The organism is Pseudomonas sp. Pseu.R1, from assembly GCF_045764065.1.
Lineage (GTDB): Bacteria > Pseudomonadota > Gammaproteobacteria > Pseudomonadales > Pseudomonadaceae > Aquipseudomonas.
Genome location: NZ_JBJGEE020000001.1, coordinates 3,813,994 through 4,044,679, shown reverse-complemented (window position 1 = coordinate 4,044,679; position 230,686 = coordinate 3,813,994). Strand labels below are relative to the sequence as shown.

199 protein-coding genes, 2 tRNA genes and 7 pseudogenes (2 of these 208 running past the window's edge) are annotated in these 230,686 nt (G+C 59.3%); 110 read left to right on the top strand and 98 right to left on the bottom strand.

Annotated features, from left to right (window positions below; all coding sequences use genetic code 11):
* Both ACI5GA_RS18720 and ACI5GA_RS18715 read right to left on the bottom strand, forming a co-directional pair.
* Positions 1 to 172: the 5' portion of an AbrB/MazE/SpoVT family DNA-binding domain-containing protein gene (locus ACI5GA_RS18720; RefSeq protein ID WP_421423763.1), read on the bottom strand. 119 nt of this gene lie to the left of the window's left edge; the window shows 172 of its 291 coding nt (coding positions 1–172); the start codon lies at positions 170 to 172; the stop codon falls past the left edge of the window.
* A 141-nt stretch (positions 173 to 313) separates the two neighbouring features.
* Positions 314 to 1,009: an aspartate/glutamate racemase family protein gene (locus ACI5GA_RS18715; RefSeq protein WP_421423761.1), complete on the bottom strand. Its 696-nt coding sequence runs from the start codon at positions 1,007 to 1,009 to the stop codon at positions 314 to 316.
* Positions 1,010 to 1,173: 164 nt separating this feature from the next.
* Here ACI5GA_RS18715 and trxC point away from each other — a divergent pair, with 164 nt between their 5' ends.
* The gene (gene trxC / locus ACI5GA_RS18710; protein ID WP_404636368.1) at positions 1,174 to 1,608 is read left to right on the top strand and encodes a thioredoxin TrxC; all 435 of its coding nucleotides are present in this window, start codon (positions 1,174 to 1,176) and stop codon (positions 1,606 to 1,608) included.
* Positions 1,609 to 1,885: 277 nt separating this feature from the next.
* A complete protein-coding gene (locus tag ACI5GA_RS18705; protein WP_421423759.1) occupies positions 1,886 to 2,251 on the top strand; it encodes a PAAR domain-containing protein in 366 nt (121 codons plus the stop codon).
* Positions 2,252 to 2,331: 80 nt separating this feature from the next.
* On the opposite strand, the gene ACI5GA_RS18700 is transcribed toward ACI5GA_RS18705, so the two are convergent.
* Positions 2,332 to 3,111, bottom strand: coding sequence for a ParA family protein (locus ACI5GA_RS18700; protein ID WP_421423757.1), 780 nt, complete (start codon positions 3,109 to 3,111; stop codon positions 2,332 to 2,334).
* Between the two features lie 285 nt (positions 3,112 to 3,396).
* Between ACI5GA_RS18700 and ACI5GA_RS18695 the strand changes: the two genes are divergently transcribed.
* From ACI5GA_RS18695 to ACI5GA_RS18590, 22 genes are read left to right on the top strand one after another with little or no spacing between them, the layout of a single operon-like run.
* Positions 3,397 to 4,125 carry a beta-ketoacyl synthase chain length factor gene (locus ACI5GA_RS18695; protein ID WP_404636365.1) on the top strand — a complete coding sequence of 243 codons (729 nt, stop codon included), beginning with the start codon at positions 3,397 to 3,399 and terminating at the stop codon, positions 4,123 to 4,125.
* Entirely contained in the window at positions 4,101 to 4,913 is an 813-nt protein-coding gene (locus tag ACI5GA_RS18690) for a lysophospholipid acyltransferase family protein (RefSeq protein ID WP_404636364.1), read from the top strand. Before ACI5GA_RS18695 ends, ACI5GA_RS18690 begins: the two co-directional genes overlap by 25 nt.
* The gene (locus ACI5GA_RS18685; protein WP_404636363.1) at positions 4,888 to 5,148 is read left to right on the top strand and encodes a phosphopantetheine-binding protein; all 261 of its coding nucleotides are present in this window, start codon (positions 4,888 to 4,890) and stop codon (positions 5,146 to 5,148) included. The genes ACI5GA_RS18690 and ACI5GA_RS18685 overlap by 26 nt, the downstream gene beginning before the upstream one ends.
* A 9-nt stretch (positions 5,149 to 5,157) precedes the next feature.
* A complete protein-coding gene (locus tag ACI5GA_RS18680) occupies positions 5,158 to 5,412 on the top strand; it encodes an acyl carrier protein (RefSeq protein WP_404636362.1) in 255 nt (84 codons plus the stop codon).
* Positions 5,409 to 5,954, top strand: coding sequence for a hypothetical protein (locus ACI5GA_RS18675; protein WP_404636361.1), 546 nt, complete (start codon positions 5,409 to 5,411; stop codon positions 5,952 to 5,954). Before ACI5GA_RS18680 ends, ACI5GA_RS18675 begins: the two co-directional genes overlap by 4 nt.
* A complete protein-coding gene (locus ACI5GA_RS18670; RefSeq protein WP_421423753.1) occupies positions 5,951 to 7,630 on the top strand; it encodes an AMP-binding protein in 1,680 nt (559 codons plus the stop codon). The genes ACI5GA_RS18675 and ACI5GA_RS18670 overlap by 4 nt, the downstream gene beginning before the upstream one ends.
* 41 nt (positions 7,631 to 7,671) lie before the next feature.
* Complete coding sequence (locus ACI5GA_RS18665) at positions 7,672 to 8,406, top strand: glycosyltransferase family 2 protein (RefSeq protein ID WP_404636359.1); 735 nt, start codon at positions 7,672 to 7,674, stop codon at positions 8,404 to 8,406.
* 59 nt (positions 8,407 to 8,465) lie between these two features.
* Entirely contained in the window at positions 8,466 to 9,347 is an 882-nt protein-coding gene (locus ACI5GA_RS18660; protein ID WP_421425494.1) for a glycosyl transferase, read from the top strand.
* Positions 9,328 to 10,872 (top strand): HAL/PAL/TAL family ammonia-lyase, encoded by a 1,545-nt coding sequence (locus ACI5GA_RS18655; RefSeq protein WP_404636358.1) that lies wholly within the window; start codon positions 9,328 to 9,330, stop codon positions 10,870 to 10,872. Before ACI5GA_RS18660 ends, ACI5GA_RS18655 begins: the two co-directional genes overlap by 20 nt.
* Positions 10,865 to 11,293, top strand: coding sequence for an acyl-CoA thioesterase (locus ACI5GA_RS18650; RefSeq protein WP_404636357.1), 429 nt, complete (start codon positions 10,865 to 10,867; stop codon positions 11,291 to 11,293). The genes ACI5GA_RS18655 and ACI5GA_RS18650 overlap by 8 nt, the downstream gene beginning before the upstream one ends.
* Positions 11,287 to 11,988: an outer membrane lipoprotein carrier protein LolA gene (locus ACI5GA_RS18645; protein WP_421423750.1), complete on the top strand. Its 702-nt coding sequence runs from the start codon at positions 11,287 to 11,289 to the stop codon at positions 11,986 to 11,988. The genes ACI5GA_RS18650 and ACI5GA_RS18645 overlap by 7 nt, the downstream gene beginning before the upstream one ends.
* Positions 11,960 to 14,317, top strand: coding sequence for an MMPL family transporter (locus tag ACI5GA_RS18640; RefSeq protein ID WP_421423748.1), 2,358 nt, complete (start codon positions 11,960 to 11,962; stop codon positions 14,315 to 14,317). Before ACI5GA_RS18645 ends, ACI5GA_RS18640 begins: the two co-directional genes overlap by 29 nt.
* Positions 14,314 to 15,489: a sodium:proton antiporter gene (locus tag ACI5GA_RS18635; RefSeq protein ID WP_421423746.1), complete on the top strand. Its 1,176-nt coding sequence runs from the start codon at positions 14,314 to 14,316 to the stop codon at positions 15,487 to 15,489. Before ACI5GA_RS18640 ends, ACI5GA_RS18635 begins: the two co-directional genes overlap by 4 nt.
* Positions 15,476 to 16,723 (top strand): NAD(P)/FAD-dependent oxidoreductase, encoded by a 1,248-nt coding sequence (locus ACI5GA_RS18630; protein WP_421423745.1) that lies wholly within the window; start codon positions 15,476 to 15,478, stop codon positions 16,721 to 16,723. Before ACI5GA_RS18635 ends, ACI5GA_RS18630 begins: the two co-directional genes overlap by 14 nt.
* On the top strand, positions 16,720 to 17,466 hold the full coding sequence (locus tag ACI5GA_RS18625) for a class I SAM-dependent methyltransferase (RefSeq protein ID WP_421423743.1): 747 nt from the start codon (positions 16,720 to 16,722) through the stop codon (positions 17,464 to 17,466). Before ACI5GA_RS18630 ends, ACI5GA_RS18625 begins: the two co-directional genes overlap by 4 nt.
* Positions 17,463 to 17,951, top strand: coding sequence for a hypothetical protein (locus tag ACI5GA_RS18620; protein WP_404636351.1), 489 nt, complete (start codon positions 17,463 to 17,465; stop codon positions 17,949 to 17,951). The genes ACI5GA_RS18625 and ACI5GA_RS18620 overlap by 4 nt, the downstream gene beginning before the upstream one ends.
* Complete coding sequence (locus tag ACI5GA_RS18615) at positions 17,948 to 19,144, top strand: beta-ketoacyl-[acyl-carrier-protein] synthase family protein (protein WP_421423740.1); 1,197 nt, start codon at positions 17,948 to 17,950, stop codon at positions 19,142 to 19,144. Before ACI5GA_RS18620 ends, ACI5GA_RS18615 begins: the two co-directional genes overlap by 4 nt.
* 5 nt (positions 19,145 to 19,149) lie before the next feature.
* Entirely contained in the window at positions 19,150 to 19,614 is a 465-nt protein-coding gene (locus ACI5GA_RS18610; protein WP_404636550.1) for a 3-hydroxylacyl-ACP dehydratase, read from the top strand.
* The gene (fabG, locus tag ACI5GA_RS18605; protein WP_404636349.1) at positions 19,607 to 20,347 is read left to right on the top strand and encodes a 3-oxoacyl-ACP reductase FabG; all 741 of its coding nucleotides are present in this window, start codon (positions 19,607 to 19,609) and stop codon (positions 20,345 to 20,347) included. Before ACI5GA_RS18610 ends, fabG begins: the two co-directional genes overlap by 8 nt.
* A complete protein-coding gene (locus tag ACI5GA_RS18600; RefSeq protein WP_404636348.1) occupies positions 20,347 to 21,573 on the top strand; it encodes a beta-ketoacyl-ACP synthase in 1,227 nt (408 codons plus the stop codon). The genes fabG and ACI5GA_RS18600 overlap by 1 nt, the downstream gene beginning before the upstream one ends.
* Before the next feature lie 29 nt (positions 21,574 to 21,602).
* A complete protein-coding gene (locus ACI5GA_RS18595; protein ID WP_421423738.1) occupies positions 21,603 to 22,058 on the top strand; it encodes a hypothetical protein in 456 nt (151 codons plus the stop codon).
* 26 nt (positions 22,059 to 22,084) lie between these two features.
* Positions 22,085 to 22,531, top strand: coding sequence for an excinuclease (locus ACI5GA_RS18590; RefSeq protein ID WP_421423736.1), 447 nt, complete (start codon positions 22,085 to 22,087; stop codon positions 22,529 to 22,531).
* A gap of 176 nt (positions 22,532 to 22,707) precedes the next feature.
* Here ACI5GA_RS18590 and ACI5GA_RS18585 read toward each other — a convergent pair whose 3' ends face one another.
* The gene (locus ACI5GA_RS18585; RefSeq protein ID WP_421423734.1) at positions 22,708 to 23,598 is read right to left on the bottom strand and encodes a LysR family transcriptional regulator; all 891 of its coding nucleotides are present in this window, start codon (positions 23,596 to 23,598) and stop codon (positions 22,708 to 22,710) included.
* Positions 23,599 to 23,713: 115 nt separating this feature from the next.
* On the opposite strand from ACI5GA_RS18585, the gene ACI5GA_RS18580 reads away from it, so the two are divergent.
* Positions 23,714 to 24,973: an MFS transporter gene (locus ACI5GA_RS18580; RefSeq protein ID WP_421423732.1), complete on the top strand. Its 1,260-nt coding sequence runs from the start codon at positions 23,714 to 23,716 to the stop codon at positions 24,971 to 24,973.
* 119 nt (positions 24,974 to 25,092) lie between these two features.
* Here the strand turns inward: ACI5GA_RS18580 and hemE are convergent, their stop codons facing one another.
* From hemE to ACI5GA_RS18525, 11 genes and pseudogenes are all read right to left on the bottom strand, one after another.
* Complete coding sequence (gene hemE, locus ACI5GA_RS18575) at positions 25,093 to 26,157, bottom strand: uroporphyrinogen decarboxylase (RefSeq protein WP_421423730.1); 1,065 nt, start codon at positions 26,155 to 26,157, stop codon at positions 25,093 to 25,095.
* A gap of 212 nt (positions 26,158 to 26,369) precedes the next feature.
* Complete coding sequence (locus tag ACI5GA_RS18570) at positions 26,370 to 27,788, bottom strand: FAD-dependent oxidoreductase (RefSeq protein WP_404636342.1); 1,419 nt, start codon at positions 27,786 to 27,788, stop codon at positions 26,370 to 26,372.
* A gap of 115 nt (positions 27,789 to 27,903) precedes the next feature.
* On the bottom strand, positions 27,904 to 32,349 hold the full coding sequence (gene gltB, locus ACI5GA_RS18565) for a glutamate synthase large subunit (protein WP_421423728.1): 4,446 nt from the start codon (positions 32,347 to 32,349) through the stop codon (positions 27,904 to 27,906).
* Between the two features lie 358 nt (positions 32,350 to 32,707).
* Positions 32,708 to 34,336, bottom strand: coding sequence for an AAA family ATPase (locus tag ACI5GA_RS18560; protein ID WP_421423726.1), 1,629 nt, complete (start codon positions 34,334 to 34,336; stop codon positions 32,708 to 32,710).
* A 10-nt stretch (positions 34,337 to 34,346) separates the two neighbouring features.
* Positions 34,347 to 35,450 carry a 3-dehydroquinate synthase gene (gene aroB, locus ACI5GA_RS18555; RefSeq protein ID WP_421423724.1) on the bottom strand — a complete coding sequence of 368 codons (1,104 nt, stop codon included), beginning with the start codon at positions 35,448 to 35,450 and terminating at the stop codon, positions 34,347 to 34,349.
* Between the two features lie 129 nt (positions 35,451 to 35,579).
* Positions 35,580 to 36,098 (bottom strand): shikimate kinase AroK, encoded by a 519-nt coding sequence (gene aroK / locus ACI5GA_RS18550; RefSeq protein WP_404636338.1) that lies wholly within the window; start codon positions 36,096 to 36,098, stop codon positions 35,580 to 35,582.
* Positions 36,099 to 36,102: 4 nt separating this feature from the next.
* Complete coding sequence (gene pilQ / locus ACI5GA_RS18545) at positions 36,103 to 38,193, bottom strand: type IV pilus secretin PilQ (RefSeq protein WP_404636337.1); 2,091 nt, start codon at positions 38,191 to 38,193, stop codon at positions 36,103 to 36,105.
* Positions 38,194 to 38,246: 53 nt separating this feature from the next.
* A complete protein-coding gene (gene pilP / locus ACI5GA_RS18540; protein WP_404636336.1) occupies positions 38,247 to 38,774 on the bottom strand; it encodes a type 4a pilus biogenesis lipoprotein PilP in 528 nt (175 codons plus the stop codon).
* 86 nt (positions 38,775 to 38,860) lie between these two features.
* Positions 38,861 to 39,418, bottom strand: a pseudogene (gene pilO / locus ACI5GA_RS18535) (type 4a pilus biogenesis protein PilO); the annotation flags it as partial.
* Entirely contained in the window at positions 39,415 to 39,996 is a 582-nt protein-coding gene (locus ACI5GA_RS18530) for a PilN domain-containing protein (protein ID WP_404636334.1), read from the bottom strand. The gene ACI5GA_RS18530 and the pseudogene pilO, both read right to left, overlap by 4 nt.
* Positions 39,996 to 41,060 carry a pilus assembly protein PilM gene (locus tag ACI5GA_RS18525; RefSeq protein ID WP_404636333.1) on the bottom strand — a complete coding sequence of 355 codons (1,065 nt, stop codon included), beginning with the start codon at positions 41,058 to 41,060 and terminating at the stop codon, positions 39,996 to 39,998. Before ACI5GA_RS18525 ends, ACI5GA_RS18530 begins: the two co-directional genes overlap by 1 nt.
* A 209-nt stretch (positions 41,061 to 41,269) precedes the next feature.
* Between ACI5GA_RS18525 and ACI5GA_RS18520 the strand changes: the two genes are divergently transcribed.
* Complete coding sequence (locus ACI5GA_RS18520) at positions 41,270 to 43,744, top strand: penicillin-binding protein 1A (RefSeq protein WP_404636549.1); 2,475 nt, start codon at positions 41,270 to 41,272, stop codon at positions 43,742 to 43,744.
* Positions 43,745 to 44,003: 259 nt separating this feature from the next.
* On the opposite strand, the gene ACI5GA_RS18515 is transcribed toward ACI5GA_RS18520, so the two are convergent.
* From ACI5GA_RS18515 to rpmE, 3 genes are all read right to left on the bottom strand, one after another.
* A complete protein-coding gene (locus ACI5GA_RS18515; RefSeq protein ID WP_404636332.1) occupies positions 44,004 to 45,272 on the bottom strand; it encodes a malic enzyme-like NAD(P)-binding protein in 1,269 nt (422 codons plus the stop codon).
* A gap of 186 nt (positions 45,273 to 45,458) precedes the next feature.
* The gene (locus ACI5GA_RS18510; protein WP_421423720.1) at positions 45,459 to 46,277 is read right to left on the bottom strand and encodes a thermonuclease family protein; all 819 of its coding nucleotides are present in this window, start codon (positions 46,275 to 46,277) and stop codon (positions 45,459 to 45,461) included.
* 2 nt (positions 46,278 to 46,279) lie between these two features.
* Entirely contained in the window at positions 46,280 to 46,501 is a 222-nt protein-coding gene (rpmE, locus tag ACI5GA_RS18505; protein ID WP_400731262.1) for a 50S ribosomal protein L31, read from the bottom strand.
* Positions 46,502 to 46,668: 167 nt separating this feature from the next.
* Between rpmE and ACI5GA_RS18500 the strand changes: the two genes are divergently transcribed.
* From ACI5GA_RS18500 to ACI5GA_RS18455, 10 genes are all read left to right on the top strand, one after another.
* Positions 46,669 to 48,888, top strand: coding sequence for a primosomal protein N' (locus ACI5GA_RS18500; protein WP_421423718.1), 2,220 nt, complete (start codon positions 46,669 to 46,671; stop codon positions 48,886 to 48,888).
* Between the two features lie 154 nt (positions 48,889 to 49,042).
* Positions 49,043 to 50,779: an arginine--tRNA ligase gene (gene argS, locus ACI5GA_RS18495; protein ID WP_421423716.1), complete on the top strand. Its 1,737-nt coding sequence runs from the start codon at positions 49,043 to 49,045 to the stop codon at positions 50,777 to 50,779.
* 1 nt (position 50,780) lies between these two features.
* Complete coding sequence (locus ACI5GA_RS18490) at positions 50,781 to 51,473, top strand: SPOR domain-containing protein (protein ID WP_404636328.1); 693 nt, start codon at positions 50,781 to 50,783, stop codon at positions 51,471 to 51,473.
* A 227-nt stretch (positions 51,474 to 51,700) separates the two neighbouring features.
* Positions 51,701 to 52,231: an ATP-dependent protease subunit HslV gene (gene hslV, locus ACI5GA_RS18485; protein WP_404636327.1), complete on the top strand. Its 531-nt coding sequence runs from the start codon at positions 51,701 to 51,703 to the stop codon at positions 52,229 to 52,231.
* Between the two features lie 66 nt (positions 52,232 to 52,297).
* A complete protein-coding gene (hslU, locus tag ACI5GA_RS18480; protein WP_404636326.1) occupies positions 52,298 to 53,629 on the top strand; it encodes an ATP-dependent protease ATPase subunit HslU in 1,332 nt (443 codons plus the stop codon).
* A 146-nt stretch (positions 53,630 to 53,775) separates the two neighbouring features.
* Positions 53,776 to 54,153 (top strand): gamma-butyrobetaine hydroxylase-like domain-containing protein, encoded by a 378-nt coding sequence (locus tag ACI5GA_RS18475; RefSeq protein WP_404636325.1) that lies wholly within the window; start codon positions 53,776 to 53,778, stop codon positions 54,151 to 54,153.
* Positions 54,154 to 54,495: 342 nt separating this feature from the next.
* Positions 54,496 to 56,175 (top strand): class II poly(R)-hydroxyalkanoic acid synthase, encoded by a 1,680-nt coding sequence (gene phaC / locus ACI5GA_RS18470; protein ID WP_421423714.1) that lies wholly within the window; start codon positions 54,496 to 54,498, stop codon positions 56,173 to 56,175.
* 241 nt (positions 56,176 to 56,416) lie between these two features.
* Positions 56,417 to 57,271, top strand: coding sequence for a poly(3-hydroxyalkanoate) depolymerase (gene phaZ / locus ACI5GA_RS18465; protein WP_404636323.1), 855 nt, complete (start codon positions 56,417 to 56,419; stop codon positions 57,269 to 57,271).
* A 167-nt stretch (positions 57,272 to 57,438) separates the two neighbouring features.
* Positions 57,439 to 59,121: a class II poly(R)-hydroxyalkanoic acid synthase gene (gene phaC / locus ACI5GA_RS18460; protein WP_421423712.1), complete on the top strand. Its 1,683-nt coding sequence runs from the start codon at positions 57,439 to 57,441 to the stop codon at positions 59,119 to 59,121.
* Between the two features lie 44 nt (positions 59,122 to 59,165).
* Positions 59,166 to 59,780: a TetR/AcrR family transcriptional regulator gene (locus tag ACI5GA_RS18455; RefSeq protein WP_421423711.1), complete on the top strand. Its 615-nt coding sequence runs from the start codon at positions 59,166 to 59,168 to the stop codon at positions 59,778 to 59,780.
* Between the two features lie 246 nt (positions 59,781 to 60,026).
* Here ACI5GA_RS18455 and ACI5GA_RS18450 read toward each other — a convergent pair whose 3' ends face one another.
* The 3 genes from ACI5GA_RS18450 to ACI5GA_RS18440 form a co-directional block, all read right to left on the bottom strand.
* Positions 60,027 to 60,920 carry a phasin family protein gene (locus ACI5GA_RS18450; protein WP_421423710.1) on the bottom strand — a complete coding sequence of 298 codons (894 nt, stop codon included), beginning with the start codon at positions 60,918 to 60,920 and terminating at the stop codon, positions 60,027 to 60,029.
* Between the two features lie 10 nt (positions 60,921 to 60,930).
* Positions 60,931 to 61,368 (bottom strand): phasin family protein, encoded by a 438-nt coding sequence (locus ACI5GA_RS18445; protein ID WP_404636319.1) that lies wholly within the window; start codon positions 61,366 to 61,368, stop codon positions 60,931 to 60,933.
* Between the two features lie 228 nt (positions 61,369 to 61,596).
* Positions 61,597 to 61,875, bottom strand: a complete 279-nt coding sequence (locus ACI5GA_RS18440) for a polyhydroxyalkanoic acid system family protein (RefSeq protein WP_404636318.1) — start codon at positions 61,873 to 61,875, stop codon at positions 61,597 to 61,599.
* Positions 61,876 to 62,015: 140 nt separating this feature from the next.
* On the opposite strand from ACI5GA_RS18440, the gene ubiE reads away from it, so the two are divergent.
* The 12 genes and pseudogenes from ubiE (at position 62,016) to ACI5GA_RS18380 (ending at position 72,482) form a co-directional block, all read left to right on the top strand.
* On the top strand, positions 62,016 to 62,786 hold the full coding sequence (gene ubiE / locus ACI5GA_RS18435) for a bifunctional demethylmenaquinone methyltransferase/2-methoxy-6-polyprenyl-1,4-benzoquinol methylase UbiE (protein ID WP_404636548.1): 771 nt from the start codon (positions 62,016 to 62,018) through the stop codon (positions 62,784 to 62,786).
* The gene (locus ACI5GA_RS18430) at positions 62,786 to 63,409 is read left to right on the top strand and encodes a ubiquinone biosynthesis accessory factor UbiJ (RefSeq protein WP_421423708.1); all 624 of its coding nucleotides are present in this window, start codon (positions 62,786 to 62,788) and stop codon (positions 63,407 to 63,409) included. Before ubiE ends, ACI5GA_RS18430 begins: the two co-directional genes overlap by 1 nt.
* The gene (gene ubiB, locus ACI5GA_RS18425; RefSeq protein WP_421423705.1) at positions 63,406 to 65,025 is read left to right on the top strand and encodes a ubiquinone biosynthesis regulatory protein kinase UbiB; all 1,620 of its coding nucleotides are present in this window, start codon (positions 63,406 to 63,408) and stop codon (positions 65,023 to 65,025) included. Before ACI5GA_RS18430 ends, ubiB begins: the two co-directional genes overlap by 4 nt.
* A 57-nt stretch (positions 65,026 to 65,082) precedes the next feature.
* Positions 65,083 to 65,475 carry a phosphoribosyl-AMP cyclohydrolase gene (gene hisI / locus ACI5GA_RS18420; protein WP_404636315.1) on the top strand — a complete coding sequence of 131 codons (393 nt, stop codon included), beginning with the start codon at positions 65,083 to 65,085 and terminating at the stop codon, positions 65,473 to 65,475.
* Positions 65,476 to 65,477: 2 nt separating this feature from the next.
* Positions 65,478 to 65,810, top strand: coding sequence for a phosphoribosyl-ATP diphosphatase (locus tag ACI5GA_RS18415; protein ID WP_404636314.1), 333 nt, complete (start codon positions 65,478 to 65,480; stop codon positions 65,808 to 65,810).
* A gap of 43 nt (positions 65,811 to 65,853) precedes the next feature.
* On the top strand, positions 65,854 to 66,123 hold the full coding sequence (locus ACI5GA_RS18410; RefSeq protein ID WP_404636313.1) for a twin-arginine translocase TatA/TatE family subunit: 270 nt from the start codon (positions 65,854 to 65,856) through the stop codon (positions 66,121 to 66,123).
* Between the two features lie 10 nt (positions 66,124 to 66,133).
* Positions 66,134 to 66,601: a Sec-independent protein translocase protein TatB gene (gene tatB / locus ACI5GA_RS18405; RefSeq protein WP_404636312.1), complete on the top strand. Its 468-nt coding sequence runs from the start codon at positions 66,134 to 66,136 to the stop codon at positions 66,599 to 66,601.
* Positions 66,598 to 67,389 carry a twin-arginine translocase subunit TatC gene (gene tatC, locus ACI5GA_RS18400; RefSeq protein ID WP_404636311.1) on the top strand — a complete coding sequence of 264 codons (792 nt, stop codon included), beginning with the start codon at positions 66,598 to 66,600 and terminating at the stop codon, positions 67,387 to 67,389. The genes tatB and tatC overlap by 4 nt, the downstream gene beginning before the upstream one ends.
* Positions 67,386 to 68,093: a 16S rRNA (uracil(1498)-N(3))-methyltransferase gene (locus ACI5GA_RS18395; RefSeq protein ID WP_404636310.1), complete on the top strand. Its 708-nt coding sequence runs from the start codon at positions 67,386 to 67,388 to the stop codon at positions 68,091 to 68,093. The genes tatC and ACI5GA_RS18395 overlap by 4 nt, the downstream gene beginning before the upstream one ends.
* 225 nt (positions 68,094 to 68,318) lie before the next feature.
* Complete coding sequence (locus ACI5GA_RS18390) at positions 68,319 to 70,235, top strand: HAMP domain-containing methyl-accepting chemotaxis protein (RefSeq protein WP_421423702.1); 1,917 nt, start codon at positions 68,319 to 68,321, stop codon at positions 70,233 to 70,235.
* A 303-nt stretch (positions 70,236 to 70,538) separates the two neighbouring features.
* Positions 70,539 to 71,621 (top strand): annotated as a pseudogene (locus ACI5GA_RS18385) (methyl-accepting chemotaxis protein); the annotation flags it as partial.
* A complete protein-coding gene (locus ACI5GA_RS18380) occupies positions 71,607 to 72,482 on the top strand; it encodes a methyl-accepting chemotaxis protein (protein ID WP_421425493.1) in 876 nt (291 codons plus the stop codon). The pseudogene ACI5GA_RS18385 and the gene ACI5GA_RS18380, both read left to right, overlap by 15 nt.
* 161 nt (positions 72,483 to 72,643) lie before the next feature.
* Here the strand turns inward: ACI5GA_RS18380 and mdoH are convergent, their stop codons facing one another.
* From mdoH to pip, 4 genes are all read right to left on the bottom strand, one after another.
* Positions 72,644 to 75,232 carry a glucans biosynthesis glucosyltransferase MdoH gene (gene mdoH / locus ACI5GA_RS18375; RefSeq protein ID WP_421423700.1) on the bottom strand — a complete coding sequence of 863 codons (2,589 nt, stop codon included), beginning with the start codon at positions 75,230 to 75,232 and terminating at the stop codon, positions 72,644 to 72,646.
* The gene (locus ACI5GA_RS18370) at positions 75,225 to 77,174 is read right to left on the bottom strand and encodes a glucan biosynthesis protein G (protein WP_421425492.1); all 1,950 of its coding nucleotides are present in this window, start codon (positions 77,172 to 77,174) and stop codon (positions 75,225 to 75,227) included. Before ACI5GA_RS18370 ends, mdoH begins: the two co-directional genes overlap by 8 nt.
* A 309-nt stretch (positions 77,175 to 77,483) precedes the next feature.
* Positions 77,484 to 77,921: a D-aminoacyl-tRNA deacylase gene (dtd, locus tag ACI5GA_RS18365; RefSeq protein WP_421423699.1), complete on the bottom strand. Its 438-nt coding sequence runs from the start codon at positions 77,919 to 77,921 to the stop codon at positions 77,484 to 77,486.
* A 97-nt stretch (positions 77,922 to 78,018) separates the two neighbouring features.
* Complete coding sequence (gene pip, locus ACI5GA_RS18360; RefSeq protein WP_404636306.1) at positions 78,019 to 78,990, bottom strand: prolyl aminopeptidase; 972 nt, start codon at positions 78,988 to 78,990, stop codon at positions 78,019 to 78,021.
* Positions 78,991 to 79,393: 403 nt separating this feature from the next.
* On the opposite strand from pip, the gene ACI5GA_RS18355 reads away from it, so the two are divergent.
* The 7 genes from ACI5GA_RS18355 to ACI5GA_RS18325 all read left to right on the top strand — a co-directional run bounded on the left by ACI5GA_RS18355 (position 79,394) and on the right by ACI5GA_RS18325 (position 89,455).
* Positions 79,394 to 81,877, top strand: a complete 2,484-nt coding sequence (locus tag ACI5GA_RS18355) for a glycogen/starch/alpha-glucan phosphorylase (RefSeq protein ID WP_421423698.1) — start codon at positions 79,394 to 79,396, stop codon at positions 81,875 to 81,877.
* Between the two features lie 247 nt (positions 81,878 to 82,124).
* Positions 82,125 to 84,962 carry a DUF2339 domain-containing protein gene (locus ACI5GA_RS18350; protein WP_421423696.1) on the top strand — a complete coding sequence of 946 codons (2,838 nt, stop codon included), beginning with the start codon at positions 82,125 to 82,127 and terminating at the stop codon, positions 84,960 to 84,962.
* Positions 84,959 to 86,344: a DUF3999 domain-containing protein gene (locus ACI5GA_RS18345; protein WP_421423694.1), complete on the top strand. Its 1,386-nt coding sequence runs from the start codon at positions 84,959 to 84,961 to the stop codon at positions 86,342 to 86,344. Before ACI5GA_RS18350 ends, ACI5GA_RS18345 begins: the two co-directional genes overlap by 4 nt.
* A gap of 180 nt (positions 86,345 to 86,524) precedes the next feature.
* On the top strand, positions 86,525 to 87,535 hold the full coding sequence (locus ACI5GA_RS18340) for a class 1 fructose-bisphosphatase (protein WP_404636302.1): 1,011 nt from the start codon (positions 86,525 to 86,527) through the stop codon (positions 87,533 to 87,535).
* Positions 87,536 to 87,539: 4 nt separating this feature from the next.
* The gene (locus tag ACI5GA_RS18335; RefSeq protein WP_404636301.1) at positions 87,540 to 88,142 is read left to right on the top strand and encodes a DUF924 family protein; all 603 of its coding nucleotides are present in this window, start codon (positions 87,540 to 87,542) and stop codon (positions 88,140 to 88,142) included.
* 474 nt (positions 88,143 to 88,616) lie between these two features.
* Positions 88,617 to 88,871, top strand: a complete 255-nt coding sequence (locus tag ACI5GA_RS18330; protein WP_404636300.1) for a hypothetical protein — start codon at positions 88,617 to 88,619, stop codon at positions 88,869 to 88,871.
* 32 nt (positions 88,872 to 88,903) lie between these two features.
* Positions 88,904 to 89,455, top strand: coding sequence for a lipocalin family protein (locus ACI5GA_RS18325; RefSeq protein WP_421425491.1), 552 nt, complete (start codon positions 88,904 to 88,906; stop codon positions 89,453 to 89,455).
* A 125-nt stretch (positions 89,456 to 89,580) separates the two neighbouring features.
* On the opposite strand, the gene ACI5GA_RS18320 is transcribed toward ACI5GA_RS18325, so the two are convergent.
* Positions 89,581 to 90,945 (bottom strand): formimidoylglutamate deiminase, encoded by a 1,365-nt coding sequence (locus ACI5GA_RS18320; protein WP_421423691.1) that lies wholly within the window; start codon positions 90,943 to 90,945, stop codon positions 89,581 to 89,583.
* Between the two features lie 195 nt (positions 90,946 to 91,140).
* Here ACI5GA_RS18320 and hutC point away from each other — a divergent pair, with 195 nt between their 5' ends.
* The 3 genes from hutC to nhaA all read left to right on the top strand — a co-directional run bounded on the left by hutC (position 91,141) and on the right by nhaA (position 93,761).
* Positions 91,141 to 91,851, top strand: coding sequence for a histidine utilization repressor (gene hutC / locus ACI5GA_RS18315; protein WP_404636544.1), 711 nt, complete (start codon positions 91,141 to 91,143; stop codon positions 91,849 to 91,851).
* Positions 91,848 to 92,447 (top strand): HutD/Ves family protein, encoded by a 600-nt coding sequence (locus ACI5GA_RS18310; protein WP_404636298.1) that lies wholly within the window; start codon positions 91,848 to 91,850, stop codon positions 92,445 to 92,447. Before hutC ends, ACI5GA_RS18310 begins: the two co-directional genes overlap by 4 nt.
* A 135-nt stretch (positions 92,448 to 92,582) precedes the next feature.
* Positions 92,583 to 93,761, top strand: a complete 1,179-nt coding sequence (nhaA, locus tag ACI5GA_RS18305) for a Na+/H+ antiporter NhaA (RefSeq protein ID WP_421423689.1) — start codon at positions 92,583 to 92,585, stop codon at positions 93,759 to 93,761.
* 141 nt (positions 93,762 to 93,902) lie between these two features.
* Here nhaA and ACI5GA_RS18300 read toward each other — a convergent pair whose 3' ends face one another.
* From ACI5GA_RS18300 to ACI5GA_RS18290, 3 genes are read right to left on the bottom strand one after another with little or no spacing between them, the layout of a single operon-like run.
* Positions 93,903 to 95,006: an acetoin dehydrogenase dihydrolipoyllysine-residue acetyltransferase subunit gene (locus ACI5GA_RS18300; protein ID WP_404636296.1), complete on the bottom strand. Its 1,104-nt coding sequence runs from the start codon at positions 95,004 to 95,006 to the stop codon at positions 93,903 to 93,905.
* Positions 95,003 to 96,022 (bottom strand): alpha-ketoacid dehydrogenase subunit beta, encoded by a 1,020-nt coding sequence (locus tag ACI5GA_RS18295; RefSeq protein ID WP_404636295.1) that lies wholly within the window; start codon positions 96,020 to 96,022, stop codon positions 95,003 to 95,005. The genes ACI5GA_RS18300 and ACI5GA_RS18295 overlap by 4 nt, the downstream gene beginning before the upstream one ends.
* Before the next feature lie 50 nt (positions 96,023 to 96,072).
* On the bottom strand, positions 96,073 to 97,050 hold the full coding sequence (locus ACI5GA_RS18290; protein WP_421423686.1) for a thiamine pyrophosphate-dependent dehydrogenase E1 component subunit alpha: 978 nt from the start codon (positions 97,048 to 97,050) through the stop codon (positions 96,073 to 96,075).
* Positions 97,051 to 97,358: 308 nt separating this feature from the next.
* Between ACI5GA_RS18290 and ACI5GA_RS18285 the strand changes: the two genes are divergently transcribed.
* Complete coding sequence (locus ACI5GA_RS18285; protein WP_404636293.1) at positions 97,359 to 99,248, top strand: sigma-54-dependent Fis family transcriptional regulator; 1,890 nt, start codon at positions 97,359 to 97,361, stop codon at positions 99,246 to 99,248.
* Positions 99,249 to 99,390: 142 nt separating this feature from the next.
* Here ACI5GA_RS18285 and ACI5GA_RS18280 read toward each other — a convergent pair whose 3' ends face one another.
* Positions 99,391 to 100,170 (bottom strand): acetoin reductase, encoded by a 780-nt coding sequence (locus ACI5GA_RS18280; protein ID WP_421423684.1) that lies wholly within the window; start codon positions 100,168 to 100,170, stop codon positions 99,391 to 99,393.
* A 300-nt stretch (positions 100,171 to 100,470) separates the two neighbouring features.
* Here ACI5GA_RS18280 and ACI5GA_RS18275 point away from each other — a divergent pair, with 300 nt between their 5' ends.
* From ACI5GA_RS18275 to hutG, 11 genes are all read left to right on the top strand, one after another.
* Positions 100,471 to 101,196, top strand: coding sequence for an anti-sigma factor (locus tag ACI5GA_RS18275; RefSeq protein ID WP_421423683.1), 726 nt, complete (start codon positions 100,471 to 100,473; stop codon positions 101,194 to 101,196).
* A gap of 349 nt (positions 101,197 to 101,545) precedes the next feature.
* On the top strand, positions 101,546 to 103,243 hold the full coding sequence (gene hutU / locus ACI5GA_RS18270; protein WP_421423681.1) for a urocanate hydratase: 1,698 nt from the start codon (positions 101,546 to 101,548) through the stop codon (positions 103,241 to 103,243).
* Positions 103,244 to 103,402: 159 nt separating this feature from the next.
* The gene (locus tag ACI5GA_RS18265; protein ID WP_404636290.1) at positions 103,403 to 104,866 is read left to right on the top strand and encodes a purine-cytosine permease family protein; all 1,464 of its coding nucleotides are present in this window, start codon (positions 103,403 to 103,405) and stop codon (positions 104,864 to 104,866) included.
* Positions 104,863 to 105,828 (top strand): ABC transporter substrate-binding protein, encoded by a 966-nt coding sequence (locus ACI5GA_RS18260; protein ID WP_421423678.1) that lies wholly within the window; start codon positions 104,863 to 104,865, stop codon positions 105,826 to 105,828. Before ACI5GA_RS18265 ends, ACI5GA_RS18260 begins: the two co-directional genes overlap by 4 nt.
* Positions 105,829 to 105,995: 167 nt before the next feature.
* Positions 105,996 to 106,847, top strand: a complete 852-nt coding sequence (locus ACI5GA_RS18255) for an ABC transporter permease (protein ID WP_404636288.1) — start codon at positions 105,996 to 105,998, stop codon at positions 106,845 to 106,847.
* Positions 106,847 to 107,674, top strand: a complete 828-nt coding sequence (locus ACI5GA_RS18250) for a quaternary amine ABC transporter ATP-binding protein (RefSeq protein WP_404636287.1) — start codon at positions 106,847 to 106,849, stop codon at positions 107,672 to 107,674. The genes ACI5GA_RS18255 and ACI5GA_RS18250 overlap by 1 nt, the downstream gene beginning before the upstream one ends.
* 14 nt (positions 107,675 to 107,688) lie before the next feature.
* Positions 107,689 to 109,326, top strand: a complete 1,638-nt coding sequence (gene hutH, locus ACI5GA_RS18245; protein WP_404636286.1) for a histidine ammonia-lyase — start codon at positions 107,689 to 107,691, stop codon at positions 109,324 to 109,326.
* Positions 109,323 to 110,873, top strand: a complete 1,551-nt coding sequence (gene hutH, locus ACI5GA_RS18240) for a histidine ammonia-lyase (RefSeq protein WP_404636285.1) — start codon at positions 109,323 to 109,325, stop codon at positions 110,871 to 110,873. The genes hutH (ACI5GA_RS18245) and hutH (ACI5GA_RS18240) overlap by 4 nt, the downstream gene beginning before the upstream one ends.
* Positions 110,874 to 110,975: 102 nt before the next feature.
* Positions 110,976 to 112,370, top strand: coding sequence for an amino acid permease (locus ACI5GA_RS18235; RefSeq protein ID WP_421423676.1), 1,395 nt, complete (start codon positions 110,976 to 110,978; stop codon positions 112,368 to 112,370).
* Positions 112,371 to 112,506: 136 nt separating this feature from the next.
* A complete protein-coding gene (gene hutI / locus ACI5GA_RS18230; RefSeq protein ID WP_421423674.1) occupies positions 112,507 to 113,712 on the top strand; it encodes an imidazolonepropionase in 1,206 nt (401 codons plus the stop codon).
* A 22-nt stretch (positions 113,713 to 113,734) separates the two neighbouring features.
* Positions 113,735 to 114,538, top strand: a complete 804-nt coding sequence (gene hutG / locus ACI5GA_RS18225) for an N-formylglutamate deformylase (protein ID WP_421423672.1) — start codon at positions 113,735 to 113,737, stop codon at positions 114,536 to 114,538.
* Between the two features lie 55 nt (positions 114,539 to 114,593).
* Here the strand turns inward: hutG and ACI5GA_RS18220 are convergent, their stop codons facing one another.
* On the bottom strand, positions 114,594 to 116,897 hold the full coding sequence (locus ACI5GA_RS18220; protein ID WP_421423671.1) for a heavy metal translocating P-type ATPase: 2,304 nt from the start codon (positions 116,895 to 116,897) through the stop codon (positions 114,594 to 114,596).
* Between the two features lie 83 nt (positions 116,898 to 116,980).
* Between ACI5GA_RS18220 and cadR the strand changes: the two genes are divergently transcribed.
* Positions 116,981 to 117,439 (top strand): Cd(II)/Pb(II)-responsive transcriptional regulator, encoded by a 459-nt coding sequence (gene cadR, locus ACI5GA_RS18215; protein WP_404636280.1) that lies wholly within the window; start codon positions 116,981 to 116,983, stop codon positions 117,437 to 117,439.
* 202 nt (positions 117,440 to 117,641) lie between these two features.
* On the opposite strand, the gene ACI5GA_RS18210 is transcribed toward cadR, so the two are convergent.
* From ACI5GA_RS18210 to ACI5GA_RS18190, 5 genes are all read right to left on the bottom strand, one after another.
* Complete coding sequence (locus ACI5GA_RS18210) at positions 117,642 to 119,090, bottom strand: catalase (RefSeq protein ID WP_404636279.1); 1,449 nt, start codon at positions 119,088 to 119,090, stop codon at positions 117,642 to 117,644.
* A 366-nt stretch (positions 119,091 to 119,456) separates the two neighbouring features.
* A complete protein-coding gene (cfa, locus tag ACI5GA_RS18205; protein WP_404636278.1) occupies positions 119,457 to 120,614 on the bottom strand; it encodes a cyclopropane fatty acyl phospholipid synthase in 1,158 nt (385 codons plus the stop codon).
* Between the two features lie 325 nt (positions 120,615 to 120,939).
* On the bottom strand, positions 120,940 to 121,773 hold the full coding sequence (locus ACI5GA_RS18200; protein ID WP_404636277.1) for a thymidylate synthase: 834 nt from the start codon (positions 121,771 to 121,773) through the stop codon (positions 120,940 to 120,942).
* 58 nt (positions 121,774 to 121,831) lie between these two features.
* Entirely contained in the window at positions 121,832 to 122,644 is an 813-nt protein-coding gene (lgt, locus tag ACI5GA_RS18195; protein ID WP_421423668.1) for a prolipoprotein diacylglyceryl transferase, read from the bottom strand.
* A gap of 36 nt (positions 122,645 to 122,680) precedes the next feature.
* Entirely contained in the window at positions 122,681 to 123,463 is a 783-nt protein-coding gene (locus tag ACI5GA_RS18190; protein ID WP_421423666.1) for a sulfite exporter TauE/SafE family protein, read from the bottom strand.
* Between the two features lie 115 nt (positions 123,464 to 123,578).
* Here ACI5GA_RS18190 and ACI5GA_RS18185 point away from each other — a divergent pair, with 115 nt between their 5' ends.
* Positions 123,579 to 124,325, top strand: a complete 747-nt coding sequence (locus tag ACI5GA_RS18185) for an NRDE family protein (RefSeq protein ID WP_404636274.1) — start codon at positions 123,579 to 123,581, stop codon at positions 124,323 to 124,325.
* A 160-nt stretch (positions 124,326 to 124,485) separates the two neighbouring features.
* On the opposite strand, the gene ptsP is transcribed toward ACI5GA_RS18185, so the two are convergent.
* Both ptsP and ACI5GA_RS18175 read right to left on the bottom strand, forming a co-directional pair.
* A complete protein-coding gene (ptsP, locus tag ACI5GA_RS18180) occupies positions 124,486 to 126,765 on the bottom strand; it encodes a phosphoenolpyruvate--protein phosphotransferase (RefSeq protein ID WP_404636273.1) in 2,280 nt (759 codons plus the stop codon).
* Between the two features lie 21 nt (positions 126,766 to 126,786).
* Complete coding sequence (locus ACI5GA_RS18175) at positions 126,787 to 127,266, bottom strand: RNA pyrophosphohydrolase (RefSeq protein ID WP_062379340.1); 480 nt, start codon at positions 127,264 to 127,266, stop codon at positions 126,787 to 126,789.
* Positions 127,267 to 127,431: 165 nt separating this feature from the next.
* Between ACI5GA_RS18175 and ACI5GA_RS18170 the strand changes: the two genes are divergently transcribed.
* Positions 127,432 to 128,088 (top strand): HAD family hydrolase, encoded by a 657-nt coding sequence (locus tag ACI5GA_RS18170; protein WP_404636272.1) that lies wholly within the window; start codon positions 127,432 to 127,434, stop codon positions 128,086 to 128,088.
* Positions 128,089 to 128,159: 71 nt separating this feature from the next.
* Here ACI5GA_RS18170 and ACI5GA_RS18165 read toward each other — a convergent pair whose 3' ends face one another.
* The gene (locus ACI5GA_RS18165; RefSeq protein ID WP_404636271.1) at positions 128,160 to 128,588 is read right to left on the bottom strand and encodes a DUF2269 family protein; all 429 of its coding nucleotides are present in this window, start codon (positions 128,586 to 128,588) and stop codon (positions 128,160 to 128,162) included.
* A 173-nt stretch (positions 128,589 to 128,761) separates the two neighbouring features.
* Entirely contained in the window at positions 128,762 to 130,276 is a 1,515-nt protein-coding gene (gene ilvA, locus ACI5GA_RS18160) for a threonine ammonia-lyase, biosynthetic (RefSeq protein ID WP_421423663.1), read from the bottom strand.
* Positions 130,277 to 130,423: 147 nt separating this feature from the next.
* Between ilvA and rpiA the strand changes: the two genes are divergently transcribed.
* Positions 130,424 to 131,095, top strand: coding sequence for a ribose-5-phosphate isomerase RpiA (gene rpiA / locus ACI5GA_RS18155; RefSeq protein WP_404635048.1), 672 nt, complete (start codon positions 130,424 to 130,426; stop codon positions 131,093 to 131,095).
* Positions 131,096 to 131,264: 169 nt separating this feature from the next.
* On the opposite strand, the gene ACI5GA_RS18150 is transcribed toward rpiA, so the two are convergent.
* The 3 genes from ACI5GA_RS18150 to ACI5GA_RS18140 all read right to left on the bottom strand — a co-directional run bounded on the left by ACI5GA_RS18150 (position 131,265) and on the right by ACI5GA_RS18140 (position 134,469).
* A complete protein-coding gene (locus tag ACI5GA_RS18150; RefSeq protein WP_421423661.1) occupies positions 131,265 to 132,185 on the bottom strand; it encodes an SdiA-regulated domain-containing protein in 921 nt (306 codons plus the stop codon).
* A 182-nt stretch (positions 132,186 to 132,367) separates the two neighbouring features.
* The gene (locus tag ACI5GA_RS18145) at positions 132,368 to 133,033 is read right to left on the bottom strand and encodes a fumarylacetoacetate hydrolase family protein (protein ID WP_404635052.1); all 666 of its coding nucleotides are present in this window, start codon (positions 133,031 to 133,033) and stop codon (positions 132,368 to 132,370) included.
* A 41-nt stretch (positions 133,034 to 133,074) separates the two neighbouring features.
* Positions 133,075 to 134,469 (bottom strand): FAD-binding oxidoreductase, encoded by a 1,395-nt coding sequence (locus tag ACI5GA_RS18140; protein ID WP_421425490.1) that lies wholly within the window; start codon positions 134,467 to 134,469, stop codon positions 133,075 to 133,077.
* Positions 134,470 to 134,672: 203 nt separating this feature from the next.
* Here ACI5GA_RS18140 and serA point away from each other — a divergent pair, with 203 nt between their 5' ends.
* Positions 134,673 to 135,902 carry a phosphoglycerate dehydrogenase gene (gene serA / locus ACI5GA_RS18135; RefSeq protein WP_404635054.1) on the top strand — a complete coding sequence of 410 codons (1,230 nt, stop codon included), beginning with the start codon at positions 134,673 to 134,675 and terminating at the stop codon, positions 135,900 to 135,902.
* A 209-nt stretch (positions 135,903 to 136,111) separates the two neighbouring features.
* On the opposite strand, the gene ACI5GA_RS18130 is transcribed toward serA, so the two are convergent.
* Together ACI5GA_RS18130 and ACI5GA_RS18125 are read right to left on the bottom strand one after the other, a co-directional pair.
* Positions 136,112 to 136,549, bottom strand: coding sequence for a DUF4399 domain-containing protein (locus ACI5GA_RS18130; protein WP_404635056.1), 438 nt, complete (start codon positions 136,547 to 136,549; stop codon positions 136,112 to 136,114).
* Positions 136,550 to 136,764: 215 nt separating this feature from the next.
* Positions 136,765 to 137,397 (bottom strand): 2OG-Fe(II) oxygenase, encoded by a 633-nt coding sequence (locus ACI5GA_RS18125; protein WP_421423658.1) that lies wholly within the window; start codon positions 137,395 to 137,397, stop codon positions 136,765 to 136,767.
* Positions 137,398 to 137,592: 195 nt separating this feature from the next.
* On the opposite strand from ACI5GA_RS18125, the gene ACI5GA_RS18120 reads away from it, so the two are divergent.
* Positions 137,593 to 138,333, top strand: a complete 741-nt coding sequence (locus tag ACI5GA_RS18120) for a DUF2059 domain-containing protein (protein WP_404635060.1) — start codon at positions 137,593 to 137,595, stop codon at positions 138,331 to 138,333.
* 145 nt (positions 138,334 to 138,478) lie between these two features.
* Here the strand turns inward: ACI5GA_RS18120 and ACI5GA_RS18115 are convergent, their stop codons facing one another.
* Positions 138,479 to 139,420, bottom strand: a complete 942-nt coding sequence (locus ACI5GA_RS18115) for an alpha/beta hydrolase (RefSeq protein WP_421423656.1) — start codon at positions 139,418 to 139,420, stop codon at positions 138,479 to 138,481.
* Between the two features lie 109 nt (positions 139,421 to 139,529).
* On the opposite strand from ACI5GA_RS18115, the gene ACI5GA_RS18110 reads away from it, so the two are divergent.
* A complete protein-coding gene (locus tag ACI5GA_RS18110; RefSeq protein WP_421423654.1) occupies positions 139,530 to 140,111 on the top strand; it encodes a DUF6436 domain-containing protein in 582 nt (193 codons plus the stop codon).
* Positions 140,112 to 140,282: 171 nt separating this feature from the next.
* A complete protein-coding gene (locus ACI5GA_RS18105; RefSeq protein WP_421423652.1) occupies positions 140,283 to 142,682 on the top strand; it encodes a penicillin acylase family protein in 2,400 nt (799 codons plus the stop codon).
* A 211-nt stretch (positions 142,683 to 142,893) separates the two neighbouring features.
* Here ACI5GA_RS18105 and ACI5GA_RS18100 read toward each other — a convergent pair.
* The 8 genes and pseudogenes from ACI5GA_RS18100 to ACI5GA_RS18065 all read right to left on the bottom strand — a co-directional run bounded on the left by ACI5GA_RS18100 (position 142,894) and on the right by ACI5GA_RS18065 (position 152,293).
* Positions 142,894 to 143,774: pseudogene (locus tag ACI5GA_RS18100) on the bottom strand (ABC transporter permease subunit).
* A complete protein-coding gene (locus tag ACI5GA_RS18095; protein ID WP_404635068.1) occupies positions 143,771 to 144,691 on the bottom strand; it encodes an ABC transporter permease subunit in 921 nt (306 codons plus the stop codon). The pseudogene ACI5GA_RS18100 and the gene ACI5GA_RS18095 overlap by 4 nt, the downstream one beginning before the upstream one ends.
* Positions 144,688 to 145,830, bottom strand: coding sequence for a polyamine ABC transporter ATP-binding protein (potA, locus tag ACI5GA_RS18090; protein WP_404635070.1), 1,143 nt, complete (start codon positions 145,828 to 145,830; stop codon positions 144,688 to 144,690). Before potA ends, ACI5GA_RS18095 begins: the two co-directional genes overlap by 4 nt.
* A gap of 55 nt (positions 145,831 to 145,885) precedes the next feature.
* Positions 145,886 to 146,980 (bottom strand): polyamine ABC transporter substrate-binding protein, encoded by a 1,095-nt coding sequence (locus ACI5GA_RS18085; RefSeq protein ID WP_421423650.1) that lies wholly within the window; start codon positions 146,978 to 146,980, stop codon positions 145,886 to 145,888.
* Positions 146,981 to 147,313: 333 nt separating this feature from the next.
* Positions 147,314 to 148,408 (bottom strand): polyamine ABC transporter substrate-binding protein, encoded by a 1,095-nt coding sequence (locus ACI5GA_RS18080; RefSeq protein WP_404635074.1) that lies wholly within the window; start codon positions 148,406 to 148,408, stop codon positions 147,314 to 147,316.
* Positions 148,409 to 148,658: 250 nt separating this feature from the next.
* A complete protein-coding gene (locus tag ACI5GA_RS18075; protein WP_421423649.1) occupies positions 148,659 to 150,023 on the bottom strand; it encodes an aspartate aminotransferase family protein in 1,365 nt (454 codons plus the stop codon).
* A gap of 72 nt (positions 150,024 to 150,095) precedes the next feature.
* Positions 150,096 to 151,454, bottom strand: coding sequence for a glutamine synthetase family protein (locus ACI5GA_RS18070; RefSeq protein ID WP_404635078.1), 1,359 nt, complete (start codon positions 151,452 to 151,454; stop codon positions 150,096 to 150,098).
* 50 nt (positions 151,455 to 151,504) lie between these two features.
* Entirely contained in the window at positions 151,505 to 152,293 is a 789-nt protein-coding gene (locus ACI5GA_RS18065; protein WP_421423646.1) for a gamma-glutamyl-gamma-aminobutyrate hydrolase family protein, read from the bottom strand.
* Between the two features lie 277 nt (positions 152,294 to 152,570).
* Between ACI5GA_RS18065 and ACI5GA_RS18060 the strand changes: the two genes are divergently transcribed.
* Together ACI5GA_RS18060 and ACI5GA_RS18055 are read left to right on the top strand one after the other, a co-directional pair.
* The gene (locus tag ACI5GA_RS18060; RefSeq protein WP_404635082.1) at positions 152,571 to 153,947 is read left to right on the top strand and encodes a glutamine synthetase family protein; all 1,377 of its coding nucleotides are present in this window, start codon (positions 152,571 to 152,573) and stop codon (positions 153,945 to 153,947) included.
* Between the two features lie 306 nt (positions 153,948 to 154,253).
* A complete protein-coding gene (locus ACI5GA_RS18055) occupies positions 154,254 to 154,889 on the top strand; it encodes a TetR/AcrR family transcriptional regulator (RefSeq protein ID WP_404635084.1) in 636 nt (211 codons plus the stop codon).
* Between the two features lie 55 nt (positions 154,890 to 154,944).
* Here ACI5GA_RS18055 and ACI5GA_RS18050 read toward each other — a convergent pair whose 3' ends face one another.
* The 10 genes from ACI5GA_RS18050 to ACI5GA_RS18005 all read right to left on the bottom strand — a co-directional run bounded on the left by ACI5GA_RS18050 (position 154,945) and on the right by ACI5GA_RS18005 (position 162,844).
* Positions 154,945 to 155,406 carry a hypothetical protein gene (locus ACI5GA_RS18050; protein ID WP_421423644.1) on the bottom strand — a complete coding sequence of 154 codons (462 nt, stop codon included), beginning with the start codon at positions 155,404 to 155,406 and terminating at the stop codon, positions 154,945 to 154,947.
* Between the two features lie 75 nt (positions 155,407 to 155,481).
* Positions 155,482 to 155,772, bottom strand: a complete 291-nt coding sequence (locus ACI5GA_RS18045; RefSeq protein ID WP_421423642.1) for a hypothetical protein — start codon at positions 155,770 to 155,772, stop codon at positions 155,482 to 155,484.
* Positions 155,773 to 156,099: 327 nt separating this feature from the next.
* Positions 156,100 to 156,315, bottom strand: coding sequence for a TOBE domain-containing protein (locus ACI5GA_RS18040; RefSeq protein ID WP_404635088.1), 216 nt, complete (start codon positions 156,313 to 156,315; stop codon positions 156,100 to 156,102).
* Between the two features lie 51 nt (positions 156,316 to 156,366).
* Positions 156,367 to 157,176: an aliphatic sulfonates ABC transporter ATP-binding protein gene (gene ssuB / locus ACI5GA_RS18035; protein ID WP_404635090.1), complete on the bottom strand. Its 810-nt coding sequence runs from the start codon at positions 157,174 to 157,176 to the stop codon at positions 156,367 to 156,369.
* Complete coding sequence (gene ssuC / locus ACI5GA_RS18030) at positions 157,173 to 157,961, bottom strand: aliphatic sulfonate ABC transporter permease SsuC (RefSeq protein WP_404635092.1); 789 nt, start codon at positions 157,959 to 157,961, stop codon at positions 157,173 to 157,175. Before ssuC ends, ssuB begins: the two co-directional genes overlap by 4 nt.
* A 27-nt stretch (positions 157,962 to 157,988) precedes the next feature.
* Positions 157,989 to 158,954: a sulfonate ABC transporter substrate-binding protein gene (locus tag ACI5GA_RS18025; protein WP_421423639.1), complete on the bottom strand. Its 966-nt coding sequence runs from the start codon at positions 158,952 to 158,954 to the stop codon at positions 157,989 to 157,991.
* Between the two features lie 451 nt (positions 158,955 to 159,405).
* Positions 159,406 to 160,044, bottom strand: a complete 639-nt coding sequence (locus tag ACI5GA_RS18020; protein WP_404635096.1) for a peroxiredoxin — start codon at positions 160,042 to 160,044, stop codon at positions 159,406 to 159,408.
* A 246-nt stretch (positions 160,045 to 160,290) separates the two neighbouring features.
* Positions 160,291 to 161,310 carry a zinc-binding alcohol dehydrogenase family protein gene (locus ACI5GA_RS18015; RefSeq protein ID WP_192067732.1) on the bottom strand — a complete coding sequence of 340 codons (1,020 nt, stop codon included), beginning with the start codon at positions 161,308 to 161,310 and terminating at the stop codon, positions 160,291 to 160,293.
* A gap of 10 nt (positions 161,311 to 161,320) precedes the next feature.
* Positions 161,321 to 161,614 carry a putative quinol monooxygenase gene (locus tag ACI5GA_RS18010; RefSeq protein ID WP_404635098.1) on the bottom strand — a complete coding sequence of 98 codons (294 nt, stop codon included), beginning with the start codon at positions 161,612 to 161,614 and terminating at the stop codon, positions 161,321 to 161,323.
* Positions 161,615 to 161,845: 231 nt separating this feature from the next.
* Positions 161,846 to 162,844: a zinc-dependent alcohol dehydrogenase family protein gene (locus ACI5GA_RS18005; protein ID WP_421423636.1), complete on the bottom strand. Its 999-nt coding sequence runs from the start codon at positions 162,842 to 162,844 to the stop codon at positions 161,846 to 161,848.
* 101 nt (positions 162,845 to 162,945) lie between these two features.
* On the opposite strand from ACI5GA_RS18005, the gene ACI5GA_RS18000 reads away from it, so the two are divergent.
* Positions 162,946 to 163,833 carry a LysR family transcriptional regulator gene (locus ACI5GA_RS18000; RefSeq protein WP_404635102.1) on the top strand — a complete coding sequence of 296 codons (888 nt, stop codon included), beginning with the start codon at positions 162,946 to 162,948 and terminating at the stop codon, positions 163,831 to 163,833.
* Positions 163,834 to 164,090: 257 nt separating this feature from the next.
* Here ACI5GA_RS18000 and gloA read toward each other — a convergent pair whose 3' ends face one another.
* On the bottom strand, positions 164,091 to 164,486 hold the full coding sequence (gene gloA / locus ACI5GA_RS17995; protein WP_421423635.1) for a lactoylglutathione lyase: 396 nt from the start codon (positions 164,484 to 164,486) through the stop codon (positions 164,091 to 164,093).
* A gap of 200 nt (positions 164,487 to 164,686) precedes the next feature.
* Between gloA and ACI5GA_RS17990 the strand changes: the two genes are divergently transcribed.
* Positions 164,687 to 165,547 (top strand): LysR family transcriptional regulator, encoded by an 861-nt coding sequence (locus ACI5GA_RS17990; protein ID WP_421423633.1) that lies wholly within the window; start codon positions 164,687 to 164,689, stop codon positions 165,545 to 165,547.
* Positions 165,548 to 165,643: 96 nt separating this feature from the next.
* On the opposite strand, the gene ACI5GA_RS17985 is transcribed toward ACI5GA_RS17990, so the two are convergent.
* From ACI5GA_RS17985 to ACI5GA_RS17930, 12 genes and pseudogenes are all read right to left on the bottom strand, one after another.
* Positions 165,644 to 166,135, bottom strand: coding sequence for a phosphate-starvation-inducible PsiE family protein (locus ACI5GA_RS17985; protein ID WP_404635106.1), 492 nt, complete (start codon positions 166,133 to 166,135; stop codon positions 165,644 to 165,646).
* A gap of 134 nt (positions 166,136 to 166,269) precedes the next feature.
* The gene (locus ACI5GA_RS17980) at positions 166,270 to 168,033 is read right to left on the bottom strand and encodes a monovalent cation:proton antiporter-2 (CPA2) family protein (protein WP_421423631.1); all 1,764 of its coding nucleotides are present in this window, start codon (positions 168,031 to 168,033) and stop codon (positions 166,270 to 166,272) included.
* Between the two features lie 234 nt (positions 168,034 to 168,267).
* Complete coding sequence (locus tag ACI5GA_RS17975; RefSeq protein ID WP_421425489.1) at positions 168,268 to 171,027, bottom strand: AAA family ATPase; 2,760 nt, start codon at positions 171,025 to 171,027, stop codon at positions 168,268 to 168,270.
* Between the two features lie 278 nt (positions 171,028 to 171,305).
* Complete coding sequence (locus ACI5GA_RS17970; RefSeq protein ID WP_421423630.1) at positions 171,306 to 171,845, bottom strand: DsbA family protein; 540 nt, start codon at positions 171,843 to 171,845, stop codon at positions 171,306 to 171,308.
* Positions 171,846 to 171,853: 8 nt separating this feature from the next.
* Entirely contained in the window at positions 171,854 to 172,399 is a 546-nt protein-coding gene (locus ACI5GA_RS17965; protein WP_421423629.1) for a redoxin domain-containing protein, read from the bottom strand.
* A 361-nt stretch (positions 172,400 to 172,760) separates the two neighbouring features.
* Positions 172,761 to 173,063 carry a putative quinol monooxygenase gene (locus tag ACI5GA_RS17960; protein WP_279892650.1) on the bottom strand — a complete coding sequence of 101 codons (303 nt, stop codon included), beginning with the start codon at positions 173,061 to 173,063 and terminating at the stop codon, positions 172,761 to 172,763.
* A 263-nt stretch (positions 173,064 to 173,326) separates the two neighbouring features.
* Positions 173,327 to 174,385, bottom strand: a pseudogene (locus ACI5GA_RS17955) (putative bifunctional diguanylate cyclase/phosphodiesterase); the annotation flags it as partial.
* Between the two features lie 328 nt (positions 174,386 to 174,713).
* Positions 174,714 to 175,853, bottom strand: coding sequence for a glutathione-independent formaldehyde dehydrogenase (locus ACI5GA_RS17950; RefSeq protein ID WP_421423626.1), 1,140 nt, complete (start codon positions 175,851 to 175,853; stop codon positions 174,714 to 174,716).
* Between the two features lie 254 nt (positions 175,854 to 176,107).
* Positions 176,108 to 176,319: pseudogene (locus tag ACI5GA_RS17945) on the bottom strand (chromate resistance protein ChrB domain-containing protein); the annotation flags it as partial.
* Positions 176,320 to 176,432: 113 nt separating this feature from the next.
* A complete protein-coding gene (chrA, locus tag ACI5GA_RS17940) occupies positions 176,433 to 177,791 on the bottom strand; it encodes a chromate efflux transporter (RefSeq protein ID WP_421423625.1) in 1,359 nt (452 codons plus the stop codon).
* Positions 177,784 to 178,330 (bottom strand): annotated as a pseudogene (locus ACI5GA_RS17935) (chromate resistance protein ChrB domain-containing protein). Before ACI5GA_RS17935 ends, chrA begins: the two are co-directional and overlap by 8 nt.
* Before the next feature lie 566 nt (positions 178,331 to 178,896).
* Entirely contained in the window at positions 178,897 to 180,285 is a 1,389-nt protein-coding gene (locus ACI5GA_RS17930) for an OprD family porin (RefSeq protein ID WP_421423623.1), read from the bottom strand.
* An 816-nt stretch (positions 180,286 to 181,101) separates the two neighbouring features.
* Between ACI5GA_RS17930 and tauA the strand changes: the two genes are divergently transcribed.
* From tauA to tauD, 4 genes are all read left to right on the top strand, one after another.
* A complete protein-coding gene (gene tauA / locus ACI5GA_RS17925) occupies positions 181,102 to 182,079 on the top strand; it encodes a taurine ABC transporter substrate-binding protein (RefSeq protein WP_404635120.1) in 978 nt (325 codons plus the stop codon).
* A 231-nt stretch (positions 182,080 to 182,310) separates the two neighbouring features.
* Positions 182,311 to 183,102: a taurine ABC transporter ATP-binding subunit gene (gene tauB, locus ACI5GA_RS17920; protein WP_421423621.1), complete on the top strand. Its 792-nt coding sequence runs from the start codon at positions 182,311 to 182,313 to the stop codon at positions 183,100 to 183,102.
* Positions 183,099 to 183,950 carry a taurine ABC transporter permease TauC gene (tauC, locus tag ACI5GA_RS17915; protein ID WP_421423619.1) on the top strand — a complete coding sequence of 284 codons (852 nt, stop codon included), beginning with the start codon at positions 183,099 to 183,101 and terminating at the stop codon, positions 183,948 to 183,950. The genes tauB and tauC overlap by 4 nt, the downstream gene beginning before the upstream one ends.
* A 60-nt stretch (positions 183,951 to 184,010) precedes the next feature.
* The gene (tauD, locus tag ACI5GA_RS17910) at positions 184,011 to 184,844 is read left to right on the top strand and encodes a taurine dioxygenase (RefSeq protein ID WP_404635126.1); all 834 of its coding nucleotides are present in this window, start codon (positions 184,011 to 184,013) and stop codon (positions 184,842 to 184,844) included.
* Positions 184,845 to 184,921: 77 nt separating this feature from the next.
* Here tauD and ACI5GA_RS17905 read toward each other — a convergent pair whose 3' ends face one another.
* Together ACI5GA_RS17905 and ACI5GA_RS17900 are read right to left on the bottom strand one after the other, a co-directional pair.
* On the bottom strand, positions 184,922 to 190,552 hold the full coding sequence (locus ACI5GA_RS17905) for a dermonecrotic toxin domain-containing protein (RefSeq protein ID WP_421423617.1): 5,631 nt from the start codon (positions 190,550 to 190,552) through the stop codon (positions 184,922 to 184,924).
* Positions 190,553 to 191,015: 463 nt separating this feature from the next.
* Positions 191,016 to 191,456, bottom strand: a complete 441-nt coding sequence (locus tag ACI5GA_RS17900; protein ID WP_421423615.1) for a hypothetical protein — start codon at positions 191,454 to 191,456, stop codon at positions 191,016 to 191,018.
* Between ACI5GA_RS17900 and trmL the strand changes: the two genes are divergently transcribed.
* The gene (trmL, locus tag ACI5GA_RS17895) at positions 191,455 to 191,910 is read left to right on the top strand and encodes a tRNA (uridine(34)/cytosine(34)/5-carboxymethylaminomethyluridine(34)-2'-O)-methyltransferase TrmL (protein ID WP_404635132.1); all 456 of its coding nucleotides are present in this window, start codon (positions 191,455 to 191,457) and stop codon (positions 191,908 to 191,910) included. The two genes, ACI5GA_RS17900 and trmL, sit on opposite strands and share 2 nt — an antisense overlap.
* 180 nt (positions 191,911 to 192,090) lie before the next feature.
* Here the strand turns inward: trmL and secB are convergent, their stop codons facing one another.
* The 3 genes from secB to ACI5GA_RS17880 are packed head-to-tail and all read right to left on the bottom strand — an operon-like array spanning position 192,091 to position 193,292.
* Entirely contained in the window at positions 192,091 to 192,576 is a 486-nt protein-coding gene (gene secB, locus ACI5GA_RS17890) for a protein-export chaperone SecB (RefSeq protein ID WP_404635134.1), read from the bottom strand.
* A gap of 46 nt (positions 192,577 to 192,622) precedes the next feature.
* Entirely contained in the window at positions 192,623 to 192,877 is a 255-nt protein-coding gene (gene grxC / locus ACI5GA_RS17885; protein ID WP_062379408.1) for a glutaredoxin 3, read from the bottom strand.
* 1 nt (position 192,878) lies between these two features.
* Positions 192,879 to 193,292, bottom strand: coding sequence for a rhodanese-like domain-containing protein (locus ACI5GA_RS17880; protein WP_404635686.1), 414 nt, complete (start codon positions 193,290 to 193,292; stop codon positions 192,879 to 192,881).
* Positions 193,293 to 193,443: 151 nt separating this feature from the next.
* Between ACI5GA_RS17880 and gpmI the strand changes: the two genes are divergently transcribed.
* From gpmI to ACI5GA_RS17860, 4 genes are all read left to right on the top strand, one after another.
* On the top strand, positions 193,444 to 194,991 hold the full coding sequence (gpmI, locus tag ACI5GA_RS17875; protein ID WP_404635136.1) for a 2,3-bisphosphoglycerate-independent phosphoglycerate mutase: 1,548 nt from the start codon (positions 193,444 to 193,446) through the stop codon (positions 194,989 to 194,991).
* A 141-nt stretch (positions 194,992 to 195,132) separates the two neighbouring features.
* Positions 195,133 to 196,443 carry a murein hydrolase activator EnvC family protein gene (locus tag ACI5GA_RS17870; RefSeq protein WP_404635138.1) on the top strand — a complete coding sequence of 437 codons (1,311 nt, stop codon included), beginning with the start codon at positions 195,133 to 195,135 and terminating at the stop codon, positions 196,441 to 196,443.
* 30 nt (positions 196,444 to 196,473) lie between these two features.
* Complete coding sequence (locus ACI5GA_RS17865) at positions 196,474 to 197,805, top strand: S41 family peptidase (protein ID WP_404635140.1); 1,332 nt, start codon at positions 196,474 to 196,476, stop codon at positions 197,803 to 197,805.
* Between the two features lies 1 nt (position 197,806).
* Positions 197,807 to 198,607 (top strand): divergent polysaccharide deacetylase family protein, encoded by an 801-nt coding sequence (locus tag ACI5GA_RS17860; RefSeq protein WP_421423611.1) that lies wholly within the window; start codon positions 197,807 to 197,809, stop codon positions 198,605 to 198,607.
* Between the two features lie 173 nt (positions 198,608 to 198,780).
* Here the strand turns inward: ACI5GA_RS17860 and ACI5GA_RS17855 are convergent, their stop codons facing one another.
* Complete coding sequence (locus ACI5GA_RS17855; protein WP_421425488.1) at positions 198,781 to 199,512, bottom strand: substrate-binding periplasmic protein; 732 nt, start codon at positions 199,510 to 199,512, stop codon at positions 198,781 to 198,783.
* 282 nt (positions 199,513 to 199,794) lie between these two features.
* Between ACI5GA_RS17855 and ACI5GA_RS17850 the strand changes: the two genes are divergently transcribed.
* A complete protein-coding gene (locus ACI5GA_RS17850) occupies positions 199,795 to 201,276 on the top strand; it encodes a trypsin-like serine peptidase (protein ID WP_421423610.1) in 1,482 nt (493 codons plus the stop codon).
* Here the strand turns inward: ACI5GA_RS17850 and hisF are convergent, their stop codons facing one another.
* From hisF to ACI5GA_RS17820, 6 genes are all read right to left on the bottom strand, one after another.
* The gene (gene hisF, locus ACI5GA_RS17845) at positions 201,277 to 202,047 is read right to left on the bottom strand and encodes an imidazole glycerol phosphate synthase subunit HisF (RefSeq protein ID WP_421423608.1); all 771 of its coding nucleotides are present in this window, start codon (positions 202,045 to 202,047) and stop codon (positions 201,277 to 201,279) included.
* A gap of 175 nt (positions 202,048 to 202,222) precedes the next feature.
* Positions 202,223 to 202,960 (bottom strand): 1-(5-phosphoribosyl)-5-[(5-phosphoribosylamino)methylideneamino]imidazole-4-carboxamide isomerase, encoded by a 738-nt coding sequence (hisA, locus tag ACI5GA_RS17840; RefSeq protein WP_404635148.1) that lies wholly within the window; start codon positions 202,958 to 202,960, stop codon positions 202,223 to 202,225.
* Between the two features lie 23 nt (positions 202,961 to 202,983).
* Positions 202,984 to 203,241 carry a DUF2164 domain-containing protein gene (locus ACI5GA_RS17835; protein WP_421423605.1) on the bottom strand — a complete coding sequence of 86 codons (258 nt, stop codon included), beginning with the start codon at positions 203,239 to 203,241 and terminating at the stop codon, positions 202,984 to 202,986.
* Positions 203,241 to 203,879, bottom strand: a complete 639-nt coding sequence (hisH, locus tag ACI5GA_RS17830; RefSeq protein WP_421423603.1) for an imidazole glycerol phosphate synthase subunit HisH — start codon at positions 203,877 to 203,879, stop codon at positions 203,241 to 203,243. Before hisH ends, ACI5GA_RS17835 begins: the two co-directional genes overlap by 1 nt.
* Positions 203,879 to 204,472, bottom strand: a complete 594-nt coding sequence (gene hisB, locus ACI5GA_RS17825) for an imidazoleglycerol-phosphate dehydratase HisB (RefSeq protein ID WP_404635154.1) — start codon at positions 204,470 to 204,472, stop codon at positions 203,879 to 203,881. The genes hisH and hisB overlap by 1 nt, the downstream gene beginning before the upstream one ends.
* A gap of 342 nt (positions 204,473 to 204,814) precedes the next feature.
* A complete protein-coding gene (locus ACI5GA_RS17820; protein WP_404635156.1) occupies positions 204,815 to 206,476 on the bottom strand; it encodes an OFA family MFS transporter in 1,662 nt (553 codons plus the stop codon).
* 326 nt (positions 206,477 to 206,802) lie between these two features.
* On the opposite strand from ACI5GA_RS17820, the gene ACI5GA_RS17815 reads away from it, so the two are divergent.
* The 7 genes from ACI5GA_RS17815 (at position 206,803) to ACI5GA_RS17785 (ending at position 213,960) form a co-directional block, all read left to right on the top strand.
* A complete protein-coding gene (locus ACI5GA_RS17815; RefSeq protein ID WP_404635158.1) occupies positions 206,803 to 209,025 on the top strand; it encodes an AsmA family protein in 2,223 nt (740 codons plus the stop codon).
* Positions 209,026 to 209,208: 183 nt separating this feature from the next.
* The gene (gene mutY / locus ACI5GA_RS17810; RefSeq protein ID WP_404635160.1) at positions 209,209 to 210,276 is read left to right on the top strand and encodes an A/G-specific adenine glycosylase; all 1,068 of its coding nucleotides are present in this window, start codon (positions 209,209 to 209,211) and stop codon (positions 210,274 to 210,276) included.
* Complete coding sequence (locus ACI5GA_RS17805) at positions 210,273 to 210,545, top strand: oxidative damage protection protein (RefSeq protein ID WP_404635162.1); 273 nt, start codon at positions 210,273 to 210,275, stop codon at positions 210,543 to 210,545. Before mutY ends, ACI5GA_RS17805 begins: the two co-directional genes overlap by 4 nt.
* Positions 210,546 to 210,646: 101 nt before the next feature.
* Positions 210,647 to 210,722, top strand: a tRNA-Phe gene (locus tag ACI5GA_RS17800).
* A 105-nt stretch (positions 210,723 to 210,827) separates the two neighbouring features.
* Positions 210,828 to 212,564 (top strand): DUF6538 domain-containing protein, encoded by a 1,737-nt coding sequence (locus ACI5GA_RS17795; RefSeq protein ID WP_421423600.1) that lies wholly within the window; start codon positions 210,828 to 210,830, stop codon positions 212,562 to 212,564.
* A 145-nt stretch (positions 212,565 to 212,709) separates the two neighbouring features.
* The gene (locus tag ACI5GA_RS17790) at positions 212,710 to 213,363 is read left to right on the top strand and encodes a DUF5343 domain-containing protein (protein ID WP_421423598.1); all 654 of its coding nucleotides are present in this window, start codon (positions 212,710 to 212,712) and stop codon (positions 213,361 to 213,363) included.
* 3 nt (positions 213,364 to 213,366) lie between these two features.
* A complete protein-coding gene (locus ACI5GA_RS17785; protein ID WP_421423597.1) occupies positions 213,367 to 213,960 on the top strand; it encodes a Swt1 family HEPN domain-containing protein in 594 nt (197 codons plus the stop codon).
* 125 nt (positions 213,961 to 214,085) lie between these two features.
* On the opposite strand, the gene ACI5GA_RS17780 is transcribed toward ACI5GA_RS17785, so the two are convergent.
* The 4 genes from ACI5GA_RS17780 to ACI5GA_RS17765 form a co-directional block, all read right to left on the bottom strand.
* Positions 214,086 to 214,718: a recombinase family protein gene (locus ACI5GA_RS17780; RefSeq protein WP_421423595.1), complete on the bottom strand. Its 633-nt coding sequence runs from the start codon at positions 214,716 to 214,718 to the stop codon at positions 214,086 to 214,088.
* 377 nt (positions 214,719 to 215,095) lie between these two features.
* Entirely contained in the window at positions 215,096 to 215,668 is a 573-nt protein-coding gene (locus ACI5GA_RS17775) for a Rha family transcriptional regulator (RefSeq protein WP_421423593.1), read from the bottom strand.
* A 323-nt stretch (positions 215,669 to 215,991) separates the two neighbouring features.
* Entirely contained in the window at positions 215,992 to 216,711 is a 720-nt protein-coding gene (locus tag ACI5GA_RS17770) for a hypothetical protein (RefSeq protein WP_421423591.1), read from the bottom strand.
* 224 nt (positions 216,712 to 216,935) lie between these two features.
* Entirely contained in the window at positions 216,936 to 217,733 is a 798-nt protein-coding gene (locus ACI5GA_RS17765; RefSeq protein ID WP_421423590.1) for a hypothetical protein, read from the bottom strand.
* Positions 217,734 to 218,175: 442 nt separating this feature from the next.
* On the opposite strand from ACI5GA_RS17765, the gene ACI5GA_RS17760 reads away from it, so the two are divergent.
* Together ACI5GA_RS17760 and ACI5GA_RS17755 are read left to right on the top strand one after the other, a co-directional pair.
* Positions 218,176 to 218,667: a hypothetical protein gene (locus tag ACI5GA_RS17760; RefSeq protein WP_421423588.1), complete on the top strand. Its 492-nt coding sequence runs from the start codon at positions 218,176 to 218,178 to the stop codon at positions 218,665 to 218,667.
* Between the two features lie 59 nt (positions 218,668 to 218,726).
* Complete coding sequence (locus ACI5GA_RS17755; RefSeq protein ID WP_421423586.1) at positions 218,727 to 219,308, top strand: cytochrome b; 582 nt, start codon at positions 218,727 to 218,729, stop codon at positions 219,306 to 219,308.
* A 58-nt stretch (positions 219,309 to 219,366) separates the two neighbouring features.
* On the opposite strand, the gene ACI5GA_RS17750 is transcribed toward ACI5GA_RS17755, so the two are convergent.
* Together ACI5GA_RS17750 and gabP are read right to left on the bottom strand one after the other, a co-directional pair.
* Positions 219,367 to 219,543: a hypothetical protein gene (locus ACI5GA_RS17750; protein ID WP_421423585.1), complete on the bottom strand. Its 177-nt coding sequence runs from the start codon at positions 219,541 to 219,543 to the stop codon at positions 219,367 to 219,369.
* A gap of 105 nt (positions 219,544 to 219,648) precedes the next feature.
* Positions 219,649 to 221,040 carry a GABA permease gene (gene gabP / locus ACI5GA_RS17745; RefSeq protein WP_404635168.1) on the bottom strand — a complete coding sequence of 464 codons (1,392 nt, stop codon included), beginning with the start codon at positions 221,038 to 221,040 and terminating at the stop codon, positions 219,649 to 219,651.
* Between the two features lie 420 nt (positions 221,041 to 221,460).
* Here gabP and ACI5GA_RS17740 point away from each other — a divergent pair, with 420 nt between their 5' ends.
* From ACI5GA_RS17740 to ACI5GA_RS17725, 4 genes are all read left to right on the top strand, one after another.
* A complete protein-coding gene (locus ACI5GA_RS17740) occupies positions 221,461 to 222,234 on the top strand; it encodes an ABC transporter ATP-binding protein (protein ID WP_421423583.1) in 774 nt (257 codons plus the stop codon).
* Positions 222,235 to 222,247: 13 nt separating this feature from the next.
* A complete protein-coding gene (locus tag ACI5GA_RS17735; protein ID WP_421423581.1) occupies positions 222,248 to 223,006 on the top strand; it encodes an ABC transporter substrate-binding protein in 759 nt (252 codons plus the stop codon).
* Between the two features lie 62 nt (positions 223,007 to 223,068).
* Positions 223,069 to 223,764: an ABC transporter permease gene (locus ACI5GA_RS17730; RefSeq protein WP_421423579.1), complete on the top strand. Its 696-nt coding sequence runs from the start codon at positions 223,069 to 223,071 to the stop codon at positions 223,762 to 223,764.
* Positions 223,761 to 224,450 (top strand): ABC transporter permease, encoded by a 690-nt coding sequence (locus ACI5GA_RS17725; protein ID WP_421423577.1) that lies wholly within the window; start codon positions 223,761 to 223,763, stop codon positions 224,448 to 224,450. Before ACI5GA_RS17730 ends, ACI5GA_RS17725 begins: the two co-directional genes overlap by 4 nt.
* Positions 224,451 to 224,608: 158 nt before the next feature.
* Here the strand turns inward: ACI5GA_RS17725 and ACI5GA_RS17720 are convergent, their stop codons facing one another.
* Entirely contained in the window at positions 224,609 to 225,868 is a 1,260-nt protein-coding gene (locus tag ACI5GA_RS17720; RefSeq protein WP_421423166.1) for an IS256 family transposase, read from the bottom strand.
* Positions 225,869 to 226,065: 197 nt separating this feature from the next.
* Between ACI5GA_RS17720 and ACI5GA_RS17715 the strand changes: the two genes are divergently transcribed.
* The 5 genes and pseudogenes from ACI5GA_RS17715 to ACI5GA_RS17695 form a co-directional block, all read left to right on the top strand.
* The gene (locus ACI5GA_RS17715; RefSeq protein ID WP_421423575.1) at positions 226,066 to 227,271 is read left to right on the top strand and encodes a methyltransferase; all 1,206 of its coding nucleotides are present in this window, start codon (positions 226,066 to 226,068) and stop codon (positions 227,269 to 227,271) included.
* A gap of 295 nt (positions 227,272 to 227,566) precedes the next feature.
* A tRNA-Thr gene (locus tag ACI5GA_RS17710) sits at positions 227,567 to 227,642 on the top strand.
* A gap of 96 nt (positions 227,643 to 227,738) precedes the next feature.
* Positions 227,739 to 228,338 (top strand): hypothetical protein, encoded by a 600-nt coding sequence (locus tag ACI5GA_RS17705; RefSeq protein WP_404635180.1) that lies wholly within the window; start codon positions 227,739 to 227,741, stop codon positions 228,336 to 228,338.
* A gap of 258 nt (positions 228,339 to 228,596) precedes the next feature.
* Positions 228,597 to 229,118 carry a DUF2846 domain-containing protein gene (locus ACI5GA_RS17700; protein ID WP_421423573.1) on the top strand — a complete coding sequence of 174 codons (522 nt, stop codon included), beginning with the start codon at positions 228,597 to 228,599 and terminating at the stop codon, positions 229,116 to 229,118.
* A 123-nt stretch (positions 229,119 to 229,241) separates the two neighbouring features.
* Positions 229,242 to 229,546, top strand: a pseudogene (locus tag ACI5GA_RS17695) (integrase domain-containing protein); the annotation flags it as partial.
* Between the two features lie 394 nt (positions 229,547 to 229,940).
* Here the strand turns inward: ACI5GA_RS17695 and ACI5GA_RS17690 are convergent.
* Both ACI5GA_RS17690 and ACI5GA_RS17685 read right to left on the bottom strand, forming a co-directional pair.
* Positions 229,941 to 230,663, bottom strand: a complete 723-nt coding sequence (locus ACI5GA_RS17690; protein ID WP_421423571.1) for a retron Ec48 family effector membrane protein — start codon at positions 230,661 to 230,663, stop codon at positions 229,941 to 229,943.
* Between the two features lie 11 nt (positions 230,664 to 230,674).
* A protein-coding gene (locus tag ACI5GA_RS17685; RefSeq protein WP_421423569.1) for a reverse transcriptase family protein crosses the window boundary here: on the bottom strand, positions 230,675 to 230,686 show its final stretch. Its footprint extends 1,185 nt past the window's final position; the window shows 12 of its 1,197 coding nt (coding positions 1,186–1,197); its start codon lies beyond the right edge, outside the window; its stop codon occupies positions 230,675 to 230,677.

Genomic DNA, 230,686 nt, shown 5'->3' with positions numbered 1-230,686 from the left:
GCGGCGGTACAGGCTTGGCGACCAACTCCCCCGCCTCAACGCTCAACTCGACCTCAGATCCAATGTGCAGATCCAGCAACTTCAAAAAAGCAGGGGGGATCGTCATCACCGCCGCGCCGCCCTGACGGCGGATGGTCGAGTTCATTGTCATCGTTTTTCTCTTGTCGGCCATGGTGGATACCTTGTCTATCAGTGCTACAAAAGTAGCACCGCGTTCAACCGTTTACGAGCTGCGACAAGACACACGCAGCCTATTCAGCTTGCCTCGCCTATCCAATCCGAAGATACAGCCAGCTCTGTGGGAATTCGCCGATCAGCTACCCAACAGCCACCCCAACCCCATCGCCACATGCTCTTCGGTGCTGTCCACCAGCGGCAGCGGGCTTTCCACGCCTTCCAGCAGCAGCCCGATTTCCGTACAACCCAGAATCGCGGCCTGTGCACCTTGATCACGCAACTGCTCAAGCACACCGAGGTAGAACGCTCGCGCCGGTTCATGGAATTGGCCCAGGCAAAGCTCGGCAAAGATCACGCGGTCGATTTCGCTCATGGCATCGGCGGTCGGCAGAAGAACGTCAATGTCGAAACGCTCGGCCAGGCGACGTTTGTAGAAGTCTTCCTGCATGGTGAAGCGGGTACCAAGCAATGCGGCGCGGCTGACGCCTCTCGCTTGAAGTGCTTGCCCTACCGCATCGCCGATGTGCAGTAGAGGGATGTCGACGGCGGACTCGATGGCCGCCGCGACTTTGTGCATGGTGTTGGTCGCCAGCAGAATGGCTCCGGCGCCAGCGCGCTCAAGGCCACGGGCGGCATCGGCCAGTTGTTCGCCTGCCAGATCCCACTGTCCGGATTTCTGAAGGGCGGCGATGCCCGCGAAGTCCACGGAGTGCAGCAACAGCGGCGCCGAATGCAGGCCGCCCATTTGGTTGCGCACGCCTTCGTTGAGCCATTTGTAATACGTGGCTGTGGATTCCCAGCTCATTCCGCCCAATACACCGAGGGTTTGCATGTTGTTCTCCGGCTGACAGTCGTCTGCGCAGGCTAGGCGCAAAGGCCAGGACAGGCCAGTGACAGAAGCGCGACAAGCGGGCGGTACAGTCTTTGATCAATCGCTTGATAAACCTGTTTGTCGGCTCCATTTATCGGCTATTGGCCTTCTTTCAGGTGACCCTCATGTCCGAACCGCTTCATATCCCCTGCCCCCACTGCAACGGCCTGAACCGCATTCCCGCCGACCGCCTGGCTGACCAGCCCAAGTGCGGGCGCTGCAAGCATCCGGTGCTGCTGAGCAAGCCGTTCAACCTCAACCAAGGTGATTACGCCAGCCAGATCAAGGGCGACCTGCCGCTGTTGGTGGATGTGTGGGCGGATTGGTGCGGGCCGTGCAAATCCTTCGCGCCGACGTTCGAACAGGCGGCCGCTCAACTGAGCGGGCGTGTGCGTTTGGCGAAGCTGGACAGCGAGGCCAATCAGCAGTTGTCTGCTCAGTTGGGTATCCGGTCGATTCCTAGCCTGATCCTGTTCAAGAATGGCCGCGAAGTGGCGCGCCAGAGCGGTGCCATGCCGTTGCCACAGCTAACAGCTTGGCTGGCCAGCCAAGGGATCTGACCCACCGTACTCGCTCCTTCGACGCTAAATTGTGGGAGCCGCCTTGGTGGCGATAGCGCTGGGCCAGTCGACATCCATGTTCAGGACCAAAGCATTCGCCAGTAAGCCGGTTCCCACAAAGATGCGTGCCGAGTCATAAAGTGATGATCGCCACCGCCCCTGTGGGCGTGTTCTGGATGTGCAGTAGGCCCTGTCTGAAGTTGCATTTTCGTCCCTCAAACCCGAAAGCCGAGGCCTAACGTTAATCACTCTCACAGCTATCCCGAGGCAACGAGCGATGACGGCAGTTATCCGAGAAGGCGACAAAACCAGTACCGGTGGCAGGGTGTTAGCCACATCCGGGAGCTACGTCTGCGAGGATCGCCGTCTGGCGCGCATGGGCGATCCGGTGTGGTGCAAGGTTTGCGAGACAGTCGGGTATATCGCGCAGGGCAACCCGACGTTCATCGATGAGGTGACGCCCGTCGCCACCGATGGTCAGGCCGTGTGCTGCGGATGCCCCAAGGGCGAACACCGCCTGATCGCCAGCCAGCATCAGTTGCAGGCTGACATGCAAGCCACCATCGAAATTCCCAAAGATCAGGCCAAAAAGGCGCGAAAACGGGCGAAGAAAATCGCCGCGACACTGAAAGGCGCCCCGTAGCGGCATGACTTGCCTGCTGTCGTCGCTTCAAGATCGCTGCCGCCGTCAAGGCGGACTGCTAAAGGCGTGCGCGGACCTCGTTATTGCGCGGCGTTGGTTTCCAGCAAATGATGCAGTTCAACGAACTGCTGGCTCAGCTTGTGCCGCGCATCGAGATGAATCAGAGGCAGGCTCGCTTGATGGGACTCGCGCATTTTCACCGAGCTGTTGAGGTACACCGGCAAGACGGGCAACCCCTCGGCAATCAATTCGTCGAGGATTTGCTGCGGCAGGCTCGCCCGCGACTGGAACTGGTTGACGATAATGCCTTCCACCTCCAGGTCCTCATTGTGATCGTCTTTCAGCTCTTCGATCTCTTTAAGCAGACCGTACAGGGCCTGACGAGAAAAGCTGTCGCAGTCAAAGGGAATCAAGACTCGATCTGCCGCGATCAACGCTGAAACGGCATAGAAATTCAACGCAGGCGGGGTATCGAGGTAGATTCGCTCATAATCCTCACCCAACTCGTCGAGCAACTTTCGCAGCTTGTTGATCTTGTGCTTGGCCTCAAGTTTCGGCTGCAAGTCCGCCAGTTCGCCGGTCGCGGTCACGACGTGCAGGTTGTCGAACGGCGTTTCATAAATGTCGACCTGGTTCTTTTTGGCGAACGGCCCGGAAGACAGGGATTGCTTGAAGAACTCGGCAATACCCATGGGAATCTCGTCACCGGTCAGGCCCGTTAGGTACTGCGTCGAGTTGGCCTGAGCGTCGAGGTCGATCAAGAGGGTCCGGTAACCCTCATTGGCACTGACGGCCGCCAGATTGCACGCGATGCTCGATTTGCCAACGCCGCCTTTCTGATTGAACACCACACGCCGCATTTGCTCACTCCCTGTTGCTGTCTTGCCGTGAAAGTCGCCAAGCGACCTGATGAATGGTCCCGAGTCTAGGCAAACCGCATGACAAGGGCGAGCGTTTACGAATGAAGAGTCAGAATAATCAGACGAATCCTACGTAATCGGGTGAAATATCCGACTTACAAATTGCTACAAATCGCACTCATCGGGATAATGCCCGCCACTCGGTGATAGCGCCGCGCCATGGTTGGTGTCACTTCGGATACTCGAAGCCAGAGGTAAGCCCGCACAGGGGCGGGAAGATAGATCGTGATCAAGTTCAACATCGCACAGTGGCGCGCATGGGCGCCAGGGCTGCCAACCGCCGAAGACTGGCAGCAATGGAGCCAGCATCCGACCGTTCCGGACAATCAGGATGACGCCCCCGATGTCTCGTTCCTGCCCGCCATGCAGCGCCGACGACTCAGCCGCCTGGCCCGAATGGCGTTCAGCGTAGGCTGGCCACTGGCAGAGGGGCACGAGCACCTGCCTCTGGTGTTCGTCTCACGCCATGGTGAAACGCCTCGCACCTTCGACATTCTCAGCGATCTGGCCGCTGACCAACCTTTGTCACCCACGCAGTTCAGTCTGTCGGTGCATAACGCGGTGATCGGCCTGTGGTCGATCCTGCGCGGTGAAACCAGTGAAATGACAGCGCTGGCTGCCGCAGGTGACGGCCTCGAACACGGCGTGATGGAGGCAGCCTCTTTGCTGGCAGAGGGCGCATCTGCCGTTCTGCTGATCATCGCCGAAGAAAACCCGCCGCGTGCCTACGCCCCCTGGATCGACGACGTGCCGTTTCCCTACGCCGTGGGCCTGTTGCTCACCCAGGGCGACGAATGGCAACTGGCATTGAGCGGTGGCGGGTCTAAGGAAAGCGTCCCCCTTCGTGGCGAGTGGCCACACGCGCTCAATCTTTTGCGCGCCCTGTCGACACAACAGAGCGCCCTGCTGCATCCCTGGAAGAATCGGCTATGGAACTGGCAACACAACCGCTGAGCAAAAGTCGCAACGCCTATCACTGGCGCCTGCTGACCACTGCCTTGAGCTTCGCCCTGTTCGGGCTGGGCGGGTTGTGCCTGCGCCTGTTCATTTTCCCGCTGCTGGCCCTGCTACCAGGCGACGCCTTCAGTCACCAGCGTCGCGCCCGCCGCACCATCAGCCGTTTGTTCTGGGCCTTCATCCGTTTCATGGCCAAGGCCGGGGTGTTGACTTATCAGGTCGAAGGCGCAGAGCGCCTGGGTCGTCCGGGGCAAATGATCATCGCCAATCACCCCTCACTGATTGATGTGGTGTTTTTGATTGGTCTGGTCCGTGACGCCAACTGCGTAGTGAAGCAAAGCCTGTGGCAGAACCCCTTCACCCGTGGCCCGGTGCGTGCGACGGGTTATGTGAGCAACGACGGCAGTGCCGAAATGCTGGAAAACGCAGCCGGTCTGCTGCAAACCGGTCAGACATTGATCATTTTCCCGGAAGGCACTCGCACCGAACCGGGCAAGCCGCCGGTTTTCCATCGAGGCGCGGCAGCGATCGCCCTGCGCGGTGCCACCGCCATCACGCCGGTAACGATTCATGTCTCGCCGACCACGCTGACCAAGGCCGAGCCGTGGTACCGCATTCCCCAGCGCCGACCGCACTTTCATTTGCGCGTGGGCCACGATATCGACCCGGCGGCATTTGCCGCGCTCGGCTCGGCTCCTGTGGCGTCGCGCAAGCTCAATGATCATCTGCATCACCATTTCATCAAGGAACTCGCCACCGATGAGCGATCTGCATCTGGAAATTAAACAGCTGATCATCGATGCCCTGGGCCTCGAAGACATCAGCACCCATGACATCGGCAACGACCAGACGCTGTTCGGCGAAGGCTTGGGCCTGGACTCGGTCGACGCCCTGGAACTGGGCCTGGCCATTCAGAAACGCTACGGCATCAAGATCGATGCCGACGCCAAAGACACACGCACCCACTTCACCAGCGTCGACAGCCTTGCGGCCTTCGTCAACGCCCGCCTGGTGGCCTGAGGACTGAACATGCAATCCCGTGAAGAGATCTTCGAAACCCTGCGCACTGCATTGGTCGAGCTATTCGAACTCGAACCCGAGCGCGTCACCCTCGAAGCCAACCTGTATCAAGACCTGGAAATCGACAGCATCGATGCCGTCGACCTGATCGACCACATCAAACGCAAGACCGGCAAGAAAATCGCTGCTGAAGAATTCAAGTCCGTGCGCACCGTGGGCGATGTCGTCGACGCGGTTTACCGCTTGGTAAACGCTGCCGCATGAGTCGCCTGATCGGCCTGATTCTGGTGCTGGCGGGCGTGCTGTATCCGTTCGCCGTGTACTTCGGCATGGAGCATTTTTCGCCCTGGCAGTTCGCGTTGTTGCTCGGCGTGTTGTGGGCGGCCCGTGCGCTGACCGTCGAACGACGCCCGGGAACACTGAGCATGGCGCTGGTCGCGATGGGCTTCTGCCTGCTGCTGGGCGTATGCGACAGCCCGCAATTGTTGCGCTGGTATCCGGTGCTGATCAGCGGATTCATGCTGACGCTGTTCGGATTGAGCCTGATGCGCGGCATGCCGATGGTCGAGCGACTGGCACGCCTGACCGACCCAGAACTGCCAGAGGTCGCGATTCGCTACACGCGCCAGGTGACGAAAATCTGGTGCCTGTTCTTCCTGTTCAACGGCATCGTCGCTGCTGCGCTGACGCTCTGGGCGCCATTGAGCTGGTGGACGCTGTACACCGGTCTGATCGCCTACGGCCTGATGGGTATTCTGTTCGCCGGTGAGTGGATCGTCCGCCAGCGTGTGCGAGGCCGTGCATGAGCTGGATCAACCTTGAGCACCTGTTGCTTGCCCCACACGCCGAGCGCGTCGTCACCCACGCACCGGCCTTGACCCTGGCGCACCTGCAAAACCGTGCGTTGTCAGTGGCCGGCGCCTTGCAGCAGCAGGGCGTGAAGCAGATTGCGATTCACCTTGAGGACGCTGCCGATCTGGCCGTTGCACTGTTCGCGGCGTGGCGTGCCGAGGTCAGCGTGCTGCTGCCGTCCGACCTGCAAGCACAAACCCGCCAACGCTGGGCACCACAGGTTGATCTGTGGCTGAGCGATGCGCCGGACGACACGCCACTCGACGCCTTGAACGCCGCGCCACTGGCACCGGCTCGCCTTGATCTGGACGCCTGCACCTTGAGCCTGTGCACCTCTGGCTCCAGCGGCGAACCCAAACTGATCGAGAAAAAGCTGCGCCAACTGGCCAATGAAGTCACAGCACTGGAACGCTTGTGGGGTGCGGATCTGGGTCATGCCTGCATCATCGGCAGCGTTGCCGCGCAGCATATTTATGGCCTGTTGTTCCGGGTGCTATGGCCGCTGTGTGCGGGTCGTAGCTTCGTGCGAAAACAACTGCCCTTCCCCGAAGACCTCCAGCGCGCCAGTCGCGAACATGACGCTTTCGCTTGGGTCGCGAGTCCTGCGCTGCTCAAGCGCATGGGCGACAACCTCGACTGGGCAAGCCTGAGCGCCGTACGCCGGGTGTTTTCCTCGGGCGGCGCGCTGCCCGCTGAAGCGGCAGAAAGCCTTCACCAACGCCTCGATCAATGGCCGACCGAAATTCTCGGCAGTTCGGAAACCGGCGGCATTGCCTGGCGTCAGGGCGACCCACTGTGGCGCGCTTTCGATGATGTGAAGCTGAGCCAGGACGAAGACGGCGCGCTGCGCATCGAGTCGCCGTATCTGCCTGCGGGCCATGTCGAGCAGACCGCCGATGCCGCGCGTTTCACCGAGGATGGCCGCTTCGAACTGCTGGGTCGTCTGGATCGCATCGTCAAACTGGAAGAGAAACGCATCTCCTTGCCTTTGCTGGAGCTGGCGCTGGCGACCCACGAATGGGTCAGCGAAGCACGGGTGGGTGTGGTTCGCGAGAATCGTGCGTCATTGGGCGCGTTGGTCGTGCTCAGCGACAGCGGCGTGCATGCCTTGCGCAATCAGGGCCGTCGCTCACTGACCAGTGCTTTGCGCCAACACCTGGTGCCCCATTGCGAAGCCCTCGCCCTGCCCCGTCGCTGGCGCTTGTTGAGCCAGTTGCCGTTGAACACCCAAGGCAAGTTGCCTCAGGCGCAGGTCGAAGCGCTACTGGTGGCGCCGAGAGTTCAGGAACCGGAAATCCTGAATCAACAAACCTCTGGTGACGAACTGACGCTGGAGCTGATCGTGCCGCTGGACTTGGCGCACTTCAGCGGGCACTTCCCTGGCACGCCGATTCTGCCGGGCGTGGTGCAAATTGATTGGGCGATTGCTCTCGGCCAGCGCTTGATGGACTTGCCGCTTCGGTTCGCCGGGATGGAAGTGCTGAAATTCCAGCAACTGGTGCGCCCTGGTGACCACATCACCCTGACCCTGCGCTTCGACCAGGAACGCAGCAAGCTGCACTTCGCTTATCGCAACGGCGACGCGGCCTGCTCCAGCGGCCGAATTTTGTGGGGTACAGCGGATGTTTGAAAACTCCTACGGACTCACATACGACAAGGACATCTGTGACCATGCATAACCCCTGCGCCGTCATCCCGGTCTACAACCACGAACTGGCCGTGCCCGCCGTGGTTCGGGAACTGCTCGACGCAGGTCTGCCGTGCGTGCTGGTGGATGACGCCAGCAGCCCGGCGTGCGCTGCGGTGCTCAAGTCACTGGCCGAGCAGGACAACGTGTTTCTGGTGCAGTTACCGGTCAATCAAGGCAAAGGCGGCGCGGTCATGGCCGGCCTTCGCGAGGCCTCGACACTGGGTTTCAGCCACGCCTTGCAAGTCGACGCCGATGGTCAGCACGATCTGAACGACATTCAGGTGTTCCTCGACCAATCCCGCGAACACCCGAAATCGCTGATTTGCGGCTACCCGCAATACGACGCCAGCGTGCCGAAGGGCCGTTTGTATGCGCGTTACCTGACCCACGTCTGGGTCTGGATCAACAGCCTGTCGTTGCAGATTCCCGATTCGATGTGCGGCTTTCGCGTCTACCCGCTCAAGCCGGTGCTGCACCTGATCGACACCGTGAATCTGGGCAAGCGCATGGACTTCGACCCGGAAATTCTGGTGCGCCTGTCATGGCGCAATCAGCCCATGCGCTGGCTGCCGACCAAAGTGCATTACCCGCAGGACGGCCTGTCACACTTCCGCCTGTTTCACGACAACGCGCTGATTTCGAAAATGCACACCAAGCTGTTCTTCGGCATGCTGGCGCGCTTTCCTCTGATCCTTTGGCGTCGGTGGCTGCCGTGAACGAGGCCGAGGACAAGCAACACTGGGCTGAGCACGAAGAGCGCGGCAGTTTCCTGCTGATGAAGCTCACGGCTTGGGGCGTGAAAGTCTTGGGCCGCCGCGTGTTGAGCCCGATTCTGCATTGCATCGTGCTGTATTTTTTCCTGTTCGGCCGTGGCGCCCGTCATAGCGCGACCGAATACCAGCAGCGTCTGGCCGACTGGAGCCAACGCCCCGAACTGCGTCCGACGATCTGGCGCGTGTTCCAGCAATTCATGGCCTTCGCCGATGCCCTGCTCGACAAGCTCGACGTGTGGAACGGCAAGCTGAAGATTGATCAGATCGAGATCGTGGACCACGCCCACCTGCGAGACCAATTGCGCGGTGAGCGAGGCCAGATGCTGGTCGGCGCGCACCTGGGCAACCTTGAAGTCTGCCGTGCGCTGGCCGAGCTGGGTGAGAGGGTCACGATGAACGTGCTGGTTCACACTAAACACGCCGAGCGTTTTAACCGTCTATTAGGGGAGGCAGGCGCTACCAACCTGCGGCTGATTCAGGTCAGCGAGCTGGACCCGGCGATCATGCTGCAACTGAGCCAGCGTCTGGATCGCGGTGAGTGGCTGGCGATTGCCGGTGACCGCATTCCGTTGCACGGCGGGCGCAGCGTCAGGGTCGACTTTCTCGGCCACTCGGCGGCCTTTCCCCAAGGTCCCTGGCTACTGGCAGGCCTGCTGAAATGCCCGATCAACCTGATTTTCTGCCTCAAGGGCCAGAGCGGTTATCGCGTGGTGCTTGAACCTTTCGCGGAGGCCATCGAATGGCGCCGCAGTGATCGCCAAAAGGTGATCGCGCAATCCACTCAACGTTACGCCGACCGTCTGGCGCACTACTGCCTGCAAGCGCCGCAGCAGTGGTTCAACTTCTACCCGTTCTGGAAATCCGATGACGAACCCAGCTCCTGAACCGATCATCTTCGGCGAACGCCCTCTGAGCATCGAGGAAGTCCTGGCCCTCTCCAACCGCCAGCGCCCTACCGCGCTGCAAGGCGACAACGAGTACCGCCAGCGCATCGCCAAAGGCGCGCAATTCCTCGATTCGCTGCTGGACAAGGAAGGCGTCATCTACGGCGTGACCACTGGCTACGGCGACTCCTGCGTGGTGGCCGTGCCGTTGCAGCACGTCGAAGCCCTGCCTCGCCACCTGTACACCTTCCATGGCTGCGGGCTGGGCAAGATTCTCGATGCGCAGGCCACTCGTGCAGTCTTGGCGGCGCGCCTGCGCTCGTTGTGCCACGGGGTTTCGGGCGTGCGCGTCGAGTTGCTGGAACGTCTGCAAGCCTTCCTTGAACACGACATCCTGCCGTTGATCCCGGAAGAGGGTTCGGTGGGGGCCAGTGGCGACCTGACGCCACTGTCCTACGTCGCTGCGACCCTATCCGGCGAGCGCGAAGTGATGTTCAAGGGCGAGCGTCGTCAGTCCGCTGATGTGCATCGCCAACTGGGCTGGGACCCGCTGGTGCTGCGTCCGAAAGAAGCGCTGGCGTTGATGAACGGCACCGCCGTGATGACCGGCCTGGCATGCCTGGCCTATGCCCGCGCCGATTACCTGCTCAAACTCGCCACCCGCATCACCGCGCTGAACGTGGTGGCTTTGCAGGGCAACCCGGAGCATTTCGACGAGCGTCTGTTCGCTGCCAAACCGCATCCGGGTCAAACCCAGGTCGCAGCCTGGCTGCGCAAGGATCTGGCCATCGACGCGCCGACCGCGCCGTTGCATCGCTTGCAGGACCGTTATTCGCTGCGTTGCGCGCCCCATGTGCTGGGTGTGTTGGCCGACAGCCTGAACTGGCTGCGCGGCTTCATCGAAATCGAGCTGAACAGCGCCAACGACAACCCGATCATCGACGCTGAAGCCGAGCGCGTGCTGCACGGCGGGCATTTCTACGGCGGCCATATCGCCTTCGCCATGGACAGCCTGAAAAACCTTGTGGCCAACGTCGCCGACCTGCTGGATCGCCAACTGGCCCTGCTGGTGGATGAGCGCTACAACCATGGCCTGCCGAGCAATCTGTCCGGCTCGCCAGCAGACCGCGCGATGATCAACCACGGCTTCAAGGCCGTGCAGATCGGCGCCAGCGCCTGGACCGCCGAAGCCCTGAAAAACACCCTGCCGGCCAGCGTGTTCTCGCGCTCCACCGAGTGCCACAACCAAGACAAGGTGAGCATGGGCACCATCGCCGCGCGGGATGCGATTCGTGTGCTGGAGCTGACCGAACAGGTTGCCGCCGCCACGTTGATCGCTGCCAACCAGGGCGTCTGGCTGCGCAGCCGCGATGCCGATGCGCGCCCCCTGCCGCCCGTACTCGCTGCCATGCACGAACAACTACGCGAAGACTTTCCTCCCGTCATCGAAGACCGAGCGCTGGAAGGCGAGCTGCGCCTGTGCCTGCAACGCATCGCCGCGCAACACTGGAGGCTGCATGCGTAACAAAGGCGTGATCCACGAAGACACCGAACTGTTGGTGCCATTTTTCGACGTCGACACCATGCACGTCGTCTGGCATGGGCATTACGTGAAATACCTGGAAGTGGCCCGTTGCGCGCTGCTCGACAAACTCGGTCACAACTACACGCACATGCTCGAATCGGGTTACGCATGGCCGGTGATCGACCTGCAATTGCGTTACGTACGCGGCGCGGTGTTCGGCCAGCGCATCAACGTGCGCGCCAGCCTCGTGGAATGGGAAAACCGTCTGAAGATCGACTACCTGATCACCGACATCGCCACCGGCGAACGGCTGACTCGCGCCAGTACGGTGCAAGTGGCGGTGCGGATCGAGGATCGCGAGATGCAATTGGCCTCGCCCAAGGTGTTTGTCGATGCGGTTGAGAGGACGCTGCAATGCTGACGGCCTTTTTTAGGAGCGCGCTTGGTCTGGGCGGCAATCCGACGACGCGTAGTGTCAGCCGACGCATCAGCGATTGGTATGCCGCCATCGCGGGCAAGCGCGCTCCTACAGGGGGAGTGTTCGCACTTCTGTTCTTGAGCTTCAACGCCCACGCCTTCGACCTGCAACAGCTCAGCGAGCAACTGGCCAAACCCAGCGTGATCCACGGCGGTTTCGTACAGGAGAAACACCTGCGCTCGCTGCCACAGCCGTTGACCAGCAAAGGCAATTTCGTGTTGGCCAAGGACTACGGTCTGCTGTGGCTGCTGAACACGCCCCTCAAGCAGGATTACCGCATCAACACCGCCGGTATCGCCCGCCGAGACGCCGACGGCAGTTGGCAGATGATCCCCGGCAAGACCGCAGGCGCCGAGCAGAACCGGTTGTTCCTCGCGGTGCTGCAAGGTGACAGCAGCGGCTTACAGCGGGACTTCGAGCTGCACGTCACGGGTGACGCGCAAGACTGGCACCTGACACTGGTGCCGCGCTCGATGCTGCTGCAACAGATTTTCAAGCAGATCAACATCGACGGCGGCGCCCTGGTGCAGCGCATAGAGCTGCTGGAAACCCAGGGCGACAGCACACTCCTGAAGATGATCGACAGCACCAGCGCCCAGCCGCTGAGCGATGCGGAGCGCGCTGATTTTGCCCATTGAGAAGCTGATGCCACGCCTGTTCCTGATCATTCTGCTGGCGGTACTCGCACTGGCGGGATGGCAATGGCATGCGGGCGCGCCGCTGTCAGCGAACTTGATGGAGCTGGTGCCCGGCAGCAGTCCCGATGCGCTGGAACTGCGCGCCGAGCAACGCATTCAGGAACCGCTGAACCGCGAGATGCTGGTGCTGGTCGGGCATGCGGACAAACAGCAGGCCATCGATCTGGCCCATCGCATCGGCGATGAATGGCAAGCCAGCGGACTGTTTGAAAAGGTGCAGTGGAACCTGCAAGCCGACCTCCCGGCCCTGCGCCAACAATTGCTGCAAGGCCGTCTGGCGATGCTTTCGGCCGGCGACCGTAACGAGCTGATCGAGCACCCGGATGCCTTCATCCAAAAGCGCGTGCAAAGCCTGTTCGACCCCTTCACCGGGTTCAGTCTGGTGCCGAGCCAGGACGACTGGCTGGGCCTGACCGGTCGCATCCAGAACAGCCAGCCCAACCGAGGATCGGTACAACTGGACATCGGGAGCGGCGCGCTGATCGCCAACGCCGACGGCAAGCGCTGGGTGCTGCTGCGAGCACGTACCCATGCTGATGCGTTCGACATGAGCCTGCCGTTGAAGGTCTCGGCATTGCTCGACAAGGCCCGGATTCAAGCATCGAGCAGCGACGCCCAACTGCTCGCTGCCAGTGGTTTGCTCTACGCCGCCCACGGCCAGCAACAGGCCACGCAGGAAATAACGTGGGTTGGCGGTGGCGCAACGGTGGGCATTCTGTTGCTGCTCTTACTGGCCTTCAAGCGCTGGCGGGTGTTGCTGGCGTTCATTCCTGTATTGGTGGGCATGCTGTTCGGCGCCACCGCCTGCATTGCGCTGTTCGGCAAGATGCACGTCATGACGCTGGTGTTGGGGTCGAGCCTGATCGGCGTGGCCGTGGATTATCCGTTGCACTACCTCTCCAAAGGCTGGAGCTTGAAACCCTGGCGCAGTTGGCCCGCTTTACGCCTCACACTTTCAGGGCTGAGCCTGAGCCTGGCCACCAGTTGCATCGGCTATCTGGCGCTGGCCTGGACGCCGTTCCCGGCGCTGACCCAGATCGCCGCGTTCTCGGCAGCGGGCCTGATTGGTGCCTACCTGTGCGCCGTGTGCCTGCTGCCTGCGCTGCTCAAGGGCGTAGAACTACGCCCAGCGCACTGGCCACTCAAGGCCGCGCAGAGGCTGGTCGATTTGCGTACCCGGCTGCTCGCCCGTATCGGCACGCCGGTATTGCTGGGCCTGCTGCTGATCTTCTGCGCAGGAGGCCTCTGGCACCTGACCACCAAGAACGATATCCGCCAGTGGATCGCCGCACCGCCGAGCCTCACCGACGAGGCCCGAGCCGTTGCACGCATCACCGGTTATCAACCCACTAGCCAGTTCTTTCTGGTGCGTGGCGCGGATCAGCAGCAATTGCTGGAGCGTCAGATCGCACTCAGTGAGCGTCTCGATCAACTGGTGATGTTGAACAAGCTGCAAGGCTATCTCGCGCTGAATCAACTGGTCGCCACGCCTGCCCGGCAGGACGCCACGCGCAAAGCCCTCGATGCCCTGCCACAGCATTGGCAACCGCTGCTGGACCTCGGCGTGCCGCTGGAAGCGTTGACCAAGGAACTGACCACCCTACGCTCCCTGCCCGATCAAGACATCGACAGCGTTCTCGCCGGTCCGCTTGGTGAGCCTTGGCGCTTGCTGTGGATGGGCAGTCATCAGGACGGCGTGGCCGGAATCGTCAGCCTGCAAGGCCTCAACGACGCCGCGCTGCTGCGTGTTCAGGCGCAAGACCTGCCCGGCGTACAACTGGTGGACCGGCTGGGTGACTTGAACAACGTGTTCGCCGCCACCCAAGTCAGTGCCGCCGAATTGAAGCTGTTGTCCTGCGCCCTGATCGTGGCCCTGCTGATTCTGCCCTTTGGCCTGCGTGGCGCGTTGCGGGTGGTCGCGCTGCCATTGCTGGCGGCGCTGTGCAGCCTGGCAAGCCTGGGCTGGCTCGGCCAGCCACTGACGCTGTTCAGCCTGTTCGGCCTGTTGCTGGTAACCGCGATCAGTGTTGACTACGCGATTCTCATGCGCGAGCAGATCGGCGGCGCTGCCGTCAGCCTGCTGGGCACGCTGTTGGCAGCCGCGACGACTTGGCTGTCGTTCGGCCTGCTGGCGATTTCCAGCACGCCTGCGATAAGCAATTTCGGCTTGTCGGTCAGTCTGGGGCTGGCCTTCAGCTTCATGCTCGCACCGTGGGCGGGTCGCCATGACGCCCCCGGGGCGCGTTCGGAGCAGGAAGCGACGGCATGATGATCGCGGCGTTCTGGATTATGGTACTGGCGCTGTTCGCGCTGGCGACCCGCATGGGCCGTCATTTGAACCTGATCCCGATCGTCAGCCAGCTGCTGCTGGCGACCTTCGGCCTGCCGCTGTTGATGCTGTTCTGGGTCGAGCCTCACTGGCAATTGGGCGGCGCGCAACTGGTCACGCCTCTCTGGCTTAAAACCCTGTATGGCCTGAGTTTCGCCGTGGTGCTGGGACACATTCTCAGTGACGTGATCGACGTACGACTCGACCGCCAGAGCCTGAAAGTCGCGCTGCCAAGCTTTTGCGTGCCGTTCCTCTGCGGCGTCGCCTGCGCCGTCTGGTGGCTGCCGATCCAAGGCTGGCTCAGCTCGCTGGCGTTGGGACTGGTGTTCGCGATCACCGCCATTCCTGTGCTTTATCTGTACTTACACCACATCGGCTATCCGCCCGAAGCCACACGCCGTATGGTACAGACCGCGATTCTCATCGACCTGGCCTGTTGGAGCCTGTTCGGTCTGGCCCAGGGCAGCCTGCACCTGAGCAGCCTCGCCCTACCACTGCTCGGCGCCTGCACGCCGCTGTTGCTGCGCTTGCTCAATCTGCGTCAGGCGCGGCTCTACGGGCTGGTGTTTTTCGCCCTGCTGATGGTCGCCGAGCATTACAAGATCAACGCGCTGATCCTCGGCATCGGCTACCTGTTGTGCATGAATGCCCTCAAACAACCCTTCGCACTGCCGCTGAAGACCTCGTGGTTCAGGGCATTGCAGCACACTCTGGCGATCCCGCTGATCCTCACCTTCGGCATCGTTCAGATCAACGTCCACAGCGCCATGGGCGATCTGGGCTGGCTGAATCTGGCCATGCTGATCGCCCTGCCCATCGTCAGCAAACTGCTCGGCAACTGGCTCGGCGTGCGCTGGGCCACGCCCTCCTTCTCTGGGGCCGTGCGCTGGAAAGAGGCCGTGCTGCTGAATATTCGCGGCCTGAGCGAAATCGTTTTTCTCAACCTGCTGTTGCAACAGGGGCTGATCAGCCCGGCTCTGTATTTCGCGCTGATGTTCATGAGCCTGATCGCCACGCTGTTGCCAGCCCTCCTGGGCATGAACCGCCCATTCCCTTTGCACGACGCGCAAGCCGTCAAACAGCCGAGAAGGAAATCCTGTGCCAATAGCTGAAATGGAATCCCGCCAAATTGTCGTGATCGGTGCCGGTCCGTCCGGCGCCATCGCCGCTGCCTTGCTCAAGCGTCAGGGTCACGACGTGCTGATCATCGAGCGTCAGCAATTTCCGCGCTTCTCCATTGGCGAAAGCCTGCTGTCGCATTGCCTGGATTTTGTCGAAGAAGCGGGCATGCTCGACGCGGTGAAAGCGGCGGGTTTTCAGTTGAAGAACGGCGCGGCCTTCGCCTGCGGCGAGCAGTACAGCGCGTTCGATTTCGGGCAGACCTTCAGCAACGGCAAGCCAACGACCTTTCAGGTACAACGCGCCGATTTCGACAAATTGTTGGCAGATGAGGCCGAGCGTCAAGGCGTGGAAATCCGCTATGAGCAAACCCTGATTGCCGCTGACTTTGCCGCTGAAAAGCCGGTGCTCGACGTGCAGTGTGAAGACGGCAGTCGCTATCGCATAACGGCCGGTTTTGTGCTCGATGCCAGCGGCTATGGTCGCGTCCTGCCGCGTTTGCTGGACCTTGAAGCCCCGTCGGACTTCCCGCTGCGTCAGGCCGTGTTCACCCACGTTGAAGACCGTATTGATGATCAAGGCTTTGATCGCGAGAAGATTCTGGTCACCGTGCATCCCACGATGCGTGACGTGTGGTTCTGGTCGATCCCCTTCAGCAACGGCCGTTGTTCGGTGGGCGTAGTCGCTTCGGCCGAACGCTTCGAGGACAAACCCGCAGACCTGGATGCCTGCCTGCGCGCCTTTATCGACGAAACACCGAGCCTGAGCCGCGTGTTGCAATACGCGGTCTGGGACACACCGGCGCGGACCATCGGCGGCTATGCGGCCAACGTCAAAACCTTGTACGGCAAAGGCTTCGCGCTGTTGGGCAATGCGGCTGAATTCCTCGACCCGGTGTTTTCCTCGGGCGTGACCATCGCCATGCGTTCGGCAAGCATGGCCGCAGGTGTCTTGCATCGCCAGTTACAGGGTGAAACGGTCGACTGGGAAACCGAGTTTGCCGCCCCCCTGAAGAAAGGCGTCGATACCTTCCGCGCTTACGTCGAGGGCTGGTACGAAGGCAGCTTTCAGGACGTCATTTTTTATCCCAACAGCACCGACGACATTCGCCGCATGATCTGCTCGATCCTCGCTGGATACGCGTGGGATGAACGCAACCCGTTCGTCGCCGAACCCAAACGTCGCCTGCGCATGCTGGCTGAAATCTGCGCGAGTGCTGACCAATGAGTGAGCAGTTTTATTCCAGCACCTACGTCGAAGAGACCCGTATCGGTTTTGCGTTCCTGCGCAGCCACACTTGGCAACATCACGTACTGCGCGTGGCAATCAACGACCTGCGCAGCCTGTTCGACGAGCACCCGCCCCAAAACCCGGTGATCCTCGATGCCGGTTGCGGACAGGGCAAGTCGTTCCAGTACCTGCACACGGTGTTCAACCCGTCGAAGATTCTGGGGGTCGACGCCGATCCGCTCAGCCTGAAACTCAGCGCTGAAGAGGCCGCCCGCCGTCGCCTGAATGCCGAGCTGATCGGCAGCGACTGCGCCTCGCTGAAACTGCCGGACGCCAGCGTCGACATGGTGTTCTGTCACCAGACGTTCCATCATCTGGTCGAGCAGGAAAAGGCCCTCGCCGAGTTCTACCGCGTGCTCAAGCCGGGCGGCTATTTGCTGTTTGCCGAATCCACCGAGGCCTACATCGACACGTGGGTGATTTGCTGGTTCTTCCGCCATCCGATGCACGTGCAGAAGAGTGCAGCGCAATACCTGGACATGCTGCGCGAGGAGGGTTTTCAATTCACCGCGCACAACGTCTCCTACCCCTACCTGTGGTGGAGCCGCGCCAAGGATTTCGGCCTGCTGGAACGTTTAAAACTGGTCAAACCCAAGCCCTTTGGCGAACGCGAAGAGACGCTGGTCAACGCCGTCGTACGCAAACCGCTACAGGCAAAAAACGAAGGTGACACACCATGATTCGCGCCCTTTTGCTGCTCTGTGCCGTGCTGTTGAGTGCCTGCACGAGCCACGCGCCGCTGCCTGCGCAGATTCCGCACATCAAGTTTCCCAAGCAACTCCACGTTCAGCGCGAGCAGGCAGGCCAGCGTCAGGACTGGCTGCTGGTGGTGCAGAAAGAACGCCACGGCCTGCGCTGGTCGTTGATGGACCCGCTGGGCATTCCCCTCGCGCGCCAGCAACTGTATGAAGAAACCTGGACCGCAGACGGCCTGCTGCCGCCCAACCCCGAAGCCCGCGAGCTGTTCGCCGCCGTGCTGTTCGCCCTGACCTCCAACGAGGAAGCGCGTTTCGATTACCCCGGTGTTGTGCTCTTGCCTCATGCCCGTACGTTGGAAGATCGCTGGCGCGTTGACTACGCCTCCGAAGGCATCTTCCGCATCACGTTGGAGGGCGGTGAGTTGCAATACGTCGTCAGTCCGCTGGAAGGCAAGGCTTCGAAATGACCGCTTACCTCAATGCACTGGGGCTGATCTGCTCGCTGGGCGATGACCGCGCCAGCGTTGCGCGAACACTGTTCGCAGGCGACACCTCGTGCATGCGCACCGAAAGCGGCTGGGTGCCGGAGCGGTCGTTGCCGGTCGGTGCCGTGAAAAGCCAACTGCCGGAGATTCCGGCAGTGGTTGCCCAACAGTCCAGCCGCAACAACCAGTTGCTGCTCGCCGCCGCGTTGCAGATCGAATCGGATATTCAGCAGGCTATCGATCAATACGGCCGGGATCGCGTTGGCGTGATTCTGGGCACCAGCACGTCGGGTATCGATGAAGCCAGTCGCGGAATCGCGGCTTATCTGCGCGATGAGGCGTTCCCAGGCGACTACGACTACCACCAGCAGGAACTCAGCGCACCGGCGAACTTCCTGGCGTCATGGCTCGATCTGAGCGGACCGAGCTACGTGATTTCCACAGCCTGCACGTCCAGCGCTCGGGCCATGCTCAGCGCCCGTCGCCTGCTCGACATGAACCTGTGCGATGCCGTGCTCTGTGGTGGCGTGGACAGCCTGTGCGAACTGACCCTCAACGGTTTTTCATCGCTGGAAGCCGTGTCGGACCAGCGATGCAACCCGTTCTCGGTCAACCGCAACGGCATCAACATTGGCGAAGCGGCTGTGCTGTTTCTGATGACCCGCCAGGCCAGTGGCGATCACCGGATCGCGCTGCTGGGTGCAGGTGCCAGCTCCGACGCCCACCACATTTCCGCCCCGGAGCCGACCGGCAAAGGTGCGCAGCGAGCCATGCAAAACGCGCTGGACAATGCGCGCTTGCACCCTCGCGACATTGATTATCTGAACTTGCACGGCACCGCCACCCAGCACAACGATGCGATGGAGTCCCTGGCCGTGCACGCCATTTTCCCCGAAGGCGTGCCGTGCTCGTCGACCAAACCCATGAGCGGCCACACACTGGGCGCTGCGGGCGCGTTGGAAGCGGCGTTCTGTTGGTTGGCACTGGCGCCTGAAAACAGCGCCCGCCAACTGCCGCCTCACGTCTGGGACAAACAGGCCGATACAAGCCTGCCTGCGCTGAACTGGGTACAACCGGGCGATGCGCTGCCAGACACCCGACCTCGTCGCCTGATGAGCAATTCCTTTGCGTTCGGCGGCAACAACGTCAGCCTGATCATCGGAGACGGCGAATGACCGCTATGACCCCGTCTTCATGGCCGCCCGCGCAGTTGCTGCCTCACGCTGGCGACATGATCCTCATCGACGAAGTGATCGAATTCGGTGAAGAAGAGATCCGGACCCGCGTGCACGTGCGCCCCGGCGGCCTGTTCAACCGTGTCGATGGCAGCCTGCCCGCGTGGATCGCTATCGAATTGATGGCGCAAAGCGTCGCGGCCTACGCCGGGTGCCAAGCCAAGGTAAAAGGCGAGGCGGTCGAGCTGGGCTTCCTGCTCGGCACGCGCAAGTTCGAGTGCAACGTCGACCAGTTTCCGGCAGGAAGCGAACTGATCATTCACGCGCAACGGTCGTTGCAGGATGACAGCGGCATGGGCGTTTTCGAATGCCATTTAAGCGGCCCCGGCATTGACGCCACCGCTCGACTCAACGTTTACCGCCCGCCGCAATCGGCGGGCTATTTGGCTGAAGGAGCCAGCAGTGACTAATTCAGCGACTGACTCAATTCTGGTCACCGGTTCCAGCCGTGGCATTGGCCGCGCCATCGCGCTGCGCCTCGCCCGCGCAGGTTACGACATCGTGCTGCATTGCCGCAGCGGGCGTGCCGAGGCCGGCGCCGTGCAAGCCGAAATCCAGGCACTGGGACGTCACGCGCGAGTGCTGCAATTCGACGTGGCTGATCGTGCCGCGTGCAAGGAAATCCTGGAGGCGGACGTGGAAGCCCACGGCGCCTACTACGGCGTGGTGTGCAACGCCGGGCTGACCCGCGATGGCGCCTTTCCGGCCCTGACCGAAGACGACTGGGACAGCGTATTGCGCACCAACCTCGACGGTTTCTACAACGTGCTGCACCCGGTGATGATGCCGATGATTCGCCGCCGCAGCGCTGGCCGAATCGTTTGCATCACCTCGGTTTCAGGCCTGATCGGCAATCGCGGCCAAGTCAACTACAGCGCCTCCAAAGCGGGCGTGATCGGAGCGGCCAAGGCGCTGGCCATCGAGCTGGGCAAACGCAAGATCACCGTCAACTGCGTCGCGCCAGGCCTGATCGACACCGCAATGCTCGACGAAAATGTGCCGGTGGACGAACTGCTGAAAATGATCCCGGCGCAACGCATGGGCACGCCGGAGGAAGTGGCCGGTGCCGTGAATTTCCTGATGTCGGCCGAAGCCGCGTACATCACCCGCCAGGTGCTGGCAGTCAACGGAGGCTTGTGCTGATGAAGCGCGTTGTCGTCACCGGCATGGCCGGTATCACTTCGCTGGGCAGCGACTGGGCCAGCATCGAAGCCAACTTCAGCGCGAACCGCAGCGGCATCCGGCGTATGGACGAGTGGGACCGTTTCAGCGAGCTGAACACCCGTCTGGCGGGTCCCATCGACAATTACGCCGTGCCCGCGCATTGGACACGCAAGCAATTGCGCAGCATGGGGCGCGTCTCGCGACTGGCCGTCGGCGCGTCAGAAGCGGCGCTGCGTGACGCAGGGCTACTCGACGACCCGATCATCCGCGACGGGCGCATGGGTGTGGCCTGTGGCTCGTCCACGGGCAGCACCGACGAGATCAAGGCCTTCGGCAACATGCTGCTGAACTCGGTGGCAGACGGCCTCAACGCCAACTCCTACGTGCGAATGATGCCGCACACGACGGCGGCGAATATCAGCATCTTCTTCAATCTCACAGGGCGCTTGATCCCGACCTCCAGCGCCTGCACCAGCGGCAGCCAGGGCGTGGGTTATGCCTATGAGGCGATCAAGTTCGGACGCCTGCCTCTGATGCTCGCGGGCGGCGCCGAAGAGTTGTGCCCGACCGAAGCCATGGTGTTCGACGCGCTGTACGCCACCAGCCTCAAAAACGACGCGCCACACACCAGCCCTCGCCCTTATGACACAGGCCGTGACGGCCTGGTGATCGGCGAAGGCGCCGGGATGCTGGTGCTGGAAGAGTTGGAGCACGCGCTGGCGCGGGGCGCGAAGATTTATGCGGAGATCGTCGGTTTCGGCAGCAACGCCGATGGCGTCCACACCACCCGCCCCGAGCAAATCACCATGCGTCGGGCCATGGAACTGGCGCTGGAAGACGCCCATCTGACGCCCGAGGCTGTCGGCTACGTCAACGGCCACGGCACGGCCACCGAGCAAGGTGACATTGCTGAAACACTGGCCACCCAAAGCCTGTTCGGCTCGGGCATGCCCATCAGCTCGCAAAAGAGCTTTCTGGGTCACACGCTCGGCGCCTGCGGCGCGCTGGAATCGTGGTTCACCATCGAAATGCTGAACAGCGATCGGTACATCCACACGCTCAATCTGGACAACGTCGACAGCCGCTGCGGCGAACTGGACTATCTGCGCGGCGAACCACGCCACATGAACCACGAATTCGTGATGAACAACAACTTCGCTTTTGGCGGGGTCAACACATCGTTGATCTTCCGTCGCTGGCCATGACCGCCGTACCTACCCTCTGGAGAAATGGAATGCCCTCCCTGTTTCGCGCTTTACTGATCGCTCTGGCCCTTGTGTCCGTCACGGCCTGTACCAGCAAGCCCTTGATGAACCCCGGCCGCAGCCTGCCCACGACACTGCACCCCAATGATGAACAGATGAAGCATGCGATTCTGACGACGCTGGTCAAGCGCAAATGGGAGGTGCAGCGAATCGACCCCGGTCTGATTCAGGCGCAAATTACCGTTCGTGGGGAGTTCCACGCGGAAATCGATATTCCCTACACCCTCGATTTCTACCAGATCAAATACCGCGACAGCCGGGGCCTGGATTACAAGGACGGCAAGATTCACAAGAACTACAACCGCTGGGTGCGGTTGCTGGACAAGGGCATTCTGCGTGAGCTGCGCGACGATCAAGCAAACACTACCGCCAGGAACATTGCCGGCGGTGTAACGCCCCAAGGCGTGCCTCAGACCGTTCAATAAACGTTGATCCATCAAGGAGTGAAGCAATGAAAATGAAAGGATTGGCTGCCACCGCCGCTGTCGTTCTGGGCGTATTGCCAGGTATCAGTCAGGCAAGGGACACCGCCCTGTACCTGCCGTTCGACAAAGTGGTCGCGCAGATGATTCAGGAGAAGAAACTGGACGGCACGGTGAAATTCTACCTGGCCGGGGTCACGCCCAAGGGCAGGGTCACGGTGCTCTCGCCAAATGCAAAGACCAGCACGAAAACCAATGCCTTCAACAAGACCGATAGCGAAGCGTGTGAGTGGGCATTGCAGTCGGCCATCCTGCGCCTGAATGACGCAGCCAAAGGTGCGGGCGCCAACGCAGTGGTAAACATCGCCAGTAACTACAAAAACATCGAACGCAAAGACCCGGCCACCTACGAGTGCCATGCCGGTGCTTTGATGGCGGGCGTTGCGTTGAAGGGTGATCTGGCGAAGGTGCAGTAAACCTTCGACCATGCGATTTGCCGAGGGCATCTGCTCCTGAGGCATCCGGGCTGTTGTCTTCGCCACCAAGGCGGCTCCCACATGGATTGGGACGTGCCGAAATCAATGGATCGGCACTGAACGTGTGGGAGCCGCCTTGGTGGCGAAGGCATCGGCGCGGTCTAGCGAGACTTCCATCACCCCGCCTTACGCGTCACCAATTCCACAAACGCCTTGGCCATGGGCGATTTCTGATCCTTGCGTTGTACCAGCCACACTGCCGATGTCGCCTCGTCATCGAGCAACGTGCGATACACCACGCCATCGATACGCATGCGTTGATAGGACGCAGGCAGTACCGTCACCCCCAACCCCGCCGCCACCAGGCCGATGATCGTCATCGCTTCCCCCGCCTCCTGCGTGAACAAAGGGCTGAACCCCGCATCCCGAGCCAGACTCAGCAACTGCGCATACAACCCGCTGCCGTAACTGCGTGGAAAGAACACGAAGGGCTCGCTCGCCAGTTCTTTGAGATAAATCCCCTTTTCGCTGCCGTCGGCCAGCGGATGATCAGAACGCAGAATCGCCACCAGCGGCTCCCGCAGCAACTCCACGGCCACCAGTGAATCCGGCAATGGCAGAGGCCGCATGATCCCGACCTGCATCGACGCTTCTTCAAGCCGCTCAGCCACTTCCCGGCTGCTCATCTCCTGCAAGGCCAGGTGCACGGCCGGGTGACGCTGGCGAAAAGCAAAGATCGCCTGCGGAATGCTCGACGTGAACGGTGCAGACGCGGTGAAGCCGATTTTCAATTCACCCAGCTCCCCCAACTGCGCCCTACGAGCGACGTCCGAGGCTTTCTCGACCTGTGCCAGCGCCAGCCGCGCTTCGTCGAGAAACAGTCGGCCCGCTTCACTCAGCTCCACTCGTCGGTTGGTGCGCTCGAACAAGCGTGCGCCCAGCTCCTGCTCCAGCGCCTGAATCTGCTGGCTCAGCGGCGGCTGGGAAATGCCCAGTGCCTCGGCGGCCCGTCCAAAATGCAGCTCTTCGGCAACTGCGATGAAGTAGCGCAGATGACGTAATTCCATGGCTTCACCATTAAGTCGTTAAACCTATCAATTAGGTCGAACAATATATTGGAAGGAATCGTTAGCAGGCTATATGCTTTTTTCATCGCCGCTCCGCTTCCCCCTGAGGTCCATCGTGAATAGTGCTGCATCCCCCGCGCCTGACTTGATCAAAGCTGCCGTCCCGCTGGGTGATACCTACATCGAAAAAGACACCCCCGCTTTCATTCGCACCGTCCTTGCGCTGTTCTCAGGCGGTTTCGCCACCTTCGCCCTGCTCTACTGCGTACAGCCGATGATGCCGGTGCTGTCCCGCGAATTTTCCATCAACGCCGCGCAAAGCAGCCTGATTCTCTCGGTCTCCACTGCCATGATGGCGATCGGTCTGCTGATCACCGGGCCGATTTCCGACCGCCTTGGACGCAAATCAGTGATGGTATTCGCACTGTTCTCCGCCGCGTTCTTCACCCTCATCAGCGCCGTGATGCCGACTTGGGAAGGCGTGCTGGTCGCTCGGGCGTTGCTGGGACTTTCGCTGAGCGGCCTAGCGGCAGTGGGCATGACGTACCTCAGTGAAGAAATCCATCCACAGCACATCGGCCTGGCTATGGGGCTGTACATCGGCGGCAATGCCATTGGCGGCATGAGCGGGCGTCTGATTACAGGAGTGCTGAGCGATTTCGTCAGTTGGCACACGTCGCTGTTCATCATGGGCCTGATCGCCCTCGGCGCTGCCTGCCTGTTCTGGAAATTCCTGCCGCCGTCACGCAACTTTCGCCCCAATCCACTCAATGCCCGCAATCTGCTGGACGGGTTCGTTCTGCAGTTCCGCGACGCAGGTCTGCCGTGGCTGTTTCTCGAAGGGTTCCTGCTGATGGGGTCCTTCGTCACGCTCTTCAACTACATCGGCTATCGCTTGCTCGCCGAGCCATACCACCTGAGCCAGGCCGTCGTAGGGCTGTTCTCCGTGGTGTACCTCTCGGGTATCTACAGCTCGGCCAAGATCGGCGCGCTGGCGGACAAGCTGGGCCGTCGCAATGTGCTGTGGGCGGTTATCGGCTTGATGTTCATCGGCCTGGTGCTGACCCTGTTCACCCCGCTGGCCGTCGTGATCATTGGCGTGCTGATGTTCACCTTCGGTTTCTTCGGCGCCCATTCCGTGGCCAGTAGCTGGATCGGCCGTCGCGCCATCAAAGCCAAGGGCCAGGCCTCGTCGCTGTACCTGTTCAGCTATTACGTCGGCTCCAGCGTCGCCGGTACGGGTGGCGGGATGTTCTGGCACTACGGTGGCTGGAACGGCATCGGCCTGTTCATCGGCATCCTGCTGCTGGTGGCGCTGGGCGCAGCCTTGAAACTGGCGAAAGTGCCACCGTTGGCGGTGAATGTGCAGGTTTGATTTTTATCGAGAACACCACGCACCTGTAGCAGTCCGGCTTGCCGGCGGTGGCGATCATAAGGACGCCACCGCCGGCAAGCCGGACTGCTACAGGGGGAAGACACAAAAACGCTCAGCGCTTACTGGTGATACTGCGCCGACAACTCATGCACCGCATTGATGAACGCGCCTGCGTTGGCCGGATCGATTTCCGGCGTAATGCCGTGGCCCAGGTTGAAGACGTGACCGGTGCCGCTGCCATAGCTTTTGAGGATGTTGGCCACTTCCTGACGGATAGCCTGCGGGTTCGCATAGAGCACGGTAGGGTCCATGTTGCCTTGCAGGGCGACTTTGCTGCCGACGCGACGACGGGCTTCGCCGATGTCGCACGTCCAGTCCAGTCCCAGTGCGTCGGCGCCCGCGTCGGCGATGCTTTCCAGCCACAGGCCGCCGCCTTTTGTAAACAGGATCACCGGGACTTTACGACCTTCGTGTTCCCGGATCAGACCGCTGACGATCTTGCGCATGTACGCCAGAGAAAACTCCTGATAGGCCGCCGCCGAGAGGCTGCCACCCCAGCTGTCGAAAATCTGCACAGCTTGCGCGCCTGCGAGGATCTGGCCGTTCAGGTACGCGGTGACCGACTGCGCCAGCTTGTCCAGCAGCAGGTGCATGGCTTGTGGGTTGTCGTAGAGCATGGCCTTGGACTTGCGGAAGTCCTTGGACGAACCGCCTTCGACCATGTAGGTCGCCAAGGTCCACGGGCTGCCGGAGAAACCGATCAGTGGCACGCGGCCGTTGAGTTCACGACGAATGGTACTGACCGCGTCCATGACGTAACCCAGATCCTTTTGCGCATCAGGAATGGGCAGTGCTTCGATGTCGGCCACGGTGCTGACGGTTTTCTTGAAGCGCGGGCCTTCGCCGGTTTCGAAGTACAACCCCAGACCCATGGCGTCCGGCACGGTGAGGATGTCGGAGAACAGGATCGCTGCGTCGAGCGGGTAACGCTCGAGCGGCTGCAGAGTGACTTCACAGGCGAACGCCGGGTTCTTGCACAGGCTCATGAAATCCCCGGCCTTGGCGCGGCTGGCGCGGTATTCCGGGAGGTAGCGACCGGCCTGGCGCATCATCCACACAGGGGTGACGTCGACGGGTTGCTTGAGCAGGGCGCGAAGGAAACGGTCGTTCTTCAGGGCAGTCATGGCAGGATCCGGGAAAAAAGTGCGGGCATTTTCTCAGACACCAACGCAAAAGGCACGGTCAGTACCGTGCCTTTTGTCTATGGGGGCGATTTGTCGCAGCGTTGACACGCCTTCTAGGTAGCAACACGGCTTATCGGCGAGAGCGGTGCGCCAGTCTGTTACAGACACACCGCAACCGCCGGCAAGCCTTGCTGCTAAAGGGTGCGTGCCGCTTAGACGCCCAGGTAATCCAGAATCCCTTCAGCCGCATTACGGCCTTCAAAGATCGCAGTCACCACCAGGTCCGAACCGCGCACCATGTCACCACCGGCAAAGATTTTCGGGTTGCTGGTCTGATGCTTGAACTTGCCTTGCTCTGGTGCAATGACGCGACCCTGGCTGTCCATCTCGATGCCGTATTGTTCGAACCACGGCGCCGGGCTTGGGCGGAAACCGAACGCGATGACCACAGCGTCTGCCGGGATAATCTCTTCGGAACCCGGAATCGGCTCAGGGCTGCGACGGCCACGTGCATCAGGCTCGCCCAGACGGGTCTCGACCACTTTCACGCCTTCAACCTTGTCCTCGCCCACGATGGCGATCGGCTGGCGGTTGTAGAGGAACTTCACGCCTTCTTCTTTGGCGTTTTTCACTTCCTTGCGCGAACCCGGCATGTTTTCTTCGTCACGACGATAGGCACAAGTGACGGCCTTGGCGCCTTGGCGAATCGAGGTACGGTTGCAATCCATCGCGGTGTCACCACCGCCCAGCACCACGACCTTCTTGCCTTTCATGTCGACGAAATCTTCCGGCGACTTTTCAAAGCCAAGGTTGCGGTTGACGTTGGCGATCAGGAAATCCAGCGCATCGTGCACGCCCGGCAGGTCTTCGCCCGGGAAGCCGCCTTTCATGTAGGTGTAGGTGCCCATACCCATGAATACGGCATCGAACTCAGTCAGCAGTTGCTCGACGGTGATGTCCTTGCCGACTTCGGTGTTCAGGCGGAATTCGATACCCATGCCGGTGAATACTTCACGGCGGTTGCTCAGCACGCTCTTTTCGAGCTTGAACTCAGGGATGCCGAAGGTCAGCAGACCGCCGATTTCCGGGTTCTTGTCGAACACCACTGGCGTCACGCCACCGCGCACCAGCACGTCAGCGCAGCCCAGACCCGCCGGGCCTGCACCAATGATTGCCACGCGCTTGCCAGTTGGCACCACACGGGACATGTCCGGACGCCAGCCCATGGCGAACGCGGTGTCGGTGATGTACTTCTCCACCGAACCGATGGTCACTGCACCGAAACCGTCGTTCAGGGTGCACGCGCCTTCACACAGACGGTCCTGCGGGCACACACGGCCGCAGACTTCCGGCAGGGTGTTGGTCTGGTGCGACAGCTCGGCAGCCGCGAGGATGTTGCCCTCGGACACCAGTTTCAGCCAGTTGGGAATGAAGTTATGCACAGGGCATTTCCATTCACAGTACGGGTTGCCGCAACCCAGGCAACGGTGGGCCTGATCGGCCGATTGCTGGGGTTTGAAAGGTTCGTAGATTTCCACGAACTCTTTCTTGCGTTGACGCAGCAGTTTCTTCTTCGGATCTTTGCGCCCGACATCGATGAACTGGAAGTCGTTACTCAGACGTTCAGCCATTTGGAGCCTCTTCGCGGCAGCTTCGAGCGACACGCTTCAAGCTGCAAGAAAATCAAATTCGGTTTTGCACACGACGCTGCAAGCTTTGTGCTCAAAGCTTGCAGCGGTGGCTGCGTTATTGCGGGTTAGCGCGGGTGCTGGACAACAGCGACTTCAGGTTCGCGGCTTTTGGTTTCACCAGCCAGAAGCGGCGCAGGTAGTCATCCAGGTTTTCCCAGAGATTACGACCCCATTCGCTGTCGGTTTCCTTCACGTATTCCGCAAGCACGCTTTCCAGGTGGCTGCGATAGGCTTCCATCGCTTCACCGCTGATGCGCTGGATTTCAACCAGTTCGTGGTTGACCCGGTCAACGAAGGTATTGTCCTGATCGAGCACGTAGGCGAAACCACCGGTCATGCCGGAACCGAAGTTGTAGCCGGTCTTGCCCAGTACGCAGACGAAACCACCGGTCATGTATTCGCAGCAGTGGTCGCCAGTGCCTTCAACAACGGCGTGAGCGCCAGAGTTACGCACGCCGAAACGCTCGCCTGCGGTCCCTGCGGCAAACAGCTTGCCGCCGGTTGCGCCGTACAGACAGGTGTTACCGACGATGGCGCTGTCCTGGGTTTTGAACGGGCTGCCTTTTGGCGGCACGATCACCAATTTGCCTGCGGTCATGCCCTTACCGACGTAGTCGTTGGCGTCGCCTTCCAGGTACATGTTCAGACCACCGGCGTTCCACACGCCGAAGCTCTGACCGGCCGTGCCCTTGAAGCGGAAGGTCACAGGCGCATCTTTCATGCCCTGGTTGCCGTGCAGCTTGGCGATTTCACCAGAAATACGTGCGCCGATAGAGCGGTCGCAGTTGCAGATATCCAGCTCGTACTCGCCGCCGCTCTTCGACTCGATGGCCGCCTTGGCCATCTCGACCATTTTCTCGGCCAGCAGGCCCTGGTCGAACGGTGGGTTGCGGTCGACCAGGCTGAACTGAGGTTTGTCAGCCGGGATGTGATCGCTGCCCAGCAACGGGGTCAGGTCCAGGTGCTGCTGCTTCTCGGTCTCGCCCGGCAGGATGTCCAGCAGGTCGGTACGACCGATCAGCTCTTCCAGCGAGCGCACGCCCAGCTTGGCCAGCCATTCGCGGGTTTCTTCCGCCACGTAGGTGAAGAAGTTGATCACCATGTCGACGGTGCCGATGTAGTGATCCTTGCGCAGCTTGTCGTTCTGAGTCGCAACACCGGTAGCGCAGTTGTTCAGATGGCAGATACGCAGGTATTTACAGCCCAGCGCGATCATGGGTGCAGTACCGAAGCCGAAGCTTTCGGCGCCGAGGATCGCAGCCTTGATCACGTCCAGACCGGTTTTCAGACCGCCGTCGGTCTGTACCCGGACCTTGCCGCGCAGGTCGTTACCACGCAGGGTCTGGTGGGTTTCGGCCAAGCCGATTTCCCACGGGGCGCCCGCGTATTTGATCGACGACAGTGGCGATGCACCGGTACCGCCGTCATAGCCGGAAATGGTGATCAAGTCCGCGTAGGCCTTGGCTACACCGGCAGCAATGGTGCCGACGCCCGCTTCTGCCACCAGCTTGACCGAAACCAGCGCCGACGGGTTGACCTGCTTGAGGTCGAAAATCAGCTGCGACAAGTCTTCGATCGAGTAGATGTCGTGGTGTGGTGGAGGCGAAATCAGGGTCACGCCCGGCACTGCGTAACGCAGCTTGGCGATCAGACCGTTGACCTTGCCGCCTGGCAGTTGACCGCCCTCGCCCGGCTTGGCGCCTTGAGCGACCTTGATCTGCAACACGTCCGCGTTGACCAGATACTCCGGCGTCACACCGAAACGACCGGTCGCGATCTGTTTGATCTTTGAACTACGAATGGTGCCGTAACGCGACGGATCTTCACCGCCCTCACCGGAGTTGGAACGAGCGCCCAGGCGGTTCATCGCCTCGGCCAGTGCTTCGTGAGCTTCCGGCGACAATGCGCCCAGCGAGATACCCGCCGAGTCGAAACGCTTGAGGATCGCTTCCAGTGGCTCGACCTCATCAATGCTCATCGGTGTGTCGAGTTCTTTGACTTTGAACAGGTCACGAATCATTGACACCGGACGGTTGTCCACCAGTGCGGTGTATTCCTTGAACTTGGCGTAGTCGCCCTGCTGCACAGCGGCTTGCAGCGTCGCCACTACGTCAGGGTTGTAGCCGTGGTATTCGCCGCCGTAGACGAACTTCAGCAGGCCGCCTTGCTGGATTGGCTTGCGCGGACTCCAGGCTTCGACGGACAGGGCTTTCTGTTCGGCTTCGATGTCGACGAAACGCGCGCCCTTGATGCGGCTTGGCACACCACGGAAGCTCAGCTCGCAGACTTCTTCGGACAGGCCGATGGCCTCGAACAGCTGCGCGCCACGGTACGAGCCGATAGTCGAGATGCCCATCTTCGACAGGATCTTGAGCAGCCCCTTGGTGATGCCTTTGCGGTAGTTCTTGAACACTTCGTACAGGTCGCCCAGCACTTCGCCGGTACGGATCAGGTCGCCCAGCACCTCGTACGCCAGGAACGGATACACCGCCGAAGCACCGAAGCCAATCAGGACGGCGAAATGATGCGGATCGCGAGCGGTCGCGGTCTCGACCAGAATGTTGCTGTCGCAGCGCAGGCCTTTTTCGGTCAGGCGGTGGTGCACCGCACCGGTGGCCAGCGAGGCGTGGATCGGCAGCTTGCCCGGCGCAATGTGACGGTCGCTCAGCACGATCTGGGTACGACCGGCACGCACAGCCTCCTCCGCCTGATCAGCGACGTTACGCACGGCCGCTTCCAGGCCAACGCTTTCGTCGTAGTTCAGGTCAATGACCTGACGATCAAAGCCTTCACGCTCCAGGTTCATCAGCGCACGCCACTTGGCAGGCGAAATGACCGGCGAACTGAGAATCACGCGGGAAGCGTGCTCAGGGGATTCCTGGAAGATGTTGCGCTCGGCACCGAGGCAGACTTCCAGCGACATGACGATGGCTTCACGCAGCGGGTCGATCGGCGGGTTGGTGACCTGCGCAAACTGCTGACGGAAGTAGTCGTATGGCGTGCGAACACGACGCGACAGCACGGCCATTGGCGTGTCGTCACCCATGGAGCCAACGGCTTCCTGACCTTGCTCGCCCAACGGACGCAGCACCTGATCGCGTTCCTCGAACGTGACCTGGAACATCTTCATGTACTGCTTGAGCTGATCCTGGTTATAGAACGCCGAACCGTGGTCGTGGTCTTCCAGGGTCGCTTGAATGCGCAGCGCGTGCTTGCGCAGCCATTGCTTGTAGGGATGGCGCGACTTCAGACGGCTGTCGATGGCGTCGGTATCGAGGATCTGGCCGGTTTCGGTGTCCACGGCAAAGATCTGACCCGGCCCGACACGGCCTTTGGCGATGACGTCTTCCGGGGTGTAGTTCCACACGCCGATTTCCGACGCCAGGGTGATGTAGCCGTTCTTGGTAGTGACCCAGCGCGCCGGACGCAGACCATTACGGTCGAGCAGGCAGACCGCATGGCGGCCTTCGGTCATCACGATACCGGCCGGGCCGTCCCACGGCTCCATGTGCATGGAGTTGAATTCGTAGAACGCACGCAGATCCGGGTCCATGGTCTCGACGTTCTGCCACGCTGGCGGCACCAGCATGCGCACGCCACGGAACAGGTCGATACCGCCGGTCACCATCAACTCCAGCATGTTGTCCATGCTCGAAGAGTCGGACCCCACGCGGTTGACCAGCGGACCCAACTCGTCCAGCACCATCAAGTCGTTGGCGAACTTGGTGCGACGGGCCTGCGCCCAGTTGCGGTTACCGGTAATGGTGTTGATCTCGCCGTTATGGGCGAGGAAGCGGAATGGCTGAGCCAGCGGCCATTTCGGCAGGGTGTTGGTCGAGAAGCGCTGGTGGAACACGCAGATCGCGGTCTGCAGACGTTCGTCGCCCAGGTCTGGATAGAATGCCGTGAGGTCACGCGGCATCATCAGACCTTTATAAATGATGGTCTTGTGCGAAAAGCTGCAGATGTAGTGGTCGGTGTCGGCGGCGTTGGCCACGGACGAGCGACGACGGGCACAGAACAGCTTGATCGCGAATTCCTGATCGCTCAGGCCTTCACCGCCGATGAACACCTGCTCGATCTTCGGCAGACGCTCCAGTGCCAGACGGCCCAGAACGCTGGTGTCGATGGGCACCTGGCGCCAGCCGATCACGGTCAGACCTTCAGCCAGGATCTCGCGATTCATATTCTCGCGGGCAGCTTCGGCCTTGGCGTCGTCCTGGTTCAGGAACACCATGCCCACGCAATACTGGCGCGGCAGCTCGACGCTGAATTGTTCTTTTGCGACAGCGCGCAAGAACGTGTCGGGTTTTTGCATCAACAGCCCGCAACCGTCACCGGTCTTGCCGTCGGCGTTGATCCCACCGCGGTGGGTCATGCAGGTCAGGGCTTCGATAGCCGTTTGCAACAGATGATGACTGGGTTCGCCTTGCATATGGGCAATCAAGCCGAAACCGCAGTTATCCTTGAACTCTTCTGGTTGGTACAGACCTGCTTTCATAGACACATTCTCACCAGGCTGCCTCTTGGCGAGGCAAATTTCTTTTCAATTCAACCATTTACCGTCCACGCTGAACGTACGCCAGCTTTGCGGGAGCAAAAGGGAGGTCATTGTACACACCGACACAAAGCCTCACAAATTTTGCGACGAAACGTCGAAAATTCATGTCGCATTTATGAAAGGTTTTACAGCGATTCTCGTGCTAGCCAGAGCTTTGTTGCGAGTCTGACCAAAGAGAGCCCGAAGTTCAATGGGCGTCTGAGACGCAGACACCGCAAGGCGCGCTGCTCATTGGCAGCACGCTCATGCGCGATTTCGGGGGAGCTAACTGCGCGACCCGGATAAGGTCGCGACATCATCAGCGAGCGGCAGCGAGTTCCTGTTGGATACTGCCGACAGTGCGAGGCCAAGGTTTACCAGCCTGAACCTTCGCTGGCAAGTTCTTGATAGCGGCAAGTGCAGCATTGCGGTCGGTAAAACTGCCGTAGGTGACCACGTACAGCGGCTTGCCTTGCAGGGTTTTCTTGAAGTACCGGTACTCGGCACCCTGCTCTTTCACGTAATTCTGCGCAGTGGCTTCGGAGCTTGTGCCCAGAATCTGCACCACGAAATGCGTAGGCGCCTGACCGGCGTACCAGCCACCACCGGATGCCGCAGGCGCTGCGGCAGCGGGCTTGGCGGCAGGTGCTGGTGCAGGCTTGGCAGTTGCGACCTGAGTCGGTGCTGGCGCGGGTTTGGCCGCTGGAGCAGGCGCAGGCTTAGGTGCAGCGGGTGCTGGCGCCGGACGCGGCGTTGGCACCTGGGTTTGTGCCTGCGCCATGGACGGCGCTGGGCCTGCCGCAGCACCCGCAGGTGGCGCGGTGGTCGTCACGGTAGGCGGTTGCAGCGGCTGATTGGCTGCAGGGCCGCCGTCTTCGCCGTCGCCTTCGCCCGAACCCGCCGCTTCAGCCAATGGGCCGCGCATGACAGGTTGCGAATTACCGACCAACGGTAGCGGCATCGGCTGCGAGTTACCGGCGAACTCGATAGCCGGGCCACCGTTGTTCGATTGCTGGGCAGGCGTCTGGCCCTGGCCCAGAGGCAGTTGAGCCTGGGAGTTGGCCGGTGCAGTCGGCGCCGTGCCGCGCCCCGGAATCAACACAGCCGCCAATACCGCAGCAGCCACTACCCCACCCAAAGCCAACACGTGTTTCTTAGGCATTTTGAACCCCATACTTGGACGCTTGACCGCAGAGCGGCTGGCGATCATGGCTTCGATCATCGAGTCGCGCGCGACCTGGTTGATCGCGCCCGGCCATCCATTGGACTGCTCGTGGATATCGGCGATCTGCTCGGCACTGAAAACCTCGATGCCTTGCCCCGCGCCTTCCAGACGCTGCGCCAGATACTCACGGGTTTCTTCTTCTGTATACGGTGCCAGCTCGATAACGTGGAAGCGCTCTCCCTCGGTACCACTCTCGGCGCACAGTTGATCCAGACGATCGATAATCGAAGCCTCGCCGAACAGGAAGACATGCGGACGACCTTCCGGTGTGCCCGCCGCCAATCCCAACAACGCTTCGAGTGCCGTTTCGCCCAGTTGTTCGGCGTCGTCCACCAATACGTAGACTTCCTGACCGGTCAGGGCCAGTTGCACGACCTGCGAAAGAATCGCGCGCATTTCCGGTTGATCGACGTTCAGCGCCTGAGCCACCTGACGCAGCACGCCAGAGGCATCACCCGCGCCACGGGCCGAAACGACCACGCTTTGTACCGACTGCTTGTTGGTGCTCGCCACCAGCGCCTGACGCAACAGCGTCTTGCCGCTACCGTGAGGGCCGGTAACCAGCAACAGCAGCTCACTGTAACGGGCCAGATGGTGCAACTGACCCAGTACAGGCTTGCGCTGGGCAGGGAAGAACTTGAAGCCGGGGACCCGCGTGGCAAAAGGGTCATGACTCAACTGGTAATGACCGAGGAAGGCCTCATCGGCGTGCAAACTAGTCATGGATTTATCATTAACCTCTAAGCTGATCCACCAAGGCGCGGTAGTCCGCAACCAATGTGGCCTGTAAAACTTCTTTTGGATATTCGTCAGTCACCACTGCCTCGCCCATACGGCTCAACAACACCAGACGCAGACGACCGTCGATCACCTTCTTGTCCACCGCCATGTGCTCAAGGAAATGCTCAGGCGTCATGTCTTCAGGCGGCACGACCGGCAAACCGGCCCGCTGAAACAGACGAATACCACGATCCCGTTCCTGCTCACTGATCCAGCCCATACGCGCCGACATTTCCAGCGCCATGACCGTACCTGCCGCAACCGCCTCGCCATGCAGCCAGACGCCATAGCCCATGTGGGTTTCGATGGCGTGGCCGAAGGTGTGGCCCAGATTCAATGTCGCGCGTACGCCCGACTCACGCTCATCCGCACCGACCACAGCAGCCTTGGCCGCACAGGAGCGCTCGATGGCGGTCGTCAGGGTGGCCTGATCCAGTGCGCGAAGCTTGTCCATATTGTCTTCGAGCCATGTCAGGAATGGTTCGTCACAAATCAGACCGTATTTGATGACCTCAGCCAGCCCCGCCGACAGCTCGCGTTCAGGCAGGGTACTCAGGGACAGCGTGTCGATCAGCACGGCATTGGGCTGATAGAACGCGCCCACCATGTTTTTGCCCAGCGGATGGTTGATGCCGGTCTTGCCACCCACCGAAGAGTCCACTTGCGACAGCAGTGTGGTCGGAATCTGGATGAAGTCGACACCGCGCTGATAGCAGGCAGCCGCAAAACCGGCCATGTCACCGATGACGCCGCCGCCCAAGGCGATCACCGTCGTGCGACGGTCGTGACGAGCGGTCAGCAAGGCATCGAAGATGAGTTGCAGGGTTTCCCAGTTCTTGAAGGCTTCGCCGTCGGGAAGCACGATCGGCAGAACGTTGTAACCGGCCAGTGTCTTGGTCAGGCGCTCGATGTACAGCGGCGCAACGGTGCTGTTGGAAACAATCGCGACCTGTTTGCCAGCGATATACGGCGTCAGCAGCTCAGGCCGATCCAGCAAGCCCTCGCCAATATGAATCGGGTAGCTACGTTCGCCGAGCTCGACCTTGAGTGTCTGCATGTGTCCCCACACTGTTCTGACAATTGGATGCCTGTTCGACACGAAAGCGTCGATACGGACCATGGCGCAGGGCCATTCGGCGACCCTGCTTTTTATGGTCGCCGAGGATAGCGCATTTCTGCCTGCGCTTTAACGGGGGGGAAGCTCGGCCAACAGGGCGAGAATGTCCTGCACGACCATACGAGGTGGCCGCTCATCGGTTTCGATGATGACATCGGCGATTTCGCGGTACAGCGGATCGCGAATGGCCAACAAGTCTCGCAGGACCCGAGCCGGGTCAGCGGTGCGCAAAAGTGGCCGATTACGGTCACGAGACGTACGCCCGACCTGCTGCTCGACGGACGCATGCAAATAGACCACCCGTCCGCCCGCGTGCAGAGTTCGACGGTTTTCTTCACGCATGACCGCGCCGCCACCCGTTGCGAGCACGACGCCATCATAGGCGCACAGCTCGGCAATCATGGCAGCTTCACGTTCACGAAAGCCTGCTTCACCTTCCTTGTCGAAAATCCACGGGATATTGGCCCCCGTTCGCTGTTCGATTTCCTTGTCAGAATCCTTGAACGGCAGTCGCAGCTCTTTGGCCAGCAAACGGCCGATGGTGCTTTTGCCAGCCCCCATCGGCCCCACAAGTATTAAATTTCGCACAGAATCAACGACTCACAGCAATCGCCTGGTTGTTCATGATACGCGGAGTGAGGAACACCAGCAGCTCGGATTTCGATTCCGTGACCACATCCCGCCGGAAAAGGCGGCCAACATACGGCACATCGCCCAAATAGGGCACCTTGTCGACGACTTTATTCTGCGTATTGGAGAAAACGCCGCCGATCACGATGGTCTCTCCGTCAGAAACCAATACCTTGGCGTTGACCTCGTTTTTCTTGATCGGCGGTACGCCCAATACGGTATTGACGTAGTCAGGCTCGTCCTTGGTGACCTTCACTTCCATGATGATACGGTTGTCCGGCGTGATCTGCGGGGTCACCTCCAGGGAGAGCGAGGCCTCCTTGAACGACACCGACGTCGCACCGCTGGAACTCGCTTCCTGATACGGCACTTCAGTGCCTTTCAGGATTTTCGCCGTTTCCTTGTCCGAGGTGACGACTTTCGGCTGCGAAACCACTTCACCGTTGCCGGTCTTCTCCATGGCAGTCAGTTCGAGGTCAAGAATCGTGTTGTTGGTCAGGAAGCCCAGACCGATGGACGATGTCGGGTCGCTGACACCCAGATCGACATAAGGGCCGTTGGTGTTGCCAGCGCCGGTCACCGTGCCGCTACCGCCGGTGGTGAAGTTACCGCTCGTTTTCGAGCCACCCCAACGCACGCCCAGCGACTTGTCGTAGTCAACGTTGGCCTCGACGATTCGCGCCTCGATCATCACCTGACGCACCGGGATGTCCAGTTGGGACACGATACGGCGCAACTCGTCCAGACGATCCTGTGTCTGGTAGGCAATGATGTTGTTGGTGCGCTCATCCACGGTGATCGAGCCACGCTCCTGTTCCTTGGATTCGGCACTGGTCACCGACTGGAACAGCTTGGCGATGTCGGCAGCCTTGGCGTAGTTCACTTGCAATAATTCGCGACGCAGCGGGGCCAATTCGGAAATCTGCTTCAGCGACTCCAGTTCCTGACGCTCGCGAGCAGCAATTTCATCTGCCGGGGCAACGAGCAGCACGTTACCCACTTTGCGCTTGTCCAGGCCCTTGGTTTTCAGCACCAGATCCAGTGCCTGGTCCCAGGGCACGTTTTGCAGGCGCAACGTGATGCCGCCTTGAACCGTGTCACTGGCCACCAGGTTGAGGTTGGTGAAGTCGGCGATCAGTTGCAGCACAGAACGCACATCGATGTCCTGGAAATTCAGCGACAGTTTCTCGCCGGTGTACACCAGCTTGTCGGCATTGCGACGGGCGACATCTTCATTAGTCAAGGGACGCACGCTGATGGTCAGCTTGTTGTCCGTTTGGTAGGCCGAGTAATCGAACGCACCGGACGGCTCGATGGAGATGCTGGTTTTGTTGCCCGTGACGCTGGAATTGACGAACTGCACAGGAGTCGCGAAATCTTTCACGTCCAGACGAACACGCAGAGGATCAGGTAGCTGAGTATTGGCGAAATCGACACGAATCTTGCCGCCCTGCTCCTGGATGTCCGGCGCGATGGTCGGATCGCTCAACTCGATGACCACGTTGCCTTCGCCCAGCTCGCCGCGCTGGAAGTCGACGTTACGCACCGATCTTGGCCCGGGCGCATAAGAGCGCGCAGCAGGTTTGGCCTGCCCACCGTTCGCCGTAACAGGCGGCACGCTTACACGGGGCGCGCCCTTAGCAGTGCTCGGCTGAGACCCTTGGGCAGCGGTCGCGCCCTGACCCACAACCACGAACAAATTGTTACCTTCCACACGCGAACTGTACGGCGCCAGCGTCGTCAGGTTGATGATCACACGGGTGCGATCCTTGGCCTCGACGACTACGACGCTGCGCGCATTCCCGGTGCCAAGGTCACGGCTCTTGGTGCCCAACTGGCTGGTCACACCCGGCAAATCCAGTGCAATGCGCGCCGGTTGCTCGGTGGTGTAGCCCCGCGGCGCCGCCACCGGACCGTCGAAGGACAGTTTCAACTCGACCCGATCTCCCGGCAATGCGGCCACATCGAGTGTCTTGAGATTGGCCGCCTGGAGAATCGGTGAAAGCATCGCCATCCATAGCGATACGCCGATAATCGAAAGAATCCTGGTCATGTTCACATTCCACCACTGTGCCAATTCGAAGGTGTATCGCTTGCTGTTCGTCTTCATGAGCGTTCTTTCAGGGAAATGCTGCGCGGCCGCTCAAGCCAGGCTCCCTCTCCATCTGGAACGATTTCTATCACCTGCACGGCCGATTCGGTGATCGACACGATGCGGCCGTCATTGCGCCCCAGATAGTCACCCACCTTGACCCGATGAACCCCACCGGCACCGCGTAACAGTGCAAACATCCCGGTTTCGTTGCTCAACGTACCGACCATTTCGAAGCCGTCGATATTAAAGCCTTCCAGGAACTGTTTGACCCGGGTCGGATCGGGCTGCACCAGACGCGAACCTTTCTGGCGATTGACCAGATCGACCTTGATCGGCGGCTGAAACGGGCTACGCAGGCTCGCCGCTGCATAGGTGAACGCCTCATACGGCCTGAACTTGGGCATAGGCTCGATGGCACCGGCCGGGCGCGCCCGCACTTGCGCCATGAACTGCTTCAGATCGTCGAACTCGCTGGAACTGTCACAACCGGCCAGGGCCACCAACGTGACGCCCATGCACAACCAATGCACGGCCCTCATTTCGCCTGTCCTTTGTTATCAGTGGTTGAAAGCCCCTTGTCGTTGTAGCGATAGGTCTTGGCGAGAATGCTCATGCGCAGCTTTCAAGGGGACTTGGCGTCCACCGGTTTGATTTCGAAATCGTGCAACGTGACGATACGCGGCAGGCTGGCAACACCGCTGACGAAGGTCGCCAGATCGTGATAGCCGCCTGTCACCGTGATCTGGATGGGCAATTCGATATAGAACTGCTGGGCTGCCTCCGGCAACAGCTTGATTTCCTCGAACTCCAGCCCGCTGCCCAGCCCGGTCCGGGTGATGTCTTCCAGCAGGCCGGGGACTTCAGTGTCACTCGGCAGTTGGCGTAACAACGCACCGAAGGTGTTTTCCATCTCGACCATCTGCGCTTTGTAGGCCGGCAGGTTCGCCGCCTGAAACGCCTTGGTAGAGAACTGCTCCTTCAACGCATTTTCGTCATTACGCGCCTGATCCAGCTGCGTTTGCATGTCCTGAATGTAGAAAAAGTATCCGCCCGCTAACACCAACACCAGCAACAAGGCGCCCACGATGGTCTTGGCAGCGGCAGGCCATGAGCCCAGATTGTTGACGTCCAGGTCGTTGATGTCGATCTTGCGCAGGCTGTCCAGCCATTCATTCACATTCATGGCTTGCCCCCCTTCTCGACCGGATCAACCGCAGGTTGCGTCTGACGCACGGTCAACTGGAACGAGTTGGACTGATCCGCCGAACCGGCTGCACTGTTGGCCTTCACCTCCGTCAGACTGGGCGACTCCAGCCAGTCAGACGCTTCCAGATTGCGCAGCAGATCCGATACACGGTTGTTCGATTCGGCTGCCCCGGAAATGCTGATCAGCTTGTCGGTCATCTTCACTTCATTGAAATACACGCCATCGGGCAGCGTGCGGGCCAGTTGATCGAAAATCCTGCCGATGATCGGGCGGTTGCCCTGCAAGTCCTGAATGATCTTCATCCGCTCCAGCAGTTGTTTGCGCCGCGCCTTTAGCTCGCTGATCTCTTTGATCCGGGCATCGAGCTGGACAATTTCGGTCTTGATGAACTGGTTACGCGCGTTCTGGTGATTGATCGCGCTGCTCAGGTATTGATCAGCCAGGAAGATCGCACCGACACCTGCTACCAGCACGCCCGCCAGCGACAGCAGAAAGCGCTTCTTGCGCTCTTCGCGCAGTTGTTCACGCCAGGGAAGTAAGTTGATCCGTGCCATCAGTCGAAGCTCCTCAACGCCAGACCACAGGCGATCATCAATGCAGGGGCGTCACTGGCCAGCGCACCGGCGTTGACCTTGGCACTCAGCGCCATATCGGCGAAAGGGTTGGCGACCATGGTGGGCGTTCCGAGACGCTCCTGGATCAAGCGATCAAGCCCTGCGATGGACGCCGTTCCACCCGCCAGCATGATGTAGTCGACACGGTTGTACTGACCGGCGGCAAAGAAGAACTGCAAGGATCGGGAGACCTGCTGAACCACGGCGTCCTTGAACGGCTGCAACACTTCGAGGGTGTAGTCGTCCGGCAAACCGCCCTGTTTCTTCGCAAGACCGGCTTCGCCTTGAGACAGGCCATAGCGGCGCTGGATTTCTTCAGTCAATTGACGTCCGCCGAACAATTGCTCGCGGGTGTAGATGATGCGGCTGTTGTGCAGCACGCTCAGGGTGGTCATGGTGGCGCCGATGTCGATCACCGCCACCGTCAGTTGATCGTGCCCCTGCCCCAACTGGGCAGACAGCAGGCCGAACGAGCGCTCAAGGGCATAGGCTTCGACGTCGACGACGCGGGCCGTGAGATTGGCCAGTGCGAGCGCTGCCTCGCGCACTTCGACGTTTTCCTTGCGGCAGGCGGCGAGCAAGACTTCCACGCGCTCAGGGTTACGAGCCGAATAGCCTTGCACTTCGAAATCGATGGCGACTTCTTCCAGCGGATAAGGGATGTACTGGTCGGCTTCGATCTTGAGCTGGTTTTCCATCTCGTCATCGGAAAGCCCGGCGTCCATCTCGATGGTCTTGGTGATGACCGCCGACCCCGCCACGGCAACCGCCGCGATTTTGACGTTGGTCTTGGCCTTGGTCAGCACGCGCGTCAATGCATTGCCGACTCCTTCCAGTTCGGCGATGTTTTTCTCGACCACTGCATTGGGCGGCAGCGGCTCGACCGCGTAAGACTCGACCTTGTAGCGGGCACCGGAACGACTCAATTCAAGAAGCTTTACCGAGGTGGAGCTTATATCGATCCCTAGAAGGGTATTGGCCTTCTTACTGAAGAGTTCGAACACAACCGATTCCCTATGCGTTTCCGTCACTTACGGATATTTTTTTGTCCAACAACACAGCCGACAGCCTTGACAGTAGCGCAAATAACGCTCGACGACGAAAAATGCTTATAATGCCGAGCGTTTTTTTCGTGTTGCAAAGCTTCAAGGCGTGTTCATTTGTAAATGCCTGCGCTTAACCCATTCTTTTTTCTGGAAATCCAAAAGCCTTGATACGCCTGCTGAAGTTTTTCTGGTGGTCCCTTGTCGCTATCGTCTGCGGCCTGTTGCTCGGCCTGAGCGGCGCATTTCTCTATCTGTCGCCAAATCTGCCCTCGGTCGATGCGCTGCGCAACATCCAATTGCAGATTCCGCTGCGCGTGTTCAGCAGCGACGGCAAGCTGATTGCAGAGTTTGGCGAAATGCGCCGTTCTCCTATCCGTTTCGCCGAAATTCCGCCCAATTTCATCAGCGCCCTGCTGTCTGCCGAAGACGACAACTTCGCCAACCACTACGGCGTCGACCCCAGCAGCCTGATGCGCGCCGCCAGCCAGCTGGTCAAGAGCGGTCACATTCAGTCCGGCGGCTCGACCATCACCATGCAGGTCGCCAAGAACTATTTCCTGACCAGCGAGCGTAGCTTCTCAAGGAAAACCACCGAGATTCTCCTGGCCTTGCAAATCGAGCGCCAACTCACCAAAGACGAAATTCTTGAGCTTTACGTCAACAAGATCTACCTGGGCAACCGGGCATACGGCATCGAGGCCGCCGCACAGGTTTACTATGGCAAATCCATTCGCGACCTGAGCGTTGCCCAGATGGCGATGATCGCCGGTCTGCCGAAGGCACCGTCACGATTCAACCCACTGGCCAACCCGGTGCGCGCCAAAGAGCGTCGCGACTGGATTCTGGGTCGCATGTTCAAACTGGGCAAAATCGACCAGAACACGTACCAGACCGCCCTCGCCGAGCCGATCAACGCCAGCTATCACGTTCAGAGCCCTGAAGTGAATGCGCCGTACATCGCCGAAATGGCCCGCGCCGAGATGGTCGGGCGCTACGGCAGCGAAGCCTACACAGAAGGCTTCCGTGTCACCACCACCGTGCCAAGCAATCTTCAGGAAGATGCGAACAAAGCGGTCACAGACGGTCTGATCGAATACGACCAGCGCCATGGCTATCGCGGCCCGGAAAGCCGCTTCCCCGGCCTGACCCACGATGCCTGGGTTCAGGAACTGACCAAGCAGCGCCCGATCAGTGGCCTTGAGCCGGCCATCGTCAGCCAGGTCGACAAGAACGGCATTCGCGTCCTGACCCGCAACGGCGAGAAAGAAGAGACCGTGTCGTGGGACAGCATGAAATGGGCGAAGGCCTTCTTGAACACCAACAGTGTCGGCCCGAATCCGAAGCAGCCATCGGACGTCGCCCACGTCGGCGATCTGGTGCGCGTGCAGCGTCAACCGGACAACTCACTGAAGTTCAGCCAGATCCCGCAAGCTCAGAGCGCGCTGGTCTCGCTCGATCCGCACAACGGTGCGATTCGGGCGCTGGTCGGCGGTTTTGCCTTCGAGCAGAGCAACTACAACCGCGCCATGCAGGCCAAGCGTCAGCCGGGCTCCAGCTTCAAGCCGTTCCTGTACTCCGCAGCGCTGGATAACGGCTACACCGCCGCCAGCCTGGTGAACGACGCACCGATCGTGTTCGTCGACGAAGCCGTGGACAAGGTCTGGCGTCCGAAGAACGACACCGGCACCTTCCTCGGCCCGATCCGCCTGCGCGAAGCGCTGTACAAGTCGCGCAACCTGGTGTCGATCCGCCTCCTGCAAAGCCTGGGGGTCAACACCGCGATCAACTACATCACGCGATTTGGCTTCAACAAGCAGGACTTGCCGCCGAACCTGTCACTGGCACTGGGCACTGCAACCCTGACGCCGATGGAAATCGTCAGCGGCTGGAGCACCTTTGCGAACGGTGGTTACAAGGTCAGCCCATACCTGATCGACAAGGTTGAGGATCGCGAAGGCAAAACCCTGTTCGTCGCCAACCCACCGACCGTTCCGGCCAATGACCCGAACCCGAAAGCAGTCAATGAGGCACTGGTCGGGGACGCGACGAGCTATGCCGCCCCAGAAACCCCGGCCCTGACTGCAAACACCGTGCAGAACGCCCTCGATACCAACGGCGCGCCGCCTGCACCTGCGGTCGCACCCCGCATCGTAGATGGCCGTACCACATACATCCTCAACAGCATGTTGCAGGACGTGATCAAGCGCGGCACCGGTCGGCGTGCGCTGGCAATGAACCGCCCGGACATCGCGGGCAAGACCGGTACGACCAACGACTCGAAGGACGCCTGGTTCTCCGGCTATAACGGCGATTACGTGACCACGGTCTGGACAGGCTTCGATCAGCCTGAAAGCCTGGGCCGCCATGAGTTCGGTGGTACGGTCGCACTTCCGATCTGGATGAACTACATGAGCGCCGCGCTCAAGGGCAAGGCTCCCCATGAACAGGCCGAACCGGATGGCATTCTCAGCCTGCGCATCGACCCGGTCAGCGGCCGCTCGGCCACGCCAAGCACGGCAGGCGCGTTCTTTGAACTGTTCAAGAGCGAAGACACACCGCCTAGCGTGAACGAACTGAACGGCAGCCCCGCTCCAGGCAGCCCACTGCCAGCGGATGAGTCAGCGCCGATCGATTTGTTCTGACACCGCGCAAACCCTGCGGGAGCTTCGCCACCAAGGCGGCTCCCACAAACTCCGCGCCGTTCATGAATCCATGGTTCGACACGCATCACTGTGGAAGCCGGCTTGCTGGCGAATGCGGTGAGTCATTCAATGCTGTGGTTGTCTGACATACCGTTTTTGCCAGCAAGGCGGCTCCCACAGGGCATGTATTTCAGTTAACGATTACGGAGACAAACAAAAAAGCCCTGCATATGCAGGGCTTTTGTTTACCGCTCGGCGATCAACCGTTGAACACTTGATCCACGCTGGTCAGCGGGTAGTGCTTCGGATACGGCTGGGTGGCCACTCCGCTTTCGATGGCGGCCTTGGCCACAGCATCGGAAACCACGGTCAGTAGACGTACATCCAGAGGCTTCGGAATGATGTACTCACGGCCGAATTCCAGCTTCACGCCACCGTAAGCATCGCTGACTTCCTTCGGAACCGGCAGTTTGGCCAGTTCACGCAGAGCGTTGGCAGCGGCGATCTTCATTTCTTCGTTGATGCGCTTGGCGCGAACGTCCAGAGCACCACGGAAGATGAACGGGAAGCCCAGTACGTTGTTGACCTGGTTCGGGTAGTCGGAACGACCGGTGGCCATGATCACGTCGCTGCGAGTGGCGTGAGCCAGCTCTGGCGAGATTTCCGGGTCCGGGTTCGAGCAGGCGAACACGATCGGGTTGGCCGCCATGGACTTCAGGCCTTCCGCGCTCAGCAGGTTCGGACCAGACAGACCCACGAACACGTCAGCGCCATCCAGCGCGTCGGCCAGAGTGCGCTTGTCGGTCGCGTGAGCGAACTGCGCCTTGTACTGGTTCAGATCGGTACGGCCGGAGTGAACCACGCCGTTACGATCGATCATGAAGATGTTTTCGATTTTCGCGCCCATGCTCACCAGCAACTTCATGCAGGAGATAGCGGCCGCACCAGCGCCCAGGCAGACGATCTTCGCCTCTTCCAGGGTTTTGCCAGCAATTTCCAGCGCGTTGATCATGCCTGCGGCGGTCACGATCGCGGTGCCGTGCTGGTCATCGTGGAAAACCGGGATGTCGCACTGTTCGATCAGCGCCTTTTCGATCTCGAAACACTCAGGTGCCTTGATGTCTTCCAGATTGATGCCGCCGAAGGTGATGGAAATGCGCTTGACGGTGTCGATGAAGGCTTGCGGGCTTTCCGAATCGACTTCGATGTCGAACACGTCGATACCGGCGAAGCGCTTGAACAGAACACCTTTGCCTTCCATGACCGGCTTGGAAGCCAGAGGGCCGAGGTTACCCAGGCCAAGGATCGCGGTGCCATCGGAAATGACAGCCACCAGGTTGCCTTTGCCGGTGTATTTATAAGCCAGCTCTGGGTCACGGCCGATTTCACGCACCGGCTCGGCGACGCCTGGGCTGTACGCCAGCGACAGATCGCGAGCAGTCGCGGTGGCTTTGGTGAGTTCTACGCTCAGTTTCCCAGGGCGAGGGTTGGCGTGGTATTCGAGCGCGGCAGTTTTCAAATCTGACATGGGGGCATTCCGCTTTTTTGCTGTTGGACAGACGGACCGACGAGCATACGCAAGTCAGAAAGTCCTAACAAGACTGCCGGGTCACCCGTGTCAAGGGGTCGCATCTACGACTTTCAGCGTAGAGCCGCGGAATACAAGGCCTATAGTGAAAACAATTACCAGCCTTAAATGTTCACAATTAGATACTTATTTTGTATTCAACATGGCCTGATGAGTGATCGGCATCATCCAGCGTGCCTGGCCCGATTTCAGCCCACCTCTGCGAGAACGATCAACGACCCAGCCCCGGGCCTCAATTTGTTGACCTTTCAGACGTTGCAATACCGCACTGTCGAATTGCCCGACAAGATTGGGTGCAATCCTTAGCACCAGCGCATCGCCAAATTCGATCCAGACGCCACCGCCATTGCGCTGCACATCTGTGACCCGGCCTGAAACCACTGCAAATCCGCCCGTGCTGATCTGATCGGGCGACTGAACCGGCGAGGTGCGCCACAGCCCCAATCCGGCCTGACGCGCTGTGTTTTCTGCGGCCTGTTGGCAGCCGACCAGCGCCACATTCGGCGCCACCGCCACCAGATAGCCCAACCCTTCCGAGAGCAATTGCGCCTCAAGGTTGGCGCCATTACGGCCATAAACGTTAGCGAGCGTGCGCCCATAGTGATCGGCAGCCTGCTCGCCGATCCGCAAACTGACCTGCCCATCACTTTCATCGACCAAGGCTTGCAAGCGACGCTTCGCGGCCTCGGCAAACGGCTGCGCGGACTGACCTTTTTTGCCAGTTTCTGGCGCATTGAGTCCAATCATGCGCACACTGCGTCCATCGCTCAGGCGCAAGGTATCGCCGTCGACGACGCGTTGAACCTGCGCTGTCGGTAGGGAGGCAGGCGCCGGACAAAGAGCCTGGGCGGTAGAAAGCCAAATCGCAGGCATAAAAAAGGCGCCCACAAGGGACGCCTTTTTGAACAGCCTGGAGTAGCTCGAAGAGCGGTCCAGATTCGCCATTCTTACTTCGCTTTAGCAGCGCCGAAAGCACCGAAACGCGATTTGAAGCGGTCAACACGACCACCTGCGTCCAGAGTCTTTTGCTTACCGGTGTAGAACGGGTGGCACTCGTTGCACACGTCCAGGCTCAGAGGCTTGGCCAGGGTGGAACGGGTTTTGATGACGTTGCCACAGCTGCAGGTTGCGTCAACGGCTTCGTAAACTGGATGGATATCAGCTTTCATGGATATTTCCTCAGGCTATCGTGCCGCCATCCAACACCATTGTTGAATACCGCACGGAATTAGGCCGCGCATATTAACAGACAACGCAAACCACGCAAGGGAACGTTTACACCGGCCGTCTGCTAAGATCGCGCCCCAGTCATACCCCGTAACAGGAAAACCCCCGCGTGCCCGACGCCATTCTGCGCCTCGCTCTGCCCTCGCCGCTGCGTCGACTGTTCGACTATCGCGCCCCCGCTGGCGTAGCGCAGGACTCGTTGCAGCCTGGCATGCGCTTGCGAGTCCCGTTCGGCCGCCGGGAGATGATCGGTGTGCTGGTGGAGATCACGGATCACAGTGAAGTCCCCGCCGACAAGCTAAAACCCGCCATTGCCTTGCTGGACGCTGAATCGCCGCTGCCGCCGGCGCTGTTCAAACTCTGCCTGTGGACGGCCCAGTACTACCAACACAGCCTCGGCGACACGTTGAGCTGGGCGCTGCCGGTACTGCTGCGTCAGGGCGAGCCTGCCGAGGCGCGGCAAGAGCGTTTCTGGCAGATCGCGCCGGGCGCCAGCGTCGACGATCCGCGTATCGCCCGCGCACCCAAACAGAAAGAAGCGCTCAAAACACTGGCGCAACACCCTCACGGCGTTGCTCATCAGTTGCTGAGTAAGCTGAACCTGAACCGTGACAGCCTGAACCTGCTACTGGCCAAGGCGCTGGTGACAGTCGAAGTACGCGGCCATGCTCCGCTGGAGCGCCATGAACACTGGCTGGCCCAACCGGAATTACCGCTCAACACCGAACAACGCGCGGCTTACGAAGCCGTGCGTTCCGGCTTTGGCAGTTTTCATGCGTCACTGCTGGCGGGCGTGACCGGCAGCGGCAAGACCGAGGTTTACCTGCAACTGATCCGCGAGACGCTGGAAGCCGGTAAGCAGGCGCTGGTTCTGATCCCGGAAATCAATCTCGGCCCGCAGACCCTCGCGCGCTTCGAGCAACGTTTCAACGCTCGCATCGCCCTGCTGCATTCGGCGGTCAACGACCGGGATCGTCTGGACGCCTGGCTGGCAGCGCGTGATGGCGAAGCGGACATCATCATCGGCACCCGCTCGGCGCTGTTCACACCGATGAAGAATCCGGGCCTGATCATCATCGATGAAGAGCACGACGGCTCCTATAAACAGCAGGAAGGCCTGCGCTACCACGCCCGGGATCTGGCGCTGGTGCGCGCTCGGCAGGAGGACATCCCGATTGTGCTGGGCTCGGCCACACCGTCGCTGGAAAGCCTGCACAACGCCTACACCGGCCGTTACGCCCTTCTGCGCATGAACCAACGCGCGGGCGGCGCGCAACCGCCCCGCTTCCTACGACTGGATGTAAAAAGTCGCCCGCTGGACAGCGGCATCTCCGGCCCGATGCAGCAAGCCATCGGACAAACGCTGACAGCCGGGCAGCAAGTTCTGGTTTTCCTCAATCGTCGAGGATTTGCGCCGACACTGCTTTGCCACGACTGTGGCTGGCTCTCGGAATGCAGCCGCTGCGATGCGCGCATGACCGTTCATCAGCGCTACGGTGAGTTGCGCTGCCACCATTGCGGCAACGTCGAACGGATGCCACGCAATTGCCCGGCCTGTGGAAAGGTCGATCTGCGCCCGGTCGGCGCAGGGACCGAACGCGCGGAAGAGCGTCTGGCGATTCTGTTCCCCGACTACCCCGTGTTGCGCGTCGATCGGGACAGCACCTCGCGCAAAGACGCAATGAATCAACTGTTCGCCACCATCCAGAAAGGCCACCCGTGCATTCTGGTCGGCACGCAGATGCTCGCCAAAGGGCACCATTTCCCAAGAGTGACGCTGGTGTCGATTCTCGACGCCGACGGCGGGTTGTTTTCCGGCGATTTCCGCGCCAGCGAGCGCATGGCACAGCTGATCGTGCAGGTTGCTGGGCGCGCGGGGCGCGCCGAAGAGCCGGGCAAGGTAATCATTCAGACCCATCTGGCCGAGCACCCTTTACTGATTCAGTTAACCGAACAAGGCTACTTTGCGTTTGCCGAACAGGCCCTGAGCGAGCGACGGGCAGCGGGTCTGCCACCGTTTTCGCACCTTGCGCTTTTGCGCGCCGAAGCCCACAAACCGGGCCAGGCTGAGGGTTTTCTGGACGAAGCCTGTGCGAATGCGGAACAGCTATTAAAGGACATGTCGCTGGGCGGCATTGAACTGTTAGGCCCGGTTCCGGCTCCGATGGAACGTCGAGCGGGCCGCTACCGCGCTCAATTGCTGGTGCAGGCCAATGCGCGAGCACCACTGCACAAGTTGCTGGCAAGCTGGTTGCTGATCCTGGAAAGCCTGCCCAGCGGGCGTGCGGTACGCTGGTCGCTGGACGTGGACCCAGTCGATCTCTATTAACGAGCGACGCCCCCTCCCTGTAGGAACGTCTAGTGTGAAGATTCACAACCGCACATCCAACGCGGTTGGCAAGGTGGCTCCGGCAACGGATAATGCCCAGTTTTTCCACCCGCGCATCGAAGCGCTGCCGCGCTTGCGGTCGAAAGAGAGCCTCATGAAAGACACCATTCGCCTGCTGATCCAACAAGCTCTGAGCCAACTCGTCACCGAAGGCGTCTTGCCGGAAGGGCTGACACCGGCGATTCAGGTGGAAAACGCCAAGGACAAGAAAAACGGCGACTTCGCCAGCAACATCGCCATGATGCTGGCCAAGCCTGCGGGCATGAAGCCGCGGGATCTGGCCGAGAAAATTGTCGCTGCGCTGCCTGGTGACGAGCAGATCAGCAAGGTCGACATCGCCGGTCCAGGCTTCCTCAATTTCTTCCAGAACACCCAGGCCCTGGCCTCGCGCCTCGACGCAGCCCTGGCGGACGCCACCCTGTCGGTGCGAAAAAATGGTCCTGTCCAGCGCGTGGTGGTCGACCTGTCCGCGCCGAACCTGGCCAAAGAGATGCACGTGGGCCACCTGCGCTCGACCATCATTGGCGACGGCGTGGCCAGCGTTCTCGAATTCCTCGGCGACACCGTCATCCGCCAGAACCACGTCGGCGACTGGGGCACCCAGTTCGGTATGCTGCTGGCGTATTTGCAGGAAACTCCGGCCACCAGCGACGAACTGTCTGACCTGGAAAACTTTTACCGGGCTGCCAAAGGCCGCTTCGATGAATCCGAAGAGTTCGCCGAGCGTGCGCGCCGTCTGGTGGTCAAGCTGCAAGCGGGCGACCCGGAATGTCTGAAACTGTGGACCCGCTTCAAGGACATCTCCCTCTCGCACTGTCAGGAAGTGTACGAGCGCCTGAACGTCAAACTGACACCGAACGACGTCATGGGCGAAAGCGCCTACAACGATGATCTGGCCAATGTCGTCGCCGACCTAAAAAAAGCCGGTCTGCTGGTGGAAAGTAATGGCGCCCAGTGCGTGTTCCTCGACGAATTCAAGAATGCCGACGGCGATCCGCTGCCTGTCATCGTGCAAAAGGCCGATGGCGGCTACCTGTATGCCACCACCGACCTGGCAGCCGTGCGCTATCGCAGCAACGTACTGAAAGCTGATCGTGCCCTGTATTTCGTCGACCAGCGGCAGGCCCTGCACTTCAACCAGGTGTTCGCCGTAGCGCTGCGCGCCGGTTTCGTCACCAACGGCATGCACATGGAGCACATGGGCTTCGGCACCATGAACGGCGCCGATGGACGTCCGTTCAAGACTCGCGATGGCGGCACCGTCAAGCTGGTCGACCTGCTGGACGAGGCCGAAGAGCGTGCCTACGCACTGGTCAAAGAGAAGAATCCGGACGTCGCCGAAGAGGAGCTGCGCACCATCGCCAAGGCGGTGGGCATCAGTGCGGTGAAATACGCCGATCTGTCCAAGCACCGCGCCAGCGACTATAGCTTCAACTTCGACCAGATGCTGAGCTTCGAAGGCAACACCGCGCCGTACCTGCTGTACGCCTACACTCGCGTGGTCGGCGTGTTCCGCAAGCTGGGCGAAGCCTTCGATGAAAGCAAAGGCCAGATCATTCTCGATGCCCCGCAGGAGCAGGACCTGGCCGCCCGCCTGGCGCAATTCGGCGAAACCCTGAACAACGTTGCCGAAAAAGGCACGCCGCACGTGCTGTGCGCCTACCTGTACGATCTGGCCGGACTGTTCTCCAGTTTCTACGAGAACTGCCCGATCCTGAACGCGGAAAACCCCGAGCAACAGCAAAGCCGTCTGCGCCTCGCGCACCTGACCGGTCGCACCCTCAAGCAAGGCCTGCAACTGCTGGGTCTGGAAACTCTGGAGCGTATGTAACTTGGCCGTCAAAAAGAAACCTGCTCCCAAGCGTGGCGCCAGCCGGTATGAGGCGCCCGCAAAGAAGCCGATTCCGGGATGGCTGTGGCTGGCGATCGGCCTGTCCGTCGGCGCCTTCATCGTTTTCCTGATGAAACTGGAGCCCGGTGGCGGCGATGACATCAAGCGCACCAAGGCCGAGGCCAAGGCCGCGAAGATCGCAGAAGCGAACAAGACGCCGCCAAGCCCCACGGCGCCGGTGAAGCCGAAATACGACTTCTACACGCTGCTGCCGGAATCGGAAGTGATCGTGCCGAACGAAGCCGTGCCGGAGAAAACCCCGCCGTCCGTGGCAACACCAACGACGCCGGTCACGCCTGAGCAGGCCGCGAAGATCGACACCGCGCGTGCTCAAGCGGCCCTTAGCGGCCTGACGCCGCCACCCGCGCCACCGGTTGCGAAGCCTGCGCCGGTGACGACGTTCGTCATGCAGGCGGGTTCGTTCCGTAAACAGGCAGACGCTGAAAAGGTGCGTGCGCAGATCATTCTGCTGGGCCAGTCGGCGACGGTTGAGTCAGGCACGGTGAAGGATGAGACCTGGTATCGCGTGATGGTTGGTCCGTTCAGCAACCGCGAACAACTGACGACCGCACAGAAACAACTGGCGAGCGGCGGATTCAGTAACCTTTTGTTGCAACAGCGCCAGGCGCGGTAGGACAGATACAGTTCCCTTGTGGGAGCCGGCTTGCTGGCGGGGGCAGGTGTCAGTCAACACTTTCATGACTGGCCCACCGCATTCGCCAGCAAGCCGGCTCCCATAAGGCCCGGATCGCGCAAAGTGCTCCGCCCCACCATTCATCCCCCACGGTTGAAATACCCGACCCCACCCCCATATGAGTTTCCATCAGGGCATTTTCGCCCCACAGCGTGGAGACTCTCCCCTTGACCACCATCGTTTCAGTTCGCCGCCAAGGCAAAGTCGTCATGGCGGGTGACGGCCAGGTTTCTCTGGGCAACACCGTCATGAAAGGTAACGCCAAGAAGGTCCGTCGCCTTTACCGTGGCGAAGTGATCGCCGGTTTCGCAGGCGCCACTGCCGACGCCTTCACCCTGTTCGAACGCTTCGAAGCCCAACTTGAAAAACACCAGGGCCATTTGGTACGCGCCGCCGTAGAGCTGGCCAAAGACTGGCGTACCGACCGCTCCCTGAGCCGTCTTGAAGCCATGCTCGCCGTCGCCAACAAAGACGCTTCCCTGATCATCACCGGCAACGGTGACGTCGTTGAGCCCGAAGATGGCTTGATCGCCATGGGTTCCGGTGGTGCCTTCGCTCAGGCCGCTGCGCGCGCCCTGCTGCTGAAAACCGAATTGTCGGCGCGTGAAATCGCCGAAACCGCACTGCACATCGCGGGCGACATCTGCGTGTTCACCAACCACCACATCACCATTGAGGAGCAGGACCTCGCCGAATAAACCCGGCAGGAGCCGCAAGTCATCGCGGCTGCCGGATTCATTCGTCACAGAGGACCGTTGAAAACCATGTCCATGACTCCCCGTGAAATCGTCCACGAACTCAACCGCCATATCATCGGCCAGGACGATGCCAAACGCGCCGTCGCCATCGCGCTGCGTAACCGCTGGCGCCGGATGCAGTTGCCTGAAGAGCTGCGCGTCGAAGTCACCCCGAAAAACATTCTGATGATCGGCCCGACCGGCGTTGGCAAGACCGAAATCGCCCGTCGTCTGGCCAAGCTCGCCAACGCGCCGTTCCTGAAAGTGGAAGCGACCAAATTCACCGAAGTCGGTTATGTCGGCCGTGACGTCGAGTCGATCATCCGGGATCTGGCTGACGCGGCGATGAAGCTGCTGCGCGAACAGGAAATGACCAAGGTACGTCATCGCGCCGAAGACGCCGCCGAAGAGCGCATTCTCGATGCACTGCTGCCGCCTGCTCGTGGCTTCAATGAAGAAGCCGCACCGAGCGACTCCAACACTCGCCAACTATTCCGCAAGCGCCTGCGCGAAGGTCAGTTGGACGACAAGGAAATCGAGATCGAAGTCGCCGAAATGGCCGGCGTCGACATCTCCGCGCCTCCGGGCATGGAAGAGATGACTAACCAGTTGCAAAGCCTGTTTGCCAACATGGGCAAGGGCAAAAAGAAGGCTCGCAAGCTTAAGGTCAAAGACGCGCTGAAGATGGTCCGCGACGAAGAAGCGAGCCGTCTGGTCAATGACGAAGAACTGAAAGGCAAGGCACTGGAAGCGGTTGAACAGCACGGCATCGTGTTCATCGACGAGATCGACAAAGTCGCCAAGCGTGGCAACGTCGGGGGTGCTGATGTGTCCCGTGAAGGCGTACAGCGCGACCTGCTGCCGCTGATCGAAGGCTGCACCGTCAACACCAAACTGGGTATGGTCAAGACTGACCACATTCTGTTCATCGCCTCGGGTGCGTTCCACCTGAGCAAGCCAAGCGATCTGGTGCCTGAACTGCAAGGCCGTCTGCCAATTCGTGTCGAGCTGAAGGCCCTGACCCCAGAGGACTTCGAGCGCATCCTGAGCGAGCCTCACGCCTCGCTGACCGAGCAATACCGCGAGTTGTTGAAGACCGAAGGCCTGAACATCGAGTTTCAGCCGGACGGCATCAAGCGTCTGGCCGAAATCGCATGGCAGGTGAACGAGAAGACCGAGAACATTGGCGCACGCCGCCTGCACACGCTGCTGGAGCGTCTGCTCGAAGAGGTGTCGTTCAGTGCCGGCGACCTGGGCAGCGCCGAGGACACCTCGACGATCAAGATCGACGCCGAGTACGTCAACAGCCATTTGGGCGAGTTGGCCAAAGACGAAGATTTGTCGCGCTACATCCTGTAAATTCGCAACATCACGTGTGGGAGCCGGCTTGCTGGCGAATGCAATAAATCAGTCACCACAAAGGTGTCTGACCCGACGCTTTCGCCAGCAAGGTCGTACGCCACCCCGGCGGCTCCCACGATGTTCAGTGCACGGCGTTAAATCCCATGTCCAGAATGCCCACCGCCATCCAACTCCACAAAGCCTCGAAAATCCTCACGCTGAAGTACGGTCCGGAGGAGGAATATCACCTGCCTGCCGAATTCTTGCGCGTGCATTCGCCTTCCGCCGAGGTGCAGGGCCATGGCAAGCCGATTCTGCAATTCGGCAAGCTGGGCGTCGGGCTGAGCAAGATAGAACCGGCAGGTCAGTACGCACTAAAACTGACCTTCGACGACGGCCATGACAGCGGATTGTTCACTTGGGAGTACCTGGAACAACTGGCACTGCGTCAGGCGTCGCTGTGGGACGATTATCTGGCCGAACTGAAAGCCGCTGGCAAATCTCGCGACCCTTCCGAGCAAGTCATTCGACTGATGCTGTGACCCGCCGCTCTGGAACGCCACTCGCCGTTTTAGGACGCGCTTTCTAATTCGATCTGCTTCAATGCTCCGCGCAGCGGTCAATGACTGGCCCTGCTTGCGATTTTTATGAATCTCGCGTAACCAATGGTTCTGGCAAGTTCTCTGCATCGGAGTTTTTTGCAGAAGCCTGTCGGTGTGCTCGCAGCAGCCCCATGTAGCGCCATCCAAAATCCGGCGCCTTGCAGGAGCGGTCACACCCGTTGTGTTAATCATCGGTCACCCGAGAGCAGTGCTGGCGTTTGCCTGTGTCGCTTCTTACCACAGGGACACCAGCGCTCGTCTCAGGACAATGGAGCGTCGTAGATGAGTAACAAGAGTAATGATGATCTGCCGCGTCAAGCCTCTGAACACACCCTGGGTCTGAATCCCGTTGTAGGCCTGAGGCGCAAGGATTTGCTCACCACGGCACGCATGGTATTGACCCAAGCCATCAAACAACCCTTTCACAGCGCCAAGCATGTGGCCCATTTCGGGCTGGAACTGAAAAACGTTCTGCTGGGCCGCTCGACACTGACACCTGACAATGACGACCGCCGCTTCGTCGATCCGGCCTGGAGTCAGAACCCGCTGTACCGTCGCTACTTGCAGACGTACCTGGCCTGGCGCAAGGAACTGCACGACTGGATCGAAGACAGCAGCCTCTCCGAACAAGACACCAGCCGCGGCCACTTCGTGATCAATCTGCTGACCGAAGCGATGTCGCCTACCAATGGCGCGGCCAACCCGGCGGCGATCAAGCGCTTCTTCGAAACCGGTGGCAAGAGCATTCTCGACGGCCTGTCGCATCTGGCCAAGGATCTGGTGAACAACGGCGGTATGCCGAGCCAGGTCAATATGGACGCCTTCGAGGTTGGCAAAAACCTGGGCACCACTGAAGGCGCCGTGGTCTTTCGCAATGACCTGCTGGAACTGATCCAGTACAAGCCGATCACCGAACAAGTCCATGAGCGCCCACTATTGGTAGTGCCACCGCAGATCAACAAATTCTACGTTTTCGACCTCAGCCAGGATAAAAGCCTGGCGCGCTTCTGCCTGCGCAACAACGTGCAGACCTTCATCATCAGTTGGCGCAATCCGACCAAAGCGCAGCGCGAATGGGGCCTGTCGACGTACATTGATGCCGTGAAGGAAGCGGTGGATGTGGTCTGCAAGATCACCGGCAGCAAGGACGTGAACATGCTTGGCGCGTGCTCCGGCGGAATAACCTGCACCGCGCTGCTGGGCCATTACGCCGCGCTGGGTGAGCAGAAAGTCAACGCCCTGACCCTGCTGGTGAGCGTGCTCGACACCACACTCGACACTCAGGTTGCGCTGTTCGTCGACGAGCAGACGCTGGAGTCGGCCAAGCGTCATTCGTATCAGGCAGGTGTGCTTGAGGGCAAAGACATGGCCAAGGTCTTCGCCTGGATGCGCCCCAACGATCTGATCTGGAATTACTGGGTCAACAACTACCTGCTGGGCAACGAACCGCCGGTGTTCGACATCCTGTTCTGGAACAACGACACCACCCGTCTGCCCGCGGCGTTTCATGGTGACTTGATCGAGATGTTCAAGAACAATCCGCTGGTTCGCCCGAACGCGCTGGAGGTCTGCGGCACGCCCATCGACTTGAAGCAGGTCAAAAGTGACATCTTCTGTCTTGCGGGCACCAACGACCACATCACACCTTGGGTGTCGTGCTACAAATCGGCGCGGCTGTTCGGCGGCAAGACTGAATTCGTACTGTCCAACAGCGGGCACATTCAGAGCATCCTGAACCCGCCGGGCAACCCGAAGGCGCGTTACATGACCAACCCGGAACTGCCGGAAGAGTCCAGCCGCTGGCAGGAAGATGCGAGCAAGCACACCGATTCCTGGTGGCTGCACTGGCAGGCGTGGCTGGGCGAGCGCTCTGGCAAACCGAAAAAATCCCCCGCTACACTGGGTAACAAGGCATATCCGGCGGGCGAGGCTTCACCGGGGACGTATGTGCATGAGCGTTGATTGACGATGTCGACCAGGACACATCCCCTGTAGCAACACGGCCGGGCGGCCCTCCGCTTGCCGACGGTGACAATCTTTAAATCGCTGCCGCCGGCAAGCCGGACTGCCACAGGAGATAGCACCCGACCTGGAATAAAGAGTTGCAGCAAGCATCGAACACACGGAAACCGCCCACGCGGTTTCAGGACCGGAAGACGCGCAGGACAGCAGTAACCGGCGTTTAACCAACAGGGCTTCGCGCATGCCGCAACCGTTCGTATTTCGCACCATCGATCTGGATGGCCATAACATCCGCACCGCCGTGCGCCCCGGCAAGGGGCATCTCACGCCGTTGCTGATCTTCAATGGCATCGGTGCCAACCTTGAGTTGGTGTTCCCCTTCGTCGATGCGCTGGACCCGGACCTTGAAGTCATCGCCTTCGACGTCCCCGGTGTCGGCGGCTCGTCGACGCCCAGTCGCCCCTATCGCTTTCCCGGTCTGGCCAAACTTGCGGCGCGGATGCTCGATTATCTCGATTACGGCCAGGTCAACGCCATTGGCGTGTCGTGGGGCGGCGCGCTGGCTCAGCAGTTCGCCCACGATTACCCCGAACGCTGCAAAAAACTCGTGCTGGCGGCCACCTCAGCCGGCGCGGTCATGGTCCCCGGCAAGCCGAAAGTGCTGTGGATGATGGCCAGCCCGCGTCGCTACATCCAGCCGTCTCATGTGATTCGCATCGCCCCGGACATCTACGGTGGCGCGTTTCGGCGTGATCGGCACCTGGCCGCCAATCATGCGGCGAAGGTCCGTTCGTCCGGGAAACTGGGCTATTACTGGCAACTGTTCGCAGGCATGGGCTGGACCAGCATTCACTGGCTGCACAAGATCCGCCAGCCCACGCTGGTGCTGGCCGGCGATGACGACCCATTGATTCCACTGATCAATATGCGACTGCTGGCCTGGCGTATCCCCAATGCCCAGCTACACATAATCGACGATGGGCATTTGTTTTTGATTACCCGCGCCGAAGCCGTTGCGCCCATCATCATGAAGTTCCTCCAGCAAGAACGGCAACGCGCTGTCATGCATCCGCAGCCCGCACCCACCGTGCGCTGACCCAAGGATCGCGCTGGAACCGGCAGGAGTTCGTTTCAAAACAAGAAGTCGCTTCACTGACTGCGTCATCGGGCGGGATTGCCCGGACGCAGAGCGGCGCACCATGGCGACTTACGCATGGCGTGCAGGTGTTTTTGCTTTATGGCATGACGAAGGAGTGTTGACCCATGCGAGACAAACCGGCGAAAAATAGCTACCCGACGCCCGCCACCTACATCAATGCACAGAGCGCGATCACTGGCCTGCGAGGTCGCGACCTGTTTTCGACTCTGCGCAACGTGGCGCTGCAAGGCCTCAAGCACCCGGTTTACACCGCGCGTCACGCACTGGCGCTGGGCGGTCAGTTGGGCAAAGTGATGCTCGGCGACACGCCCCATCAGCCGCACCCGCAGGACACCCGTTTCAACGACCCGACCTGGACGCACAACCCGCTTTACCGCCGTGGCTTGCAGGCCTATCTGAGCTGTCAGCATCAGGTGCGCGAGTGGATCGACAACAGCAGCCTTAGCGAAGATGACCGCTCCCGCGCGCAGTTCATCTTTGCCTTGCTCAACGACGCGCTGTCGCCCACCAACACCCTGCTCAACCCGTTGGCCGTCAAAGAGTTGTTCAACTCAGGTGGCACCAGCGTGGTGAAGGGCTTGAGCCATATGCTCGACGACTTCATGCACAACAACGGCCTGCCCAGCCAGACCACCAAAGATGCCTTCGAGATTGGCCGCACGCTGGCCGTCACGCCCGGCGCGGTGGTGTTTCGCAACGAGCTGCTGGAGTTGATCCAGTACTCGCCCATGAGCGAAAAGCAGTATGCGCGCCCGCTGCTGATCGTGCCGCCGCAGATCAACAAGTTCTACATCTTCGACCTGAGCCCCACCAACAGCTTCGTCCAATACGCCCTGAAAAACGGCTTGCAGACGTTCATCATCAGTTGGCGTAATCCTGACGTGCGCCACCGGGAATGGGGATTGTCCAGCTACGTGGAGGCGGTCGAAGAAGCGATGAACGTGTGCCGGGCAATCACTGGAGCACGCGAGGTCAATCTAATGGGGGCCTGCGCGGGTGGCCTTACGATCGCAGCCTTGCAAGGTCATTTACAAGCTAAACGGCAGATGCGCCGAGTCGCCAGCGCGACCTATTTGGTCAGCCTGCTGGACAGCCAGATCGAAAGCCCTGCGACGCTGTTCATCGACGAGCAGACCCTTGAGGCCGCCAAACGGCGCTCTTATCAAAAAGGCGTTCTGGATGGACGCGACATGGCCAAGGTCTTCGCCTGGATGCGCCCCAATGACCTGATCTGGACCTACTGGGTCAACAACTACCTGCTCGGCAAGGCGCCACCGCCGTTCGACATTCTTTACTGGAACAACGACAGCACGCGCCTGCCTGCCGCCTTGCATGGTGATCTGCTGGACTTCTTCAAGTACAACCCGCTGACCCATCCTGGCGGGCTGGAGGTCTGCGGTACGCCCATAGATCTTCAGAAAGTCACGGTGGACAGTTTCAGCGTGGCCGGAATCAATGACCACATCACGCCCTGGGACGTGGTGTATCGCTCGACATTGCTGCTGGGCGGCGAACGGCGCTTCCTGCTGTCCAATAGCGGTCATGTGCAAAGCATCCTCAATCCGCCCGGAAACCCGAAAGCCAACTTCGTCGAGAACGGCAAACTGAGCAGCGACCCCCGCGCCTGGTACTACGACGCCCACCGCACCGATGGCAGTTGGTGGCCGAGCTGGTTGAGCTGGGTTCAAGAGCGTTCCGGTACTCAGCGGGAAACCCTGACCGCGCTGGGCAACCAGAATTACCCACCGATGGAGGCGGCGCCTGGGACGTATGTGCGCGTCCGATGAAAGCACCGCTCCTACAGTCCGTAAACCTGAATCAAGAAGACTGGATGAAAACCCGCGACCGCATACTCGAATGCGCCCTGCTGCTGTTCAACCAGCAGGGCGAACCCAACGTTTCAACGCTTGAAATCGCCAACGAGCTGGAGATCAGCCCCGGCAATCTCTACTACCACTTTCACGGCAAGGAGCCGTTGGTAATGGAGTTGTTCGAGCGCTTCCAGGTCGAACTCGCCCCGCTGCTCGACCCACCCGCCGATGCTCGCCTGGAGGCCGAGGATTACTGGCTGTTCCTGCACCTGATAGTCGAGCGTTTGTCCCACTATCGGTTTCTGTTTCAGGACCTGTCGAACCTCGCCAGCCGCCTGCCGAAACTCGCCCGAGGGATTCGCAACCTGCTCAACTCGATCAAGCGCACCCTCGCCTCGCTCCTGGCCCGTTTGAAAACCGAAGGACAGGTCACCAGCGACACTCAGGCGCTGGGGCAACTGGTGGAGCAGATCACCATGACCTTACTGTTCTCGCTGGATTACCAGCGCATCCTTGATCGTGAAGGTGAGACCCGTGTAGTGGTTTACCAGATCATGATGCTGGTCGCGCCGCACCTGAAACCCGGCGCCCGGCATGCAGCCGAGCGACTGGCGTTGCACTATTTGGAAGACTGAGATCGGCTGTTGTTCTGCCCACAGGACGTGGCGGTGCAACTCTCGAGGCTTTTGATTCTGCCCGAAGGACTAGGAGCGTGGCCTGCCCGCGATGGGTTGCGTAGCAATCCTGAAATCAGAGAGCGCGGTAGTTCAGGTCTACCGCGCTCTCTGATTTTGCTTTTGCTGCCGCTTTGCGCCAGATCGTCCGAGTGCAGCCCAGACCAAGCTGCGCTCCTACGGCCTCCGGCCAGAAGCCGATGGGTGTCAGGACGACGGAGTAGAGGGGGTCGACGGTGCTGCTGGCGCAGACGGTGCCGGAGTGGACGGCGCTGCGCTCGCTGCTGGCGCTGGAGCCGGTGCAGCGGCCGGTTTGGCGGCTGCCGCGGGCTTCGGTGCTGCTGGTTTTTTGGCTGCGACAGGCTTTTTCGCGGCAGCGGGTTTGGCCGCTGCTGGCTTGGCGGCCGGTTTCGCTGCCGCAGGTTTCGCAGCGGCCTTCGGTGCAGGTTTGGCGGCTGGCTTCGCCGCAACGGTTTTCGCCTTGGCTGCCGTGGAAGCCGCTGCTTTGGAGGCGGCCGCTACGGGTTTCGTTGCCGCCTTGGCCACCGCTGGTTTGGCCGCTGCGGTTTTGCTCGCCGCAGCGCTGGCGGCCTTGGCGACAGGCTTGGCAGCCGCTTTGGCAAGTGGCTTGGCAGTGGTTTTCGCCGCCGGTTTTGCAGCAGGCTTGGCCGCTGCAGTTTTCGAAACAGGTGTGACCGACGCACCGGTCAGCTTTTCGATTTGCTTGGTCAGCAGATCGACCTTGCTGTGCAGAGCCTTGACTTCGTTGCGACTCGGCACGCCCAGGCGAGAGATAGCGCTGTTGAGGCGTTTATCGAACGCACCTTCCAGCTCGCCCCATTTGCCCAACGCCAGATCTTTCACGTCCCCGACACGGGATTTGGTCGTCGCCTTGGCCGTGTCGACAGTCTTGCCCACTGTCGCCTTGGTTTCCTTCTCGGCTTTTTCGCCGTCTTTGACCAACGATTCGAAAAGCTTACTGCCGTCATTGCTGATCTTCGAGTAAGCGCCTAAACCAGCCAGCCAGATTTGGCGGGAGTATTTCTCCACTTCACCAATCCAGGAGCTGCCTTCTTTTTCGGTTTTCTTCTTGCCAGCCATCCCGCTCTCCTTATTGTTTACGCGCGACACGTTCGAGCAATGCCGTCAGCTCATCGAGCTTAGCAGAGAGTGTCTCAACATCATGTTTAGACGGAATGCCGATGCGATTCAAGGCACTGGCCACGCGACGGTCGAAGGCGCTTTCGATTTTGTCGAGCTGTACTTCCACACGGCCTTTGACCTTGGTGACTTCACCCTTCACGTCGCCTTTGACCGAATCGATCTCGCTGTTGGCCGCCTCGACTTTCTCATCGATGAGTTTCTTGGCTTTCTTCTCGGTCTGCTCGCCGGTCTTGATCAGCTCTTTGACGTACTCGGCGCCTTCCTGCCCCGCCTTGACGTAGGCGCCCAGGCCAGCGAGCCAGATCTTGCGGGCGTACAGCCGCACCTCCGAAAACACCTTGGTGTCTTCGGCTTCGATTTTCTTCTTCAGGGTAACTTTGGCCATGGTGCACCTCACGCTCGAAAGGGATAGGAGGAACCACCCCGCAAAAGGGGGCATGGGCACAAAGTAGAGAGAAAAATTAGAAAGCTCACCCTAGGTTGGGTGGGCGAATATCTGCGTCTGGCCGAAGGTCGTGGGAGCCGGCTTGCTGGCGAATGCAGTGGATCAGTTAAATAAACGGAAACTGACACACCGCCTTCGCCAGCAAGCCGGCTCCCACAAGGGTGAGTGTCAGGCGTTCAGGGCTTTATCCAACTGCCGCTCGATCTCGGATTCAATCGTGCTGCTCATCGCCGACAAGAAGAAATTCAGCTCGATGTTGACGCGCACGAGCGCCTCTTCGACCTGAACGGTGCCCTTGGCTCCCTTGCCGTCCAGCGACACTGTGTCGCCCTCCCAACTGTGCGCGATACCATATTTGTCGCCCAGTTTTTCCGCCAGCAACTCAGCCTTCTCGCGGGCCTTTTCCTTGCCCAGCGCGTGCGGGCGTTCAACGGTAATGCGGGCCATGGACAGGCTCCTTCATCGGGTAAATCGTCGGGCCACTATACCAGCGGCATTCGATGAAGAAACTGTTCACGGTGAGCCTTGTCAAGACAAAGCCAGCCCCGGCGATTAGAATGGCCGCACTTTATTCCGGTGACAGCGATATGAACGATCCGCGCAAAGGCAGCGATGCCGAACCCACCACTCACTTCGGCTACAAAACCGTAGCGGAAAGCCAGAAGGCCGAGAAAGTCGCCGAGGTTTTCCACTCCGTTGCAGCCAAGTACGACCTGATGAACGACGTGTTGTCCGGTGGCATGCACCGCCTCTGGAAGCGCTTCACCATCGAGCTGTCCGGCGTACGCACCGGCAACCGCGTGCTCGACATCGCGGGCGGCACGGGTGATCTGGCGAAGAAGTTTTCTCACCTGGTTGGCCCGACCGGTGAGGTCGTTCTCGCCGATATCAACGAATCGATGCTCAAGGTTGGTCGTGACCGCCTGCTTGATCGCGGTGTGGCCGGCAACATCAAGTTCGTCCAGGCCGACGCTGAAAAGCTGCCGTTCCCGGACAACTACTTCGACTGCGTGACCATCGCCTTCGGTCTGCGCAACGTGACCCACAAGGACGATGCCATTCGTTCCATGCTGCGCGTGCTCAAGCCGGGCGGCCGTCTGTTGGTGCTGGAGTTCTCCAAGCCGACCAACAAGGTTATGTCCAAGGTCTATGACGCCTACTCGTTCGCCTTCATGCCGCTGGCGGGCAAGCTGATCACCAACGACTCGGAAAGCTATCGCTATCTGGCCGAATCGATCCGCATGCACCCTGATCAGGAAACCCTGAAGTCGATGATGGTGGACGCCGGTTTCGACCGCGTGACCTATCACAACATGACCTCCGGCATCGTCGCGCTGCACCGCGGTATAAAGCCCTGATGCTGATCAGTGGCTTGCTCGCCAGCGTCGAGCACGGTATCAATCGTGTGCTGCAAATGGACAGCACAGCCTTGCCACGCCTTGATCGGCTCAGTGGCAAGGTGATTGCGGTCGAGTGCACCAGCCCGATGTTTCACCTGTACATCCTGCCCAGCGACGAGGGGCTGATGCTGGCCACGCGCTGGGAAGCCGGTGCTGATGTGACGCTGCGTGCGCCCGCTGCGAGCCTGGTGCGTCTGGCGCTAAGCCGCGACAAGAACGCCGTGCTGCACGGCCCCGAAGTCGAGCTGGACGGTGAAAGCGCCGCGCTGCTGGAACTGACGGGCGTGTTGCAGGACCTGGATCTGGACTGGGAATACGAGCTGCAACGCTGGCTCGGCCCGGTCGCCACGTCGCTGATCGGTGGTCATCTGCGCCGCGACGCACGCTGGACCCGCGACGGATTTTCCAGCCTTGGCCACAACCTGGCCGAGTACCTGGCCGAAGAATCACGCACCTTGGTCGGCAAACGCGAGGCCGAAGCCCGCTTCGCCGAACTGGATCAGACCAAACAAGACCTGGAACGCCTCGAAGCCCGCTTCGAGCGTCTGGCCCACTCCCTCAAGTCCAGCGATAACGCATGAGCCTGCTTGCCGTCCGCCGCCTGTTTCGCATCCAGCGTGTCGTAATCCGTTACCGCCTCGATGACCTGTTGTTCGCCCTGCCTCTGCCGTGGTGGTTGCTCGCCGTGCGCTTCGTGCTGCCTTGGCGCTGGATTCCTCGACGTCCGAGCGAACTGAGCCGAGGCGCGCGCTTGCGCCTTGCACTACAGGACCTGGGGCCGATTTTCATCAAGTTCGGTCAATTGCTGTCGACCCGTCGCGACCTGTTGCCCGAAGACATCGCCGATGAACTGATGCTACTTCAGGATCGGGTGCCGCCGTTCGAATCCGAGAAAGCTATCGCGCTGATCGAGTCGCAACTGGGCGCGAAGATCAACAACGTGTTCAGCCGCTTTGACGTCGAGCCTCTGGCCTCTGCCTCTGTCGCTCAAGTTCACGCGGCACGCCTGAAAACTGGCGAGGAAGTGGTCGTCAAAGTGGTTCGCCCGGGCTTGAAACCGGTGATCGGTTCTGACCTGGCGTGGCTGTTCATCCTCGCTCGAATTGCTGAACGAGTGTCGGCGGACGCCCGTTTGCTGCACCCGGTGGACGTGGTCGCCGACTACGAAAAGACCATCTACGACGAACTCGACCTGTTGCGCGAAGCGGCCAACTCCAGCCAGCTTCGCCGCAATTTCGAAGGCTCGACCATGCTCTACGTGCCCCAGGTCTACTGGGACTGGTGCCGCCCGAAAGTGCTGGTGATGGAGCGCATCTACGGCGTGCAGGTCACCGACCTGGCGACCTTGGCCGATCAGCGCACCGACATGAAAAAGCTCGCTGAGCGCGGTGTGGAGCTGTTCTTCACCCAAGTGTTCCGCGACAGCTTCTTCCACGCGGACATGCATCCGGGCAACATTTTCGTCAGCACGGTTTCGCCGTGGGACCCGCAATACATTGCCATCGACTGCGGCATCGTCGGCAGCCTGACCCCGGAAGATCAGGACTATCTGGCGCGTAACCTGTTTGCCTTCTTCAAGCGCGACTACCGCCGCGTGGCCCAGTTGCACATCGACTCGGGCTGGGTGCCTGCCGAGACCAAGCTCAACGAATTCGAGGCCGCGATCCGCACCGTGTGCGAGCCGATTTTCGAGAAGCCGCTCAAGGACATTTCCTTTGGCCAGGTGCTGATGCGCCTGTTCCAGACCGCCCGCCGCTTCAACATGGAAGTTCAGCCACAACTGGTGCTGCTGCAAAAAACGCTGCTCAATATCGAGGGTCTGGGTCGTCAGTTATACCCGGAGCTGGACCTGTGGACCACTGCCCAGCCGTTTCTGGAGCGCTGGATGCGCGAGCGCGTCAGCCCCAGGACGCTGATCGGCAACCTGCAATCTCAGGTCGAGCAGATCCCGCACCTGGCCAACATGACCCGCGATCTGCTGGAGCGTCTGTCACAGCCTCATGCGGCCGATCCGCAACCGCCTTACTCGCACAAAGGCGACCATTGGGCGCTGCGCCTGATCGGCGCGGGCTTGCTGGCCGGTGGCGTGGTGCTGGCGATTGCCCATACTCAATCCGGTGACGAATTGATCACGATGAGTGCTTGGCCTGCCTTGTTAATGTTGGCGTCAGGGCTCTATCTGGTCGTTCGCCGATAGCCATCGGCGCCACCCGCTGGCACACTAACCCCCTTTACAGAGCGGCCGGAGCCGACGATGAAAGACTGGCTGGACGAGGTTAAGTGGGACAGTGACGGTTTGGTGCCTGCCATTGCGCAGGACCACAAGACCGGTCGCGTCCTGATGATGGCCTGGATGAACCGCGAAGCCCTGAGCCTGACCGCTCAGGAGAACCGCGCCATCTACTGGTCGCGTTCCCGTGGCAAATTGTGGCGCAAAGGCGAAGAATCGGGCCACGTGCAGAAGCTGCATGAGCTGCGCCTGGACTGCGACGCCGACGTCGTCATCATGATGGTCGAGCAGATGGGTGGCATCGCCTGCCACACCGGCCGCGAAAGCTGCTTCTACCGCGTCTATGAAGACGCAAGCTGGAAAACCGTGGACCCGGTGCTCAAAGACCCGGACGCCATTTATCACGCAGGACACTGAACATGAGCGATACCCTGTCTCGCCTGGCGCAAGTGCTCGAAGAGCGCAAAGGCGCGGCTGCCGACACTTCCTACGTCGCCAGCCTCTATCACAAGGGGTTGAACAAGATTCTGGAGAAGGTCGGCGAAGAGTCGGTCGAAACCATCATCGCCGCCAAGGACGCCGCTGTCAGTGGTGACTGCAGCGATGTCATCTACGAAACCGCCGATCTGTGGTTCCATAGCATGGTCATGCTTGCAGCACTGGGCCAGCATCCACAGGCCGTACTCGATGAACTGGACCGCCGTTTCGGGTTGTCCGGCCACGCCGAAAAAGCCGCGCGCTCGGCGAAATAAATACCGGGCTGCCAAGCCCCGAATTTCTTGTGAGGAACCTGCCATGGGCATTTTTGACTGGAAACACTGGATCGTCATCCTGGTCGTCGTCGTACTGGTCTTCGGCACCAAGAAACTGAAAAACCTGGGCACCGATGTGGGCGAGTCGATCAAGGGCTTCCGCAAGGCCATGAACGACGACGAGAAACCCGCCGAGCAACCACCGGTTCAGCCACAGCCGACTGCGCAGCCGCCTCAGGGCCAGCCGCTGCATCAGCCGCACACCATCGACGCCACCGCGCAGAAAGTCGAAGACCCCATCCGCAAAGACTAGGTCGTGACGCATGTTTGGTATCAGCTTCTCTGAACTGCTGCTGGTGGGTCTCGTGGCCCTGCTGGTGCTGGGTCCCGAGCGTCTGCCAGGGGCCGCGCGCACTGCCGGGCTGTGGGTCGGGCGCCTGAAACGCAGCTTCAACGCGATCAAACAGGAAGTTGAGCGCGAAATCGGCGCTGACGAGATTCGCCGTCAGTTGCACAACGAGCACATTCTTTCGCTGGAAGAAGAAGCGCGCAAAATCATGCAGCCGCAGCAACCTGCAGTGCCGCCGGTCGTGCAGCCTGCCCCGCATGCCGAGCACGCGCCCGCAGGTACGCTGGCAGCTTCGGAGCAGGTCATCATGGTCGAGAAGCCCTCGCTCACGCCTGAAGCTGCCCCCGCCACGGCTGAGCCCGCCCCGGACACCACACAGGCCGCCACCGCGCCAGGCACGCCTTCTGCCAACGATTCGACACAGCCTCCCAGAGCCCCATGAGCGATATCCCGGAAAACGACCAGCAAATGCCGCTGGTCTCGCACCTGACTGAGCTGCGCTCGCGCCTGTTGCGCTGCGTGTTGGCGATCTTCCTGATCTTCGGCGCGCTGTTTTACTTCACGCAGAAGATCTACACCTTCGTCTCGGCGCCGTTGCGCAAGTTCTTGCCGGAAGGCGCGACGATGATCGCCACCGATGTAGCCTCTCCGTTCCTGACGCCGTTCAAGCTGACGATGATGGTCGCGCTGTTTCTGGCGATGCCGGTGATTCTCTATCAGATCTGGGGCTTCATCGCGCCGGGCCTGTACAAACACGAAAAACGCGTGGCCGTACCGCTGCTGATCTCCAGCATCATCCTGTTCTATGCCGGGATGGCCTTTGCGTACTTTCTGGTGTTCCCGCTGATTTTCCACTTCTTCGCCAGCGTGACTCCGGAGGGAGTGTCAATGATGACGGACATCTCCAGTTATCTGGATTTCGTCATGACCCTGTTCCTGGCCTTCGGCGTGGCGTTCGAGATTCCGGTGGCCGTCGTGCTGCTCGTGTGGATCGGCATCGTCGACGTGAAGTACCTGAAAAAAATCCGCCCTTACGTAATCATCGGCTGTTTCGTGGTCGGCATGATCCTGACCCCACCGGACATCTTCTCGCAGACACTGCTGGCGGTGCCGATGTGGCTGCTGTTCGAGATCGGCGTCTTGTGCAGCTCGATGGTGACCAAACGCGGTGACCATGAAGACGACGAGCAGACCGACAAGCAAGACCAGCCACCAGCGACCCAACCGTGAACCTGCTGCTGCTCGAAGACGCTGATTTCATCTCGGCGGATCGCGTGATTCTGCGCGACCGCCGCCTCAAGCACATGCAAGAGGTGCATCGCTCGGAAGTTGGCGACAGCCTTCGCGTGGGGCGTGTGAACGGGTTGCTGGGCAGCGCTGAACTGCTGAGGCTGGAAACGCGCGAAGCGGAGCTGTCGGTCAGCTTCGACCGCAAGCCTCCGGCCAAGCTGCCGCTGACGCTGGTCCTCGCCCTGCCCCGCCCGAAGATGCTGCGCCGAGTGTTTCAGACCGTCGCCACCATGGGCGTGCCCAAGGTCATTTTGGTCAATAGCTACCGCGTCGAGAAAAGCTTCTGGCAGACCCCTTTTCTAACGCCTGCGTCGATCCGCGAGCATCTGATTCTCGGGCTTGAACAGGCGCGAGACAGTGTGCTGCCGGAGATCATCATCGAAAAGCGCTTCAAGCCGTTCGTTGAAGACCGCTTACCTGCGATCGTTGACGGGACGTTGGGGTTGGTCGGCCATCCCGGCGACTTTCCCGCCTGTCCGCGTGCGGTCACTGAACCAGTGACCTTGGCCATCGGCCCCGAAGGCGGCTGGATCCCCTACGAAATCGACCTGCTGCGTGCTTCGGGCCTAAACCCGGTGCAGCTTGGCGAACGCATCCTGCGCGTGGAAACCGCCGTCACCGCCCTCCTCGCCCGGTTGTTCTGATTTCTTTCAATAGCAGCCTCACGTCAACCCTGTGGGAGCCGCCCAGGACGCTCCGCGTCCGACGCAGAGCGTCAGGGGATGCATGCTCACGGGGAGCGCGGGCACGATCATACAGATGCGGATTGCGTTCCCAACTTGGCCGATATGCCCTGCGCAGGGCGCTTCAGAACGGTGCATCCGCGCCGATAACCTTGCGTCCATAAAAATAATGCGCAAGGAATCATCATGTACCGCTGGGCTGCCCAATACCTCGGAAACATCAGTGTCAGCCGCAAACTCACCATCGGGTTCGGCCTGGTGCTGTTGCTCACGCTGATCATTATGGCCACCGGCTGGTCGAGCGTTTCGTCGCTGATCGAGCGGGGTGACAAGCTGGCGAACATTTCGCAGATCAGCGAACAGACCATGGAGTTGCGCACTGCGCGCATGGCGTATGAGAGTCAGTCCAACGCCGACACCGCGAGGGCGGTCATGACCGCGCTGGACAAACTCGATGGCGACCTCAAGACCGCTCATGCCCGAATTTCCGGGGCCGACGACCTCAAACTGCTGGACGCCCAGACCCAGGCCGCCACGGACTACCGGCGTACCTTCGATGACATGACCAAAGCCATCCAGGTCCGCGAAGCCGCTCGGGCCAATCTGGGCAACACCGCTGATGCGGCGGTCAATGAGGTCAACAAGATCGAAGAAGCGCTGATCCAGCATGACAACATCCTGCAATTCAAAAGCGCAGTGGGTGTGAGCAAGTTGATCCAGCAAGCCCGCTTTCAAGTGCGCGGCTATACCTTCAGCGGCAACCCGGATTTCGAGAAAAACGCCACCGCCGCCATCGACGAAGCCATCATCGGCGTGAACACACTGGCCGGTGATGTCTCGTCGCAATACATTCCTCAATTGCAAAAAGCCAATCTGGCGCTGAAAGGCTACGGCGTGGCGGTCGGGCAATACCGCGATGCGCAACAGACCAGCCGTCAGGCGTTGGACAAAATGGCTGCGCTAGGCCAGCAGTTGCTCGATCTCAGCGACAAACTGACGACTTCGCAGAACGCCAAACGCGATGCTGACAGTCAGCAGGCGCAGTCGATGCTGGGCCTGGCGACCATCGTGGCGCTGTTTCTTGGCGTGCTTGCCGCCTGGGCTATCACTCGCCAGATCACGTTGCCGCTCAAACATACCCTCCTGGCGGTGGATCGTGTGGCCTCCGGCGACTTGACCCATGACCTGACATTGGGCCGTCGCGACGAACTGGGCCAACTGCAAAGTGGCATTCAACGCATGACCGTCAGCCTGCGGAGCCTGATCGGTGGCATCAGCGACAGCGTGACGCAAATCGCCAGCGCCGCCGAAGAGCTGTCCGCCGTGACCGAACAGACCAGCGCCGGGGTCAACAGCCAGAAGGTCGAGACCGATCAGGTCGCCACGGCCATGCACCAAATGACCGCCACCGTTCAGGAAGTCGCGCGTAACGCCGAGGAGGCCTCAGAAGCCGCTGTAGCAGCCGATCAGCAGGCCCGCGAGGGTGACAAGGTGGTGAGCGAGGCGATTGCCCAGATCGAACGCCTGGCCACCGAGGTAGGACATTCCACTGAGGCGATGGGTGAACTCAAACGCGAGAGCGACAAGATCGGCAGCGTGCTGGACGTGATCAAGTCCGTCGCCCAGCAGACCAATCTGCTGGCTCTTAACGCCGCCATCGAAGCGGCGCGGGCGGGGGAAGCCGGACGTGGCTTTGCGGTGGTGGCCGACGAGGTACGCAGTCTGGCGCAGCGTACGCAGAAGTCCACGGAGGAAATCGAAGAGCTGATTGCCGGTCTGCAAAATGGTACGCAGCAGGTCGCAGCGATCATGGACAACAGCCGAGAATTGACCAGCAGCAGCGTCGAACTCACCCGACGGGCGGGCGGCGCGCTGGAAAATATTACCCAGACCGTGTCAGCGATTCAGGCCATGAACCAACAGATTGCCGCTGCCGCAGAACAACAGAGTGCGACCGCCGAGGAGATCAACCGCAGCGTGCTCAACGTCCGAGATGTTTCAGAACAGACGTCGGCGGCCAGCGAGGAGACGGCGGCATCCAGCGTTGAGCTGGCGCGGTTGGGTACGCATTTGCAGGGGCTGGTGGGTAAGTTCAGAGTTTAACCACTGCTTCTGCGCATCCTTCTGGCTTGGGGCGTCGGCGGACAAAAGCGGTCTGCCCGCCACATTGAGGTCACTGACAAACCGCATTCGCCAGCAAGCCGGCTCCCACAAAAACTCGCGTCGAACGTGGGCATTGTGTTCGACGCCAAACCTGTGGGAGCCGGCTTGCTGGCGAATAGGCTTCACAGGATGTGACCCGCTTCACCCTCGCGTTCGCTTCAGAAATCTCCTACGACTTCATCAGGTCACGTTCCCGTACCTCCTGCCGATGCGCGTTTATCGCCCATTCGCAGGAGATGCACCATGTTGCAGGGAATCAACACGGCGCTGGCCAACACCAGCGTCAAACTCAAACTGTCGCTGGGTTTTGGCCTGGTGCTGTTGCTCACGCTGGTCATCACGCTGACGGGCTGGCATGGCCTGGACACCATGATCGAACGCTCGGAATCGATGAGCGCCATCGCGCAGCTCAACGCGCTGACCAAGGACCTGCGCGCCGAACGTATTATTTTCCGCATCGAGAACACGACTGAAAGTGCCAGCGCAGTCTCACAGCGAATCAACGGCATCGAAGCGCATCTGAGCCTCTTGAGAGGCGAGGACTACCCCGCCGACATCATTCAAAAGCTCAACAAACAAAGCGAAACGGTCAGTGCGTTGGAAGCGGCCTTTTCCAGCCTCGGCCAGTTGCTACAGGCCCGTGATGATTCACGCAAACAGATGGGAGGGCTGTCCGACACGGTCATTTCCGCTGTGGATAAAGTCGAAGCGGATGTCATGAAGGCCGTCAGTGAAGAGCAGGGAAACCAGGAACAACTCGACGAGTTCACCAACATCCTGCAATTACGCCGAAACCTGCAAACGGCTCGCTACAACACGCAGGCCTACCTCTATACAGGGTCCGACACCTTTGAGATGGCTGCAGTCGGCGAGATCGACAATGCGTTGCGCGAAGTCGCAGAAATCATGGGCAGCCCTTCAGCCACTAACGCGTCCATTCTGCTCAGTGCGCAAAAGGCCCTTGAGGATTACCGCGCCCAGTTGAATCAATTGAAGGTACTGCAAACGAAGGCGGAGGCCGCGCAGGAATCCATGGAGACGATGGGTGATAACTTGCTGTCGTCCACCACCGAGATCATGGAGTTGCAGGCCAAACGGCGCGACAGCGAAGCCGACCAGTCTCGCAAGACCCTCAGCGGCGTGGCCGGGCTGGCGATCCTGCTTGGCATACTGGCTGCCTGGCTGATCACGCGGCAGATCATCGTGCCGCTGCGTGAAACGCTGAGCGTTGCTGCCCGCATTGCCAATGGGGATTTGAGCAAAGACCTCAATGTTCGGCGTCAGGACGAGATGGGCACCTTGCAACAGAGCATGCAGGACATGACGGTACGGCTGCGTAGCCTGATCGTGGGCCTGAGCGACGGGATCACGCAGATTGCCAGCGCTGCCGAGCAATTGTCGGCGGTCACCGGGCAGACCAGCGCAGGCGTGAACAGTCAAAAACAGGAAACCGATCAGGTCGCCACGGCGATGAACCAGATGACCTCGACCGTCCTGGAGGTCGCGCGTAACGCCGAGGAAGCCAGCGAGGCCGCGCAACAGGCCGATCAGCGGGCTCGCGAGGGTGACAAAGTGGTGGCCGAGGCGATTTGCCAGATCGAAAGGCTGGCGGTCGAGGTCAACAACTCATCGCAGGCGATGGGCCAACTGAAGCTGGAAAGCGACAAGATCGGCGGCGTACTCGATGTGATTCGGTCCGTTTCGGAGCAAACCAACCTGCTGGCGCTAAATGCCGCCATCGAGGCCGCACGGGCCGGAGAGGCCGGACGTGGTTTTGCGGTGGTGGCCGATGAGGTCCGCAGCCTGGCGTTGCGAACACAGGAATCAACCGAAGAGATTCAGGTGCTGATCGCCGCGCTGCAAGGCGGAACACAGCAAGTGGTCAGCACGCTGGACGCCAGCCGCAGCCTGACGGATCGCAGTGTGGACTTGAGTCGCCGTGCAGGGGCCGCCCTTGAGCACATCACCCGGACCGTTTCGACCATTCAGAACATGAACCAGCAGATCGCCACGGCAGGCGAGGAACAAAGCGTGGTGGCCGAGCAGATCAATCGTAGCGTGCTCGCCGTGCGTGACGTATCGGAGCAAACCGCGGCGGCGAGCGAACAGACCGCCGCGTCCAGCGTGGAACTGGCGCGGTTAGGGATGCAGTTGCAGGAGATGGTGGGGAAATTTCGAGTGGGTTGAAGGCGAACGCTATTAACCCGGTGGGAGATAACCCGCCTCGGCTCCCACAGGGTGTGGCGCCGAGGCGGCGGATTATCCCCCACAGGTACTGCATTGCATTCAGAAACAAAAACGCCGCCGAAGATTGCTCTTCAGCGGCGTTTTGCTTACAGCGCGATCACTCAGGCATTGGCCAACGACGGCGCATTCACATGGGTCGCAGGCTGCAATGGCAGCAACGGCGCATGCGGATCGGCCTTGACCGACGCGCGCCACGCTTCCAGCCAGGCCTCGTTGCCTTCAGCCCAGACCAACTCGTGCAGCCGCGCCAGCGCAACAGGATCGCTCAGCAATTGCAGGCGCTCGTTGTTGTTCAGGTGCTCAGGGCCGCCCTTGATGGCATGGCGCACGCGCTCGACACGCATCCATTCGATCGGCTCAGCCTCACGGTGACGCGAGGTCGCCAAGGCGCAGGCCAATGCGTTCTGTTGTGGGTCGACCACGGCACGCACGAAACCGTCATGCAGCGCATGCCAGCGGTTTTCGTGGGTGTATTGGTCGGTGGAAACCAGTTCTTGCGGCGGCGTGTGCTCTTCCGGAATCAGGAAGTAGCTGTCGTCCTTGGCTTTCAGGCCCAGGTTAGTGCGGCTGGAAATCACCGACACCGGAATCGACAGCACCAGCGAACCGACGATAGGCGCCAGCCACCAGAGGAAGCTCGGGTTCAGCCAGGCCACCAGAGCAGCCCAGGCAAAGCCCAGCAGTGTCTGTGGACCGTGACGCTTGACCGCTTCGCTCCATGGCGTGGAATCGTCGTCACGTTGTGGCGAGTTCCAGGTCGCAGCCCAACCGAGGAACGCGGCCAGTACGAAACGGGTGTGGAAAATCATCCGCACTGGCGCCAGCAGCATGGAGAACAGCATTTCCATGAGCATCGACAGTGTGACCTTGATCCGGCCACCGTAGCCCTTCGCGCCCTGCGCCCAGATCAGGATGATGCTGAGCAATTTCGGCAGGAACAGCAGCACGATAGTGGTCGAGAACAGCGCGACGGCTTTTTCCGGGTGCCATTGTGGCCACAGCGGATACAGCTGACGCGGCTCCAGGAAGTAGGTCGGCTCCATCAACGTGTTGACCGCCAGCAGCGCTGTCGACAATACCAGGAACAGGAACCACAACGGCGCCGACAGGTACGACATCACGCCAGTCAGGAACACCGCACGGTGTACCGGGTGCATGCCTTTGACCAGGAACAGGCGGAAGTTCATCAGGTTACCGTGGCACCAGCGACGGTCACGCTTGAGTTCGTCCAGCAGGTTCGGCGGCAGTTCTTCATAACTGCCCGGCAGGTCGTAGGCAATCCACACGCCCCAGCCGGCACGGCGCATCAGCGCAGCTTCAACGAAGTCGTGGGACAGGATCGCACCGGCGAACGCGCCTTTACCGGGCAGCGGCGCCAAGGCGCAGTGCTCGATGAACGGCTTCATGCGGATGATCGCGTTGTGCCCCCAGTAGTGGGACTCACCCAACTGCCAGAAGTGCAGGCCGGCGGTGAACAGCGGGCCATACACACGGGTAGCGAACTGCTGCATGCGCGCATACAGGGTGTCCATGCCCGACGCTTTTGGCGCGGTCTGGATGATACCGGCGTCCGGGGTCGCTTCCATCAAGCGCACCAGGCTGGTCAGGCACTCACCGCTCATGACGGAGTCAGCGTCGAGCACGACCATGTAGCGGTAGTCACCGCCCCAGCGACGGCAGAAGTCGTCCAGGTTGCCGCTTTTGCGTTTTACGCGACGGCGACGACGGCGGTAGAAAATCTTGCCGAAACCACCGGTCTCGCGGCACACGTCCAGCCACGCCTGTTGCTCGGCAACAGCAATGTCGGTTTCGTTGGTGTCGCTGAGCACGAAGAAATCGAAGCGATCCAGATCACCGGTGGCAGCCACCGATTCAAAGGTTGCACGCAGGCCCGCGAATACACGCGGTACGTCTTCGTTACAAATCGGCATCACCAACGCAGTGCGGGCACCGGGTTCAATCGGCTCGTTACCGGCGCTGGCACCGGAGATGCGGTACTTGTCGCGACCAGTGAGCAGTTCGAGGAAGCCCATCAGTGCGGTCCAGAAACCAGCCGACACCCAGCAGAACAAAATCCCGAACATTAGCAGGATGGTGGTCTGCAGCGCATATGGCATCACCTGAACGGCGGTCTGCCACAGGGTTTGATGGCTGATTTCGTCGAACGACACCAGCGACCAGCCTTGATACGGCAGGATGCCCTTCATGTAGAAGCCCGCCACGATGGTCTGGCCCAGCATGAGGATCAGCAGGATGTAGCGGCGGATCGAACCCACCGTACGCCAGCGGGACTTGGGCAAGTCGCGCGGCAAATCGTCGTGACTCGGCGGAGGCGGGTTGGATTTCCCGGTCATCCGACGCCAGGCGCGGTGCAGGATGTTGGTCCGCCACGGCTCGGGCACGACTTTGGTACGGCGAATCGGGGGCGTGGCTTTCAGGCAGACACGACCGCTGGCGTCCACAGCCAGCATTTCAGCTTCGTGCAGCTCGTCAGCGGTGGTCAGGGTCAGACGACGCCCCACCGAAGCCTGGGCGGCCTCGGCAGGATCAGCGACGGTCTGTGCCGAAAGGCGTTCATGCAGCTCAGCAAACGAGGTGCAGCTGGCAAGTTCCGCCCGCTGCTCGTCGCTCATTGGCAAATGTGCAAGGTACTCGTTCAGAGACTCAGGCACGGCTTGTGAATTACTCATCGGCTGGCAACTGGTAGCTCCAGGTCTCGGTCAGAATCTGTTGATTCATGGCCGGGCCCTGCTGGGTGGAGGCAGCCTCTTTCGCTGGCTGCGCGGTTTCTTTACTGCCTTTGTTCGCCTTGGCGGCATCGCCCAGAGCGGCTTCAGGACGAGAAGCTTCGTCAGACTTGGCTTCGGCGACCTTCACGGCGTCGGCTGGTTTGGCGGCGTCAGCTTTGGCGTCTTTCGCATCGGCCTTCGCGTCTTTCGCGTCCGCCTTGGCGACCTTGGCATCTTTCGGGTCTTTGGCGTCTTTCGCGTCACCGGCCTTCAGGGCGTCGGTCTTGACGATTTCGGCCTTCTCATCCTTCGGTGCCGGGGCTGCCGCAACGGCTTTCGCCTCGGCTTTTTTCTCAGGCTTCTTGTCTGCTTTGTCAGCAGTGATGATCGCAGGTTCCTTACCAGGCTCGACCGGGGTTTCACGCAGCAGGTACGCGCGCAGTTCCACGTTCTTGTTGGTGTCCTTGACCTTCAGGCGCAGCGTCAGGCGCCAGCCTTTGGTGACCGGGTTGTAGCGCAGGTTGTTTTCCACCAGATCGGTGTTGTCGTCGGTGGTGACCTGGCTGCGAATCGCCGGGTCTTCACCCAGTTTGGCCAAGGTCGGGCCGACGAAATCGACCAGATACGCCACGCTGCCGTCTGGCTGACGGATCAGGTTGGACTGCTTCACGTCACCGGTCGAACGCAGGGTCTGCTTGACCCAGCCCAGATCGGGCGAGTGGATGGAGTCTTCGTCCATGGTCCAGTGCAGGCGGTAGTTGAAGTCGATTGGCTGACCTGGCTCTGGCTGGGTTTCCGGCTTCCAGAACGCAACGATGTTGTCGTTGGTTTCGTCAGCGGTCGGAATCTCGACCAGATCGACAGTGCCTTTGCCCCAGTCACCTTTTGGCTCGATCCAGGCGCTAGGACGTTTGTCGTAGCGGTCGTCCAAGTCTTCGTAATGGCTGAAATTGCGGCCACGTTGCAACAGACCGAAACCACGCGGGTTCTCGACCGAGAAACTGCTGACAGCCAAGTGTTTCGGGTTGTTCAGCGGACGCCAGATCCACTCGCCATTGGCGGCCTGAATCGACAGACCGTTGGAGTCGTGCAGTTCACGACGGTAGTTGAGGACTTTCGACGGCTGGTTGGCGCCGAACAGGTACATGCTGGTCAGCGGCGCAACGCCCAGCTTGCCGACTTTCTCACGCAGGAACATGCGCGACTGAACGTCGACCAGCGTGTTGGTACCCGGGCGCAGGATCAGCTTGTAGGCGCCAGTGGCGCGCGGAGAGTCCAGCAGCGCGAAGATCACCAGATGCTGTTCATCGGGATTTGGCTTCTCGATCCAAAACTCGGTGAAGCGAGGAAATTCTTCACCCGACGACATCGCGGTGTCGATGGCCATACCACGGGCAGACAAGCCATAAACCTGACCTTTACCGATGACGCGGAAGTAGCTCGCGCCCAGCATGGTCATGATCTCGTCCTGCTTGTCATCCTTGTTGATCGGATAGGTGACACGGAAACCGGCCCAGCCGAGGTTTTCGGTGGCTTTGGCGTCGAACTTCATGCCGCCGAAATCGAAACGCGCAGGGTCGTACTTGATTTCGTTGACGGTGGTCGCGGTGACTTCGTTGATTTTCACCGGCGTGTCGAAGTGCATGCCCTGATGATAGAACGAGATCTTGAACGGAGTTCGGTCAGCAGCCCACTCGGCTTTGTCTTGCAGGAAGCGGATCTTCTGGTAGTCCGCAAACTTCATGTCGCGGAATTCTGCAGGCAGGTTGCTTTTCGGGGCTACGAATTTCTGTCCGGCCAACTCTTTGGCCTTTGTCGCCACGTCGTCCAGATCGAACGCCCAGAGTTGGCTGGCGCCGAACAGACAGAACAAAGCCGACCCGGCCAACAAAGCGCTTCGCAGGCGCTTTCAAGGGGTCTTTGGTGCATTACATGGACTAACAATCACGAGCAACCCTCGCCGAAAAACAGATGAAGAAACCAACGGCCAGCCATCACATGCCGGGTTGGCGAGCATTGTTCCGACTCCGAATGGGGCCAATGATTCCCCAAACGATTTCGGACCAATCTGCGTTTTTACTGATTTGACGGGCAATCGCTCGTCTTGTAGCGCGCGATTATCTAGCAGCGCGCGTGACAACGCATCAGGGGAAACAAAGTATTTATGGCTTTTTGCCTAATAAATTCGGGTATGACAGACAAACTGCGGGTTTTACGTCTCCAGCAAAAATGTCACAGGGCCATCATTTACTAAATGCACCTGCATATCCGCACCAAATTGGCCCGCAGCGACCGTCTTGTGCGAGGTTTTAGCCTTTTCCAGCAAATAGTCAAACAATTCGGCACCCACCGCGGGCGGCGCGGCTTTGGAAAAGCTGGGCCGCATGCCACTGCGGGTGTCCGCCGCCAAAGTGAACTGCGAAACCAGCAGCAAACCACCGCCGACATCACTCAACGACAGGTTCATCTTGCCGTCATCGTCGCTGAACACCCGATAGTTAAGCAGCTTGTGCAGCATTTTGTCGGCGCTGGCGCGAGTGTCTTGAGGCTCGACGCCGACCAGCACCAGCAAGCCTTGATCGATGGCGCCCACAGTCTCGCCCGCAACATCGACGCGTGCAGCGCGCACGCGTTGGAGCAAACCTTTCATTGAAGCCTTCCACCCATTTTCTGGTTCAACACAATCTGTGTGGGAGCCGGCTTGCTGGCTCCCACAGTTTTCGACCGCGTAGCGCCTGACTCTTTTGTTACGCCTCTTCCGGCGGCAGGTCGAGCAAACGCCGCGCCACTTGCGAGGCCGCGCGCACCAAAGCATCGGTGATCCCAGGCTCCGACGCCGCATGCCCCGCATCGCGAATCACCTGCAGCTCACTGTTCGGCCAGGCCTGATGCAGTTCCCAGGCGTTATCCAACGGACAGATCACGTCATAGCGGCCGTGCACGATGATCCCCGGCAGATGCGCGATTTTGGGCATGTCGCGAATCAGTTGGTTTTCTTCAAGGAAGGCGTTGTTGGTGAAGTAATGGCATTCGATGCGGGCGATGGACAGCGCGCGCTGCGGCTCGGAGAAACGGTCGACCACCAGCGGGTTCGGACGCAGCGTGGCGGTGCGACCTTCCCAGGTCGACCACGCCTTGGCGGCGTGCATCTGTGCGATCTGATCGCTGCCCACCAGACGTTTGTGAAACGCACTCAGCAAGTCGCCGCGCTCGTCCAGCGGGATCGGCGCCAGGTAATCTTGCCAATAATCCGGGAACAGGCGGCTCGCGCCTTCCTGATAGAACCACTTGATCTCCTGCGGACGGCACAAAAAGATGCCGCGCAGAATCAGTGCATGCACGCGATCAGGGTGAGTCTGGGCATAGGCCAATGAAAGGGTCGAACCCCAAGAGCCGCCGAACAGCACCCATTTGTCGATACCCAGATGCTTGCGAATGCGCTCAAGGTCTTCCACCAGATGCCAGGTGGTGTTGTTTTCCAGGCTGGCATGGGGGGTGGAGCGACCACAGCCGCGCTGATCGAAAGTGATGATGCGGTACAGATTCGGATCGAAGTAGCGACGGCTCTGGGCATCGCATCCCGCACCCGGCCCGCCGTGGATGAACACCACTGGCAAACCTTCCGGCGAGCCGCTTTCATCGACGTACAGCACATGAGGCTCTTCCACTGCCAGATCGTGCCGGGCGTAGGGTTTGATCTGCGGGTACAAGGTCTGCATAGGTGCTCCAAAAGTCCAATTCAGGGGCTTCTATCTATCTGCCGTGGGCATCATAAACCCGAAACGGTAAATGATCATATTGGCGCATGAACCTGCTGTTTTCTGTGGGAGCCGGCTTGCTGGCGAATACGCGGAGTCAGACATGAACATGTCGTCTGACACCCTGCATTCGCCAGCAAGCCGGCTCCCACAATATGAGTCCTGCACAAAACTGGAACGATCAATGCAAGCGTTCATAACGTGTCTGACAATCCGAAACACCGCCGAACCAGAGCGCCTCACCTGAGTCGAACCGTGGGTCGTGCTGCCGGAATTTTCATTCAGATGACAGGAAATAACCGGCGACACCCCCTACAGTCAAACAACCCCATTTAATCGTCCAACCAACTTGAGGTCGTACCCGATGTCTCCGGAACCCAACGTTCGTGACGCTGAAGTGGCAGCCTTTCGTGAAGCTGTACTGACCAAACTCGAATTCGCCGTCGGTAAAGATGCCGCCCACGCGTTCGACCATGACTGGTTCATGGCCATCGCGCTGGCGACCCGTGACAAGATGGCCGAGAAGTGGATGAAGCACACCCGCTACATCTACAAGCAGGAGAAGAAGCGGGTTTACTACCTCTCGCTCGAATTCCTGATCGGGCGTCTGATGTTCGACAGCCTGAGCAACCTGGGCATTCTGGAAACCGCCCGTGAGGCATTGAAAGGCCTGGATGTGGACCTTGAGAAAATCCGCACCCTGGAACCCGATGCCGCACTGGGCAACGGCGGTCTTGGGCGTCTGGCGGCGTGCTTCATGGAAAGCATGTCCACGCTGGGCATCGCCGGTCATGGCTACGGCATTCGTTATGAACACGGTTTGTTCCGTCAGGCCATCGTCGACGGCTGGCAGCAGGAGCAAACCGAAAACTGGCTGGATTTCGGCAACCCGTGGGAGTTCGAACGCCCGGAAGTGATTTACCAGATCGGCTTTGGGGGCAGCGTGCAACCGGTGCTCGACGCCGCTGGCAATGCAGTCCTCGATGCCTCGGGTGAAACCCGCCAAGTCTGGAATGCGGGCGAAACCGTCCGCGCGATTGCCTATGACACCCCCGTCGTGGGCTGGCGCGGCAAGGCGGTGAACACCCTGCGTCTGTGGCGCGCCCGTGCCGTTGAAGACCTGCACCTGGAGCGTTTCAACGCCGGTGACCATGTCGGTGCCGTGGCGGAAGTCGTGCGCGCGGAGAGTATCTCCCGCGTGTTGTACCCCAACGACAGCACCGAAGCGGGCCAGGAACTGCGCCTGCGCCAGGAATACTTTTTCGTCTCGGCCTCGCTGCAAGATTTGCTGCGGCGCCACAAGAATATGGGCTACACCATCAACAGCCTGCCGGAACACGCGGCCATCCAGATGAACGACACGCACCCGTCGATTGCCGTGGCGGAGCTGATGCGCATCCTCATCGACCTCTACGACGTGGAGTGGGACGAAGCCTGGCGCATCACCGTCGGCACCCTCGCTTACACCAACCACACGCTGTTGCCCGAAGCGCTGGAAACTTGGTCGGTGGGCCTGATGGAGCGCATGCTGCCGCGCCACATGCAGATCATTTACATGATCAACGCCCAGCACATCGACACCGTACGCGTCGATCACAAGGACGATCCGGACCTGTTCGGCCTCTTGCGCGCGGTGTCGCTGATCGAAGAAGACAACGGCCGCCGCGTGCGCATGGGCAACCTGGCATTCCTTGGTTCTCACAGCGTCAACGGCGTCTCGGCGCTGCACACCCAACTGATGCGCAAGACCGTATTCGCGCAACTGCACAAGCTCTATCCGGAGCGCATCAACAACAAAACCAACGGCATCACCTTCCGCCGCTGGCTGTTCCAGTCCAACCCGCAACTGACCGGGATGCTGGTCAAGGAACTGGGCGAGCAGGTGCTCGATAACCATGAAACGGCGCTGCTGAAACTGGAGCCGCTGGCTGACAAGCCTGCCTTCCAGAAAGAGTTCGCAGCGCAGCGCCTGCACCGTAAAAGGGCGCTGGCCGCCATCGTTCAGGAGCGTCTGGGCATCACGCTCAACCCCGAAGCGCTGTTCGACGTACAGGTGAAGCGGATTCACGAGTACAAACGTCAACTGCTGAACCTGCTCCACACCGTGGCCTTGTATCAGGCCATGCGCGCTGACCCGAGCACCGATTGGGTGCCACGGGTGAAGATCTTCGCCGGTAAGGCGGCGGCCAGTTATCACTCGGCCAAATTGATCATCAAACTGGCGAACGACATCGCCCGTACGGTGAACAACGATCCGACCCTGCGCGGTCGCCTGAAGGTCGTGTTTCTGCCTAATTACAACGTCAGCCTGGCGGAAAGCATCATCCCCGCTGCCGACCTGTCGGAGCAGATTTCCACGGCAGGGCTTGAAGCCTCGGGCACCAGTAACATGAAGTTCGGCCTCAATGGAGCGCTGACCATCGGCACGCTGGACGGTGCCAACGTGGAAATGAGCGAGCAGGTCGGGCTGGAACACATGTTCATCTTCGGCATGACCTCGCAAGAAGTCGAAGCGCGCAAACATGCTGGTGAGTTCAACGCCCATGGCGACATTGCCTCGTCAGCGCGGCTGAACGATGTGTTGCAGGCGATTCGTGGCGGGGTGTTCTCGCCGGATGATCCGTACCGCTATGCCGGGTTGATCGAGCAATTGATCAACTATGACCGTTTCTTCGTATGTGCTGACTTCGAGTCGTACTGGGCGGCTCAGGCCCGAGTCGAACAGCGTTGGCACGACAGCAAGGAATGGTGGCGCTCGGCAGTGCTCAATACTGCGCGTATGGGTTGGTTCTCTTCAGACCGGACCATTCGCGAGTACGCGAACGAGATCTGGCAGGCGTTGGATTAACGTAAACGCCCGACCGACGCAAAACCTGTAGGAGTGAGCTTGGTCTGGGCCGCGTCCAGACGATTCAATGTGTCAGTCACCCCATGCGTTGGATGTGATGACCTATCGCGAGCAAGCTCACTCCTACAGGACCCGATGGTTTGTGCGAGACCTGGTTCTCGCACGCTGACACAAAATGTTTCCTCTTCTGCATCCCCCGATATACTCCTCGCCATCGCCGTCCTGCGGCTAAATGGAATGTCGTCGCGTGCAATGGATTCTTTTGCTGGTGGGCCTGTTCTTCGGTGCGGTGCTGGATGAGTCGCTGCTGGGCGGGGCCGTTGGTGCGGTCATCGGGCTGGCGTTGGGGCTGAGTTTTCGCCTGTCATCACTGTCTCGCCAAACCAACGAGCACAAAGCCGAGCTGGCCAGGACCCGCCTCGACCTGCAAGCCCTGCAAGAACGCCTCAGCCATCTGGACTCCGCCGCGGCGCAGTTGCCTGACGCTAGCGCCCCGACTCCGCTGGTCGTGGAGCCGGTTGCCGACACCGGCCCCGAATTGATCTGGGACCTTCCAGACCTGGAGTCGGTCACCCCGCAGACCACGGCAGACTCAGAATGGCGCCGCGCACCCGAGACGCCCGCCCCTGCTCACTCTCACGCCCCCGCCGAACCCAACCTGCTCGACAACACTCTGGGCCACGCGAAAGACTGGCTGTTGGGCGGCAACACGGTGTTGCGCGTCGGCGTGGTGCTGCTGTTTCTCGGCCTGGCGTTTCTGCTGCGCTACGCCACCGAGGGCATGGTCGTACCCATCGAGGCGCTTTACGCCGGGGTCGCAGTGGCCGCGCTCGCGCTGTTGGGATTGGGCTGGTGGCTGCGCCAGCGCAACGAATCCTTCGCCCTGATGCTGCAAGGCACGGGGGTCGCGGTGTTGTACCTGACGGTCTTCGCTGCAATGAAAGTCCACACCCTGCTCGCTCCCGGTATGGCGTTCGGGCTTTTGGTCGCAGTAACCGTGTTCTCGGCGATTCTCGCGTTGACACAAAACTCGCTGGCGCTGGCCTGTGTGGCCGCGCTGGGCGGTTTTGCGGCGCCATTGCTGACGTCAACCGGCGAAGGCAGCCATGTCGCGCTGTTCAGCTATTTCGCCCTGCTCAATGCCGGAATCTTCGCCATCGCCTGGTTCAAGGCTTGGCGCCCACTGAACCTGATCGGCTTCGTCGGCACGTTCGGCATTGGCTCAGCGTGGGGCTTGAAGGCTTACACCCCAGAACTGTTCTGGAGCACCGAGCAGTTCCTGATCCTGTTCTTCCTGATGTACCTGGCCATCGGCTTGTTGTTCGCCCGGCGTAAATTGCAGGAACACGCCACCGGCCCTGAGAACGACAGCCGCGAGGCGATGTTGCGCTGGTCGGCCAGGCAGAGCCATTACGTCGATGGCAGCCTGCTGTTCGGCACGCCCATCGCAGGCTTTGGTCTGCAATACGCCATCGTGCAACACATCGAGTTTGGCGCCGCGTTCAGTGCGCTGGTCATGGGCCTCCTTTATATAGGCATCGCACGATTGCTTGCGGGGAGAGCCCCCGGTCGCGTGGTGTTGCTGGTCGAGACCTGCCTGTCGCTGGGCGTGGTGTTCGCGACGCTGGCCATTCCTCTGGGCCTGAGTGCGCAATGGACCACCGTCGCCTGGGCCGTCGAGGGCGCAGCGGTGTTCTGGCTGGGGATGCGCCAGAACCGTTTGCTGGCGCGTTTCTTTGGCCTGTTGTTGCAACTCGGCGCCGGTTTCGCGTTTCTGGGGATCGTTGGAAGGTGGTATTCACCCAGCTTCAACCACGGCGACTTCTGGACGCCATTGATCCTTTCGCTGGCGGCGTTGATCAGCGCATTCACCGTGGAACGCATCGGCACATTGCGCCTGACATTCAGCAAACGGGCGCTGCAACCGTTGCTTTTGATCTGGGGCGTGATGTGGTGGTCAGTGGCGCTTTGCGTCAGCACCCATTACGTCTCGGGCGCGCGGGAGATCCCGACGCTGCTGGCACTGGGCGCGGTCAGCGTTGGCCTGTGGATGATTACGGCCTTGCGCCTTCATTGGGCCGGACTGGCGCAACTGTGCACGCTGCTGACCCCGGCCAGTTTCGTCCTGCTGGGCCTGATGTTGTTCGACCCCTATTACCACCCGGCTGCCAATGGCGGCTGGCTGGGCTGGCTTGCGGTGTTCGCTACGCACCTGATTTCACTGAAGCGTCTGGACGAAATGCTGCTGCCGCGCCTGCGCAGTGCCGCTCACGTGCTCGGTTGCTGGTTGATCATCGGCGTGCTGTCGCTGGAATTGCGTTACGGCCTGTTGGTGCTGTCCGAGTCGTACAACGCGTGGCGCTGGCTGGGTTGGGCGTTGCTGCCGAGCCTGTATTTGCTGGCCATGACCTCGTCGCGCCAGTGGCCATGGCCACTCAGTGCCTACCCTCGCGAATACCGCGTCTGGGCCGCTGCTCCGTTGGCAGCGTTGATGCTGGCGTGGTTCTGGATGGCCAACGGGTTCAGCGAGGGCGCGGCCAATCCACTGCCGTACCTGCCGTTGATCAACCCGCTGGAGCTGGGGTTGTTGATCGCAATGGCCGGGATCTTCAACTGGACGCGTCAGCAACTGCCTCAACTGGGTGTCAGTTCTGAATACGCCCGTAAAGCCGCGCTGGTGATCGCGGGCGCGTCCCTGTTCGCGCTGATCACCGCAATGGTCATGCGCAGCGCCCATCACTGGGCGGGCGTGGCCTGGCACACCGACGCGCTGTTCGAATCGATGCGGGTTCAGGCCGGGCTGTCCATCGTCTGGACGCTGACAGCGCTGGCGCTGATGATCGGCGGGCATCTGCGCGTTCGACGCGATCTGTGGATCGTAGGCGCGGTGTTGATCGGCATCGTGGTCGCCAAGCTGTTCTTCGTCGAGCTGAGCAATCGGGGCGGGCTGGAGCGAATCATCTCGTTTATCGGCGTTGGCATTCTGCTGCTTGTGGTGGGATATTTCGCACCACTACCACCGAAAGGCCCTACGCGCAGCCAGACATCCTCTGACTCAGCGCCTTCCGATTCGGCCACGCCATGAACGTCAGGAGCCCATTGTTGAGCCGTCAGTCTCTCGCCAAGGCCGCTGTATTCGGCGCGCTGTTGTTGGCCCCATTGCTCAGTCAGGCCGAAGACCTGCCTGATGATTTCGCCAGCCACACGCCGTTGACGATCAGCGGCGAAGGCCCGTGGTATCGCCTTGAACTGCCGTTGGCTGCGCAACTGAATGCTCGCCAGAGCACGCTCAACGACATTCGCGTGTTCAACGCCGATGGCCAGGCGCAGCCCTACGCGTTGACGCTGGGCGAACCGCAGCGGGAAGAAGACGAAACCCCGGTCGACGTGAAGTGGTTCCCGCTCTACAACGATGACGACGCAAAAGACGCCGAGCCGAAAATCCGCGTCGAACGCAGCACCACCGGCACGCTGGTGGAGGTGCAACCTCAAGGCGACATGGAGGCGGGCGAGGAGATTCTGCGCGGCTGGCTGCTCGACACCAGCGCGATCAACGCGCCACTGGACCAACTGATTCTCGACTGGAACAGCGAGCGCGAAGGCTTCCAGCGTTTCAGTGTCGAAGCCAGCGACGATCTTCAACACTGGAAACGCTGGGGTGAAGGCCAGGTTGCCCGGCTGTCGTTCGCCGACGAGTTGGTCGAACAGCGTGTCGTAACGCTCCCCGGCCGCAACGCCCGCTATCTGCGTCTGCTCTGGACCAACCCACAATCGGCACCGACGCTGACCTCCGCGCAACTGGTCAGCACCCGCCCCGGCGTCATGCCGTTGAGTTGGTCGCCGGGCATTGCGGGCAGTGTCGAAAAGCCCGGCGTTTACGTCTGGCAATTGCCCGTGGCCCTGCCGCTGGAGCGCATGAAGATCGCCATTACCCAACCCAATAGCCTCGCGCCGGTCACGCTGTATGCGCGCCACGACAGCAATGCGCCTTGGCAGACGATCGACAGCGGCCTGTTGTATCGCCTGACGCAAAATGGCCAGGACGTGGTGCAGGACGAAATGGAACTGCCGGGCAATGTCGTTCAGCAGTTGAAGCTGGAAGTCGATGATCGCGGCGGCGGTCTGGGCAACGAGGTGCCGAAACTGAGTTTCGCCGTGCGCGCCACACAACTGGTGTTTCTGGCCCGTGGCGCCCCGCCTTACAGCCTGGCCATCGGCAACGCAACGATCAAAGGCGCCGCCCTGCCATTGAATACGCTGGTGCCGGGCCTCACCCCGGACAAGCTCGCGTCGCTGGGCAGCGCCAAATTGAGCACCACCCCGGCCGCCATCCCCGCGCCTCCTGTGCCGGTCGCTACCGGGCCGGACTGGAAGCGCATCGGCTTATGGGCCGTGTTAGTGCTGGGGGTGATTTTCCTCGGCTGGATGGCGATCGGCACGTTGCGCGCGTCGAGCGGCAAACGGTGAAGCTGAACCGATCCTGCTTCCAGAAAAACAGGATCGGGCGCCTCAACTTGTCACGTTTGACCGGCTAGATTCATGTAGCCCGTGAACTCAATCACTACGAAACCGGTCTGACAGGCAGTATTCGGTCGCCACACACGTTAAACTGTGCGCGTTTTTATCCCCCCTTCTTCGGAGCTCTCCATGTCCCGCACTACCCTGAGTCGCTATCTGATTGAGCAGACCCGCAGCAACAACACTCCTGCCGATCTGCGCTTCCTTATCGAAGTGGTGGCGCGTGCGTGCAAGGAAATCAGCCACGCGGTTTCCAAAGGCGCCCTGGGCGGCGTCCTGGGCAGCATGGGCACCGAGAACGTACAAGGCGAAGTGCAGAAGAAACTGGACGTGATGTCCAACGAAATCCTGCTGGAAGCCAACGAATGGGGCGGTCACCTGGCAGGCATGGCGTCCGAAGAAATGGACAACGCCTATCAGATCCCCGGCAAATACCCGAAAGGCGCCTACCTGCTGGTCTTCGACCCACTCGACGGCTCGTCCAACATCGACATCAACGCCCCGGTCGGCACCATCTTCTCGGTACTGCGTTGCCCGAACGAATACCTGAGCCAGAACGAGGCGCTGAACGAAAAAGCCTTCCTTCAGCCGGGCAGCAAACAGGTCGCCGCCGGTTATGCGATCTACGGCCCGCAGACCATGCTGGTTCTGACCCTGGGCGACGGCGTCAAGGGCTTCACCCTGGACCGCGAAATGGGCAGCTTCGTGCTGAGCCACGAAGACATCAAGATTCCTGAATCGACCCAGGAATTCGCCATCAACATGTCCAACGAACGCCACTGGGAAGCCCCGGTCAAGCGTTACGTCGATGAACTGCTGGCCGGTGAAGAAGGTCCGCTGAAGAAGAACTACAACATGCGCTGGGTGGCCGCGATGGTCGCTGACGTGCACCGCATCCTGACCCGTGGCGGTCTGTTCATGTACCCACGTGACGCCCGCGAGCCTTCCAAGCCGGGCAAACTGCGCTTGATGTACGAAGCCAACCCGATGTCCTTCCTGGTTGAACAGGCAGGCGGCGCGTCCACCAACGGCCACGAGCGCATCCTCGACATCCAGCCTGAAGGCCTGCACCAGCGCGTTGCGGTGTTCCTTGGCTCGAAGGAAGAAGTGGAACGCGCCACGTCGTACCACAAGGCCTGAACCTGTGCGGGAGCCTTGGCTGCCGCTGCTTGACTGGTGGTTCGGTTCTGCCGAATCACCGACCGAGGCAGTCAGGGAGAAAAACGCTCTCTGGTTCGGCAAAAAGAAATCACAGGACGCTGATGCGCTGCATCGCTTCGGCGGCCTGGTTGATCTCGCGCTGCAAGGCGGCCTGACCGAATGGAGCGCAACGCCCAAGGGCTGGCTGGCACTGGTGCTCCTGCTCGACCAACTGCCGCGCATGATCTTCCGCGACACCCCCAAATCCTACGCTGGCGACGAGCGCGCCCAGGCACTGGTCAAACATGGCCTGAAACTGGAACGCGATCTGGCGCTGACGCCGCTGCAACGCACCTTCATTTATCTGGTGCTGGAACACACTGAAAACCTTGGCGCACAGGACGAAGCGGTCGAACGCTTCGCTGCCCTGCTTCCCCTGCTGCCGCCGACTGAACTCGATTACTTCAAACAGACGCTGGACTACGCGAAAAAACATCGCGTGGTGATCGAGCGATTTGGTCGGTTTGTGCATCGCAATGAGGTGTTGGGGCGGGAATCTACGGCTGAAGAAGTAGAGTTTCTGAAGGGGCCTGGGTCGCGGTTTTGAACCCTTCTCGCTCTATTTCGTCAAAAACCTCCTCAACGCTTTGAAACTTCCCGGCCGCTATCTCGACGTGCCCCAACGCGAGTATTTTCATCAGCGCCTCTGTATTTGGTTTTTGAGACGAAGACATGCGCCCTCCTTTAACTGATTTATAAGCATCATTTCTTTTGACTGGAAATCTAGTTTGATTCTGCCCGGGGTGGGCTCCGACCAAAGCGGCAGCATCCATAGTCAGTCTGCCTGATAAAACTGAGGGGCCTGATTTTACTACCGGTTCCCGGCAGATCAAGCTGCGCTCCTACGCCCTCCGAGCAGAATCCAAAGCGGATCGCATTCCAGCCCAACTCGCTATTCACTTCAAGAACTGAAAGCGACGTTAATTAGAACACCACGGAACCAGACCCACCTTTTCTCTTCTAAGCTTTCGGCATGACGTCAGTGATGACGCTGCCCCCTCTCGATTCAGGAGCTTCATCCATGTCTTTGCGCTCTCTTGCGTTGTTGTCGTTCTGCGTGCTGCTGGCCGCGTGCAGCAAGATCAATCAGGAAAACTACTCGAAAATCTCGGCGGGCATGCCCAAGGCCGAGATCGAAAAGTTGCTGGGCAGCCCGACCGAGTGCTCGGGCGCGCTGGGGATGACGAGTTGCACGTGGGGTGATCAGAAGACATTCATCAGCGTTCAATACGCGGCTGACAAGGTCGTGCTGTACTCGGGTCAGGGCCTGAAATGAACATCCCCCGAATGATGCGTCTGGCCGCTGCAATGCTGGCAACGCTCTGGTTGAGCGCCTGCGCGAGCACACCTCCGGGCGAGTCCATGGCCCCACGCACTGTCGACCGCGTGGATTTGAAGCGTTATCAAGGCACCTGGTATGAACTGGCGCGCCTGCCGATGTTCTTCCAGCGCAACTGCGCGCAATCCGAGGCTCATTACAAGCTCAAGGACGACGGCAATATCGCGGTGACCAATCGCTGCCGTACGCTGGAAGGCAAGTGGGAAGAAGCGACCGGCACGGCGTCGCCACAAGTTGAAGGCAAGACCGACAAGCTGTGGGTGGTGTTCGACAACTGGTTCTCGCGGCTGGTACCGGGTGCCGCCAAGGGCAATTACTGGGTGCTGTACGTCAGCGACGATTACAAACAGGCGCTGGTCGGCAACCCGAATCGCAAGTACCTGTGGCTGCTGTCGCGCACCGCCCATGTGTCCGAGTCAGTGCGCAACGAGATGCTGATGAAGGCGCAGCAGCAGGGGTATGACACAACCAAGCTGATCTGGCGGGTTGAGGACTCCAAAATTGCGAAGGTGAGTGACTGACGCACACGCCCCCTGTAGAAGCCGGCTTGCTGGCGAACGCGCAAGATCAGACACTTCAAGGTTGTCTGACACTCCGCATTCGCCAGCAAGCCGGCTCCCACAAGGGATCGCATTTTAATCTCGGATTACCCCAACAACGCCCGCAACACCTGCGCAAACGCCTGGCGGCTTTCCTCTTCATCGGCATGCCGCCCGTCACGAATCACCCAGCGACCGTTGACCATCACCTCTCGCACCTGACGATCCCCCCCGGCGAACAACCAGCGGTTTAGGATCGCGTCGCCCGAAGCGGTGGCCAGATACGGATCGTTGCCATCCAGCACCAGCCAATCCGCACGCTTGCCCACTTCCAGCGCGCCGACCGATTGCCCCATCGCCTGCGCCCCGCCGATCAGCGCGGCGTCGTACAGCGTGCGACCCACCATTGGCTGATCAGCGCGGTACAACCGGTTGCGCCGTTGATCACGCAAACGCTGGCCGTATTCCAACCAGCGCAGTTCCTCGACGACGCTCAGCGACACATGGCTGTCCGAACCAATGCCCCAACGCCCGCCTTGAGCGATGTAATCCACTGCGGGAAAAATGCCGTCACCGAGGTTCGCTTCAGTGGTCAGGCACAAACCGGCCACAGCCCGACTTTTCGCCATCGTTGCCACTTCATCCGCCTCTGCGTGGGTCGCGTGTACGAGGCACCAGCGCTCATCGACCTCAACGTTTTCATACAGCCATTGCAACGGGCGACGGCCACTCCAGGCCAGGCAGTCGTCGACCTCCTTCTGCTGCTCGGCGATGTGAATGTGCACGGGACATTGCGTGTCGCTGGCCGCCAGAACATCGCTGATCTGCTGCGGCGTCACAGCGCGCAGCGAGTGGAAACACAGGCCCAGCGCCTGAGCCGGTTGAGCACGGATGACAGGCTTGAGGCGCGCTTGCAGGCCCAGATAGCTGTCGGTGCTGTTGATGAACCGACGCTGACCGTCGTTCGGCGCCAAGCCACCAAAGCCGGAATGGGTGTAGAGCACGGGCAGCAAGGTCATGCCGATCCCGACGGAACTGGCCGCCTGGCTGACCTGCAACGCCAGTTCAGCAGGGTTGGCGTAGGATTTGCCCGCCGTATCCTGATGCACGTAATGAAATTCAGCGACCGAGGTGAAACCGCCTTTGAGCATTTCGATATAAAGCTGACGCGCGATGACGCCCAGTTGCTCAGGGCTGATCTGGCCGACCAGGCGATACATCAAGTCGCGCCAGGTCCAGAAACTGTCATTGGGGTTGCCCGCCACTTCGGCCAACCCAGCCATCGCTCTTTGAAACGCGTGGGAGTGCAGATTCGGCATGCCCGGCACCACCGGACCGTTGATCAGTTCAGCGCCCTGACGCTCGGCGTTGGCCTGGACTTTGGTCAAAAAACCATCAACGCCAACTTCAAAACGCACGTTATTGGCCCAGCCCGCAGGCAATAACGCCCGTTCGGCAAAGAAAACGGACATTGCTTCGCACCCCTCGCGTGAAATTGTCTATACATATACAGACGTTTGCCTGCCCGGTAAACTGCGGCAAGCTTGTCGGCACTCACGTAAATGGTTAGCGTGGGCGCTGTTTACAGCTTCTTCACCCACTGTTTTCGTCATCACAAGGATTTTTCTGTGCCGACTCCGCCTGCCCATTCTCCGCTGGCCGCCCAGATGGGTGACAGTCCGGCGCCGCTCTACGCCCGGGTGAAGCAGATGATCACCCAGCAGATTCAGAACGGAACCTGGCCGCCGCATCACCGCGTGCCGTCCGAAAGCGAGCTGGTGACTCAACTGGGCTTCAGCCGCATGACCATCAACCGCGCCCTGCGTGAGATGACCGCCGAAGGCCTGCTCGTGCGCATGCAAGGCGTCGGCACGTTCGTCGCTGAACCCAAGACCCAGTCCGCGCTGTTCGAAGTGCATAACATCGCGGATGAAATCGCCTCTCGCGGTCACACCCACACCTGTCAGGTGATCACCCTCTGCGAAGAGGCCGCAGGCTCCGAACGCGCGCTGGCATTGGAGATGCGCGAAGGCCAGCGGGTGTTCCATTCGCTGATCGTGCATTTCGAGAACGGCATTCCCGTGCAAATCGAAGACCGTTTCGTCAACGCAGCGGTCGCCCCCGACTATCTGCAACAGGATTTCACCAAACAGACGCCTTACGCCTACCTCAACCAAGTGGCGCCGCTCACCGAGGGCGAGCACGTGGTCGAAGCGATTCTCGCCACACCGGACGAATGCAAGTTGCTGCAAATCGAGAAAGGCGAGCCGTGTTTGATGATCCGCCGTCGCACTTGGTCGGGCCGTACCCCGGTGACCGCCGCCCGCCTGATTCATCCCGGTTCACGCCATAGCCTGGAAGGACGATTCAGCAAATGACCCAACTGACTGTTCTGCGCGCTGCCAATTACCCGCGCATGCCGTGGAAAAACGGCGGCGGCAGCACCGAGGAAATCACTCGCGACACAGGCGAAGGGCTGGACGGTTTTGGCTGGCGGCTGTCGATTGCCGACATTGGTGAGTCCGGTGGTTTTTCGGTGTTCGCCGGTTACCTGCGCATCATCACCGTGCTCCAGGGCGCGGGCATGACGCTGAACATCGACGGGCAGGACAGCGAGCCATTGTTGCCGTCCGACCCGTTTGCCTTCAGCGGCGACAGCACCGTGTCGTGCACCTTGCTGGACGGGCCGATCCGCGACTTCAACCTGATCTACTCGCCGAAGCGCTTCCGCGCGCGCTTACAGTGGATTGATGTGTTGCAGCCTCAGCGCTTTTTCAGTTCCGCGAATGTGTTTATGGTGTTCAGCGCTGCCGAGCAGATGGCCGCCAACGTCGGTGCGCATCCGCCGCAGTTGCTGGAAAAGCACGACTGCCTGCAACTGGATAACGCTGAAGGCGCGTTGCTGGAGGTCGTTCTGTATGCGCCGCGGGCGAGTCGGATTTGCGTGATTGAACTGACCGCAATTCAAGGCTGAACGCTACGCGCCTGTGGGAGCCGGCTTGCTGGCGAAAGCGGTCTGTCAGTGACCCATTCGGATCAAACCCAACGCTCTCGCCAGCAAGCCGGCTCCCCACAAATTCAGCGCTCTTCATCTAATACAAGGACGCGCATGACCCCGTTCAACCCAAACAAACAATCCCCACGCGCCCTCGCGATTCTAGCCAGTTTTCTCGCTTCGGAATCCGCTGGCGGCATCGTACTGATGGGCGCGGCGCTGGCGGCGATCATCGTCGCCAACTCGCCCATGGCCTCCTTCTACTTCGCCGCATTGCACAGCGTCTGGGGTGGGTTATCGGTTGAGTTATGGGTCAACGACGGCCTGATGGCGATTTTCTTTTTGATGGTCGGGCTGGAAATCAAACGCGAGGTGCTTGCGGGTGGCCTCGCCAGTTGGGGCCAACGCGCCCTGCCCGGTTTCGCGGCGGCAGGCGGAATGCTGGTTCCGGCGCTGATTTACGTTGGCATCAACACCGGCAACGCAGAAACCCTCAGCGGTTGGGCGATTCCGGCGGCCACCGATATCGCCTTCGCACTTGGCGTGCTGTCATTGCTGGGCAAGCGCGTACCGACATCACTGAAAGTCTTCCTCGCGGCCTTGGCGATTCTCGATGACTTGGGCGCCGTGACCATCATTGCGTTGTTCTACAGCTCGGGCCTGAACCTGCCGATGCTTGGTGCCTCCTTCGCGACGCTGGCGGTGCTGATGATCATGAACCGTATGGGTGTGCAGCGGCTGTTGCCATATCTGCTGCTGGGCCTGCTGCTGTGGTTCTTTGTGCTGCAATCCGGCGTCCACGCGACGTTGGCCGGTGTAGCACTGGCGCTGTGTGTTCCGCTTGGCACGCGACAAGAAGAAGCCCGCTCGCCGCTGCTGTTCCTCGAAGAAAAACTGCATTACTGGGTCGCGTTTGGCGTTGTGCCGGTGTTCGGGTTTGCCAATGCGGGGGTGTCGCTCTCGGGGATTTCCCTGGGCAATCTGGTAGACCCGGTGCCTCTAGGTGTGGCGCTTGGGTTGTTTCTGGGCAAACAGATTGGCGTGTTCATCGCAGCGGTATTGGCCATTCGCGCGGGCTTGGCGAACTTGCCCGAAGGCAGCAACTGGACGCAGATGTACGGCGTTGCGCTGCTGTGCGGGATTGGTTTCACGATGAGCCTGTTCATCGGCAACCTGGCGTTTCCGGGCGCGGCGCATTTGATTGATGAGGTGAAGGTGGGGGTGTTGATGGGGTCGATTTTGTCGGCGCTGGCCGGGATTTTCCTCCTGCGCAGCAAACTCGCCGCTTACTGACACGCGCGGTCTTTTGTAGCAGCACGGCTTGCCGGCGGTAGCAATTTTGATGACGCCTCCGCCGGCAAGCCGGACTGCTACAGGGATGTGGCGTATTAAAAATTTAAATCGGCAGCAAGCCGACCATATTTGTAATACGCATCAGGTTTTCAGGAACGCCTCGATCAACTGATTCACCCGCTCTGCCGCCTCCATCTGCACCATGTGCCCTTGCCCCGGCAGCACTTCGACTTGCGCCTCCAGCCCCTGCGCATGGCTCGCCGGGATGATCGCGTCGTCAGCACCCCAGATCACCAACGTCGGCTGCTGCACGACAACCCCACGCAAATCCGTCGTCTGCGCGCCGCCCGCGAAGACCGTGCCGACCAATTGCCGCAGCGCCCCATCGACACCCTCCAGCCGCTTGAACTTGAGCATGTCTTCCAGCATCTGCCGGTTCACCAGCCCCGGATCACTGAACAACTGCACCAGTTGAGGCTTGAGCGCGTTGCGGTTGTTGGCATCGACGAAGCCTTGCAGGTACTCGCCGTTGATCTCCTTGCCCAGCCCCGCGCTGGCGATGAGCACCAATGAGGCCACGCGTCCCGGCGCCAGACGCGCGATGTTCAGCGACACCGCGCCGCCCATCGAATGCCCCGCCAGATGCGCCTTGCCGATGTCCAGATGATCGAGCAAGCCCAACACGCTGTGGCTCAGTTCATCCAGGTCGCCTGTTTTCAGGGTTTTGCCGGACTCTCCATGGCCCGGCAAATCCAGCGCGATCACCCGCCGATTCGCAGCCAGAACGGGATGGTTGAACAGCCAGTTGTTCAGGTCACCGCCGAAACCATGAATCAGCACCAGCGGCGCACCGCCCTCGCCCATGTCGAGGTAACGCAACAAGCGCCCGCCGATCTCGACTTTTTGTGCGCTCGGCCCTGAATCCTCGGCCTCGTCGCCGCCGGGCACGAAATCGGCCTGGAACTGCTCGATCACCGCTTCGATGTCCTGATCGCTGGCCTCGCCCTCGACCACGATGGCCAGCAGCGCGCCCACTGGCAAGGTTTCGTCGGGGTTGGCCAGAACGCGCCGCAACACACCAGAAAACGGCGCTTCGACGCTGCTGGAAATCTTGTCAGTCTCGACGTCCAGCACTTCCTCGCCCTTTTCGACGCGGTCGCCCTCTTGTTTGAGCCAGGTGTCGACGCGCCCTTCGGTCATCGACAGGCCCCATTTGGGCATCGTCAGGGTGTGAATCTGGCTCATGCGACCTTCCTCTTGTCGGCAATCTTCATCACCGCCGCCTCGATCTTCGCGGCGTTGGGGATGTAAAGGTCTTCCAGCGCGTCAGAGAACGGCACCGGCGTGTGCGGCGCGGTGACCATTTCAATCGGCGCACGCAACGAACTGAAGGCTTTTTGTGCGACCAGCGCGCTGATGTCGGTAGCCACCGAGCAACGCGGGTTGGACTCGTCGATCACCACAAGGCGCCCGGTTTTCTCGACGCTTTCCAGAATGCTGTCTTCGTCCAAGGGGCTTGTGGTGCGCAGGTCCAGCACTTCGCAGTCGATGCCTTTCCTGGCCAGGCTGGCGGCGGCGTCCATCGCGATATGCACCATGCGCCCGTAGGTCACGAGGGTCACATCGTCGCCCTCGCGAACGAAATTCGCCTCGCCGAATGGCACGCAATACAGCTCTTCCGGCACTTCGCCTTGCAGGCTGTAGAGCATTTTATGTTCGAGGAATATCACTGGGTCGTTGTCGCGAATCGCCTGCAACAGCATGCCTTTGGCGTCATAAGGCGTCGAAGGACAGGCCACTTTCAGCCCCGGGATGTGGGTCCACATCGAGGTGAGCATTTGCGAATGCTGGGCTGCCGCGCGAAGTCCTGCGCCGTACATGGCGCGGATCACCAGCGGCGTGACGGCCTTGCCGCCGAACATGTAGCGGAATTTCGCGGCCTGGTTGAGCAGTTGGTCCAGACAGCAGCCGAGGAAGTCGTTGAACATCAACTCGCACACCGGGCGCATGCCTTGCGTCGCAGCACCCACGGCAGCACCGACGTAGCCAATTTCAGACAACGGCGCATCGAGCACACGGTCGGGGAATTCGGGATAAAGCCCTTTGGTAACGCCGAGCACACCGCCCCACGCGTCTTGCTGGCCGGGTGCGCCGGTGCCGCCGGACACGTCCTGGCCGATGATGAACACGCTCTTGTCGCGGCGCATTTCCTGCGCCAGCGCTTCGTTGATCGCCTGCTGATAACTGATTTTTCTAGCCATGATGAGTCTCCACGGTCGTTGTTCTTTTTGTGGTGGGAATGACGGAACGCTTAGCGATAGGCCACATAAACGTCGCTGAGCAGGTCGGCTTCTTGAGGTTTGGGGTCGGACTTGGCCAGACGCACGGCGTCGTCAATCAATTGCTCGACTTCGCTGTCGATCAGGTTGAATTGGGCGGAATCCAGCAGCCCTTCAGAGGCGCAGCGCTCACGGAAACGGACCAGACAGTCATTGCTGTCGCGCACATTTTTCACTTCGTTGTTGCCGCGATAGGTCTGGGCATCGCCTTCGAAGTGGCCGTAATAGCGGCTGAGTTTGACCTCGATCAGCGTCGGGCCTGAACCCGAGCGTGCACGCTCGATGGCCGCGCCTGCGGCGTCGTACACCGCGAAGAAATCATGACCGTCGACGATCACACCCGGCATGCCAAAACCGGGGGCACGCTCGGCGATGTCTTTGCACGCCACCGACCAACTGGAGGCCGTGGCCTCGGCGTAGCCGTTGTTCTCGGCCACGAAGATGCACGGCAGGTTCATGATCGACGCCAGGTTCATGGCCTCGAATACCGCGCCTTCGTTGGAGCCGCCGTCACCAAAAAACGCGACCGACACGCCTTGGCTTCCTTTGAGCTTGGAGGCCAACGCAGCCCCTGCGGCCAGTGGCGCCCCCGCGCCGACGATGCCGTTGGCGCCGAGCATGCCTTTTTCCAGATCGGCGATGTGCATCGAGCCGCCCTTACCGCCACAGACGCCGGTTTTCTTGCCGTAGATCTCGGCCATCATCCCGTACACGTCAACGCCCTTGGCGATGCAATGGCCGTGGCCGCGGTGGTTGGAAGCGATGCAGTCATCGTCCGTCAGGTGCGCCATGACGCCCGCGGCACTGGCCTCTTCCCCGGCATACAAGTGAACGAAACCGGGGATCTCGCCCGTGGCAAATTCCACGTGCAGGCGTTCTTCGAAATCACGGATGGTGCGCATGACCTTGTAGGCATGAAGCAATTGATCAGTAGCCAGGTGGGTGGACATCTTGTTGTTCTCCAGGTTGTCTCGACACACGAAAGGCGGGTGTGCCCCGCTGATACGGGTAGAGCAAGCGAGGTGCCAAACCTCTTCCAATTGACGCAAAGCACTGTCCTAGAGCGGCCAATGCGATAAAACCCCACGGCATAAACCGTCTCGATTGAGACGCTGCGTTTCAGGCTGCGAGGTGCGGATCATCGGGTTTGAGACGCTCCGTCTCACTCAGGGCCTTTGTCGGGCCGCGCTTGTCGGGGTCGTTCGATGGGCGCTTAATGGTCGGCATAACAACAAAAGTTCGAGAACCGGAGGCATCAATGCTGGCCGTGAACTCCCGAGCCCACGTCGACTGTGTCAGCCGCGTGGTGCGCAATGCCGATCGTCAAACCCAGGCGCCTGTCCCGCCGCTGATTTTCGATTCCTGGTGCCGCTCCATGGCCCAGCATCATCTGGACCCCGGCTCCTTGCAGGGGCCGCGTATTCTTTCCCACACCTTGCTCAAGGAATGCCGCGAACGCGCGGAACTGTTCATGCGCGTGGCCAGCGAGGAGGTGACACAAATCCACTCCCGCGTACGCCACGCCGATTACTGCGTGATGCTCACCGACGCCCTCGGCCAGACCATCGATTATCGGGTCGACACCAACATTCGTAGCGATTGCCGCAAGGCGGGGTTGTATCTGGGCACCTGCTGGTCGGAATCCGAAGAAGGCACCTGCGGTGTGGCGACGGTGCTCACCAGCCACAGTGCAGTGACCGTGCACAAACGCGATCACTTTCGCGCCGCGTTCATAGGTCTGACCTGCTCGGCCGCGCCAATCTTCGATCCGCAAGGCCAGTTGCTTGGGGTAATGGACGCTTCGGCGCTGCAATCCCCGGATGACCGGCGCAGTCAGGCATTGGTGCAGCAAATGGTGTTGCAGAGCGCGAAGACCATCGAGAACGCGTTTTTCATGCACAGCGCTCAAGGTCACTGGATTTTGCGGGCGCACAGCACGCCGGGTTACGTCGACAGCCAACCCGACCTGCTGCTGGCCTGGGACAACGACGGGCGGCTTCAGGCGCTGAACAGCAAGGCGCGGCAGGCATTGCGTTTGCGCCTGGGGCATTTGCCTGAACATATCGGCGAAGTGTTCGACCTCGACGCGCTTCATGCGTTGAGCGAAGACTCGGCCCGGCAACTGCAATGGCGGGGGGAGTCGAGTGCGTTGCAGGCTCGACTCAGTGCACCTCGTCAGCGGTCCCGTCGCTTGCAGGTCGCAAAACAGGTCGACGACAGCGCGAAGATTGATCCGCGTATCGAAGAAAACCTGCGGCTGGCAGTGCGGGTTAAAGACCGCAATCTGCCGGTGCTGATTCAGGGCGAAACCGGCGCGGGCAAAGAAGTCTTTGCACGGCAGTTGCACGAACACAGCGCTCGTCATGCGGGGCCGTTCGTTGCCCTCAATTGTGCGGCGATTCCTGAGAGCCTGATCGAGAGCGAGTTGTTCGGCTACACGGCAGGCGCGTTCACCGGGGCCTCAAGCAAAGGCATGAAAGGCCTGCTGTTGCAGGCAGACGGTGGCACGCTGTTTCTCGACGAAATCGGCGACATGCCGTTGGGCCTGCAAACCCGATTGCTACGGGTGATGGCCGAAGGTGAAGTCGCGCCGCTGGGGGCTTCGGTGCGGCAGAAAGTCGACATTCAGGTGGTCTGTGCCACGCACCGGGATCTGGCGGCGATGGTCGCGGAAGGGACGTTTCGTGAGGACCTGTATTTCCGTCTGGGCTGTGCCCGGTTTCAACTGCCGCCGCTGCGGGATCGCACGGACAAGCTCGCACTGCTCAACCATCTGCTCGACGAACACGCCCACAACAGCGGCGGCGCGATTGGCATCAGTGCGCAGGCGTTGGAATTGATGCTCGGTTTCGCCTGGCCGGGTAACGTGCGGCAACTGCGGCATGTACTGGGTTATGCCTGCGCGGTGTGTGAAGGGGCGACGATTCAGGTGGGTGATCTGCCGCTGGAGATTCGAGGGGACCAGCCTCAAACGACATCGGAAGAACCGGCCACCAGCCCGCAACGGCAGTTGTTGCTTGATGCGCTGATTCGCCATCGCTGGAAGCCGGGGGATGCGGCGCGCTCGTTGGGGATTTCACGGGCGACGTTGTATCGGCGGGTGAATGAGCATGGGATCGAAATGCCGGGTAAACGGCGTAATGCCTGACCGCTCCTTGAGCTGACTTGCAATACAAAACCTGTAGGAGTGAGCTTGCTCGCGATGGGGTGTGTCAGGTTCATTTTTATGGCTGACACATTGCTATCGCGAGCAAGCGAAGGCCTACAGAATTCCGGTGTCGTCAGAAAGATCAGCGATACACCAGCCCACCATCAATCATCGGCGATTGCCCGGTCATGTAATCGGCATCCGGCCCTGCCAGGTACGACACAAACCCGGCCACGTCATCCGGCGTTTCCGCCCGGCCCAACGCAATGCCATCCACGTACTGCTTATAAGTCGCGCCCACTGGTGCGCCGGTGATCTCGGCCATGCGTTTGTCGATCTCAACCCACATGTCGGTGCCGACCACGCCGGGGCAATACGAATTGACAGTGATACCAAAACTGGCCAGTTCCTTGGCAGCACTTTGGGTCAGCGCTCGCACCGCGAACTTGGTCGCGCTGTAGACGCCCAGCAACGCGAACCCTTCATGCCCGGCAATCGAACAGGCATTGATGATCTTGCCGCGTTTGTTCAACGCCTTGAGCTTTTTGCCCGCCGCCTGAATGCCCCAGATCACGCCCTGCACGTTGATGTTCAGCACCCGGTCGACCTCTTCGGGCTTCACTTCCAAAAGCGCTGCAATCTGCACGATCCCGGCGTTGTTGACCATGATGTCGAAACCGCCCAGATGCGATTCGGCATGTTCGACCGAGGCCGTCACCTGGTCCAGCTTCGACACGTCGGCCACGAACGTCGTCGCCTTGCGCCCCAGCGCCACCACCTCGGCGGCGACCTGTTCGATCTTTTGCGAGTTAATGTCCACCAGCGCGATGTCCGCACCGTCACGGGCCAGGCGCAGGGCAATCGCCCGGCCGACTCCCTGACCCGCGCCGGTGACCAGCGCAACTTTTCCAGCAAGACTCATGGCAGTGTCCTCAAGAAAGGAATTGAGTCTTGGGTATCGCGTGCAACGCCAGAGAAGTCGAGCACCGGGTCTATTCGCGTGAGGGCTGAGACGGAGCGTCTCGACCTCGATTGATCATTTTTTGACGAGACCGGTCGGATCGATAGAAAAAAAAGCGTCTCCCGTGCGTCGTAACAGTGTGTTTCAAGCCTGCATCGGCGGTTATTCTCAATGCTCAATCGCACACACCTCTGGTGCGCCGTCGGGCACGGTGAACGCCTGTATCAAGCGCGGCCCTACTGCGCTGCGGGAGTGTTTTGGATGAGTGAAAAACAAGACAAGATTCCTGATCTCGACGTCCAGACCCTGGCCGGCGAGTACGTACTGGGCACATTGACGGCTGACCAACGAGCCGAGGTGCAGGAGCGCCTGGCCCATGACCCGGCGCTGCGCAAAGCCATCGAGGGCTGGCGCTCGCGATTGCTGACCCTCACGGAGATGGCCGAACCCCAAACACCGTCATCACGTCTGTGGAATCGCATCGAACGCAATATCGGCGGACTGAAGCCCAAACACGCCGCGCGCAAAAAGCGCCGAATTCAGTGGTGGGATAACGCCGGGTTGTGGCGAGGTCTGGCAGGCATGGGGTTGGCGGCGTCGGTGATCCTGACCACTCAACTCATGGGCCAGGTGCCCGCACCGCCCGCGCCTGCTTATCTGGCCGTGCTCTCGACGCCCGAAAACCACACCCCCGGCTGGGTGATTCAGGCCAGCAACATGCGCGGCATTCAATTGGTTCCGGTGGATGAGATCGATGTGCCCATTGGCAAAGTGCTGCAGTTCTGGACCCAGGCCGATGACTGGCAAGGGCCGATTTCTCTGGGCCTGGTCTCGCCGGGGCAGACATTGAAAGTGCCAACGGATCGCTTGCCGCCTCTGCAACCCAATCAGCTATTCGAACTGTCGCTGGAAAAGGCCGGAGGCTCGCCCACCAACAAACCCAGCGGGCCGATTCAGTTCATTGGGCACGCCATTAAGGCCGGGTGATCATTCGATCACGCGTGTTACCGAGCGCACCGTAACGGGGCGCTCGCACCCAAAAGTAACAAATCCTGTCCTTTCGTAACGACCTCGTCTTTCCTCCCCCTCCGCTCAAAACCACTCAACGCCAGACACGGCAAGGGTCTCCAGCCTTTCTCGACTCCTGCCTGGCGAGTTGGCCTCTTGGTTGCATATGCTTGTATGTACAAGTAAATATGAGTATGAATGACTACGTCAGTGCACCGCTGCGATTCACCGCCAGCAGCGCCTGATCTGCCACACCCATATTCCGCCTGCTCGACACAGGCACCGTCAGCCCAGTGCCTGGGCCGGATTGATCATCGAGGATTTTGACGTGACGACTGACAACAAAACCCCAGCCCAGCAATGGACCAAACGCCGCGACGTGGAAATCCGCGCCGCCCGTGGCACTGAACTGACCGCCAAGAGCTGGCTGACCGAAGCGCCGCTGCGCATGCTGATGAACAACCTGGACCCGGAAGTCGCCGAGAACCCGAACGAACTGGTGGTCTACGGCGGTATCGGTCGCGCTGCGCGTAACTGGGAGTGCTACGACAAGATCGTCGAAAGCCTGCGCAACCTGAACGACGACGAGACCCTGCTGGTGCAATCCGGCAAGCCGGTCGGTGTGTTCAAGACCCACAGCAACGCCCCCCGCGTGCTGATCGCCAACTCCAACCTGGTGCCACACTGGGCCAACTGGGAACACTTCAACGAACTGGACGCCAAGGGGCTGGCCATGTACGGCCAAATGACCGCAGGCAGCTGGATCTACATCGGCAGCCAGGGCATCGTTCAGGGCACTTACGAAACCTTCGTCGAAGCCGGTCGCCAGCACTACGACGGCAACCTGAAAGGCCGCTGGGTCCTGACCGCTGGTTTGGGCGGCATGGGCGGCGCACAGCCACTGGCTGCAACACTGGCCGGTGCCTGCTCGCTGAACATCGAATGCCAGCAGAGCCGCATCGACTTCCGCTTGAAGAGCCGTTACGTCGACGAACAGGCCACTGACCTGGACGATGCGCTGGCTCGCATCGCCAAGTACACCGCCGAAGGCAAAGCGATCTCTGTCGCGCTGCTGGGTAACGCCGCTGAAATCCTGCCGGAACTGGTTCGCCGTGGTGTGCGCCCGGACATGGTCACAGACCAGACCAGCGCCCACGATCCGCTCAATGGCTACCTGCCAAAAGGCTGGACGTGGGAGCAGTACCGCGACCGAGCAATCACCGAGCCTGCTGTCGTGGTCAAGGCCGCCAAGCAGTCCATGGCCGAGCACGTCGAAGCGATGCTGGCGTTCCAGAAACAAGGCATCCCGACCTTCGACTACGGCAACAACATCCGCCAGATGGCCAAGGAAGAAGGCGTGAACAACGCGTTCGACTTCCCGGGCTTCGTACCCGCCTACATTCGCCCGCTGTTCTGCCGTGGCATCGGCCCGTTCCGCTGGGCTGCGCTGTCGGGCAACCCGGAAGACATCTACAAGACCGACGCCAAGGTCAAAGAACTGATCCCGGACGACGCCCACCTGCACAACTGGCTGGACATGGCCCGCGAGCGCATCAGCTTCCAGGGTCTGCCAGCACGTATTTGCTGGGTAGGCCTGGGCCAGCGCGCCAAGCTGGGTCTGGCGTTCAACGAAATGGTCCGTCGTGGCGAGCTGTCGGCGCCGGTGGTGATCGGTCGTGACCACCTGGACTCTGGCTCCGTTTCCAGCCCGAACCGCGAAACCGAATCGATGCAGGACGGCTCCGATGCCGTGTCCGACTGGCCGCTGCTCAACGCCCTGCTCAACACCGCCAGCGGCGCGACCTGGGTCTCGCTGCACCACGGTGGCGGCGTGGGCATGGGCTTCTCGCAGCACTCGGGCATGGTGATCGTCTGTGACGGCACCGATGAAGCCGCCGAGCGCATCGCCCGCGTGCTGCACAACGACCCGGCCACCGGCGTCATGCGTCATGCCGATGCCGGTTACCAGATCGCCATCGACTGCGCCAAAGAGCAGGGCCTGAACCTGCCGATGATCAATAAGTAAAAGCACGCTCTTGTAGGAGTGAGCTTGCTCGCGATAGCGGTGTGTCAGGCCCCATTGCAACAAATGACCAGACGCAATCGTCGGAATGCCGCCCAGAGCAAGCTCACTCCTACAGGGAGTACCGCGTGATCCAACACTCGCTTTAGGGGAATGTTTGAGATGGCTGTTCCAGATGATCAAGCTGCAAAGGCTTCCGTGATCGAAAGGCGTTCGATCGACTACATCCCTGACGCGGAAAGACATGGTCGTCTGTTCAGTCAATTCACTCTGTGGCTGGGTGCCAACCTGCAAATCACCGCTATCGTCACCGGGGCCTTGGCCGTGGTGTTGGGCGGCGATGTGTTCTGGTCGTTGATCGGCCTGTTCGTCGGCCAGGTGCTGGGCGGTGGCGTGATGGCGCTGCACGCCGCGCAAGGGCCGAAACTGGGCCTGCCGCAGATGATTTCCAGCCGGGTGCAATTCGGTGTCTACGGGGCGGTGATCCCGTTGCTGCTGGTGTGCCTGATGTATATCGGTTTCTCCGCCAGCGGCTCGCTGCTGGCCGGGCAAGCCGTCGCGCAACTGATTCAGGTCCCGGACTGGCAAGGCATCGTGCTTTTCGCCGCTGCCATCGTGATCCTGACCATTTTCGGCTACCGGGTCATCCACATGATCGGCCGGGCCGCCAGCATCATCGGCGTGATTGCCTTCGTTTATCTGTTCGGCGCGTTGCTGGCAGGCAACGACATCGGCGCGCTGCTGGGCAACAAACACTTCTCGCTGAGCAGCTTCCTGCTGGCGATCTCCCTGTCGGCATCGTGGCAGATAGCGTTCGGCCCTTACGTGGCGGACTACTCGCGCTACCTGCCGCGCAGCACCTCGGCGAGCAAAACGTTCTGGGCTGTGGGCCTGGGCGCGGTGATCGGTGCGCAGGTGTCGATGGTGTTCGGCGTGTTCGCCGCGGCACTGGCGGGCAAGAGCTTCGCCCACCACGAAGTGCAGTTCATCGTCAGCCTGGGCGGCACCGGCGCCGTCGCGGCAGCGCTGTATTTCAGCATCGCTTTCGGCAAGGTCACGGTGACCACGCTCAACGCCTACGGCAGCTTCATGTCGATGGCCACCATCGTCAGTGGTTTCAAGGGCAACCGACACATTTCCAGCGCGCTGCGCCTGGCCTACATCTTCGCGATGGTCGGCATCGCCACTGCGCTGGCCTTGGCGGGCAAAGACTCGTTCCTCAAGGACTTCTCGGCGTTCATCCTGTTCCTGCTGGCGTTCTTCACGCCGTGGAGCGCGATCAACCTGGTGGATTTCTACTGCATCACCAAAGAGCGTTACGACATCCCGGCGCTGTCCGACCCCAATGGCCGTTATGGCCGCTGGAATGCCGTCGGCATCACCGTTTACATCATCGGCGTGCTGATCCAGATGCCGTTCATCTCCACCCACTTTTACACCGGCCCACTGGTCGCCAGCCTCGATGACACCGACATCTCGTGGATCCTCGGCCTGGTCGTACCCGCTGCGCTGTATTACGTGGCTGCGAAAAAATGGCCCGGCAAAATCGCCGACCGCCTCATTCTGCCGACCGAGCAGCCAGCCGTTGAGACTCGCCCATTCAAGACCAGGAGCGTTACCCAATGAGAATTAAAAAAGCCCTGCTTCCGACATTGCTCACCGCCGGTCTGCTCGCCAGCGGCGCCAGTCAGGCGGCGGGTTGGTGCGAATCCGGCAAGCCGGTGAAATTCGCCGGTCTGAACTGGGAAAGCGCGATGCTGCTGACCGACGTTCTGCAAGTGGTGCTGAACAAGGGCTATGGCTGCGAAGTGGACAGCCTGCCAGGCAACTCCATCACCATGGAAAACGCCCTGAGCACCAACGACATTCAGATTTTCGCTGAGGAGTGGGTGGGCCGTAGCGAGGTTTGGAACAAGGCTGAAGCGGCGGGCAAAGTGGTCGGCGTTGGCGCCCCGGTTAAAGGCGCGGAAGAAGGCTGGTACGTGCCGCGCTACGTGATCGAAGGGGACGCCAAGCGCAAACTGGAAGCCAAGGCCCCGGACCTGAAATCGATTGCTGATCTGGGCAAATACGCAGCGCTGTTCGAGGACGCCGAAGAGCCCGGCAAAGGCCGTTTCTACAACTGCCCGGCGGGTTGGACCTGCGAGCTGGAAAACAGCGAAATGCTGAAGAGCTATGGTCTGGAAGACAAATTCACCAACTTCCGCCCCGGCACCGGCCCGGCGCTGGATGCGGCGATTCTGTCGAGCTACAAACGCGGCGAGCCGATCCTGGCGTATTACTGGTCGCCAACGCCATTGATGGGCCAGGTCGACATGGTGCGTCTGGAAGAGAAAGCGGGCGTGAACAAGACCATTACCATCAAGGTCGGCGTCTCCAAAGCCTTCAACGAACAGGCGCCCGAGCTGGTGGCTGTCATGGAAAAGGTCAACATTCCGATTGACCTGCTGAACCAGAACCTGGCGCGCATGACCAAGGATCGTATCGAGTCGCCAAAACTGGCGAAGATCTTCCTCAAGGAACATCCTGAGGTCTGGCACCAGTGGGTCAGCGAGGATGCGGCGAAGAAGGTAGAGGCTTCGTTGTAAGGCTGAGGGCTGAAGAACAGTGTGGGAGCCGCCTTGGTGGCGAAAGCGGCGAGTCATTCGACATTTAATGCATCTGACCCACCGTATTCGTCAGCAAGCCGGCACTTACAAGAGCGGTGCTGTACCTGACAACGGCCAAGCACCACCTAACAGATCGAGACAAGAATATGTTCCCCGAAAGCTTCACGTTCTCCATCGCCGACTGGGTCAACGACTGGGTCGATAAACTGGTCACCAACTATGGCGACGTGTTCCGGCACATCTCCGACACGCTGCTGTGGGCCATCGTCAAACTCGAAGGCCTGCTGCGTGTCGCGCCCTGGTGGGTGTTGCTGGCCATCGTCGGTCTGATTGCCTGGCACGCCACGCGCAAAATCACCACCACGGCGGTCGTGGTCGGTCTGCTGTTCCTGGTTGGCGCGGTCGGCCTGTGGGACAAGCTGATGCAGACCCTCGCGCTGATGCTGGTGGCCACCTTCATTTCGGTGCTGATCGGCGTGCCGCTGGGCATTCTCTCGGCGCGCAGCAATCGCCTGCGTTCGGTGCTGATGCCCTTGCTCGACATCATGCAGACCATGCCCAGCTTCGTGTACCTGATTCCGGTGCTGATGCTGTTCGGGCTGGGCAAGGTTCCGGCGATCTTCGCCACCGTCATCTACGCCGCGCCACCGCTGATTCGTCTGACCGATCTGGGCATTCGTCAGGTTGACGGCGAGGTCATGGAAGCGATCAACGCATTCGGCGCCAACCGCTGGCAGCAACTGTTCGGCGTGCAATTGCCGCTGGCCCTGCCAAGCATCATGGCCGGGATCAACCAGACCACCATGATGGCCCTGTCGATGGTGGTGATCGCCTCGATGATCGGCGCCCGAGGTCTGGGCGAAGACGTGCTGGTGGGCATTCAGACCCTCAACGTCGGGCGCGGCCTGGAAGCGGGCTTGGCCATCGTCATCCTGGCGGTCGTGATCGACCGCATCACGCAGGCCTATGGCCGTCCACGGCATGAGGCGAGCAAGTGATGAGCACTGAACCGAATAAAATCGTCGTCAAGAACGTCTACAAAATCTTCGGCAATCGCGCCTCCGAAGCGCTGGACATGGTTCGCCAGAAGCAGACCAAGGACCAGGTGCTGGCCCAGACCGGTTGCGTGGTAGGCGTGAATGACTTGTCGCTGTCGATTGGCAGCGGCGAAATCTTCGTGATCATGGGCCTGTCCGGCTCGGGCAAATCCACACTCGTGCGCCACTTCAACCGCCTGATCGACCCGACCAGCGGCGAGATTCTGGTGGATGGCGAGAACATCCTGACGTACGACATGGACGCCCTGCGCAACTTCCGTCGGCGCAAGATCAGCATGGTGTTCCAGAGCTTCGGCCTGTTGCCGCACAAGACCGTGATCGACAACGTCGCCTACGGCCTGGCGATTCGCGGCGAGAGCAAGGCGCAGTGCAGCGAGCGCGCGCAGCACTGGATCAACACCGTAGGCTTGAAGGGCTACGAGAAGAAATACCCACACCAGCTCTCGGGCGGCATGCGCCAGCGCGTGGGCCTGGCCCGGGCATTGGCCGCCGACACCGACATCATCCTGATGGACGAAGCCTTCAGCGCCCTCGACCCGCTGATCCGCGCCGAAATGCAGGACCAGTTGCTGGAGCTGCAAGCCACGCTGCACAAGACCATCGTGTTCATCACCCATGACCTCGATGAAGCCGTACGCATCGGCAACCGCATCGCCATTCTCAAGGATGGCCGGTTGATCCAGGTCGGCACCCCGAAAGAAATCCTCTACTCGCCCGCCGACGAATACGTTGACCGTTTCGTCCAGCGCCGCGTGGCGACCCTTTAAGGACGGCTGCACTCATGTCGCGAGCAGAACAGATCATCATCGGCGATGCCCCCGTCACCTGGCAGGACGTCACCGCCGTCGCCCGCCACGGCGCCACCTTGGCGCTCTCGGGAAGCGCCTGGGCGCGCATCGACAATGCGCAAGCCATCGTGCAGCGCATCGTCGCCAGCGGTGAACGCGCCTACGGCGTGAACACCGGCCTTGGCGCGCTGTGCAACGTGTCTCTGCAAGACGAGCAACTCAGTCGCCTGTCGCGCAACACGTTGCTCAGCCACGCGTGCGGCGTTGGCCCGGTGCTGCCGGACGAGCAGACCCGCGCGATCATCTGCGCCGCGATAATCAATTACAGCCAGGGCAAATCCGGTATTCACCGTCAGGTGGTGCAGGCGCTGCTCGCCCTGCTTAATCACCGCATCACGCCGCAAGTACCGTCGCAAGGTTCGGTCGGTTACCTGACCCACATGGCCCACGTCGGTGTCGCGCTGCTGGGCGTGGGTCAGGTGAGTTATCGCGGGCAAGTGGTCTCGGCGTTGCAGGCGTTGAGTGAAGAAGGTCTGTCACCGGTTGAACTGGGCGCCAAAGACGGGCTGTGCCTGGTCAACGGCACGCCGTGCATGACCGGCCTGAGCTGCCTGGCCATCGCTGACGTGAACCGCCTGATGCAGTGGGCCGACGTGATCAGCGCCATGACCTTCGAAGGCCTGCGCGGTCAGCTCGACGCGTTCGATGAAACCATCATCGCGCTCAAGCCCCATCCGGGCATGCAGCAAGTGGGTAAAAACCTGCGCGGTCTGCTGGCGGGCAGTGAAGTGCTGGCCAACAGTCAGGGCATTCGCACGCAAGACGCCCTGAGCATTCGCTCTATCCCGCAAGTCCATGGCGCCACCCGCGATCAACTGGCCCACGCCACGCGTCAGATCGAAACCGAACTCAACTCGGCCACCGACAACCCACTGCTGCTGGGTACGCCCGAGGCCTGGCGCGTGGTCTCCCAAGCTAACCCTCACGGTCAGTCCGTGGCCATTGCGGCAGACCTGCTGGCGATTGCCATGGCCGAACTGGGTTCGATTGCCGAGCGCCGTCTGGATCGTTTGATCAACCCGACCGTCAGCGGTCTGCCAGCGTTTCTGGTCAGCCAGCCAGGGGTCAACTCGGGAATGATGATCGTGCAGTACGTCGCCGCATCCCTCTGCGCGGAAAACCGCCAGATGGCGCAACCGGCCATCGTCGACAACTATGTGACCTCCGGTCTTCAGGAAGACCACCTGAGCATGGGCACCAGCGCCGCACTGAAGCTGCACAAGGTGCTGGAGAACGTCACGCAGATCCTCGCTATCGAGTATTTGCTGGCCGCTCAGGCGTTCGAGTTCTTCAAAGGCCCGCGTTTCGGCGTCGGCACCGAAGCCGCGTGGCGCTTGTTGCGCGAGCGTGTTCCGGCCTATGACGAAGACCGCTGGCTGGCCCCGGACATCGCCAGCAGCGTGACCCTGCTCAAGAACGAAGAATCACTGGAAAGCGTCTTTCAGGCCTGCCGCGACTACGCGGCAACCCATAACAGCAACAGTCGCAGCCCAAGCGCCACAAGCGCGGAACAGGCAGGAGCCAGTTCAAGGCACGCGACCGACATCAACGAAGGAGTAGCAGCATCGTGACCGATACCCAAAAGGCGACCCCGCTGAACCTGATCCCCGGCCAGTTGACCCTGGCGCAACTGCGCGCGATCTATCAGCGACCCGTGACCCTGACGCTGGACGCCAGCGCCGGTCAGCAGATTGACAACAGCGTGGCCTGCGTCGAGCAAATCCTGGCGGAGAATCGTACGGCCTATGGCATCAACACCGGTTTTGGCCTATTGGCGTCGACCCGCATCGCCAGCGCCGATCTGGAAAACCTGCAACGCTCGCTGGTGCTGTCCCACGCAGCAGGCGTTGGCGAGCCGATCAGCGATGAGTTGGTGCGGCTGATTATGGTGCTCAAGGTCAACAGCTTGAGCCGTGGTTTCTCGGGCATTCGTCGTCAGGTCATCGATGCGCTGATCGGCCTGATCAACGCCGAGGTCTACCCGCACATTCCGCTCAAGGGTTCGGTTGGCGCCTCGGGCGACCTCGCGCCACTGGCGCATATGTCGCTGGTGCTGCTGGGCGAAGGCAAGGCGCGCTACAAAGGCCAATGGCTGAACGCTGTCGAGGCCTTGGCGGTTGCAGGCTTGAAGCCGCTGACACTGGCAGCGAAAGAAGGTCTGGCGCTGCTCAACGGCACGCAGGTCTCCACCGCCTACGCGCTGCGCGGCCTGTTCGAAGCCGAAGACCTGTTCGCCGGGGCGCTGAGCTGCGGCGCACTGACCGTGGAAGCGGTACTCGGCTCTCGCGCGCCGTTCGACCCACGTATTCACGCCGCGCGTGGCCAGCGCGGGCAAATCGACGCGGCTGCGGCCTATCGCGATCTGCTGGGCGATGGCAGTCAGGTGTCCGATTCCCACCGCGACTGCGACAAGGTGCAAGACCCCTACTCCCTGCGCTGCCAGCCGCAAGTCATGGGCGCTTGCCTGACCCAACTGCGTCAGGCCTCGGAAGTGCTGGCCATCGAGTCCAACGCGGTATCCGACAACCCGCTGGTGTTCGCGGCTGAAGGCGAAGTGATCTCGGGCGGCAACTTCCACGCCGAGCCGGTGGCCATGGCCGCTGACAACATCGCCCTCGCCATCGCCGAGATCGGCTCCCTGAGCGAGCGCCGCATCTCGCTGATGATGGACAAGCACATGTCACAACTGCCGCCGTTTCTGGTGGGCAATGGCGGCGTGAACTCCGGCTTCATGATCGCCCAGGTGACTGCGGCGGCGCTGGCCAGTGAGAACAAGGCGCTGGCCCATCCGCACAGCGTCGACAGTCTGCCGACCTCGGCCAACCAGGAAGACCACGTGTCGATGGCCCCGGCCGCCGGTAAGCGCCTTTGGGAAATGGCGGAAAACACCCGAGGCGTGCTGGCTGTAGAATGGCTGGCTGCGTGTCAGGGTCTGGACCTGCGCAATGGTCTGAAGACCTCGGAAAAACTGGAAATCGCCCGCACCACCCTGCGCGGCCAGGTCCCGTTCTACGAAAAAGACCGCTTCTTCGCCCCTGACATCGAGGCCGCCACCGCCTTGCTCGCATCCCGATGCCTGAGCGAGCTGGTGTCCGCTGACCTGTTGCCGAGCTTCTGATCGGGACAGGCCAGGGACGGCCTGTCATTGGAATGAGGATAGGGCCGCTCCTCAGGGGCGTGTTCCTTCTCATTCCAGCAAAAGAAACACTTGGAACGTGAAATGAAACCGCAAAACGCAACCGATCTGAAACGCGGGCTCAGTGCCCGTCACATTCGCTTCATGGCGCTGGGCTCGGCCATTGGCACCGGGCTGTTCTATGGCTCGGCGTCGGCGATCAAACTGGCTGGCCCCGCTGTGCTGCTGGTCTACCTCATCGCGGGCGCCGCGGTGTACATGGTCATGCGCGCTCTGGGCGAAATGGCCGTACGCAATCCTGTGGCAGGCTCGTTCAGCGAGTACGCCACGCACTATCTGGGTCCGATGGCAGGCTTCGTCCTGGGCTGGACCTACGCATTCGAGATGATCATCGTCTGCCTGGCCGACGTCACGGCATTCGGGATCTACATGGGTTTCTGGTTCCCCGACGTGCCCCGCTGGATCTGGGTGCTCGGTATCGTATTCGTGATTGGCGCGCTCAACCTGTGCAGCGTCAAAGTGTTTGGTGAAACCGAGTTCTGGCTGTCGCTGCTCAAGGTCGGTGCCATCATCGCCATGATCCTCGCAGGTTTCGGCATTCTGTTGTTCGGCATCGGTTCTTCAGCGGGCGACAGCGTCAGCCACGTGAGCAATTTGTGGACGCAAGGCGGCTTCATGCCCAACGGCGTGAGCGGCCTGGTCGCGGCGCTGGCCGTGGTGATGTTTGCCTTTGGCGGCATCGAAATCATTGGCGTGGCCGCCGGTGAAGCGCGCAATCCCGAGAAGGTGATTCCCCGCGCGATCAACGCTGTGCCGCTGCGCATCCTGTTGTTCTACGTGCTGACGCTGTTCGTGCTGATGTCGCTGTACCCGTGGCAGGAGATCGGCAATCAGGGCAGCCCGTTCGTGCAGATTTTCGACAAACTGGGGATTTCCTCGGCGGCGATCATCCTCAACATCGTGGTGATTTCAGCGGCTGTGTCGGCGATCAATAGCGACATTTTTGGCGCCGGTCGCATGATGTATGGCCTGGCGGTGCAAGGCCAGGCGCCTAAAGGCTTTGCGCAACTGTCGGGCAACGGCGTGCCGTGGATGACCGTGCTGGTGATGGGCGCCGCCCTGCTGTGCGGCGTGGTGCTGAATTACCTGATCCCGGAAAACGTGTTTCTGCTGATCGCCTCCATCGCCACCTTCGCCACCGTTTGGGTGTGGCTGATGATTCTGGTCACGCAGATTGCGATGCGCCGCTCGATGAGCAAGGACGAGGTCGCACAACTGAAATTCCCGGTGCCGTTCTGGCCTGTCGCACCGATCGCCGCCACGGCGTTCATGGTGTTTGTCTTTGTGGTGCTGGGGTATTTCCCGGACACGCAGGCAGCGCTGGTGGTGGGCGCGGTGTGGATTGTGTTGCTGGTGATTGCGTATCGGGTCTGGGTGAAGCCGAACCAAACATCGGCTCCAAACCGGTCTATTGGATGACACAAAACCTTGTGGGAGCCGGCTTGCTGGCGAATGCGGCAGATCAGTCACATTGATGTTGAATGACACACTGCATTCGCCAGCAAGCCGGCTCCCACAACAGGATCTCTAACGCTTCAAACTCTGGAGACACTCGATGAAAACGCTCTGGCACAACTGTCACGCAGCAACCATGGCAAACGGCACTTACTCGATCATCGAGGACGCCGCCATTGTGACCGACGGAGCGCTCATCGCCTGGATCGGCCCTCGCAGCGAATTGCCCGATCAAGGCGCCATCGAAACGGTCGACCTCAACGGCACCTGGGTCACTCCCGGCCTGATCGACTGCCACACTCACACCGTGTTCGGCGGCAATCGCAGTGGCGAGTTCGAGCAGCGCCTGCAAGGCGTCAGCTATGCGGAAATCGCGGCGGCAGGCGGGGGCATCGCCAGCACCGTTCGCGCCACGCGGGCGGCCAGCGAGGCCGAGTTGTACGCCAGCGCCGAGCGTCGTGCCCTGCATCTGCTCAAAGACGGCGTGACCACGCTGGAAATCAAATCCGGCTACGGCCTGGACCTTGCCAGCGAAGCCAAGATGTTGCGCGTCGCCCGCCAACTGGGAGAAAAACTTCCGGTCACCGTGCGCACCACCTGTCTCGCCGCCCACGCCCTGCCGCCTGAATACAAAGACCGCGCCGACGATTACATCGCCCACATTTGCAGTGAAATGCTGCCCGCGCTGGCCAAGGACGACCTGGTGGATGCCGTCGATGCCTTCTGCGAATACCTGGCATTTTCTCCTGCGCAGGTCGAGCAAGTGTTCATCACCGCAGGCGAACTGGGCTTGCCGGTGAAGCTGCACGCCGAGCAACTGTCGTCGCTGCACGGCTCAAGCCTGGCGGCGCGCTATCAGGCGCTGTCTGCCGACCATCTGGAGTTCATGACCGAAGAGGACGCCATCGCCATGGCCGCCTCCGGCACCGTCGCGGTGTTGCTGCCCGGCGCGTTCTATTTCCTGCGGGAAACCCAGTTGCCGCCAATGGACGCCCTGCGCAAACACGGCGTGAAAATCGCCATCGCCACCGACCTCAACCCTGGCACCTCACCGGGCCTGTCGTTGCGCCTGATGCTGAACATGGCCTGCACCCTGTTCCGCATGACGCCCGAAGAAGCCTTGGCGGGTGCGACCGTGCATGCCGCTCAAGCACTGGGACTGGCCAAGAGCCACGGCTCGCTGGAAGTCGGCAAGGTCGCCGATTTCGTTGCGTGGAACATCGAGCGGCCCGCAGACCTGGCCTATTGGTTGGGCGGAGATCTGGATAAACGCGTCGTGCGTCACGGCGTGGAAAGTCGTTTCTAAATTACTGAATCGGGAGAACATCGTGGACAAGGTTCTGAGTTTCACTCGCGGTCGCGTACCGCTGCTGATCAGCATGCCCCACCCAGGTTTGAATCTGACGCCAGTGGTACGCGAAGGCTTGGTGGATGAGGCCGTGAGCCTGCCAGACACTGACTGGCATATCCCGCGCCTGTACGATTTCGCTCACGATCTGGGTGCCAGCGTACTGGCGGCGGAGTATTCGCGCTTCGTCATCGACCTCAATCGCCCTTCCGATGACAAACCGCTGTACGCCGGAGCGACCACCGGGTTGTACCCTTCGACGCTGTTCGAAGGCGATCCGCTGTTCAAGGAAGGCCAGGTGCCGAGCAAAGAAGAGCGCGCGACCTATCTGGAGAAAATCTGGACGCCGTACCACGACACCCTGCGCAACGAGCTTGAGCGCCTGCGTAACGAATTCGGCTACGCGCTGCTGTTCGACGCCCACTCGATTCGCGGCCACATCCCGCACCTCTTCGATGGTCGTTTGCCGGACTTCAACCTCGGCACCTTCAACGGCGCAAGCTGTGATCCGGAGCTGGAAAAACGGGTTGAAGCGGTCTGTGCGGGCGCGAAGAACTACAGCCATGTGTTGAATGGGCGTTTCAAAGGTGGCCACATTACCCGTCACTACGGCAATCCGGCCGAGCACATCCACGCGGTGCAGCTTGAGTTGGCGCAAAGCACCTATATGGAAGAGTTCGTGCCATTCCACTACCGCGCGGATCTGGCTGATCCGACGCGAGTGGTGCTGAAGTCGTTGCTGGAAAACATGATCGCCTGGGGGCGGGAGAAGTACGGGAAGTGATGCCCTTCCGGTGATCGTTCCCACGCTCCGCGTGGGCACGATCACGTTGGCGTTGCTATTTCCTCAACAACCGCAACCCATTGAACACCACCAACAAACTCACCCCCATATCGGCAAACACCGCCATCCACATGGTCGCGACTCCCGCGAAGGTCACGGCCAGGAAGATCGCCTTGATCACCAGCGCCAACGCGATGTTCTGTTTCAGCACCGCTGCGGTATCGCGGGACAGGCGGATAAACGCCGGAATCTTGCGCAAATCGTCATCCATCAACGCCACATCGGCGGTCTCGATCGCGGTGTCCGTCCCCGCAGCCGCCATGGCAAAACCGATCTCTGCCCGCGCCAACGCCGGGGCGTCGTTGATGCCGTCACCCACCATCCCGGCTCGATGTTTCTGCGCGTACAGCCCTTCAATCGCCTGCAACTTGTCAGTCGGCAGCAAATTGCCCTGCGCCTGATCGATCCCCACTTGCGCAGCAATCGCCTTGGCCGTGTGCGGGTTGTCGCCGGTGAGCATCACGGTTTTAACGCCCAACGCGTGCAACTGCGCAATCGCCTCGCGGCTGCTGTCCTTGACCGTGTCGGCAACCGCGAACAATGCCAGCGGCCCAGTCTCGTCAAACAGCAACACAACGGTCTTGCCTTGGGACTCCAACGCTTCAAGTCGTGCTTCAAGCTCAGGCGAACACAAGCCGGATTCATGCACCAGCCGATGGTTGCCCAAGTGATACAAACGCCCCTCAACGTCGCCTTTCACCCCCAGCCCACTCAGCGCTTCGAAGGCCTCAACTGACAGGTGCCCGTCCTTGCCAAAATGCGTGGCGATGGCCTGAGAAACCGGGTGATCGGAACGCCCCGCCAAGCTGGCAGAAATCGTTAGCGCACGCTCACCGAAAGCCTCATCGAGCAACACGTAATCGGTCTGCATCGGTTTGCCGTGGGTAATGGTCCCGGTTTTGTCCAGCGCCAGGTAATCGAGCTGATGGCCCATTTCCAGATAGACGCCGCCCTTGACCAGAATCCCCTTGCGCGCTGCCGCCGCGAGACCGCTGACGATGCTGACCGGCGTTGAAATCACCAGTGCACACGGGCACGCCACCACCAGCAACACCAGTGCGCGATAAATCCAGTCGAACCACGCCGCCCCCATGAACAGCGGCGGGATGATCGCCACGGCCAGCGCCAGCGCGAACACCGCCGGGGTGTAGATTTTCGAAAAGCTGTCGACGAACCGCTGAGTCGGTGCCCGCGCGCCCTGAGCCGCTTCCACAGCATGAATGATCCGCGCCAGCGTCGAGTTGTTCGCCGCCGCCGTGACCTTGTATTCCAACGATCCGGCCTGATTGATGGTCCCGGCAAATACCTTGTCGCCCACGGTTTTCTCGACCGGCAGGCTTTCACCGGTGATCGGCGCCTGATCGATACTGGAATGCCCCGACACCACTTCGCCGTCCAGGCCGATGCGCTCGCCCGGTTTGACCCGAACCACGCTGCCCAACGCGATCTGTTTGACTTCGACTTCCACCCATTGACCGCCCTGCTGCACGGTGGCCATGTCCGGCGTCAGTTGCATCAGTCCGCTGATGGCATTGCGCGCACGATCAAGGGATTTGGCCTCGATCAACTCGGCCACAGTGAACAGAAACATCACCATCGCCGCTTCCGGCCATTGCCCAATCAGTACGGCACCGGTCACGGCGATGCTCATCAGCGCGTTGATGTTCAGGTTGAAGTTCTTGAGCGCGATCCAGCCCTTTTTATAGGTGGTCAAACCGCCGCTGAAGATCGCCACCAGCGCGATCAGCGCGACCACCCACGTCGGTGCGGCATCGGTGAAATGAATGACTTCCGCCGCCACAGCCGCGACACCGGACAACGCCAGCGGCCACCAAGGCTTTTTAGCGGTCGGCTTGGACACCTCGGCCTCAACGCCTTCATTGATCACATCCGCTTGCATGCCCAGCGAACCAATGGCGGCACGAATCGGATCAGTCGAGGGCAATTCATGCCACACGCCCAACACGCGATTGATCAGGTTGAATTCAAGCTTCTGGACGCCCGCCATCTTGCCCAGCTTGTTCTGGATCAGCGTCTGCTCGGTAGGACAGTCCATCGCTTCGATGCGAAAGCTGCTGAGCCGCGCGTTGTCAGTCGAACCACTGCCGATGCTCACGACGGCCGGGGCAACCTCGTGGGAACAGCAGGAATGGGCTTTGTGGTCGTGCTTGCCAGCCGGCGTGAATTTGACCGGGGCAGCATGATCTTGATGCGCATGGCCATGGCCTGCATGGCTGTGCCCGGCGTGGTCATGGCCTGCGTGATCATGTGGCGAATGTTTGTGTACAGAGTCACTCATTGGTTGAGTCTCTTGGTGTGCGTGTTGCCAAGTACACACCCTGTAGCCACTATAGGGTCAAGCCTCAAAACGGGATCAGTGACATGAACGCTTCTTTCAGGATCGGCGAACTGGCCAAACTGACCGACTGCCCGGTGGAAACCATCCGCTACTACGAGCGCGAGGGCTTGCTGGCCGAGCCTGCGCGCAGTGAGGGCAATTACCGGCTCTACACTCAGGTACACGTCGAGCGCCTGACGTTCATCCGCAACTGCCGCAGCCTGGATATGACGCTGGACGAAATCCGCAGCCTGCTGGCCCTGCGCGACAGCCCGCAGGACCAGTGCCAAAGCGTCAACGCGTTGATCGACGAGCACATCCAGCACGTCAGCGCGCGCATTGCCAGCCTCCAGGCGTTACAGGAACAGTTGGTGGATTTGCGCCAGCGTTGCAGCGAAGGCGCGCCGAATCATTGCGGGATTCTGGATCGGTTGGAGATCAGCGGGAGTGTGGTGGCCGCTGATGTGGAGCACTCCCACGTTGGCCGTAGCCACGGGCATTGATACCTGACACGACCCCAACATGGAAATATTGACGCCCATGCAGGAGATCGCTCGCCGTCAAAACGACACTGTCGCGCTGCAAACACGAGACGTGTGGGAGCCGGCTTGCTGGCGAAAACTGCAGATCATTCACATTGATGTTGAATGACACACCGCATTCGCCAGCAAGCCGGCTCCCACCGGTTAAGCGTTGAATCAGCCGTTAGGCAGCGTGAATACGCTCCACCGCTTCAGTCACACCCGCGCCGTATTCCGGGTCGGCCAGGGTGCAGTGCTTGATGTGCAGCGCAATGATCGGCGCCGACACACCGCGCAAGGCGCGTGCGGTGTTGTCGAACAGCGACTGCTTCTCTTTCGGGCTCATCTTGCGGAACAGGTTGCCCGGCTGCGAGAAATAATCGTCGTCCACACGGTGGTTCCAGTGACCCGCTGCGCCTTCGATGGACAGTGGCGGCTCGCGGAAATCAGGCTGCTCCTGGAACGCGCCTTTGGTGTTCGGCTCGTATGAGGTCATCCCGCCACGGTTGCCGTCGATGCGCATCAGGCCATCGCGGTGGTAGCTGTTCACGTGCAGCGCAGCTTTCGGCGAGTTCACCGGAATCTGGTGGTAGTTGACGCTCAAACGGTAGCGCTGGGCATCGCCGTAGGAGAACAGACGGCCTTGCAGCATTTTGTCCGGCGAGAAGCTGATGCCAGGCACCACGTTGGAAGGTGCGAACGCAGCCTGTTCAACGTCGGCAAAGTTGTTCTCCGGGTTACGGTTCAGCTCAAAGTAGCCCACCTCGATCAACGGGTAGTCGGCTTTCGGCCACACTTTGGTCAGGTCGAACGGGTTGATGTGGTAAGAACCCGCTTCCTTCTCCGGCATGATCTGTACGAACAGTTTCCAGCGCGGGAAGTTGCCTTGCTCAATGTTGTCGTACAGGTCGCGGTGATGGGATTCGCGGTCATTCCCCACAACGGCCGCCGCTTCGGCGTCGGTCAGGTTGGCGATGCCTTGCTGTGAGACGAAGTGGAACTTCACCCAGAAGCGTTCATGTTGGGCGTTCAGGAAGCTATAGGTGTGGCTGCCGAAACCATGCATTTCACGGTAGCTGCGTGGAATGCCGCGCTCACTCATGACCACCGTCACCTGGTGGAACGACTCAGGCAGTTGGGTCCAGAAGTCCCAGTTGTTTTCGGCGCTGCGCATGCCGGTGCGAGGGTCGCGTTTCACGGCGTGGTTCAGGTCTGGGAATTTCAACGGGTCGCGCAGGAAGAACACTGGCGTGTTGTTGCCCACCAAGTCCCAGTTGCCTTCTTCGGTGTAGAACTTCAGGGCGAAACCGCGGATGTCCCGCTCGGCATCGGCTGCACCGCGCTCACCGGCGACGGTGGAGAAGCGTGCGAACATTTCGGTTTGTTTGCCGACTTGCGAGAAGATCTTGGCGCGAGTGAATTGAGTGATGTCGTGGGTCACCGTGAAGGTGCCGAACGCGCCCGAACCTTTGGCGTGCATACGGCGCTCTGGAATCACTTCGCGGTCGAAGTGCGCCAGCTTCTCCAGAAACCAGACGTCTTGCAGCAGCGCCGGGCCGTTGGGGCCAGCGGTTTGAATGTTCTGGTTATCGACTACGGGGGCGCCGAATGCGGTCGTCAGTTTGTTGCTCATGCGCGTTCTCTCCATTGGGGTCACTTGTGTGGGCGGCTTGTTGTGAAGCCGCGCCTGAAGCTGTTCGATGGAGAGACGATAAGGAAAACCCGAGGCGGAAGCTCATTGTGATGCCGCACTGGGTGGATAGAGAGATTTAATTGATTAGCTAATCTTCGATAGCCAGCACAAATTCTTAACGACACCCGAACCTGTAGGCCTTCGCCAACTGTCTTTAACTCCTCCGAGTATCGTTCCCACGCTCCCGCGTGGGAATGCCGTTCGCGACGCTCTGCGTCGCACTGACGCAGGGCGTCAGAGGCTGCGTGCCCACGCAGAGCATGGGTACGATCAGACACTGAAGCCTGTGGAAGTGAGGCGGCGGCCTTATATTTTGCTGCGATGGTATCCGTGCGGCACGCCGCCTTTGGACAACACCCACTGCCACAGCTGAATATCCCGCGCACGGAATGCCCCGGCGCACGACAGCAGGTAATAACGCCACATGCGATAAAAGCGCTCGCCCAGTTTCGGTTCGAACTCAGGCCAGGCCTTCATGAAGTTGTCATGCCAAGCCATGAGCGTCTTGTCATAGTCCGAGCCGAAGTTGTGCAAATCTTCCACAACGAATAAACCATCCATGGCGTCGCCCATCTGACCAATTGAAGGCAGGTCACCGTTGGGGAATATATATTTATCAATCCACGGGTCAGGATAAGAGTTACGCTGATTCTTGCCGATTGTGTGCAATAGAAACAACCCGCCCGGTTTCAAACAGCGATGCGCTAACTCCATGTATTCCCGATGATTTTTGCGCCCCACATGTTCGAACATCCCGACACTGGCGATCGCATCGAACTGTTCATCAAGCTCTCGATAATCCTGAAAGCGAAACTCTAGCGGCAAATCTTTGTAGCGCTCTTTGGCCCAGGCAATTTGCTCTTTCGAAATACTGACGCCCACCGCTTCAACACCGTAATGCTCGGCGGCATAACTCATGAAACTGCCCCAGCCACAGCCAATGTCCAGCACGCGCATGCCGGGCTTGAGTTGCAGTTTGCGGCAAATCAGATCGAGCTTGGCGGCCTGTGCTTCTTCCAGGGTGGTCGCGTTTTCCCAGTACCCGCAGGTGTAGGTCATGCGCGAATCGAGCATCTTCGAGTAGAAATCGTTGCCCAGGTCGTAATGCACTTCGCCTACGGTCTTGGAACGTTTGATGTTCTGCCGGTTCATGAACTTCGCCATCAGTGCGTAGAACACCAGGCGCACCGGCTTCACATCGTCGGTCATGCCGGTTTTCAACAGGCGATGGAAAAACTCGTCCAGATGATCGCTGTCCCACTGCCCGTCCATATAGGCTTCGCCCAAGCCGAGGTTCCCTTGCGCGAACGCCCGTTCGATCACACCAGGACCATTGAAGCGAATATCGGAAGGGGCGGACCCGTTAATCTGGATCCCGGCGGCGCTAAGAATGCGAGAGGCCGTGCGATAAAGACCGGAGGTGTGATCGGAATAGGTGTCAGTGCTGAAGTTCGTCGTGGTCATGGAGGGGGATTTCCAAACGCATGTCAGGCTAAAGACTTATCGGTAGACCCCGACTATAGAACAAACAATCCCCACAGATAAACTCAATATACTCAATTCAAAGATTGAAAATATCTATCAAATGAATTTTGTTTACTCACTTGCAAAACAGTTATTACACCATTGCAACAATAAACTTTGAATTAAGACAACACGGCACAGTCCGGCAAGGGTTTAACCGGTTAGAACATAGAAGGTTTGTGCGGATTTATATTGCCCAGACACCGCAAACTACGTGGGAGCCACCTTGGTGGCGAAGGCGGCTCCCACAGATTGGACGCGGCTCTTAAACGGCCACTGGCGCCTTGATGTTTGGATCGGCGTCGTAGCCCACGATTTCGAAATCCTCGAAACGGTAGTCGTAGATGCTGTCCGGGCGGCGGTTGATCTTCAACTGAGGCAATGCCTTCGGGGTACGGGTCAGTTGCGTGGCGATCTGCTCTTCGTGGTTCGAATAGGCATGGGTGTCGCCCAGGCTGACGATGATCTCGTGGGGGATCAGGTCGCACTGCTGCGCCAGCATGTGCGTCAACAGCGCCAGCGCGGCGATGTTGTACGGCAGGCCGAGGAATACGTCAGAGCTGCGGATGTACAACTGCATCGACAGCTTGCCGTCCGCAACAAATGCCTGGTACAGCAAATGGCAGACTGCAAGCGCCTGACGCCCCGCCTTCACGTTTTCCTGAGGCGACAACTTCTCGTCCGGCAGGTATTCGGTGTTCCAGCCGTGGAACAGAATCCGGCGGCTGTTGGGGTTGTTCTTCAGGCAGTCGACCATATAGTCGATCTGATTGATCTTGCCGCCGTCCTTCGTCGGCCAGCCGGTCCACTGCGCGCCGTAGACCGGACCCAGGTCGCCCTCTTCGGTGGCCCACTCGTCCCAGATGGTCACACCGTTGTCGTTCAGCCATTTGGTGTTGGTGTTGCCGCTGAGCATCCAGATCAGCTCATTGGCGATGCTCTTGAAGTGCAGTTTCTTGGTGGTCAGCAGCGGGAAACCATTGGCCAGGTTGTGGCGAATCTGACGGCCGAACACGGCAGTGGTGCCAGTCCCGGTTCGGTCGCCTTTGCGCGTGCCGTTTTCAATGACATCCTGTAACAGCTCAAGGTATTGCTTCATGCCCTAAGGCCCTCTGTATCGATGAAGCTGCCGGGCGCACTGGCACGGCAGTTCAGAATCAAGCGGCGGCGTTGTTGGCAGCCGGTGCGCGGTGGTAGGCCAGCCAGATCAGCACCAGACCCGCGATGATCATCGGCAGGCTGAGGATCTGCCCCATGGTGACCCAGCCCCAGGCCAGGTAACCCAACTGGGCATCCGGCACGCGGACGAACTCCACGACAAAACGGAAGATCCCGTAAAACAGCGCGAACATGCCGGAAACCGCCATGGTCGGACGCGGCTTGCGCGAAAAGAAGTAGAGAATCACGAACAGTGCCACACCCTCCAGAGCGAACTGGTACAACTGCGACGGGTGGCGCGGCAGTTGCGCCGGATCGCTGAACGGCGGGAAGACCATCGCCCACGGCAGGTCGGTCGGTTTGCCCCACAACTCGCCATTGATGAAGTTGCCGATACGCCCGGCGCCCAGGCCAATCGGCACCATGGGCGCGATGAAGTCCATCAGTTGAAAGAACGACTTGCCGTTGCGTTTGCCAAACCAGTAGGTCGCGATCATCACCCCGATGAACCCGCCATGGAACGCCATGCCGCCTTTCCACACTTCGAAAATCAGCAAAGGGTTGGCGATGTAGTTCGGCAAATCGTAGAACAGCACATAGCCGAGCCGCCCACCGACGATCACGCCCATGGCAACCCAGAAGATCATGTCCGAGAGTTTTTCCTTGGTCCAGGTCGGGTCGAACTTGTTCAGCCGACGCGAGGCGAGGAACCAGGCACTGCCGATACCGACCAGATACATCAGGCCGTACCAGTGAATTTGCAGCGGACCGATGGCCACGGCTACCGGGTCAATCTGCGGGTAAGGCAGCATTGCAACTCCTTAAATGAGCGCTCGAAGAGCGACGAATCAAATCAGAAAACTGGTACCGACCACCACCAGCAGCAGTGCGAACAGTCGTTTCAGCACCCTGGGTGACAGTTTATGCGCCAATCTCGCCCCGAAACGGGCGAAGAACATGCTGGTGACAGCGATGCCGATCAACGCAGGCAGGTACACGAAACCGAGACTATGCGGGGGCAACAACGGATCGTGCCACCCAAGAATCATGAAACTTATGGCACTGGCCACCGCGATCGGAAAACCGCACGCCGATGACGTCGCCACCGCCTGCTGCATGGTCAGACTGCGCCAGGTGAGAAACGGCACCGTCAGCGAGCCGCCACCAATGCCGAAAATCGCCGACGCCCAGCCAATCACCACGCCAGCCCCCACCAACCCCGGCTTGCCGGGCACGCCACGGCTGGCCTTGGGCTTGAGGTCCAGCGCCATCTGGATCGCGACCAGGATCGCGAACACACCAATGATTTTCTGCAAATGCGGCCCGGCGATGTAGCTGGCGGTCAGCGAACCAAGCCCGGCGCCGATCAGAATCCCCACGGTCATCCAGGCGAACACCGGCCAGCGCACCGCCCCCATGCGATGGTGAGCACGCACAGACTGAATCGAGGTGAACACGATCGTCGCCAGCGACGTGCCCACGGCCAGGTGCGTCAGTACCGAACTGTCGAAGCCTTGCAACGTGAAACTGAACACCAGCACCGGAACGATGATGATGCCACCGCCCACGCCAAACAGCCCGGCCAGCACGCCGGCGCAGGCGCCCAGGGCCAGATAGAGCAGAAATTCCATGGGGGTCTCCAAAAATCAGTGCGGCAGTTTACCGGAGCGGGCGACCTGCCTCTAGCCGCGCGCGATGGATGTCCACCTGAACGCTAGGTAGAGTGGCAAAAAACAAGGAGGCCGCATGTGCCTGATCGTCTTTGCCTGGCGCCCTGACCACTCGCAGCCGCTGATCCTGGCGGCCAACCGTGATGAATTCTACGCCCGCCCGACGCTGCCACTGGCGCAATGGGAAGACTCCCCACATGTCTACGCCGGTCGCGATCTGGAAGCGGGCGGCACCTGGCTCGGGGTTTCTGCCGATGGGCGTTTCGCGGCGCTGACCAATATTCGCAACCCCGGCCAACCGTTGGGACGCCGCTCGCGAGGTGAGCTGGTTGCTCATTTTTTGAGCGGTTCTCTGTCCATTGATGATTACTTACGCGAAGCTGCGGGGCGTTCGACGGAATACGGCGGGTTCAATCTGCTGGTCGGGGATCGCCACTCGTTGCACTTTCTCAATGCTGGCGATCCTGTACCGCGCAAGCTTGAGGCGGGGGTTTACGGGGTGTCCAACGCAGGCCTCGATACGCCGTGGCCCAAGCTGGTCAAGGCTAAAGCTGCGCTGACTGAGCATCTGAACGATCCTGCGCCTGACGCCCTGTTTGCGTTTCTGTCGGATGCCAACGCGGCTGCGGACGCCGACCTGCCGAACACCGGCGTGGGGCATGCGACGGAGAAATTGCTGTCCAGCGTGTTCATTGCCAGCCCTAATTACGGGACGCGGGCGAGTACGGTGTTGATCGTCAATGCAGACGGGAGCCGGAGGCTGATTGAGCGCAGCTTCGGGCCATATGGTGGGAGATTGGGTGAGGTGAGCCTGCACATCTGAATGTATCGCCCCTGTGCATGATCGTTCCCACGCTCTGCGTGGGAATGCATCCTTCGACGCTCTGCGTCGTTGTGGGCGCAGAGCGCCCGGGGCGGCGCTCCCACGCGGAGCGTGGGAACGATCATCAGAGGGCAAGTGTGTCGTCGAGACTTGTGTCCGATCAATGCCCTTTAACGGACGCCGGATTGATCATCCGCGACAGCCCCAAGTTCCTCAGCGCCAGTTGCAGCGAGCTGCTGATGACTTGCGGGTTGTCGTTGTTCATCAGTTGCGCCAGCAATTCCTTGGCCTTGCTCAGATGGATCTGACGCAGCATCCATTTCACTTTCGGCAAGTTGGTGGCGTTCATTGACAGGCTGTCGAAACCCATCGCCATCAACAGCACTGCAGCCGCCGGATCGCCTGCCATCTCGCCGCAAATACTTACCGGTTTGCCTTCGGCATGGGCATCGCGCACGACATTTTGCAGCGCTTGCAGAACCGCGGGGTGCAGGTAGTCGTAAAGGTCCGCCACACGCGGGTTGTTGCGGTCGACGGCCAGCAGGTACTGAGTCAGGTCGTTGGAGCCGACTGACAGGAAGTCCACCTGACGCGCCAACTCGCGGGTCTGATAGACCGCCGCCGGAATTTCGATCATCACGCCCACAGGCGGCATCGGCACGTCGGTGCCCTCGTCGCGCACCTCACCCCACGCCCGGTGAATCAAGTGCAGGGCTTCTTCAGTCTCATGAGTACCAGAAATCATCGGCAGCAGAATACGCAGGTTGTTCAGACCCTCACTGGCTTTGAGCATCGCTCGGGTCTGCACCAGGAAAATTTCCGGGTGATCGAGGGTGACACGGATACCGCGCCAGCCCAGAAACGGGTTGTCTTCCTTGATCGGGAAGTACGACAGCGCCTTGTCGCCGCCAATGTCCAGCGTGCGCATGGTCACCGGCAACGGATGGAAGGCTGCCAATTGCTCCCGATAGATCGCCAGTTGTTCTTTTTCACTCGGGAAGCGCTGGTTGATCATGAACGGGACTTCGGTGCGGTACAGCCCCACCCCTTCGGCGCCACGCTGTTGAGCGCGGGCCACGTCCGCCAGCAGACCGGTGTTCACCCACAACGGCATGCGATGGCCATCGAGGGTCACGCACGGCAATTCGCGCAACGCATCGAGGCCTTGCGCCAGCTGACGCTCCTCCTCCATTACCACCGAATACTGCTTGCGCAGCACTTCACCGGGGTTGGTGTAGACCTCACCGTGGTAGCCGTCGACGATCAGCTCAATGCCATCGACCTTGGAATACGGCAGATCCACCGCCCCCATGACGGTGGGAATGCCCATCGCCCGCGCCAGAATCGCCACGTGGGAGTTGCCCGAACCCAGCACCGAGACCAGACCGACCAGCTTGCCTTCCGGCACTTCGCCGAGCATTGCGGGCGTCAGTTCTTCACTGACCAGAATGGTGCTGTCGGGATAGACCAGCGCTTGCTGACGCTCCTCCTGCAAATAGGCAAGCAGACGGCGGCCCAGGTCTTTGACGTCCGATGCCCGCTCACGCAGGTATTCGTCGTCCATCAGTTCGAAACGGTTGACGTGCTCGTTAACCACGGTGCGCAGTGCGCCCTGTGCCCACTGGCCGGTCTTGATGATGTTTTTGACTTCACTGCCCAGCGAGGCGTCGTCCAGCATCATCAGATAGACGTCGAACAACGCGCGCTCTTCAGGGCGCAATTGGGTGGCCAATTTCGCCGAAAGCGCACGCATATCGCTGCGAACGCCTTCGAGTGCGTTCTTGAAGAGTTTGATTTCGGCATCGATATCGGTGATGGCCTTATCGGGCACCACGTCCAGATCGGCCGGTGGCAAGACCACCAGCGCCGTACCGACTGCCGCGCCGGGCGAACCTGCCACGCCGACGAACTTGGCTTCTTGAATGCCTTTGCCCTGACGCCCCAAACCGCGAATCGAGCCGGTCGCTTCAGCGTGGGCGATTACGCCCGCGAGCTGGGCACTCATGGTCACGAGGAAGGCTTCTTCCCCTTCGTCGAACTGACGACGCTCCTTTTGCTGAATCACCAATACGCCGACGACACGTCGATGGTGGATGATCGGCGCGCCGAGAAACGAGGCGTAACGCTCCTCCCCCGTCTCGGCGAAGTAACGATAACGGGGGTGATCGGCGGCGTTTTCCAGGTTCAGCGGTTCTTCGCGGGTGCCGACCAGGCCAACAAGGCCTTCATTGGGGGCCATGCTGACTTTGCCGATCGAGCGCTTGTTCAAGCCCTCGGTGGCCATCAGCACGAAACGATTGGTTTCGGGGTCGAGCAAATAGACCGAGCAGACCTGGCTGCTCATGGCCTCTTTGACGCGTAACACAATAATCCCCAACGCCGCCTTGAGATCCTTGGCGGAGTTAACTTCCTGGACGATCTTGCGCAGCGTATTGAGCATGGCTCGGGGTCGAACTCCGTGTCAGTCGCGCGCCAACAGGCGCGGGGCAAGCTCTTTGAGTGCGCGGCGATAGACTTCGCGCTTGAATGTCACCACCTGGCCCAACGGGTACCAATAACTGACCCAACGCCAGCCATCGAACTCCGGTTTACCGGTCAAATCCATCCGCACCCGCTGCTCGTTGGATATCAGGCGCAGGAGAAACCATTTCTGTTTCTGGCCAATGCACAGCGGTTGGCTGTGCGTGCGCACCAGGCGTTGCGGCAGACGATAGCGCAACCAGCCACGGGTGCAGGCCAGAATTTCAACATCGTGCCGTTCCAGGCCGACTTCTTCATTCAATTCACGGTAGAGCGCGTCTTCCGGCGTCTCCTGAGGGTTGATACCCCCTTGCGGAAACTGCCAGGCATCTTGGTTGATACGGCGAGCCCATAAGACCTGGCCAGCATCATTTGTCAGAATTATCCCGACATTAGGGCGGAAACCATCGGGGTCGATCACGGCTACAACCTCGCAAACGCATGTCGCCGCATTGTTCCACAAAGATCGTGAAGGCAGCAACGAGGCGCAGGCAGCTTATCGCCACAAGAGCATTAATAGATGCGATCACTTGATGAAACCTCGTATTCTTGTGCTCTTTTTTCAGTTAATTCAGCGAGTAACCCCATGCGTCTGGCTTTATTCGACCTCGACAACACCCTCCTCGGCGGTGACAGCGATCACGCGTGGGGCGATTACCTGTGCGAGCGCGGCATCCTGGACGGAGCCGCCTACAAGGCCCGTAACGACGCGTTCTATCAGGACTATCTGGCAGGCACCTTGAACCTGACCGACTACCTGAATTTCAGCCTGGAAATCCTGGGCCGCACCGACATGGCGCAACTCGACGAATGGCACGGTGATTTCATGCGCGACTGCATCGAGCCGCTGATTCTGCCCAAAGCATTGGCCCTGATCGCCAAACACCGCGACGCAGGCGACAAGCTGGTGGTCATCACCGCGACCAACCGCTTCGTGACCGCGCCGGTTGTGGCCCGCCTGGGGATCGACACTCTGTTGGCAACCGAATGCGAAATCGTCGACGGCCGCTACACCGGCCGCACCACTGACGTGCCGTGCTTCCGTGAAGGCAAGGTCACGCGACTGAATCGCTGGATTGAAGAAAACGGCTTCAACCTGGACGACAGTTATTTCTACAGCGACTCGATGAACGACTTGCCACTGCTGGAGCAAGTGACGAACCCGGTTGCGGTTGATCCGGATGAGAAATTGCGCGCCGAAGCGACCCGTCGCGGCTGGCCGGTCATCTCGCTACGCGATTGAGACTGCAAGAACACCTGAATACCCGCTGTGGGAGCGAATTCATTCGCTCCCACAAGGTGGTCGGCAAGATATCAGACAGGCTTTGCGCCCATCAGCCCGGCAATGGCGACGAAACAAACCGCGCTAAAAATCGCCAGCCCCAATGTGAATTTGGGGTTGCCGACAATCACCGATCTACGCAACCGATTGACCCGCACCGCCAACCACGCCCAACTCAGGGCACCGAAGGTGTAAAGAATGCTGCTGCCCAGCACCCAGGTCTGCCCCAGTGGCCAACCGGCGTAGTGCACCAGCCACCAGCCGCTGATCGGGAGCGTCAGCAAACACAACCCCATCAACAACCAGACGAACACCCAAGGCCGTTGCATGGCGCGGTTCTGCACGGTCAAGTCCCCCGCCCGGCGCCCACGCACGATCCAGACCGTCAACGCCAGACCGCTGATGAACAGCAAGGTGGTCATCACCATGTGCAGGATTTTCAGGGCGGCGAAGTGTTCCATGGCGGTTCTTTCCTTTATAGAAGGCCGTGCTTTGAGCGTAGTCGCGCCGAGGAAGTTGCGTTGAGCGAAGGTATCTAGTCATACACAACCTGTGGGAGCCGGCTTGCTGCCGAATGTGGCGTGTCATTCTGATGCACCGCCTTCGCCAGCAAGCCGGCTGGTGTACAGCCGAATCAGCCCAAGAACAGCCTATAAGCGGGGTTGTTCGTCTCATCCCAATACGGATACCCAATCTCCGCCAGCGCCTGCGGCACCAGATGCCGCTCGTCTTCCGGCACCACCAGCCCGGCCACCACGCGGCCATCCGCTGCGCCGTGGTTGCGGTAGTGGAACATCGAGATGTTCCATTTCCCGCCCAGCTTGTTCAGGAAGTTGAACAGCGCACCCGGTCGCTCCGGGAATTCGAAGCGCAGCACCACTTCATCACTGACCCGCTCCGAATGCCCGCCGACCATGTGCCGCAAATGCAGTTTGGCCAGTTCGTTGTCGGTCAAATCCAGCACCGGGAAGCCCTGCTCGGTGAGGCTGGCGAGCAGCGCCTTGCGCGGGTCGTTTTCCGGGTGGGTCTGCACGCCGGCGAAAATGTGCGCTTCGCGGTCGGTGTGGTAGCGGTAGTTGAATTCGGTGATCTGCCGTTTGCCGACGGCTTCGCAGAACGCCTTGAAGCTGCCCGGCTGTTCGGGGATGGTCACGGCAATGATCGCCTCGCGGCCCTCACCCAGTTCGGCACGCTCGGCGACGTGGCGCAGGCGGTCGAAATTGACGTTGGCGCCGGACTCGATGGCGACGAACGTCTGGCCTTTCACTTCGTATTGCTCGACGTACTTCTTGATCCCCGCCGCACCCAAAGCGCCTGCGGGCTCGGTGATCGAGCGGGTATCGTCGTAGATGTCCTTGATCGCCGCGCAGATTTCGTCGGTGCTGACGGTGATCACTTCATCGACGTAATCCTTGCAGATGTCGAAGGTGTGCTGGCCGATTTGCGCCACGGCCACGCCATCGGCGAACAGCCCGACCTGCTGCAACACCACGCGCTCGCCGTAGGCCATGGCCTGTTGCAAGCAGTTGGAGTCGTCCGGCTCGACGCCGATCACTTTGATTTCGGGGCGCAGGTATTTGACGTAGGCCGCGATCCCGGCGATCAGGCCGCCGCCGCCCACCGGAACGAAGATCGCGTCCAGATGCCCCGGGTGCTGACGCAGGATTTCCATGGCCACTGTACCTTGCCCGGCGATGGTGTCAGGGTCGTCGTAAGGGTGGATGTACACGTAGCCCTTTTCCTCGACCAGCTTCAGCGAATGCGCCAGCGCTTCGGGGAAAGAGTCGCCGTGCAGCACCACTTTGCCGCCTCGCGAACGCACGCCTTCGACCTTGATCTCCGGGGTGGTCTTGGGCATGACGATGGTCGCCTTGATCCCCAGCTTCTTCGCCGCCAGCGCCAGGCCCTGCGCGTGGTTGCCCGCCGAGGCCGTGACCACGCCGCGCACCAGCTCTTCTGCGGTCAGCTGTGCCAGCTTGTTGTAGGCGCCGCGAATCTTGAAGGAGAACACCGGTTGCAGGTCTTCGCGCTTGAGCAGCACCTGGTTGCCGAGACGTTCGGACAATTGACGGGCGCCCTGCAGCGGGGTTTCCACGGCAACGTCGTAGACGCGGGAGGTGAGGATCTTCTTGACGTACTGTTCGAGCATCGGGAAAGCATCACTGACGAAAAGGGCAAGGCCGAGAAGTCTACCCCGCGTCCCGACCGACGACCACACAAAGACCCGGGTTTTAATCAGGGCATATCGCTATAATGCCCGCCCTTTTTGTGTCCATTGGCCCCCGTGGAGCCCCGCATGACCCAGGATCAACTCAAACAGGCCGTTGCCCAGGCCGCTGTCGACTTCATCCTTCCGAAGCTCGACGACAAAAGCATCGTCGGCGTCGGCACTGGCTCCACCGCCAACTGCTTCATCGATGCGCTGGCCAAGCACAAAAACGCATTTGACGGTGCTGTCGCCAGTTCCGAAGCCACTGCCGCCCGCCTGAAAGGCCATGGCATCCCGGTTTACGAACTGAACACCGTGAGCGATCTGGAGTTCTACGTTGACGGCGCCGACGAGAGCGACGAGCACCTGAATCTGATCAAAGGCGGCGGCGCAGCCCTGACTCGCGAGAAGATCGTTGCGGCCGTGGCCAAAACCTTCATCTGCATCGCCGACGGCAGCAAGCTGGTGCCCGTGCTGGGCGCATTCCCCCTGCCGGTCGAAGTCATCCCGATGGCCCGTAGCCACGTCGCACGTCAACTGGTGAAACTGGGCGGCGACCCGGTTTATCGCGAAGGTGTGGTGACCGACAACGGCAACATCATCCTCGACGTGCACAACATGAACATCACCAACCCGGTGGAACTGGAAGCTCAGATCAACGCCATCGTCGGCGTGGTCACCAACGGCCTGTTCGCAGCACGTTCGGCGGATTTGTTGCTGTTGGGTACTCAGGAAGGCGTGAAGACCCTGACCCGGTAAACACAACGCCTTACCCTTGTGGGAGCCGGCTTGCTGGCGAATGCGTCAGGTCAGTCACATTGATATCGACTGACACAACGCCTTCGCCAGCAAGCCGGCTCCCACAACAGTCGCGCCTGAGCTGCGACTCTCAGTTGCCGCAAAATCTGCAGGTGCATTCAGGTTCGCATCACTTCTTCTTGAACGAATAAAACAGGTTCGGCTCACTGACGACGTAGATCGTGCCTTCTTCGTCCATCGTCACGCCTTCGGCGCGAGGGATGTTGTGGTCCAGGCCATTCAACCCACGCACCAGCGCCATGAAGCTGACGGCCGTACCTTTCTCGTCCAGTTCCAACAGCAAATGCGATTCAGCCGACAGCGCCAGCAAGTGTCCGGTTTTCTGATCGACATGCAGGGCCGACAGGTTGCGCATGATCAGGTTGTCATTCACCAGCTTTTGCTTGTCACCCTTCAACACCGCACTGCCATCGGACTTCCAGCTGAACAGTGCAGGTGGGCGCTCTTCGCCCAGCAGGATTTGCTGGTTGCGTGCATCCCACGCCACGCCCTCGAAGGCTTTGTTCTGATCCGCAGAAGGCCCCAGGTCGTATTTCGGAAAGTCGGCGATGTTCAAGGTCTTGGTGTCCGGCGTCACAGTCACCATCGACAGCATGTGCTCACGTTCGTCGACAATCGCGATCAGGCCATTGCCCAGCACCGCTATGCCTTCGGGGTTGCCCCAACCCACCAGCGGAATCTTGCGCAGCACATCGCCCGTCAGGCTCAGCTCGACCAAAAACGGGTTCTTGCCCATCACTGAATAGAGGGTTTTGCTCGCTGCGTCATAGGAAAGGTCCGACGCTTCATCCTTCTCCAGCCCACCCAGCGGCTTGCCGTCGATCACAACCCGGTAATCCGGCAACCAGATGCTAGCATTGCGCTCGGACGCCGAGACCGCTTGCTCGCGCAGCCACAACAGACCGCGATCATCCCAGTGCCAGGCGTAAGACAGCCCCACCAGAATCACCGCCAGGGCGATCAGCAGCCAGGACCAGTGAAAACGCGGGCGCGGCTTGGGGGAAGCGAGCGATTGATCAGTAGCGGCCATCGAAACGATCCTGCAAAAGAAAATCCATGGGTGCGGCGCTCTGCGCAGCAATCGGCGAAGGATTATCCAGATCACGTGTGAAAAAAACGGCAATCCACGCTTACTGCAACATCCTGTTCCAAATACGAAAAAGGCCGCCTGCGAATCGTCACAGGCGGCCTTATCAACGCATACGGATCAGCTCAGCGCACGTCGCTCTCGAAACGGCTCTGGCCCGGCAGTTCCAGCACGATCTGATCGCCCACATGGAATGGGCCGACGCCCGCGGGAGTACCGGTCAGAATCACATCACCGGCCTGCAACGAGAACTGCGAAGCCATGTGCTGAATCATTGGCACGATCGGGTTGAGCATCTGGCTGCTGTTGCCGTCCTGGCGCACCTCGCCGTTGACGGTCAGGCGAATGGCGATGTCGGTCAGGTCTGGGTAGGCATCCGCCGACACGAACGGGGCAATCACTGCCGCGCCGTCGAACGATTTGGCGATTTCCCACGGCAGGCCTTTCTCTTTGAGCTTGGACTGTACGTCGCGCAGCGTCAGGTCCAGCGCTGGGGCGAAACCGGAAATCGCATCCAGTACTTCTTCACGGCTCGGGTTCTTGCTCAGCGGCTTGCCGATCAACACCGCAATTTCAGCCTCGTAATGCACCGAACCCCGGTCCTGCGGAATGCTGAAACCGCCTTCGATCTCCACCACGCAACTGCCGGGCTTGATGAACAACAGAGGTTCGGTCGGGACCGGGTTGTCCAGCTCCTTCGCGTGTTCGGCGTAGTTACGGCCGATGCAAACCACTTTGCCCAGTGGAAAATGGACCTTGGTCCCGTCGACGTATTTGTGCTGATAGCTCATGAGCGTTCCTTTATTGCTGCGTCTATTCAGTGGATCGTCGCTTACAGCGCGAAGATCTTGCCCGGATTCATGATGCCGTTTGGATCGAAGACTGCTTTTAGCGCTTTCATGTACTCAATTTCCACCGGCGAACGGCTGTATTCGAGGTAATCGCGCTTGACCAGCCCCACGCCATGCTCGGCCGAGATCGAGCCGTTGTATTTCTCGACGGTTTCGAACACCTTCTTGTTGACCGTCGCGCAACGGGCGAAGAACTCCTCTTTGGGCAAGTGGCCCGGTTTGAGGATGTTCAGGTGCAAGTTGCCGTCACCGATGTGGCCGTACCAGACCACCTCGAAATCGGGGTAATTCTCGCTGACGATGGTGTCGATTTCATTCAGGAACGCGGGCACTTTCGACACCGTGACCGAAATGTCGTTCTTGTACGGCGTGTAGTGAGAAATGGTTTCCGACAGGTATTCGCGCAGTTTCCAGAGGTTCTGCAACTGCTGTTTGCTCTGACTCATCACGCCATCGATGACCCAGCCCTGCTCCACGCAGTATTCGAAGGTTTCCAGCGCCTGATTGGCGATTTCTTCGTTGCTCGCTTCGAACTCCAGCAAGGCGTAGAACGGCGTTTTGGTTTCGAACGGCTCCGGCACGTCGCCCCGCGCCAGAATATGGGCCAGGCCCTTGCCGGAGAAAAACTCGAACGCAGTCAGGTCCAGCTTGCCGTGGAACGCGTGCAGCACCGGCATGATCGAGTCGAAATCCGGCGTGCCGAGCACCATGCAAGTCAGGTTATTCGGCTCGCGGTCCAGGCGCATTGTCGCTTCGACGACGAAACCTAGCGTCCCTTCCGAGCCGATGAACAACTGACGCATGTCGTAGCCGGTGGCGTTCTTGGTCAGGTCTTTGTTCAGTTCAAGGATGTCGCCTTTGCCGGTGACGACTTTCAGCCCCGAAACCCAGTTGCGGGTCATGCCGTAGCGAATGACCTTGATCCCACCGGCATTGGTGCCGATGTTGCCGCCAATCTGGCTGGACCCTGACGAGGCGAAGTCGACCGGGTAATACAGGCCGTTCTCTTCGGCGAAGTTCTGCAATTGCTTGGTGATGACACCCGGCTGGCAGCGTACGGTGCGGTCCGTGACGTTGAATTCAAGAATCTGATTCATGTAGTCGAACGAGACCACCACTTCGCCGTTCATCGCCACCGCTGCAGCGGACAGCCCGGTGCGGCCGCCGGAAGGCACCAGCGCGATCTTGTGTTCATTGGCCCAACGGACAATCGCCTGCACCTGTTCGGCCGTCTTTGGAAACACGATGGCGCTGGGCGCAGGGGCGAATTGGCGGGTCCAGTCCTTGCCGTACGCTTCAAGGGAATCGGCGTCGGTGAGGACTTTGCCCGGCTCGACCAAGGACTTCAGTTCATCTATCAGCGCAGGCAGCAACATCAACAGAACCCTCGAACAATTCATGGTCATCCTGAGAACGGCTCACGTCGCAGGAACGGGTATTTAGCGGGGCACATATGCTAGCATACCGCCCCCGCAGCGACGTGCCTGAGGCCGACCTGCGATGGCGCCGTTGCGCCGTGAGGCCCACTTTGATGCGGGCCATTCCCTGCCATTTTTCTCCGGGACACAGGTTTACGCAGATGAGCAAGACTTCCCTCGACAAGAGCAAGATCAAGTTCCTTCTTCTCGAAGGCGTCCATCAATCCGCCGTCGATGTCCTCAAGGCCGCCGGTTACTCCAACATCGAGTACCACACCAAGTCGCTGCCGGAAGCCGAACTGAAGGAAAAGATCGCCGACGCTCACTTCATCGGTATTCGTTCCCGCACGCACCTGACCGAAGAAATCTTCGACGGCGCCAAGAAACTGGTCGCTGTCGGCTGCTTCTGCATCGGCACCAACCAGGTTGACCTGGACGCAGCCCGCGAGCGCGGTATTGCCGTGTTCAACGCCCCGTACTCCAACACCCGTTCGGTCGCCGAGCTGGTGCTGGCCGAGGCCATCCTGCTGCTGCGCGGCATCCCTGAGAAGAACGCTTCCTGTCATCGCGGCGGCTGGATCAAGAGCGCGGCCAACTCGTTCGAAATCCGTGGCAAGAAGCTGGGCATCATCGGCTACGGCTCGATCGGTACACAGTTGTCGGTTCTGGCCGAGAGCCTGGGCATGCAAGTGTTCTTCTACGACCCGCTGACCAAACTGCCACTGGGCAACGCCACTCAAGTCACCAGCCTGAACGAGCTGCTGGGCCTGGCCGACATCGTGTCGCTGCACGTGCCTGAGCTGCCATCAACCCAGTGGATGATCGGCGAGAAAGAAATCCGCGCCATGAAGAAAGGCGCGATTCTGATCAACGCCGCACGCGGCACCGTGGTTGAGCTGGACGCACTGGCCGCTGCCATCAAGGATCAACACCTGATCGGCGCCGCCATCGACGTGTTCCCGGTCGAGCCTCGCTCCAACGACGACATCTTCGAAAGCCCGCTGCGCGGTCTGGACAACGTGATCCTGACCCCGCACATCGGTGGCTCGACCGCCGAAGCCCAGGCCAACATCGGCCTGGAAGTGGCCGAGAAGCTGGTCAAGTACAGCGACAACGGTACGTCGGTGTCCTCGGTCAACTTCCCTGAAGTGGCCCTGCCCGCTCACCCTGGCAAGCACCGCCTGCTGCACATCCACGAAAACATTCCGGGCGTGCTCATGGAGATCAACAAGGTGTTCGCGGAAAACGGCATCAACATCTCCGGTCAGTTCCTGCAGACCAACGAGAAAGTCGGTTACGTGGTCATCGACGTCGACGCCGAGTACTCGGATCTGGCGCAAGAGAAGTTGCAGCACATCAAAGGCACCATCCGTAGCCGCGTATTGTTCTAAGCGCTGCTCCAAGTCTTGGGCTGCAACGAAAAAGGAGACCTTCGGGTCTCCTTTTTTGTGCCTGCCATTTATGCAACGTCACTGACACACCGCCGTACACCTGTGGGAGCGAATTCATTCGCGATGCGGTGGTACATCCGGCAGATATCCGTCGAATGTGCGATTTCTCGCGAATGAATTCGCTCCCACAGGTGTACGGCGGCGCTAGGTCACTTCACCGTAATGGTGATCTTCTGCGACTCAACCGTCGGATTCAGCGGGATGTGGCTCTTGTCGCCCACCAGCAATTGCAGGGTGTGCTGGCCTGGGGTGAGGGTCAGTTCGGTTTCGGTCTGGCCCTTGCCGAAATGACGAATATTGTCAGTCACTGGCAACGGCGCATTCATGTCCGGCTGATCCTTCACGTCGATCAGCAGGTGATGGTGACCGGTCTCTGGCACATCAACGCCAGCAGGCGCGACACCCATGCCTTTGAGGCCGAACTGCACCTTGAAGGTGCCGTTGACCACAGCACCATCTTTCGGCGAAATGATGTAGACCTCAGCGCCTGCGGGCGACGGCGTGCGCGGCACATCGGCGGCCTGCACCAGAAACGTCGAACCGAGCAGCAGTCCAGCCAAGGCAGTTTTTGCAAATAAGGTCTTCATGATCTCTCCCGTTACTTTGTTGGTCTAGACGCCTCATCTGGGACCGCGCGCGGAAAGATTCGGTTCAGGGTCCGCAGACAAACGCGCTGGCACGGTAATCACCATAGTCGGATCCGCAGCCTTGAGCGTCGGGAGAGTGGGTTTATGTAGAAGATTTCATATTCTCAGCCGCTAGCACCGCTCTCACAGGAGACTGTCTCAAGCCGCTCTGTTCGCTAAAACGGCTCACTACCCCGGCGCCGGAACCAACCGGTCAGCGACAAACGCTCGCGGGTCGCGGGCAGGACTTCATGTGGCATGTCGCCCGACAGAAACACCGCCAGACAGCCCCCCACAGGCTGCACATCGAACGGATCGCCGCCCTTGGGAAACATCCGCAATTGCCCGCCATGCTCGGGCAACCACGCGTCATTGAGGTAAATAACGGCGGAGACCATGCGCTTGTCGTCGTCGCGAAAGCGGTCCACATGCCTGCGATAGAACGCACCCGGCGGGTATAGGGCGAAGTGGCTTTCGAAGTCTTCCAGCCCCAGAAACAAACCGCGATTGAGGGCCTGACGCAGCGCATCCATCACCGCCAGATACTCATCGCAGGACTCCGCCTGAGCGGGCTCCAGCCACTGAATGTGATCGCCCCGAATCCCCTCGCGCACTTCTTGCGCAGCCCCGCGCCCCACGCCCGCAGGCGCAAGCTCACCCTCGGCCGCGCGCTTGCGGCACTCAAGGGCCAGCTTGCGAGTCAGCGCTTCAGGCAAAAAGAGGTTCTGCTGCGACCAGCCACGCTCGGCCAGGTCGTCGACGATTTGCATCAGCAGGGCGTCATCAGGGGATAAGTGCATGGCGCGCATAGTATCCAGACGCCGTGCAATCCAACAGAGCCTGTGGTCTGCGGGAGAAAGAATATTTTTCGGCGTTTAACCGCTCAAGGCCGTTTTATACAAAAGATGGCCGAACCCACGGGTTTTATTGGGGTCTGGCAACTGTTAACTCGACAAATCCCCGCCGCCCCGCCGAGAATAGCGGCCTGCCGACAGGAGTCCCTAATGCGCCGTCTGTTTTTCCTGCTGTTGATGTTCTGCACGCTGCCCGCCTGGGCAGACGGCTACGACCAGTTGTACAAGGTCGCAGGCTGGCCAGAACAACGCGCGCATTTCAATGACGCCCTCAAAGCCGCGCAGCAGCGTTACAAAAACAGCCTGCCGCCTGCGGTATTCGACGCATTGGTGAATAACAGCAATCAACGATTCGCTCCCCAGGCCATGGATCAGCGTGCCGCACAGAAGCTGCGTCAAACGCTTCAGGACCCGAACCCTGCGCTGCAATTCTTCCAGTCACCGCTGGGCCGCAAGATTGTCAACGCAGAGCTGACCGCCACTCGCCCCGACCAGTTGGCCAAGAACGCGCAAGGCTTGCCAAAAATGCAGGCCAGCGATAACCGCCTACTGATCATCGGCCACCTGACCAACGCCCTGCCCGCCAAGGAAGCCGGTGCAGAAGTCAGCCTTGCCATCGCAGGGGTAGCGGCCGATAGCCTGAGTTCGATGATTCCGGGCTTGATGGGTGGCGGCTCGACTCAAGGCATGCTGGAAGGCCAGCGTCAGCGCCTGATGGCGCAGATCGCCAACGACATGAGCAATACGATGCTGTACGTCTATCGAGACTTGTCGGATGCCGAACTGGAAGAGTTTTCGACCTTTGCCGAGTCAACCGAGGGCCAGACCTACTATCAGGCGGCACTGGCGGCGATTAGGGCGGGATTGGCGGTGGGGCAACGCGTGAATTAACACCGCGATCATTGTGGGAGCCGGCTTGCTGGCGAAAGCGTCAGATCAGTCACATCCTCGCTGAATGGCACACCGCCTTCGCCAGCAAGCCGGCTCCCACAAGAGATTAGCGATCTGCCAGCCCCATCGGATTAACGGCGACGTTTCACCCCATCCGCGGCGTCAAGAATTCGAAAAACCGCTCCCGCAACTCCGGCAACTCATTGGCCAGATGATGCCGCGCTTCGTGGAGCATGAAGATCTGCGGGTGGTCGAACTTGTCGTTGAGCACCGCCAGGTTATGGCTCCAGTCTACAGTCATGTCCGACTCGCCCTGTACAATCAACGGGCTCCGTGAACTGTGCGGCGCGCTTTCGATCCGTACGATCCACTTGGCCAGTGCGCCCACCCAAACGGTTGGCAAGCGACGGGGCTGGAGTGGATCAGCCATCAGAAACGGCAGAAAGGCGGGTGCATTGGAGTTCTCGCTGAAACGTCGATCAATGCCTTTGACGAAAGCACGCAGCAGGTAATAACTGACCTTCGACCACGTCCATCCGCGCGGCCTCACCAGCGGGGCCAGCAGAATAGACTGGCCGTCGACCGGGCTGTCATCGCCATGGTTGAGCAAGTGGTCGATCACAATGGCCCCACCCGTGCTTTGCCCGCACAGATGCCAGGGCTTGGGCAGCTTGAGGATGTCCGCCTCGGCGAACAGGCGGTCGAGCACCACTTGATACTCGGCGAAGTCGGTAATGCTCGCCCGGTTGCCACTGGACAGGCCATGCCCCGGCAGGTCGCAGGAAATCACTGCAAAGCCCAGTTCCAGCGCCCATTCGATCACATGCCGATAAAGGCCCATGTGATCGTAGAAGCCGTGCACCAGCACCAGGGTCGCGACGGGGGTTTCCGGGGTCCACAACTGCGTGACGATTTCGTAGCCACCCACCTCGAAACGTCCGAGGCGACTGGTGATCCGGCCATCACGCCCCAGCCCCACCAGACTGTAGAAACGCTGGTAGGCCTGCTCTTGTTCGGAGAGTGCGAGCCCGGCGCTCAAGGGTTGCAGGCCGGCTCGCAGACGATCAGGGTCGAACGTGTTGGACATCAGAATTCCAGCTCAGGCAAATAGGCACACAAACAGTGACGCAATGCCTGTGAGTTTCTTCTGTCCGCACAGGCGTGGCAAGCTACGTCACCCAAATCGAAGCCCAGCCATGACCGCTCAATCACTCACTCGACGCCGCACCGTTTTGTTCGCGCTGATCGCCGTCGTCTGTGCAGCAGGCCTGTGGCTGGGTTACCGCTGGTTTGAGGGTCGATACGTCCGTACGTTCAGTGATCGTGCGGTTCTCTTTGCCGGAGACGTGCTCAGCCTGCCATCGAAGCTTGCGGGGCCGGGGCGAATCCGGGTCGTGCACTTCTGGGACCCCGCCTGCCCTTGCAACGTTGGCAATCAAGAGCACTTGAGTGAACTGGTGGCGCGGTTTTCCGGGGACGGTGGCGTGGACTTTTACGCGGTGCAGAAGCCGGGGTCTCGTGGGCAACTGCCAGCCAACCTGAGCGCCATTAAGCAGCTGAATGCGTTGCCAGGCGCTGAGCGAATACCTTCAAGCCCTGCCGTCGCCATCTGGGATCGGCAGGGCCATCTGGCCTATTTCGGGCCATACAGCGACGGGCTGGTCTGCAATGTGCAAAACAGCTTCGTGGAGCCGATCCTTCAGGCGCTCAAGTCGGACAGGCCGGTGAGCGCCACGCACACCATGGCGGTGGGGTGTTATTGCCCGTGGACGCTATAACCTCAGCCCTATGAATACCCCGGCTGTCGGTCGGGCATCTTTTGTGGGAGCCGGCTCCCACAAAAGCGCAGGCCTGCGATACGGCAAAGAACGGGCGCCCGACGCCGACTACCCAGCCCCACCACAAATCTGTAGCCTTCCGGGCTTCTCTCTGATCTTTCGAGCCCTCGGATGAAACGCAGTCTTTCTGTCGTCGCCGCTGTCGTGATCCTGATCGCGGGTGGCGGGATCTGGTATGTCCACAGCAAGCAACCGGTACGAAGTGGCGATATCGCACTGACGCATCTTCAGGCACCGGTCACCGTGCGCTATGACGAGCGCGGCGTCCCCCACATCAAAGCGGAAAATCAGGAAGACCTGTACCGCGCGCTGGGCTACGTGCACGCCCAGGACCGGCTGTTCCAGATGGAAATCCTGCGCCGTCTGGCCCGTGGCGAACTGGCTGAAGTGCTGGGGCCGAAACTGATCACCACCGACAAGCTGTTTCGCAGCCTGCGCATTCGCGAGCACGCCGATGCCTACGTCGCCCGACAGGACAAGAACACCCCGGCCTGGAAAGCGCTGCAAGCCTATCTGGACGGCGTGAACCAGTATCAGGCCGGACATCCCAAACCCATCGAGTTCGACGTGCTGGGTATCGATAAGCGCCCGTTCACAGCAGAAGACACCTTGAGCATCGGCGGTTATCTGGCCTACAGCTTCGCCGCCGCATTCCGCACCGAACCTCTGCTGACCTACGTGCGCGACCAATTAGGGCCGCAGTACCTGAAAACCTTCGATCTGGACTGGCAACCGCAGGGCGCCCTGCACCCATCGCCTACCTTGACCAGCAAGGACTGGAAGGGCCTGAGCGATTTGGCGTTGATCAGCCAACAGGCGCTGGAAGACGCGGGTCTGCCACAGTTCGAGGGCAGCAACGCATGGGCCGTGTCGGGCAGCCGCACCCAAAGTGGCAAACCGCTGTTGGCGGGCGATCCGCACATTCGCTTCTCGGTCCCGGCCGTCTGGTACGAGGCGCAGCTCTCGGCGCCGGGCTTCGAGCTCTACGGGCACTTTCAGGCCCTTAACCCATTCGCCTTATTGGGCCACAACATGGATTTCGGCTGGAGCCTGACCATGTTCCAGAACGACGACGTGGACCTGATCGCCGAGAAGGTCAACCCCGAAAACCCCAATCAGGTCTGGTACCACGGCGCCTGGGCTGACATGACTTCACGCCCCGAACAGATCAAGGTCAAGGGCGAATCACCGATCACGTTCAACCTGCGCCAGTCGCCCCACGGCCCGATCATCAATGACGTGCTGACTGCGAGTGGCATTCAGGACCACGCCGACACACCGGTGGCCATGTGGTGGTCCTTCCTTGAATCGGACAATCCGATTTTGCAGGGCTTCTACGAGGCCAATCGCGCCGACACGCTGGACAAGATGCGCAGCGCCGCCGAGAAGATTCATTCTCCCGGCCTCAACGTGGTGTACGCCAACGCCAAGGGCGACATCGGCTGGTGGGCCGCCGCACAACTGCCGGTGCGCCCGGCAGGCGTGAACCCGGCGTTCATCCTCGACGGCAGCACCGAGCAGGCGGACAAAAACGGTTTCTACCCGTTCAGCGCCAACCCGCAGGAAGAGAACCCGGCCCGTGGCTACATCGTCTCGGCGAATTTCCAGCCGGTATCGCCGACGGGCATGGAAATTCCGGGTTACTACAACCTCGCTGAACGGGGTCGGCAGTTGAACAGGCAACTGAGCGATGCCTCGGTGAAGTGGACTCTGGAGAACAGCAAGGCCCTGCAATTGGGCACGAAAACCGACTATGCCCAGCAGATCCTGACGCCGCTGATTCCGGTACTGCGTCGAGTCATCCGCGATCCGGAAGAGCATGACCTGATCGAGCGTCTGGCAGCGTGGAAAGGCGACTACCCGGTGGACTCGGTCGGTGCGACGCTGTTCAACCAGTTCCTCTACAACCTGTGCGACCAGACCTTTCGCGATGAACTGGGCGACGGGCTGTTCTCTACACTGCTGTCCACAAGGGTAATCGACATGGCGCTGCCAAAGCTGGCCGCCGATGCGAAGTCGCCGTGGTGGAACAATCGCAACTCCAACGAAACCGAGAGCCGCGACAACACAGTGAAAGTGGCTTGGCATGCGGCGGTTTCACATTTGAAATCGCTCTATGGCGTAAATCCGAGCGAATGGACCTGGGGCAAGGCGCACACCCTGACCCACGAGCACCCGCTGGGTCGTCAGCCGCCGTTGGACATGCTGTTCAACGTCGGTCCGTTTGCAGCGCCTGGCACTCATGAAGTGCCGAATAACCTGTCCGCCAGCATTACCACCGCGCCGTGGCCGGTAACGTACGGACCGTCTACGCGACGCCTGATCGATTTCGCCGATCCAGCCCATGCGTTGGGCATCAATCCGGTTGGGCAAAGCGGGGTGTTGTTCGATAAGCACTACGCCGATCAGGCCAAGGCGTATATCAGCGGGGAGTATTTGCCGGAGCGGTTCAGTGAGGGGGATGTGGCGGGGAATAGCAAAGAGGTGTTGAGGTTGGTGCCGTCAAAGTAGCACCACCTCACCTTGTGGGAGCCGGCTTGCTGGCGAAGGCGTCAGGTCAGTCACATTTGGGCTTAATGACACAACGCTTTCGCCAGCAAGCCGGCTCCCACAGGTTTGATGATCGTCCCCACGCTCCGCGTCCAGCATCTGGCAACGCGGAGCGTCGGTGGATGCATTCCCACGCGGAGCGTGGGAACGATCAGGCAACGATCAAACCGGCTCAACCACCTGCGGGCGACGCACTTCCGGCTGTTTCCAGCCATCGGCGGCCGCTTCTTCGATGGCCTGCTGAATGGCCTTCTTGCGCTTCTCTTCGGCACGACGGCTGAAGAACCACACCAGGAAGGTCGCCAGCGACACCGCCAACAGAATCAAGCTGGCAATGGCGTTGATTTCCGGCTTCACACCCAGACGCACTGCCGAGAACACTTCCATCGGCAGGGTCGTCGAGCCAGGGCCCGAAACGAAGCTCGCCAGCACCAGGTCATCCAGCGACAGGGCGAAAGACATCATGCCGCCCGCCGCCAGCGACGGCGCAATCATCGGGATGGTGATCAGGAAGAACACTTTCCACGGACGCGCCCCCAGATCCATCGCCGCCTCTTCAATCGACATGTCCAGCTCACGCAAGCGAGCCGACACCACCACCGCCACGTAAGCCGCACAGAACGTCGTGTGAGCGATCCAGATGGTGACGATGCCACGCTCCTGCGGCCAGCCGATCAACTGCGCCATGGCCACGAACAGCAGCAACAGCGACAGACCGGTGATCACCTCCGGCATCACCAGCGGCGCGGTCACCAAGCCGCCGAAGAACGTGCGGCCCTTGAAGCGTGTGACGCGGGTCAGCACGAACGCCGCCATGGTGCCCAGCGCGACGGCCGCCACCGAGGTGTAGCAGGCGATTTCAAGCGAGCGCGCCACAGCGGCCATCAGTTGCGTGTTGTCCAGCAGGCCGACGTACCACTTCACCGACCAGCCGCCCCAGACCGTCACCAGTTTCGAGGCGTTGAACGAGTAGATCACCAGGATGACCATGGGCGCGTAGATGAAGATCAGGCCCAGCACCAACATCAGGTTCGAGAATCGGAAGCCTCTCATGCCTTGCCCTCCAGTTCTTTGGCCTGGCTACGGTTGAACAGAATGATCGGCACGATGAGGATCAACAGCATCACCACCGCCAGCGCAGACGCCACCGGCCAGTCGCGGTTGTTGAAGAACTCTTGCCACAAGACTTTACCGATCATCAGCGTCTCGGGGCCGCCCAGCAATTCAGGGATGACGAACTCGCCCACCACCGGAATGAACACCAGCATGCAGCCGGCGATGATGCCGTTCTTGGACAGCGGCACGGTGATCTTCCAGAAGCTGTTGAAGGTGCTCGAACCCAGGTCAGACGCCGCTTCCAGCAGGCTCTGATCGTGCTTCACCAGGTTGGCGTACAGTGGAAGGATCATGAACGGCAGGTACGAATAGACCACGCCGATATACACCGCCAGGTTAGTGTTGAGGATCTGTAATGGCTCGCTGATCACACCCAGCCACATCAGAAAGGCATTGAGCAGGCCGTTGTTGCTGAGAATGCCCATCCACGCGTAGACGCGGATCAGGATCGCGGTCCAGGTCGGCATCATGATCAGCAGCAGCAGCACCGTCTGCATTTCTTTGCGGGCGATAGAGATGCCGTAGGCCATCGGGTAGCCGATCAACAGACACAGCAAGGTGCTGAAGAAGGCCATCTTCAACGAGCCGAGATACGCCGAGATGTACAGATCGTCGCCGGTCAGCAGCGAGTAGTTCGCGAAGTTGAGCACGATGTCGAGCTTCTGCTCGGCGTAGGAGAAGATCTCCGTGTACGGCGGAATCGCGACGTCGGCTTCAGCGAAACTGATCTTGATGACGATCAGAAACGGCAGTGCGAAGAACAGGAACAGCCATAGAAACGGAACGCCGATGACCGCGTGGCGGCCACTGGGCGTGATGCGATTGAACGCACGTTTTACTTTTCGAATTTTCATGAGCGCAGTACCACGCCGCTGTCGTCTTCCCACCAGACGTAGACTTCGTCGTCCCAGGTCGGGCGTGCGCCACGGCGTTCAGCGTTGGCCACGAACGACTGAACCAGCTTGCCGCAGGCCAGTTGCACGTAGAACACCGAGTGACCGCCCAAATAAGCGATGTCGTGCACCTTGCCGCGGGACCAGTTGTATTCATACGTCGGTTGCTCAGTGGTAATGAGCAGTTTTTCCGGACGGATCGCGTAGGTGATGTGCTTGTCTTCCACCGACGTGCTGATGCCGTGGCCCACATAGATGTTGCGCTCAAGCTCGGGGCTTTTGATCAGCGCGTGACCTTCCATGTCTTCGATGACTTCGCCGTCGAACAGGTTGACGTTGCCGATGAACTCACAGACCAGACGGCTGGTCGGGGTTTCGTAGATATCCACAGGGCTGCCGATCTGTGCGATCCAGCCCAGGTGCATGATCGCGATGCGTTGGGCCATGGTCATGGCCTCTTCCTGGTCGTGGGTCACCATCACGCAGGTCACGCCCACGCGCTCAATGATTTCCACCAGTTCCAGTTGCATCTGCGAGCGCAATTTTTTGTCCAGCGCGCCCATCGGCTCGTCGAGCAACAGCAACTTCGGCTTCTTGGCCAACGAGCGGGCCAGCGCCACACGCTGACGTTGACCGCCAGACAGCTGATGCGGCTTGCGCTTGGCGTACTGGGTCATCTGCACCAGTTTGAGCATCTCGGCCACGCGGGACTCGATCTCTTCCTTGGGCAGCTTGTCCTGCTGCAAGCCGAAGGCAATGTTCTGCGCCACGGTCATGTGCGGGAACAGCGCGTAGGACTGGAACATCATGTTGATCGGACGTTCGTATGGCGGCATGTCGGTGATGTCGACGCCGTCGAGGAAAATTCGTCCCTCGGTCGGTCGTTCGAAACCGGCGAGCATACGCAGAAGTGTGGACTTGCCTGAGCCGGAACCGCCAAGCAAGGCGAAGATTTCGCCTTTGTTGATCTGCAGAGACACATCGTCCACAGCAACCGTCTCGTCGAATTTCTTGGTGACCCGATCGATTTTGACCAGCACCTGCTTAGGTTGCTGACCACCCTCAAGGGCTTTTTTGTAGGCGCCGGAGGCAACTGCCATGGGTGAAACTCCCAACTGTTTTTGCGCCCGACCGGTACGGCCGGGCGCCAGGTCTTTATTTACCGGATTTGATCTTGGTCCAGCTACGCGTCATCACACGCTGGATTTTCGGTGGCAACTCGGAGTTGACGTACAGCCGCTTCTGTACTTCCGCGGACGGATAAACCGACTCGTCGTTGCGGATTTCCTGATCCATCAGGTCACCTGAAGCCGGGTTCGGGTTGGCGTAACCCACCTGGTCACTGACCTTGGCGATCACGTCAGGCTTGAGGATGTAGTTGATAAAAGCGTGGGCAGCTTTGACATCGGGTGCGTCTGCCGGAATCGCCAGCATGTCGAACCACAGATTGCCGCCCTCTTTCGGGATCGAATAGGCGATGTTCACGCCCTTGCCCGCTTCTTCCGCACGAGCCTTGGCCTGGAACACGTCACCCGAGAAACCGGCCGCGATGCAGATGTCGCCGTTGGCCAAGTCCGTGATGTATTTGGAGGAGTTGAAGTAGGTCACGTAGGGACGCACTTTCAGCAGCTTGTCCTCGGCCTTCTTGTAGTCTTTTTCGTCGGTGCTGTTCGGGTTCAAGCCCATGTAATTCAGCACGGCGGGTATCATTTCGTCTGCCGAATCGAGGAACGCGACACCGCACTTCTGCAGCTTCTTGATGTTCTCGGGTTCGAACAGCACGGCCCAGGAATCGATGGTGTCGACACCCAGCACTTCCTTGATCTTGTCGACGTTGTAGCCAATCCCGTTGGTGCCCCACAGGTATGGCACCGCGTACTGATTACCCGGATCGTTCTTCTCCAGGCGCTTCATCAGTTCAGGATCGAGGTTGGAATAGTTGGGGAGTTGCGACTTGTCGAGCTTCTGGAACGCGCCGGCCTTGATCTGCTTGCCAAGGAAGTGGTTGGAGGGGACAACGACGTCATAACCGGTGTGACCGGCCAGCAGCTTGCCTTCCAGGGTTTCGTTGGAATCGAAAACATCGTATTTGGTCTTGATCCCCGTCGTGGACTCGAAATCCGCGAGGGTCGTGGTGCCGATGTAATCGGACCAGTTATAAATGCGGACGGTGGATTCCGCGTATGCGCCGACGGCGAGCGTCAGACCGGCTCCCAACAACAAGCCTTTGGAAAATAAAGAAATAGACACGTTTGCAGTCCTTTTCAGTGGGTGAGCCTGTTGGCTCTGCCGACGACAGTAGTGGCTGCCTGTGACAAATCCGGCGCGCAACTTACCCTCGATAAACCCTTCTCGCAAAAAAACTTTTTATCTGCCCGCGCAGGTGGCGGAAAACGCGGATTTCTGTAGGAGTGAGCTTGCTCACGAAGAGGGACTTTCAACCGCCTACGATGGGGGGTGGATGTACCGCTTTTTTCGTGAACAAGCTCACTCCCACAGGTCCTTCAGTGATGCCTCAACAGCGTCCGTTCCATAAGGAATCGGGTGAACGTGCCGCAACGGGGCGGCACGCTTCGACCAGGCTTATTTGCCCGATTTGATGTTGGTCCAGCTGCGGGTCATCAGACGCTGAGTCGCTGCAGGCAGGTCAGCAATCGCATACAACTTGGCCAGAACATCGGCTGGCGGATAAACGCCCGGGTCGGAAGTAATTTCCTTGTCGACGAACTCGGTCGCAGCCTTGTTACCGTTCGGGAAGTGAACAGCGTTGGTGATTTCAGCCATCACCTTCGGTTGCAGAATGAAGTTCATGAACTTGTAGGCGCCTTCGACGTTCTCGGCGTCTTTAGGGATCGCGACCATGTCGTAGAAGCTGCCAGCACCCTCTTTCGGAATGTTGTAGCTGACTTTGACCTTGCCACCGGCTTCTTCAGCACGGGCCTTGGCCTGATACACGTCCCCCGAGTAACCCACGGCTACGCAGATGTTGCCGTTGGCCAGGTCCGAGATGTACTTGGAGGAGTGGAAGTAGGTGACCGAAGGACGAATCTTCTTGAACAGCGCTTCGGCTTTCTCGATGTCTTCTTTCTTCTGGCTGTCGGTTGGCAGGCCCAGGTAATGCAGCGCGACTGGCAGCATTTCGGTCGGAGAATCGAGGAAGCTGATGCCACAGGCTTTCAGCTTGGCGGCGTTTTCAGGCTTGAACAGCAGATCCCACGAGTTGGTCGGTGCGTCGGCGCCCAGCGCGGCCTTGACTTTCTCAGGGTTGAAACCGATACCGATCGAACCCCACATGTACGGGAAGGCGTGCTTGTTATCCGGGTCGCTGACCGACACGGCCTTCAACAGCGCAGGGTCGAGGTTTTTGTAGTTAGGCAGCTTGGACTTGTCCAGCTCTTGATAAACACCGGCCTTGATCTGTTTGGCCAGGAAGTTGTTCGACGGTACGACGATGTCGTAGCCCGATTTGCCCGCCAGCAGTTTGGCTTCCAGGGTCTCGTTGCTGTCGAAGACGTCGTACACCACTTTGATACCCGACTCTTTTTCGAAGTCGGCGATGGTGTTTGGCGCGATGTAATCGGACCAGTTATAGACGTGCAGAACTTTGTCATCGGCGTTCGCAGCAGCCACTGCGCCCATCAGGGACAAGGCGAGAAGGGTTTTGCCAAATTTCTTCATTCGTACAGCTCCAATGTTTTATGTTAGCGGCGACTAAAACAACCGTTAGTCTGGCAATTTCCTGGGCGGGCTTACAAGCAGAGCGGCCTGCCTTGTTGCATAACTTTCAAAGATTTCATCTGCACGCTAACAACCTGTCTCTTTGTAGGAGTGAGCTTGGTCTGGGCAACATCCGGACGATAGCGTCCAATCAGACGCTGCATCTGCGAGTGACAACCGCAATCGCGAGCAAGCTCACTCCTACAGTCCATCACTTACTCAACTCGGCCAACGTCAGGTCCAGGCATTTGCGTGCCTTTTCCACCAACTCATCAATCTCTGCAAAGCTGATCACCAGCGGCGGCGAGATGATCATCGTGTCCCCCACCGCGCGCATGATCAGTCCGTTATTGAAGCAGAATGTCCGGCAGATCATGCCCACGCCGAGATCGGCATAGCGTTCGCGAGTGGCTTTGTCCTTCACCAGTTCGATGGCGCCGAGCATGCCGACACCCCGAACTTCACCCACCAAAGGATGATCGCTCAACTCACGCAAACGCTTTTGCAAGTATGGTGCCGTTTCTGCTTTCACCCGGTCGACGATCTTCTCTTCGCGCAGGATGCGGATGTTTTCCAGACCCACCGCCGCCGCCACCGGGTGACCGGAATAGGTGAAGCCGTGGTTGAAATCGCCACCCTCATTGAGCACCGCGACCACTTCGTCTCGCACAATCACGCCGCCCATGGGGATATAACCGGAGGTCAGGCCCTTGGCGATGGTCATCAGGTCCGGCTTGAGGTCGTAGAAATCGCTACCGAACCACTCACCCGTGCGGCCAAAGCCACAGATCACTTCATCAGCCACGAACAGGATGTCGTACTTGGCGAGGATCTCTTTGATCTTTGGCCAGTAGGTGTCTGGCGGGACGATCACGCCACCCGCGCCCTGGATCGGCTCGGCGATGAACGCACCGACGTTGTCCACGCCCAGTTCGAGAATTTTCTTTTCCAGTTGCTCGGCGGCCCAGACGCCGAACTCGTCCGGGGTCATGTCGCCGCCTTCGCCGAACCAATAAGGCTGCGGAATGTGGACGATGCCCGGAATCGGCAGGTCGCCCTGCTCGTGCATGTAGGTCATACCGCCCAGGCTCGCGCCCGCCACGGTAGAGCCGTGATAGCCATTCTTGCGGCTGATGATGGTCTTCTTGCTCGGCTTGCCTTTGATCGCCCAGTAATGACGAACCAGACGCAGCACGGTGTCGTTGCCTTCGGAGCCGGAACCGGTGAAGAACACGTGGTTCATGCCGTCGGGGGCAATTTCGGAAATCGCTTTGGCCAGTTGCAACGCAGGCGGGTGCGCGGTCTGGAAGAACAGGTTGTAGTAAGGCAGCTCGCGCATCTGCTGGCTGGCAGCCTCGGCCAATTCGTCGCGGCCATACCCCACCGCCACGCACCACAGCCCAGCCATGCCGTCGAGGATCTTGTTGCCTTCGCTGTCCCAGAGGTAAACGCCCTTGGCGTGGGTGATGATGCGCGGGCCTTTCTCTTTAAGCTGTTTGAAGTCGCTGAACGGCGCTAGGTGATGATCGTTGCTGAGCGCTTGCCATTCGCGGGTTTGCGGATTGTTGGAACTCATGAACCACTCCATTAGCTGCGTATCGCGTGTGGGCGCCGTCTGACTTCCCAGGCTCGACGGCGCCCATAGACTTCAGACGGCAAAGAGCAGGAATTCCCGCTCCCAGGAACTGATCACACGCTTGAAGTTTTCGTGCTCGGCGCGCTTGACCGCGACGTAGCCGGTGACGAAGGTCTTGCCGAGGTATTTCTCGACGGTCTTGCTGTTTTCCATCCGCTCCAGCGCATCCTCGATGGTCAACGGCAGGCGCAGGTTGCGGCGCTCGTAGCCACGGCCCACCACCGGCGCGCTCGGATTCAACCCTTCGACCATGCCGATGAAGCCGCACAACAGGCTCGCGGCGATGGCCAGATACGGGTTGGCGTCGGCGCCCGGCAGGCGGTTTTCAACGCGGCGGTTCTGCGGCGAGGCATCCGGAACACGCAGGCCCACGGTGCGGTTTTCTTCGCCCCACTCCACGTTCACGGGCGCCGAGGTGTCGGGCAGGAAGCGGCGGAACGAGTTGACATTGGGCGCGAACAGCGGCAACAGTTCGGGAATCAGCTTCTGCAGACCACCAATGTGCTGCAGGAACAACTGGCTCATGGTCCCGTCTTCATTGGAGAAGATGCTTTTGCCCGTCTCGATGTCGATGATGCTCTGGTGCAGGTGCATGGCGCTGCCTGGCTCGCCGGTCATGGGCTTGGCCATGAAGGTCGCCGCCACGTCATGCTTGAGCGCGGCCTCACGCATGGTGCGCTTGAACACCAGAATCTGGTCGGCCAGATGCAGCGCGTCACCGTGACGGAAGTTGATTTCCATCTGCGCCGTGCCGTCTTCGTGAATCAGGGTATCAAGGTCCAGATTCTGCAGTTCGCACCAGTCGTAGACGTCTTCGAACAGCGGATCGAATTCGTTCGCCGCTTCGATAGAGAAGGACTGGCGACCGGTTTCCGGACGGCCCGAACGGCCTACCGGCGGCTGCAACGGGTAGTCAGGGTCGTCGCTGCGCTTGGTCAGGTAAAACTCCATCTCCGGCGCCACGATCGGCTGCCAGCCTTGATCGGCGTAGAGCTTGAGCACTTTCTTCAAGACGTTGCGCGGCGACAGCTCGATGGGGTTGCCCTGCTTGTCGTAGGTGTCGTGAATCACCTGCGCAGTAGGCTCGATGGCCCAAGGGACCAGAAACACCGCATTCTGGTCAGGACGGCAGAACATATCGATGTCGGCAGCGTCCAGTAGCTCGTAATAGATGTCGTCTTCGACGTAGTCCCCGGTCACGGTTTGCAGCAGAACGCTTTCCGGCAGGCGCATGCCCTTTTCGGCAATGAACTTGTTGGTCGGGGAAATCTTGCCGCGAGTGATACCGGTGAGGTCGGAGATCATGCACTCGACTTCGGTAATCCTGTGTTCTTTCAACCAATCGGTGAGCTGGTCGAGGTTGGTACTCATAAATACCTCAGGGTTTTCGGTGTCCTGGTAGCTGAATTAGCTAGCAGGGGCTATCTGGACGCTTCGGCGTCACGCTGTCTTGCCCGTTTTCGGCAGGCATCGCCAAATGCCTGCAGAATTGAAAGATAGTCGGGGTTCTGCGTGACTTGCCACTCCGGGTGCCACTGAACGCCAAGCGCGAATACATCGGCCGAAGCAAAAGACGCGCCCGATGGTACGGAGATCGCTTCAATCAAGCCATCCGGCGCGGTGGCTTCGACGCGCAGACCGGGTGCAAGACGCTCGATTCCCTGACCGTGAATTGAATTGACACGAATTTCTTCTGGCAATCCCAATCCAGCCAACATACCACCCGGCTCAATGTGCATCGGATGACTCGGAGCATATTGAATTTCAACGGGTTCGTTGTCTGGCTCACGATGATCCATAAAGGTTCCAGTCTCATGAACCTTCTGATGCAGACTGCCGCCAAACGCCACATTCATCTCCTGAAAACCACGGCAAATCCCCAATACCGGCACGCCAGCAGCCACAGCGGCGCGAATAAGGGGTAAGGTGGTGGCGTCGCGTGCAGGATCATGAGCAGTGCCTGGCGCGCTGGCTGGACCGCTATAGTGATAGGGTTCGACGTTGGAGGGAGATCCGGTGAAGAGCAAACCATCGACCACCGAGAGGATATCGGCCGGATCGATGAGCTCTGCCAGTGACGGCAAAATCAGCGGCAAGCCCTTGGCAGCGACGGCGACTGCGCGGACGTACTTGTCGCCGCTGATGTGATAGGCATGCGAGCCGATTTGCTGAGTGCAGGCTGTGACGCCGATCAGCGGAAGGCGAGACATGTGACCCCCGGCGTTATTGCTGTTATGGGTTGCAACCGAGCTTAGCCTTGTTCATTTTTTTACACAACAACCCCGTAAAAAATAAAACACGCCCCGCTCAAGATCGCAGTTCCCGAGACCTCCAACGGCATATTTACGCCCTAAAACACGGCAAAAATGGCCGCAAGGCGCCGTTTTAGGGCAAAACAGGGCTCTCTTGACTTCATCTGGGCTTTCGGATTGACTGAACCCCGTAATGCTCGATGATTGATATTTTCAACAACAAAGGTGTTGCATCATGTCGGTACCCCCGCGTGCCGTTCAGCTCAACGAAGCGAACGCGTTCCTTAAGGAACATCCTGAGGTTCTATACGTTGACCTTCTGATTGCAGATATGAATGGAGTGGTGCGCGGCAAGCGCATCGAACGCACCAGCCTCCATAAGGTTTACGAGAAAGGCATTAACCTCCCGGCTTCTCTTTTCGCACTGGATATCAATGGCTCGACGGTGGAAAGCACCGGCCTGGGCCTGGACATCGGTGACGCAGACCGAATCTGTTATCCCATTCCCGACACTCTGTGCAACGAGCCTTGGCAGAAGCGTCCGACCGCACAACTATTGATGACCATGCACGAGCTGGAAGGCGAGCCGTTCTTCGCCGACCCGCGTGAAGTGCTGCGCCAAGTGGTGACCAAGTTCGACGAACTTGGCCTGACCATCTGCGCGGCGTTCGAGCTGGAGTTCTACCTGATCGACCAGGAGAACGTGAACGGTCGTCCACAACCCCCGCGCTCGCCAATCTCTGGCAAACGCCCGCACTCGACACAGGTCTACCTGATCGACGACCTCGACGAATACGTCGATTGCCTCCAGGACATTCTGGAAGGTGCGAAAGAGCAAGGCATCCCGGCCGACGCCATCGTCAAGGAAAGTGCCCCAGCGCAGTTCGAAGTCAACCTGCACCACACCGCCGACGCGCTGAAAGCCTGCGACTACGCGGTACTGCTCAAACGACTGATCAAGAACATCGCCTACGACCATGAGATGGATTCCACTTTCATGGCCAAGCCGTATCCAGGTCAGGCGGGTAATGGTCTGCACGTCCACATCTCGGTTCTGGACCGCGATGGCAAAAACATCTTCACCAGTGAGGATCCCGAGCAGAACGCCGCGCTGCGTCACGCGATCGGCGGTGTGCTCGAGACCCTACCGGCGCAGATGGCGTTCCTTTGCCCGAACGTCAACTCGTATCGCCGGTTCGGTGCTCAGTTCTACGTGCCCAACTCGCCCACCTGGGGGCTGGACAACCGTACGGTCGCCGTTCGCGTTCCGACCGGCACTGCGGATGCCGTGCGTATCGAACACCGCGTTGCCGGTGCCGATGCCAACCCGTACCTGCTGATGGCGTCGGTGCTGGCCGGTATTCACCACGGCCTGACCAACAAGGTCGAGCCGCCTGCGCCGGTTGAAGGCAACTCGTACGAGCAACACGAACAAAGCCTGCCGAACAACCTGCGCGACGCCCTGCGCGAGCTGGACGACAGCGAGATCATGGCCAAGTACATCGATCCGAAGTACATCGATATCTTCGTGGCCTGTAAGGAAAGTGAGCTGGAAGAGTTCGAGCACTCCATCTCCGACCTTGAGTACAACTGGTATCTGCACACGGTGTGACGGCTGTGTGAATTAAAAAGAACGCCCTCAAACCGCGTGGTTGAGGGCGTTTTTTATTTTAGACGGGACATCATGAGATGGGATTGATCGTTCCCACGCTCCGCGTGGTAACGCCGCCCAGGACGCTCCGCGTCCATCGCCGGGGTGACGCAGAGCGTCACAGAATGCATGCCCACGCAGAGCGTGGGCACGATCAACAGGATTTCGCGCACCTGTAGGAGTGAGCTTGCTCGCGATGACATCGGCAGGCGCCACTGCCGAATGCCTCGCGTACAATGCCTCCGACCCCGATCAAGAGAGCACTCAATGACCCGCCCCGCCACACCCCGCAAACCCCGCGCACGCAGCCAGGCCCGGATCGATTCCATCCTCGATGCCGCCCGCACGCTGTTGGCTGCCGACGGCGTGGCGAGCCTGTCGATTTACAGCGTGGCCGAGCGCGCGGGAATTCCGCCCTCGTCGGTCTATCACTTTTTTGCCAGCGTCCCGGCACTGCTCGAAGCCCTGACCGCCGACGTTCACGCGGCCTTTCGCGAAAGCCTGCAACAGCCGATCGATCACGCACAACTCAACACCTGGCACGACCTGTCACGCCTGGTGGAAAATCGCATGTTGGTCATCTACAGCGAAGACGCCGCCGCTCGCCAGTTGATCCTCGCGCAGCATGGGCTGACCGAAGTCACCCAGGCGGACCGTCAACACGACGTTGAACTGGGCGAACTGATGTACGCACTGTTCGCCAAACACTTCCAGTTACCCGCCTTGCCGGATGACGTGGAAGTCTTCGCTCTGGCACTGGAACTCGCCGACCGCGTATACGCGCGCTCAGTGCAACTGCACGACAGCATCACCCCGCGCATGGCCGAGGAAGGTCAGCGGGTGTTCGACGCGTATCTGGGGCTGTACCTGCCGCCGTTTTTGCCGAAACACACGGCAATCTGAGACCATCCCGCTCCCACGGGGAATCGCAGTTCAACCCTGACTCGTGGTGTCCTGACTAGCGCACCACCTCTGCCGACTGTGTCTCTATACGAGCATCAAGCCAAACATCAACGAGCATGTCCTGGCCGTCCACCGTCAAGGCGGCAGGACTATGGAATCGATAAACCTGTTTTCCGACTGAAACCTTCACCCTCCCCTCCACTACTGCAACTCTGGCAAGCGGATCGCGTGTCACCAAAAACGCCTTCCCATCGCGTGCCATTGCCTTCAACGCCAATTGATCATCGTCCATGCGCTGATAGAGAAAGTAGCGATAAACAAAAGAAGAGGTCGCCCCGCCTGCATCGGTGAGGACGGCGTAGACCATCCCGGCATTTCCTATGGGATAGCGGCCAACGATTTCCGATAATACAGGCGAAGGCTGGCGGTTGAGCAAAATCCAACCAAGCAGAACGACGCACAGAGTAGCCAGAAGCCACGCCGTTAACTTAGTGCTACAGCGGATGGCAAATCGCATATTTAATGCCCTCCAGAATCATCATCTGGTCATTCCTGTCGTCACCATAAGGAAACGAGAACCAGTCTACCCACGTTATGTCCTCCTCCGTTGTACCCGCCCTGAACTGGGCAAAACCTGCAGCTCGCTGAAGTACAAACTTGAAAAGCCGGCCGCCGTGCCAACAGCACCATAATGGAAGTTTCCAAAGTCTTGATACTCCGCGCCTTGCTGCTTGAAATCCCACGGTCCTCCATTGCGAACCTGCTCATAAAACCATCGCCACAGCAACGCACCGCGACCGTATTTGTAGAGCACCTTCTTTTGGCGAGCCCAATGCAGGTTCAAAGTCAGGTTAACCCCTTCCGGCGCACGCGGTATTCTCATAATCTCGACGTCCGACTTAGTAAAAGACGGATCGAATGTAGGGATGACAATCCCCTCTGTTAAGAGCTGTCAGCCATGTCCCAAAAATTCAGAAGCGTCCTACAGCAGCCCGCGCAGCGTCTTTCTCCTGAGTCCGACATAACAACAGACGTTACTCACTGTGAGAGCTAACTCTGTCGCGATATGGCATCTCAGGCGCGACGTGTTAGAGATACCTCGTAATCGTTCGCCGCAGGCGAGCGCACTCCCATGAAGTCCGCGTGCTACTCCCAGAAGCAAAAAACCCCGAAGGGCTCGCACCCTTCGGGGTTGTTCACAGCGCATCGATCACAACTTGGCGATCGACACCTCGGTGGATTTCACGAACGCGATCACTTCGCTGCCAACGGCCAGTTCAAGCTCTTTGACCGAACGAGTGGTGATCACGGAAGTGACGATGCCGGAGGCGGTTTGTACGTCGATTTCAGACAGTACGTCACCGGTGACGATTTCCTTGATGGTGCCTTTGAACTGGTTGCGGACGTTGATGGCTTTGATAGTCATGGTAGGGCTTCCTTTTGTGAGATCAGTGCCAGGCGCGACATTGCGCCCGGGTTAGTTGGCCCAACGCAGTTGCGTGGGCAGCGGTGAAGTGGGTTCGGGTTCGGGCGGGCTGCCAGGAAGCGACAGCACGCGGTTAAGGACTTCTGTCTCCAGCGCGGCCAGTCGATACGAGCCGCGAGCGCGAGGACGGGGCAGGTCGACGTGCAAGTCGAGGCCGATGCGCCCTTCTTCGATCAGCAAGACACGATCAGCAATCGCCACTGCCTCGCTGACGTCATGGGTCACCAGCAAAACCGTAAAGCCGTGCTTCTGCCAGAGGTCTTCGATCAACTGCTGCATTTCAATTCGCGTCAGGGCATCCAGCGCGCCAAGCGGTTCGTCCAGCAGCAACAAACGCGGTTCGTGGATCAAGGCGCGAGCCAAGGCCACTCGTTGCTTTTGGCCACCTGACAGCGCCGCAGGCCATTCGTTGGCGCGCTCAGCCAGACCAACCGCTGCCAGCGCTTCAAGGGCCTTGCCGCGCCAGTCGCCACTGAGGCCCAGACCGACGTTATCGATAATGCGTTTCCACGGCAGCAAGCGCGCTTCCTGAAACATCAGGCGGGTGTCTTCACGGGCGTCCGCCAGCGACGCATTGCCTGCCAGCAATTGCCCGCTCGATGGTTGATCGAGGCCCGCCAACAGGCGTAGCAACGTGCTTTTGCCACAGCCGCTGCGACCGACGACGGCAACGAACTGCCCCGCCGGAATATGCAGGTCGATGTCTTTGAGGACTTCCCGCGAGCCAAAGGTTTTCTTCAGTTTGCGCACTTGCAGCGGGATGCCGCGCAACAGGTTTGCCGGTTGTTGAAGCGTGCTCATCGTGCGCCACCTTTTGCCACTTGATACGCCGGGTGCCAACGCAGGCAGACCCGCTCCAGACCGCGCGCTGCGAGGTCTGCCAGTTTGCCGAGAACGGCGTACAGCACGATGGCCAGAACCACCACATCGGTTTGTAGAAACTCACGCGCATTCATCGCCAAATAGCCAATGCCGGAGCTGGCCGAGATGGTTTCGGCGACGATCAGCGTCAGCCACATGAAGCCCAGCGCGAAACGCACACCCACCAGAATCGAAGGCATTGCGCCTGGCAAAATCACATGCCGGAACAGCGCGAAGCCTGAAAGACCGTAGCTGCGCGACATCTCTACCAGCGCCGGATCGATGTTACGAATGCCGTGATAGGTGTTCAGGTAAATCGGGAACAACGTGCCCAGCGCTACCAGAAAAATCTTCGCGCTCTCGTCGATACCGAACCACAGGATCACCAGCGGAATCAGCGCCAGGTGTGGCACGTTACGAATCATCTGCACCGAGCTGTCGAGCAGGCGTTCGCCCCACTTGGACAGCCCAGTGATGAAGCCCAGCGTCAGACCGATACCGCCGCCGATGGCAAAACCGATCGCCGCACGCCAGCCGCTGATGGCCAGGTGAGTCCAGATTTCGCCACTGCGCACCAGCGTCACGCCCGCTTCGATGACCGCGCTTGGCGCAGGCAGAATTCGAGTGGACAGCCAACCGGCACTGACCGCCAGTTGCCAGATCGCCAGCAGCAAGACCGGTAGCAGCCAAGGCGCCAGTCTTTGAGTGATTCTTTCCACGCTCATGGAGTTGTCTCCTCTCAATGCCCAGGCTTACTGCGCTTTCGCGACAGCAGCAGGTGGCGTCCAGATCACATCGGCGATGCTGAGCGGTTTAGGGATCAACTTCAGTTGATAGAAGGTGTCGGCGATTTTCTGTTGAGCCGCGATGGTTTCCGGGCTGATGAACAGCGCTCCGTAACCCTGGCGCTTGACCGAGATTTTGGTGATGTCTTCCGGCAGACCGAGCAGTGGCGCGACTTGCTTGGTGACTTCATCCGGGTTGGCCTTGGACCACTCGCCTACGGCGCGCACTTCTTCGACCAGGGTCTGAATCACTTTCGGATGTTGCTGTGCGTAGGGCTTGGTCGCCAGATAGAACTGGTTGTTGTCGACGATGCCCTTGCCATCACGCAAGGTACGCGCCTGAAGCTGTTGCTCGGCCGCAGCCTGGTACGGATCCCAGATGACCCAGGCGTCGACGGCGCCGCGTTCGAATGCTGCGCGGGCATCTGCTGGCGGCAGGAACACGGTCTGGATGTCGGTGTATTTCAGACCAGCCTCTTCCAGCGCGCGCACCAGCAGGTAATGCACATTGGAACCTTTGTTGAGGGCGACTTTCTTGCCTTTGAGATCTGCCACCGATTTGATTGGCGAATCCTTGGGCACCAGCAGCGCTTCGCTGGTCGGTGCAGGCGGCTCAGATGCGACGTAAAGCAGATCAGCGCCCGCAGCCTGTGCGAACACCGGTGGAGTCTCGCCGGTCACGCCGAAATCGATGGAGCCGACATTGAGGCCTTCCAACAGTTGTGGGCCGCCGGGGAACTCAGTCCATTGCACCTGCACGCCCTGCTCGGCCAGTTTCTTTTCCAGCGAGCCTTTGGCCTTGAGCAGCACCAGCGTGCCGTACTTTTGATAACCGATACGCAGGGTGTCGGCTTGAGCCTGGGTTAGAACGCCAAAGGACACCGCCGCAGCAAACAGAGCGACCAGGCCTCGACGCAAAATGACAGTGCGCATGGCACGCTCCTTTGCTAGTAGCTTTCAGGTGGCACCTGCTTGTCCGATGGCGGGCAAGTAAGGTGTTCATGGGGATTCATGGCCGACGAAATCGCCGGGACGGAGAGACATTAACAGCGGGTTCATATTCTTTAAAATCATATTTATTCATTTGGTTAGCACCAGAATGAATAACAAGCAATACGTCGATTCTGCGGGAGTCGACTTGCTGGCGAATTCAGGGCGTCAGGCGTCACTGCTTCGCATGACACACCATATTCGCCAGCAAGCCGGCTCCCACAGGTTCAGTGTCAAACGCGAGATTTGAATTCAGCCCGATCTTTGTAGGAGCCGCCTTGGTGGCGAAAGGGATTGGCCAATCAACATAAAATTTCCCGCAGTAAGTTTGCAGCGGGCCGCATAAAAAAAGGGCCGATAAATCGGCCCGAATGTCGTGGTTGAAGCAGGTCTGTCAGCGGTTGGGCTGCGGCGTCAGGCGCAGGTACGGCGTGACGGCCTTGTAGCCCTTCGGAAAGCGTTGCTTGATCTCTTCCTCGTCCTTGATCGACGGCACGATCACCACGTCATCACCGTCTTTCCAGTTCGCCGGAGTCGCCACCTTGTGGCTGTCGGTCAGTTGCAGCGAGTCGATCACCCGCAGGATTTCGTGGAAGTTACGACCCGTACTGGCCGGGTAGGTAATGGTCAGACGTACCTTCTTGTTTGGGTCGATCACGAACAACGAACGCACGGTCAGGGTTTCGCTGGCATTCGGGTGAATCAGGTCATACAGCTCGGACACCTTGCGATCCGCGTCAGCCAGAATCGGGAAATTCACGATAGTGTTCTGGGTGGAGTTGATGTCATCGATCCACTTGATATGGGAATCGACCGGGTCCACGGAAAGGGCGATAGCTTTGACGTTGCGCTTGTCGAACTCGTCTTTGAGCTTGGCCGTAAAACCCAGCTCGGTGGTGCACACCGGTGTGAAGTCGGCAGGGTGGGAAAACAGAACGCCCCACTGGTTGCCCAGCCATTCGTGAAACTTGATCGGACCCTGGCTGGATTGCTGTTCGAAGTCGGGGGCGATGTCGCCAAGTTTGAGGCTCATGCAGTCAGCTCCTTTGATGGGTGTTGTCGGGATACTGTGCCTGCGAAATCGTTAAAACTGAAAGACCGAATAACGATGTTGAACAGCCATTTCGCTATAAAAAGCAGATGTTTTATTTTCTTTCCGGCATAAAAAAGCCCCGCCGAAGCGGGGTGCTTTCCACGCGTGTCCAGGCGCCTGAAGCAACACGGTTTGCGTGATGGGTACCTGGAGCTGGAGATTACCCAGTCGTTTCTGTGGTACCTCTTAGAAGCCCTCCAGAACGATCTTGCCTTTCGCCTTGCCGCTTTCCAGTAGAGCATGGGCACGACGAAGATTTTCTGCGCTGAGGCGTCCGTAGTTATCGCCAAGAGTGGTGCGCAAGAGACCCGAATCGACGTGCCGCGCAATTTCGTTGAGGATGTTGTGCTGCTCCTGCATGTCCTCGGTTTCGTAAAGCGAGCGGGTATACATCAGCTCCCAGTGCAACGACAGGCTCTTACGCTTCAGCGGCACAGCGTCAAGCGTGGCCGGATCATCGATCAGGCCCAGCCTGCCCTGAGGCTTCAGTGATTCGATGATTTGCTCGTAGTGCCGATCAGTCTGGGTCAGGCTTGCGACATAGCTGACTTGTGCAATGCCAATGCGCTTGAGCTCTTCGCTGAGTGGCTTGGTATGGTCGATGACGTGATGCGCACCCAGCTCGGTGACCCAGGCCTGGGTTTCCGGGCGCGAAGCCGTGCCGATGATTGTTAGTCCGGTCAGTTGACGCGCCAACTGAGTCAGGATCGAACCCACCCCGCCCGCAGCGCCGACGATGAGCAGCGTTTCGCCCCGGTCGGTGGTATCACGTGCGACACCGAGGCGATCGAAGAGTAACTCCCAGGCGGTCAGGGAAGTCAGTGGCAATGCCGCAGCCTGGCTGAAATCCAGCGATTGGGGCATTGAACCGACGATACGCTCGTCCACCAGTTGCAGCTCACTGTTACTTCCCGGGCGGATCAACGATCCGGCGTACCAGACCCTGTCACCAGGCTTGAACAGCGTCACGTCGCTGCCGACCGACTTGACCACGCCGGTAGCGTCCCATCCGAGGATACGGGGCTGGCTTTCGTCTTCGTGCGGTACGTAGCCCTGTCGCACCTTGGTATCGACAGGATTGACCGATACGGCCTTTACCTCTACGAGCAGGTCGCGCGGCTTCGGCACTGGCTCGGGTATATCGATCTCCACCAAGGCGTCGGGATGTTCGATAGGCAGGCATTTGAAGTGTGCAATGGCTTTCATTCGAAGAACCTCAGGAGATGCGATACATTTTCGTGATGGTGAGCTTTTCAGCAGCACGCTCGATGAAAGGGAGCGCGGCCTGAAAATGCGGTGTCGCTTCGTGAGCAGTCAGCGCCCCTTCAGTGCGCCACTGTTCGATCATGTGGAAAGTGCGAGCCTGCTCGGCATCACGATGGAAGTCGTACTGGATGCAATCCGCTTCGGCTCGGCTCGGGCCTTGCAGGCGCTGCAGCATCTCCTCGAGTTCGGCTTCAAACCCGGCCTTGGCGATCAAAGTGGCAATCAGTGTCAGAGGGGTGGTCATCAAACCTCCTGCTTGTAAGCGTTAAATAAAGAGAGAGCGCATTGGCTGGCACGGGTGTATCGAAGATATCCATGGCGTCGGCCGTGCAGCCAACAATTTGAATCTGCGGTGCTGCGAGATGGCGGCCTGGTCGAGATCCAGGTTATCGGCACGACACACATGAACTCGTCGAAGGGGAAGACTGAGTCACTGTCTTGCGGGCCCGGTGCACACGATCCTGTGTCGGCGTGACTAAGCCTTTCGCTCAATGACGACTTTGCCAATGGCACGACCTGACTCTAGGCGATCATGTGCCGCACTGACACCCGCAGCAGTGAAATCATGGCGCTCATCGATCAGTGGCTTGACCAAGCCGCGATCGACCAGGGCAGCCAGTCTTTGCAGGATCTCGCCATGGTGCTTGCGGTCTTGGTTATGAATGATCGAAACAGCCATGAATACCAGGTCGAGTCTCAATGCCTTGAAGTGCATTTCGGTCAGATCGTAGGTGTCGTAACCGATGATCGAGACGACGTGGCCCTTGAGCTTCGCGGCTTTCAGCGAGTTCTGTAAGACCTCGCCGCCCAAGGTATCGAAGACCGTATCGAATCCCTTTCCTTCAGTGATTCGCTGACTGTATTCCTCAGGCGTCTCGCTGTTATAAAAAATAATTTCATCGGCGCCCAACCGACGGGCAATTTCCGCTTTTTCCGGTGTGGAAACCGTCGTCGATACCCTGGCTCCCAGCACCTTGGCCAATTGAATGCCTATATGCCCGACACCGCCGGTGCCACCATGTACAAGGACATTGTCATTGGGTTTGATCGAAGCACGGTCGATCAGCGCCTCCCATGCAGTAATCGCCACGAGCGGCAAGCTTGCTGCTTCGCCAAAAGAGAGCGACTTGGGTTTTAGCGCCAGCATCTGGGCATCGACCTCCATCTGATCTGCCAGCGCACCGGGAATCCCCACGATGCCGCCGAAACAGCCATAGACTTCATCGCCTGGGTTGAAGCGCGTCACACCAGTACCGACGGAGCTGACTACCCCCGAAACATCAATGTGGAGAGTGGCCGGGAAAGTCAGACCAGCCGTTCCTTCGCTGCCTCGACGAATTTTCGTGTCCACTGGATTCACGCTTGTCGCCCGCACGTCGACAATCACATGCCCCGCTCGCGCAACGAGATCGTCCGTCTGAATTTCGACGAAGAGGTCCGAGCCACCATGCTGATTTATCACTATGGCTTTCAAGTGCTTAACTCCGAGGAACTGTAGGCGAATAAATTATCATCAATGAAACAGGATAAATACGCTAAGATCGTTGAATCTTTCGGTCCTTTTGGTTGGTAATCGTGCTGGATTCCATCGATGAGTTACGTTTGTTTACTGCCGTTTTCGAGGAGGGCTCAATCCGAGCGGCTGCCGAACGACTGGGGATGACGGCTGCAGGTGGAAGTAAGCGTCTTCTGGCCCTTGAAGACAGCGTCGGTCGGAGACTTTTTAACCGCACCACCCGCAAACTCAGCCCCACCTCGGACGGTGAGAAGCTGTATCAGCATGCCTTGAGCATCCTCGAAAGTGTCGAGAAGGCCGAGCGAGGATTCTTTCAAAAGACTGAGATTACCGGTCATCTGCGCGTCACCGCTTCCGCGACATTTGCCCAAGCTTATTTATCGAGCGTCGTAAGCAGCTATCTCAAACGCTACCCTGGTGTCATCGTTGATCTCCATCCGACGGATCAACTGGTCGATCTGGCCGCCCATGGTACCGATCTCGCGATTCGACACGGCGTGATGGCCGACTCGTCCCTGATTGCGCAAAGAATCGCTGATTCCCGACGCCTGATTTGCGCCGCCCCCCAGTATTGGGAAAAACAGGGCATGCCTGTCTCGCCAAAGGAGTTGGCCACATTGGATGGCCTCATCATCGGAAAGGATTCCAGTTGGGCGATGTCCCGCGCAGGCATCAAAAAAACCTGCAAAATACGCAAACGGTTTTCATCCAGTCTTGGGGAAGTGGTTCGCCAGATGGCGATAGATGGACACGGCGTAGCGCTGCTCATGGACTGGCACGTCCGAGATGATCTCGATTCAGGAGCACTGGTCGAGGCGTTGTCCGATTGGACCATTGAGGCGCCGGTGGGAATGTATGCGGTCTACCCTTCAAGAGAGAACATCTCTCCGACTGTGCTCAGCTTTGTTGCTCATCTCAAAGAGTGGGTCGCGACCCACCCCGTTTGAAGAAAGCAACCGTGCCGCCACGATGAAACCCGCCGGATGGTGTAAGAAGCCGGAACGTGTCAGTTGAACTGCAGATCAATCAGGTTCGTTGCCCCCGGACAGGGGCGTCGCTTTCACATAAAGCTGCAGCAGATCAGAGTGCATCCTGACCACCGTATCCGTTCATCCGGCAAAGGCCTTCAAACTTCAAGCCCCTCAAAATGAGAGTGGTGATGGGTGGACGTCAATGATCGTATTCGCGCGTTCGCGGCGCCCGTTCAGTCGAATTGTGTACCTTTTTGAATCAACTCAACCTTATAGCCATTGGGGTCCTCGATGAACGCGATGATCGTGCGCCCATGTTTCATAACACCTGCAGGTCGCGGAACGCGATATCCCATGATCGCAGCACGGCTGCATAACGCTTCCGCATCTTCAACCTCGATAGCGACATGCCCGTAAGCATCCCCGAGCTCGTAGCTGTGTTGACCCCAGTTTCGCGTCAGCTCCAATGCAACCGTCTCTGTCTCCGGACCATAACCTAGGAAAGCCAGTGTGAACTTGCCCTCTGGAAAGTCTTTGCGTCTCAAGAGGCTCATGCCAAGCAGCCTCGTGTAGAAGTGAATGGATTTGTCCAGGTCCACTACACGCAACATGGTATGCAGTATGCGCATCTATTTCTCCACGGCAGCGTTGGCCCATTGCATGGCCAACATCTCTTGAAAGGCTTCTCGTGGCCCGATTCCAGGCCTATTTCTGCGCAAACAGCCAGGCTGTTCAACGCTGGAAGCCCTTGATGGGAGAATGTTAAGCTGCCCACTCAATCACTAAAAGTGACTAGATGTGAGCCAGACCATCACAAAAGGAGATTCTATTGAAGCTTTCGCAGCTCGGCTTTCTTTGCGCCGTCGTCGAGCACGGCACGATAGCCGCGGCAGCCGCATCGCTGCATTGTGTGCCTTCGAACATCACGGCCAGACTGCGAGAGCTCGAAAGTCAACTTGGCGTCGTTTTGTTCAACCGCGAAAACAACCGATTGCTGGTCACTCCCGAGGGCAGGCTGGTCTACCGAAAAGCCAAACAGCTCATTGACCTGGCAGCTGAAACGCGCTCGCTCTTCTCGAACGATTCCATCCAGGGAGTGCTTCGCGTCGGAGCGCTCGATGTAGCGCTGGCCAATCATTTACCAGAGCGCCTGGTTCGCTATCGCCTTGAGGCACCGGGGGTCGAAGTTCACATTCGCCCGGAGCACTCGCTATTCCTTGAGCGGCTTTTGATGGATGGCGAGCTTGATTTGATTCTTACTGACGGCCCGATCCAGCATCCCTTGCTGAATAGCCGATTAGCGTTTCGTGAGCGCTTGCTCAGAGTAGTGCCCAAATCACTTTCCCCGCCCACGCCTCAAGACCTGTCGGGGCTCGAACTGTATGTATTCGGTCGCACATGCCACTACAGACAACAGGTCGATAACTGGTTGGAAAGCAGCGGCATCCAGCCTAGGGCTATTCTGGAAATCGAATCGTATCCGACCATCTTCGCCTGTATCGCGCAAGGGATAGGTTTCGCCTGCGTACCGGAAAGTTACGTGGATCGTTTTGCCAGTCAGGCGCACACGTTTCAGGCTGACCAGGCGCCCAGTCTGGATTCAAGCGATATCTATTTCGTCTGGAGAAAGAACCAGCAATCCCCCCTGATCAGAAACTTCATCGAGGTCATCGACCGTCAGGGTGTTTAATTGCAACCACGTCTAAACGATTCGAACTCGTCAAACCCCGACGGCGTCTTTTGGCAGGGGATGGTGGTAACCCCCAACGAAATAGGGCTGGGCCGTCTATTCCTCCGGCCATCTACCCCGTTTTGTGAACAACCAATAGATGATCCCCAAGACCAGCGTTGCAAACCCCAATGCAGCGATAGTGGCGGCGGGCGTTGAAGCGGAATCAAGAATCACGAATTTGCGACTCAGGGCCAGGAGCGAGATAAGAATCACTGTTCGCAGCTGCACGATGCTGCCGTGCCTGAACGCCGGACGAATGATGGAGTGCTTGAACTCCAAGGCGATCAATACAGTGAAGATCGAACCGAACAGTAACTGGAAATCGCCGTGATCCAAGGGATCAATCGCGCCCCCCACCACCAGCGGCAGCACTCGTCTGTAGAGCTGAATCAATGCAATGACGATGACGCACGAGATGATCACACCGAGCGCCAGCACGATGATTTGCTCGAATCGCTCATAGGCGTTCATCAGTGACCACTGGACACGAAGGTTTTTGAACGTCGACCTCGAAGGCAGTGGCGCTGAGGGGTCCGGATTATTCATTAGTTTTTTCTCCAGCTCGTGTGGTTTTAGCCGTCGGCATGGCTCGCCTGTAGCCGCTGATCCAGCGCGCCGGAGGGTTGAGTGAAGCAGAGTTTCAGGGGTACATCGGAAACAATCCTGGTGATCTCGATGCGCTATCCGCTCGGCGGATCGATGCGATCAATATTTCCCAGCACCAGCGCACGGCCGGCAAACAGGCCGCCCGCCGTCTCCAGGGCAAAGCGTTCGGCATCGCGTTTGCGAACTTCGTCGACCAATGCGTCGGCTTCTCGCTCAGACGCACCGAGCGTCAACACTGCCTGACGACCGAGCAACAGGGCAGCTTCAAACGTCTCTCGCACAATGTAGTCCGCATTGTGTTTGATCAGCTCGAGCGCGTGTTCACGGTCAAAGGCCCGCACCACCAGTTTCACGTGCGGGCAGTAGTGCCGCGTGCTTTCGACAATGCGCGTCGCTGCTTTTTTGTCATCCACACAGACAATGATGGCGCGAGCGTGATGCGCCCCGGCCGCGTGCAGGATTTCATGGCGCGCGCCGTCGCCGTAATAGACCTTGAACCCATACGGTGTCACGGCGCGGATGACCTCCGGATCGATATCGATGATGGAAATGTTCGCCCCCTGGGAGAGCGGCGCCTGGCAGGCAATCTGCCCTACACGCCCAAAACCGATGATGAGCACATTGCATCGCAGATTGTGTGCGGCCTCCACCCCGTCCAGGGAAACGGGTCGCGCGGGAGCAAACCGTCGAGACAGCAGCAGCGTCACGGGGGTAAGCGCCATGGACAGCACGACGATAGCGGTCATGTTGGCGTTGACTTCCGCACTGATGACCCTGAGTTTGAGTGCCTCGGCAAACAACACAAACGCAAACTCGCCCCCCTGTGCCATCAGCATGGCGCGATCCAGTGCGTCGCTATGGCTGCTTTTCGCGAAGCGAGCGACGCCATAAATACACAGCGCCTTGACCGCCATCAGCGAGAGCACGCCGGAGGTGATGAGTGCCCAGTTTCTGGCCATGACTTGCAGATCCAGCGTCATGCCGACACCGAGGAAGAACAACCCCAGCAGCAGGCCACGAAACGGTTCTATGTCGGCCTCCAACTGGTGGCGGAAGGTCGACTCCGACAGCAACACGCCCGCCACGAAAGCGCCCATCGCCATTGAAAGACCGCCAACTTCCATCAGCAGCGCCGCGCCCAACACCACCAGCAGCGTCGCAGCCGTCATGACTTCGCGCGCTTTGGCCTGGGCCAATACCCGAAACATCGGATTGAGCAACCACAGACCGATGGCGGTTAATGCGCCCAGGGAGAGCGCGGCGATACCGACGCGTTGCCAGAGAGGGGATGCAGGTTCATGCGCCCAATCAGGGGGCGCCAGGAAGGCGACTACTGCCAGTAACGGCGCAATCATCAGGTCTTCGAATAACAAGATGGACACGACGTGCTGTCCCCTTGGCTCGGTGATGTCACCGCGCTCGGAGAGGACCTGGGTAACAATGGCCGTGGACGACAGGACAAAACCCGCCGCGCTCACGAACGAGACCTGCCATGGAAACCCGAAGGCCATGCCCACCAGGGTGAGCAGCGCAGCACAGACCAGCACCTGCAGGCTGCCCAACCCAAAGATCTGCCGGCGTAAATCCCACAGATGCGAGGGTTTCATCTCCAGGCCAATCACAAAGAGAAACATCGCCACACCCAGCTCGGCGATATCAATGATGGTGTGGGGGTTGTTGATCAGTTGCAGCCCGAAGGGACCAATGATCAGCCCCGCTGCCAGGTAACCAACCACTGAGCCGAGTCCGATGCGCTTGAGCAATGGCACTGCCACCACCGCAGCGGCAAGCAAAGTGACGACAGTGAATAGTTGACCCGCATTGCCTTCAACGACCATGGCATTGACCCTCATCCCACATCAGGACCGTAAGGCATCCGCAGGCAGGCGTGCTGAACAGAGCGATGAAAAAAGTGCCCGGCCCTGAAAAAGGCTTCAGGACCCGGCGCCCTCCGTAGCGTGCAGCAAGGGCGGATCGTCGTCCGCCGGGCTCGGCCAGGCGTCCAAAGAGCCAATGCTTCATCTCACGACGTGATCGACAACGCCGTTGCCCAATAACGGGAGTGGGTTGAGTTAAGTCGCTGTCCCCGTCATAGGCACGCGATCGTCAGGCCGGTCAGTCGGACTCACGGTTGCTGAGGTCGCTGGCGCGTCCAGCTTGTTGAACATCACTTCGTCGCGCGTCGTGTCGTAACTGAGCTCAACGCTGTCGCCGCCCTGGAGCTTGCCGGCGAGCATTTCCTTGGCAAGACGCGTTTCGACGGTCTGGCGAATCTGACGCTTCAACTCTCGCGCGCCAAACTCGGGCTGATAACCAACATCCGCCAGATGATCAATGAGGGTGTCAGCCACTTTCACCGTGATGTTCTGGGCAGCCGCGGTTCTAATGACCCGATCAAGCTGAATGCCCACAATCGATCGGATGTTGTCCCGAGTGAGGGCATGGAACACGATGATGTCGTCGATACGGTTCAGGAATTCGGGACGGAAATGCCCTTTCAAGACGCCCATCAATTCATCACGTAACGCTCTATCCGTAAGGCGTTCATTTTCTGGTCGCCCAAGATTCTGCATGATGACGGGAGAGCCCAGATTGCTGGTGGCGATGATGATCGTATTGCTGAAGTCCACAACTCGTCCCTTGCCGTCCGTGAGACGACCATCATCGAACACCTGCAGCAATACGTTGCTCACATCGGGATGCGCCTTCTCAATCTCGTCGAGCAAAATCACGCTGTAGGGCTTGCGGCGGACGCGCTCTGTCAACTGACCGCCTTCGTCGTATCCGACATAACCGGGTGGCGCACCGATCAACCGGGCAACCGCATGACGCTCCATGTACTCCGACATATCGATGCGAATGATCGATTGCTCGTCACCAAACACCGTCTCTGCCAACGCCTTGGCCAACTCGGTTTTGCCTACGCCGGTTGGACCAAGAAAGAGAAACGTGGCAATCGGTCTGTTGGCTTGTCCAAGGCCGGCCCGAGACAAACGAACGGCATCGCTGACCGCCAGCACGGCGTCCTCCTGCCCCACCAGCCGATCGCGCAACGTGTCTTCCATGTTCAGCAGCTTTTGACGCTCTTCCTGGGTGAGTTCGGTCACCGGAATACCCGTCAGACGGGACAGTACTTCGGCAATCGACTCAAGGGTCACCTCAAGGGTTTCTGAACCCGTCTTGCGCTCCCAGGCTTCTGTCTCTTCTCCTAACTGGGCTTGTTTTTGACCGATGCGCTCTTCGAAGCCTTTGGATTCATCAAAGCGTTTGCGCGAGGATGAATAGTCCTGTTCGCGTTTGAGCTGGGTGATTTCCGCTTCCAGTTCCTGAATCCCAGCAGGCCTTGAGGAGGCGCTGATGCGCACGCGGGCCGCGGCCTGGTCGATCAGGTCGATGGCCTTGTCCGGCAGAAAGCGCGAGGTGATGTAACGGTCCGACAGTTCCGCGGCGGCCACGAATGCTTCGTCGGCGAACGTCACCTGATGATGCGCCTCAAGCTTGTCCCGCAGCCCACGCAGAATAACGATGGTCTGTTCCACGGTGGGCTCGGCTATCAGGACAGGCTGAAACCGCCTTTCGAGCGCCGCATCTTTTTCGATGTGCTTTTGGTACTCATTGAGCGTCGTCGCACCGATCAGGCTGAGTTCTCCGCGCGCCAGGGCGGGTTTCAATACGTTGGCAATATCCAGGCCGCCCTCTTCGCCTCCCTGCCCCGCGCCCACAATCGTGTGCAGCTCGTCGATGAACAGAATCAGCTCCGAGCTCTTTGCAGCCACTTCATCGAGCAGTTGTTTGGCGCGTTCCTCGAATTCACCCCGGTATTTGGAGCCCGCGACCATTGAGTTCAGGTTGACTTCAACCAGTCGTCTGCCACGTAGAATTTCCGGGACATCGCCCTTGACTATGCGCTGTGCAAGCCCTTCGACAATGGCTGTCTTACCGACGCCGGGTTCGCCGATCAGGACCGGATTGTTCTTCCTGCGGCGGGCGAGCACCTCGATGGTATTTTCGATTTCCTGCGCGCGGCCCAATACGGGATCCAGCTTGCCCTCACGAGCCAATGACGTCAGGTCGCGACCGAACTTGTCGAGCGTCGGTGTTCCCGTCGGGGTATCGACTCTCCCGTCCTCAGCCCCCTTGCCCACCACCTTGACCACCTTCTGCCGCAAGGCCTCAGGGGTTACGCCGTATTTTTTGAGCAGCGTTCCGGCGATGCTTTCGGGCACCGAGGAAAGCCCGATCAATAGATGCTCGGGCCCAACGTACGAGTGCCCTAACTCACGAGATGCCTGGAATGCAAAATTGAACACTTTTTTCAGGCGAGGCGAGATGCTCATCTGATCCACCAGGGCCTGCGCCTCCGCTGCGCCCCTTTGAGCGTGTTGATCGATGTAGCCTTTGATGTCGTCCGCAGAAAGCTTCAATTCCTTGAGCAACGCTGTGCCTACGTCGGTATCGGCAAGCACATACAACAGGTGCTCGGTGTCGAGCTCGCTGCGGTTGAACTCATGGGCTTTTTCTCCAGCGCGTTGCAGGATTTCCAGGGTCTGGGAGCTGAATGCATCGGTTGCATCGACAGATTCGCGAGGCACATGCGCCGACAGCCTGAATTCGTCCCCTCCCGGGTCCGCTGCACCTCCCATGCTGTCGAAAAAGCGTGACACGCCACCGCCCAGCAAAGAGTCGAAGGGATTCAACATGCTTTGATGGCGTAAAAGTCGACGGTAATCGTGGTCGCAAATGGACATCGTTCTGGCCTGGCCATTTTGCGAGACAGTCACTCGCGCGACGGCCGGTCTGGCATTACATATTTCACAGAGAGTAGCCATGATGAGTTGTCTCCAAAAATGGATAACACGGACTCATACAGATGGATCTACGTGCCCGTAAGCGATGCTCAAGAAACAGGGGCATGAGACCAGCAATACGCTGAGCGTGGTCGGGAAGACGATTGCGTGGGAGGGAATGGCGGCCCTGGGAAGCGACGCCACCCGATCAACATAGTCGCGATCTCATCAACGTGCGCCCCGTCGACCCGATTACCGACGAACGACCCCCAGATAGCTCGTTTACAAAATTACCTGTCGTCACCTATCCACCCACGTGCTCTCTAGCGATTGAGCCCACGCATTGAGGCAAGCTCGATCGCCTGACTCATCTCGGTGACCTCGGGTGGCCCGTCATAACGAAGGCCGTCGATGTAAAATGCGGGCGTGCCGTTTACCCCGCTACGGACGCCGCCATTGAAATCGGATTGTATTTTGGGCAGGTAGATATCGGTTTGCATGGCAACCGCGAGTTCATCGCTGGAAAGGCCGTGTCTCAGCGCGATGGCGTCATACAACGGCAGACCCAATCGATCCTGATGTTCATACAACTCGTCGTGGGCCTCCCAAAAGAACCCTCGACTTCCGGCGTATTCCGCGGTGACAGCTGCGCTCAGGGCATGCGGGTGAGCGGTGGTCAGCGGAAAGTTGCGAAACACAAGCAACAGATCCTCGCCAAAATGCTGCTGCAGCTTTTTGACGACCCAGTACGCCAAACCGCAATAGGGGCATTCGTAGTCGCCATATTCCACCAGTGTGACCTTGGCATCCGCCCTTCCCTGGCGATGGTCGTTTGCAGTTACCGGGACTTTGAGAGTGGCCATGTGATCACCTACTGGTTTTTGGCGGGCGTGCTGTGTGGGGAATCTGCCAGAGCATCCAGCGCATCCAGAATGCCGTCCGCTCCAGGATTGATTGCCATCGGTGAAACGTAGCTCCAGGCGACCACCCCCTCCTTGTCAATCACGAACAACGCACGCTTACAAACTCCAAGGTGGGAATCGTACGCGCCATACTGTCGCGCCACCGCTCCTTTGGGCTCGAAATCGGCAAGCAGGCTGAAGTGAAAACCACGATCTTTGACGAAGGCCTGATGACACCAGGCGCTGTCGACGGAAATACCCAGCAGCGTCGCGCCGTACTCTCTGAAGGTGGGGAGCACCTGGTTGTACAAGGTCAGTTGGTCGCCACACACCGAGCTCCAGTCAGCGGGGTAGAACGCCAATATTACGGGACTTCCCCTTAGCTCGTGCAGGGACAGCCGCTGATCGGGCGTTGCGTACAGGGAGAAATCGGGGGCGACAGTGCCGGCTGGAAGTGGTCCTTGAACCAGGCGGTCGGTCGTTTCTTTTGCATCATCCAATGCTGAAGTGTTCATTGCTTGAGCCCTGATAGGTGGGGTGGGTTCTGCTCAGCCGGATACGACTCGCCCGGCGGCGTAATTCCATCCACCGTCAAGGGGTTCAGAATGGCGAAGATGCCTCGAGACAAGCCTGAGTGTCTTCGGCTGCGAGGGTATGGGCCGCATTACGAGCACGAGGCGATCCGCCGTGCTTTTGCGGAATTGGGTTGAGGCCAGGTTGGCAGCGCAATGGCTGATTTGATCTGACGTACCAATGACTATAGTCGCTGTAGGCACCTGCCCGCCGAAAAGAGACCCGCGGTAACGTCCAGACTCAGCCGCGTCCCTGAGGCTGCAAAAAGGCGGCAGGGACGGGTTGGAGCCTTGTCGGGCTTGCTTAGCCGGGCAGCTTAGCCGCAAGCACGTCAACCTTCTCGATTGACGGCGGTTCGGCAAACAGCTCGGCAGCCTTTGCCATAAGCGCGGCGGCGACCTTGCCCGAAAGATGAGCCTGTCGGCCTGCTTCATCCGGGAAGGCGTCAAAGATGCCAAAGGTGGAAGGCCCCAAGCGGATGGCGAACCAGGCCGTGGTGGCTGGCTCCTCCTCCACGATAGCGAGACCACTCATTAAAAAACGCTCCACCTCTTTCTCTTTCCCGGGTTTTGCTTCGAGACGAACGAACAACGCTACGTTGACCATGACGTGTCTCCTCTTGTTATGACGAGGTCATCATGCGCCATGCTTTCCAGTAAGCCCAACGTGATATTTGCCGACTTGCCAGCAAGCTCCAGCGTCGCGGGGATGGAAGATAGCGTCGAGTCATTCCGCCGGCAGAGCAAACGGCCAGAAGCAGACGCCGGACCGCCCCATCATCAGTCATTTAGCTGCACCCAGCCCATTTCTTCGGGAGCGGCGCTTTACCTTGGTCCGATTTTCAACAAGCAGATCAAGCGCAAAGCCGGTCAGGGGTGAAACTCTGGATCGCTCATGAACGCTTTGAGCGCGGCAAACGGCATCGGTCTGGCGAAGTGATAACCCTGAAAAATATCGCAGCGACTGCCTTTCAGGAATTCCATTTGAGACGCCGTTTCCACGCCTTCGGCGACCACAATGAGGCTGAGGTGGTGGGCCATGGAAATAATGCCCTGGGTGATCGCTGCATCGTGATGATCGGTAACGATTTCCCGGATGAACGAACGGTCGATCTTGATCTTGTCGATCGGCAAACGCTTGAGGTAGCTAAGGCTGGAAAAACCGGTCCCGAAGTCATCGAGGCGCACCCCCAATGCCTTGAGCCGGTGCAACATCTCGATCGCCTGTTCAGCGTTATGCAACAGAAGCGATTCGGTGATCTCCAGCTCCAGTTGTTCACCTCGCAGACCGTGTTTCTCCAGCGTGGCCTGGACATACTGCACGAAATGGCCACGCTGAAAATGCATTGGTGAAATATTGACGGCCATCGAGATGCCCGTGATGCACTGGTCGTCCAGCTGGCGCAACTGAGCGCAGGCCGTATCGAGCACCCAAAGGCTAAGCGGGATGATCTGACCACTGTCCTCGGCCACCAGAACAAACACCGCTGGGGGGATAAATCCCTTTTCCGGATGCTCCCAGCGCAGCAACGCTTCGATCCCGACCACACGCCCGGTACGTGCGTCGATCTGCGGTTGATAATGCAGCTGTAACGACCGAGTCTCGATAGCCTTTTGCAGGTCATTGCGCTGATTCAGGTCGCTGGTGTACTACTGAAAGTTGTTGCGCCCTTGTTGTTTGGCTTTGTACATGGCCATGTCAGCCTGTTGGATCAACTGCATCGGCTGCTCAAGGTGACCATCGCTCAGGGTGATACCGACACTTGCGCTCACGTGCAGGTCGATGCCCTGGATGCAGTAGGGTCTGGCAATGCTGGCCATCAATCGCTCAACCACTGGCACGACGTCTTCATCACGCAGCAGGTCCGGCAGCAGAACGATGAATTCGTCACCGCCCATGCGCACGATCGTGTCCGCGGGCCTAACCTGTATGCGAGCAGTCTGGAAGTACCGACTTTTTCAACAGAATCGGCCAGAAGCAGTCACTGAACATAAGGCAGCTAAGGATAGTTGCAGGCGTGAGACATGGATTCGGACATCACCACATGTGTTAATGGCTGCATAGCGGCGTACACAATTTGCCCGCAGGGGTTTCGTTCTAGGTCCGGATTTCAGCATTTAAGGAAGAAGCACTGGAGTACGTAGACTGGCTATCTTTAGCACTAATGACCGGAAGCATTGAGCGGCAATTCGGTTCGCACCTTTTGACGACTCCAAATTGCCGCTGAATCTACGGCTCAAGCCATCGAGATGGCTCTCATGCTGCTGGCTTCAGAATGACCTTCGTCCAACCCTCATCCCGCGCATCAAAATGCTTGTACGCGTCAGGACCTTCAGCCAGTTTCAGGCTGTGGGAAATGATCTGCGAAGGTTTAGCGCGGTCATGGTGAATCAGCTCCGCGAGCCGACGATTATAAGCCTTCACGTTGGCCTGGCCGGTGCGAATCTGCTGGCCCTTGAACCAAAACGCACCGAAGTCGAAGGCCATCTTCCCTTCTTTGGCGAGTTCGTTCTGCGCACCTGGATCCTGAGGCACGAACACCCCGACGACGCCGATACCACCAGTGGCTTTGGTCGAAGCCACCAGGTTGTTCATGGTCAGATGATTGGCTTCATGACCGTGTTTGTCACAGCATTGATACCCAACACATTCACAGCCCCGATCAGTCCCCTTGCCGTGAGTCAGGTTGAGAATCTGGTCGACCGCTTCCTTTTCCAGCGAATTGATCGGCGTGGCACCCATTTGCGCCGCCAGCTTCAATCGATCTGGATGATTGTCGACCACGAACACCTGCGAAGCGCCTTTGATCATCGCGGCATGCGCAGCCATCAGCCCCACTGGCCCCGCACCGTAAATGGCAATGCTTTCACCGGGCATCAGGCCAGCCAGCTCGGTTGCATGCCAACCGGTAGGGAAAATGTCTGACAGCATGACGTAGTCATTTTCTTTTTCCTGTGCATCCTCTGGCAGTACCAGGCAGTTGAAGTCTGCATAGGGCACTCGGAGCAGTTCCGCTTGACCACCCTGGTACTCGCCCATATCGGCAAAGCCATAAGCCGCACCGGCAGTGCCCGGATTGGCTGTGAGGCAAAAACCAGTCAACCCCTTTTCGCAGTTCTCGCAAAAACCGCAACCGATGTTAAATGGCAAACAAACGCGATCGCCGACTTTGACGCGATCTACGCCAGCGCCGACTTCAATGACTTCACCAAGATTTTCGTGACCAAAGACTCGCCCTGTTTCCATAGAGGTGCGGCCTTCGTACATGTGCAGGTCAGAGCCGCAAATATTTGTTGTGGTGATGCGCACTACGGCATCGGTCGGCTTTTCAATTTTGGCGTCGGGGACGTCTTGTACACTGACGTCGCGTGGCCCGTTATACACGATGGCTTTCATTGTGTTCTCCCGTTCAAACTGAATTGGATTCGTCTGCTACGAGATATCTGGCTGGTCGGCTGAGTCGAACGGTCAAAGATTCGGGTGACTACCGGACCGGTGGTAATCCGTACAACCGGCGATCATAAACACTGAATCTACAGCTCCACGTTAAGTCAGAGCCTCCCGTTTATACGATATATAAAATGTGCAGTGGTCTACCCAAAGCCCATCTGACTACCATTTCGGGCCAGCTCGAAGGTGCAGTGTTCGCTTTGGGTTGTGGGCTCACTAAGTTGGTACTTTTTCAGGAATGCATCGAAGCTGGAGAGCTCACCCTCATGGGTCAGCTCAACGCCCGGATGTCGTAGGAGGTTGCATCCTTCTCCGCCGAAATCCGCAGCACATCAGCGCTGGGCACGTATAGAAGCTCGGGTTAGGGATCGATAAAGCGAGAGATCAGCCACGGACAAGCGATGCGGTCGATCTTCGGTCGTTCACGGGTAACCCAACCCCATGAAACACCTCCTGCCTAGCTCGGCAGGCTGGGTCATCTGGCGAGCCCGGCGCCCGCCAAAGACTGCTATTCAAATCGTGCTTTTACCCCAACAGGTGCACTGTCAAGCCGACGAGTGCACAGGCCATCAGCACCTGAATCACGCCCCGTTTGAAGCGGAACAAGGCAATTGCCGCCAAAATGGCGATCAGCGCAGAGGGCCAGTCGAGGTGTCCGCTGAAGCCTTGCGGCCATAGCACGTGATAGCCGAAGAAACAGGCCAGATTGAGGATCACTCCAACCACCGCCGCTGTGATTGCGGTAAGCGGTGGAGTGAAGTTGAGTTCGTTGTGGGTCGATTCCACCAGCGGGCCACCGGCGAGGATAAACAGGAACGAGGGCAGGAAGGTGAACCATGTCACTAGGGTGGCCGCAACAGCCCCGGCCAGAAACATCTGATCGGCGCCGAACACTTGCGAGACGTACGCTCCAACAAAGCCGACGAAGGCCACCACCATGATCAGTGGCCCAGGTGTGGTTTCCCCCAGTGCCAAACCGTCGATCATCTGGGTCGGGGTAAGCCAGCCATAGTGACCGACCGCGCCTTGATAGACATACGGGAGCACAGCGTAGGCTCCACCAAAGGTCAGCAACGCGGCCTTGGTAAAGAACCAGCCCATCTGGGTCAAGGTGCCCTCCCAGCCAAAGAGCGCGGTCAGGGTTACCATCGGCAACGCCCACAGCGCTGCGCCGATGAGGGCCAGCATCGCCAGTTTAATCCAGCTGAACCGGGCATGTTCCGGGGACGGAGTGTCGTCATCGATCAATGCTGGGCCAAAGGACTTTTTGGCAGCGCTATGGCCCCCAGCTCTGAAATTCTCAGGCGCCAGCCGCCCGCCGACATAGCCGATTAACGCTGCTCCCAATACGATCAACGGGAACGGCACATTGAACGCGAAGATCGCGGTAAATGAAGCCGCTGCTATCGCCCACAGCCAATAATTATTCAGCGCCCGAGTGCCAATCCTGTGTGCCGCCTGCACCACGATGGCCGTCACGGCAGGTTTGATCCCATAGAAGAGGCCGGCCACCACCGGCACCTCGCCGAACGCGATGTACATCCACGACAAAGCGATGAGGATGAACAATGAGGGCAGCACAAACAGCACTCCGGCAATTACTCCACCCCAGGTTCGATGCATCAGCCAGCCGATATAGGTCGCCAATTGCTGCGCCTCTGGCCCAGGCAGCAACATGCAATAGTTGAGCGCATGGAGAAAGCGTCGTTCGGAGATCCAGCGCCGACGTTCTACCAACTCCTGGTGCATGATCGAAATCTGCCCGGCGGGCCCACCGAAACTGATGAAGCCGAGCTTCAACCAGAACCAGAATGCCTCACACAAGCTGATCGCCTCCGGCCTCGATAGACCCTCTTCAGCCGTTGATGGCAATACCTTACTCATGGGGTTGTTCCTCTTTCTCAAACTCGGCGAGCAGGCCGTCGAAGATGGCGCTGGCAGCAGCCAGCAAGTGGTCGTCATGGGTCATCGTTTCGCGCAGTCCTGCCAGCACGCGCTCGATGCCTGCAGCCTCCAAAGGCTGAATACCGCCGATATCGAGGTAGTGCACCAAAGCCGCAATGCGGTTCAGGCCGGGTTCTTGAAGCTCAAAACTGGCTTGCAGGGTTTCGAAGGTCACGCGATTGCCGACATGACTGAAGGTCGCACCATCGAAGTCGAAGCCCAGCGCGTCTGCTGCACAGTCATGTGGGGTTTCCAGCCATAGGATCTGGGCTTCAGAATCAATGAAGGTCAAACAACTCGACAAAACGCTCACCTTGCGGATCGACCACCGGCAGGATGTAAGCAGTGCCATTGATGGAGAGGATGTCGCGTTCGACAGACGCCAAGACTTCACGACAGACATTGTTGTCAGGCAACAAATATGCACCATCGCGTAATACCGCTGCACCAGAGGCCTTCAAAGCCCGCCAGGCCCGCATGCGTTCAGTAGCATTGGCAGTGGCTCCCTCGAGTTCGGCGAGTACAGGCTAGACATACTGCAGCAGGAGCTTGATCGCCGGTTGGAACAATCCGACAGGCGCGGTTTTGAACTCCTACGCGCAGGCTTAAGGTATGGCGAGAGCCGCGGAACACGAGGGCGCGCGTATTTTCGAGCGCAGTCGAGTCTGTTCTGTAAATCAGCAACAGCCCGGTCGCGTAGTGCTCTCAGTTGAAGCCGGAGGGCGTCGTAGTCAAGTGCAGGCGCGATAGGTACTGATTGCGAACAACGCTTACACCGAGGATTTCGCACCTCAACTTTTGAAAAGCGTCGTCACACTGCGGTTGTACCATATCGCGTACAGTCCCATACCCTCGGGCTATCGTGAGACTGTAGTGCCCAATCCGGCTGTTATACCGATCATCGCAAGTCGGGTTGCTTCGGCCGACGGGATGTGGACGGTCGATTTCTCGCAGGTAGTACGCTCTTCGTGTCCTCCTACAAAAATAAAAAAGGCCCTGAAATCAGGGCCTTAAGTATGAATCTTTACAGGATAGTCTTTGGTGACTATTTGAAAGCGTAGGTGTAGTTGAAGATCAGACGAGTCTGGTCTTGGTCAGCAATGTGGCTGTTCTGAGCGTTGGTGCCAGTGAAGCTACCACGGTAGTTAGCACGACGCAGGGTAGCGCCGAAGCCCTTCAGAGGACCGTCCTGGAACACGTAGTCGATACGCATGTCGCGTTCCCACTCGGAGCTGTCACCCAGGTTGCCGCGCTGCGACTTGATGTTGTCGCCTTTCAGGTAAGCGAAAGCTGCTTTCAGACCTGGAACGCCCAGACGTGCGAAGTCATAGGAGTACTGACCGAAGTTGGTGGTCTCACCAGCGCGTGCGAACTGGTTGATCATCGAGTCAGTGAACAGGTAGAAGCTGGAACCGCCTTGACCTTCAGCTGCGTTGGCTACAGTTGCAGCGCCACCGTTCTTGGTGATGTTGCCGTTGTTGATCCAGACGAAGCCGCCGTCGTCACCCACGTCTTGGTGACCCAGCATCAGCGAGTGGCCACCCAGGGTGTAGGTGAACATGGCCGACCAGGTTTTGTTGTCAACTTCGCCAGCGTTCTTGGCATAGCCGCCGTTGTTGTTGAACACGTAACCGGTTTCGCCGTTCTTGCCGTCGGAGCGGCTGTCGAAGTAACGCAGGTCAGTCTTGAAGGACTGGTCATCACCGATTGGCAGAACGTGTACCAGGCCGAGGAAAGTCTGCTTGTAGTAGTCTTCCAGAACCGAATGGTAAGCCTGCAGGGTCAGGTCTTTGGTGACTTTCCAGTCAGCACCGGCGAAGGTGAAGCTGTTGGAGTCATGCGTACCACCGGCAACGGCCATACCCGACCAGTTGCTCGACGCACGGCCAGCGGCCTGAGTCAGCTTACCGCCAGTGAAGGTCCAGCCATCCAGTTCCTTGGAAGTGACGATGCCACCTTCGAAGGTTTGTGGCAGCAGACGACCGTCGTTCGCAACCAGAATCGGCAAGTTCGGCTGCAGGGCGTTACCCAGTTTCAGCTCGGTCTTGGAGATTTTGACTTTGGCGTTGGCGCCAGTGCGGCTCCAGTCATCTACAGGAGTACCGTCGGTATCAACCGGAGTCACGGTGTTTGCAGTGCTGGCGGTGTGGTGAGTGATGCCACCACCCAGGTTGATGCCCAGCATGCTCTGCACGTCCAGACCGAAGCCCACGGTGCCCGGGGTGTAGCCGGAGATAAAGTTGAACAGCAGACCGGTAGCCGTTTGGCGCTGGTCAGATGCTTTAGTGGTGCCGAACTGCTCGCGGTTGTCGTTCTCGAAATACAGAGTACGAGAGCTTACGGTTGCCTTGCTGTCGTCAAAGAAACCGGCAGCACCAGCCTGAGTGGCCACTACACCAGCGTAAACGGCCAAGGCCAGGGTGGACTTCTTCATTGTGTTTCGCTCCTCTTGAATCTAATTTTTGTAGTTCCTTGGTTCTGAGACCGAAGGCTCAAGACCGCGGATGCGCGATTAGCGCCGGACCCGACTCGGTGAGTCAATGGCCCCAAGACTAATTGACTAGACCGCGTTTACGGCTGGCTGCAAGGTAAGGTAAATCCTTTAAACCTAAAAAGACTTGTTTGACCTGCTTTTATGCCAAGCAGTTATATGTCACAAGCCGTTTCAACCGTCCGCTGCGGAGTGTATCGGCGTCTTTACCTAATTCCCAAAAAATATTTCGATCCCGTTCGTCAGATCGATAAGTTTCCCCACATCGTACGACCGGAATCAGACTGCCCAGTCACGACCAGTCTGTGAAACAAGGTGAGAATTACCGACATAACTCTTTGAAAATAAAGAACTTGATTACGGGGTAGACGCAATTGTTACAGTTGTCACCCTGCTATCCGTCAGTTTTTTCGAGGAGTGCGGAACAAACTTGTCAGTTGACTGGCTCGTGCCAGATCCGCTGATCGTTCCGCCGAAATCCATGATGGCCCTCAGTGCCAGCCTTGCCAGACAAGGTATTCCTGTGCTGAGGGCAAAAGCATCCTTTGTGCAAGCGTGCAGATCCTATTTGTCAATTGTGACATTTCGATGAACGGTCACATCACCATCGCATTTTTTTCGATTTTCGCGGTCCCACTCGCTCAGACTGCTGAAAATCCACTCTAAGCTCATGCCAAAACGTTATTTATTTGGCGTTTCTTAGATCATTTACGCTCCGTTTCATTCAGTCCTCGGCCTGCCTTGATCCGGAGTCTCACCATGAATCTGCTTAAACCTCTTCGCCTGTTGGCAGCCCTGTCGCTGACGAGCGCCGCCCTGTTCGCCCACGCAGCGGACTTTACCGTCGCTTATCAAACCACCGTCGACCCGGCGAAAGTCGCTCAGGCCGATGGCGCCTACGAGAAAGCCACCGGCTCGAACATCGCATGGCGCAAATTCGATAATGGGGCGGACGTCATCACGGCCATTGCGTCGGGCGACGTGCAGATCGGCTATCTGGGCTCAAGCCCACTGACCGCAGCGGCGACTCGCAAAGTGCCCGTGGAAACATTCCTGATCGCCACGCAGATCGGCGCCGCCGAAGCGCTGGTGGCACGCAACGGATCAGGGATCAGCGGACCGCAGGATCTGGTCGGCAAGAAGATCGCCGTGCCGTTCGTGTCCACCGGGCACTACAGCCTGCTGGCGGCGCTGAAGCACTGGAACATCGATCCGTCCAAGGTCACCATCCTCAACCTCGCCCCGCCAGCCATTGCGGCAGCGTGGAAACGCGGTGATATCGATGCCACTTACGTCTGGGACCCCGCATTGGGCGTCGCCAAGGAAACCGGCAAAGTGCTGATCACCTCCGGTGAGCTGGCAAAGCTGGGCGCGCCGACCTTCGACGCCTGGATCGTGCGCAAGGATTTCGCTGACAAGCACCCTGAGATCGTCAAAGCCTTCGCCAAAACGACCCTCGATGCGTACGCCAACTACCGCAAAGACCCGGCGGCATGGCTCTCAAGCAAAGACAATGTCGACAAGCTGGTGAAGCTGTCTGGCGCCAAGGCCGATGACATCCCCGGCCTGCTGCAAGGCAACGTCTATCCGCTGGCCGCTGATCAAGTGAAGGAGCTGGGCGCGCCGACGACCGAAGCGATTGGCAAAACCGCCGCCTTCCTTAAAGAGCAGGGCAAGGTCGATGCGGTATTGGCGGATTACACGCCTTATGTCAGTGCGAAGTTTGTTACTCAGTAAACCCTCGCTATACCTGTACGAGCCGCCTTGCTTGTGAAAACGGACAGGCAGGCAATGACAATGTGTCAAGCAAGACGCTTTCGCCAGCAAGCCGGCTCCCACAGTTTCAGCGTCGAATACAAGATTCGGGGCGACCCTTGTGGGAGCCGCCTGGGTGGCGAACGCGCTTGACCGGTCAATACAGGACCTCCCAAAGAAACGTTCACACCTACCGAAAACGGAGTCATCGCCATGGCCTTGTTACAACTGGAGCGCATCTGCGCACAGTACCCCGGTGCGGCCGAACCGGTGCTGTCGGACATTTCCCTGACCCTCGGCCCACAACAGTTACTGGTCGCCCTCGGTCCCTCTGGCAGTGGCAAGACTTCGCTGTTGAACCTGATTGCCGGTTTCGTTGAACCCAGTGCGGGTCGCATCACGCTCGATAACGTGCCCGTCAAAGGGCCGAGCGCCGAGCGCGGCGTGGTGTTTCAGGACGACGCGCTGCTGCCTTGGCAGGACGTGTTGGCCAACGTTGCTTTCGGTCTGGAACTGGCGGGCGTTGCCAAAGCGCAGCGAGAAGCCAAAGCGCGTGAAATGCTCGCGCTGGTGGATCTGGCCGGTTTCGAGACGCGCCGTATCTGGCAGTTATCCGGCGGCCAAAAACAACGCGTCGGTCTGGCCCGCGCGCTGGCAGCGGACCCGCGCGTACTGCTGATGGACGAGCCGTTTGGCGCGCTGGACGCTTTCACCCGCGAGCAGATGCAAGAACTGTTGTTGCAAGTCTGGCAACGCAGCGCCAAGCCCGTGTTTCTGATCACCCACGACATCGAAGAGGCGGTGTTCCTGGCGACCGACCTGATCCTGCTGGCACCCAATCCGGGGCAAATCGTCGAGCACCTGAAGCTGGATTTTGGCCATCGCTACAGCGCGGGGGAGTCGGCGCGGGCGATCAAATCCGATCCACAATTCATTGCTACCCGCGAGCACGTCCTGGCGCGGGTGTTCTCGCAGCGCCAATCCCTTCAGGAGCAACGGGCATGAGCAAGCTTCAGTCGCCGCCGCTCAGCGAGGCGCTCGCCCAAGCGCCAGCTCCCATTCGAAAGGTGCCCTCGGCACGCCCTTATCTGAGCACCCGCGCGATCAGCGTCTTGACGCTGGTGTCGCTGGTCGCCGCCTGGTGGGTCGTCACGGCGTTCGAATGGATCGAACCGTTGTTTTTGCCATCACCTTCCGCAGTGTTGGCCAAGGCCTGGTTACTGATGACGCAAGGCTATATGGAGTCCACGCTCTGGCAACATTTGGGGGCGAGCCTGCAACGCATCGGGCTGGGCCTGGCGTTCGCAGTCCTGACTGCCATTCCCGTCGGGATCGCCATCGGTCATAACCGCATTGCCCGAGGCATTTTTGACCCGCTGATCGAGTTTTACCGCCCGATTCCGCCCTTGGCCTACCTGCCGCTGATCGTGATCTGGTGCGGTATCGGCGAATTCTCCAAGGTCCTGCTGATTTATCTGGCGATCTTCGCGCCGATTGCCATTGCGACGGCGACCGGCGTACGCACGGTGGACAGCGCCAAACTGCGGGCGGCGCAATCGCTGGGGGCCACTCGCTGGCAACTGATTCGCCATGTGATTCTGCCCAGCGCCCTGCCCGATATCCTCACTGGCATTCGCATTGGTCTGGGTGTTGGCTGGTCAACGCTGGTGGCCGCAGAACTGATCGCCGCCACCAGCGGGCTGGGCTTCATGGTGCAATCGGCGGCGCAGTTCCTGGTGACCGATGTCGTGGTGCTCGGAATTCTGGTGATCGCCTTCATCGCCTTCGCACTGGAAATGGGCCTGCGCGCTCTGCAACGCAAACTGGTGCCGTGGCACGGCCAAAATCACTGACAACCGACGCGTTATCAAGACTGACTACGCCGACATTTCGGCGCACACAGCGAGACCAACATGAGCCTTCACATCACCCCACTCAGCTCCGCATTGGGCGCGCAAATCAGTGGCGTCGACCTGAGCCGCGACCTGACTGCCAAGCAACGCGATGCTATCGAACAGGCGCTGCTGAAGCATCAGGTGCTGTTCTTTCGCGAACAGCCCATTACGCCTCAACAACAAGCGCGCTTCGCGGCGCAGTTTGGCGATCTGCACACACATCCGATCTACCCCAACGTGCCCGAACAGCCAGAAGTCATGGTGCTCGACACTGCTGTGACCGACGTGCGCGACAACGCGATCTGGCACACCGACGTGACCTTTCTGCCGACACCTGCGCTGGGCGCCGTGCTGAGTGCCAAGCAACTACCGACCTACGGCGGCGATACCTTGTGGGCCAGTGGCATCGCAGCGTTCGAAGCGTTGTCCGCACCGCTGCGGGCGCTGCTGGACGGTTTGACAGCCACTCACGATTTCACCCGGTCATTCCCGCTGGAGCGGTTTGGTACCACCGCTGAGGATCTGGCGCGTTGGGAGGAAACCCGCCGCAAGAATCCGCCGCTGTCCCATCCGGTCATCCGCACTCATCCTGTGAGCGGGCGCAAGGCGCTGTTCGTCAACGACGGGTTCACCACGCGGATCAATGAACTGGAGTCCGCAGAAAGCGAGGCCATTCTGAAATTGCTGTTCGCCCACGCGACACGACCTGAATTCACCATTCGCTGGCGTTGGCAGGTAAACGATGTGGCGATGTGGGACAACCGCGTGACACAGCATTACGCCGTGGATGATTACCGACCGCAGCGCCGTGTGATGCACCGGGCGACGATTCTGGGGGATGTGCCGTTTTGACCGGCACGCCCAGTGTGACGACGCTCGCGTCTGCCGACCGATCCTGAGGCCGGTCAGCAGACGTCGGAGTGCGCGAATCAGGCCTGATCGAAGCTCTCCCGATAGGTCAATTCACGAATCAGGTTCAGCTCCTGCGCTTCGAACTCTTGCTTCAGCGCTGCAAATCGATCACCCAACTCCTCGATCGTCTTGTCGGGGAATCGATCCGGCAACGCCGTCACCCGCGCCAGATAGTCCTGTTTGATCGCCGTGAAGCGCTCTGCGTGCACCTCACGCAAATACTCGATCCAGAAATCCCGGTGGGCGGCGTAATTCATGAACGGCTCGCCATGTTCGCCCTTCTGCACCCTGGCCAGCGCGGTTTCAAGCTCGGAGGGACGAATGCTCGCGTGCACCTGATACAACATGCCGCTGGGCGGTAACGGCAGGTCCAGCTCAGTCGACCATCGCAAGCGATACGCCAGACGTACCTCAGCCTCATCACGGCCTTGTGCTTGCTCCCGGGCAATTGCATCAAGCTCATGCAGCCGGTAGAGGCGTCGGGTCAGTCGATACAAGGACTGCCCTCGTGACTCGGGCGGGACATCGGTCAGAGACTGATCGATGAACATCTGGATTTCTATCTGGTTGAACACCAGCCAGGCACCGTCGTGGCATGTTTGCGAACCTGTATCGGCCTGCACCAAAGCCCCCTCGGCGATGCCGTTGTATAACTGGCGGCTGGTCTCGTTCTGATCCGCCGCGTCCAGCACGTGCCATACCCGCTCGGAAAACCCGACACGGGTCTGCTCCGAGCGATAGGGAGCCGATTGGGTCAGCCTTCCGATCAGCGCCATGAGGTTATTAGCGTCGTTGCGCGCCTCCAGGCGCTGCCAAAGCGCCTTGTGTGCCGCGTTCTCATCTACCGATCCCAGCAGCCAGTCGTCGACCTGGGCCGGAGTCGCAGGGCTTTCTACCGTGACCACCGAATCCGACAGATAATCATCGATATCCGAATCCGAATCCGGGTGCTCCGGTGCCAGTTGCACAATGTCGTCAGGCAGTTCCATCACGAAGCTGTAGGAACCGTTATGACGTTCCGAGAGATAAGCCCGGCGCATCGTCTCATGACTCAACGGATTTCGTCGCAACCCGATTTCAGTCTGTGCCCGATAGTTACGCGGGTTCTCCAGGATGTATTCCGGCAGATCGGTCAACTGATTGTCATCCAGCACCAGCCCTTCGAGCGGGAGCAAGTCGTCCACCCAAGCAGGCCATTGATCCAGCCCCATATTCTCCATCGACAGCCAGAGCAAGTGAGGTCGCAAGCTGGATACGTCAGAAATGATACCCAACCGGTTGCCACTCAAATCCAGCGTGTCCAGGCGAGGCAGCCTTCCGAGCGCTGCGATCGCGTGCTGATCGATGAGTCGCCCCTGATTTCGCAGGCTCAGGCTGGCAACGCGAGGCAGGTTCTGCAGAACCGAAGACAGTTCATAGTGCGGCTGGGGTTGCCCGATCAACTCCAGACCTGTCAGTTGCGGGAAACTCGCGAGGAATCGGTTCAACTGGGCCGCCTGCGCGCGCACCTCGATCAGATGCAGATGGCGCACACAGGTATAAAAAAACGCAGGCAAGCGAGGTGGAAAGTCGTCCAGGGCGACACGTTCCAGAGTCAGGACCACAAACGTCTGCCCCTCGCTGTACAAACGCCAAAATTCCAGAATTGTCTGACCAATGGCCCGGCGCGCCGCAATAGTCGCCTCACTCATGGGTCGAGCTGAACCGGAAGTTTCTGCCCATTGAGCGACTGCCTCTCGCAGTTGCGTTCTCTCGCTTCTCAGCAATGCAAGATAGGCGCTCAGATGCGCAGGCATGTCCAGATTGAAACGAAACCGGCTGGCCGGCTGCTCGTTCAGACGAATCCGCATCAACGTCAGCCGAGACAGCGGGTTGCCGTGCAGCGAAATGGCCGTTGGCTGAGCGGCGGGTGTCTGATTGTCGAGAACGTCCCAAGGCACCTCGACAATGCGGTTGTTGCGTAAAGACAGCTCAGTGATGGAGCTGGACGACAGCCCTTCCAGCCATGCAGGCCAGTGATCCAGTCCGATGTTGTCCAGATTCAGTTGGCGCACGGACAAACTGAGCAGATTGGAAGGCGGCAGAACGCTGATCCAGTTCCCACTCAAATCCAGAGACTCCAGTTGTTCAAGGACTCGGAACGAAGCGACCTCCAGAGTGCCGATCGAAATACCCTGATTGGCCAGACGCAAGTTACGTAGCGCGGGCAAGCGACGTGCGACCAAATCGGGTAGCTGGTAGACCAACGGCTCAGCCAGCAGTATCGTCGAGTCGGAGCGATCCATGTCGAGCTCGTTAACGCGCGGGAATTGCGCGATAAACTGCTCCAGCTCGGCCCGCTGAGCTGTACGGTCCACAAAGAACCTCTGCGCCCCGGCGCCCCGTCTGTCGATAGCGACATCCATCAGTTCCAGGCGGGTCACCCGCTGAAAAAAGAAATCGGGAAGTGTCGTGGGAAAGTCGCCAAGCACAACGTGCTCCAGGCGTAACGCCGAACCACGAGGAAAAACCTCGGGCAACGTGTTCTCTGCCCAATGGCACCAGATGGCATCGTGGATGGCCGCGCGGCTGGCGAGTCGCGATTCCAGGTCGGGAATCGCCGCCGAGGCATCACCCCATGCATTCATATGACGATCCATTGTGTTGCGTTCTTCGAGGACTTGAATCAGCCGCGCATGAATCTGCTGACGGGTCATTCCGGAGTGCTCCAGCGCAGCCAGCATCTGCTCGGCAGTAGCCTCGACGTGCAACACCCCGATGGCACCGATCAGGTCCAGCAGTGTGTCGCGTGCGATGAACCCCTGCAGGGCGCCCGTACCGCTCAATGGGTACGCCAGACGACCATCGGCCAATCGCATCGGGGATTTTGCCCCCGGCTTCGAAGGCTGCATCTTCAGAAGGCCGCGTAGCGTTTGCCTGGGCAACGGGGCCGCGCCCTGAATGGCCACTTTGAGCTTCGGTCCGTCCCATGTGCCCGGAAAACCCAGCGCCGCACGTTCTGCATCGGGCAAGGCATGCAAGATCGTGGAATAAAGGTTATCGCGGCCATGCAATTCCAACCCTTGGTCGTCATAAGGCTGAAAGCCATCTGAGCGCATGACCAACACCTTGCGAATCTCCGCGTCTGCGGGACCGACAGCATCGATCAATGCGCTGGCAAACCCGTTCTGACGAAGTTCCAAACGCAGTCGAGCAGACCACCCGGGCAAGGTTTCCAGTGTGTGCAGAATCAATACAGCGGTATCCGGACTGCTCACCGATTCCAGATAAATCCCCTCATAGGCCCGCGCCAGCCTGATTTGCTGTTGATAGACGCGGACCTCTTCGGCGATGCGCAACGGCACACGTCTTTGGCCCAACGCCTCGACCTCCGACGGCGACGCACCGCGCACCAGTTCATCGGCAACCGTTGCAGGCAGATCGGGGTAGCGATGAGTAATCGTCACCGCATGGGGCTCTCGACTTCGCAACATCCCTTGATAGCGCGTTTGGAACGTCACCGCGTTCTCTGCCGCTGACGTTGAACCCTGAGCTTCGCGCTGAATCGTCTGGTCCAGCGCAAATCGCTGAATCGTATCCTCAAGCAACGCGGGAGGGCGTTCGCTTTCGGCCAGCGTGCGACGCAGCACTGCCTCGCGGGTATCGCTGACCCACAAAATACGCTGTGCCACGGTATCGGAAAATTCTGCGACGTCGTGACCCAGGCGTCGAAACAGCTTCAGGCCTTCCCATTCCCTGGGTCGGTCAGCCGGATGCAACCAGGCACCTGCCCCGTTGTTGCGCAATACCGGCTGATAGCTACTGACATTCGTGGGGTGTTCGATCCGGAACGGAGCGTCCGGTGAGGTTTGTATGACCGAATAAACCTTGTTCTCTATCGCCAGCCAGGATTTACCTTGATAGCGATACAGTCCGAACTCATCTGGCTTGAGACTGGCAGGTAGAACCCTGTCGTGGGCAAAGGGGCTGAGATCGGGCTTCCACAAGCGCGAGCCTCCGTCGCGCAACTCCACCTCGTCCAGTTCCTCGATGAACGACGGGGCTTCCACCGGGATGGTTTCAACCGCTGGCGTACCTCCCGCGTGTGCCGCACCGAGCGCCGCCATTAACGCCACGTTCTCAGCCACATCCATCAGATAGCCCCAACCTTGCGCCCATTCACCGCGCGTCCAACTCTCAGCGCCTTCGAACACCTCCACGCCCAGTTGAGCAGCGGCGACCGCCATCATCACAGCACCCACCGCGGGCACGACAAACCCCACAACATTGAGCGCCTGCAGCGTCAGGCTTTCGAAATACTGCACGCGCTCGGCAAAGGTTTTCTGATCCTCTTCAGCCGTAGGCACGGCATGAAACAGAGCGTCGTCCTTGAGCACGTTGGCTTTCTGTCGTGTGATGGCGGTGAGCAGTCCTCCGCTCAGCGAGCTTTCGCGCAGATGCAGCTTCACGTTTTCGTCGAACCGCTGTTCATACCAGCCCATGTCCGTGTTCCAGACCTTGGGGCGCAGGCACTCGTCTAACTTCGCAAATAACCGTGCGCGATGACGTGCAGGCACCAGGCTCTGGAAAAACGCCAGATACCCTTTCTGCAACATCCGGTCACGCAAGGCGTGGGTAAACGCCGTGGTAGACGCGTACTCCATGAGCGGGCACACCGGGTCACCCGGAATGTAGACGGCGACACGTTCCACTTGTTGTGCACTGTCACGCGCCATGCCAATGACCACGATCCCCGTCAGTTCGACATCCCACAGTCGAAGAAACTGACAACTGACCGCTCGGCCGCTTACCTGAGGAGAAGATCCGTTGCGGGCAGCCTCCAGCAAGACGTTGTAGAGGTCTTCACTGAGGCGCTGCTGCATGTACGCTAGATGCGCCTGAATCCTGAAAGCCGATTGTTCGACACGCTTGAGCGACCCTTGGCGAGTAAAACTGGCCGCATCTGGCGCATCGTCAGGTCTGGAAGGCGGGTTGAGGAACGCTGCAATCATCTTTTGATACTGGCCGCCCAGGTCCAACTCACGACACAAGGCTGCGAACGCCTCAGGGGCAATCGCCAGTGGTGTTTCTGCAGCCATACCGCCGGACGCCGAAGCGTCAACATAGATCACTGCCTTGCGGCGCGAATCCAGGTCCATCCCGCCCGCTTCCGACTCCCATGATTCGAAGTTTTGCAGAGCTGCGCTCAGCAAGGGTTGAGTCGCCGCCTTGAGCGATTTCTGAACCTCGACCAACGGGTCGCGAGAAGCTGCGGCAAATGACTGGTCGACGTGAGCACGGCGGGCGTGAAACAGGAGCGTTTTGCGCACATCCACATCGAGACCGAACCGTTCTTTAATGGCCGCCACCAAGAGCGGCTCGGCAAAGGCTTCGAGCGGCGGCAGCGCTGCCAGTGCCGGTCTGAGTGACTGCTCAATGAAACGATGAGACTCATGATCCTGTCGCAACGCTTTTACGACATCGGGCATCGACTGGCGGGCCTGGTCGAACCAAGAGAGTTGCGTACTACCCGCCTGACGGGTCGCTCGACGCAGCTCGGGAGATGCATTCACCAGCCACTGCGGGATCTTGCGTTTGATGGTTTCGAAATGCCTGTTCTGCTGAGCAGGCGTGTTGCTACCGGGGGGTGAATCAATACGTGATGCCATGAAATACAGCCTTGAAACCTTAAATGGCCTTCCGAGCTTATTCAGAACGCTCACCATAAAAAGCTCAAATAGCCGATACCAGCACCGGATCGATCCGGCGACTTCGTTCAAAAATCAGAATATAAAAACCATATAGATACCACCCGCTCGCGAGGGGATCTGCTACACGAAGATTCGCCCTCGGGAAGAGGCATCGGATGCCTCACTTTGGTGTCCAGCCCCCAAAAATGCACGGATAGCGTGCAAGGCGCTCCGAGTGGCGAGGGGCTTGTTGGAGGCAGATTTGTTGATGAAGCACTGGGGTCATCGTACACGTACCCGCAATGCCCCTGATTACAGGGGCTAAACGGGAAATTTCATTCTTTTTCCGACGACAACTCAAAATTGGCACGCGCTCTGCAATAGGTTAATCATCCACCAGTTTTGGGGACCTTGGTACAGGCAGGCCGGGGATTCCCCTCTTTTATTCCTCTCGGAGACTGACCTCCAGTCTCCAGCGCCCGTCCTGAATCGCACCGTGCCAATCGCCGTGCAAGGGACGGGTCGCCAGTAGGTTCAGCAACAATCCCTTATCACTCTTTTGAACTCTCCAGCGTACGTCTCGGCCATTGAGCTTGAGTGCGCCTCGTTGTGCCGAACCCTGAGCGTTGAACAATAAAGCCACGGCGCCATCGATCATTTCGCCATGCAGTTGCGGCTCGCGGTTGAACCAGACCGCTACGCCATCAGGCAGCACTTCGATGCTCAGCAGTTCAACAGGATCTGGCGCGGTCAGTCGCCCGATCATCAGTCCGACCATCACGCCAAAAATCGCGATAGACCCCAAAAACCGCCGCCACAGCTTCGGTCTCGGGTCTTCTTCAGGGGTAGAATGCATCCCGTCCTTACGTTCGGAGCCGTGCATGTTTCACGTGATCCTTTTTCAACCAGAAATTCCGCCGAATACCGGCAACATCATCAGGCTCTGCGCCAACAGTGGCTGTCAGTTACATCTCATCGAGCCGCTGGGTTTTGAGCTGGATGACAAACGCCTGCGCCGTGCGGGACTCGACTATCACGAGTACGCCACGTTGCACCGCCACGCCGACCTGGCCAGTTGCCTGGAAAGAATCGGCCATCCGCGCCTGTTCGCTTTTACCACAAAGGGTTCCAAACCCTTTCACGATGTGGCCTTTCAGGAGGGTGACGCGTTTCTCTTCGGCCCGGAAAGCCGCGGCTTGCCACCCGAAGTGCTCGACCCGCTGAATAGCGATCAACGCCTGCGTCTGCCGATGCGCGAAGGCTGCCGCAGTTTGAACCTGTCCAATACCGTGGCTGTTGCGGTGTATGAAGGCTGGCGGCAGCTCGGGTTTAAATAGTCTGAAGCCGGCACACCGATCATTGTGGGAGCCGGCTTGCTGGCGAAAGCAGTGTGTCAGTCAACATCTCTGTTACAGACAAACCGCATTCGCCAGCAAGCCGGCTCCCACAAAAGTAATCCCGGTCAGCATAAAAAAAGCGCCCATCACAGGCGCTTTTTTTCATTCAGCCAGCAACGCTTACTGAACGGTCGGGGTCTCGCCCGCTTCCTGCATGCGTTGCAGCTCTTGCGCGTACAGGGCGTCGAAATTCACCGGGGCCAGCATCAGCGCCGGGAACGAACCGCGTACCACCAGGCTGTCGATGGTCTCGCGAGCGTACGGGAACAGCAGGTTCGGGCAGAACGCGCCCAAGGTGTGGCTCATCGAAGCCGCGTCCAGACCTTTGATCAGGAAGATACCGGCTTGCTGAACTTCAGCGATGAAGGCGATTTCGTCGCCGTTCTTCACTTCGACTGACAGGGTCAGCACGACTTCGTAGAAGTCGCCTTCCAGTTGCTTCTGACGGGTGTTCAGATCCAGGCTGACGCTTGGGGTCCACTCCTGACGGAAGATCGCCGGGCTTTTCGGCGCTTCGAACGACAGGTCACGCACGTAGATGCGTTGCAGGGAGAATTGTGGAGCTTCTTCGTTGGAAGTGGCGCCGTTATTCGTTTGATCAGTCATCTCAGATCCTTCTTACTCTTGAGGTCTTGTCGTGTAGGGTTCGAATTCAGGCGCTCAACAGTGCGTCGAGCTTGCCGGCGCGCTCCAGCGCGAATAGATCGTCGCAACCACCGACATGGACCGAACCGATCCAGATCTGCGGCACCGAGGTGCGCCCGGCCTTTTTTGTCATTTCAGCGCGAATCTGTGGCTTGCCGTCGACCTTGATCTCCTCGAAGTCGACGTTCTTGCTTTCGAGCAGGTATTTGGCACGCGAGCAGTAAGGGCAATAATCGCTGGAGTAGACGACGACTTCGGCCATGTCACTTCACCAGCGGCAGGTTGTCGGCTTTCCACGAGGACACACCGCCCGACAGCTTGGCGGCGTTGAAACCGGCCTTGAGCAGTTCACGGGCCACATGGCCTGCGTGCTGGCCAGCCGCGTCAACGATGATCAGCGTCTTGGATTTGTACTTCTCAAGCTCGGACGTGCGAGTCATGACTTTATCTTGAGGGAAATTCAGGGCCCCGACGATGTGGCCAGTGGCGTACTCTTTCTTGGCGCGCACGTCGATCACCACCGCTTCGTCGCGGTTGACCAGCGCAGTCAGCTCACCGGTGCTCAAGCTCTTGCCGCCCTTGTTCAGTTCTGTCGCGATCAACAGCGCCAGCAGGATGACAAAAGCGCCAGAGATCAAATAGTGGTTCGTGGCAAAAGCAATCAGGTGTTCAACCATCATCGGGTTCCAGGGCGTTAAAATGTCGGCCAGTATACACAGCCCCCAAGGTCGGCCAAAGCCCGTACGGCGGTCACAGTGACGCCGTTTGAACTTCACCTTAATATGTCGATCTTTTTTCTACTTCACCTATTAGCCAAGAGTGGGATTCATGACTACCACGCCTAAACCTCTGGTTCTGATCATCCTGGACGGCTTCGGTCACAGCGACAGCCACGACGGCAACGCGGTCTACGAAGCGACCGCGAACAAGAAGACGCCGACTTTCGATCGCCTGTACAAGACCATGCCCAACGGCTTGATCTCCGGTTCCGGGATGGATGTCGGCCTGCCAGACGGTCAGATGGGCAACTCCGAAGTCGGTCACATGAACCTGGGCGCCGGGCGCGTGGTGTATCAGGATTTCACCCGCGTGACCAAAGCGATCCGCGACGGCGAGTTCTTCGAGAACCCGGTCATTTGCGCCGCTGTGGACAAGGCGGTGGGTGCTGGCAAGGCCGTGCACATCATGGGCCTGCTGTCCGATGGCGGCGTGCACAGCCATGAAGACCACCTGGTGGCGATGGTCGAACTGGCCGTCAAACGCGGCGCCGAAAAAATCTACGTGCATGCCTTCCTCGATGGCCGCGACACACCGCCACGCAGCGCGCACAACTACCTCGACACCATGGAAGCGGCCTACGGTCGTCTGGGCAAAGGTCGTACCGCCACGATCATTGGCCGCTACTTCGCCATGGACCGCGACAACCGCTGGGACCGCGTCGAAGCGGCCTACAACCTGATCGTCGACGGCACCGCTGAATTTCAGGCAGCAACGCCGAAAGCGGGTCTGGACGCCGCCTACGAGCGTGGCGAGAACGACGAATTCGTCAAAGCCACCCGCATCGGTGAGCTGGCCAAGGTCGAAGACGGCGACGCCGTGGTCTTCATGAACTTCCGCGCTGACCGCGCCCGCGAGCTGTCTCGCGTGTTCGTCGAAGACGACTTCAAGGATTTCGCCCGCACTCGCCAGCCGAAACTGGCCGGCTACGTCGGGTTGACCGAATACGCCGCCTCCATTCCAGCACCTGCGGCATTCACCAAGGGCAGCCTTGAGAACGTGCTGGGCGAATACCTGGCCAAAAACGGCAAGACTCAACTGCGCATCGCCGAGACCGAGAAGTACGCCCACGTGACCTTCTTCTTCTCCGGTGGCCGTGAAGAACCGTTCGAAGGCGAAGAGCGCATTCTGATTCCGTCCCCGAAAGTCGCGACCTACGACCTGCAACCCGAAATGAGCGCACCGGAAGTCACCGACAAGATCGTCGATGCCATCGAAAACCAGCGTTACGACGTGATCATCGTCAACTACGCCAACGGCGACATGGTCGGCCACAGCGGCATCATGGAAGCGGCGGTCAAGGCCGTTGAGTGCCTGGACGTGTGCGTGGGCCGCATTACCGAAGCGCTGGAAAAAGTGGGCGGCGAAGCGCTGATCACCGCCGACCACGGCAACGTCGAGCAAATGACCGACGAGCACACCCACCAGCCGCACACTGCGCACACCACTGAGCCTGTGCCGTTCGTGTACGTCGGCAAGCGTGACCTGAAAGTCCGCGAAGGCGGCGTGCTGGCGGACGTGGCGCCGACCATGCTGACCCTGTTGGGCCTGGAAATCCCGAAAGAGATGACCGGCACGTCGATTCTGGTCGCCAAGTAAACCGCTTCAAACCGGCCTGTCCGTCTGCGACAGGCCGGTTATTTGTATGAAATGTCTGAAAGCAGCGCCCTCAGAGCGTTTTTTTTGCCGCCTTCGGCGGGCATACTAAGCCCGTCCTCACTCCCGGTATTGCCCAACCCCATGCTTCGCGCCCTGATCGCCCTTGCTTTGATTTGTCTGCTCAATCCGGCGTTTGCCGACGATGAGCGCGCACAAACCCAAAAACAGCTGGATGCCACGCGTCAGGACATCACTGAACTGAAAAAGGCGCTGAGCCAGCTTCAGGAAGAAAAATCCGGCGTACAGAAAGACCTGCGCTCCACTGAAACCGAAATGGGCAAGCTGGAAAAGCAGGTGGAGGCCCTGCAAAAAGAACTAAAAAAGAGCGAAACCGAGCTACAACGGCTCGATGATGAGAAAAAAAAACTCCAAAGCGCACGCGTTGAACAGCAACGCCTGATCGCGATTCAGGCCCGCGCCGCCTACCAGAATGGCCGCCAGGAATACCTCAAACTGCTGCTCAACCAGCAGAACCCCGAAAAATTCGCCCGCACCCTCACCTATTACGATTATCTGAGTCAGGCCCGCCTGACGCAGTTGCGCAATTTCAACGAAACCCTGCGCCAGCTGGCCGAAGTCGAAAAAGATATCGACCTGCAACAAGCCCAATTGCTGGTTCAGAAAAGCTCGCTGGATGACCAGAAGGCCCAACTCGAAACGGTGCGCCAGGAGCGCCAGGTCGCACTGGCCAAACTGAATCAGGACTACAAGGCTCGTGACCAGAAACTACAGGCGCGCCAGCAGGATCAGGCAGACCTGACTAAAGTCCTGAAGACCATCGAAGAAACCCTCGCCCGTCAGGCTCGGGAAGCAGAAGAAGCGCGTCAGAAAGCCTTGCTGGCCCAGCAGGAAGCCGAGAAGCGTCAGCGCGAGCAGGAAGCACTGGCGAAAAACCGCGGCAAGGATGACAGCGATGAAGCCCCACGCCGCCCTGCGAAAGCCCCCGGTGCACTGGTTTCCAGCGCAGGTCAGTCGTATGGCGGACCTTTTGAGCAAGCAAAGGGAAAACTTCCTTGGCCTGTCGATGGTCGATTGTTGGCGCGTTTCGGTGAAACCCGTGGCGATGACGACCGGACCAAGTGGGATGGCGTGATGATCAGCGCGTCGGCGGGCAGTCAGGTACACGCTGTGCATGGTGGTCGCGTGGTGTTCGCCGACTGGTTGCGCGGCGCAGGCCTTCTGGTCATTCTCGACCATGGAAACGGTTATTTGAGCCTGTATGGCCACAACCAGAGTCTGTTGAAGGAAGCTGGGGACGTTGTAAAAGCCGGGGAAGCGATCGCGACTGTGGGTAACAGTGGTGGCGGTCAGGACACTCCGGCACTGTATTTCGCTATTCGTCAGCAGGGTCGCCCTAGTGATCCGGCCCAATGGTGTCGCTCTCAAGGATAAGTCGACATCTCACTCAGGAGTTCGTAAGACATGCTGTTTTCGTCCCGCCTCACCTCGCTGGCCCTGACTATCGCCGTGGTTATCGGCGCTCCACAGGCTTTCGCAGCCGGTGCCGCTCCGGCCGCCGCGCCTGCTGCCTCCGCGCCCGCCAACGCCGCGAACCTCAAGGCACCACTGCCGCTTGACGAGCTGCGTACCTTTGCCGAGGTGATGGACCGGATCAAGGCCGCCTACGTCGAGCCAGTGGACGATAAAACCCTGCTGGAAAATGCCATCAAGGGCATGCTCAGCAACCTTGACCCTCACTCTGCCTACCTCGGCCCGGAAGACTTCCAGGAGCTACAGGAGAGCACCAGCGGCGAGTTCGGCGGCCTGGGCATTGAAGTGGGCGTCGAAGACGGCTTCATCAAAGTGGTCTCCCCTATCGACGACACCCCGGCCTCCAAGGCGGGCATCGAAGCGGGCGACCTGATCGTCAAGATCAACGGCGCGCCGACCCAAGGCCAGACCATGCAGGAAGCCGTCGACAAGATGCGCGGCAAGATCGGTGAAAAAATCACCCTCACGCTGGTCCGCGATGGCGGCAATCCGTTCGACGTGACGCTGGCCCGCGCGACCATTCAGGTCAAGAGCGTGAAAGCCCAGATGCTGGAGCCGGGCTACGGCTACATCCGCATTACCCAGTTCCAGGTCAAGACCGGCGAAGAAGTCGGCAAGGCTTTGGCCAAGCTGCGCAAGGACAACGGCAAGAAGATGAACGGCCTGATCCTCGACCTGCGCAACAACCCGGGCGGTGTGTTGCAGGCGGCGGTCGAAGTGGCTGACCATTTCCTGACCAAAGGCCTGATCGTCTACACCAAGGGCCGCATCGCCAACTCCGAACTGCGCTTCTCGGCAGACCCGGCTGACGCCAGCGAAGGCGCGCCACTGGTGGTGCTGATCAACGGCGGCAGCGCCTCGGCGTCCGAGATCGTTGCCGGTGCCTTGCAGGACCAGAAACGCGGCATCCTGATGGGCACCGACACCTTCGGCAAAGGCTCGGTGCAGACCGTGCTGCCGCTGGCCAATGACCGCGCACTGAAGATCACCACGGCGTTGTACTTCACGCCGAATGGCCGCTCTATTCAGGCACAGGGCATCAACCCGGATATCGAAGTCAAACGCGCCAAGGTGACCACCGAGGCCGATGGCGAGAACTACAAAGAGGCCGACCTGCTCGGCCACCTGGGCAACGGCAACGGCGGCGCGGACAAACCAACCACAAAGGCCAAGGCTGGCAAGGCGCGTCCGCAGGACGACGATTACCAGTTGAACCAGGCCCTCAGCCTGCTCAAGGGATTGAGTGTCACTCGCGGCAATTGATATGCGCTTTTGGTTGACCGGGCTCGTCTGGGCCTTAGCCATGATCACGGGTGCTGCCCACGCGGCACCCGCTGACGCTGCAGATGCCGACGGCAAGTCGCCGAAGGTCGCCTACATCAGCCTGATCATCGACGATCTCGGCCAAAGCCCCGAGAAGGACAGCCGCGCGCTGGCCCTTCCCGGCCCGGTCACGTTGGCGATCATGCCCGACACGCCCCACGCCACCGACTTCGCCCGTCAGGCCCACAAGGCGGGCAAGACCGTCATGCTGCACATGCCGATGGACCCGGCGACCGGGCCTTATGCCTGGCGGCCTGACTTGCCGCTGACCGAGCTGGAATCGCGCCTCAATGCCGCGCTGATGAAGGTTCCTTATGCGGCGGGCATCAACAATCATGAAGGCAGCCGCATGACCGCCGAGCCGGTCGCCATGGCGTGGCTGGTGGGCGAGCTGCAACGCCGTCATCTCTTCTTCGTCGACAGCCGCACCAGCGCCAAGACCGTCGCCGCTGCCGAAGCGCAGAAGATTGGCCTCGCCAGCCTTTCGCGGGACGTATTTCTGGACGACGAACGCACCGCCGAGGCCATCAACAGCCAGTTTCAGGCAGCGATCAAGCTGGCCCACAAGCAGGGTTCGGCCGTGATGATCGGCCACCCGTACCCGGTGACCATGGAGGTGCTGGAGCGTGAGTTGCCCAAGCTCAAAGCCCAAGGCATCGAATGGATCGAACTGCGTCACATGATCGGGCTGCGCGGCAATCAGGCCATGGGTGGGCATGGAAAGAATGGGGTTTATCGCTGAGCAACACAGCCCCCCTGTAGGAGCGAGGCTTGCCCGCGATCTGCCGCGAAGCGGCAGCGAAACCAAACGCCGCAGTTGTGCCTGATGCACCGCATTCGCAGGGTGTACTGCTGCTACGCAGCAGATCGCGGGCAAGCTCGCTCCTACGCCCTCCGGGCAGAAGCGTGCGGCAGTCAGAGATACTTCCCGAGAATGCCGTCGACCAGCCCTTCCTTGCGCAGTTGATCCAGCGCTGTTTGTAGCCTCTGCACCACCTCATCCGGCGTGTCTTTGTTCAGCGCCAGAAACAACTCGGCGCTGTTGAAGCGCAGCACCGTCTTGAGACCCGTTACGCCTTCCTGCCGCGCCAGATAACGCCCCGCAGGGTCACCCGTCGCCCAAAGGTCGATCTGACCTTCAACGAGCTTCCTGGCATTGTCCTTGTCGCTGAGCACAGTAATCGGGCTCATGCCCTGACGCCCCAGCTCTTCGGCGATGGCGTCACCCTTGTAGGCGCCGATCCTGTATTGCCGAGCCTCTTCCAGGTTGTTCAATTGTATCGGGCTGTCGGCCTTCGCCAGCATGATCCAGTCGTCCGGCCCAATGGGGCCGACCCACTTGAACAACTTCTCGCGCTCGGGCAAACGCGCGGTCACGAACACGCCGTAACCGGGCTTTTCCAATGCCAGTTTGTAGATGCGGTCCCACGGGAAGCGCAGGGTCATGTTGTAGCCGATACCGGCGCGTTTGAAGGTTTCACGCACGATCTCGACGGCGATGCCCTGGATGTTGCTTTCCTGGGCGAAGTTCTTGCCATCGATCGCCATGTTGTAAGGCGGGAAATTCTCGGTTAGCAGCACCACTGAATAGTCTGTCCGTTTGCCTTCATCAGTACCGACAACCGGTTCATCTGCATACGTCCCCATACTCGGCATCAAAACGAACAGTGCGAGAAAACACGCAGCAGGTTTAAGCATATGGCCCTTCCTTATCCATGGCTGTGGACAGAGTGCGGACCCCAAATGCCGTTGTCCAGAGTCTTCGTTGCATCGCGTACTTTTTCTAGCACGCAATACATATGTATGCGCCCTGAGCAGCGTTTGTCTGACTAATTGATGACTTCACTGACCGCTTACGTCGTGAGCGGAGCCATCACTTTAAGGACAGGTACCCAGATGCAACATCGAACAGCAGCCCATGTGTTCGCAATGATCACGCTTTTCTCAGCAGAACTCGCCCAGGCCAGGGATTACGGCGAGGGCCACGCCAACGGCTCTCCCGCCATCGCCCTTGATAATGCACAGGGGCGCCACGAGCACTGGCGCGCGGTCGGTCGTCTGCAAGTCGACCAGGCTTCGCAAAAGTCGCGCTGCACCGGCGCCCTGATCGACTCGCGCAACGGAGAATCCCAAGCCGCCGGTCCCGCCTACATACTCACCAGCGGGCACTGTGTAACCCGCCACAGCCTCAATTTCACCCACAACACGCCGGTTCAGGGATATATCGATTTCGACTACTTTCTCGGCAACATGCAAAGGACGCAACGTCACGAGTTGAAACAGATCGTCAGCGCGACCCTGCGCGGTGCAGACCTGGCCCTCATCGAACTGCAAACACCCTTGCAGGAACTGCTCGATCTCGGTATCGAACCCTTGAAGTTAAGCCATCGACCTCCCGCAGACAGCGTGGACCTGATGATCGTCGGGGTGCCTTCCGGCCATGAAAACGCGCCCGGACTGAGACTGTCGCTATGCGCTTACGAGGGCGCAGAAGATCTGGTCGAGGAGGTTTTTGTATTTCGCGGTTTCTACAAGCACCGCTGCGCTGGAATCGCCCCTGGCAGCTCTGGAAGCCCGCTGCTGGATCGCCGATCAAACCACATCATAGGTGTTGCAAGTACCTCGACTGGCCGCGCCAAGGCAGAAAACCGCTGCCAGACCAATGCACCTTGCGAAATAAAGGGAGGCCAGCCGGCCTGGTCGCCGGATACCCAGTACTCCAGTCCTGCGACAGGGCTGCAAAACTGCTTCGTCCACGGTCGCTTCAACCCCGACGCCGAGCAATGCACACTGCGATCCACGCTGGAGATGACGCTTGGCGAAGACTATTCACCCAAGACCTACCGCCGTATCACGCTGGATCGACAGGGCAACCCCGTATTCCCGACCTGGTCATGGCCGTTCTCGCTGAACACCCCGATGTATCGCTACAAAACCACTCGCAGCGCCACTGAATGCGAAAGCCCGCATTACTACAAGGATGCCGCCGATGCGGCCAACGTCCTGATCGATGACCCGGTCGGGCCTGAGGCCGGCATGCACTTTCTGTGCATCATCGGCGTGACATCGCAGGCTCAGCGACCGGCGCAGGAGATGATGAACAAGCCTGTGGTGATAGCGATGGAGTTGGCACCGGCAGGCCCGACCCGCATGCCGGAACTGACGATAGACCGCCTGAGCGAAGGCGGTTATCGGGTCGAGCCGTACTTCTCCGCACCATCGCTATGGGTTTACACGTTCAAATCAGGCGAACCGGACGCCGTAGACTGCGATGAGCCGGATGGGTACACGCCCCATTTCGAAGGCGCGAGAACCTACGAAGCCTCGAAGTTACCCCTCAAGCTGTGCTCGAAGGCCCACGATTTGTCGAAACAGGCGTCTCTGCCGCGAACGGATTTACTGATGCCATGATCAGCGAACGACGATGCCTTGCTGCGCCATGAACGCCTTGGCTTCCGGCACGGTGTATTCGCCGAAGTGGAAAATACTCGCCGCCAACACAGCGCTCGCATGGCCTTGCAGCACGCCATCGGCCAGGTGTTGCAGGTTGCCGACGCCACCCGATGCAATCACCGGAATACCCAGCGCATCGCTGATCGCGCGGGTCACGCCCAGGTCGAAACCGTTCTTCATGCCGTCCTGGTCCATGCTGGTCAGCAGAATTTCACCCGCGCCGAGACCTTCCATCTTCTTCGCCCACTCGACGGCGTCCAGACCGGTCGGCTTGCGACCGCCATGAGTGAAGATTTCCCAGCGCGGGGTTTCGCCCGGCCCTGAGACTTTCTTGGCGTCGATGGCGACGACGATGCACTGCGAACCAAAACGCGCAGCGGCTTCACCCACAAACTCAGGGTTGAAGACCGCAGCCGTGTTGATCGAGACCTTGTCCGCCCCGGCATTGAGCAGGTTGCGGATGTCGGCCACGGTGCGCACGCCACCGCCCACGGTCAGCGGAATGAACACCTGGCTGGCCATACGCTCGACGGTATGCAGCGTGGTGTCGCGACCATCGACGCTGGCCGTGATGTCAAGAAAGGTGATTTCGTCCGCACCCTGCTCATCGTAACGACGGGCGATTTCCACCGGGTCACCGGCGTCGCGGATGTTCTCGAACTTCACACCCTTGACCACACGACCGTTGTCGACGTCCAGGCAAGGGATGATGCGCTTGGCGAGGGCCATGGGCCTATTCTCCGAAAACTGCCGGGCTAACGCCCAACATCAATATTTGATTTGAAACTGGATCTTTGTGGGAGCGAATTCATTCGCGACTGGGCGTCCCGTCCGATGAATGTCTATCGGCTGTACTGGCGTCTCGCGAATGAATTCGCTCCCACAGGAACAGGATCGATGTGCGTCAAGCCTTATAGGTGTCGCAGAACGCCTGCGCTTCGGCCACATCCAGCGTGCCTTCGTAGATCGCGCGGCCAGTGATGGCGCCGATGATGCCCGGTGCTTTTGCATCCAACAGGGCTTTGATATCGCCCAAGTTGTGGATGCCGCCCGAGGCGATGACCGGGATTTTCGTGGCCGCTGCCAGCGCCGCCGTGAACGGCACGTTGCAGCCCTGCATCATGCCGTCTTTGGCGATGTCGGTGTACACGATGGCCGATACGCCGTCGGCTTCGAAACGCTTGGCCAGGTCGATCACCTGAACCGAGCTGACTTCCGCCCAGCCGTCAGTGGCGACGAAACCGTCTTTGGCGTCCAGACCGACGATCACCTTGCCCGGAAACGCGCGGCAGGCTTCGGCGACGAACTCAGGCTCTTTCACGGCTTTGGTGCCAATGATCACGTAGCTCACGCCCGCTTTGACGTAATGCTCGATGGTTTCCAGCGAACGAATACCACCGCCGATCTGAATCGGCAGGGTCGGGTAGCGCTTGGCAATCGCGGTGACCACTTCACCGTTGACCGGCTGGCCTTCGAATGCGCCGTTCAGGTCAACCAGATGCAGACGGCGGCAGCCACCGTCGACCCATTTGGCCGCCATGCTGACCGGGTCATCGGAGAACACCGTGGAATCTTCCATACGGCCCTGGCGCAGACGCACACAGGCACCGTCTTTAAGGTCGATAGCGGGGATAATCAGCATCTGGAAACCTACTCAATCGGAATTTAGTTTTTTTCGAGCGCCCAAACGTCGCTTTCGATACTCTCAAAGCGCTCTTTCAGGAGCGCCTGTGCGTCGAAAATCGCTCGGTTGTAATAGTGCGGCGCGACTTCACGGGTGAACAATTCAAGGATTTCCGCCGCTTCGAAAGACCCAAGGTCCAGTTCGAAGCGATCTTCCATGAAGCGCTTGATCTTGTGGCATGCCTCACTTTCCTGCTCGGGCGTGAGGGTCAGGATCGGCGCCTTGTTCTTACGGCTCATTACCAGCGACCGTCCCATGCAGCGAAGTTCTGCAGCAACTGCAGGCCATGGGTATGGCTCTTCTCAGGGTGGAACTGCACGGCAAAGCGCGAACCGTCGGCCAACGCAGCCGCGAAGTCGCGACCGTAATGACCACGCCCCACGATCTGCCGTGGGTTCGGCGACTCGATGAAATAGCTGTGCACGAAATAGAAGCGCGCCTTGTCCGGAATGCTGTGCCACAGCGGGTGATCCACCGACTGGGTCACTTCGTTCCAGCCCATGTGCGGCACTTTCAGGTGCTGGCCGTCTTCGTGAAGGTCCTTGCCGAAGAAGCGCACTTGCCCTGGGAACAGGCCGATGCAATCCACGCCATCGTTTTCTTCACTGCGGTCCATCAACGCCTGCATACCGACGCAGATACCGAGAAATGGACGGTCTTGGCTGACTTCGCGCACCAGTGCATCGAAGCCCAAACGACGGATTTCAGCCATGCAGTCGCGAATGGCGCCCACACCGGGGAACACGATGCGGTCCGCTTCGCGAATCACGTCGGCGTCGCTGGTGATCAGCACACGGCCTGCGCCAACGTGCTCCAGCGCCTTGGCCACCGAGTGCAGGTTGCCCATGCCATAGTCGATAACGGCAACGGTCTGCATTACAGCACGCCCTTGGTCGAAGGCATCTGTCCGGCCATGCGGTCATCCAGCTCGACGGCCATGCGCAGCGCGCGGCCAAAAGCCTTGAACACGGTTTCAATCTGATGGTGGGTGTTGGTGCCACGCAGGTTGTCGATGTGCAGCGTAACGTTGGCGTGGTTCACGAAGCCTTGGAAAAACTCCTGGAACAGGTCCACGTCGAAACCGCCGACAACAGCGCGGGTGTACGGCACGTGCATTTGCAGGCCAGGACGACCCGAGAAGTCGATGACCACACGGGACAGCGCTTCATCCAGCGGGACATAGGCGTGGCCATAACGACGAATGCCTTTTTTATCGCCAATGGCTTTGCTGAAGGCCTGACCCAGTGTGATACCCACGTCTTCCACGGTGTGGTGGTCGTCGATTTCCAGGTCGCCATTGCAATCGAGTTCGATGTCGATCAACCCGTGACGGGAGATCTGGTCGAGCATGTGTTCAAGAAAAGGCACACCGATGTTGAATCGGGCCTTTCCGGTGCCATCCAGGTTAATCGAGGCTTTGACCTGGGTTTCCAGGGTGTCGCGCTCGACGAACGCCTTACGTTCGGCCATCACCAGCTCCGCAAAATCATTGGGCGAAAAGGCGGACATTATAGGCGTGTGGCGGGGAAACAGAAACACGAGACGTGTGATGGTAGACGGGATGACGCAGATAGACATGTCTGTACAAATGACACGCTTGGGATTCTATGTTGTCTGACACGCCGCATTCGCCACCAAGGCGGCTCCCACACGGTTCAGCAGCGAGCAGCGTCTTTGAACTCGGCGCGGTCATTGTGGGAGACGCCTTGGTGGCGAATGCGGCGTGTCAGACAACCCATTTTTCGCGGATTCACCGTTTCCGGGTAGCAGACCGGCGTCGGCCCGAATGCTCAGGCCGACACCGATGACGGCTTAGTGAAACAACACCGCTGTCTTCTGCAAGGTGATCCACACACCCCACGCCAGCGGAATACCCACTGCCAGCCAGGCCAGGACGGCCAGCGGCTTGGTGCCTGCGTCGGCTTTCCACTCCAGCGAAGTGGTGTGGTCGGCGCCAGCGTCGTGACCGATCGCCTGTTCTGCTTTCAGTTCTTCATCGGTCATGAAGTACTTGTCGGCCACCGGGCGCACCAGCATGTTGCAGATGAAGCCCAGCACCAGCAGACCGGCGAGGATGTACAAGGTGATGTCGTAAGCATCGGCTCGGGCCACGCCGTGGCTCAGCTGATACTCACGCAGGTAGTTCACCAGCACCGGGCCGAGCACGCCAGCAGCCGCCCAGGCGGTCAGCAGACGACCATGGATCGCACCGACCATCTGCGTGCCGAACAGGTCAGCCAGGTAAGCCGGAACGGTCGCGAAACCACCACCGTACATCGACAGCACCACGCAGAATGCCGCCACGAACAGCGCAACGCTGCCCAAGTGTCCCAGCGTCGGGACCGATGCGTAGAGCAAAAAGCCCAGCGCAAAGAACACGAAGTACGTGGCTTTACGGCCGATGTAGTCAGAGAAAGATGCCCAGAAGAAGCGGCCACCGATGTTGAACAGGCTCAACAGACCGGTGAAGCCCGCTGCGATGGCCGCGATGGCCGCCAGTTGCGAAGCGTCCAGTTGCGCGAAGCCCTGATCGTTGCCCAGCAGCTTGCCACCGAACACTTCCTGCAACAGTGGCGAAGCCATGCCGAGGATGCCGATACCCGCCGAAACGTTCAGGCACAGCACCAGCCACACCAGGCGGAATTGCGGGGTTTTCCACGCAACGCTGACGTGGACGTGACGATTGGTGATCATCGCGCTGTTGGTTTTCTTCGCAGGCGCGGTCCAGCCTTCAGGCTTCCAGCCCGTAGGCGGAACGCGGTACGCCAGCGCGCCGCCGATCATGAAAATGAAGTAGATCACCGCCATGGCCACGAAGCTCTGCCATACGCCGACGCTGTCAGGCGTTGCGAAGTGGCTCATCAGCGCGGTCGCCAGTGGAGCACCCACCATCGCGCCGCCGCCGAAGCCCATGATCGCCATGCCGGTCGCCATGCCACGTTTGTCCGGGAACCACTTGATCAGGGTCGACACCGGCGAGATATAACCCAGACCCAGACCGATACCCCCGATCACGCCCGAGCCAATCCACATCAGCCAGATTTGATGGGTGTAGACACCCAGCGCAGAAATCAGCAGACCGCCACACCAGCACAGCGCCGAGACAACACCGGCCTTGCGCGGGCCTGCGTGTTCCAGCCACCCACCCCAGATGGCAGCCGAGCAGCCCAGGAAGATGAAGAACAGGGTGTAAATCCAGCCGAGCATCGAAATCGGCCAGTCACAGCTGGACGAAAAGATTTGCTCGAAGAAACCCATGTCTGGCGCGCAAGCCACGGCGGTTTTGATGCCAATGGCCTTGGACAGCGGCAACCAGAACACCGAAAAGCCGTAGGCCATGCCGATGCACAGGTGGATGGCGAGAGCGGCTGGCGGAACCAGCCAACGGTTGAAGCCACGCTTGGCGATAATGCGCTCTTTGGACAAGAACGCAGGCTGAGCGACAGTGCCGCCCAGAGCAGTGCTCGTAGTCATTATTTGTTTTGCCCCTATTTATAGTTGTGCCACGCCAGAACCACGGCAACGGCCCCGCCACTTCTCTTGATGCCGCAAGCATCGGAAGTTTTATCGGCAGAACGGCCTCATAACGTGACAATTCGACGCAGGGATTCCCGCGAACGGCGAGAGATTAGCATTTACGAGGTGACAGAAAGCATTCTGCTACTACCTTTTTTATACCGTCTGTCATTACATGGATCGCTGTCTCTGATATCGCGCACGGCCGAACAAGGCCCGGCGCCTGCGTGAGAACGCTATACTCGCGGGCTAAATTTGAACGACACGAATACAAGGACTCGCCCATGAAAGCGTTCGGCAAAATCCTGGGGCTCTTTATTCTCGGGCTGTTGCTGATCATCGTGGCTCTCGGCTTCGCCCTGACCCATCTGTTTGATCCCAACGACTACAAAGACGAGATTCGTAAACTGGTTCGCGACCGTGCCCATGTCGAACTGACCCTCAATGGCGACATCGGCTGGAGCCTGTTCCCCTGGTTGGGCCTTGAATTGCACGACGCCAGCGTCGCGACGCTGACCGAGCCGACCAAACCGTTCGCCGACCTGCAAATGCTTGGGCTGTCCGTGCGCGTGCTTCCGCTGCTGCGCAAAGAAGTGCAAATGAGCGACGTGCGGGTCGAGGGCCTGAACCTGATGTTGACCCGTGACGAAAACGGTCACGGCAACTGGGAAGACATCGGCAAAGCACCTGCGACAGCCGCCAATCCAGCTCAACCGGCCGCCCCAGCGCCCCAGCCTGACACGGCAGGAAAACCTGAACGCACCTGGCAGCCGCTCAAGCTGGACATCGACAGCCTGACCGTGAACAACGCGCGCATCGATTTCAACGACATCCAGAAAGCCCGGCAATTCACCGCCGAAAGCATTCAATTAAGCACCGGCCCGGTTCACAACGCGACCGACATTCCGATCAAACTGACGGCCTTCCTCAGCACCAATCAGCCTGTCGTACGGACCAAAACCGAACTGACCGGCAAACTGCGTTTCGACCGCGCACTCAAGCGCTATCAACTGGACGACATGCGTTTCTCGGGTGAGGCCGCAGGCGATCCGCTGCAAGGCAAGACCCTGAGCTTCTCGGCCCAGGGCCAATTGCTGGCGGACATGTCGGCCAACGTTGCCGAATGGACCAACCTCAAGCTGTCGGCCAACCAGCTCCGCGCATTGGGCGAGCTGCATGTACGTGATCTGGACAAGGCCCCGCAGTTGAGCGGCGGCATCTCCATCGCTCAATTCAATCTGCGCGAGTTCCTCGACAGCGTCGGCCAGACCGCGCCGACCTTGGGGGAAAACAGCCTGACCAAGCTGGAAATGGTCAGCCGCATCGCCGCGACACAAAACAGCGTGTCGCTGGATGACCTGACCCTCAGGCTCGATGACAGCACCTTCACGGGCCGCGTCGCCGTGGACGACTTCGCCAGGCAATCGCTGCGTCTGCAACTGAAAGCCGACACCTTCGACGCTGACCGCTATCGTCCGCCGCAAAGCGATCAGGCCAAAGCCGCTGGCGCTGCGCGCAAGTCCGAAGTGCAAAGCGGCGAAGCAGAAGCCATGGCCGCTGCGGGCACCTCACCGCTGCCGAACCAACCGACCCAAGGCGCCTGGAGCGACGCACGACTGCTGCCTCAAGAGCGTCTGCGCACTCTCGATGTCGATGCGGACCTGACCTTCGGCAAGCTGACTGTGGAAAAACTGCCGATACAGAACGCTGCACTGAAAACCTCGGCACAGAACGGCGTGATCACCGTCGACAGCCTGCGGGGCGATCTCTATAACGGCAACTTCGAAGTCAAAGGCAACCTCGACGTACGTCCAGAGGTGCCGCTGGCCGCCGTGCAGACCCGCATCGTCAGAGTGCCGGTCGAGCACTTCATCCAAAGCCAGGGCACCACGCCACCGCTGCGCGGCCTGTTGACGCTGAACAGCGACGTCACCGCCAAGGGCAACAGTCAAAAGGCGCTGGTCGAAAGCCTGAACGGCACCGCGAACTTCGCACTGAACGACGGTGTGCTGGTCAACGCCAACCTTGAACAGCAACTGTGTCGCGGAATTTCGGTGCTCAATCGCAAGACCTTGAGCGGCGAGCCTCGCGGCAAAGACACGCCGTTCCAGCAACTCAATGGCAATCTGGTGTTTCGTAACGGCGTGGCCAGCAACCCGGACCTTAAAGTCCGCACACCGGGCCTGACCGTGAACGGCGATGGCGACATCGACCTGCGCGTGATGGGCATGAACTACCGCGTCGGCGTGATCATCGAAGGCGACAAGAGCGACATGCCAGACCCCGCCTGCGAAGTGAACCCGCGCTTCGTTGGCGTTGAATGGCCGATCCTTTGCCGCGGCCCGCTGGAACTGGGCGCCAAGGCGTGTCGGCTGGACAATGAGGGGCTGGGCAAGGTTGCGGCGAAACTGGCCACGGACCGCATCGGCGACAAGATCGACGAAAAGCTGGGGGACAAGGTCAGTCCCGAGCTCAAGGACGCTATCAAAGGATTGTTCAAGCGGTAACCGTTTTTGGCCGATCACCGATTGGCCCAACGACACAAAACGTGTGGGAGCCGGCTTGCTGGCGAATGCGGCGTATCAGGCAACTCATTTGTTGCTGATTCACCGTATTCGCCAGCAAGCCGGCTCCCACAATTGCGAGGTCTACACAGGCCCCAACCTTTTGCCCTGAACCCCGGAACCACGATGCAACCCGAGCAGTTCTCCTCCGCCGTCCTCGAATGGTACGACCGACACGGCCGCCACGACCTCCCTTGGCAACACGACATCACGCCGTACCGCGTCTGGGTGTCGGAAATCATGCTGCAGCAAACTCAGGTCAGCACCGTGCTCGGTTACTTCGACCGATTCATGGAAGCGCTGCCGACCGTTCAAGCCCTGGCCGACGCACCGGAAGACGAAGTGCTGCACCTGTGGACGGGCCTTGGCTACTACACCCGCGCCCGCAACCTGCAAAAAGCCGCGAAGATCGTCGTCTCCCAACACGGGGGAGAATTCCCTCGCGACGTGGAAAAACTCACCGAACTCCCCGGCATCGGCCAATCCACCGCAGGCGCCATCGCCAGCATCAGCATGGGCCTGCGCGCGCCGATCCTCGATGGCAACGTCAAACGCGTGCTGGCGCGCTTCACCGCCCAAGAGGGTTATCCGGGGGAACCCAAGGTCGCCAAGCAGATGTGGGCGACCGCCGAGCGTTTCACGCCCCACAGCCGCGTCAATCACTACACTCAGGCGATGATGGATCTGGGCGCGACGCTCTGCACCCGCAGCAAGCCCAGTTGTCTGCTGTGCCCACTGGAGCGCGGCTGCGAAGCGCACATGCTCGGCCAGGAAACCCGCTACCCGGTGCCGAAACCGCGCAAGGCCGTCCCGCAGAAACGCACGCTGATGCCGATCTTCGCTAACCGCGAAGGCGAGATTTTGCTCTATCGTCGCCCGTCGACAGGTTTGTGGGGCGGGCTGTGGAGCTTGCCGGAGCTGGACGACTTTGACGATATGCAGCACCTGGCCGATCAACACTCGCTGGCGATGGGCACGCACCAGGCACTGCCGGGACTTGTCCACACCTTCAGCCACTTCCAGTTGACCATCGAGCCGTGGCTGGTTCGGGTCGAGGAGTCCGCCCATCACGTGGCCGAGGACGACTGGCTCTGGTATAACCTCGCCACCCCGCCGCGCCTGGGCCTGGCTGCCCCGGTGAAGAAGCTGCTGAAAAACGCAGCCGACGTATTGAATGCAGGAGAGTCGTCATGACCCGCACCGTAATGTGCCGCAAGTACAAAGAAGAACTGCCTGGCCTGGACCGCCCTCCCTATCCGGGCGCCAAGGGCGAAGACATCTTCAACCACGTCTCGCAGAAAGCCTGGGCCGACTGGCAGAAACACCAGACCCTGCTGATCAACGAGCGTCGGCTGAACATGATGAACGCCGAAGACCGTAAATTCCTCCAGACCGAAATGGACAAGTACCTGTCCGGCGAGGAATACGCCAAGGCCGAAGGCTACGTTCCACCGTCTGAATGACGCTTCAGAGAGGCGTCAGACGTAAGCGAAGGAAATAATTCGAATTTTTTTCAAAGACTTGCTTGACGACCTCCTGAAAAACACGTTTAATGCGCCCCGTTGCCCAGATAGCTCAGTCGGTAGAGCAGGGGATTGAAAATCCCCGTGTCGGCGGTTCGATTCCGTCTCTGGGCACCAAATACCGAAAACCCCTGATTCCGCAAGGTCTCGGGGGTTTTTACTATCTGGAGTTGCTGTAACCCGTCACGCATGAGTACACATGGCGGGTACACGATGGGATTTATGGCACAACCTTGGAAAGATCCCCGCACCGGGACCTACTACATCCGCCGCCGTATTCCGAAGGACATCAAGCCGTTCCTTCCAGACGCAGGTGAGTTCCACAAGCGCTCGCTGGGCACTAAAGATGCCCGAGAGGCCAAGACTCTCTTCGCTGCCGCATGGGGTCTATCCGAAGAAATCTTCCTGAACACTCGCCTTCAGGTTTCCGGCACTCATACCCCTACCCTTCAAGACGCCATCCAGCTTGCTGCAAGATGGGCGAAGGGTGAGCTTGACCATATGGAATCAACCGGAAGATTTGAGGGATATCTCATCGGCTCGGATGATGTAGGCCACGAGACCCTGCGCGATCACTTCAGCGTCAGAAACCCGAAAGCTTTACTGGGCCCCGATGGTCTGGAGTCACTCGCTCGACAGCACCTCGATCAAACGGTAGCCGATGAGCTGGCGAAGGTTTCGCTGCCAATGCCTATGCCCGGTACGCCATTCCACAAGTATCTGTACGAAGCATTCGTGGCGCAGTATCTGGAGCTGTCCGAGATTGCCTACAAGCGCCACCACGGCAATTACTCTGCGGTCTTTGAGCTACCCCACGAAGCCCCGTTGAGCATCGACAAGACGAAGGCAGCGAGCCCGAGCGAGACCCTTTCCGTGGTCTTTGAGCATTGGGCCCGGAATCATCGCCACATGGGTGATGGGAAGCGTGACGTTGAGAAGACCGCAGGGGAGTATCAGACCACTATCGTCCGCTTCATTGAGCTGCTTGGCGACCTCCCACTTAAGCAAATCAAGCGCAGGACGATTGAAGAGTTCTACAACCTGCTTCGTCAGTTGCCATCCAAAGGCGAGGGCCTCAAAGGGCTCAACGCACACGAGCAGATTGCCCGAGCCAAACAGCTTGATCTGCCTTTGCTCAGTAGTGCAACGATCAAGAATAAGCTGATGGGCCTTTCTTCGGTCCTGGCCTACGCCGTGCAGATGGAATACATCACGGAGAACCCAGTGGTCGCCTCGGGCATCACGAAGTCCCTGCGCAAAGCGAGCGCCAAGCAATCGCGCACGGCCACACGCAAGGGCTACACCCAAGCGGAACTCATTCAGGTCTTCTCAAGCCCGCTCTTCAAGGGGGAATGGATCGCCCCTCGGGCCTCGTTTGGAGAAGCTTGGAAGTGGCTACCGCTCTTGCTCTGCTACACAGGCGCACGAAGGGAGGAGATTGCTCAGATGAAGGCGAGCGAAGTCCGTAAGTCCGAGGACGGCATATGGCATCTGGACCTTCTTGGCGTGTCCGAGGATGGAGCAGACGACGATAGGACCTTGAAGACCAAAGGCAGCCATCGCTTGGTTGTCATTCATCAAGACCTGATTGACCTCGGCTTCATTGAGTACGTCGAGAACCTGCCCGCATCTGGACAGCTCTTTCCGACCCTCAAGCCTAACCCTACGGGCTGGTATGGACACAACTTCGGTAAACGCTGGGGCGTGTACCTTCGCGAGGTCGCTAAGCTTGAGACGCCTGTGAGCCCCTCGCACGGCTTCCGCCATAGCTTCAAGACCATGTGTCGCGAAGTAGGCATCCCAGAGGAAATACACGACGCAATCACGGGGCATGATGATGGTTCTGTAAGTCGCAGCTACGGTGAACGTCACCTACTGAAGACCCAGCAGGAACAGTTGACCCGCTTGCCGCGCATTGCGCATCTCGCCGGGCTTCTATCAGGGCAAGACCGGGAATGAAGAGTGAGTAGAGCCTTTTAAACGATCACGACCTTGCTCGGCGGGTCAATCATCGCGTACCTTCAATAGTTCAGACCTCAAAGCCCCATTCGGGGCATTCCAGAGGATCAAGGAAGCAACTGCGCCGAACTCAAGGACCTCACTCATGGCCGAAAATCTGCCGTACAGCACATCGATTGGCACGCTGCTCAACATGCTGGAAAAAATAAAATCAGCACCTGTACCAGAGCGATTTACGCAAGATTTCGTCTCGACGAAGCTAACCATGAAAGGCGGGACGGCTGCCGCATGCATTCCCTTCTTAAAGAAAATGGGCTTTGTCGCAACCGACGGGACCCCCACCGAGCTTTATAAAGAATTTAGAAATCCGCACAAATCAAGAATTGCAATCGGCAAAGCCTTCAGAAAGCTTTACCACAAACTCTATGAAATGAATGAATACATTCATGATGCAACGGACCCAGAAATCCTTGGCATGATCGTCCAATATACTGGAGGGGAGAAGAACTCCACGGTAACCAAGTCAACATTAGGCACCTTGAATGCGTTACGCAAAATATCTGACTTCGACACAGAGCCAGAGCACGAAGTCGAAGAGACGGGTGCCTTTCATAGTAAAAACCCACTCCCTAAATCAATTTTACAGATAGACCCACAAGTGCAACCCGCGCCTCAGCAGCAGGGAAGTAAAGGGATAAATCTTGCCTACACCATAAACTTAAACCTACCGGCAACTAAAGACATAGAAGTATTTAATGCCATCTTCAAAAGTCTAAAAGAGCATATTCTCGGGGATTAAGTCATGGCATTTGAGCGTGATGTGAAGTCGTTCGGAATGACCAACATGTTGATAGAGTCAGAAATTGACTCCCTTGAGAGAAAACTTGGCGTAAAGCTGAGGGGAGAATCTCCTAAGGAGGAAACACAAAACGAGATCGAAAAGGCATACTTTCCACAGTTCACCGAAGCCCTTCGCTTAGAGGCTGCGGATATGGCTCGAAGCTACGAGCTATTCTACTGCCTTGAGAAAACTATCAGGCTACAAATATCAGAGCTCTTAATGGAGAGCCATGGAGGAGACTGGTGGAACGATAAGGTCGTGCCGCAACATATTTTCGGAGAGGTCAAAAAGAGAATACAACGCGAACGCGAATCTGGAATTACGCCTCGCTCAACCGACCAGCTTGACTACACAAATTTCGGAGAGCTTGGAGAAATAATCAAAGCAAATTGGGGTCTTTTCGCAAGCGTGTTTAATAACATTAAGGCTGTCGAAAAGGTGATGTCTAACTTAAACTCTTTGAGAAATCCAATAGCACACTGTAGTGTACTTGCTGAAGACGAAAGACTCCGCCTCGACTTGAGCCTTCGTGACTGGTTCCGTCTCGCAGAGTAAACACAGCCCCCACCTCCTCATGAACTTTTGGCTTTGATCCAACGCGAGGTCAAGACCGCTTTTGATTTACCAGCACCGCTCCAAACGATCCTGAGATCACTGGTTATCAGGGCTGTGGGTAGTTACTAAGCCGATCCCGCAGCCTGAAACTTCATCGCCCGCTGAACGGTGGCAGTGCTGACTCCAGTAGCCCTTGAGGTCTCTCGTACACCCATACCCTTGCTCAAACATTCCAGAATGCGCTGGTGCTTATCCTGATCGATTCCACGGCCCTTGTAGGCACCTTGCCCCTGAGCCTTCTTGATGCCATCCATCTGACGACGCCTACGGTCCTCGTAGTCCTTCCGGGCGACCGCTGCGAGCATGTCCAAGAGCATGTCGTTGATGGCTCCAAGCATCCGAGAGGTGAATATGTCCAATGCTCCACTTCCCTGCGCCATGAACTGGTGAGAGGTAGGCAAATCAAGCGAGACCACCCGGACCTCCTTGTCCTTGATGATCCCCCGGAGCTTCTGCCAGTCGGCCTCTGTGAGGCGCGATAGGCGGTCTACCTGCTCGACCAAGAGGACATCACCGGGATGAGCATCAGACAGCAGCCTGAACAGCTCAGGGCGCTTTAGGGTGGCTCCACTCTCGTTCTCGATGTAGTAGGCCGCTACTCGCTGACCATGATCCTGTGCGAAGGCCGTAAGCTGGTCCTTAGCTCGGTGAGCGTCTTGGTCAGTGGTAGAAGCTCGGAGGTAAGCTCGGATGAACATCGAAAGGCGTCCCGTAGTCGTTAAGGTGTGGTCACTATAGGTGTAGTCGTTGTAGTGGTCAACGCCTACCAAACAACCACACTCTTACAGGCACCTTGCCGTAGTTGCTGAGGTATACCCAAAGGACCACGCATAGTGACGCCCTTCGACCTGTCCAGTCAGAGGGAGGAGAGCGACCACGAAGGACCATCGAGGCGGTGAGCAATCCTTGGCCCCATCATCGAGTTGTCATCCAGAGGCGCGCGTGGGCGCACGATGATTAAGGACCCCTACCCCAAGGGTGGCATGGGGGAGTCACAGTGGAAAATCTATTGAGATGGTGTCTCCAAAATTTGCCCCAGATTCTCGTCACTCGTTCTTCCCGGGCCGGGCAGGTCCTAACGAAATCTCATGGGATTCTCTTTCTCGAATCTCCGAGCGGCCCTCAAGTGCCCCTGCATTACCTTCTCTTGCTTCGTGAGCTGCCGAGAAGTCTTGCCCTTGCTTATTTGCTTGAGTGCAGCCCGGCGATTGTCCTTCTCTCGCTCGACCAGATGAATGACAGCGGCTTGTACTGATACCCGCTCAAAGCCTGCCCCTTCAAGTTCCAGCCAGCGCTTCACGATCAGATTGGTGAGCTTGAACGAATATCGAGACAGCAGAGTAAATGTCAGTTCTTTCGCAAGGACGGTTAGAGGTCGTGCCTGACCTTTGGAGTCGCGGTAAGTGGACTCGACGAAATCAACCGGACCAAATCTGGGCCCGTTAGCGCCAGCATGGCCCAACTCATCGAGCATCTTTCTGATGTCCCGAAGGACGTGGGCATGACGCTTGCCAGTGATTTCTGCAATCTCCAAAGAGGTCATACCGGGGAGGCCGTTGAGGGTAGTTGCTGCGACTGACCCAACGGTGACGATCTTTTCAAAGACGGATGTGGTTGTGTTCATGGTGGTGCGGTTTGTGATGTTCATTGTCGTTACTCCTTTGGTATCGCCCTTCACGTCGCACCCACAGCCGAGCATCCAGCCCCCGACAAAGGGGCCCGGTTAGGCATGAAAAGCGCTCTCGGATGAACTGGATGGTTGTACGCCAGTGGGCTGCATTAACTTCGGACAAGGCTTGAATATGTATTGCAAGGAAACTCCGCAGCAGACGTCGAGTATGTAAGGTGTCCTTTCTGACGGGGATGGCTATTGCCAATGCCCCCTCTGAGAGCTCGACGATCAGCATTCGATAAGCAGGTAACACCTCCCCCCGCAGGGTCCTCATAGGTCTTAAAGTATGCGGCGTTTAATCACGCTCGCTCCCCGAGGTCTCGCATGTCGTGGTGCAACTTTGCGAGGACTTCAGCGCTTGGGGTCTCCAGTTCGTCAGTCCAGTCGCTGGGACGCATTGCTGGTATTTCTCCGAGGTCCATCTCAACGGCCAAACATTGCGGTCGCGATTTCATGAGATACGGCATTGCCAGTTCAATGGCCTTCACGTACCGCTGAGCCTGCCGAGTATTGACGTGCAAGAAACCCCCGACTGATTCAGCAGTAACCTCGGAAAGTCGTGCGAGCACCCCGAAAAGACGCTTAACAGAAAGCGGCTTAGACGACCCACCTTGATTGATTGGTCGATCATGCCAGTCGAGCCTTGCAATGCCCTCGATGATGTCTGATGCGAAGTATGGATACTGGCCATAATAGGTGGATGGCCCGATATAGCTTTCGAAAGGATTAACAATGGCCTTGGCGGGTCGGCCTCGGTTGCTTGTCTTGGAACGTACCTCTTTTGCTACCTTCCGGGCAGCGTCCCGGTTACGCGGTGCATTGGCAGCGATCAGGCGATCTACACGATCACCGATACGCCTGTCTAACTCAGCAAGCTCTATAGCTGACAGCATAAATGTCGCCCCCCATTCAGTAAGCGAGACGGACGGGATGCCCTTTTCGCTATAAGTGAGGGGTTTTGGAGCGCCTGTCATTGGCGGTCGATTGAAACGGGTAAAACGGTTGTTGTAGCTATCCACTGCGCATCCCCCATGACCAGTCGGCTCGACGAGGTGTCGATCCGGTTATAGTGGGTGGATTTGCAGTTAAGTCAGAAGGAACACGCAGACAGCCATCTGAGAGCTCCTAAACGCGCCGGAGCAGAAACGGGCAGAGCCCAAAGCGATCCCACGAGGTATCGCCTACGTGGGAACAGACGAAGCACTCAAAGTAGCCAATATATTTAGCGGGTTATTTAAAAAGGCTACTTCTGACGACGCTCGGTCACCTTGGGATCTCTGACACAACGGTTGATGATATCCACGGCGATATGAATGAGGTCTTCGGCCTCCTCAATCTCATAAATTTTCTCTGGGTGATCCGTTGGATTTCTAAACCGCTGGCGAAGATGATCAATGTGGGTCATGAGGATGTGATCAGGATTCGGCTTCCTCGGTTTAGCTTTCAGCTCGCCAGTTAGGGCACCCCATGGTCTCTTGTCATTTCCACGAGGCAGATAGGCTCGATAGAGAATTCTCACGCACTCCTCAACCGCGCGGAGAACATGAAAGGCTGCGGCTGTAGGGCACTCGAACGCAATACACCTACAAGCTGCCACAATATCGCTTTGAGCCAAATCCGTGAGACTCGCGAATACGCCCTGCCCCACGACCTTCCCAGGATCGCTGAGTAGATGCTCAAGCTCAATTCTTCTCGGTACAGGGATCGCAATCACTTGAGTTTTGGCTTCAGCAAAGACTGTTTTTTCTAATTGCAGTACAGAATTGTTCAGCGTCTCCGAGTGCGACTCCGTTAAGTTGCCCGCCTCTCCCTCATCGGTCGAGCGCTCAAGCTCCTCAAGCTCTTCGACCAGCTCCGCGAGCAGTGAGTCAAACAAGTTGCACGAAACGATCAGACCGAGCTTCTTGAGGCGGTCACGGAAGATTTTCAGGTTATCGAGTATAAGCGCCTTCCCAAAAACTGGAGCGCCAGCTTGCCTTGCAGCCAAATAACGAATCTGCCCACCCAACTGAACAAATTCACGTGGATCTGTAAGCCTCATGGGTCCCTCCATACTATTTCATGAAAAGCCATTCTTGGCGGGCCTGATAGGTGCTGCGAACTCACAGCACCTCTGCGACACCATAAAGCCACTACATAAGCGACTGCAAATGTTCGAGCGTTCCTCCTGTGAAAACATGCTGCTTCACACCAACCGCGACAAGACTGGCACCTTGTTTTTGGGTACACAAGACGGGTACACTTTGCATCGACCGAGGGCTCTGAGGCCCTTGAATTTATTGGGTTTACGGCACTGATGCCCGTGTCGGCGGTTCGATTCCGTCTCTGGGCACCACTAATATCGAGAAACCCCTGAATTGAAAGATTCAGGGGTTTTTTATTGGGCGCGGTTTTTCGGGCAACTCCCCCCGACTAACCTTGGCTAATCGACCCGGTTAGGTTTTCATAGCCCGCCTCCTCCGCCCACAAAAGGACTCACTCGCATGGCCTCCGCAGACAAACAGCAAAAACGTGCCCAGCGCGCCAAAGCCAAGGCCAAGCAGAGCCGCTCCGGGAAGGGCAAACCCGTCGTCGTTCATCCCGTGTTGAACCACGCCTTCGTCGATGAGCCGTTCGATGACGTGGCAATCGACCTGAGCACCTTCGACTTCAAAGACATCGAAGAGAACGGCTTCGACCCTGCCGACTTCGACGACCTGTTCGAAGCCATGAAGAAAGCCGAGGCCGTCAGCCTGCTGGCGATGTGCGTGGTATTCCTGCAATACCCGGTGCTGGAACTGGTGATTGCCGAGGAAGAAGAAGACCCTGCCACCGACTTCATGATGGGGCTGTTGATCACCTATCGCGGCATCTTCCACGACGAAGATGAAGACACCGCCGTCGAGTACATCAGCAGCGAAGCCTTCCAGAAGGCCTATATCGAAGCGTCCGACATTCTGCACCGCAAAAACGCACGCGACGCAGGTCGTCGGTAACACACGGGTTTTCATTTGCATGACCCCGGTCAAGACGGTAGCTTTGCGCCACCACGAGAATGCAATTCCTTCTCACTAAGGCTACCGTTTTGAAACACCCCCACTCCCCTTCATCCATTCCGACGACGAATGAAGCGAGCGCTTACACCAAGCCTCGAATCTTCCTGCATTGGCTGTCTGCTGCGATCATTCTCTGGGCCACCTTCAGCGGCTTCGGAGTGGTGTTGCTGGACGCTAACGACCCGTTCCGGCAATGGGTTGAGTCATTCAATCCGCAGATCACCAGCCTGTTCATTCCTTTCTTCGCCTGGCGTCTGTGGTTGGCCGTCCGAGCTGGCTCTCCCCTTAAGCCCGAAACGGCACAGGAGCGCGTAGCAGGTCTCGCCCATAAGGCGATTTATCTGGCAGTGACCGGCGTATTGATTACGGGGGTGTTGATGATGAACCACCCCGTGATGCTAATGGCGTTCATACCGCTGCCACAGCTGATTCATTCGAAGATCGCGCTGCTGGAGCTCCATGAGCTGCACCACGTGCTGTGCGCGATCCTGGCGGGGTTGGTGGCGTTGCATCTGACTGCGGTGGTGCTGCATCAAGTGCGAGGGAAGTCGGTGTTGGGGCGGATGCATCCGAAACGGTGAGCCACTGCCCACGGTAAAAAATTCAAGGCTATAGACCGTAATCTCTTCAGGCTTGGGGTTAGTGCTTTTCGGCCTCTGCGATGAGGTCATCAATATCTACCTTGAGTGTGCGACCGCCACGTCGCGCCTTAACGATACGAGCGAGCTCGGCGTCGTCCAACAAATCGAGAAGCTCTTCGTATCGCTCAGGGGAAAGGATGTAGAAGGCAGGCTCATTACGGTTGAGGATCACCATTGCTTTCCCTGAATGTCCCCATGGGGATGCTTGAACAAAAAAACGGCCACCCCCATCCCTGAGAGCAGCCGTTTTTCAAACAGGCAACGCCCGCTCAATCAACCCTCAATTGAGCACAACCTTCCCCGCTTTCACTGCCTTACGACGGCTCGACACGATCAAGCCTGCTGCAACAACCAGAATGCTCAGCAAGCCGGTCGCGATGATTTCCATGCGATGAGCGTCCTGGAACAGCATGATAGTCAGCACGGCAACGATGAAGGCAATCACCGCCCAGGTCAGGCCCGGGAACAGCCACATGCGGAAAGCAATGGTCTGGCCTTCGGATTCACGCTTGCGGCGCATGCGCAGCTGCGACACGGCGATCACCAGGTACACCAGCAGCGCGATGGCGCCGGAGCTGGCGAGCAGGAAGTCGAACACCGCCGCCGGGGCGACGTAGTTGGCGAACACGGCCGCGAACGCCGCAGCGGTCGACAGCAGAACAGCCCAATACGGGGTGCCCGCTTTGCTGGTGCGCTGCGAAACGGCGGGGGCATCGCCACGCTTGCCGAGGGAGAACAGCATGCGCGAAGCGGTGTACAGCGCCGAGTTCAGGCAACTGGTCACAGCGACCAACACCACGATGTCGACAATCAACTTGGCGTTCGGGATGCCCATCAGATCCAGCACGGTCTGGTAAGAGCCGACCTGCGCCAGACGGCTGTCATTCCACGGCACCAGCGCGACAACCAGGAAGATCGAAACCAGATAAAACAGGCAGATCCGCCAGATCACCGAGTTGGTGGCCTTGGTGATTTGCTGGCCTGGGTTCTTCGACTCGGCAGCCGCAATGGTGACGATTTCAGTACCCATGAACGAGAACATGGTGGTCAGCATCGCCGCCAGCACAGCCCCCATGCCGTTTGGCAGGAAGCCATTGGTGTCCCACAGGTGGCTGACGCCGCTGACTTGGCTGGTCGGCAGCAGACCGAAGACCGCCGCGATCCCCAGGATCACGAAACCGATGATCGCCAGCACCTTGATCAGCGCGAACCAGAACTCGAACTCGCCGTAGTTCTTCACGCTGAACAGGTTGGTCGCGGTCAACACCAAGGTGATCACCAACGTGAACACCCAGATCGCGACGTTCGGGAACCACGCATGGAGAATCGTCGCAGCGGCGTTGGCTTCCAGTGGAATCACCAAGACCCAAAACCACCAGTACAACCAACCGATGGTGAAGCCCGCCCAGTGGCCGATCGCGCGATCAGCGTAAGTCGAGAAAGAACCGGTGTCCGGCGAAGCCACCGCCATCTCGGCCAACATGCGCATGACGAGAACCACCAGCGTACCGGCCGCCGCGTAGGCCAGCAAAACCGCCGGGCCCGCTTCGGCAATGGCATGGCCGGAACCGACGAAGAGGCCAGCGCCGATCACACCTGCGATGGACAGCATGGTGATGTGGCGCGATTTGAGCCCCTGATCGAGGTTTGAAGAATTTGGGGTACTGCTCATGTAAGCAACCTTTAGGGATTTTTATACGGATCAGAACGGTTTGCGGTCTTTCGTAAAAAGATCACAACAGCCCTGTTATTTATTTTTTACGCAAGAAGTACGCCAAGATATTTCAAAAACGACATCGTGCGTGGGTATGCCCGTTGCAGAGGCGTTCGGTAAGTGCTTGAGAAGAATGGCCTTTCGACATTCCTGTAGGAAGTGTTACCGAGCGCAACAGGATAGAGACGTTTTGTCGCACCGAAAATACACACGCCGCGACAAAAAGCACCAAATAAGCGCACGGATTCAACCTCTCATCGCCGCAGTGGCCGAAACACCCTTCCCCGCGGCCGTTAAAGCTGGCACCATCGCGCCCTTTTTGCGCAGGGGCAGCTCGCTTGCCGTGCGCCATTTGCACCGAACACGTGAGGACTCGACATGGCCCTGGCCACGCCCGCCCTGGAAATCCGCAACCTGCATAAACGTTACGGGGAGCTGGAAGTGCTCAAGGGCATCTCCCTGACCGCGCGCGATGGCGACGTGATTTCGATTTTGGGTTCCTCGGGTTCAGGCAAGTCCACGCTTCTGCGTTGCATCAACCTGCTGGAAAACCCGCACAACGGTGAAATCCTTGTCGCAGGTGAAGCGCTCAAACTCAAAGCCACACGCAAGGGTGAACTGATTGCCGCTGACCATCGTCAGATCAATCGCCTGCGCAGCGAGATCGGTTTCGTCTTCCAGAACTTCAACCTGTGGCCGCACATGACCGTGCTCGATAACATCATCGAGGCACCACGCCGGGTGCTGGGGCAGAGCAAGGCCGAGGCGATCGAGGTCGCCGAAACGCTGCTGGCCAAAGTCGGCATTGCCGACAAACGCCACGCCTACCCGAATCAGTTGTCCGGCGGCCAGCAACAGCGCGCAGCCATCGCCCGCACCTTGGCGATGCAGCCTAAAGTCATTCTGTTCGACGAACCGACGTCCGCGCTGGACCCGGAGATGGTGCAAGAAGTGCTGAACGTCATTCGCGGCCTGGCCGAAGAGGGCCGGACCATGCTGATGGTGACGCACGAAATGAATTTCGCCCGCCAGGTGTCCAGTGAAGTGGTTTTCCTGCACCAAGGGCTGGTAGAAGAACAAGGCTCGCCGCAGCAGGTTTTCGACGACCCGCAATCGGCGCGCTGCAAACAATTCATGTCCAGCAATCGCTAACGGAGCAACATCGATGCAGACCCTGAAAAACCTTCTGGTGGCCGCTCTTCTGGTCGTGACCTCCAGCGCTGTTGCTGCCGAGACCCTGAAAATGGGCATCGAAGGCGCCTACCCGCCGTTCAACAACAAGGACGCCAGCGGCCAGGTCGTGGGCTTCGACGTCGAAATCGGCAACGCCCTGTGCGCCAAGATGAAAGCCACCTGCGAAGTCGTCACCTCTGACTGGGACGGCATCATTCCGGCTCTGAACGCGCAGAAGTTCGACTTCATCATCTCTTCGATGTCGATCACCGAAGAGCGCAAACAGGCCGTTGACTTCACCAACCCGTATTACTCGAACAAGCTGCAATTCATCGCGCCGAAATCGAGCAACCTGGGCGCCAACAACGATGCCATCAAAGAAGCCCTGAAAGGCAAGACCATCGGCGCCCAGCGCGCGACCCTGTCGGGCACCTGGCTGGAAGACAACTGGGGCGACGACGTCACCGTCAAGCTCTACGACTCGCAGGAAAACGCCTTCCTGGACCTGTCCTCCGGTCGTGTCGACGCACTGCTCGGCGACAAGTACGCCAGCTATGAGTGGCTGAAAAGCGACGCAGGCAAGAACTTTGAATTCAAAGGCGAGCCGATGTTTGGCGAAGACAAGATCGGCATGGCCGTGCGCAAGGACGACCCACTGCGCGAGCGGCTGAACACCGCCCTCAAAGAAATCATCGAAGACGGCACCTACAAGAAGATCAACGATAAGTATTTCCCGTTCAGCATCCTCTGACCTGCCTGACCCGCCCTGCCGACTCATTGAGCGGCAGGGCATGTCTCTGACCAAGCAAAGCCATGAACTTCGATCTCCAAGGATTCGGCCCCGCTCTTGCCGCTGGCGTGCTGATGACGATTCAACTCGCGCTGGCCGCCCTGTGTCTGGGCCTTGTGCTGGGCCTCCTCGGCGCGCTGGCCAAAACCTCGTCCAATCGCGCCCTGCAATGGCTGGGCGGCACGTACTCGACACTGGTGCGCGGCATTCCTGAATTGCTCTGGGTGTTGCTGATCTACTTCGGCACTGTCAACGCCATGCGCGCCATCGGCCACTGGTTTGGCATCCCCAACCTGTCGCTCAGCGCATTCGCAGCGGGCGTCATCGCCTTGGGCCTGTGCTTCGGCGCCTACGCCACCGAGGTGTTTCGCGGCGCCATGTTGTCGATTCCCAAAGGCCACCGCGAAGCCGGTTTGGCGCTGGGCCTCTCGCGCTCACGCATCTTCATCAAGTTGGTCATGCCGCAGATGTGGCGCATCGCCCTACCGGGATTGGGCAACCTGTTCATGATCCTGATGAAAGACACGGCGCTGGTTTCGGTGATCGGCCTGGAAGAAGTCATGCGCCACGCGCAGATCGCCGTCACCACCACCAAACAGCCGTTCACCTTTTATATGGTCGCGGCGTTCATGTATCTGGGCATGACGGCGCTGTCCATGATCGGCCTGGCATGGCTTGAACGGCGCGCCTCGGTCGGCTTTGCGAGGAGTGCGTCATGAGCTGGGAATTCGTCCTCAAATGGCTGCCCAAGCTGCTGCAAGGCGCAACCCTGACGCTGGAGCTGGTGACCATCGCTGTCGTGGCCGGGCTGATACTGGCAATTCCCATGGGCATCGCCCGCGCCTCGCGCAGCCCCTACGTGCGCGCCCTGCCCTATGCCTACATCTTCTTCTTTCGCGGCACGCCGCTGCTGGTGCAACTGTTTCTGGTCTATTACGGCCTGGCGCAGTTCGATGCCGTGACCCAAAGCGTGTTCTGGCCTTACCTGCGCGAGCCGTTCTTCTGCGCCGCGCTGACCATGACGCTGCACACCACCGCTTACATTGCCGAAATCCTGCGAGGCGCGATTCAGGCCGTGCCACCGGGCGAAATCGAAGCCGCTCGCGCACTGGGCATGTCCAAGGGCAAGGCGCTGCTCTACATCATCCTGCCCCGCGCCGCCCGCATCGGCCTGCCCGCCTACAGCAACGAAGTCATCCTGATGCTCAAGGCCAGCGCCCTGGCCAGCACCGTGACCCTGCTCGACATCACCGGCATGGCGCGCACCATCAACGCGCGGACCTACATGCCAGAACAGACGTTCTTCATCGCCGGGATGATTTATCTCGTGATGTCGTTCGTGTTGGTGCAAGGCTTCAAACTGCTGGAGCGGTATCTGCGGGTGGATGCCAGCCAAGGACGCTGAACGGGCAAACCGTAGCAGTACGGCCAGGCGGCTACGCACTCATCACCTTGTGGGAGATTCTATGTTGCATGGCCTGCCGCTTTCGCCACCAAGGCGGCGGGAGTATCAGTTTTTTTGTGTTCGGGCTGGTCTGGCCTGCCGTTAGGCAGGCCGTTGTTTCACCAGCTTGGTCTGGTAAAACGGTCTCCATAGAGAATCGCAAACTGGTTAAGCGCCACTTTCCAGTCGTGTGCCGCACGGCTCCAATCCGCAGTGATATTGCGTAACGCCAGCCAAATCAATTTTGTCGCGGCATCATCTGTCGGGAAGTGCCCACGAGTCTTGATGATCTTTCGCAACTGAGCGTTGATGCTTTCGATGGCGTTGGTCGTGTAGACCACTTTACGGATGGCTGGCGGGAAGACAAAGAACGGGATCACCCGATCCCAGGCACGACGCCACGCAGCGACTACTGTCGGATACTGTTTGCCCCAAGGCCCTGCTTCAAAGGCGTTCAGCTCTTGTTCCGCAGCATCAGCGTTGATCGCCTGGTAAATAGGCTTGAGCGCTTTGGCCAGCGGACGGCGTTTATCCCAAGCCGCGTAATCAAGACTGTTTCGGATCAGATGCACGATGCAGGTTTGCAGCGTGGTGGCAGGAAAAACCGCTCCCAAGGCCTCCGGTATGCCTTTGAGCCCGTCAGTGACGGCGATCAGAACATCTTCAACGCCTCGCGTTTTTAGATCGTTGAACACCTTCATCCAGAACTTCGCGCCCTCTGTGCTCTCGATCCAGATACCCAAGATGTCACGCGTGCCATCCGGCAATACGCCCAGCGCCAGATATATCGCCTTGTTGCGCACCAAGCCCTCATCACGGATCTTCACTCGCAATGCATCGAAGAAGATGACCGGATACATCGGTTCCAAAGGGCGCTGCTGCCATGCTCCAACCTCATCCAGCACAGCATCCGTCACCGAGCTGATGAAATCGTGCGATACATCTGTTCCGTACTGCTCCGCCAGAAAAGCGCGTATCTCACGCACCGTCATGCCGCGGGCGTACATGGCGATAATCTTGTCGTCAAAGCCGGTAAAACGGCGTTCGTGTTTGGGAATCAGGATGGGAGCGAAGCTGCCGTCTCGGTCTCTGGGAATGTCCAGGCGAAGCGGCCCATCGTCGGTGAGCACCGTTTTGCCGCTTTTGCCGTTGCGCTGGTTGGTCGAATCCTCGGGGCGCTCCGCGCCCTGAGGATAGCCAAGGTGCTGCCCCAGTTCGGCACCTAAGGCGCGCTCGATCAGCGCTTTTTTGAACGCCATCGAGGCATCCTGAATGGCTTCGGCGCTCATCGGCCCCTTAACGAACTGGTCGATGATCTCTTGGGGAATCGAGGGCAGCTCTCTCGATGTTGCACTGGCAGCTTTCTTTTTGGTCGGCATACATGCACCTCTAGCTACATGTTAGGCCCGAACACAAAATTTCTGACAGTCTCAAGGCGGCTCCCACAACATCCGCGCCGTTCATAAATCCATGGTTCGACACACATCACTGTGGGAGCCGGCTTGCTGGCGAAGACTGCCGCACAACCACCAAAGCCCGTAAGCTGAACACCATATCCAGCATCGCCACCCAACCCATGCCACTGCACACCGCCGACCTCGCCCCCCACTTCCTCGCCCTCGACACCTTCCTGCGCGAGCACCAGCACCTGTGGCGACCAAAACCCTTCACCCATCGCCAGTTGCCATGGGAAGCGCAACACCCCGAGTTATCCACCTGGTTGCGCCAACGCTCGCTGGACGGCGCCGAAGCCGCCCACAACCACCCCGAACAACTCGACGCCCCCGAGCCCTTCGCCCTGCTCGCCAAACATTCCAAAGTCCTGAGCGAAATCGACACCCTGCCGACCCATGCCCTTAATGCCATCGCCTCGCGCATGAGCGTCGACGTACCCGGACGCAAGTGGCAACAGATCGAAGCCTTCGCCAGCAGCCTGAGCTTTCGACAGACGCCCACCCACTGGCTCGACTGGTGCTCTGGCAAAGGCCACCTTGGCAGACGCCTCGCCCACGACGGCCAAGCCCTGACCTGCCTCGAATACGACGAGGCGCTGGTTGCAGCAGGCCGGCAGCTCAGTGACAAACTCGGCGTACACGCCACGCATCTGCATCAAGACGTCATGGCCGAAAACACCGCCGAGCGCCTCCAGCCAGACCACACTCCCATCGCCCTGCACGCCTGCGGCGACCTCCACGTGCGCCTGATGCAACTGGCCAGCAACGCCCACTGCCAACACCTCGCCATCGCCCCGTGCTGCTATAACCGAATCGCCAGCGACCACTATCAGCCGCTGTCGACTGAAGGTCAGTCATCGACGCTCAAGCTCTCCCTCGACGACCTCGGCCTGCCCCTGAGCGAAACCGTCACCGCAGGCGCCCGCGTCCGCCGCCAGCGCGACACCTCCATGGCCCGCCGCCTGGCTTTCGACCTGCTGCAACGCCAACTGCGCGGCATCGACGACTACCTGCCCACCCCCTCCCTGCCCAGCGCCTGGCTCGACAAACCCTTCGCCGACTACTGCCGCGACCTTGCCGAGCTGAAAGAACTGCCTGCCCCCGGCAATCAAGACTGGGCCAAGCTCGAAGCCGCTGGCTGGCAACGCCTGGCCGAAGTCCGCAACCTCGAACTGCTGCGCAACCTCTTCCGCCGCCCCCTCGAACTCTGGCTCGTCCTTGATCGAGCGCTGTACCTGCAACAGCGTGACTACGAAGTCCGGATTGGCACCTTCTGCGCCAGTCACGTCACACCGAGAAATCTGCTCATCCTCGCCGAACGCACCTGAGCCGTCCGACACCCGCCAACCTGTGGATAACTCTGTTGATGAAATAACGGCCAGAGCACAAAAATCCTAGCCCGCAAACGATTTCACAAATTGGTCATTTTTTAGGCAGACATTAAATTTCCAGAAAAACAGTAGCTTGCGAACAGATGAGAACCGTTCCACAAAAGCACCACTCGTCTTGTCTCCAATGGATCGGTTGTGAATAACGGTAATCGCCGCAGGGCATAAGCCACGCAAAAAAACTGAAATTAACGCTTTACTCGACAGACCAAATCCCTATAATCAGCGCCCACACGCCGGTATAGCTCAGTTGGTAGAGCAACTGACTTGTAATCAGTAGGTCCCGGGTTCGACTCCTGGTGCCGGCACCATGACTCAGCGAGAAAGGCTCACCGAAAGGTGGGCCTTTTTTGTTTGTGGCGTCATACGCCGCGATTCAATAACCGACCAAGGGACTGACAGGACCTATGCTACGGAAAGCCAGCAAACAACTTCTCATCTGGGCAGCCATTGCCCTCTCCACCACCCTCCTGATCGGCTGCGCCAGCCCGCGCTATGACGGCAAGCGCCCGCCCGATCCGACCAAAGCCATCATCGTCGGCTCCATCGCCGAGGGTTTTCTGTTTCAACCCCATGGGCTGGTAGTCCATATCAAACAACATGGCGGGGAAGGCACCGCCCTGCAGTTGGAAACGCTGGGCAACGAAAACGATCAGACCTCGCGCAACCAACTGGGCAACCTCTACATGTATGAAGTGCCACCGGGAGAATATGAATTCACCCACTGGTATTACGTGCACTACGCAGGCCACTCGATGGCACGTTCAGCGCCGGTGGTGTTCACCGTACGCGCCGGAGAAATCGCCTACATCGGCGACCTCCACGCCGACGCCCTGCGCTTCTGCCTGGGCAACGTGAACAACGCCAACCAGACCGTGGAAGCCCTCAAGCACAAATACCCGGTGCTCAACGGTCGCAACATCCTCAACCTGACCGCGAAAAGCGCCTTCGAACCTTGGCCCAGCTCGGACGCCACCGACAGCGGCAAGGGTCTCTGCAAACTGTGAGCTGACTCGGCTTCTACGGGCATTAGCCAACACACGGCCTGCGCCCGTGGGAGATTTTATGTTGCCTGGTCGACTGCATTCGCCACCTGAGGCGGCTCCCACAATAACCGCGCCGGATCCTGGCCTTTTGTTCAACGCCGACCCTGTGGGAGCCGCCTCGGTGGCGAAAGCGGCATCTCTGTCATCACAACTACGCAGACGACCGCAGTTTGTAGCCACGACAAGCTAAAGCCTTAACCTTCCAAGGAATGTCCATCCATGAAACGCCTCACCCTGCTCTGGGCCTGCCTGCTCGCAACGCTGACCCTGCTGACCGGCTGCATCAGCGGCCCCGACCTCAAAGGCCAACCCTTCTTCACACCCCCGGTAGAAACCAGCCCCGACCAAGCCACACTCTATTTCTACCGCACCGCCGCCAGCATCGGCGACGCCGTCGCCCCAACCATCCACATCGACGGCAAAGCCATCAGCAGCCTGCCTTCCGGCGGCTACTTCAAAGCCACTGTGTCTGCGGGCAAACACACCATCGACTCCACCTCGCCACCCGTCATCAGCGGCAAGGTCAACAAACACTTCGACATCAATGTCGAGAACGGCAAGGCGTACTTCATCGCTGACCAGATCGGCACCTCCGACTATCACGACGGACAGACCCTGGGTGGAGTGGACAACGCCAGCTTCGGAGGCGAGCGGTTTTACTCCCGGTATGCGCTGGTTCCGACAGAAGAGGCGTTGCGAGGGATTAAGTGGTGTCAGCGGGTGCCTGTGGGAGTGCAGTGACATGCCGAAGGCTCACCGAAAGGTGGGCCCTTCTTATTTGAGCAGTGCCCGACCCCGCCAGCGTTACGAAGCATTGGTTCAAGCCCCGTGATGAATCATGATGCGCTTGAGTTTGCAGCGTAGGTTTCGCCAGCAGGTAGCCGCAACCTGATTGCGCCAGACGAAAGCTATCGGAATATTCTGCAGGCAATCATCCGCCCAGCGCGGGACGTCCTGCATGCACTCAAGCTCAAGGGCTTCCATGAGCTACGAGCGGCATACGCATGTGAAGGCTATGAGCAAATCAGCCAGCACCGGTCGCCTATCAACGGCGGCCAATGTTACCTGACAGATAGAACCTTGATCGTGAGGCTCGGATGCAAATCAGCTACGAGCTTGGGCATGGTCGGATCGACGTAGTCGCGGCGTACATCGGAGGACGGACATAAGCAAGCCATTCGATACGGAGTTGTTCTTAGCTGGCGTCCTGAACGGATCGCACGCAACACGACAACGCCATTTGCGGCAGGCTAAAATCACCCAGAGAGATATCGCGGAACGCTGGCAGCGAGATACACCCTGAGTTTGGCAGAGAAAACATGTGGTGTGGTTCCTCGACCATCGCCTACGCTCAAGCAGTGAGTGGACGCGCTATCAACACTATATAACTTTAAAGCTGCTTACTCGAAAGCTATACAAATTATGGAAAATCAACCGGCCCAAAACTATCTGTCGGTCACAGCGGAGCAAGAACTCAGACAATCCAAGAAAGGGTAATAACCCACCAGACGCACTCAAAACAGTGTTTCTAGGCCAACACAGCTCAAAAATACCTCTTAGTCATTACAGATATTCACGACCTACAATTACAAACTGAGCATCAGACTTACAGAACGACTTATTAATAGTATCAATCAAATCGAAAACCTGAGTTTCAACCTCGAAAAAGTCTAGTCTTGGCAAAGAGTGCAGGGTTATACCTATACCTATCAAATGACTCTTGATACGTTCCTGATGCTCCTTGTACCTAAACCCACCAGCTTCCACCTTACCTACCAAGTGATTTGACTTAGTGACCAGCCGATTTAGCTCATCAACAAAACCGTAATAACTTGGAGCCACATTCAGCTCACCTATGTTCGCACTACCATAAATGCAGTTATACCACTTTAATGTATCAAATGACGCTCTATTTAATCTATCTCGCTTATCAATCTCACCGGCAATATAGGTCGAAAATATTGAAACATGTGATATGTGATTACTTAACGCAGATGACTTAACACTCGCCAAGTAGCTCATTAAGGCTACAACAATACCACCAAACGTGATCAATCCACCAAGGACATTCCAAGTCAACTGAAGAATTAATCCTGCACTACTAAAACCTGAAATAAATGTATCCATGCACGAATTCGTAAAGCAAAGGTCACGTGAAAACAGCTCATCTTTAACCCCCGTCGATATAAAGACAAGCAGAGCAAGTAAACCACCCACCGCCGAGACTATGGAAGCACAAGCGATCAGCCAAGAAACTAATGTTCGCCGCTCTAACTTCTTATACATAAGCTAATCACTTATTCATAGTC

Coding starts and splice junctions, on each gene's coding strand:
- ACI5GA_RS18690 (WP_404636364.1), top strand. CDS start 4,101: ATGGAACTGGCAACACAACCGCTGAGCAAAAGTCGCAACGCCTATCAC.
- ACI5GA_RS18255 (WP_404636288.1), top strand. CDS start 105,996: ATGTTCCCCGAAAGCTTCACGTTCTCCATCGCCGACTGGGTCAACGAC.
- gabP (WP_404635168.1), bottom strand. CDS start 221,040: ATGAGCAGTACCCCAAATTCTTCAAACCTCGATCAGGGGCTCAAATCG.
- ACI5GA_RS18070 (WP_404635078.1), bottom strand. CDS start 151,454: ATGAGTACCAACCTCGACCAGCTCACCGATTGGTTGAAAGAACACAGG.
- rpiA (WP_404635048.1), top strand. CDS start 130,424: ATGACCCAGGATCAACTCAAACAGGCCGTTGCCCAGGCCGCTGTCGAC.
- phaC (WP_421423714.1), top strand. CDS start 54,496: ATGAGTAACAAGAGTAATGATGATCTGCCGCGTCAAGCCTCTGAACAC.
- ACI5GA_RS18210 (WP_404636279.1), bottom strand. CDS start 119,090: ATGAGCAACAAACTGACGACCGCATTCGGCGCCCCCGTAGTCGATAAC.
- tauC (WP_421423619.1), top strand. CDS start 183,099: ATGAGCAAGCTTCAGTCGCCGCCGCTCAGCGAGGCGCTCGCCCAAGCG.
- cadR (WP_404636280.1), top strand. CDS start 116,981: ATGAACGCTTCTTTCAGGATCGGCGAACTGGCCAAACTGACCGACTGC.
- ACI5GA_RS17700 (WP_421423573.1), top strand. CDS start 228,597: ATGAAACGCCTCACCCTGCTCTGGGCCTGCCTGCTCGCAACGCTGACC.
- tauA (WP_404635120.1), top strand. CDS start 181,102: ATGAATCTGCTTAAACCTCTTCGCCTGTTGGCAGCCCTGTCGCTGACG.
- ACI5GA_RS18445 (WP_404636319.1), bottom strand. CDS start 61,368: ATGGCCAAAGTTACCCTGAAGAAGAAAATCGAAGCCGAAGACACCAAG.
- ACI5GA_RS18290 (WP_421423686.1), bottom strand. CDS start 97,050: ATGTCCACCCACCTGGCTACTGATCAATTGCTTCATGCCTACAAGGTC.
- ACI5GA_RS17930 (WP_421423623.1), bottom strand. CDS start 180,285: ATGAAGAAGTCCACCCTGGCCTTGGCCGTTTACGCTGGTGTAGTGGCC.
- dtd (WP_421423699.1), bottom strand. CDS start 77,921: ATGAAAGGTTTGCTCCAACGCGTGCGCGCTGCACGCGTCGATGTTGCG.
- ACI5GA_RS17880 (WP_404635686.1), bottom strand. CDS start 193,292: ATGGTTGAACACCTGATTGCTTTTGCCACGAACCACTATTTGATCTCT.
- nhaA (WP_421423689.1), top strand. CDS start 92,583: ATGACCCCGTTCAACCCAAACAAACAATCCCCACGCGCCCTCGCGATT.
- hslU (WP_404636326.1), top strand. CDS start 52,298: ATGTCCATGACTCCCCGTGAAATCGTCCACGAACTCAACCGCCATATC.
- ACI5GA_RS18675 (WP_404636361.1), top strand. CDS start 5,409: ATGAGTCGCCTGATCGGCCTGATTCTGGTGCTGGCGGGCGTGCTGTAT.
- ACI5GA_RS18295 (WP_404636295.1), bottom strand. CDS start 96,022: ATGGCTAGAAAAATCAGTTATCAGCAGGCGATCAACGAAGCGCTGGCG.
- ACI5GA_RS17725 (WP_421423577.1), top strand. CDS start 223,761: ATGAGCTGGGAATTCGTCCTCAAATGGCTGCCCAAGCTGCTGCAAGGC.
- ACI5GA_RS18330 (WP_404636300.1), top strand. CDS start 88,617: ATGTCTTTGCGCTCTCTTGCGTTGTTGTCGTTCTGCGTGCTGCTGGCC.
- ACI5GA_RS17870 (WP_404635138.1), top strand. CDS start 195,133: ATGCTTCGCGCCCTGATCGCCCTTGCTTTGATTTGTCTGCTCAATCCG.
- ACI5GA_RS18345 (WP_421423694.1), top strand. CDS start 84,959: ATGAACGTCAGGAGCCCATTGTTGAGCCGTCAGTCTCTCGCCAAGGCC.
- ACI5GA_RS18260 (WP_421423678.1), top strand. CDS start 104,863: ATGAGAATTAAAAAAGCCCTGCTTCCGACATTGCTCACCGCCGGTCTG.
- ACI5GA_RS17815 (WP_404635158.1), top strand. CDS start 206,803: ATGAAAGCGTTCGGCAAAATCCTGGGGCTCTTTATTCTCGGGCTGTTG.
- ACI5GA_RS18570 (WP_404636342.1), bottom strand. CDS start 27,788: ATGGCTGAACGTCTGAGTAACGACTTCCAGTTCATCGATGTCGGGCGC.
- ACI5GA_RS18050 (WP_421423644.1), bottom strand. CDS start 155,406: ATGCGATTTGCCATCCGCTGTAGCACTAAGTTAACGGCGTGGCTTCTG.
- ACI5GA_RS17900 (WP_421423615.1), bottom strand. CDS start 191,456: ATGCACGGCTCCGAACGTAAGGACGGGATGCATTCTACCCCTGAAGAA.
- gloA (WP_421423635.1), bottom strand. CDS start 164,486: ATGCGCATACTGCATACCATGTTGCGTGTAGTGGACCTGGACAAATCC.
- rpmE (WP_400731262.1), bottom strand. CDS start 46,501: ATGAAAGCTGATATCCATCCAGTTTACGAAGCCGTTGACGCAACCTGC.
- ACI5GA_RS18635 (WP_421423746.1), top strand. CDS start 14,314: ATGATGATCGCGGCGTTCTGGATTATGGTACTGGCGCTGTTCGCGCTG.
- tauD (WP_404635126.1), top strand. CDS start 184,011: ATGAGCCTTCACATCACCCCACTCAGCTCCGCATTGGGCGCGCAAATC.
- ACI5GA_RS18515 (WP_404636332.1), bottom strand. CDS start 45,272: ATGTCAGATTTGAAAACTGCCGCGCTCGAATACCACGCCAACCCTCGC.
- ACI5GA_RS18285 (WP_404636293.1), top strand. CDS start 97,359: ATGCTGGCCGTGAACTCCCGAGCCCACGTCGACTGTGTCAGCCGCGTG.
- ACI5GA_RS18665 (WP_404636359.1), top strand. CDS start 7,672: ATGCATAACCCCTGCGCCGTCATCCCGGTCTACAACCACGAACTGGCC.
- ACI5GA_RS18040 (WP_404635088.1), bottom strand. CDS start 156,315: ATGACTATCAAAGCCATCAACGTCCGCAACCAGTTCAAAGGCACCATC.
- ACI5GA_RS18530 (WP_404636334.1), bottom strand. CDS start 39,996: ATGGCACGGATCAACTTACTTCCCTGGCGTGAACAACTGCGCGAAGAG.
- ACI5GA_RS18165 (WP_404636271.1), bottom strand. CDS start 128,588: ATGGAACACTTCGCCGCCCTGAAAATCCTGCACATGGTGATGACCACC.
- ACI5GA_RS18200 (WP_404636277.1), bottom strand. CDS start 121,773: ATGAAGCAATACCTTGAGCTGTTACAGGATGTCATTGAAAACGGCACG.
- cfa (WP_404636278.1), bottom strand. CDS start 120,614: ATGACCACGACGAACTTCAGCACTGACACCTATTCCGATCACACCTCC.
- ACI5GA_RS18640 (WP_421423748.1), top strand. CDS start 11,960: ATGCGGAGCGCGCTGATTTTGCCCATTGAGAAGCTGATGCCACGCCTG.
- hutC (WP_404636544.1), top strand. CDS start 91,141: ATGGGTGACAGTCCGGCGCCGCTCTACGCCCGGGTGAAGCAGATGATC.
- ACI5GA_RS17755 (WP_421423586.1), top strand. CDS start 218,727: ATGCAATTCCTTCTCACTAAGGCTACCGTTTTGAAACACCCCCACTCC.
- ACI5GA_RS18355 (WP_421423698.1), top strand. CDS start 79,394: ATGTCTCCGGAACCCAACGTTCGTGACGCTGAAGTGGCAGCCTTTCGT.
- ACI5GA_RS17790 (WP_421423598.1), top strand. CDS start 212,710: ATGGCCGAAAATCTGCCGTACAGCACATCGATTGGCACGCTGCTCAAC.
- ACI5GA_RS18685 (WP_404636363.1), top strand. CDS start 4,888: ATGAGCGATCTGCATCTGGAAATTAAACAGCTGATCATCGATGCCCTG.
- ACI5GA_RS17970 (WP_421423630.1), bottom strand. CDS start 171,845: ATGGCCACTCTCAAAGTCCCGGTAACTGCAAACGACCATCGCCAGGGA.
- tatC (WP_404636311.1), top strand. CDS start 66,598: ATGAGCGATATCCCGGAAAACGACCAGCAAATGCCGCTGGTCTCGCAC.
- ACI5GA_RS18670 (WP_421423753.1), top strand. CDS start 5,951: ATGAGCTGGATCAACCTTGAGCACCTGTTGCTTGCCCCACACGCCGAG.
- ssuC (WP_404635092.1), bottom strand. CDS start 157,961: ATGAGCGTGGAAAGAATCACTCAAAGACTGGCGCCTTGGCTGCTACCG.
- ACI5GA_RS18455 (WP_421423711.1), top strand. CDS start 59,166: ATGAAAACCCGCGACCGCATACTCGAATGCGCCCTGCTGCTGTTCAAC.
- ACI5GA_RS18220 (WP_421423671.1), bottom strand. CDS start 116,897: ATGAGTGACTCTGTACACAAACATTCGCCACATGATCACGCAGGCCAT.
- ACI5GA_RS18145 (WP_404635052.1), bottom strand. CDS start 133,033: ATGAGCTATCAGCACAAATACGTCGACGGGACCAAGGTCCATTTTCCA.
- ACI5GA_RS18250 (WP_404636287.1), top strand. CDS start 106,847: ATGAGCACTGAACCGAATAAAATCGTCGTCAAGAACGTCTACAAAATC.
- ACI5GA_RS18125 (WP_421423658.1), bottom strand. CDS start 137,397: ATGCGCGCCATGCACTTATCCCCTGATGACGCCCTGCTGATGCAAATC.
- ACI5GA_RS18450 (WP_421423710.1), bottom strand. CDS start 60,920: ATGGCTGGCAAGAAGAAAACCGAAAAAGAAGGCAGCTCCTGGATTGGT.
- ACI5GA_RS18380 (WP_421425493.1), top strand. CDS start 71,607: ATGCAGGACATGACGGTACGGCTGCGTAGCCTGATCGTGGGCCTGAGC.
- ACI5GA_RS18700 (WP_421423757.1), bottom strand. CDS start 3,111: ATGCGGCGTGTGGTGTTCAATCAGAAAGGCGGCGTTGGCAAATCGAGC.
- ACI5GA_RS18015 (WP_192067732.1), bottom strand. CDS start 161,310: ATGAAAGCCATTGCACACTTCAAATGCCTGCCTATCGAACATCCCGAC.
- ACI5GA_RS18655 (WP_404636358.1), top strand. CDS start 9,328: ATGACGAACCCAGCTCCTGAACCGATCATCTTCGGCGAACGCCCTCTG.
- secB (WP_404635134.1), bottom strand. CDS start 192,576: ATGACTGATCAAACGAATAACGGCGCCACTTCCAACGAAGAAGCTCCA.
- ACI5GA_RS17805 (WP_404635162.1), top strand. CDS start 210,273: ATGACCCGCACCGTAATGTGCCGCAAGTACAAAGAAGAACTGCCTGGC.
- potA (WP_404635070.1), bottom strand. CDS start 145,830: ATGGCAGTTGCCTCCGGCGCCTACAAAAAAGCCCTTGAGGGTGGTCAG.
- ACI5GA_RS18110 (WP_421423654.1), top strand. CDS start 139,530: ATGACCGCTCAATCACTCACTCGACGCCGCACCGTTTTGTTCGCGCTG.
- ACI5GA_RS18280 (WP_421423684.1), bottom strand. CDS start 100,170: ATGAGTCTTGCTGGAAAAGTTGCGCTGGTCACCGGCGCGGGTCAGGGA.
- ACI5GA_RS18510 (WP_421423720.1), bottom strand. CDS start 46,277: ATGGCGAATCTGGACCGCTCTTCGAGCTACTCCAGGCTGTTCAAAAAG.
- ACI5GA_RS18310 (WP_404636298.1), top strand. CDS start 91,848: ATGACCCAACTGACTGTTCTGCGCGCTGCCAATTACCCGCGCATGCCG.
- ubiE (WP_404636548.1), top strand. CDS start 62,016: ATGAACGATCCGCGCAAAGGCAGCGATGCCGAACCCACCACTCACTTC.
- hisF (WP_421423608.1), bottom strand. CDS start 202,047: ATGGCCCTCGCCAAGCGCATCATCCCTTGCCTGGACGTCGACAACGGT.
- pilP (WP_404636336.1), bottom strand. CDS start 38,774: ATGAGGGCCGTGCATTGGTTGTGCATGGGCGTCACGTTGGTGGCCCTG.
- ACI5GA_RS18130 (WP_404635056.1), bottom strand. CDS start 136,549: ATGAAGACCTTATTTGCAAAAACTGCCTTGGCTGGACTGCTGCTCGGT.
- ACI5GA_RS18105 (WP_421423652.1), top strand. CDS start 140,283: ATGAAACGCAGTCTTTCTGTCGTCGCCGCTGTCGTGATCCTGATCGCG.
- ACI5GA_RS18170 (WP_404636272.1), top strand. CDS start 127,432: ATGCGTCTGGCTTTATTCGACCTCGACAACACCCTCCTCGGCGGTGAC.
- trmL (WP_404635132.1), top strand. CDS start 191,455: ATGTTTCACGTGATCCTTTTTCAACCAGAAATTCCGCCGAATACCGGC.
- ACI5GA_RS17735 (WP_421423581.1), top strand. CDS start 222,248: ATGCAGACCCTGAAAAACCTTCTGGTGGCCGCTCTTCTGGTCGTGACC.
- hemE (WP_421423730.1), bottom strand. CDS start 26,157: ATGACTGCCCTGAAGAACGACCGTTTCCTTCGCGCCCTGCTCAAGCAA.
- ACI5GA_RS18300 (WP_404636296.1), bottom strand. CDS start 95,006: ATGAGCCAGATTCACACCCTGACGATGCCCAAATGGGGCCTGTCGATG.
- ACI5GA_RS18650 (WP_404636357.1), top strand. CDS start 10,865: ATGCGTAACAAAGGCGTGATCCACGAAGACACCGAACTGTTGGTGCCA.
- argS (WP_421423716.1), top strand. CDS start 49,043: ATGAAAGACACCATTCGCCTGCTGATCCAACAAGCTCTGAGCCAACTC.
- ACI5GA_RS18120 (WP_404635060.1), top strand. CDS start 137,593: ATGCGCCGTCTGTTTTTCCTGCTGTTGATGTTCTGCACGCTGCCCGCC.
- ACI5GA_RS18680 (WP_404636362.1), top strand. CDS start 5,158: ATGCAATCCCGTGAAGAGATCTTCGAAACCCTGCGCACTGCATTGGTC.
- aroB (WP_421423724.1), bottom strand. CDS start 35,450: ATGCAGACACTCAAGGTCGAGCTCGGCGAACGTAGCTACCCGATTCAT.
- ACI5GA_RS17950 (WP_421423626.1), bottom strand. CDS start 175,853: ATGAAAGCCATCGTGTATAACGGGCCACGCGACGTCAGTGTACAAGAC.
- ACI5GA_RS17960 (WP_279892650.1), bottom strand. CDS start 173,063: ATGGTCAACGTAGCGTTGTTCGTTCGTCTCGAAGCAAAACCCGGGAAA.
- ACI5GA_RS18415 (WP_404636314.1), top strand. CDS start 65,478: ATGAGCGATACCCTGTCTCGCCTGGCGCAAGTGCTCGAAGAGCGCAAA.
- ACI5GA_RS18265 (WP_404636290.1), top strand. CDS start 103,403: ATGGCTGTTCCAGATGATCAAGCTGCAAAGGCTTCCGTGATCGAAAGG.
- ACI5GA_RS18055 (WP_404635084.1), top strand. CDS start 154,254: ATGACCCGCCCCGCCACACCCCGCAAACCCCGCGCACGCAGCCAGGCC.
- tauB (WP_421423621.1), top strand. CDS start 182,311: ATGGCCTTGTTACAACTGGAGCGCATCTGCGCACAGTACCCCGGTGCG.
- hisH (WP_421423603.1), bottom strand. CDS start 203,879: ATGCAGACCGTTGCCGTTATCGACTATGGCATGGGCAACCTGCACTCG.
- trxC (WP_404636368.1), top strand. CDS start 1,174: ATGTCCGAACCGCTTCATATCCCCTGCCCCCACTGCAACGGCCTGAAC.
- lgt (WP_421423668.1), bottom strand. CDS start 122,644: ATGCTGCCTTACCCGCAGATTGACCCGGTAGCCGTGGCCATCGGTCCG.
- hisB (WP_404635154.1), bottom strand. CDS start 204,472: ATGGCCGAACGTAAGGCGTTCGTCGAGCGCGACACCCTGGAAACCCAG.
- hutI (WP_421423674.1), top strand. CDS start 112,507: ATGAAAACGCTCTGGCACAACTGTCACGCAGCAACCATGGCAAACGGC.
- ACI5GA_RS17795 (WP_421423600.1), top strand. CDS start 210,828: ATGGCACAACCTTGGAAAGATCCCCGCACCGGGACCTACTACATCCGC.
- ACI5GA_RS17835 (WP_421423605.1), bottom strand. CDS start 203,241: ATGAGCCGTAAGAACAAGGCGCCGATCCTGACCCTCACGCCCGAGCAG.
- ACI5GA_RS18560 (WP_421423726.1), bottom strand. CDS start 34,336: ATGACTAGTTTGCACGCCGATGAGGCCTTCCTCGGTCATTACCAGTTG.
- ACI5GA_RS18390 (WP_421423702.1), top strand. CDS start 68,319: ATGTACCGCTGGGCTGCCCAATACCTCGGAAACATCAGTGTCAGCCGC.
- ACI5GA_RS17850 (WP_421423610.1), top strand. CDS start 199,795: ATGATCACGCTTTTCTCAGCAGAACTCGCCCAGGCCAGGGATTACGGC.
- ACI5GA_RS17980 (WP_421423631.1), bottom strand. CDS start 168,033: ATGGTCGTTGAAGGCAATGCGGGTCAACTATTCACTGTCGTCACTTTG.
- ACI5GA_RS17730 (WP_421423579.1), top strand. CDS start 223,069: ATGAACTTCGATCTCCAAGGATTCGGCCCCGCTCTTGCCGCTGGCGTG.
- ACI5GA_RS18115 (WP_421423656.1), bottom strand. CDS start 139,420: ATGTCCAACACGTTCGACCCTGATCGTCTGCGAGCCGGCCTGCAACCC.
- ACI5GA_RS17780 (WP_421423595.1), bottom strand. CDS start 214,718: ATGTTCATCCGAGCTTACCTCCGAGCTTCTACCACTGACCAAGACGCT.
- ACI5GA_RS18620 (WP_404636351.1), top strand. CDS start 17,463: ATGATTCGCGCCCTTTTGCTGCTCTGTGCCGTGCTGTTGAGTGCCTGC.
- ACI5GA_RS17740 (WP_421423583.1), top strand. CDS start 221,461: ATGGCCCTGGCCACGCCCGCCCTGGAAATCCGCAACCTGCATAAACGT.
- ACI5GA_RS18235 (WP_421423676.1), top strand. CDS start 110,976: ATGAAACCGCAAAACGCAACCGATCTGAAACGCGGGCTCAGTGCCCGT.
- ACI5GA_RS17760 (WP_421423588.1), top strand. CDS start 218,176: ATGGCCTCCGCAGACAAACAGCAAAAACGTGCCCAGCGCGCCAAAGCC.
- ACI5GA_RS18185 (WP_404636274.1), top strand. CDS start 123,579: ATGTGCCTGATCGTCTTTGCCTGGCGCCCTGACCACTCGCAGCCGCTG.
- ACI5GA_RS18410 (WP_404636313.1), top strand. CDS start 65,854: ATGGGCATTTTTGACTGGAAACACTGGATCGTCATCCTGGTCGTCGTC.
- ACI5GA_RS18075 (WP_421423649.1), bottom strand. CDS start 150,023: ATGAGTTCCAACAATCCGCAAACCCGCGAATGGCAAGCGCTCAGCAAC.
- ACI5GA_RS18065 (WP_421423646.1), bottom strand. CDS start 152,293: ATGTCTCGCCTTCCGCTGATCGGCGTCACAGCCTGCACTCAGCAAATC.
- ACI5GA_RS17765 (WP_421423590.1), bottom strand. CDS start 217,733: ATGAGGCTTACAGATCCACGTGAATTTGTTCAGTTGGGTGGGCAGATT.
- hutH (WP_404636286.1), top strand. CDS start 107,689: ATGTCGCGAGCAGAACAGATCATCATCGGCGATGCCCCCGTCACCTGG.
- ACI5GA_RS18320 (WP_421423691.1), bottom strand. CDS start 90,945: ATGTCCGTTTTCTTTGCCGAACGGGCGTTATTGCCTGCGGGCTGGGCC.
- chrA (WP_421423625.1), bottom strand. CDS start 177,791: ATGAGTAAGGTATTGCCATCAACGGCTGAAGAGGGTCTATCGAGGCCG.
- ACI5GA_RS18625 (WP_421423743.1), top strand. CDS start 16,720: ATGAGTGAGCAGTTTTATTCCAGCACCTACGTCGAAGAGACCCGTATC.
- ACI5GA_RS18430 (WP_421423708.1), top strand. CDS start 62,786: ATGCTGATCAGTGGCTTGCTCGCCAGCGTCGAGCACGGTATCAATCGT.
- ACI5GA_RS17855 (WP_421425488.1), bottom strand. CDS start 199,512: ATGGGGACGTATGCAGATGAACCGGTTGTCGGTACTGATGAAGGCAAA.
- pip (WP_404636306.1), bottom strand. CDS start 78,990: ATGCAGACCTTGTACCCGCAGATCAAACCCTACGCCCGGCACGATCTG.
- mdoH (WP_421423700.1), bottom strand. CDS start 75,232: ATGAGTAATTCACAAGCCGTGCCTGAGTCTCTGAACGAGTACCTTGCA.
- ACI5GA_RS18595 (WP_421423738.1), top strand. CDS start 21,603: ATGCCCTCCCTGTTTCGCGCTTTACTGATCGCTCTGGCCCTTGTGTCC.
- ACI5GA_RS17905 (WP_421423617.1), bottom strand. CDS start 190,552: ATGGCATCACGTATTGATTCACCCCCCGGTAGCAACACGCCTGCTCAG.
- ACI5GA_RS17865 (WP_404635140.1), top strand. CDS start 196,474: ATGCTGTTTTCGTCCCGCCTCACCTCGCTGGCCCTGACTATCGCCGTG.
- ACI5GA_RS18590 (WP_421423736.1), top strand. CDS start 22,085: ATGAAAATGAAAGGATTGGCTGCCACCGCCGCTGTCGTTCTGGGCGTA.
- gltB (WP_421423728.1), bottom strand. CDS start 32,349: ATGAAAGCAGGTCTGTACCAACCAGAAGAGTTCAAGGATAACTGCGGT.
- ACI5GA_RS17720 (WP_421423166.1), bottom strand. CDS start 225,868: ATGCCGACCAAAAAGAAAGCTGCCAGTGCAACATCGAGAGAGCTGCCC.
- ACI5GA_RS17715 (WP_421423575.1), top strand. CDS start 226,066: ATGCCACTGCACACCGCCGACCTCGCCCCCCACTTCCTCGCCCTCGAC.
- serA (WP_404635054.1), top strand. CDS start 134,673: ATGAGCAAGACTTCCCTCGACAAGAGCAAGATCAAGTTCCTTCTTCTC.
- ACI5GA_RS18615 (WP_421423740.1), top strand. CDS start 17,948: ATGACCGCTTACCTCAATGCACTGGGGCTGATCTGCTCGCTGGGCGAT.
- ACI5GA_RS17690 (WP_421423571.1), bottom strand. CDS start 230,663: ATGTATAAGAAGTTAGAGCGGCGAACATTAGTTTCTTGGCTGATCGCT.
- ACI5GA_RS18715 (WP_421423761.1), bottom strand. CDS start 1,009: ATGCAAACCCTCGGTGTATTGGGCGGAATGAGCTGGGAATCCACAGCC.
- ACI5GA_RS18275 (WP_421423683.1), top strand. CDS start 100,471: ATGAGTGAAAAACAAGACAAGATTCCTGATCTCGACGTCCAGACCCTG.
- ACI5GA_RS18585 (WP_421423734.1), bottom strand. CDS start 23,598: ATGGAATTACGTCATCTGCGCTACTTCATCGCAGTTGCCGAAGAGCTG.
- ACI5GA_RS18600 (WP_404636348.1), top strand. CDS start 20,347: ATGAAGCGCGTTGTCGTCACCGGCATGGCCGGTATCACTTCGCTGGGC.
- hisA (WP_404635148.1), bottom strand. CDS start 202,960: ATGCTGATTATCCCCGCTATCGACCTTAAAGACGGTGCCTGTGTGCGT.
- ssuB (WP_404635090.1), bottom strand. CDS start 157,176: ATGAGCACGCTTCAACAACCGGCAAACCTGTTGCGCGGCATCCCGCTG.
- ACI5GA_RS18645 (WP_421423750.1), top strand. CDS start 11,287: ATGCTGACGGCCTTTTTTAGGAGCGCGCTTGGTCTGGGCGGCAATCCG.
- ACI5GA_RS18080 (WP_404635074.1), bottom strand. CDS start 148,408: ATGAAGAAATTTGGCAAAACCCTTCTCGCCTTGTCCCTGATGGGCGCA.
- ACI5GA_RS18475 (WP_404636325.1), top strand. CDS start 53,776: ATGTCCAGAATGCCCACCGCCATCCAACTCCACAAAGCCTCGAAAATC.
- ACI5GA_RS18325 (WP_421425491.1), top strand. CDS start 88,904: ATGCTGGCAACGCTCTGGTTGAGCGCCTGCGCGAGCACACCTCCGGGC.
- ACI5GA_RS18045 (WP_421423642.1), bottom strand. CDS start 155,772: ATGAGAATACCGCGTGCGCCGGAAGGGGTTAACCTGACTTTGAACCTG.
- hisI (WP_404636315.1), top strand. CDS start 65,083: ATGAAAGACTGGCTGGACGAGGTTAAGTGGGACAGTGACGGTTTGGTG.
- ACI5GA_RS17775 (WP_421423593.1), bottom strand. CDS start 215,668: ATGAACATCACAAACCGCACCACCATGAACACAACCACATCCGTCTTT.
- pilQ (WP_404636337.1), bottom strand. CDS start 38,193: ATGACCAGGATTCTTTCGATTATCGGCGTATCGCTATGGATGGCGATG.
- ACI5GA_RS18340 (WP_404636302.1), top strand. CDS start 86,525: ATGTCCCGCACTACCCTGAGTCGCTATCTGATTGAGCAGACCCGCAGC.
- ACI5GA_RS17820 (WP_404635156.1), bottom strand. CDS start 206,476: ATGACTACGAGCACTGCTCTGGGCGGCACTGTCGCTCAGCCTGCGTTC.
- tatB (WP_404636312.1), top strand. CDS start 66,134: ATGTTTGGTATCAGCTTCTCTGAACTGCTGCTGGTGGGTCTCGTGGCC.
- ilvA (WP_421423663.1), bottom strand. CDS start 130,276: ATGCTCGAACAGTACGTCAAGAAGATCCTCACCTCCCGCGTCTACGAC.
- ACI5GA_RS18440 (WP_404636318.1), bottom strand. CDS start 61,875: ATGGCCCGCATTACCGTTGAACGCCCGCACGCGCTGGGCAAGGAAAAG.
- ACI5GA_RS18150 (WP_421423661.1), bottom strand. CDS start 132,185: ATGGCCGCTACTGATCAATCGCTCGCTTCCCCCAAGCCGCGCCCGCGT.
- phaC (WP_421423712.1), top strand. CDS start 57,439: ATGCGAGACAAACCGGCGAAAAATAGCTACCCGACGCCCGCCACCTAC.
- phaZ (WP_404636323.1), top strand. CDS start 56,417: ATGCCGCAACCGTTCGTATTTCGCACCATCGATCTGGATGGCCATAAC.
- ACI5GA_RS18025 (WP_421423639.1), bottom strand. CDS start 158,954: ATGCGCACTGTCATTTTGCGTCGAGGCCTGGTCGCTCTGTTTGCTGCG.
- ACI5GA_RS18705 (WP_421423759.1), top strand. CDS start 1,886: ATGACGGCAGTTATCCGAGAAGGCGACAAAACCAGTACCGGTGGCAGG.
- mutY (WP_404635160.1), top strand. CDS start 209,209: ATGCAACCCGAGCAGTTCTCCTCCGCCGTCCTCGAATGGTACGACCGA.
- ACI5GA_RS17785 (WP_421423597.1), top strand. CDS start 213,367: ATGGCATTTGAGCGTGATGTGAAGTCGTTCGGAATGACCAACATGTTG.
- ACI5GA_RS18660 (WP_421425494.1), top strand. CDS start 8,466: ATGAAGCTCACGGCTTGGGGCGTGAAAGTCTTGGGCCGCCGCGTGTTG.
- ptsP (WP_404636273.1), bottom strand. CDS start 126,765: ATGCTCAATACGCTGCGCAAGATCGTCCAGGAAGTTAACTCCGCCAAG.
- ACI5GA_RS17860 (WP_421423611.1), top strand. CDS start 197,807: ATGCGCTTTTGGTTGACCGGGCTCGTCTGGGCCTTAGCCATGATCACG.
- ACI5GA_RS18095 (WP_404635068.1), bottom strand. CDS start 144,691: ATGAAAATTCGAAAAGTAAAACGTGCGTTCAATCGCATCACGCCCAGT.
- ACI5GA_RS17705 (WP_404635180.1), top strand. CDS start 227,739: ATGCTACGGAAAGCCAGCAAACAACTTCTCATCTGGGCAGCCATTGCC.
- ACI5GA_RS18610 (WP_404636550.1), top strand. CDS start 19,150: ATGACCCCGTCTTCATGGCCGCCCGCGCAGTTGCTGCCTCACGCTGGC.
- ACI5GA_RS18010 (WP_404635098.1), bottom strand. CDS start 161,614: ATGACCACCCCTCTGACACTGATTGCCACTTTGATCGCCAAGGCCGGG.
- gpmI (WP_404635136.1), top strand. CDS start 193,444: ATGACTACCACGCCTAAACCTCTGGTTCTGATCATCCTGGACGGCTTC.
- ACI5GA_RS18190 (WP_421423666.1), bottom strand. CDS start 123,463: ATGGAATTTCTGCTCTATCTGGCCCTGGGCGCCTGCGCCGGCGTGCTG.
- grxC (WP_062379408.1), bottom strand. CDS start 192,877: ATGGCCGAAGTCGTCGTCTACTCCAGCGATTATTGCCCTTACTGCTCG.
- ACI5GA_RS18140 (WP_421425490.1), bottom strand. CDS start 134,469: ATGTTGCTGCCTGCGCTGATAGATGAACTGAAGTCCTTGGTCGAGCCG.
- ubiB (WP_421423705.1), top strand. CDS start 63,406: ATGAGCCTGCTTGCCGTCCGCCGCCTGTTTCGCATCCAGCGTGTCGTA.
- ACI5GA_RS18060 (WP_404635082.1), top strand. CDS start 152,571: ATGTCGGTACCCCCGCGTGCCGTTCAGCTCAACGAAGCGAACGCGTTC.
- ACI5GA_RS18020 (WP_404635096.1), bottom strand. CDS start 160,044: ATGAGCCTCAAACTTGGCGACATCGCCCCCGACTTCGAACAGCAATCC.
- ACI5GA_RS17965 (WP_421423629.1), bottom strand. CDS start 172,399: ATGAACACTTCAGCATTGGATGATGCAAAAGAAACGACCGACCGCCTG.
- ACI5GA_RS17750 (WP_421423585.1), bottom strand. CDS start 219,543: ATGGTGATCCTCAACCGTAATGAGCCTGCCTTCTACATCCTTTCCCCT.
- ACI5GA_RS17985 (WP_404635106.1), bottom strand. CDS start 166,135: ATGAATAATCCGGACCCCTCAGCGCCACTGCCTTCGAGGTCGACGTTC.